Source organism: Pseudomonas sp. PDM14 (genome assembly GCF_014851905.1).
GTDB lineage: Bacteria > Pseudomonadota > Gammaproteobacteria > Pseudomonadales > Pseudomonadaceae > Aquipseudomonas.
The window spans coordinates 341503-565204 of record NZ_JACVAQ010000001.1 but is presented as its reverse complement, the minus strand read 5'-3'; the positions used below and the strand labels follow the sequence as shown (position 1 = coordinate 565204).

Sequence of the window (223702 nt, the reverse complement as noted above, 5' to 3'; positions counted from 1 at the left end):
CCTTCCTGCACAGCAGCAACTTCACCCGCTACCAACCAGCGACCCGGCGTGACCTGCCCCAGGCCTACGTCGGCGAGGCCGTGGTGCACCGCGAGCTGGCGGGGCAGGGCATCGGTTCGCGGCTGTTGCGTGAGGTGTTGGAGACGTTGCGTGAGCAGGGCGTGTACGACGTCTACATCGAGCGCCACGAGGAGAACCTCGGCTCCGCCGGGATGATGCGCAAGGCCGGCTTCAACGAAGTCGAGACCTTCGCCGACCCCAACCGCCGCGCCACTGGCTCACGCCGCACCACGCTCTGCTATCGGCAGCTGTAGCGTTCGCTCTGTTCGTTTGGGCCTGCTGGGTAAGGGGCCGGATGCGGAGCGGTCGAGCAGAACGGGGCCGATCCAATGTCGGCGGGGTGCCGTACCAGACCAAGAAGTGAGCGATTTCGGCCCGCTTCTATTCGTGCTGCATGAGATGCCTGGGCAAAGTAGACGCTCAGCTTTCCGGCGACGTATCCGGCTCTTGGGCTGTCTCGGCCGCCAACTTCAAGCGGTCGGCTTTGCTGATGTACTTGTTTTTACTCTTCGGCGCCAGTTTGGCACTGGCCTTCTTGGCGTGAGCTTTCAAAAGCTGGTTTATCTTTTTACGACGGTTCATGGTTATTACTTTGCTTGCTCACGTTGTTATGGAGAATGCTTCAGGGCTAATTAGCTCTTTCACTCGAATGCGTCCCACAAAGACTATTTCCTGTGTTGATTCGCTACCGTGATACCTAGCCAGTATTTCCTCGCGCGTTTAATCGTTAACGACATTTCATGATTGACTGCTAATGCTTGACACGAGAGGCGCTGACCGGCTTGCCGGGCAGCGTCCTCTCGATGGAAGGGTTAGACGCCAGATGGTGGCACGCAAGTGACCTTGAGTTCACGCCTTCCGATCCATTGGGTGGTTTGCTCCGTTGCTGAGCGAGACATGCTCAATCTCAAAGGGATTCACGCCTTCCAGGCACCCCACGTTGTAGCCGTACTCGTTTGGATTCGAGCGACGCTGGTGATGCGTGTAGATGCCACAGTTTGAACAGAAGTAGTGGCGAGTTACCTTTGTGTTGAATTGGTATTCCTTCAGCGATGACTCGCCTTGCATCACCTTCAGTCCATTCTTTGGAACTGAGCCAATGATTGCGCCTTTTCTTTTGCACATGGAGCAATTGCATCTAAGCGGATTGACGATTCCGTTCGGAAGGTCGAGCTCCAATACGACAGTGCCGCAATGACAGGATGCCCTGTGCTTCTCTTGGATCTTCGTATCGCCAACACTCTTGATCATTGGGGTTCCTCGGGGAGCGAGACTTCTGGCGTCTAACCCTTGGCTAAGGGGCGGGCTGTAGCCCGTTCCAGCGAACGGAGTGAGCGCATTGTGATGCACTACGCCACACCGATGTTTAAGGCTGCGAGAAGAATGGCTGATGCTGAGCACCAAGTGCAAACTCGAGCAGACCAGAAGTAAAAAACTGAGATGCCTTGAGTGGCTATTGATTTTGGAAAGCCAACCCACGGAAGCAGATAACGTGCGTTGAGGGTTGATACCGTACTGCTAATGCCGAGAGCCGGATTGCCTTTGCTCATAAGCGCGCGAGACGCGGTCTCATTCTCTCGGACGGACCTGCGGAGCAATGCGGCAAAGCAAATTGCGAACAGCACAAATGCGATGCTTGCTGATACGTACACTTCAATAGCTGCTGCGTTCATATGCATAACGATTAAGCTAGCGGTAGTGAGAGCATTGTTATGTGCATTTCCGCGCAATGAAAGTTAGAGGATCGCTGATTTCAGAGCTTGGCCAGAAAACCAACCCGAATGGTTCTGCCGCCACCATTACACCTGGTTCGACTAGGCCCCACTCGCTAATTTGCTCTGCGCTCTCGATGAGGGCGTGCACGACACCTGCGGTTTTTCCGTGTTCTAGAGACACAGAGTCTCCGATCTTTACAGGTTCTCCAGTTCGATAATTCATTCTTCAGTGTTCCGTACGCTGAATTATTTAAATGTACATGACATTTGGTTAAGGGGCCGGCTTTAGCCGGTCCCGAACGAGCGAAACGAGTGACTTGAACCAGTTGTCAGAGGTTGCGTTACTCTGGGTCAAATGTATGTTCTTCATGATAGCGAAGGATGGTGTACATTTTTGCCACCCGTTTATTGCTTGAACCTCAACATCGACTACATATGTCAGCTTGTGCCATGGTTTAGAAAGTCGCTCGTCACTCACTAACATGGCTTATTTCAATGCATTATTTTCGAATATTACTTTCAGCGGCTTCTTGGATATATCTTCGATAGTCACTTTGTCGCCAGTGTGTGACTCGCTATCAAATTTGGTTTGATACCAATACATTGCTTTGTTTTTTTTGAATGTGATCATCGGCTCTACAAGGCGCTCAAGCTGGCGTTGAATAGTGTTCTGGGTAGCGTTGGCTTCTTGGGGATCTATGAAGAATTGATTAATTACAGTGCCGCCATCAGATGCGGTGAAGTTCAGCTGAGAGCCATTGTCTTTTGCTACAGGCTCTAGAATTTTGCTCCATTGTTTTAAATCTTGTTTGGAAATTTATTTTGGCGGAGTATCAATTTTTTCCAAGCAGCCAATCTATGACTGCTTGGCTTGGTTAGTCCACTCTTACAGTGAGTCTCCACTCCAGAACAATGGAACTATTGGCATTGCTAGCGCCACAAGCTCGACAATTACTGAGCCTGTACGAACTTCTTTTATTTAGAGTTCTGTGCTCGCGTCATAGTCTTGGTTGGTTTCGGACTCGATAAATCGCTGATACTGCTGATTGATGCCAAGAAGGGACATCGTGAGGTCAGTTAACACAACCGGTTTTTGGTTGTTAATCTTGATTTCAAGCTTCTGGCTGAAACCTATTTCAATGGCGCTACTGATTTCCATGAGTAACCTCTAGCGTATGGAAGGGGCGGGCTTTAGCCCGTACCAGTGAGCGCAGCGAACGATTTCCACCATTTGTTAGATTTGGTTTTTCTCAGTAATCAGACTCTCTTGAATGTGTAGTTGTGTGCTGAGATTTTTTAGTGTTTCTGCTGGAGTGTGTTGGATCTGTGGTGGTGCTTCATAGGCTGCGAATTTAGAAGCTGCTAAGCGTGAGTTAAAATCAACTATTGCCTCGTAAATATCGTTTAGCTTGATAGCTGTTTGTGGGTCTGTGAATATTTGTTCTGGACTGATTCCTGTCTCACTGCAAGCTTTCAGGAATTTAGTTATTTCTTGAGATAACGGGGTTATGCTTGAGAGAGAGATATTTTGCTGTGCCGCTGAATTTAAATAGCTGTTGATTTTATCTTGCAGATCTGAGGCTGCATCACTGGCTGTTTCCTTTTTGTTGATTTTTTTATAGAGGAAATAACCTGCTGCTGCGGTGGCGGCTATTGCTGCACCAGCCATGAGTAAGTTCTTATTTTTACTTTTGCTTTCCTGTAGTAGGCCTTCCTTAAGGTGGTGGACAATTTGTCCGCTTCTATTTCTGATGACCCCGTTAAATATATTTAGTTCGCCTTTGCTAATCCCTGACTCAACCCAAGATGGCACATTGAAAGTAAGATCTATTTTTCCCATTTGGTTACCTAACGTTTGGTTAAGGGGCCGGCTTTAGCCGGTCCCGAGTGAGTGAGGCGAACTGGTTTAACCAGTTGCTAGGCTCGCACTTTAGCCGAGCGCTGTAAACGAACGTAAGAGATAATAAATATATTTTTAATTCACTTGGCAGTTGCGAATTACCTCGTTCGCCCTTTCGAGGTACATTGGTGTTAAGTCATTATGAAAGCTCGTAATCGAACCGGTTGGCGTGTCAGTTATATCAACGACCATGGCTGTAGACACCCCAAATGCTACACCCTGCTCAAGCCAAACTGAATATCCTCCAGAAATTGGGCGGGTATGTAATCTTGCATTTTTCTCTAATGGCTCCCTAAATAATTCTTCTAAATCGAGTGCTACACAACCAGCAATGGATTTGGCTTTACTGTCACTGCTCAGTTCTATTGAAGGCGGTTTTGCTCGCATCATATCTACCGAGGAGCATCCAGAGAATGCTGCCATGCTTGCGAGTAAAACAATACGGGAAATATTAATTTTTAAATCTCCAAATTTTTGAGGGCGGAGGGTTAGCGTGTTTATTTATTGTTATGTGGGGTTGTGAGCTGTTTATCCGGCTTTTGATTTGCCGTCTAACGATTGAGCTAAAGGGCGGGCTTTAGCCCGTCCCAGTGAACGAGCTGAGCGATTTGAGCGTATTGTTATAAGCGTCTCATCTGAATCATGCCTGTTCTCTCTAAAAAGCCAGTTCCTACCAAGACTGGCCGATGGTAACCAGATTTGGCATCTTCCTCTTTACTGGGCTCAACAAGCATTATGCATTCATGCGCAGGATGTTCGCCGCGCTTAAAAAGAAGATCGGCATGTGCCTCGGCAGTACAATCCAAAATTGTTCCATCAGGCAGGGTTAACCACACATGAGCTTTTATAGGCTCGTAAATATTGCTATGGCTGAGTTCTTTTTCTATGGATTCTTTTGTCACTTCACAATATATGTAATCGTCCCAGAACCTGTCGCCTATTGTAATAAGGCTATCAATGCCGAGGTCGTTTTTTAAGTATTGCTTTAGCATCAGGTGAATTGGGGTACATTTTCCCGTTAGATCAGATGATTTGTTGTAGCCGTAACCATATAGGGCGTCACCGCATAGTTGAAAAATCTGCTGCTTAAGGCTCTGCTCTAGCTGACTATCAAATGTGAATTGAATTTCTTCCTTATGAAGACCCAGGCCCTCAGTATATTTAATTGCTTCTATAAGCCTGTCGATATAGTTCAATTTGATACTTCCATTTTTGAGGGTTTTGCTAGGTGCGTTGATGCTTCTAACGTTTGGTTAAGGGGCGGGCTTTAGCCCGTCCCAGTGAGCGAAGCGAACGACTTGAGCCAATTGTTAGATTGCCCAGCCGAACGCCGGAAATGGTGCCAGCACCGAGCATGACCGGCGGTGCGCACGGCGCGCCGGTTTTGGCACGGAAGGTTATTTGTGCTGTGCACATTCTTTGAAAGCAACTCCTTTGCTGGCCACAAATAACGGCCTCTACTGTCAAGCGACCATTCGATTCAGGAACACCGCGCCGATGCGGTGATTGTGTTTCCTGGCGCGGTGCTGAATAACCAATATTGCCCTTGCGCCTAACGTTTGGTTAAGGGGCCGGCTATGCCGGTCCCGAGCGAGCGGCTTGAACCAGTTGTTAGGCAGAGATGCCCAGGCCAACTTGTTGGTGATTGCGGCACGATGACCGAGCCGCTGCGGCCGTGCAAGCCCGCACCGCGTTGCAGGGTGGAAGAACACTGGCGCGGTGCGTGGGCGAGAGCCACGAAGAAGGTGCGGATTGGGTGCCAACCGGCCGCGCAATGCGCCGGAAGTAAGTTTGATGTTGTGGCTGACTGACGCAACTTCCATGTTGGCACCGATATTAAAAGTGACTGACGCCTAACGTTTGGCTAAGGGGCGGCCAATAGCGCAGCTATTGGCCGTCCCGAGTGAGCGGAGCGAACGGCTTGAGCCAATTGTTAGGGCTCATGCCGCACACGACACAAACGCTGCGGCGGCGGTTAACCCGCACACACCGAAGAATAAGACCCCACCGAAATACTGAAGCCAGCCAGCCATTGTGGGCACACCATTGATTATGGTCTGGACTCCGTTTGCCAAAGCATACGATCCCGGGCTTGAGTGCAGGGGCCACGAGAACGCCCCCACCGGGACTGCACCCAGCACAAAACCCGCAAAGAGTACGCTCCACCAGCGGATCAATCTACGCCAGCGAAGCAAGAAGTAAGTAGGTATACCAAGAGCAATGACGTGCGCCGCCGAAATAACGAAGCAAATGACGAAGAACTCGCGAGTGCGAACCCAAATATAGGGGTCGTTCGAGTCGAACATGGCGAACTGGCCGTAGATGTACCAGCCGACGAGCGCGAGCGTAGGCGTCAGAACTGCTGCAACAAACGCGATGATGAGTCTCATGAGCCCTAACGATTAAGCTAAGGGGCCGGCTTCGCCGGTCCCAGCGAAAGAAGTGAGCGAGTTGAGCGCATTGTTATGTGCCTCCACCGATTACTTGCCTAACGGGTTCTTCAGAAACGACGCTGCAACATCGACTGCGCTTTCCGCTGTGCTTTTAGAAAGAACCTTTAAGAACTCTTTGCCTTGTTCTTTCCAGTAGCTTTCTGGAACTATTACGTAATTCATGGATGCCTTTATTATTTCTAGGCGATGGATCCAGTACGGCACTTTGTCTTTTAGGCGAGAGCAGTTGTCTTCGTGTGGGTGTGGCTTCCAATTATTTAAGACAAACTCTGCTCCGGAAAAATGATTGCGTAATAGCACCAGCGTCTTTTCCCTAAGAATTTCATGCTTTCTAATGTTCTCGTAGCCGTCTTTTATTGCCTCGGAACATGTTTTCGGATTGAAGTCAGGGCTGTCTTCAATATTTTGGCAGAAAGCATTCCACTCGACCCATTCCTTAGTTAGCGCATCTATTTGCTCGAAGACCCAAGCTTTATTTGGATTGGTAATCGACAAAGCTGGGAATGATTTCTCTTCTCTCATTGATAGCTCCACTGTACTACTTGAGGTACATAACGTTTGGTTAAGGGGCCGGCTTTAGCCGGTCCCGCAGTGAGCGAAGCGAACGACTTGAACCACTTGTTAGGGGACCACATTACTCAACCACTATTGTGTTGTCCGAAAAGGTGGCGCAAAAAGCTTCAGGCCCCGAATAATCTTGTGGTGAGAGAGATATTGAAATAGTAGAGCCATTTGAAAATCTAAGCTCAAAGCACTGGTTTTCTTGAAATGAGACAGCGCAAACCTCTGAGTTGATGACTTCTGATAGTTGTTTGCTTAGTGATACCGGGTTGAATGCGGCCAGTACACAGTCGCTAAATTGAAAGCCTGCACCATCCGCAGATATTTCAGCATCAAGCAGTTTCATGCCAACAAGCCGCTCAAGTGGGCGCATGTGGATCCCTAACATTTGGTTAAGGGGCCGGATTTAGCCGGTCCCGAGTGAGCGAAGCGAACGGCTTGAACCACTTGTTAGAGGCGTTATTCGGAGATCGAAATTTTTGCCCCTATTGACTCAAGCGTATGTATTAGTGCGTTAGCGCACTCAGCGCTAATTATTTTTATTTCTAAAAGCTCTTTCTTTCTGATGTTCCGTGCTGCGCGCTTTAATTCAGTGCCTTTGAGATTTGTACAAAGTCCAAGCCGATATACGAAAGACTCCAGCGACCAGTGGGATTCCTCAACCCAACCTAGCTCCGCAGACCACGACTCGATGCGCAGTGTCGTCATTCATGCCTCTAACGTTTGGTTAAGGGGCCGGCTTTAGCCGGTCCCGAGTGAGCGAAGCGAGCGACTTGAACCATTTGTTAGGCTGCATTGCTAGTGCTTTTGCCTGTTTGCTTAGTAAGTTTGAAAACAGTAGCGGCCGAAAGTGAGCACACCAGAATCGCCAGAAGATTAATGTGCAAATAAAATTGCTGGGCATTACCAAATCCATAGCCGATCTGTATTGGGCCTATGAAGTTGTAGTTTGATTCAGGGGTGGTGAAGGCGATGATTTGCGGGAGGAAAATCAGGACGATAAGGAAAAAGGCAGCGGGCTTGGACTTTAAGCCAAAGTAGCCAAGCGCCAGTGAAACTATGCCTAGAGTTAAGTAGTAAATGCTCAGGAATTGGCCGCTTTGCATGCCAAAAGCAGCATAGACAGCTGGGGTGGCAATTGCTGAGGCTCCAAAAATTATACAAAACCAAGAGATCAATATTCCAAGAATAGGTTTTTCTTGCTTTGGTGTGGGAGTGTTCATGTTTGACCTAACTATAAGTAGGCGACACATGTGGCGTAATGTTTTCCGCCATTTGTGTCGCATAACGTTCCTTGTCACTGGCTAAGCTCTTGATGTTCTTATCTAACCTGTCGAGAGAAACGACTCAGGTCGGACAAAAAGCGACATTGGACAAGACCAAGGCGTCGAGTAGTCGAAGCACCTTTGCGCAAGCTACGTATGGGCGTTGATCTTGTCTAGTTGGGTGACGGAAATACTGGCTGGTGATTGCCGGTAAGCACCAGGCCAAGCTCCGCCGGTGATATCGGCAGCGAATCCACATCTGCGCACTCAACGTTGCGCATTGAAATGATCGTGACTTGTGCCGAAGGCCTGGGGCGCGCTAAAGCGAATTAGCGGCAGTCGCTTTCCAGTAGTCGAAGCGGCCAGCTCTGACTGCTCTCGACGAGGCTCGCCCGCCAGCCAGAGGTGCCCGAATCTGCCTAGGGTTTCAGCCAGTCCAGCAACACATCGAGCAGGCGGTTGGCATAGGCCCATTCGTTGTCGTACCAGGCCAGTACCTTGACCAGTTCGCCGCCCTGCACGCGGGTGTGGTTGAGGTCGACCACGCAGGACACCGGGTAGGCGTTGAAGTCGCTGGAGACCAGTGGCAGGTCGTTGCACTCCATTACACCGAGCGGCAACTGGCGTGCGGCTTTCTGCAGGATGTCGTTGATTGCGGCGCGGCTGGTCGGGTGTTCGGCGCTGAAGGTCAGGTCGAGCAGCGAGACGTTGGCGGTTGGTACGCGCACGGCCATGCCGTCGAGGCGCCCGGCGAGTTCCGGCAGGACCAGGCCGATGGTCTTGGCCGCGCCAGTGGGCACCGGGATCATCGACATTGCCGCGCCGCGCGCCTTGTACAGGTCGTTGTAGGTGCCGTCGAGCAGGTTCTGGTCGTTGGTGTAGGCGTGCACGGTGGTCATTAGACCCTGGCGGATGCCCACGGCGGTATGCAGCACCATCGCCAGCGGCGCCAGGCAGTAGGTGGTGCACGAGCCGTTGGAGACGATCTGCTGGTTGCCCAGCAGGTGGTGGTTGACCCCGTAGACCACGGTGAGGTCGGCGCTTTCCAGCGGGTGCGAGAGCAGCACACGCGGTGCGCCGGCCATCAGGTGCTGTTCGGCGTGGGCGCGCTTCTTGATCTTGCCGGTGCATTCGATCACCACGTCGACGCCCAGCTGTTTCCACGGCAGCTTGCTGGCGTCACGCTCGCCGAACAGGCGGATGGACTGGCCGCGCACCTGCATGACGTCTTCGTGCAGGTCTACCTGGCCGAGGAAGCGGCCGAAGGTCGAGTCGAACCGAGTGAGGTGAGCGATGGTCTTGAAGTCGCCGACTTCGTTGATCGCTTCCACGTGCAGCTGGTTTTCCAGCCCACGTTCGAACAGGGCGCGGAGCAGGGCGCGACCAACGCGCCCGTAGCCGTTGAGGGCAATACGCAGCATGAGACTCTCCGTTCTGTGGCCTGCTTAACGCCGGCCTACGGTCTCTCGAGTGTCGGCCAGCCTGCGTTAGAAACGACCGCGGAACGCGTATTTAAGTCCATAAACCGCACGCTCCGGCCGCTCGATGCGCTGGCGCTCATCCGTCGAGTGGGCCTTGCGGCGGCTCCTGCCGCTGGCCGTTGCGCCGTGTCTGGCTCTGATTCGGAATCCCGTGACCAGGCTCTTGCAGCATAGCGGCCTGCCGCGAGCGTGCTGCGCTCAGCGGTTGCGCGCGCCGCCGAGGGAGGCGCAGCCACGGTACACCTGACCATTGAGGCGCAGCTCGGCGCTGAGGTGCTGCACGGTGCCGCTCATGCTGTCGGTGCAGCGCTGCGGTGCTACCCAGAGCTCCAGGCGCTCGCCGTTGGCTTCGCTGCTCAGGTTGAGGCGACCTTCCGGCAGTTGCTCTTCTACATAGGGCAGCGCCAGTGCTGGCTGTTCCTGGCGGTAGAGCACCAGGCCCTTGTTGGTGACGTTGATGCTCCAGTCCGGCTCGTGGCCGCCTGCGCGCAGGGTCAGGCGATTGAAACCGGGGTCGTCGCAGCTCGGGCCTTCGCGCTGGATGCGGTAGACCTCGCTGAGCACCAGTTGGCCGTCGGTATCGGCGACCGGGCTGGAGCCCAGCTGACCGAGCAGGTCGACGAACAGTGGGCCGGGGCCATCGGCCAGCAGGGTGGCGGCCTCGCGGGCGATGTCGGTGCTGCCGTCGGTGCTCACGCTGAAGCTGCGCTGTTCCTGGCAGGGGCGAAACAGCAGGGTACCGCCGCGCAGGCTCAGTTCGCCCTGCAGGCGTTGCTCGGGCACCCGGGTGGGCTCGGGGACGAACACCTGGCAGCCGCTGAGCAGGGTCAGCAGGGCGATGGGCAGAAGGGGACGGGCGAGGTGCATGGCGGAGCTCTCCGGGCAAAGTGCGGCAACGTTACCCAGTGCCTGCGCCGATCTCAAGGACGGCATCGAGCCGGCGTGTTGTATAGTCACGCGCCTGCGGCCATTCTGAAGATGGATCGCGTATCCAAGCCGCTGAGTGTGACCATGGATAGAAACACCGGCTCCGGCCTTTCCTTCGCCAAACGCATCTATGCCCCCCGAGCCGTCGGCCTGGGACTGGGCTTCTTCTGCGTGGCCCCGGTGCTCTGGCAGATGAGTGCGCCGCCCTGGTTGTGGGCGCTGCTGCTGTTCAACGGCTACCTGTGGCCGCATGTGGCTTATCAGATCGCGCGCCTGTCGAAACGGCCCTATCAGGCCGAGCGGCGCAACCTGATCATCGACTCCGTGCTCGGTGGCTTCTGGGCCGGCGCCATGCAGTTCAATGCGCTGCCCAGCGTCACCGTGCTGTCGATGATGGCGATGAACAACATCGCCGCCGGCGGCGCGCGGCTGTTCCTGCTCGGTTGCCTGGCACAACTGGCGGGGGCGTTGCTGGCGATGCTGCTGTTCGGCGCCGCGTTCGCCCCGCACACCAGCATGACGCAGCTGTACGCCTGCCTGCCGATGCTGATTCTCTATCCCTTGTCCCTGGGGCTGGTCTGCTACCAGTTGACCAACAAGCTGGCCGAGCACAAGCAGGCGTTGCGCGCAGTCAGCCGCACCGACAGCCTGACCCACCTGTACAACCATGGTTACTGGCAGGACCTGTTACAGGCCGAGTTCAACAAGTGCCGCCAGGGGCAGCGCCGGGCGACCGTGGCGCTGATCGACGTCGACCATTTCAAGGCGATCAACGACAGCCACGGGCATATCGTCGGCGATAGCGTGCTGCGCCTGCTCAGCGAGAAGCTGGCGCAAAGCCTGCGTGCCGAAGACCTTGCCGGTCGTTACGGGGGCGACGAGTTCTGCGTGATCCTGACGGACACGCCGCCCGTGCTGGCGAGCGAAGTGATGGAGCGCCTGCGCCGCGATCTGGGCGGGGTGCGCAGCGACCTGGCGCCGGGGCTGGAGCTGACACTGAGCATCGGTCTGGCGGTGTACAGCCCGCTGCAGTTGAGTGCCACCGACTGGCTGAACGCCGCCGACCAGGCGCTGTACCAGGCCAAGAGCAGCGGTCGCGACCGCGTGGTGATGGCCGCCGAGGCGATGCCGGTTTCCAGCGGCACGGCCTGAGCTTTTCGTTTGCGGCCCGGCACGCATGTGTCAGGCTGCGCCTCTTTCCACTGTTACGGGTGCCGCATGTCCAGTGAACTCCCCAGCGCCGATGCTCACGAACCCCTCAGTGCCGCCGAAGCCCGCGTGCTCGGCTGCCTGATCGAGAAGCAGGCGACGACCCCGGAAACCTACCCGCTGACCGTCAACGCGGTGATCCTCGCCTGCAACCAGAAGACCAGTCGCGAGCCGCTGATGAACCTCAATGAGGGCCAGGTTGGCCAGGCCCTGCGCAGCCTCGAAGGTCGCGGCCTGTCGCGGCTGGTGATGGGCGGGCGCGCCGACCGCTGGGAGCAGCGTGCGGACAAGACCCTGGAACTGGTCAAGCCGCAGGTGGCACTGATCGGCCTGTTGCTGTTGCGCGGCCCGCAGACGCTCAACGAACTGCTCACCCGCAGCAATCGCCTGTATGCCTTCGAGGACACCGCCGAGGTGCAGCATCAGCTGGAGCGCCTCGCAGGGCGCGGCTTTGCCTGTCTGCTACCGCGCCAGAGTGGCCAGCGCGAGGACCGCTACATGCACCTGCTCGGTGAGCAGGGCGACCTCGACGCCTTGCTCGCCGCGCGGCAGCAGGCCGACAGCGCGGCGCCGCGCAGCAGTGCGGCCGACGATGGCCGTGTCGCCGAGCTGGAGGCGCGGGTGGCGGCGCTGGAGGAGCGTCTGGCGCGGCTGGAAGGCGCGCTCGGCCAGTAAACCCCAGCCCGGCCTGCCGAGGGCGGCCGGGCTGACTTATCATTCGACTTTTCCTTGCGCAGTGATTTCGCCATGACCGATACCCCCGACCTGCTCGCCGAGCTGCAGAGCGCCGACATGCTGTTGATCGATGATCTGCACGCCTGGCAGTTCGACCTGGCCGAGCAGGCCGAGGCTGATCAGCCGCTGCTCACCGTGGAATGCATGGACGGCCGCACGCGGCGGGTCTGGGTGTTCTCCGCTGCGGCGGTCTCTGCGGCCGTGTTCGATGCGGTGCAGGGCAGCTGGAGCATTGCCGACAGTGCCGGCATGCATGTCCTGGTCTGCCTGGGCGCGACAGTGGGCAGCAACGATGACGCCGAGGATGGCGACGAAGACTGAGCGGAGCGGTGGATGATCCAGTGTCGGCGCGTCTACGAGCCGATTGCCGCCAGCGACGGTACGCGGGTGCTGGTCGACCGGCTCTGGCCGCGCGGGTGTCGCAAGGATGCCCTGGCACTGGACGCCTGGCTGCGCGAGGTCGCGCCTACTGCGGCGCTGCGCCAGCAGTTCGATCATGACCCGGCGCTGTTCGCCGGCTTTCGCCAGCACTACCGCCAGCAGCTGGCGGGTCATCCCGAGCACTGGCAGGGCCTGCTCGACATCGCCGAGCGCGGCACGCTGACCCTGCTGTACGCCGCCCGCGACGAGCAGCACAACAACGCCCGCGTGCTCGCCGAGTTCCTCGAGGACGAGCTGGAGCGGCGCGGGCCGCCCAGCTCACCGGTGTGCTATCGGGATCAGTAGCTCTGTAGAGTGCGCGCCTCTCGGTATGGACGGCCTTGCGAAGGTGCCGCCCCCATCGGTGCGCACGGCGCGCCTTACGCGTCGTGCATGCATCACCTGAACCGTATCAGCTCAGGGGCGGCGCCTGCTCTGATGTGGCGTCGCGAGCCAGGCAGGCGGCGGCGGTGAACAGCACGTCGGTGGAGGAGTTCAGCGCGGTCTCCGCACTATCCTGCAGGATGCCGATGATGAAGCCGATCGCCACCACCTGCATGGCCACTTCGCTGGGGACGCCGAACAGGCTGCAGGCCAGCGGAATCAGTAGCAGCGAACCACCGGCAACTCCGGAAGCACCGCAGGCGCAGACGGCGGAGACCACGCAGAGCAGAATGGCGGTGGGCAGGTCGACCTGGATATCCAGGGTATGCGCTGCCGCCAATGCCAGCACGCTGATGGTGATGGCGGCGCCGGCCATGTTGATGGTCGCGCCCAGCGGGATGGAGACCGAGTAGGTGTCCTCGTGCAGGCCCAGACGTTCGGCCAGCTGCATGTTGACCGGTACGTTGGCCGCCGAACTGCGGGTGAAGAAGGCGGTGACGCCGCTCTCGCGCAGGCAGGTGAACACCAGTGGATAGGGGTTGCGGCGGATCTGACTGAACACGATCAGCGGGTTGACCACCAGCGCGACGAACGCCATGCAGCCGACCAGCACTATCAGCAAGTGGGCATAGCCGGCCAGAGCCTTGAGACCGGCGTCGGCGAACGTGGTGGCGACCAGACCGAATATGCCCAGCGGCGCGCATCGGATGACCACGCGCACGATCAGGGTGACGCCATGCGCCAGGTCGGTGAATACCGCGCGGGTGGTCTCGCTGCCGTGGCGAATGGCGATGCCGATACCGATGGCCCAGGCCAGGATGCCAATGAAGTTGCCCTTGAGCAGGGCATTGACCGGGTTGTCCACCACGTTCAGAGCCAGGGCCTTGAGCACTTCGGCGATGCCTCCGGGTGGCGTGGTGCCACTGGCGGCATCCGTGAGCACCAGGGTCGAAGGCCACAGGCTGCTGGCGATCACCGCGACGATGGCGGCGGAGAGGGTGCCGATCAGGTACAGCATCAGGATCGGGCGAATGTGCGTGGGCTGGCCCGGCTTGTGGTTGGCGATGGCCGAGGCCACGAGGATGAACACCAGTATCGGCGCCACGGCCTTGAGTGCGGAAATGAACAGGGTGCCGAGAAAGCCGACCTCGTCAGTGGCCTGCGGAGCGAGCAGGGCGAGGAGGATGCCGGCCACCAGGCCGATGGCAATCTGCAGGACCAGGCTGGTGCCGGTGATCAGCTGCAGCAGTGGGCGGAGGGTCATATGTCGTGTTCCTGTGGTTCGGCAGTGCCCCCTGTGGGTGGGCGCTGCGGGCTGGCGGCCGAGGTCTGGTCGGCTTTCGGTTCTGCGAAGCCATCGGATAACGATAGGCGCAGAAAGGAGGCGGCGATTCTATAGAGGTGACAGGTAGCGTGCCTGACGTCCGTCAGGTCGGGCGAGGAAAATGAAAAACGGCCCGCGCGGGGCCGTTTTCATTCGCGCCGCAAACGTCAGCCGCCGAGGTAGGCGTCGCGCACCTTGGGGTCGACCAGCAGCTCGGCACCGCTGCCTTGCATGACGATGCGACCGTTTTCCAGCACGTACGCGCGGTCGGCCAGCTTGAGCGCCTGGTTGGCGTTCTGCTCGACCAGGAACACGGTCACGCCTTCCGTGCGCAGCTGTTCGATGATGTCGAAGATCTGCTGGATGATGATCGGCGCCAGGCCCAGCGACGGCTCGTCGAGCAGCAGCAGCTTGGGCTTGCTCATCAGCGCACGGCCGATGGCAAGCATTTGCTGTTCGCCGCCGGACATGGTGCCGGCGCGCTGCTCGAAGCGTTCCTTGAGGCGCGGGAACAGGTGCAGCACCTTGTCCAGCTGCTCCTGGTTGTCGGCCTTGCTGCCGAAGAACCCGCCCATGGCCAGGTTTTCCTCGACGGTCAGGCGCGCGAACACGCGGCGACCTTCCGGCACGACCGCGATGCTCTTGCGCATGATGACCGAGGAATCAAGGCCGACCAGCTCTTCACCCATGTAGCGGATGCTGCCGCTGGAGGCACGCGGCGAGCCGCACAGGGTCATCAGCAGGGTCGATTTGCCCGCGCCGTTGGCACCGATCAGGGTGACGATCTCGCCCTGCTGCACTTCGATGCTGACGTCGTGCAGCGCCTGGATCTTGCCGTAGAAGGTGGAGACGTTTTCAAAACGCAGCATGATTAGGCTTCCCCCAGATAGGCTTTGATGACGTCCGGGTTGTTGCGTATCTGCTCCGGTGTGCCGTTGGCCAGGGGTGTGCCCTGGTTGACCACGTAGATGTGGTCGGAAATGCTCATGACCAGGTGCATGTCGTGCTCGATCAGCAGGACGGTCACGTCATGCTCATTGCGCAGCAGGCTGATCAGCGCCTTGAGGTCCTCGGTTTCCCGCGGGTTCAGGCCGGCCGCAGGCTCGTCGAGCATGAGGATGCGCGGGCGCGTCATCATGCAGCGGGCGATTTCCAGGCGGCGTTGCTGGCCATAGGCGAGGGTGCCGGCAGGGCGGTTGGCGACGTCGGTCAGGTTGACCTGTTCCAGCCAGTGGGCGGCGTATTCCATGGCCTCGCGCTCGCTCTTGCGAAAGCCCGGGGTCTTCAGCAGGCCGGAGAGGAAATTGGTGTTGATGTGGCGGTGCTGGGCGACCAGCAGGTTCTCCACCGCAGTCATTTCCTTGAACAGGCGAACGTTCTGGAACGTACGCACCACGCCCTTGCGCGCGATCTTGTGGCCCGGCAGGCCCTGGATGGCCTCGCCGTCGAGCAGGATCACGCCGTCGGTGGGCTGGTAGAAACCGGTCAGGCAGTTGAACACGGTGGTCTTGCCCGCACCGTTGGGGCCGATCATCGAAACGACCTGCTTGGGCTGTACGGACAGGGCGACATTGTTGACGGCCAGCAGGCCGCCGAAGCGCATGGTCAGCCCGCTGACTTCAAGAATCGGGCGGCTCATGGTTTCAACTCCAGGTGGGGGCGTTGCATGGGCAGCAGGCCCTGCGGACGCCAGATCATCATCACGATCATGGTCAGGCCGAAGATCAGCATGCGGTACTCGTTGAAGTCGCGCATTTCCTGCAGCAGCACCATGACGATGGCGGCGAAGATGATCCCCAGTTGCGAGCCCATGCCGCCGAGCACGACGATGGCCAGGATCATGGCCGACTCGATGAAGGTGAAGGACTCGGGCGTGACCAGGCCCTGGCGCGCGGCGAAGAAGCTACCGGCAAAGCCGGCGAAGCAGGCGCCGATGGTGAAGGCCGAGAGCTTGACGGTGGTCGGGTTGAGGCCGAGTGCGCGGCAGGCGATTTCGTCTTCGCGCAGCGCTTCCCAGGCGCGACCGATCGGCATGCGCATCAGGCGGTTGATCACGATCAGCGCCAGGGACACCAGCAGCAGGGCGATCAGGTAGAGGAAGATCACCTTGTAGCTGGAGTTGTAGGCAATGCCGAGGAAGTCATGCAGCGTCTGCCCGCCTTCGGCGGCGCGGCGGTCGAACGACAGGCCGAACAGCTCTGGTTTGGGGATCGAGCTGATGCCGTTCGGACCACCGGTGATGTTGGTCAGGTTGCGCAGCAGGATGCGGATGATTTCACCGAAGCCGAGGGTGACGATGGCCAGGTAGTCACCGCGCAGGCGCAGCACCGGGAAACCGAGCAGGAAGCCGAAGGTCGCAGCCGCCAGGCCGGCGATGGGCAGCGCGGTCCAAAAACCGAAACCCGCGTACTCGGCGAGCAGGGCGTAGGTGTAGGCGCCAACGGCATAGAAACCGACATAGCCCAGGTCGAGCAGGCCGGCGAGGCCCACGACGATGTTCAGGCCGATGGCCAGCATCACGTAGATCAGCACCAGCGTGGCGATGTCCACCGCCGCGCGCGAGCCGAAGAACGGCCAGGCCAGGGCGACCACGAACAGGGCGACGAGAATCCAGCGCTGCACGCTGGGCAGGGTCAGGGTGTCCTTGACCTGCTGCGGCATGGCAGGCACCAGGCTGCCGAAGCGGCCCTGGCCCGGCAGTTTGTCGCGCAGCATTTGCCAGGTGAACATCAGCACCGCGGCGATGCCGATGGTCCACAGGGTCTGCTCGCTGGCGCCATGCACCTGCAGGCTGATGCCGATGACGCTGAGCTTGAGGCCCAGGATGGGGTAGGAGATCAGCAGCAGCAGGACGGTACTGAAAATGGCCGTCTTGAGATTCTTGCTCATACCTTCTCTACCTCCGGACGACCGAGAATGCCGGTCGGGCGGAACAACAGCACCAGTACCAGCAGGCTGAAGGCCACGACGTCTTTGTACTGGTCACCGAAGATATCGGCACCGAACGCTTCGGCGACGCCGAGAACCAGGCCACCCAGCACGGCGCCGGGGATGCTGCCGATGCCACCGAGTACCGCAGCGGTGAAGGCCTTGATCCCGGCGAGGAAGCCGAGATTGGGGTTGATCACGCCGTATTGCATGCCCAGCAGTACCGCGGCAACGGCCGCCAGGGCGGCGCCGATGACGAAGGTCAGGGCGATGATGTTGTTGGTGTTGATGCCCAGCAGGTTGGCCATCTTGATGTCTTCGGCGCAGGCGCGGCAGGCACGGCCCAGGCGCGAGCGAGAGATGAACAGGGTCAGGCCGAACATGGCGAGGAAGGTGACGACGAAGATCAGCACCTGCATGTAGGAAATGGTCACGTTGTGCATTGCATCGCCGAGCACGAAGTTGCCGGGCAGCAGGTTGGGAATGGCCTTGTCCTTGGAATCCTGGGACAGCATTACCGCGTTCTGCAGGAAGATCGACATGCCGATCGCGGAGATCAGCGGAATCAGACGGTTGCCACCGCGCAAGGGTCGGTAGGCCACCCGTTCGATGCTGTAACCGAAGGCGCTGGTGACGATGATGCTGGCGGCGAACGCCGCGATCATGATCAGCGGCAGGCTGTCGATGCCCATCATCGCCAGGGCGGTGATGGCAATGAAAGCGATGTAGGAACCGATCATGTAAACCTCGCCGTGGGCGAAGTTGATCATGCCGATGATGCCGTAGACCATGGTGTAGCCGATGGCGATCAGGGCATAGGTACTGCCAACGGTGAGCCCGTTGATCAGCTGTTGCAGGTAGTGATAAAGATCAGGCATTGCCTAACTCCTGGGTCGCTACGCAAGGCAGCGCTTGTGGCGCAGCGTAAGACCGGAATTCTCTTAATAAACAAAGCCCACTGCATAGGCAGTGGGCTTTGGGTTCAGGCGGGGAAGCCCCTTTCTTTTTTAGTGGGCGGCTTCGGTCTTGGTGCCGTCCTGGTGCCACTCGTAAACCACGAAGTTGAAGTCCTTCAGGTCGCCCTTCTCGTCGAAGGCGAGGGAACCGGTCGGGGTGTCGAAGCTGTTGGCGCGCAGTGCTTCGGCAACCTTGGCCGTGTCGTTTTCGCCGGCTTTCTTGATGCCTTCGGCAATGACTTGCACGGCGGCGTAAGCCGGGAATACGAACGGACCGCTCGGGTCTTCTTTCTTCGCTTTGAAGGCGTCAACCAGAGCCTGGTTTTTCGGATCCTGGTCGAACGACTTCGGCAGGGTGACCAGCAGGCCTTCGGAAGCCGGGCCGGCGATGGCCGAGATTTCCTTGTTACCCACGCCTTCCGGACCCATGAACTTGATGGTCAGGCCTTTCTCTTTGGTCTGACGCAGCAGCAGGCCCAGTTCCGGGTGGTAGCCGCCGTAGTAGACGAAGTCGACACCGGCTTGCTTGAGCTTGGCGATCAGGGCGGAGAAATCCTTGTCGCCGGCGTTGATGCCTTCGAACAGGGCGACCTTGGTGCCTTTGCCTTCCAGGGTCTGCTTGACCGCGGTGGCGATGCCTTCACCGTACTGCTGCTTGTCGTGGATCACGGCAACGCTTTTCGGCTTGACGTGGTCGGCGATGAAGTTGCCGGCGGTCGGGCCTTGCAGGCTGTCCAGACCGATGGTGCGGAAGACCAGCTGGTAGCCACGGCTGGTGATTTCCGGGCTGGTGGACGCCGCGGTGATCATCAGGATGCCTTCGTCTTCGTAGATGTCCGAAGCCGGCTGGGTGGAGCTGGAGCACAGGTGGCCGACCACGTATTTGACTTCGTCGTTGACGATCTTGTTGGCGACGGCCACGGCTTGTTTCGGGTCGCAGGCATCGTCATAGACCACGCCTTCGAGCTGGGCGCCATTCACGCCGCCAGCCTTGTTGATCTGCTCGATGGCCATTTTGGCACCGACGAACTGCATTTCGCCGTACTGGGCAACAGCGCCGGTAACCGGGCCGGCCAGGGCGATCTTGATGGTGTCAGCTGCCATCGAATAGCTGGTCATGCCAGCCAGAGCCATGGCGGCGAACAGCTTGGAAACTTGCTTGCTAGCCTTGTTCATAGTGCTCCACTCTTTTTGTGTTTTCGTTGTTGTAATCCATGCGGCCAAAGCTGCAGGACCGATCAGGTTCACCGGCCACACCCCCGGCAACTGTACCGGCACAGTGTAGAACTCCGTTTCGCGGCTTGAAAAGCCAGCAAATCGGGGCATGGTAGGTGGGTGTCGCTTAATTGAAACAAACGTACAGAATAACGGCGCTGCAATCCGTGACTGTGCAGTCTTGCTGAAGCGCTTTCCGTGACGCCGTGTTTCGTTGCTGATTTGCCTGGTGAAGGGGCGACGCTATCATTCGCGTCCGCTTCCAATCGCGTGCTCACGCACAGGGCAAGTCATGACAGAACAACCTAGCACCCTCTATGCCAAGCTGCTTGGCGAAACGGCTCCGATCACCTGGCAGGAACTGCAGCCATTCTTCGCCCGCGGTGCGCTGTTGTGGGTCGACGGCTCGCTCGATCTGGTGGAGGTCGCGCTGGCCGTGGCCGAGGACGATCAGGGCAAAGTAGCTCAGTGGCTACAGGCCGGCCAGGTAGGCAAGGTCGAAACGTCGCAGGCCGAAGACCTGCTCGCGCGCGACCCGCAACTCTGGGCGGTGGTCGTGGCGCCCTGGGTGCTGGCACAGGAGCGCACCAGTAACGTCTCGCTGCACTGAATGGGTGCGCGGGCGTAGCCGGCAGAGCCGTCTAGAATGAGCTTCTGACCCTTCTGGAGCAGCCCTCATGTTTACTCCCGGACACCTGCATCGCAGCAGTTCACCTGGCCAGCCGGACTTCACCATCGACTTCCATTACGACGTACGCCAGGACGCCAAGGAAGGGCCCATGCTGCACTGCCGGCTGCAGGGCAGCATCGAAGGCAAGGCTTTCGAAGAAACCTTCGAGCTGCACCGCGACACCGCCTTCAATTTCGCCAGCGTGGCCACGCGTATCGCCGCCAAGCACGGCCTGCCCACCCAGCATGGACTGATCATGCGTGGGCACGACGCCTACGACCGCATGTTCGAGGACATCCGCGAGAAGCTCGGCGTCCAGTCGGGCGATACGGTGGACCTCGATCACCTGGAGCAGGACGGCCTGTAATGGCTGCCTGTGCAGCCCGGTCATCGGTCGGGCTGCGGTAGACTCTCCCTCCTTATATGTTGTGCAGGATGTTTCGGCAGCCTGCGCAAGCCATTCTTTGCGTCTTCTGGCGGAGTTGTTCCATGTCGTCATCCCTGCCCACGCTCGCCTTTGCCGGCATTGGTCTGATGGGGCTGCCCATGTGCCGTCGCCTGCTGGCGGCCGGTTACCCGCTCATGGTGTGGAATCGTTCGCCGGACAAGTGCACGGCCTTGCTCGAACAGGGCGCCCAGCGCGCCGACAGCCCGGCCGCGCTGGGCGGCGCCGACATCATCCTGCTGTGCCTGGCCGATACCGCGGCGGTGCGTGAGGTGATCTTCGGTGCCGGGGGCATCGCCGAGAACGCCCGGGTGGGGCAGGTGCTGGTCGACCTGTCCAGCACCGACCCGGCGAGCACGCGGGAGATGGCCGCTGAGCTGCTGGACAAGACCGGTGTGCACTGGGTCGATGCGCCGGTGTCCGGTGGCACTCCCGGCGCCGAGGCCGGCACGCTGGCGATCATGGCGGGCGGGCGGCAGGTGGACATCGACCGCGTCGCGCCGGTGCTGGCGCAGCTCGGTCAGCGCCTGACACGCATGGGGGAGGTCGGCGCCGGGCAGGTGACCAAGGTGTGCAACCAGATGATCGTCGCCTGCAACGCCCTGGTGATCGCCGAAGTGGTGGCCCTGGCCGAGCAGGCCGGCGTGGATGCCCGCCTGATTGCCCCGGCACTTGCCGGCGGCTTCGCCGACTCCAAACCGCTGCAGATTCTTGCACCGCAGATGGCCGAGCGCTGTTTCGAGCCGATCAAGTGGCACGTGCGTACGCTGCTCAAGGACCTCGACACAGCGGCGAAGCTGGCGCATGAGCAGGGCAGTGCCGCGCCGATGAGCGGGCTCGCCGCCCAACTGATGCGCCTGCACGGCAGCCAGGGCTACCTGCAGCAAGACCCCGCCACGCTGGTACAGCTTTACCGAAAGGATCAACCATGAAGATCGCCGCCAACCTCTCGCTGCTGTTCAGCGACCTGCCCCTGATCGATCGCATCGTCGCCGCTGCCGCCGCCGGTTTCGAGGGCGTGGAAGTGCAGTTCCCCTACGAAGTGCCGGCGATCCGTTTCAAGGAAGCGCTGGAACGTGCCGGCCTGCCGCTGGTGTTGATCAACCTGCCGGCGGGGGACTTCCTGGCCGGCGGTCCGGGCCTGGCGGCGGTGCCGGCACGGCAGGCCGAGTTCGCTGCAGTGTTGCAGCAGGCGCTGACCTACGCGGCCATGGTGCGCCCGCAGTGCGTCAACGTGCTGCCGGGGCGGCTGGCCGAAGGCGTCAGCCGCGAGGAGGCACTGCAGACCCTGGTCGCCAACCTGCGCCAGGCTGCGCAGGCGTTTCAGCCGTTGGGCATCCGCGTGCTGTGCGAGGCGATCAACCCGCTGGATATCCCCGGCTTCCTGATCAACACCCCGCAGCACCTCGACGAGTTGTTGCGGGCGGTCGACCATCCCAACTGCCTGGCGCAGTTCGACCTCTACCACATGGCTCGCCAGGGCGTGGATATCGAGGCGGGCATCGCGCTGCTGGCGGGGCGTATCGGTCATGTGCAGTTCGCCGATTGCCCGGGACGTGGCGAGCCCGGCAGCGGCACGGTGACGTTCGCGCCGTTGCTGGAAGCCTTGCGCCAGAGCGGTTATGCAGGCTGGCTGGCCGCCGAGTACCGGCCGACCCGGGCCACCGCGCAGACACTGGCCTGGCTGCCCGCCTGGCGTGCCGAGGCGGCGCTTGCCTGAGTGGCCTGTTGACCGGTGCGAGGCTAAAGCCTGTCGCCATGGTCAACTTTGGTCGCATCGAACTTGCCCGTCGTGCGTGCGGCGGGTAGGGTGGCTGGCCCGGCCCTGCGGGCTCTCGTAACTGTTGGACTTCTTGTGAAACCTGTCTCCCGGGCGCTGCTGATGCTGGCCCTGGTGCTGGCGGCAATCAACCTGCGCCCCGGCATCACCTCTCTGGCTCCGCTGATCGAGCGCATCGCCAGCGAACTCTCCCTCAGCCGCGGCCTGATCAGCCTGACCACCGCCTTGCCCGTGCTGTGCATGGGCCTGCTGGCGCCGCTGGCCCCGCGCTTCGCCGTGCGTTTCGGCCTGGAACGCACCATTACCTGCTGCCTGGGACTGATCGCCGTGGCGCTGCTGTTGCGCCTGATCGGCCACTCCAGTGTGCTGCTGATCGGTAGCGCAGTGATCCTCGGGGCCGGCATCGCCGTGGCCGGGCCGCTGCTGTCGGGTTTCATCAAGCGCCATTTCGTCGACCATGTCGGCCGCGTGGTCGGCTGGTACTCGTTCAGCATGGCCATTGGCGGCGCGGCCGGCGCGGTGCTCACCGTGCCGTTCACCCAGGCGCTGGGTGACGACTGGAGCTTCGGCCTGGCCGCCTGGACGGTGCCGGCGATCATCGCGCTGCTGCTCTGGCTGCGCCTGCCCAGCCACGCCGAGCCGGCCACCACCGGCACCGGCTCCGGCCTGCCGTGGGGCGAGCCGCGGGCCTGGCTGGTCACCGGCTTCTTCGCCATCCAGGCGGGGATGTTCTACACCATGGCCACCTGGCTGGTGGCGCGCTACCACGAGGCCGGGTTCAGCCTGCTCTACAGCAACGGCCTGTTCAGTGCCTTCATGCTGGTCGGCCTGCCCAGTGCCTGGCTGCTGCCGTGGCTGGCGCAGCGCTTCGACATGCGCCAGCAACTGCTGGTGTTCTGCGGCGTGGCGCTGACCCTGTGCCTGAGCATGATCACCTTCCAGCCGAGCGTGCTGCCGGAACTCTGGGCCATGCTCATGGGCTTCGCCCTCAGCGGCTCGTTCGCCCTGTCGCTGGTGCTGCCGCTGTACGAGGTGCACACGCCGCTGGCGGTCAGCCGCTGGACCGCGATGATGCTCTGCGCCGGTTACTGCATGGCCTGCCTGGCGCCGATCCTCGCCGGCCTGGGGCGTGACCTGGCCGGTGACTACCAGGCGCCGTTCATGGTGCTATGTGGCCTGGCGGTGCTGATGACGGTGATCGCCTGGTGCCTGCGCACGCCCAAGGTCGCGGCGGATCAGCCGAGTTAGGCACTGGTTCCTTTGCAGCGACCAGGCCCTGTGTTAGAAGGCAGCCTGCACTTTCTGGAGTACCCCGGTGGAGTCCGAATCCATTGTCTATGGCTGCATCCGCGACTGGCCGTCCGGTGACCGCGAGCAACGCCTGCAGCGCCGCGAAAGCAACCGCCGGGTGCTCGACCAGCTGCCCCAGGGCGAAGCCTGGCCGTTTCTCGGACGCGAAATGTTTTCCTTCTGCGCGGCCGAGGGCGAAGGCCTGTACCAGACCCAGGTGATCCACTTCGGTGCCAGCTACCGCGCCGTGGAATACGAGTGGTCGCTGTGGGTGCAGGCGTTCGAGGCGATGCTCAAGCGCCTGTACTGGGCCAGCGTGGTGGTGCACCTGGAAACCGAACTGAACGGCCTGCACACCTTCCGCTGGGAATCGGAGAACGGCAGCCACAGCCCGCAGGAAGACGATCTGCGCGTGCGCTGCGTGTGGGAGCGCGAAGGCAGCGTGCGCGGCTGAATCTTGCACGCCCGGCGTGCCGCCCAACGAGATGTGACGATGCTCAATTACCTATGGTTCTTCCTCGCCGCGCTGTTCGAAATCGCCGGCTGTTACGCCTTCTGGATGTGGTTGCGCATGGGCAAGTCGGCCTGGTGGATCGCCCCCGGCCTGCTCAGCCTGACGCTGTTCGCCCTGCTGCTGACCCGCGTCGAAGCGGCCTATGCCGGGCGTGCCTATGCGGCATATGGCGGGGTGTACATCGTCGCGTCGCTGCTCTGGCTCGGGGTCATCGAGCGTACGCGGCCGCTGGCCAGCGACTGGCTCGGCGCGCTGCTGTGCGTGGCCGGGGCGGGCGTAATCCTGCTGGGGCCGCGTCTGGGCTGGCGCTGAGGCGGGTCAGTCTTCCCAGAGTTCGCGTGGTACTTCGTGCTTGAGCAGGAGCTGGCACTGCTGGCTCTCGGCATCGAAAAGGATCACCGCCTGGCCCTTGTGCAGTGCATGGCGCGCGCGCTCGACGCGAGTCGGCAGCGGCGTCTCGTCGCCGTTGTCGGTGCCTTCGCGGGTGACGAAATCCTCCAGCAGGCGCGTCAGGGTTTCGGCTTCGAGCATCTCGTAGGGAATCAGCATTGGGCATTTCTCCGCGGCGGGCGGCGATCCTACTGCCGGGCTTGCGGGCTGTCGAGGCTTGCTCGCCAGCCCGCGCCGCCGCTCATTGATCCAGCGGCTGGGCCAGCAGGTAACGGTCCAGGGTGGCGTAGAGCAGCTGGCAGTCCAGCGGCTTGCCGAGGAAGTCATCCATTCCCGACTCGCTGCCGTGTTGGCGGTGCTCTTCGAGGATGTGTGCGGTCAAGGCGATGATCGGCACCGTCGGCAACTGGCGATTGCGTTCGATCCGGCGGATCTGCCGCGTGGCCTCGAAGCCGTCCATTTCCGGCATTTCGCAGTCCATCAGGATCAGCTGGATCGAGCCCGGATCGCGGTTGTACTCGGATACGGCGGCCAGGCCATTGGTCACCAGGCGCACGTTGTAGCCGCGCTTCTTCAGGAAGCCCTGGACCACCAACTGGTTCACCGTATTGTCCTCGGCCACCAGGATGCACGGCGTGCTGCTGCCGTTGGCGTGCAGCTCCGGCGGCAGCGCGCGCGGCTCGTTGCGCCGCTCGCTGTACAGCTCGCTGAGGGCATTGCGCAGGCTGGTCACGGCAATCGGCAGGGCCAGGTTGAGCAGGCGCAGGCCCTGGCCGTCCGGCAGGCTCGGGTTGTGTTCCGGCGGGTGCAGCAGAAGCACGCGCTGGCCCTTTTCCAGCATCGGCCCGAGGCTGTCCAACCAGTGGCCGATGCTGCCCGGCCAGGGCGTCATCAGCACCAGCAGCGGCGGTGCGGAGAACGCTTCCAGGCTGTCGCGCAGGCGTTCCGGGTCCTGGCAGCGCTCGGTGCGCATGCCCCAGCGGCCAAGCAGGTGAGACAGCGCGTCAAGGCCCAGCGAGTCGAGCGAGCAGAGCAGTGCAGGGCGGCCATTGAGCAGCTGGATGAGTTCGTCGGGCTCCTCGCTGACGCTCTGCAGTGGCACGTCGAAGGCGAAGCGCGTGCCCTGGTTCGGCGTGCTCTGCACCTCGATGCGCCCGCCCATCATTTCCACCAGCTCCTTGCTGATGGCCAGGCCCAGGCCGCTGCCACCGTAGCGGCGGGTGGTGCTGGAGTCGCCTTGGGAGAAGGACTTGAACAGCTGGGTAAGGGTGTCACCGCGCATGCCGATGCCGCTGTCGATCACGCTGAACACCAGGTGGTACTGACCCTCGCTGTTGGTCCGGCGGCAGACGTGCAGGGCCACGTGGCCCTCCTGGGTGAACTTCAGCGCGTTGCTCAGCAGGTTCATCAGCACCTGCTTGAGCCGCGTCGGGTCGCCGAGCAGACGCCTCGGTACGCCGGCCTCCAGGCTCACGTGCAGGCGCAGGCGTTTTTCCAGGGCCTGGCTGGTGAACAGGCTGAGGGTGTCGGAGACCATCTGTTCCAGGTCGAACTCGATCTGTTCCAGGCTCAGCTTGCCGGACTCGATGCGCGCGTAGTCGAGGATGTCGTTGATCACCGACATCAGCGAGCTTCCAGAGCTGCTGATGGTGTCGACATAGAAGCGCTGGTTGCGCTCCAGCGGTGTCTCGCGCAGCAGCTGCAGCATGCCCAGCACGCCGTTTAGCGGCGTACGGATTTCATGGCTCATCTTGGCCAGGAAGCGGCTCTTGGCCTCGTTCTCGAACGCGGCCTGCTCGGCGGCCTGGCGCGAGCGGAAGCCTTCCTCCTTGAGCAGGTTGATGCGGTCGGCCAGGCCGATGGACAGGGTCAGCAACTCGATGGTTACGCCCACTTCGACGATCGACGAGCCATAGATGCCGAACAGCTCGACGCCCAGCGAACCGCTGGTGACCAGCATGAACGACACCAGCAGCACGCTCCACGCCAGCACGTAGTACGAGCCGTGGCGAATGCCCTGGCGCCACACGTAGATACCGGTGAGCAGCAGCAGCGCCGAGACGCTGAGCACCGCCAGGCTGGCGAGGATGTTCCAGGCTGGCAGGCCGATCAGCGCTACGGATAGCAGGCAGCCGAAGATCGCCAGCATCAGCAGGCACAGGGCGCGGTCCAGGCGCGGGAAGTACTGGGTATGCAGGAAGTGGCGGCTGAACTGGATGGCGCTCAGGCAGTGGATGAACATCAGTATGTAGATGCTCACCGACTGCAGGCCGACCTGGTTGGGCATCAGCTTGAACAGCATGCCGTCGAAGCAGGCGGCGAACAGGCCGACATTGAGGTTGTACACCAGGTACCAGAAGTAGGCCCGCTCGCGCAGCGAGATGAACAGGAACAGGTTGTAGACGAACATGGCGAACAGCACGCCGTAGAAGGCGCCGCTGATGCCCATGAGGTTTTCCTGGGCGGCGGCGCTGGCGCCGTAGGTGCTGAACAGCAGCGGAACGAAGATGGTGCTGGTCGACTCCACCCGCACCAGCAGCGTGTTGCTGCCATGCGGCACGCTGAGCGGGAACCAGAACTGGCGTACCTGCACCGGGCGCTGGGAGAAGGCGAACTGGTCGCCGCTTTCCTGGCTGACGAGGGTGCCGTCGACATCCTGAAAGTACACCTGGATATGGTCGAGCAGGGCGTAATTGACTTCCAGGTAGCCAGCGAGCGGCTGTGGCCGGCTGTTCACCAGGCGCACCTTGAACCACCAGGCCGAGGCGTTCTTGCCGAGGTTGGCGTGGTCGCCGCTGACGTTCTTGAAGGCGCTGTCGGGCAAGCGCCTGACCTGCTCGGCACTCAGCGAGGCGCCACGGTCTTCGTAGTAACCCATGTACGGCGCCAGTGACAGGCGCAGTTCATCCCGGTCCAGCGGGGCTGGCGAAAGGGCCAGCAGAGGCCCGCTGAACAACAGCAACAACAAAACCAGACAAAAGCGAGGCATCCGCCAACCTCTTTATTTTTATGCGTCCGTGCCGGCACTTTGCGCTCAAGTACGCCGCGCTTTCAAGCCTGCTCTGCGCGAGATGTGGCGAGGTGCCATCACCTCGTGGACGATGCCCACGGCTGGCAAGGCTTTGGCGGATTGTCGGGCGGATGGACGGTTGCCGGCAGACGCCGCACGTGAGCGCGCGGCGGCCGGTGCAGGGTCAGGAACGGTTGTTGTTGCCGCTGTTGTTGCTGTTGCCCATCACGCTTTCGACGGTCGGCACCTGGGTGTCGTTGGCCATCTGCGCGTCGTGCTCGATCTGATGACTGAAGCGTTCCAGCGAATGCTCGCGGGCCGGCTGGGCATCGCTGGCAAACACCGGTGGGCTCATCATGTAGGCGCCGAGCAGGCGCGTCATGGCCGCCAGGCTGTCGATGTGGGTGCGCTCGTAGCCGTGGGTGGCGTCGCAGCCGAACGCCAGCAGCGCGGTACGGGTGTCGTGGCCGGCGGTGATCGCCGACTGGGCGTCGCTGTGGTAGTAGCGGAACAGGTCGCGACGCACCGGCACCTCATGCTGCTGGGCGAGTTTCAGCAGGTGCCGCGAGAGGTGGTAGTCGTAGGGGCCGCCGGAGTCCTGCAGGGCGACGCTGACAGCGTGTTCGCTGGACTGCTGGCCGGGCGCGACCGGGGCGATGTCGATGCCGACGAACTCGCTGACGTCCCAGGGCAGGGCACCGGCCGAGCCGGAACCGATTTCCTCGGTGATGGTGAACAGCGGGTGGCAGTCGATCGGCGGCACCAGGCGCGCCTCGGTGATGCTCTTGAGCGCGGTCAGCAGCGCCGCGACACCGGCCTTGTCGTCCAGGTGACGGGCGCTGATGTGGCCGCTCTCGGTGAACTCGGGCAGCGGGTCGAAGGCGACGAAGTCACCGACGCTGACGCCCAGCTTGAGGCATTCCTCGCGGTCGCCGCTGTGCGCGTCGAGGCGCAGCTCGATGTGGTCCCAGCTGATCGGCATGCTGTCCACTTCGGTATTGAACGCATGCCCCGAGGCGAGCAGGGGCAGCACGCTGCCGCGGATCACCCCGGTGTCGGTGAACACGCTGACGCGGCTGCCCTCGGCAAAGCGGCTGGACCAGCAGCCGACAGCGGCCAGGGCCAGGCGGCCGTTGGGTTTGATTTCGCGGACGATCGCACCAATGGTGTCGAGGTGCGCGGACACCGCACGGTCCGGGCTCTTCTGCCGGCCGAGCAGGGTGGCGCGGATGGTGCCGCGGCGGGTCAGCTCGAATGGCAGGCCCATCTCCTCCAGGCGCTCGGCGACGTAGCGCACGATGGTATCGGTGAAGCCGGTCGGGCTCGGGATGGCGAGCATTTCCAGCAGGACTTTCTGCAGGTAGGCGAGGTCGGGTTCGGGCAGTTTCGACATGGAGCTTCCTCCTCGCGCCGCCCGTACGGACGGCGCGTCAGTGGGGATGTTCAGACCGGCGCCCGGCTGTGCGGGAACAGCAGGTCGATGAAGCGCTCGGCGGTGGGCTGTGGCTCGTGGTTGGCCAGACCGCAGCGCTCGTTGGCTTCGATGAACACGTACTCGGGCTGGTCGGCGGCCGGGACCAGCAGGTCCAGGCCGACCACCGGAATATCCAGCGCACGGGCGGCCCGGATCGCGGCTTCGCGCAGGTCGCGGTGGAGGATGTCGGTGACGTCCTCAAGGCTGCCACCGGTGTGCAGGTTGGCGGTCTTGCGTACGGCCAGGCGGGTGCCCGCGGGCAGCACGCTGTCGTAGTCGTAACCGGCCTCGCGCAGGGTGCGGTGGGTTTCCGCGTCCAGCGGGATGCGGCTTTCACCGCCAGTGGCGGCCTGCCGGCGGCGGCTTTGCGCCTCGATCAGCGCGCCGACGCTGTGGCGACCGTCACCGATCACCTCGGCTGGGCGGCGGATGGCGGCGGCGACCACTTCGAATCCGATGACCACGATGCGCAGGTCGAAGCCCGCGTGATAGCTCTCCAGCAGCACGCGGCCGTCGAACTGGCGGGCACGCTCGATAGCGTCCTCGACGGCTGCCGGGGTGCGCAGGTCGACGGCCACGCCCTGGCCCTGTTCACCGTCCACCGGCTTGACCACCAGGCTGCCATGTTCGGCGAGGAACGCGGCGTTTTCCTCGGCACTGGCGGCCAGGCGCTGCTCGGGTTGCTGCAGGCCGGCGCGGGCGAGGGCGCGGTGGGTCAGGCGTTTGTCCTGGCACAGGGTCATGCTCACGGCGCTGGTCAGGTCGCTCAGCGACTCGCGGCAGCGCACGCGGCGGCTGCCCTGGCTAAGGGTGAACATGCCGGCTTCGGCGTCGTCGACCTGCACCTCGATGCCGCGGCGATGCGCCTCGTCAACGATGATCCGCGCGTAGGGGTTCAGCGTGCCGTCCGGGCCGGGGCCGAGGAACAGCGGCTGGTTGAAGCCGTTCTTGCGCTTGAGGGTGAAGGTCTGCAGGTCGCGGAAGCCGAGCTTGGCGTAGAGCTTCTTGGCCTGGCGGTTGTCGTGCAGCACCGACAGGTCGAGGTAGGCCAGGCCGCGGCTCATGAAGTGTTCGACCAGGTGGCGCACCAGCGCCTCGCCGACGCCGGGGCGCGGGCAGTTGGGGTCGACCGCCAGGCACCACAGGCTGCTGCCGTTCTCCGGGTCGCTGAAGGCGCGGGCGTGGTTGACGCCCATGACGCTGCCGATCACCGCGTTGCTCGCCGAGTCCTCGGCCAGCCAGTAGATCGGTCCGCCCTGTTCGCGCGGGGTCAGGCGTGTCGGGTCGAGCGGCAGCATGCCGCGTTGCTGGTGCAGGCGGTTGATCGCCTGCCAGTCGCTGTCGCTTTGCGCGCGGCGGATATTGAAGCCGCGGTAGGTGCGCCGTGCCGGGCGGTAGTCGCTGAACCACAGGCGCAGGGTGTCCGACGGGTCGAGGAACAGCTGCTGCGGTGACTGCGCCAGCACCTGTTGCGGCGCGGCCACGTAGAGGGCGATGTCGCGCTCGCCGGGGCATTCGCTGAGCAGGTCGGTGGCCAGCGCATCGGCGCTGGGGTAGGTGTGGCCGAGCAGCAGCCGGCCCCAGCCGCAGTGCAGTGCCATCGGCTTGCCGGCGGGCTGCATGCCGTCTTCGGCGAGCATGGCCTGCAGGCGCTGGTAAGACGGCGGTTGGCCGCGCAGCAGGCGTTGGTTGTAGGCAGTGGCACGCATGACGTGAATCTCCTTGTTGCTCGGGCCGCGTTCAGCTGGGCCGCGCTGTGCGGGGCCTGGCTGGGTCGGGCTGCAGGTATCCTTGGGTCGCATGGACTGCCCTATAGGCCGTGTTCGCTGAGCCACAGGTTCAGCGCCGCCAGTTGCCACAGTTTCGAGCCGCGCAGCGGGGTGAGCTGGCCGTGTGGGTCGGTCAGCAGGCGGTCGAGCATGCTCGGGTTGAACAGGCCGCGGTCCTGGCTCGGGTCGGTCAGCAATTCGCGCACCCAGCCGAGGGTGTCGCCCTGCAGGTGCTTGAGGCCGGGCACCGGGAAGTAGCCCTTGGGCCGGTCGATGACTTCGGCCGGGATGACCTGGCGTGCGGCTTCCTTGAGCACCTGCTTGCCGCCATCGGGCAGCTTGAAGCGCCCCGGAATGCGCGCCGACAGTTCGACCAGGCGGTAGTCGAGGAACGGCGTGCGTGCCTCCAGGCCCCAGGCCATGGTCATGTTGTCGACGCGTTTGACCGGGTCGTCGACCAGCATCACCGTGCTGTCCAGGCGCAGCGCTTTGTCCACCGCGGCATCGGCGCCAGGCAGGGCGAAGTGCTGGCGAACGAATTCGCCGGCGTGGTCTTCACCCAGCCAGGCGGGCATAACGCTGGCGGCGTATTCGTCGTGGTCGCGGTCGAAGAACGCCTGGCGATAGGCCGTGTAGGCATCTTCGGCGCCGTCCACCAGCGGGTACCAGTGGTAACCGGCGAACAGCTCGTCGGCGCCCTGGCCGCTCTGCACCACCTTGCAGTGCTTGGCCACTTCGCGCGAGAGCAGATAGAAGGCGATGCAGTCATGGCTGACCATCGGCTCGCTCATCGCACGGAAGGCCGATGGCAGCTGCTGGATGATCTCGCTTTCGTCGATGCGCAGCTGGTGATGGCGCGTGGCGAAGCGCTGGGCGATGAGGTCCGAATAGTGGAACTCGTCACCGCGTTCGCCGCCGGCATCCTGGAAGCCGATGGAGAAGGTCGACAGGTTGTCCACGCCAGCTTCGCGCAGCAGCGCCACCAGCATGCTCGAGTCGACCCCGCCGGACAGCAGCACGCCGACATCCACGGCGGCGCGCTGGCGGATCGCCACGGCGTCGCGCAGGCCTTCGAGGACATGATCGCGCCAGTCGACCAGGGTGAAATTCTGCTCGTCGGCACGCGGGCCGTAATCGAGCTGCCACCAGGTTTCCTGGCGGGTGTTGCCGTTGGCGTCGATGCGCATCCAGGTCGCCGGCGGCAGTTTCTTCACCCCGGCGAGGATGGTGCGCGGCGCCGGTACCACGGCGTGGAAGTTGAGGTACTGGTTCAGCGCCACCGGGTCCAGCGTGCCGTCGATGTCGCCACCCTGCAGCAGTGCTGGCAGGGTCGAGGCGAAGCGCAGGCGCTGGTCGGTCTGCGACAGGTACAGCGGCTTCACGCCGAGGCGGTCACGGGCGATGAACAGCTGCTGGCTGTCACGCTCCCAGACGGCGAAGGCGAACATGCCGTTGAGTTTCGGCAGCAGGTTCTGGCCCCAGGCGTGGTAGCCCTTGAGCAGCACCTCGGTGTCGCCATCGGAAAAGAAGCGATAGCCGAGGCCGGCCAGCTCCGCGCGCAATTCCGGGTAGTTGTAGATGGCACCGTTGAACACCATGGACAGGCCCAGATCACTGTCGATCATTGGCTGCCCGGAGGCTTCGGCAAGATCCATGATCTTCAGCCGGCGGTGGCCGAGGGCGACGGGGCCCTGGCTGTGGAAACCGTGCGCGTCGGGGCCGCGCGGGCTCAGATGGTGGGTGATGCGCTCGACGGCGGCCAAGTCGGCCGGGCGTTGATCAAAACGTAACTCTCCTGCTATTCCGCACATAAGTCCTTACCGGTGTTGCCGTTGGGGAAGCTGCCTAGTAGTTGAGGCAGTAAGAATCCGACAGGGGCAATCCGAGAAGGTTTAGATCAATCGGTTATAAGCGTGCGGGCCCAGGCGGCTAGCGGCGTGTGGGTATTTTCAGCTGCCGCCGAGAAGCTTTTGCGTGGCCAGTGACAGGCTGACCAATACCAGCATCAGGGCAAACAGCCGCTGCAGCAGCTTGCCGCCCAGGCGCACGGCCAGGCGGTTGCCGCACAGCACGCCGAGTGCGCCGCCTGCAGCGAGGCCGGCGAGCAGCTCCAGCGAAGGCTGCGCGCCGCTGAGGTAGAGCACGAAGCCGCCGCCGGACACCACGGCGATCACCGCCATCGAGGTGGCCGTGGCGGCGAGCATCGACAGCGAGGTGAAGGCCAGCAGCGCCGGCACGATGAGAAAACCGCCGCCGACTCCCATCAGGCCCGAGAGCACGCCGACGCCCACGCCGATGCCGACCAGCGGGCCGTAACGTGTCGGCGTGGCTGCGCGGGGCGGCAGGCTGGAATTGCGCCACATGCGCCAAGCCGACCACAGCACCAGCAGGCAGAAGGCGATCACCAGCACGGCCTCGGCGACGAACTGCCCGAGCCACTGGCCGATGGCGTTGCCGGGTAGGCCGCAGGCACTCAGCAGCGCCACCGGTTGCCAGGCCACCAGGCCCTGGCGCGCGCGGGGAATGGCGCCGACCAGCGCGGTGAGGGCGACGGCGCCGAGGCTGACGCCGATGGCATCGCGCAGGTTCAGGTGCAGGCTGAGCAGCAGCGGCAGGGCGACCAGCGAGCCGCCGGCACCGGTAAGGCCGAGCAGCAGACCGAGCACGGTGCCGATGCTCAGGGCTTCGAGCAGCAGGCCGTCGATCATCCGCGAATCAGTTTGCGCAGGGCGAAGCGGTTCGGGTGGCAGGCTTCGGCCACGCTGCGCGACACCGGCAGCGGTTCATCGTCGAGCCAGGCGGCCAGCAACTCGCCGCTCAGCGGTGCGGTGATCAGCCCGCGCGAGCCGTGCCCGCTGTTGACGTACAGGCCGTTGAGCCATGGGCAGGGCGTGTCCGGAATCTGCCGTGCGTCTTTGCGTAGCACGGCGTAGGCCTCGGCGAATGCCGCGCTGTCCGCCAGCGGGCCAACGATGGGCAGGTAGTCCGGGCTGGTGCAGCGGAAGGCGGCGCGGCCCTGCAGGGCCGCGGGATCGAGCTGGTCGACGTGCAGGCGGGTGCTGAGATCGCTGGAAATCTCGCGCAGCAGGTCGAGGTTGCTGGCGTGCTCGGCGGTGGTCGTCGCGGTGTCTTCGCTATGGAAGTCGAAGCTCGCGCCCAGCGTGTGCTCGCCATTGCGTACCGGCGCCACATAGCCCTCGGCGCAGACCACACAGGCCAGCGCCGTGCTGCTGTCGGTTTGCGGCACGCGGGTGATTTGCCCGCGGATGCGCTTGAGCGGCAGCTCGGCAGCCGGGGCGAAACGACGCACTTCGGCGGCACCGGCCAGTACCACGACGCTGGCGCTGGCCAGCACCTGGTCGTCGGCCAACGCCTGCCACTGTTCGCCGTCACGCTGCAGTTGCAGCGCCTCGTGGTGCGTCAGCAGGCGGATGTTCGGGTGCTCGATCAGTGCTTGGCACAGCGCCGGCGGATGTGCCCAGCCGGCTTGCGGGAAGAACAGGCCGCCACCCGGCAAGTCGACACCGGCAATGGCCTGCGCCTGTTCGCGGCTCAGGCTGTGCAGCAGGTCGGCGGGGAACGCCGCGGCGAGCTGCGTCTGGCGCTGTTGTTCCTTTTCATCCAGTGCCAGTTGCAGCACGCCACAGGCAGCCCAGTCCTGACCGGCCTGCAGGCGCTGCAGCTGGCGGCGGGTATGGCCGAAGCCGGCGACGATCAGTTGCGACAGCGCGGTGCCGTGGGCGGACAGCTTGAGGTACAGCACGCCCTGCGGGTTGCCGGACGCCTCGCTGGCGATGTGCGCGTGACGCTCCAGCAGCGTCACCTGCCAGCCGCGTGCGGCCAGGCTTGCCGCCGTTGCACAACCGGCCATGCCGGCGCCGATCACCAGCGCCGTGCGTTTGCCTGGCGCCCGGCGTGGGCGGGCGAACCAGGGTTTGCCGGGTGCTTCGGCCTGCATGGGGAAGTCGCCGCGCAGGTTCTCCCACTTCTTGCCGTAGCCCGGTACGCGGCGCATGACGAAGCCGGCCTCGACCAGGCCGCGGCGCACGTAGCCGGTGCTGGCAAAGGTGCTCAGCGTCGCACCGGGTGCCGACAGTCGGGCGAGCTGCTGGTACAGCGGCAGGTTCCACATCTGCGGGTTCTTCGCCGGGGCGAAGCCGTCGAGAAACCAGGCATCGATACGCGCATCGAGCTGCGGCAGCATCTCCAGCGCGTCGCCGATCAACAGGGTCAGCACCACGCGGCCGCCGTCCAGGAGGATGCGCTGGAAGCCGGGGTGCACCGCCACGTACTGCTCCAGCAGTGGCTCGCTCCACGGCGCCAGTTCCGGCCACAGGGCCAGCGCCCGTTGCAGGTCGGCGTGGCTCAGCGGGTACTTTTCCACGCTGACGAAGTGCAGACACGCGTCACCTGGCGCGCTCTGGCTGAACAGCTGCCAGGCACAGAGGAAGTTGGTGCCAGTGCCGAAACCCGTTTCACCGATGACCAGGCGCCCACCGGCCGGCAGCGCGGCGAAGCGCGCGGCCAGGTCGTTGATGGCGAGGAACACGTGGCGGGTTTCGCCAAGGCCGTCCTCGCGGGAAAAGTACACGTCGTCGAACTGCCGCGAATGCGGCTGGCCGTGGTCGTCCCAGTCGAGCTGGGCATAGTTGGAGTCGGGCATGCGGGCACCTGTGAGAGCGGCGCATTGTAGCGGGATGGCTTCGGGGCGGGGCAATCCGCTAGGCTGAACCGATCAGAGCCTGCGGCGATCATCTGACTGTCGGCCAGTCGAGACGAGCCGGAAGATCACCAGCAGGTCCATGGAGCCAAGGAGTCGTTCATGTTCGAGTCAGCGGAATTGGGTCATGCCATCGACAAGGAGACCTTCGACGCGGCGGTGCCTGCGCTGCGCGAGGCGTTGCTGGAGGCGCAGTTCGAGCTGAAGCAGCTGCAGCGCTTCCCGGTCATCGTGCTGATCAATGGCGTGGAAGGGGCGGGCAAGGGCGAGACGGTCAAGCTGCTCAACGAGTGGATGGACCCGCGGCTGATCCAGGTCAGCACCTTCGACCAGCAGACCGACGAGGAACTGGCGCGTCCGCCGGCCTGGCGCTACTGGCGCCAGTTGCCGCCCAAGGGGCAGATCGGCGTGTTCTTCGGCAACTGGTACAGCCAGATGCTGCAGGGGCGCGTGCACGGCTACATCAAGACCGCCCAGCTGGACCAGGCCATCGACGGCGCCCTGAGCCTGGAGCAGATGCTCTGCAACGAGGGTGCGCTGATCTTCAAGTTCTGGTTCCACCTGTCCAAGAAACGCATGAAGGCGCGCCTCAAGGAGCTGCACGAAGACCCGCTGCGCAGCTGGCGCATCAGCCCGCTGGACTGGCAGCAGTCGAAGACCTACGACAAGTTCGTGCGCTATGGCGAGCGCGTGCTGCGCCGAACCAGCCGCGATTTTGCCCCCTGGTACGTGATCGAGGGAGCTGACGAGTACTACCGCAGCCTGACCATGGGCCGCATCCTTCTCGACGGTCTGCAGGCCGCGCTCAAGGCCAAGGCGCCGCCGGTGTCGCCGCCGCACAGCGCGCCGCTGACTGCCAGCTTCGATCAGATCAGCCTGCTCGACAGCCTTGACCTGAGCCAGCAGCTGGACAAGCTCGTCTATCGCGAGCAGCTGGATATCGAGCAGGCGCGCCTGGCCACCTTGCTGCGCGACAAACGCATGCGCCGGCATTCGCTGGTGGCGGTGTTCGAAGGCAACGACGCGGCCGGCAAGGGCGGTGCGATTCGCCGTGTCGCCGCGGCGCTGGACCCGCGCCAGTACCGCATCGTCTCGATTGCCGCGCCGACCGAGGAGGAGCGGGCGCAGCCCTATCTGTGGCGCTTCTGGCGGCATGTGCCGGCGCGCGGCAAGTTCACCCTGTTCGACCGTTCCTGGTACGGCCGGGTATTGGTCGAGCGGGTGGAAGGCTTCTGCCAGCCCGCCGACTGGCTGCGGGCGTATGGCGAGATCAACGATTTCGAGGAGCAGCTCAGCGATGCCGGCGTGGTGCTGGTGAAGTTCTGGCTGGCGATCGATCAGGAGACCCAGTTCGAGCGTTTCAAGGAGCGCGAGAACACGCCGTTCAAACGTTTCAAGATCACCGAAGAAGACTGGCGCAACCGCGACAAGTGGGACGCCTATCGCGAGGCGGTGGGCGACATGGTCGATCGCACCAGTACCACCATCGCGCCCTGGACGCTGGTGGAAGCCAACGACAAGCGCTTTGCCCGCATCAAGGTACTGCGCACCATCAACGACGCCCTGGAGGCGGCGTTCGAGCGACGCTGAGCGGGAGGCTCAGTACACGCGGCTTTCGATGATGTCGTTGGCCTGCTGCATGCGGCGGATGTAGAAGGCGATTTCGCGCTCGGCATCGATGCGGGTGAAGTAGGGGCCTTCCAGCGTGCCTTCGCGTGTGGAAAAGAAGTAATGGCCGTTCACCGCGCTGACGCGCTCGCTGCGGTAGTGGGTTCCCGGTGCGGGATCGAGGGTGCGTTGACCGAACATGGCGATATCTCCCTGAAAGTGACTGGCTATTCCTGAGTCTAATTCGCGATTGCAGGCGGGTAGGCCTGTGCGACCAATGGTCGTTTTCGGCGAAGAATGCCGCTTTTTGTTCGGGAATCTGCCGAAATTGACGCCATATTTGTGACGGAAAGCGTTCCGTCACGCGCCGCGGGATGAGGCCGGCGCCACGGATGAGTCAGGCCCGACCACCGAGCAGCTCCGCGCGGCGCAGCCAGGCCTGGCGCTGGGCTTCGGACGATGGCCGCACGGGGGCGAATTCGGCCAGGCGACGAGTCTTGATGCCGGTGAAACCGAGGATGGTCCGGGTCATCTGCCGGTGGCCCGGCGCGCCGTAGATCCAGCGGAAATACCAGGGTGGCGTGTCCAGGGTCACCAACAGGTCGGCGGTGCGGCCCTTGAGCAGTTTGTCCCAGAGTTGCGAGCGGTTGCGGTACTTGAAGGCGAAACCGGGCAGGAACACGCGGTCGAAGAAACCCTTGAGCAGCGCCGGAATGCCGCCCCACCAGACCGGGTAGACGAACACCAGGTGCTCGGCCCAGTGGATCTGCCGCTGCGCTTCGAGCAGGTCCGGCTCCAGTGCCTGGCTATGGTTGTAGCCGTCACGCAGGATCGGGTCGAACTGCATTTCGCCCAGCTTCAGCTGGCGCACCACATGGCCTTCGCGCCGCGCGCCGATGGCGTAGGCTTCGCCGAGGGCATGGCACAGGCTCTCGGCCTTGGGCGTACCGAGGATCATCAGGATGCGTTTGCCGTCGCCTTCCAGCGGGGTGGCGCCACTCTTCACGTCTTCAGCCATGTTGACCCGACTCCAGCATGTTTTCCGGGCGCACCCAGGCGTCGAATTGTTCATTGCTCAGGTAGCCGAGCTGCAGGGCCGCCTCACGCAGGCTGAGGCCTTCGCCATAGGCCTTCTTGGCAATTTCCGCGGCCTTGTCGTAGCCGATGTGCGGGTTCAGCGCGGTAACCAGCATCAGTCCGCGTTCCAGGTGCGCGGCCATCTGCCTGGCGTCCGGCTCCAGGCCGGCGATGCAGTGTTCGTTGAAGTTACGGCAGCCGTCGGCCAGCAGGCGGATGGATTGCAGCAGGTTGTGGATGATCACCGGCTTGAACACATTCAGCTGCAGATGGCCCTGGCTCGCGGCGAAGGCGATGGTGCTGTCGTTGCCGAGCACCTGGCAGGCCAGCATCGACAGCGCCTCGCACTGGGTCGGGTTGACCTTGCCCGGCATGATCGAGCTGCCTGGCTCGTTGGCTGGCAGGCGTACTTCGGCGAACCCGGCGCGCGGGCCGGAGCCGAGCAGGCGCAGGTCGTTGGCGATCTTCATCAGCGCCACGGCGAGGGTCTTCAGCGCGCCGGAGAGGCTGGTCAGCGGCTCATGGCCGGACAGCGCGGCGAATTTGTTCGGCGCGGTGATGAAGGGCAGGCCGGAGAGGGCGGCCAGCTCGGCGGCCATGGCTTCGCCGAAACCGTGCGGGGCGTTCAGGCCGGTGCCCACGGCGGTGCCGCCCTGGGCCAGTTCGCAGACCGCCGGCAGGGCGCCGCGGATGGCTCTGTCGGCGTAATCGAGTTGGGCGACGAAGGCTGACAACTCCTGGCCGAAGGTGATCGGTGTAGCGTCCATCATGTGCGTGCGCCCGGTCTTCACCAGGTGCTTGTGGCGCGTGGCCTGTTCGGCCAGGCCGCCGGAGAGCTCGGCGAGGGCCGGCAACAACTGCTGCTGCACGGCCTGCACCGCGGCGATGTGCATGGCTGTGGGAAAGCTGTCGTTGGAGCTCTGTGCGCGGTTGACGTGATCGTTGGGATGCACCGGGCTCTTGCCGCCGCGGCCCTGGCCGGCCAGTTCGTTGGCGCGACCGGCGATCACCTCGTTGACGTTCATGTTGCTCTGCGTGCCGCTGCCGGTCTGCCAGACCACCAGCGGGAACTGTTCGTCGTGCTCACCGGCCAGCACTTCATCCGCGGCCTGCTCGATCAGGCGGGCGAGGTCCGGGGGCAGATCGCCGATGCGGTTGTTGACCCGTGCGGCAGCCTTCTTGATCAGGGCCAGGGCATGCAGCACGGCCAGCGGCATGCGCTGTTCACCGATGGCGAAGTTGATCAGCGAACGCTGGGTTTGCGCGCCCCAGTAAGCGTCAGGCGGGACTTCGATGGCACCGATGCTGTCGGTTTCGATACGGCTCATAGGGCTTCTCCGATGGTCTTCCGGCAGTTTAGGCCGCCTGATGGCAGTGCGGTTCCCTGATCCGCCATCACCAGCGGGCTTGGGTGCAGCCGAGCCAGCCCACGGCGCTGGCCACAGGCACCTTCTCTCCGCGCGGCCCGCGCAGCACCCCGTCGAAGCTGCCGAACCACTGGCGTGTATCGGCGAAGAACGGGCCGAACGTCGGCCGTGCCTGGTGGTGCTGGCGCGGGGTGAAAGTCAGTTCGACCTGCTCGTCGGGCATGCTCACACGCCAGGGCGCGAGCGGGCCTTGCGGGTTCTGGATGATGTCCACGGCGGTTTCCAGGTGCCGCAGTTCGCCGCCAAACCACAGGGCGTTTTCCGAGAGGCCGCTGTGGTCGGTCCAGCCGGAGCCAAAGTTGCCGGCAATGCCGCCGGGTGCGGAAAACGCGGCGCGGGTCCAGTGGCTGCGCAGTGGCCAGACGCCGCGGCCGAAGTCCAGCGAGGCGAAGCTCTGTCCCGGCGGGCACTGGTACTGGCGTCCGTCCAGCTGCAACGTGCCGCTGACCGGGAGTCCCAGTTGGCGGGAAGTGGCATGAAAGCTGTTGCCGGCCATCGGGCAGACCAGGTTGACCGAGTCCAGGTGCGCGGGGCGCAGGATGTCCAGGGCCACCTGCAGCGGCGGGTTGCCGATGTCCGGCGCGATGGCGGTGAGGCGAACCGCACTGCCGTTGTCGTGGGCCTTGAGTTGCAGGCGTTCGTGACTGAATTCGTGGCTTTCCAGGGCGCTGTCCGGCAGGTGACAGCCGCGCCCGAAACTCAGCAGCTGGGTGTGCGAGGTGAGCTTGCCGGTGTCCAGGTCGAGAAAGTGCGCCGCGCCGTAGCTGATGTAGTCCAGGTTGGCGAAGGTCAGCGTGAGCATCCAGTGCGGCGTGGTGATGCACCAGTGATTCCAGCGTTTGCGCCGGCCGATGTTGCCGGGCAGGGCGCAGTTCACCTGCGGACGTGGCGACCAGCCGACCGCCTTTGGGTCGAGCCGGCCTCTGCCGGTGCAGAGAGGCTGCGGGGAGGGCGGTGCTGCCGCGTGAGTGAAGCTGTTCATCGGGACACATCCGTGTGTGGAGCGCGCCAGGCGCGCAGGGCGGGGAATACTGCTCCAGAGCCATGAAGCATGCTGCATGCCGCGTGAATGGACAAGTGATGGCAGTCCATCAGGTTATGTACATCTGTGCCAGGCCGGGTGCGGCTTGAGCGCTGCGGGCGCGAGGCGCAGAATGGCCGCCCTCGATTGACTGCCGTAGCCAAGGAATTCCCATGAGCCGTTTGCGCCTCCTCTGTACCGCCCTGCTGTTCGCCGCCAGCGGCCAGGCCTTCGCCGACGCCGCCAGCCACGCCGCCCAGGCCGAGCGCTTTCTCGAGCTGACCCGTGCCGACAAGCTGGCTGCCCCGGTGTATGCCCAGGTGCAGCAGATGTTCGCCCAGCGCTTCGCCGAAGCCCAGGCCCCGGCCGACAAGAAGGCGTTGCTGGAGAGCTACCAGGCCAAGGCCAACACGGCGCTGAACCGTGCCATCGGCTGGGACAAGCTGCAGCCGGACATGGTCAAGCTGTACACCACCACGTTCACCGAGGCTGAGCTGAAGGAACTGATGGCGTTCTACGAGAGCCCGGTCGGGCGCAAGGTCCTGGAAAAGATGCCGATGCTCGCCGGACAGTCGGTACAGATCTCCCAGGCGCGTCTGCAGAGCGCCGTACCGGAAGTGAACAAGCTGCTCGAGCAGATGAGTGTCGAGCTGGGCGGTACGCCCGTTCAGCCGTGAGGAGTGAATGAACATGAGCATGCGTGAACAGATTCAGCAGGCCCTGACCACCCTGGCGCCCGAACACCTCGAGGTGCTCGACGAAAGCCACATGCACAGCCGTGGCCAGGAAACCCACTACAAGGCGGTGATCGTCAGCGAGCAGTTCGCCGGGCTCAACGCAGTCAAGCGTCACCAGAAGGTCTACGCCGGCCTCGGCGAGCTGATGGGCCAGTTCCATGCCCTGGCGCTGCACACCTACACGCCCGAGGAGTGGCAGCAGCAGAACGGTGCGCCGGACTCGCCGACCTGCCGCGGCGGCAGCAAGCACGACATGCTCGGGCAATAGCGACTGCGTGTGCCTTCGTTCGCACCGCGCAAGCCTCGGGCGAGCCTGGGCCATTGATCCGGGGTGGCTGCAGAGCGGTGCCTGCTTGCAGTAGAATCGCCCCCGCGCCGGCCTCAGCCGGCGCTTTCATTTCATCCCCGGTCCGCCCTTTGCGAGGGTGACCACTGGAGACTGTCCATGACTGCAAAGATCGTCGTGGCGGCGCTGTACAAGTTCGTCTCCCTGCCGGACTACGTCGCGCTGCGCGAACCCCTGCTGCAAACCCTGCTCGACAATGGCATCAAAGGCACCCTGCTGCTGGCCGAAGAAGGCATCAACGGCACCGTGTCCGGCACCCGCGAAGGCGTCGACGGGCTGCTCGCCTGGTTCGGCCGCGATGCGCGCCTGGCCGATATCGATCACAAGGAGTCGTACTGCGACGAGCAGCCGTTCTACCGCACCAAGGTCAAGCTGAAGAAGGAAATCGTCACCCTCGGTGTCCCCGGCGTTGACCCCAACAGCAAGGTCGGCACCTACGTCGAGCCGCAGGACTGGAACGCGTTGATCAGCGATCCCGAAGTGCTGCTGATCGACACCCGCAACGATTACGAAGTGGCCATCGGCACCTTCGACGGCGCCATCGATCCGCGCACCAAGTCGTTCCGTGAATTCCCCGATTACATCAAGGCCAACTTCGACCCGAGCCGGCACAAGAAGGTGGCGATGTTCTGCACCGGCGGCATCCGCTGCGAGAAGGCTTCCAGCTACATGCTCGGTGAAGGCTTCGAGGAGGTTTTCCACCTCAAGGGCGGCATTCTCAAATACCTCGAAGAGGTGCCGCAGGCGCAGAGCAAGTGGCAGGGCGACTGCTTCGTCTTCGACAACCGGGTCACCGTGCGCCATGACCTCAGCGAGGGCGAATACGACCAATGCCACGCCTGCCGCACACCGGTTTCGGCTGCCGATCGTGACTCAGCGCATTACGCGCCCGGCATCAGTTGCCCACACTGCTGGGATTCGCTGCCCGAGAAGACCCGTACCAGCGCCCGCGAGCGGCAGAAGCAGATCGAGATCGCCCGCGAACGCAACCTGCCGCACCCGATCGGCTACAACTACAAGGCTCTCGATCAGTAACATCCTGTTCACGGCCCGGCTCACCGGGCCGTGCAGGGGTTCCCAGGCTTATTCGTCAGTAAGGACGTTGCCATGCGCCCAGCTCGCCTGCTCTACGTGATGGACCCGCTGTGTTCCTGGTGCTGGGGCTTTGCCCCGGTGATCGAAGCGCTGGCCGTCCAGGCACAGGCGGCCGGGGTGCCGATGCACCTGGTGGTCGGTGGCCTGCGCCAGGAGCGTGCGGCCATTGATCCCGTCAGCGAGGTGCGCATCCTCGCGCACTGGCAGGCGGTCAACGCACGCACCGGGCAGCTGTTCAATTTCAAGACGGGCATGCCCAAGGGCTTCGTCTACAACACCGAGTCGGCGTGCCGCGCGCTGGTCACCGCACGGCAGGTGGACGAGCAGAGCGTCTGGCCGCTGGCGCGCCTGATCCAGGAGAACTTCTACGCCGAAGGCCGCGACGTTACCCGTGCCCCGCTGCTGGTCGAGCTGGCGGAACAGGCCGGGATCCCGCGCATCGAGTTCGCCGAGGCGTTCGACAGCGAAGCGATGCAGGAAGCGACTGCTGCGGATTTTTCCTGGGTGCAGGACCTGGGCATTGCCGGGTTTCCCACCGTGCTGGCCGAGCGCGATGGACAGATGGCGCTGCTGACCAACGGCTATCAGCCGCTAGAGCAGCTGGCACCGTTGCTGGCGCGCTGGCTGGAGCGCGGCGCGCAGGCGCAGCAGGCGGGCTGATCGATGGCGGTGTGCAGGCGTGGTTCAGCCCTGAGCTGACGCCTGCATCCGGCGAGAAAAAAACCGCCCCGTAGGGCGGTTAAAACCAAGGTGTCGCAGGGCTGCACAGCACGCCCTTCCCGCAATTGCTCAACTCAGAACGACTTGGAGACTGCAACGGTCAGGTTGGAGTCGCAGTAGTCGTCCTTGCCATAGGTGGCCGCGCAGACTTCCGAGTCGATGTCGGTGTCGGTATAGGTCAACGATACGCCCAGGCCGAAGATGGTCTTGCCGACGCCCACGCTCCAGTCGTTGTAGTCCTCGCCACCGGCTTTCTGATCGGTCAGGCCGTAGCTGGCGGACAGGGTGATTTCGTACGGCAGTTCGTAGTCGTAGCCAACCCAGGTGTAGGTCGGGTGAACCCCGGTTTCCACGCCGTACTTGTGGCCCAGAGTGAAGCCGTAAGCGGTGATGCTGGGGATGACTTCATAGCCGTTCCACTGACTGGCCTGCGGGTAGGTGTACTTGGCCAGTTGCAGGTCGACGGAGATGTCGTCGGTGAAGCCGTAGCCGTAACCGATGTAGTAGTCGACTTCGATGTCGGCACCGCTGGTGTTGCCCGGGAACGCCGCGTCATCGACGTTGGAGGCCCAGACGCCGGCATACAGGCCGCTCTCGTGCGCGACGTCCAGGCTGCCCTGGATCGCGGCTTCGCCAGCGGTTTGCGATTGGCCGCGCCAGATGTAGTCGCTGGCCAGGGTGGCGGTCATGCTCACGTCGAAGTTGCCGAGGGGGCTTTCGACCGTCTCGGCTGCGGCGACGCCGCTGAGGGTGCAGAGGGTGGTGGAAAGAGCCAGCGTGGTCAGTTTCTTCAGCATTTCGTGCTCCAGAATGCGCAAAAAAAGTAGTGTTGGTGGTGGTCTGCTTTTTTTGTTTGCTCTAACGGCAAATCTCTTTAAGCCGATTCGCTATTAGCGCTATTCGTGCCAACTCTCTTAACGGTTTATTTATCAGGCGTTTAGATGATTTTTTGCGGGCTGCTGATGGCCTTTCGCCCAATGCGAACGCACCCCGGTGAGAACCGGGGCACGTTTATGGGGCGTGCAGGACGGCGAAGCAGGAGTGTGCGTAGGGAGGGTGAGCGGCTTCTGGAGTTACAACAGATGAGCGATGACGGCGTTCAGGTCTGCGGTTTTCTGAGGCGTGCAGGCGTCAGCGTTTGGCCAGCGCCAGGCCGGCGGCGAAGACCAGCAGTACCGAGCCGGTGGCGCGGTCGAGCCAGTGGATCACCAGGCCGCGACGCAGGAAGGCGGCGAGCGGGCGGGTGGCGAGGATCAGCACGGCGCTCCAGACCAGGCCCAGGAGCACATGGATCAATGCGAGGATGAAGCTGTAGCTGACCACCGCGTAGCCGGTGGGCACAAACTGCGGCAGGAAGGACACGTAGAACACGCCGACCTTGGGGTTCAGCAGGTTGCCCAGCAGGCCTCGCAAAAAGCCGTCGAGCGGGCGGCGGGCTTGTGTCGACGTGGCGGATTCATCGCTGAACTGGCGGCGCGGCTTGAGCAGCATCTGCAGGCCGAGCCAGGCGAGGTAGGCGGCGCCGATCCATTTCAGCAGGTTGAAGGCGAGTTCCGAGGCGGCGAGCAGGGCGCCCAGGCCGAGTGCCACGGCGGCGCCCCAGAGCAGGCAGCCGGCGCCGATGCCGAGTGCCACCTGCACGGCGCGCCGGGTGCCTTGGAGGGCGGCGGTGCGCAGCACCAGGGCGGTGTCGACGCCCGGCGTCATGGTCAGCAGGCTGGCGGCGAGCAGGAAGGTCAGCAGTGATGTTTCGACGGTCATTGCGCGGGTTTCGCCTGGCGAGTGGGGGGAGCGCCACGACTGGTCGGTGCACCGCCTTTGCTGGCGGACCAGGCCTGCAGTTCCTTGACCCGTGTCTGGCTGTCGGCCAGCGGCTTGTCGAGGGATTCGTTGTAGTAGTCCAGCCAGCTGCGCGAGCCGGCGATCATGCCGGCGAGGTCACGCATGCCGATCTTGAGGGCTGCGAGGCTTTCCTGAAAGCCCTGTTCCTGGCCGATCAGCGTGCGTGCCACCTGTTGCACGGCGTCGTTGTTGGCGGCCGGGGCGGGTACGGCGCTGGCCGGCGGCGCGGCCGTGGCGTTGGCCTTGATTCCGGTCATCGCCGAGAGCTGGATGTTTTGCTGGCTGAGTTGCAGCTCGAGGTTGGAAATCTGCGTCTCCAGCCCGGTGACCTGCTTCTGCAGCTCCTCGACCTGCGCGCTGTTGTTGACCACCACGTCGTCATCGGAGAACAGCTCAATGAGGCTGATGGTCAGCCAGCTGATCAGGGTCAGCACCAGGATGCCGGCCATGACGAAGAGGATGACGCGGTCGCGCTTGCCGCTTTTTTCCAGCAGGGCCAGGCGCTGTTCATCGCTGAGGATTTCGTTGCTGACGGCTTCTTCGTCGCTGCTCATGTCCATCTACCCCGGGTTTTATTCTTGTCGTCGTGGTTAGGTATAGGAATAGCATAGTGCCACTATTCTTGACGCCAAAAATACCACGCATCCGTGCCCGCGCTGCGTTGGTCCGATCCACCGCCAGTTACGCGCCGCCGGTCTCAGAAGCTGTGCAAGGTGTCGCGAGCTGGAGCCCGGCAAGACGAAATCGAGCAAGACGGCTCAGCGAGCCCGCTCCATCTTCGGTACGGCCTGGCCGACGCGCAGCAGACTTTGAGCGGGCTCTCAGAATGAGGCCAGGATTCGCCCCAACAGTTCCATCGCCCGCTCGCTCTGCTCATCCCACGGATGCCCGTGGTTGAGCCGCGCGCAGTTGCGAAAGCGCCGGGTGGCGGAAAAGATCGGTCCCGGGGCGAGGCTGATGCCCTGGGCCAGGGCCAGCTGGAACAGTTGCAACGAGTCGACCTGCTCGGGAAATTCGAACCAGAGGAAGTAGCCGCCGCTGGGCCGGGTGACCCGTGTGCCGGCGGGAAAGTGCCGCGCGGCGGAGGCAAGCATCGCCCCCTGCTGGGTTTCCAGGGCATGGCGCAGGCGGCGCAGATGGCGGTCGTAGCCGCCGTGCTGCAGGTAATCGGCGATGGCCGCCTGGGCCGGCACCGAGGGCGAGATGGTGGTCATCAGTTTCAGCCGGCTGATCTGCTCGGCGTAGCGCCCACCCGCCACCCAGCCGACCCGGTAGCCCGGCGCCAGGCTCTTGGAAAACGAGCCACAGTGCATCACCAGACCATCGCGGTCGAAGCTCTTCACCGGCTTGGGCGGTTGCGTGCCGTAGTACAGCTCGGCGTACACGTCGTCTTCGATCAGCGGCACCTGGTGGGTGTGCAGCAGCTCGTATAGCGCCTGCTTCTTGCTGTCGGTCATGCTCGCGCCGAGCGGGTTCTGCAGGCTGCTCATGAACCAGCAGGCCTTGATCGGCAGCGTGGCCAGGCGTTCACCCAGCACGTCGAGGTCGACGCCGTCGCGCGGGTTGACCGGGATTTCCACGGCTTTCAGCTTGAGGCGTTCGAGTACCTGCAGCGTGGCGTAGAACGCCGGTGCCTCGATGGCCACCAGGTCACCGGGATTGGTCACCGTCTGCAGGCACAGGTTGAGCGCTTCGAGAGCGCCGTTGCTGATCACCAGTTCGTCGAGCGGCAGGCGCACGCCGCTGACCATGTAGCGCAGGGCGATCTGCCGACGCAGGTCAGGGTTACCGGCGGTCATGTCGGCGATCACCGCGTGTGCCGGCATGTCGCGCAGGGCATGGGCCATCGAGCGCGCCAGGCGTTGCAGGGGAAACAGCTGCGGGCTGGGGAAGGCCGAGCCGAAGGGCACGGTGTGCGGGTCCTTCAGCGAACCGAGCACCGAGAACACCAGCTCGCTGACATCGACCTCGGTGGTCTGCGCGGCCTGCGCGCTGGTTTCCGGCTCGGCCAGCGGGTGCTGCGCCAGTTCGCGGACGAAGTAGCCGGAGCGCGCCCGGGCGCTGATCAGGCCGCGGTCTTCCAGCAGGTAGTAGGCCTGGAACACCGTGGACGGGCTGACCCCATAGGTGCGGCTGGCGTGGCGCACCGAGGGCACCTTCTCGCCGGGGGCAAGCACGCCGGAGCGGATCAGGTCGGCAATCTGGTCGGCGAATTTTTCGTAGCGTTTCATCGTGTCCGTCGGGGCTGCCAGCAGGTGGCCACACTGTACGGGGAGTTTCGCGCCCATGCGACTGTCCTTCCTCACGCTCGACCAGGCATGGCGTCAGCGCCCGCTCGGGGCGAGGAAGGTGCTCGCGGTCTGGGTGCGTTCGCTGTCGTCGGCCAGGTTGTAGACCTCGAAGTGCACTGGCGTGGCGGTGCCGCTGGCGTGCTCGGCGAGCAGGACCACGGTGACCGGTACATCGAGGATCTCGCCCGGAGCCAGCAGCAGTTGCGCCGGCGCATCCAGGCGCAGGCCGGGGCTGTCGACCAGGCCCAGGGCATAACGCTGCGGCTGCTGGGTCTTGTTGATCACCTTGAGGCGGTAGGTGTTCTCGATCTGCCCCAGCTGGTTCTCGCGGAACATGCTGCGGTCCTTGGCGGAGTCGATGGAGAGCATCGAGCGCGCCTCCAGTGCCCAGACGAAGGTACCGATCATCAGCGCCAGGGCGACGCCGTAGCCGACCAGGCGCGGGCGCAGCAGGTGGGTCTTGCCGCCTTGCAGTTCACGTTCGGAGTGGTAGCCAACCAGGCCCTTGGCGTAGCCCATCTTGTCCATGATCGAGTCGCAGGCGTCGATGCAGGCGGCGCAGCCGATGCAGTCGATCTGCAGGCCGTCGCGGATATCGATGCCGGTCGGGCAGACCTGCACGCACATCAGGCAGTCGATGCAGTCACCCAGGCCCTCGGCCTTGTGATCCGTGCCTTTCTTGCGCGGGCCGCGGCCTTCGCCCCGTTTGGCGTCGTAGGCGACCAGCAGGGTGTCCTGGTCGAACATCGCGCTCTGGAAGCGCGAGTAGGGGCACATGTGCACGCAGACCTTCTCGCGCAGCCAGCCGGCGTTGAGGTAGGTGGCAGCCATGAAGAACAGCACCCAGAACAGCGTGGCGCCGTCGAGCTGCAGGCTGAACAGCTCCTGGGTCAGCTCGCGGATCGGCGTGAAGTAGCCGATGAAGGTCACTGCGGTGAGCAGGCTCACGCCCAGCCAGATGCTGTGCTTGGCCGTGCGCCGCAGCAGCTTGCCGAGCGACCAGGGCGCAGCGTCGAGCTTGATGCGCTGGTTGCGCTCGCCCTCGGTGACCTTTTCCGCCCACATGAACACCCAGGTCCACACGCTTTGCGGGCAGGTGTAGCCGCACCAGACGCGCCCGGCCACCACGGTGATGGCGAACAGGCCGAAGGCAGCGATGATCAGCAGCGCCGAGAGCAGGATGAAGTCCTGCGGCCAGAAGGTCGCGCCGAAGATGTAGTAGCGGTGCTCGGCGAGGTTCCACAGCACGGCCTGGCGCCCGTCCCAGTCGAGCCAGGCAGTGCCGAAGAAGATCAGGAACAGCAGGCCGGCGCCGTACAGGCGCAGATTACGGAAACGGCCGCTGAAACTGCGGGTGTGGATCGGTCCGCCGGCCTGGGAAGGCGTCAGGCGGATGGGTTGGCGCGGATCGATCGTGTCGATGATCTGTGCGGGAATGCGCTCGCTCATTGTTGGCCTCGTTGGGCTTTATCAGGCGGAGCGAACTATGCGAGCGCGGCTGATCCGGTAACAGACTCAGGTTTGACGATAAAAACCGTATCAGATGCGAAAACAGGGCTTGTCGAGGTGTTTCCTCGGGCTAATTGCAGCGGCATTGATCTGAATCAATCGCGTTAACAGCCCGCTGGGCCGCTGTTGGGGGCCGTTGGCGTGGTATCTGATCCGTATTTTTCAGCGGGATCTGCGGCTGTTTTGCCGCGGCGGGCTTGCGCATAGTGCGCTGCATTACCACGCGCGAGGCCGCCGATGTACCAGTACGACCACTATGACCATGCCCTGGTGCGCGAGCGCGTCGCCCAGTTCCGCGACCAGGTGCAGCGTCGTCTCAGCGACGAGCTGAGCGAAGAGGAATTCCTGCCGCTGCGCCTGCAGAACGGCCTGTACCTGCAGAAGCATGCCTACATGCTGCGCGTGGCGATTCCCTACGGCACCCTGTCGGCCCAGCAGCTGCGCACCCTGGCGCGCATCGCCCGCGCGCACGATCGTGGCTACGGCCACCTCACCACGCGGCAGAACATCCAGTTCAACTGGATCGAGCTTGCGCAGGTGCCGGACATTCTCGAGCAACTGGCGGCGGTGGAAATGCACGCCATCCAGACCTCCGGCAACTGTGTGCGCAACGTCACCACCGAGGCCTTCGCCGGGGTCGCCGCCGACGAGCTGCTCGACCCGCGCCCGCTGGCGGAAATCCTCCGCCAGTGGTCGACGGTCAACCCGGAATTCCTGTTCCTGCCGCGCAAGTTCAAGATCGCCCTGTGCGCCGCTGGCGAGGACCGCGCGGCGGTGCAGGTGCACGATATCGGCCTGCAGGTGTACCGCGATGCCGACGGCGAACTGCTGCTGCGCGTGCTGGTCGGCGGCGGGCTGGGGCGCACGCCGATCATTGGTGTGCAGATCCGCGACGGCCTGCCGTGGCGCCACCTGCTCAGTTATGTCGAGGCCATCCTGCGCGTGTACAACCGCCACGGCCGGCGCGACAACAAGTACAAGGCGCGGATCAAGATCCTGGTCAAGGCGCTGGGCATCGAGGCCTTCTCTCGCGAAGTGGAAGCCGAGTGGCTGCAGATCAAGGACGGCCCGGCCGAGCTGACCGTCGACGAATACCAGCGCGTGGCCACGCACTTCCAGCCGCCGGCGTATGCGCTGCTCGACGACGGCATCGTCTACCCCGATACGGTGTTGCATGACCCAGCGTTCGAGCGCTGGCTGTCGCGCAATGTGCACCCGCACAAGGTGCCGGGTTACGCCAGCGTGGTGCTGTCGACCAAACCGGGCGCGGCCTTGCCACCGGGTGACATCACCGCCGTGCAGATGGAGGTCGCCGCCGACTGGGCCGAGGCCTTCGGCTTCGGCGAAATCCGCGTCGCCCACGAACAGAACCTGGTCCTGCCGGACGTGCGCCAGGCCGACCTATACCGCCTCTGGCAACTGGCCAGCGAGGCCGGCCTGGCGACGCCGAACATCGGCCTGCTCAGCGACATCATCGCCTGCCCGGGCGGCGACTACTGTTCGCTGGCCAACGCCAAGTCGATTCCCATCGCCCAGGGCATCCAGCAGCGTTTCGAGGACCTCGACTACCTGCACGACATCGGCGAGCTGAGCCTGAACATCTCCGGCTGCATGAACGCCTGCGGCCACCACCACATCGGCAATATCGGCATCCTTGGCGTGGATAAGAACGGCAGCGAGTGGTACCAGATCACCCTCGGCGGCGCGCAGGGCCACGGCGCCGCGCTGGGCAAGGTGATCGGCCCGTCGTTCGGTGCCGACGAGGTGCCGGCGGTGATCGAGCGGATCATCGAGACCTACCTGCAGCAGCGTGGCGAGGGCGAACCCTTCGCCGACACCTGCGCGCGCATCGGCCTGGAGCCGTTCAAGCAGCGCGTGTACCGCGCCCAGGAGCAATCGGCATGAACAACCTGATCCGCTTGCACGACGGCCAGGCGCAGCTCGTTGAGAACGATCCCTGGCAGCTGCTGCGTGACGATGAACCGGCGCCAGCGGGCGCGGCGCTGATCGTGCCGCTGGCGCAGTGGCTGCTGCAGCGCGATCCGGCGCAGGGCCTGTGGCTGGCGCCGGACGACGATGCGGAAAGCCTCGCCGAGCTGCTGCCGCACCTGCCACTGATCGCCGTGGACTTCCCCAGCTTTCGCGACGGCCGCGGCTACAGCCAGGCCTATGTGCTGCGCACGCGCCTGGGCTGGAGCGGCGAGCTGCGTGCGGTGGGCGACGTGCTGCGCGACCAGCTCAGCCACATGCGCCAGTGCGGCTTCGATGCCTTTGCCGTGCGTGCCGACAAGTCGGTGGAGGATGCACTCAAGGGGCTGGCCGGGATGAGCGTGCTCTACAGCCGCTCGGTGATCGAACCGCGGCCACTGTTTCGCCGGCGCTGAAGGCTGCTTCATGCAGATAAGTCTCTGCCGGCATGGGGGTGCCGGCAGGGCGTTTGCAGGCCGTGTTGCTCGTGCAGGCTCCGCCTCCGGCCGGCGTGCGCTGCGGCATCCGGGCGAAACCTGACGATTTAATCCGCTTTCCCTTTCTTCCGTGGCAAAGCCATCTATACCTGATTGGTACGCTGGTGCCTCTTGCGCAAGAGGCTGTGGGCGCCTGGCTGTTCTCAACCTGTGCTTTGCGACGCGTGCTGCCTGACGACCTTGTGCTATCGGTGGCGGGCGGGGCTGCGTCGATGTCAGGAGAAAGGGATTGACGAGTTCGGAGACGAGCGCCAGGCGGGCGCGCACCATGTCCCAGTTGCTGCGGCTGGTCTGGCCGTTCGCGCTGGTGATCGTACTGCAGGCGCTCTTGGCCGGCGGCAGCCTGTACCTGCTGTCGGCGGTGCGCGCCTATGTCGGCGGCGAGAGCCTGTGGTCGAAAGGGCAGAAGGATGCCATCCACTACCTGCGCCTGTACGCACGCAGCCAGAACCCCGAGCATTTCAAACGCTACCAGGACGCCATCGCCGTGCCCATGGGTGACCACGCCTTTCGCGTGGCCATGGACCAGCGCCCGCCAAACCTGGAGGCCGCCCGCGCCGGCATCCTGCAGGGGCGCAATCACCCGGATGATGTCGAGGCGATGATCTGGCTGTACGCCAACTTCAGCCAGCTCAGCTACCTGCAGCGCGCCATCGAACGCTGGACCATCGGCGACCAGTACATCTTCGCCCTCACCGACCTGGCGCAGGAGCTGCAGACCAGCATCGCCACCCAGCCGTTGACCCCCGAGCAACTGGCCGACTGGCAGGCACGCATCGAGCAGATCAACCTCGGCGTGTCGCCGGCTGCCGAGGCGTTCTCGCGGATTCTCGGCGAGGCCTCGCGCGAGGTGCTGCGCCTGCTGATGCTGCTCAACCTGCTCACTGCCGCGTTGCTGATCGGCCTTGCGGTGCTGCGCACGCGCAAGCTGCTGATCCAGCGCGAGCAGGCCGATCACGCCCTGGAAACCGAGAAACTGCGCGCCCAGGTGACGCTGGCGGCGATCGGCGATGCGGTGATCAGCCTCGATCAGGACGGCCGCGTCGCCTACATGAACCCGACCGCCGAGCAGCTCACCGGCTGCAGCGTCGAGCAGGCGCGCGGGCAGGAATTCGAGGCGCTGTTCTCGATCATCGACGAGCAGCCGGGCGAGACCCACGAACCGCTGTTGCAGGCGATCCTCGCCGGGCACAGCCGTAGCCTGTGCGACCACACCAAGCTGATCGTACGCCCGGACGGCAGCTCGGTGGCGGTCAACCTGGTCGGCACGCCGATCCTCAGCGACGGCCAGGTCAGCGGCGCGGTGATGGTGCTGCACGACATGACCCGCGAGCGGCAATTCGTCGCCAGCCTGTCCTGGCAGGCCAGCCACGACGCGCTGACCGGGCTGCTCAACCGCCGCGAGTTCGAGTACCGCGTCTCGCAACTGCTCGAGCGCCTGCAGCACGAGCACCGGCGCCATGCGCTGATGTTCCTCGACCTCGACCAGTTCAAGGTGGTCAACGACACCAGCGGCCACGCCGCTGGCGACGAGCTGCTGCGCCAGGTCTGCGCTGAATTGCAGGCGCACCTGCGCGAGGGCGATACCCTGGCGCGGCTCGGTGGCGACGAGTTCGGCGTGATTCTGGAAAACTGCCCGGCCGATGCCGCCGAGCGTATTGCCGAGGCCTTGCGGCGCTCGGTCGAAGCGCTGCGCTTCGTCTGGAACGGGCGCCCGTTCGCCATCAGCGTCAGCGTCGGCCTGGTGCAGGTCAGCGAGGGCCACAGCACCCTGGAGGCGCTGCTGCGCACTGCTGACATGGCCTGCTACTCGGCCAAGGAGAAAGGCCGCAACCGCGTGCATGCCTACCAGCCGGACGACAGCGAGCTGTCCCAGCGCGTCGGTGAAATGACCTGGGTGCAGCGCATCCATACCGCGCTGCAGGAAAACCATTTCTGCCTCTACGCCCAGCGCATCCTCGCCCTGGGTGCGGACCAGGACGACCTGCACCTGGAGATTCTCCTGCGCCTGCGCGACGAGGGCGGCGAGCTGATCGGCCCCGGCAGTTTCATCCCGGCCGCCGAGCGCTACGGGCTGATGCACATGATCGACCGCTGGGTGCTGCGCAACACTTTGCAGGCTCTGGCCAGGCAACGTGACACTGGCGACCTGCCAACGCGGCTGACCTGCGCCATCAACCTCTCTGGGGCAAGTATCGGCGATGCCAATTTCCTCGACTTCATCCGCGAGCAACTGACCAGCCAGGGCATCCCCGCGCAGATGATCTGCTTCGAGATCACCGAGACCACGGCGATCACCAACCTGGCCGACGCCACGCGTTTCATCAACGAGCTGAAGAGCCTCGGCTGCCGCTTCTCGCTGGACGATTTCTGCGCCGGCATGTCCTCGTTCATGTACCTCAAGCACCTGCCGGTGGACTACCTGAAGATCGACGGCAGCTTCGTCCGCGACATGCTGCACAACCCCATCGACCGGGCCATGGTCGAGGCGATCAACCACATCGGCCACGTCATGGGCAAAGCCACCATCGCCGAGTTCGTCGAGACCGAGGCGGTGCTGCAGGCCCTGCGCGAAATCGGCATCGATTACGCCCAGGGCTACGTGATCGCCCGCCCGCAGCCGTTCGACCTGGCGGTCTACCGAGAGCTGGCAGAACTGACGCCGCAGGCGCGTTAGTCGGCCTGCGGGAGGAAGATGATCTTCTCGCAGCTGCCGGCATTGACCGCTTCGTAGGCCTTCACCCCCTGGCACAGGGGTATCTCGAGCAACCCTTCGGGCAGCGGCAGGCGGCCTTCGTCGAAGAAGGCGCCGAAGTGTTCGAGCATGCGCGCGCACTGCAGGGTGTCGTAGAGCAGTGAGTTGACCCCGACCAGCGAACCGCCGCGGCGATACAGGGCCAGTGCTGGCAGTTGCACCTGGCCGTCGACCGGCGCGGCGATGATGGCGATGCGGCCGAAGTCGGCCAGCGCGGCAACGGCTGGCGGCAGCCAGAAACCGGTGGTGTCGAAGATCACCTCGGCGCCCTCGGGAAACACCTCGCGCACTTGTGCGCCGAGTCGCTCCGGTTGCTCCAGCAGCAGGCACGGCGTGCCGCTGGCGAGCAGTTTGCGGTGCAGCTCGGGGCGCCGCACGGCGGCCAGTACCTCGGCGCCGAGCGCCCTGCCCAGGGCGATGGCGGCGTGGCCGACGGCGCCGTTGCCACCGATCACCAGCAGGCGCGTGCCGTTGCCGACCTGGCTGCGCTGCAGGGCGTCCCAGGCGGTGGTGTAGGGCACGCCGAGCGCGGCGGCCTGGCTGAAGCCGAGCGCCGCCGGTTTGCGCGCGACGCCGGCGGCGGGCAGGGTCAGGTAGGCGGCGTGGCTGCCGTCGCGGCTGAAGCCTAGGCCGCGACCGGTGCCCCACACCGCCTGGCCAAGCAGGTGCTGCGGCCCTTCGACGACCACGCCGGCGAAGTCGCGGCCCGGCACGCGCGGCAGGGTGGTGTAGGGAAAGCGCCCGAGCACGTTCTTCACGTCGCTGGGGTTGAGCCCGGCGGCGTGCACTTCGACCAGCACGTCATCGGCGCCGGGTACTGGGCGTGGCAGCTCGACGTGGCGGAGGGCGGCGAGGTCGCCGGTGTGGGAAAACTGCAGGGCCTGCATGGCGTTGTCCTTGTGCGGAAAAGGGGAGGCTCGGTCAGCCCAGCCAGTGGCCGAGCACCTGGCGGCCGGCGGGCAGCAACTGCTCGCCCAGCTGCATGCCGAGCAGGCCGACCAGGGCGATGGCGGGCGGTGCCGGTGAGCGCACGTCGAGCAGCGCATAGAGCGCGCCGACGGCCAGGCCGATGAGCAGGGAAACGAGGTAGTGCATGGGCGTGTCCGGGTGGTAACCGATGGCGCGCAGTCTATGGCGGGCACGCCGGGGCTATCGGCCAAGCACTTCTGTCTATCGGTCAGCTGCCGGCGCGGTAGGCCGAGGGCGTCATGCCCAGTTCACGGCGAAACATGTCACTGAAGCTGGCCGGCTGATAGCCCAGTTCGCGGGCGATACGACTGACCGGCACACCCTGGATCAACGCGGCCGCCGCCGTGGCCAGCTGCACCTGGCGGCGCCACTCGGCGAAGCCCATGCCCAGCTCGCGCAGCAGCAGGCGCGACAGGGTGCGCACGCTGGCGCCGGCATCGGCGGCGTGTTGCTCGAAGGAGATCGCCAGCGACGGAGCGGCCATCACCGCCTGGCACAGGTGCAGCAGGCGGCGGTCGGCGCCGTCGGGCAGCGACACGCGCAACTGCGAGCGGCGTGCGCGGTGCAGCTCCTGCACGGTCAGTTCGGCCAGGGCGGTGTAGTAGGCGGGGTCGCTCTGGCGTTCCTGTTCGACCAGCGCCAGCACCAGTTCGCGCAGCAACGGACGCACCTCGAACACCTGCACCTCGCTGGCCAGCGACTGCGCCAGTTGTGGGCGCAGATAGATGTTGCGCATCTCCAGCTCGGAGACCACGCGAATGCCGTGGACCACGCCGGGTGGCAGCCACACGCCACGCTGCGGCGGTACCAGCAGGGCCTCGCCCGGAGTTTCCACCCACATGATCCCGGACATGGCGTAGAGCAGCTGGCCCCATTCGTGCTCGTGCGGCTCGATGTACAGGCCACGCGGGTAGCTGCGGGCGAGGGCTCGCAGGGGCACCTCGGTGTTGCTCAGGTCGGGGGGAACGGCGCGGGCCATGGTCGTCGGTTTGTCGGCAGAAGCGGGTAAAGAGGCGATGGTAGCCGCCGCGCGGCGTGGCGGCGATACCTTGCCTGGCAGGCTGCTGCACCACCTCGTAAAGAATGCGTTACGCATGGCCGGCGTTCATGGGTGGTGGCGTGGCGCTGTAAGGGAAATTTGCCGGTCGCGACCTGCCTGCCAGGTGCCGAGCGGTGGCGGGCGGCTTGTTGCCGACGGCCGTGCAGGGGAGATTGAAGCCAGCGAATCTGCGGCCTCGGGCCTGCAGCAGGCACCCCACGCTAGCCATCCCTACAACAACAACGAGGAGGCGCAATGAACGCCGTGGCCAAGATCGAACAACACAATCCCATCGGCACCGACGGCTTCGAGTTCGTCGAATTCACTGCCCCCAGCGCCGAGGGCATCCAGCAGCTGCGCGCGCTGTTCAGCGCCATGGGCTTCACCGAAACCGCCAAGCACCGCTCCAAGGAGGTCTGGCTGTTCCAGCAGCACGGCATCAACATCGTGCTCAACGGCAGCCCCACCGGCCACGTGCGCGCCTTCGGCGAGAAGCACGGGCCGAGCGCCTGCGCCATGGCCTTCCGGGTGAAGAACGCCGCCCAGGCCGCCGCCTACGTCGAGTCCCAGGGCGCGACCCTGGTCGGCAGCCACGCCAACTTCGGCGAATTGAACATTCCCTGCGTCGAGGGTATCGGCGGCTCCTTGCTGTACCTGGTCGACCGGTATCCGGACGAGAGCGGTGGCAAGAGCATCTACGACGTCGACTTCGAGTACATCGAAGGCCGCGGGCCGAACGACAACGCGGTCGGCCTGCAGCTGATCGACCACCTCACGCACAACGTCAAGCGCGGGCAGATGGATGTCTGGTCCGGCTTCTACGAGCGCATCGCCGGCTTTCGCGAGATCCGCTACTTCGACATCGAAGGCAAGCTCACCGGCCTGTTCTCCCGCGCCATGACCGCGCCGTGCGGCAAGATCCGCATCCCGATCAACGAGTCGGCCGACGACAAGTCGCAGATCGAGGAATTCATCCGCGAGTACCACGGCGAGGGCATCCAGCACATCGCCCTGTCCACCGACGACATCTACGCAACGGTGCGCAAGCTGCGCGCCAACGGCGTGGACTTCATGACCACGCCGGACACCTATTATGAAAAGGTCGACAGCCGCGTGGCCGGCCACGGCGAGCCCCTGGCGCAACTGCGCGAACTGAACCTGCTGATCGATGGTGCGCCGGGCGTCGGCACGCCGGGCGTCGATACGTCGGAGGACGACGGCATCCTGCTGCAGATCTTCACCAACACGGTGATCGGCCCGATCTTCTTCGAGATCATCCAGCGCAAGGGCAACCAGGGCTTCGGCGAAGGCAACTTCAAGGCGCTGTTCGAATCCATCGAGGAGGATCAGGTACGGCGTGGCGTGATCGCCGAGGACTGAGCCGTAGGGTGGGTGACGTGTGGTTCATCCGCCGCTGTCGGGGGAAAACCCTTCGCGGTTTTCCACGGGGTGGCCGTCCACGGGGTGGCCATCCGCCCTACGCATCCTGAGCGCCATGACGAGGAGATACACATGAGCCGGAAATGGATCAGCTTTCCCCTACGCGAGGGCGACTGTTCGCGTCAGGCGCATTGCGATTTTCCGCAGGACACCTACGAGCGCGAGATGGGCCGCGAGGGCTTCTTCGGCCCGGTGACCCACCTACACCACAAGCACCCGCCCACCGGCTGGGTCGACTGGCAGGGGCCGCTGCGCCCGCACGCGTTCAACTTCAACGCCATCGCCAGCGAACGCGACTGCCCGTTGCAGGCGCCGCTGACGCTGCACAACGCCGACGTGCAGCTGCGTATCTGGAAGACTAACGGCGCCATGCGCCACCTGGTGCGCAACAGCGACGGTGACGAGCTGCTGTTCGTCCACGAGGGCGCCGGGCATTTCTACTGCGACTTCGGCCACCTCGAGTACCGCGACGGCGACTACCTGATGATCCCGCGCGGCACCGCTTGGCGCATCGAGGCCACGCAGCCGACCTTCATGCTGCTGATCGAGAACAGCGACGGCGCCTACATGCTGCCGGACAAGGGCCTGCTCGGTCCGCAGGCGATCTTCGACCCGGCGGTACTCGACCATCCGCGCCTCGACGAGGCGTTCAAGGCGCAGCAGGACGAGAACCCCTGGCAGGTGCGGATCAAGCGGCGCAACCAGATCAGCACCGTGACCTTTCCCTACAACCCGCTGGACGTGGTCGGCTGGCACGGCGACAACACCGTGGTACGCCTCAACTGGCGCGACATCCGCCCGCTGATGAGCCACCGCTACCACCTGCCGCCATCGGCGCACACCACCTTCGTCGCCAATGGCTTCGTCGTCTGCACCTTCACCCCGCGCCCGGTCGAGTCTGATCCCGGTGCGCTCAAGGTGCCGTTCTTCCACAACAACGACGACTACGACGAGGTGTTGTTCTACCACCGGGGCAACTTCTTCAGCCGCGACAACATCGAACAGGGGATGGTGACGTTTCATCCCTGTGGTTTCCCCCATGGCCCGCATCCGAAGGCGCTGAAGAAGGCCCAGGTTGACCCGGCGACCTTCATCGACGAGGTGGCGGTGATGATCGACACCCGCCGCGCGCTGGAGGTTGGCGAAGCCGCGGCCGGGGTGGAGGTGGCCGAGTATGTGAACTCGTGGCGGGCGCCAGGCAAACAAGGCTGAACCTGCATGTGTAGGAGCCAGCTTACTGGCGATCGCATGCCACGTTGATCGCCAGCAAGCTGGCTCCTACAGACGTCTCTGAACTGACGGAATCCAATTATGAAACTCGCATCACTGAATCAAGGCCGCGACGGCGTGCTGCTGGTGGTTTCCCGCGACCTGAGCCGGGCGGTCAAGGTGCCGCAGATCGCCGCGACCCTGCAGGCCGCGCTGGATGACTGGTCGATCAAGGGCCCGCATCTGGAGGCCATGTACCAGCGCCTCAACGACGGCCTCTGCGAGGACGCCTTCGTCTTCGACCAACGCGACTGCCACAGCCCGTTGCCGCGGGCCTATCACTGGGCCGATGGCAGTGCCTACGTCAACCACGTCGAGCTGGTGCGCAAGGCGCGTGGCGCGGAAATGCCGGAGAGCTTCTGGCACGACCCGCTGATGTACCAGGGCGGCGCGGACAGTTTCATCCCGCCGCACAGCCCGATCCAGCTTGGTGACGAAGCCTGGGGTATCGACCTGGAGGCCGAGCTGGCGGTGATCACCGACGACGTGCCGATGGGCGCCAGCGCTGCCGAGGCGGCCGGGCACATTCGCCTGCTGATGCTGGTCAACGACGTGTCGCTGCGCAACCTGATCCCCGGTGAGCTGGCCAAGGGCTTCGGCTTTTACCAGAGCAAGCCATCGTCGAGCTTCTCGCCGGTGGCGGTGACCCCGGACGAGCTGGGCGAGGCCTGGAAGGATGGCAAGGTGCACCGGCCGCTGGTGTCGCATATCAACGCGCAGCTGTTCGGCCAGCCGGACGCCGGCACCGACATGACCTTCAATTTCCCGACCCTGGTCGCCCATGCGGCCAAGACCCGGCCACTGGGCAGCGGCACCATCATCGGCTCGGGCACCGTGTCCAACTATGACCGCAGCGCCGGCTCCTCCTGCCTGGCGGAGAAACGCATGCTGGAGATCGTCGAGCAGGGCGAGGCGCGCACGCCGTTTCTGAAGTTCGGCGACCGGGTGCGCATCGAGATGTTCGATGCCGCCGACGAGAGCATCTTCGGCGCCATCGACCAGGTTGTGCAGAAGTACCAGCGGTAGCATGAGGCAGCTTAGCGATACCTATCGGTGGTGGTGTACGCGGCGATTGATCGTTCCCACGCTCCGCGTGGGAGTGCAGACCTGGGCGCTCCGGCGCCTGCTCGTGCTTTGCGCGGAGCGTCACAGGATGGGCCCCCACGCAGAGCGTGGGAACCATCAGTTCAGGCGCGCCTCAATGCTGGTTTCCCCGGGGTGGCCATCCACCCTACGCGTTCCCTGAAGGAGCCACGTCCATGTTGACCCTATACGGCTACTGGCGCTCCAGCGCCGCCTACCGTGTACGCATCGCCCTCAACCTCAAGGGCCTGGGCTACCGCCAGGTACCGGTGCACCTGGTCAAGGATGGCGGGCAGCAGCACGCCCCGGAGTACCTCGCGCTCAATCCCCAGGGCCTGCTGCCGCTGCTGGTCGACGAGGTCAATGACGGCGTGCGCATCGCCCAGTCGCTGGCGATTCTCGAATACCTGGACGAGGTCTTCCCGGTGCCGGCACTGCTGCCGTCCGACCCGGCGCAGCGGGCCCAGGTGCGCGCGCTGGCGCTGCACATCGCCTGCGATATCCACCCGCTGAACAACCTGCGCGTGCTGCAGTACCTGTCCGCCGAGCTCGGTGTGGCCGACGCGGCCAAGGGTGACTGGTACCGGCACTGGGTGGCCACTGGCCTGGCGGCAGTCGAGCAGGGCCTGGCGGCGCTGCCCGGTCGCCTGTCGCTGGGTGAGCGTCCGGGTTATCTGGAAGCCTGTCTGATTCCACAGGTGTACAATGCGCGGCGTTTTAACTGTGACCTCCATGCGTATCCGCGCATTCTCGATATTGCCGCCCGCTGTGAACCCCTCGCTGCCTTCGCCCAGGCGGCTCCGGAGGTGCAGGCAGACGCGCAGTAACGTAACGGCTTATCAGCCTTGCATTCCGCAGCGCCACAAGCGCGGCGGGTCCGATCCCGTCACAGATAAAAACAAATAGGTGACGTTCAATGACGCGTGAAACGCTGCACACCGGCCCGCTCACCCGCGGCCTGAAAAATCGCCATATCCAGCTGATCGCCCTCGGTGGCGCCATCGGCACCGGTCTGTTCCTCGGCTCGGCCGGGGTCATGCAATCGGCCGGTCCATCGATGATCCTCGGTTACGCCATCGGTGGCTTCATCGCCTTCCTGATCATGCGCCAGCTCGGCGAGATGATCGTCGAGGAGCCCGTCGCCGGCTCCTTCAGCCACTTCGCCCACGCCTACTGGGGCCCGTTCGCCGGCTTCCTCTCCGGCTGGAACTACTGGGTGCTCTACGTGCTGGTCGGCATGGCTGAACTCACCGCGGTGGGCAAGTACGTGCAGTACTGGTGGCCGGAAATCCCCACCTGGGCCACCGCCGCGGTGTTCTTCATCCTGATCAACGCGATCAACCTGACCAACGTCAAAGCCTTCGGCGAGGCCGAGTTCTGGTTCGCCATCATCAAGGTGGTGGCGATCATCGGCATGATCCTGATCGGCGGCTACCTGCTGATCAGCGGCGCCGGCGGCGAGCAGGCCTCGATCAGCAACCTGTGGAGCCACGGCGGGTTCTTCCCCAACGGCATCACCGGGCTGGTGATGATGATGGCGATCATCATGTTCTCCTTCGGTGGCCTGGAGCTGGTCGGCATCACTGCCGCCGAGGCCGCCGAGCCGAAGAAGGTGATTCCCAAGGCCATCAACCAGGTGGTCTACCGCATCCTGATCTTCTACATCGGTGCGCTGACCATCCTGCTCTCGCTGTACCCGTGGGACAGCCTGGTTGCCACGCTGAACGCCGGCGGCGACTCCTACGGCAGCAGCCCGTTCGTGCAGATCTTCTCGTTGATCGGCAGCGACACCGCGGCGCACATCCTCAACTTCGTCGTGCTCACCGCCGCGCTGTCGGTCTACAACAGCTGCGTGTACTGCAACAGCCGCATGCTCTACGGCCTGGCCGACCAGGGCAACGCGCCGAAGTCGCTGCTCAAGGTCGACAAGCGCGGCGTGCCGGTGCTGGCGATCTTCTCCTCGGCGGTGGTCACGCTGCTCTGCGTGGCGGTCAACTACCTGCTGCCGAAAAGCGCCCTGGAGCTGCTGATGTCGCTGGTGGTCGCGGCGCTGGTGATCAACTGGGCGATGATCAGCCTGGCCCACCTGAAATTCCGCAAGGCCATGGCCGCCAAGGGTGTGGACACCAGCTTCAAGGCCTTCTGGTTCCCGTTCGCCAACTACCTGTGCCTGGCGTTCGTGGTGTTCATCCTCGGCGTGATGCTGTTCATCGACGGCATCCGCATGTCGGTCTACGCGATTCCGCTGTGGCTGCTGTTCATCTGGGCCTGCTACCGGATCAAACAGTCGAGCGCGGCGGTGCCAGTGGGAACCTCGGCCAGCTGATGGTTGCGCGCTGAATGAAAAAGCCCGGCTGATGCCGGGCTTTTTCTTGGGAAACTGGTGCGCGCGGCGCACCCTGCCAAAACAGGCTGCGTCTCAGGTCTGAAACTGCAGCACCGAACTCTGCATGCTGCGCGCCACGCGGTCCAGGTGGCGGGCGGCGTCGGCCAGCTCGTTCACCGTGCGGGTGTTCTGCTGCGCCATCTGGGCGATCTGCTCGACGCGCTGGGCCACTTCGTTGCTGGCCTTGCTCTGCTCGCCGATGGTGTGGGAAATCTCCTCGACCACTTCGGCGGCGCGGTGCGCGCCACCGCGGATCTCGTTGATCGACTCGCCCGCCTGGCGCGCCAGGCCGACACCGTCGTTCACCCGCGTCACCCCGGTCTGCATGCTCTGCACGGCCTGCTCGGTGCTGGAGCGGATGCGCTCGATCATGCCGGTGATTTCCTGGGTCGACTGCGCGGTGCGCAAAGCCAGGTTGCGCACCTCGTCGGCAACCACGGCAAAGCCGCGCCCGGCCTCGCCGGCACGCGCGGCTTCGATGGCGGCGTTGAGGGCGAGCAGGTTGGTCTGCTCTGCGATGCTCTTGATTACCTGGATGATCGAATGGATTTCCTCGGACGACTGACCCAGCGCGGTGATGGTCGCCGAGGACTGGTTGACCGCGTCGGCGATGCGGCTCATGCCTTCGACCACGCCGAGAATCACCTGACCACCGCTGCCGGCCAGCTGTTCGGATTGCGCGGAGATGTCCTTGGCGTTGCTCGCGTGGTCGGCGATCTGGGCGATGTTCTGGATCATCTGCTCCATCGCCGCGGCCATGCTGGTGGCACTGTCGGACTGGTCGCTGGAGCCCTGCACGATGGTTTGCGAGGCGCTGTTGAGGTGCTGCGCGGTGCGCTGCAACTGCTCGCTCTCGCTGCGGATGCCGTCGATCATCTGGCGCAGGTTGCCCTGCATGTCGGCCAGGGCCTTCTGCAGCTGGCCGGCCTCGTCGTTGCTGTCGACACTGATGCTGTTGCGCAGGTTGCCCTGGGCGATGGCCCGCGCTGCCGCCACGGTTTTCTCCAGCGGCCGCAGTACGGCGTGCATCAGCTGGGTGGTGAGCAGGCAGAGCAGGATGCAGACGAAGACGATGCCGCCGATCAGCAGCCAGGCGGCCTGGCGTACCGCCGTTTCACCGGCGCTGCGGGTACTTGCTGCGTGCGCCTCGATCAGTTCGCTGAGGGCCTCGTTGCGTTCTTCCAGTTCGCCGAAGCTCTGGTCGAAGGCGGGGATTTCGCTGCGCGCGGCCTGTGGGTCGGCCAGGGCCAGGTCGACCAGGCGTTCGGCCTGGCCGATGTAGGCGGTGAGCGCCGGCTGCGAGTCGGCGATGGCCTTGCGGATGCCGGCGCTGAGCGGCAGCTTGGCGTTGTCGCCGAGGGTGCGCTGGAACCACTCGCTGTGCTCCTTGAGGTCGCTGCGCACCTGGCTGGCGGCGGTGCTGTCACCGGGCTCGACAACGAACGCGGCGAGCACGTCGGCGCGCAGGGCGTCGTGCATCATGTCGCCTTCGAGGTGGTTGCGCAGGGCGCTGACGCTCAGCTCGTTCTCGGCCAGGGCACTGGCCAGACGGGTCTGGCCCCAGAAGCCGATGCCGCCGAGCAGGGTCGCCGCGAGCACGCTGATGGCGCCGCTGGCGATCATTTTTTGCCGAATGTTCATGCCGAACTCTCACTGCCGCGTAGGGTACGGCTTAGCCTAGTTCAGCGATGGCAATGGCACGAATGCCGCGCCACCGGGTGGTGGCGCGCAGGCGTCGGCTCAGGGAATCGTGCGCAGGGCGGTGGCCCATTGCTGCAGGGAGATGGTCTGGCGTTCGTCCCAGATGCGCAGCCACAGCGCATGCAGGTGCTGCAGGTCGCCGCGCGAGAACGGCAGGCGCTGCACCGGGTTGAACACCTGCCAGCGGCCTTCGCGCTGTTCGGCGAAGACGAAGCGGAACGGGTGGAAGCCGGTCATGCCCAGGCGCAGGTCGGTGACCAGCAGCTGCGCGCCGACCTGGTCGTAGCGCAGCACGCCCTGGGTGAACCAGAACAGCCGCTGGTACTGCGGCGATGCCTGCAGTGTCTCGGCCAGGGCGGTGCCGCGTGGCAGGCGTTCCAGGTGCGGCGGCTCACGGTCGAACCAGCCGGTGAGCGCTTCGTGATAATCCTCGCCATCGATCACCACCACCCGCCAGAGCAGGCTGTTGAACGGCGTGGGGGCGCTGAACACCTGCTCGGCCTTGATTCCTTCGCGCGCGGCCAGGGCTTCCACGCGCTCCTCGGCCATCCACTTGCCGGCGACGGTGAAGGCCAGGTACAGGCTCGACAGGCCCAGGGCGATGGCTGGCAAGCGCGCACGTTTGCCGTACAGGCCGCTGAACAGCGCGATACCGACCGCCAGCAACAGGGGCACGGTGTAGAGCGGGTCGATGATGAACACCGTCGACCAAGCGATCGGCGCCGTCGCCAGCGGCCAGAACAACTGCGTACCGTAGCTGGTGAAGGCATCCAGCAGCGGGTGGGTGATCAGTACCAGCCAGAGGGTGAGGAACAGGCGTTGCGTCGAGTAGCCAGGGTGCGGGCGGAAACGCCGCGCCAGCCAGGTCAGCAGAAAGGCCAGGCTGGTGAGGACGAACAGCGAGTGGCTGAAACCGCGGTGGAAGGTCATGTCCCAGACGGCGTCGCCGTAGTCCATCAGCACGTCCATGTCCGGCACGGTGGCCAGCAGGGCGCCGTAGAGCAGGGCGCGGCGGCCCTGCCAGCGGCCGAGGAGGGAGCCCTGAATGGTGGCGCCAAGTACTGCCTGGGTGATCGAGTCCATCTGCGCGCTCGTCTGTTTGCGAAGGCGCCTACGTTACCGCCGTGGCGCGGACGCGGGCAGTGCACAAATTCCGACTAAAAATTTCAGCGGCCTGTCGATTCTGCCTACGCTGCTTCGACTATTCAGTGAAAGGCCGCCATGCGCCGTGGCGGCCGCCCGTGAGGTAAGGAGAGCACGATGCGTTTCATGGTGTTAGTCAAAGCCACCGCCGAGTCCGAAGCCGGCGAGATGCCCAGCGAAGAGCTGTTGACCGCAATGGGTCGCTACAACGAGGAATTGATCGCCGCCGGCGTGATGCAGGCCGGCGAGGGCCTGCACCCGAGCGCGAAGGGCGTGCGCGTGCGTTTCGCTGGCGAGCAGCGCAGTGTCATCGACGGGCCGTTCGCCGAAACCAAGGAGCTGGTCGCCGGCTACTGGATCTTCGAGGTCGCCTCGCTGGCCGAGTGCGTCGAGTGGGTCAAGCGCTGCCCCAACCCGATGCCGAGCGAGTCGGAAATCGAGATCCGGCAGATCTACAGTGCCGAGGATTTCGGTGAGGAGTTCACCCCGCAGTTGCGCGCCCAGGAAGAGCGCCTGCGCGAGAAGCTGAGCGAAAAATGAGGAGCGCCACACGATGAAGATCCACGCCTACCTGATATTCGACGGCAATTGCGCCGAGGCTTTTACCTTCTACGCGCAGTGCCTGGGCGGCGCCGCGAGCATCATGCCGGTCAGCGAAAACGCCGAATGTGCCGGTATGTTTCCTGCCGACCAGCACCACCGCACGTTGCACGCCTGCCTGACGCTGGGCGACCAGTTGCTGATGGGTTCCGACACGTTGGGTGATCAGCCGTATGACGGCATCAAGGGCTGCCATGTGTCGATCCAGGTCGGCAGCATCGCCGAGGCGGAGCGGGTGTTCGCTGCGCTGTCAGCAGGTGGCGAGGTGCAGATGGCGCTGGAGAAGACCTTCTGGGCCGTGCGCTTCGGCATGCTCAAGGACCGCTTCGGCGTGCCGTGGATGATCAACTGCGAAGCCGACAACGCCTCGGCCTGATCAGGCGGACAGGTCCTCGCGGTAGGCGCAGCTGCCATCGCAGGTGCCCGGGCAGCTGCAGCCGGTGCGGCTGCGGGCCGTGGCGCGCTCCATGCGCCGCGCCACGTCGGGGTCGTCGGCGAACGGTTGCATCGTCGCCTCGTCCAGGTGCCGCCGGCTCTTGCCGGCCAGGCACAGCTGCACGGCGCAGAAGAACAGTGCGGCGCAGAGGAAGAACCAGAGATCACCCGGCATGTGCCGCTCCTCGCCGCTAGCCGATCTGGCCGAGCAGGCGGTACTCGGCCGGGCGCGCGGCCCGCACGGTACGCCAGGTGTTCCAGGCCATCAGCAGCATGCCGACGAGGAAGAACAGACCACCCGCCAGGCGTACCACGTAACCGATGTGGCTGGCCTGCAGCGACTCGACGAACGAGTAGGTGAGCGTGCCGTCCTCGTTCACCGCGCGCCACATCAGGCCCTGGGTGATGCCGTTGACCCACATCGAGGCGATGTACAGCACGGTGCCGATGGTCGCGAGCCAGAAGTGCGCGTTGATCAGGGCAATGCTGTGCATCTGCTCGCGGCCGTAGACCTTGGGAATCATGTGGTACAGCGAGCCGAAGGTGATCATCGCCACCCAGCCCAGTGCCCCGGCATGCACGTGGCCGATGGTCCAGTCGGTGTAGTGGGAGAGGGCGTTGACGGTCTTGATCGCCATCATCGGCCCCTCGAAGGTCGACATGCCGTAGAACGCCAGGGACACCACGAGAAAGCGCAGGATCGGGTCGCTGCGCAGCTTATGCCAGGCACCGGAGAGGGTCATCATGCCGTTGACCATGCCGCCCCAGCTCGGCGCCAGAAGTATGATCGACATGGCCATGCCGAGGGACTGCGCCCAGTCCGGCAGCGCGGTGTAGTGCAGGTGGTGCGGGCCGGCCCAGATGTACAGGGTGATCAGCGCCCAGAAGTGCACGATCGACAGGCGATAGGAGTAGACCGGGCGATCGACCTGCTTGGGCACGAAGTAATACATCATCCCGAGGAAACCGGTGGTGAGGAAGAAGCCCACCGCGTTGTGCCCGTACCACCACTGCACCATGGCGTCGGTGGCGCCGGAGTAGATCGGGTAGGACTTGAACCAGCTCACCGGGATCGCCAGGTGGTTGACCACATGGAGCATGGCGATGACCAGGATGAAGGCGCCGAAGAACCAGTTGCCGACATAGATGTGCCGGGTTTTGCGCCGCGTCAGCGTGGCGAAGAAGACGATGGCGTAGGCGACCCAGACGATGGCCATGCCGATGGCGCCGGTGAATTCGATCTCGGCGTATTCCTTGGTCGTGGTGTAGCCCAGCGGCAGGGTGATCAGCAGTGTGACGATCACCGCCTGCCAGCCCCAGAAGGTGAACGCGGCCAGGTTGTCGTAGGCCAGGCGCGTCTGGCAGGTGCGCTGCACCGCGTAGTAGCTGGCGGCGAACTGCGCGCTGCCGGCGAAGCCGAAGATCACCAGGCCGGTGTGCAGCGGGCGCAGGCGGCCGAAGCTGGTCCACGGCAGGTTGAGGTTGAGTGCCGGCCACACCAGCTGCGAGGCGATGAACACGCCCATGGCCATGCCGACCACGCCCCAGACCACGGTCATGATGGCGAACTGGCGGACCACCTTGTAGTTGTAGGCGGGTGCTGAAACGGCTGAGTGCATGGGAACCCCGGCAGACGAATGCGATGCGAAACCCGGCTGGGTATCGGCGATGGCGCACTGTAGAAATCAGCGGGGAAACAAAACAGATTCAGACGTGAGTGTTTTATGCGGATCAGATGTGGCGGGGGATGCGCCGCGCTCGCCCTGTGCTGTCGCCTCGGCATGATATGCAGGCACTCTGCGGCCCTATCTGATCCCTGTTTGCCGGCGCCGGTACTGCTGAGCCGGTATGGCGAAAGGTGCAATCGGCGCAGGCCGTTTGCGCTGGTGCGCGGTATCCTGTGGCCCCGTTCTAGCCCGGTTGCCGCCATGCTGGTCATCTCCAACAGCATTCATCTGCCTGACGACGAAGTCGAACTCACCGCCATCCGCGCCCAGGGCGCCGGCGGGCAGAACGTCAACAAGGTGTCGAGCGCCGTGCACCTGCGCTTCGACAGCCAGGCCTCGTCGCTACCGCCGTTCTACAAGGAACGCCTGCTGGCGCTGCGTGACAGCCGCATCACCGCCGATGGCGTGGTGATCATCAAGGCCCAGCAATACCGCACCCAGGAGCAGAACCGCGCCGACGCCCTGGAGCGCCTCGGCGAGCTGATCCGCGCCGCCGGCAAGACCGAGAAGGCGCGCCGCCCGACCAAGCCGACGCTGGGTTCGAAGACGCGGCGCCTGGAAGGCAAGAGCAAGCGCGGGGCGATCAAGGCCGGGCGCGGCAAGGTGGATTTCTAGAGGGTTTTCGCCCCGGCCGGACAGTTCGTCGGCAGGCTGGGTAGCCAATTGCCACTGCGCGAGCGGCCTGTGTATAAACCTTGCATCGATATTTCTTCGCAACCAGCCACGCACGCTGTTTCTCGGCGGCATGCGGACCCCGTTGCAGGGCCGGTGATGGTGATGAATCAGGAGAGCCGCGGTGAGTGACACGAACAAGGCGGTAACGGACAGCGCGGTGTACAAGACCCTGCTGGAGTCGACCAAGGCGATCCCGTGGAAGATCGACTGGAAGACCATGACCTTCGCCTATATCGGCCCGCAGATCGAGACGCTGCTGGGCTGGACCCAGGACAGCTGGATCAGCGCCAACGACTGGGCCGAGCGCATGCACGCGGAAGACCGTGACAGGGTGGTCAATTTCTGCGTGTCGCAGTCGCAGTCCGGCATCGACCACGAGGCCGATTACCGCGCCCTGACCAAGGACGGCCGCTACGTGTGGATTCGCGACGTGGTGCATGTGATGCGCGACGCCAATGGCGAGGTCGATTCGCTGATCGGCTTCATGTTCGACATCAGTGAGCGCAAGCAGACCGAGGAGCAGCTGATCCGTCTGCAGAAGGAGCTGGAGGAGTATTCCTACAAGGACGGCCTCACCGGCATCAACAACCGGCGCATGTTCGACTCGATCATGGACATCGAATGGGCCAACGCCCAGCGCACCCAGCGGCCGCTGTCGCTGATCCTCCTCGATATCGATTTCTTCAAGCAGTACAACGATCACTACGGGCACATTCGTGGCGACGATTGCCTCAAGCGCGTTGGCCAGGCGCTGACCCAGGCGGCGACGCGGCCACGGGATTTTCTCGCGCGCTTCGGCGGCGAGGAGTTCGTGCTGGTGCTGCCGGAAACCGACGAGAAGTCGGCGAAGAAGATTGCCGAGCGCTGCCGCCGGGCGATCCGCAAGCAGCAGATCGTCCATGAGCACTCCACCGTGGCGCAGATCCTTACCATCAGCCTGGGCGTCGGCACGCTGATCCCGGCGCCGCACAGCGCGCCGCTGGCCTTCATCGATGCGGTGGATCGCCTGCTGTACAAGGCCAAGCAGGGCGGGCGGGATCGCCTGGAATACGCGCGTTGCCTGCCCGATCAGCTGATCTTGCGTGGCGACCAGGCCTTTCTGTAAGCCTCAGGCGCTGACAGCGGCAATCGCCGCCGCCAGTTGTGCCAGGCGGCGTTCGTCGATGCCGGCGACATTGGCCCGCCCCGTGCCGACCATGTACACACTGAACTCGTCGCGCAGGCGCTGCACCTGCTGCGGGCTCAGGCCGGTGTAGGAGAACATGCCGCGCTGGGCGCCAATGTGGGCGAAGCGCTCGGCCAGGCCGAACGGTTGCAGCGCCTGCACCAGGCCCTGGCGCAGGTCGGCGATGCGCTGGCGCATCATGTCCAGTTCTTCGACCCACACCCCACGCAGCTCGGCGTCAGCGAGAATCGTCGCGACCACCTCGGCGCCATGGGCGGGCGGCGTCGACCACAGGTTGCGGGCGAGGGCGGCGAGTTGGCTGCGCACGTCGAGCAGTTTCTCGCTGTCGCCGGCCTGCACGATCAGCGCGCCGGTGCGTTCGCGGTAGAGGCCGAAGTTCTTCGAGCAGGAGCTGGTGATCAGCAGTTCCGGCAGGGCCTCGGCGAACAGGCGCACGGCCCAGGCGTCCTGCTCCAGGCCGTCGCCGAAACCCTGGTAGGCGAAGTCGATCAGCGGCAGCAGCTCGCGTGCCTGCACCACCTGCAGCACCTGGCGCCAGTCGTCCTGGCTGAGGTCGAAGCCGGTCGGGTTGTGGCAGCAGGCGTGCAGCAGCACCACGTCACCCGCGGGCACCTGCTGCAGCGCACTGAGCATGGCCTCGACGTCGAGGCGGTTATCCGGGCCGACGTAGGGGTAGTGGCCGACGCGCAGGCCGCAGGTGGCGAAGATGCTCTGGTGGATCGGCCAGGTCGGATTGCTCAGCCAGATGCCGCGCCCGCGCAGATTGTGCGCGATGAACTCGCCGGCCAGGCGCAGTGCGCCGGTGCCGCCGGGCGTCTGCGTGGCGCCGGCACGTTCGGCGGCGAGCAGCGGCGAGGCGGCGCCGAGCACCAGATGCAGCAACCCGGTGCCGAACGCCGGGTCACCGTGGCCGCTGGTGTAGCTCTTGCTGGTTTGCCGATCCACCAGGCGCTGCTCGGCGAGCTTTACCGCATGGGGAATCGGGGTCAGGCCTTGCGTGTCTTTGTACACGCCCACGCCAAGGTCGAACTTGGCCGGGTTGGGGTCGAGGCGGTAAGCGTCCATCAGCCCGAGGATCGGGTCGCCCGGCACCCGCTCGATGGCGGCGAAGTGGCTCACTTGCGGCCCTCCGCAGCCTGCGCGGCGACATCGGTGCGCGCGGCCATGATGAAGTCGTTGCGGTGCAGGCCCTTCATCTCGTGGCTCCACCAGGTCACGGTGACCTTGCCCCACTCGGTGAGCAGCGCCGGGTGATGGCCGACCTCTTCGGCCAGCGCGCCGACGGCATTGGTGAAGGCCAGGGCATGGCGGAAGGTCCTGAACAGAAAGACCCGCTCCAGCTCCATGTGGCCGTCGCGCACCTCGATGTTCCAGTCGGGAATCTGCTTGATCAGCGTTGCCAGTTCTTCTTCGGAAACGTGGGGCGCATCGGCGCGGCAGGCTTCGCATTGGGCTTGGGCAAGGGACATCAGGGTTCTCCAGGGATCAAGGGTCAGGCCGCGCGGGGCGGGAATTTCGGTGCGTGCAGGCCCATCTGCATGGCCTGGCGGACCATGCCCATGATGTCTTCCTGGGCCAGGTCGAACAGCCGCTTGAGCTGCGGCAGCACGAAATACAGTGGTTGCAGGATATCGATGCGATACGGGGTACGCATGGCTTCGAGTGGATCGAAGCGCTGGTGTTCCGGTTCGTCCGACAGGCTGTAGAGCGTTTCCTTCGGCGAGGAGAGGATGCCGCCGCCATAGATGCGCCGGCCCTGGCTGGTGTCGACCAGGCCGAATTCGATGGTCATCCAGTACAGCCGCGCCAGGTACACGCGTTCTTCCTTGCTCGCCTGCAGGCCGAGTTTGCCGTAGGTGTGGGTAAAGGCGGCGAACCAGGGGTTGGTCAGCAGTGGGCAGTGGCCGAAAATCTCGTGGAAGATGTCCGGCTCCTGCAGGTAGTCCAGTTCCTGGCGCGTACGGATGAACGTGGCCACCGGAAACTGCTGGCTGGCGAGCAGCTCGAAGAAAGTCTGGAAGGGGATCAGTGCCGGTACCCGCGCCACCCGCCAGCCGGTGCTGGCCTGCAATACGCGGTTGATCTCGCCCAGCTGCGGGATTCGATCATGCGGCAAGCCGAGCTGGTCGATGCCGTCCAGGTACTCCTGACAGGCGCGGCCTTCGATCACCTTGAGCTGGCGGGTGATCAAGGTGTTCCACACTTCGTGCTCGGCCTCGGGGTAGTCGATAAAGCCTTCGGCATCGGGCTCGCGGGCCAGGTAGTGCGTGGTTTTCATTCGGCCTCCTGGGCGGGGCTTTTGTTGTTGTCGTGTGCCTATCGATACCGCGGATGCCGGCATGGTTGCAGGGGCGACAGGGCAAAGCGGGGACGATGCAAAGGGGGATTCTGTAAAGCAGGGCTTACGCCGCTTGGAAGGTGGCGATGAATCGCCTTGCTGGTGCGCAATTTCGTCACATATTCTTGACGGAAATAACGGCCGCCTTGCGAAAAAACGGCCGTCGACCCTCTCCAACTACAACATCGGGTCTCCCATGCGCATCAAGATTCATTGCCAGAACCGTGTCGGCATCCTGCGCGACATCCTCCAGTTGCTGGTCGACTACGGCATCAACGTGGCCCGCGGCGAAGTGGGCGGCGAGCAGGGCAACGCCATCTACCTGCACTGCCCGAACCTGATCAACCTGCAGTTCCAGGCCCTGCGTCCGAAGCTGGAAAGCGTGCCGGGCGTGTTCGGCGTCAAGCGCGTCGGCCTGATGCCCAGCGAGCGGCGTCACCTGGAACTCAACGCGCTGCTCGGCGCGCTGGAGTTCCCCGTACTGTCCATCGACATGGCCGGCAGCATCGTCGCCGCCAACCGTGCCGCCGCCCAACTGCTCGGCGTGCGTGTGGACGAGGTGCCGGGGATTGCGCTGTCGCGCTATGCCGAGGACTTCGACCTGCCGGAGCTGGTGCGCGCCAACAAGTCGCGGATCAACGGCCTGCGGGTGAAGATCAAGGGCGACGTGTTCCTTGCCGACATCGCCCCGCTGCAGACCGAACACGAAGAGAGCGACGCCATGGCCGGCGCGGTGCTGACCCTGCACCGCGCCGACCGCATCGGCGAGCGCATCTACCACGTGCGCAAGCAGGAGCTGCGCGGCTTCGACAGCATCTTCCAGAGCTCGAAAGTGATGGCGGCGGTGGTGCGCGAGGCGCGGCGCATGGCGCCACTGGACGCGCCGCTGCTGATCGAGGGCGAAACCGGCACCGGCAAGGAGCTGCTCGCCCGCGCCTGCCACCTGGCCAGCCCGCGCGGGCAGTCGCCGTTCATGGCGCTGAATTGCGCCGGCCTGCCGGAGTCCATGGCCGAGACCGAGTTGTTCGGCTACGGCCCCGGCGCCTTTGAAGGCGCGCGGCCGGAGGGCAAGCTCGGCCTGTTGGAGCTGACCGCCGGCGGCACGCTGTTCCTCGATGGCGTCGGTGAGATGAGCCCGCGCCTGCAGGCCAAGTTGCTGCGCTTCCTGCAGGACGGCTGCTTCCGCCGCGTCGGCAGCGACGAGGAGGTGTACCTGGACGTGCGGGTGATCTGCGCGACCCAGGTCGACCTCTCCGAACTGTGCGCCAAGGGCGAGTTTCGCCAGGACCTCTATCACCGCCTCAACGTGCTGAGCCTGCACATCCCGCCGCTGCGCGAATGCCTGGATGGCCTGGCGCCGCTGGTCGAGCACTTCCTCGACCAGGCCAGCCGGCAGATCGGTTGCCCGCTGCCGAAGCTGGCGCCGCAGGCACTGGAGCGTCTCGGCCATTACCATTGGCCGGGCAACGTGCGCCAGCTGGAAAACGTGCTGTTCCAGGCCGTCTCGCTGTGCGAGGGCGGCACGGTGAAGCCCGCGCACATTCGCCTGCCGGACTACGGCGCGCCGCAGCCGCTCGGCGAGTTCTCGGTGGAGGGCGGCCTGGACGAGATCCTCGGTCGCTTCGAGAAAGCCGTGCTGGAGCGCCTCTATCACGACCACCCGAGCAGCCGCCTGCTGGGCAAGCGTCTGGGCGTGTCGCACACCACCATCGCCAACAAGTTGCGCCAGCACGGCCTGAGTAAAGAGTGACCGACGGTCTACGACCTTGGTGCAATGGTGGAGGGTGGGGCGAGAGGGGAGAATTCGTGGCGTCCGGCTCCTGCGAATCCCGGACTGGTTTCAACATTCCTCCCCCGGAATGAATTGGTAGGCGACCTCAATGGGTCGCCTTTTTTTTGCCCGCAGAAAACCCAGGTGCGGGTGCCCTGCCGGGGGCGAGATGCTTGCCCCTGGCATGACGAACAGACGCGCCGAGCGGCCCCGCGCAACGCCCGCGTGAAGCCGCGCAAGGCTTGAAAACCGGGCCTCCGACCATGGTCGTAGAGCGGTAAGACCATGGTCGAATGGCCCTATGGGGTGTCGGGGGATACAAAAGGCACCATACAAAAACAACTGTTCGTCGAGGTAATAACCATGAGCGCTGCTCCCCTCTATCCGGTCCGTCCCGAGGTGGTCGCCCAAACGCTGACCGACGAGGCCACCTACAAGGCCATGTACCAGCAGTCGGTGATCAACCCCGACGGTTTCTGGCGCGAGCAGGCTCAGCGCATCGACTGGATCAAGCCGTTCAGCAAGGTCAAGCAGACCTCCTTCGACGACCACCATGTCGACATCAAATGGTTCGCCGACGGCACCCTCAACGTCTCGGCCAACTGCCTGGACCGTCACCTGGAAACCCGTGGCGACCAGCTTGCCATCATCTGGGAAGGCGACGACCCGTCCGAGCACAAGGAAATCACCTACCGCGAACTGCACGAGCAGGTGTGCAAGTTCGCCAACGCCCTGCGTGGCCAGGACGTGCACCGCGGCGACGTGGTGACCATCTACATGCCGATGATCCCCGAAGCCGTGGTGGCCATGCTGGCCTGTGCGCGTATTGGTGCCATCCATTCCGTGGTGTTCGGCGGCTTCTCGCCGGAAGCCCTGGCCGGGCGCATCATCGACTGCAAGTCGAAAGTGGTGATTACCGCGGACGAAGGCCTGCGCGGCGGCAAGAAGACCCCGCTGAAAGCCAACGTCGATGACGCGCTGACCAACCCGGAAACCAGCAGCATCCAGAAGGTCATCGTGTGCAAGCGCACCGGTTCGCCGATCAAGTGGAACCAGCACCGCGACATCTGGTTCGAGGACCTGATGAAGGTGGCCGGCAGCGTCTGCGCGCCGAAGGAAATGGGCGCCGAGGAAGCGCTGTTCATCCTCTACACCTCCGGTTCCACCGGCAAGCCCAAGGGCGTGCTGCACACCACCGGCGGTTACCTGGTGTACGCCGCGCTGACCCACGAGCGCGTGTTCGACTACAAGCCGGGCGAGGTCTACTGGTGCACCGCCGACGTCGGCTGGGTCACCGGCCACAGCTACATCGTCTACGGCCCGCTGGCCAATGGCGCGACCACGCTGCTGTTCGAAGGCATCCCGAACTACCCGGACGTGACCCGTGTCGCCAAGATCATCGACAAGCACAAGGTCAACATCCTCTACACGGCGCCAACCGCGATTCGCGCCATGATGGCCCAGGGCAAGGCGGCGGTGGAGGGGGCCGATGGCTCCAGTCTGCGTCTGCTCGGTTCGGTGGGTGAGCCGATCAACCCGGAAGCCTGGCACTGGTACCACGAGAACGTCGGCCAGAGCCGCTGCCCGATCGTCGACACCTGGTGGCAGACCGAGACCGGTGGTGTGCTGATCAGCCCGCTGCCGGGCGCCACCGCCCTCAAGCCGGGCTCGGCGACCCGTCCGTTCTTCGGCGTGCAGCCGGCGCTGGTGGACAACCTGGGCAACCTGATCGAGGGTGCCGCCGAAGGCAACCTGGTGATCATCGACTCCTGGCCGGGCCAGGCGCGCAGCCTGTATGGCGACCATGACCGCTTCGTCGACACCTATTTCAAGACCTTCAAGGGCATGTACTTCACCGGTGACGGCGCCCGTCGCGATGAGGACGGCTACTGGTGGATCACCGGTCGCGTGGACGACGTGCTCAACGTCTCCGGCCACCGCATGGGTACCGCCGAGATCGAAAGCGCCATGGTCGCTCACCCACGTGTCGCCGAGGCTGCCGTGGTCGGCGTGCCGCACGACATCAAGGGCCAGGGCATCTATGTCTACGTGACCCTGAACAGCGGCGACGAACCGTCCGAGCAGCTGCGTCAGGAACTGAAGAACTGGGTCCGCAAGGAAATCGGCCCGATCGCCTCGCCGGATGTCATCCAGTGGGCGCCGGGGCTGCCTAAGACCCGCTCGGGCAAGATCATGCGCCGCATTCTGCGCAAGATCGCCACCGGCGAGTACGACTCGCTCGGTGATATCTCCACGCTGGCCGATCCTGGCGTGGTGCAACATCTCGTAGAGACACACCGCACCATGCAGGTCGCCTAACCGGCCCTGTGCTCCACCCCACGAACCCCGGCCATGAGCCGGGGTTTGTTTTTTGCGTAACAGATCGCGGTAACGCCGCTGCCCGACGCCGGGGCGTGAGGAAACGAAATGCCACCTAGCGGTGCGCAATGAGGGGTTTCTGAAAACAAGTTTTGGTGCTGAATGGCCGAGATAGAGCGGTTTGAATTTTTGTGGCGTGGTTATTGCTTTTGTACTGGGTTGACGATTTTATCCCTCTGGTCATGTTTGTCGTGGCCTGTCAAGATCCCCCTCGCCTGTCTCCTGCGCTTCTGTAACTTGTTGTCGCTTTGAAGAAATATCGCGCCACCCTCGCTCGCTAGAATGCCGCCCACCTGGCCGACCCTCTTGCGATGCCCCTTTGGGCGGCAAAGATGGTGACACTTTCTACAATTCACTCACGGCCCTGGCGAACACTCTGCCACCTGCTGTCCCATTCGAAGGAGTCACAAGATGAAGAAGATCGTGCTTCTCGGCGCCCTGGCGCTGTCCGCATTCAGCGCCCTGACCATGGCTGCCGACAAACCCCTGCGTATCGGCATCGAAGCGGCCTACCCGCCGTTCGCCTTCAAGACCCCGGAAGGCAACATCGCCGGCTTCGACTACGACATCGGCCTGGCCCTGTGCGAAGAGATGAAAGTCGAGTGCAAATGGATCGAGCAGGAGTTCGACGGCCTGATCCCGGCACTCAAGGTGCGCAAGTTCGACGCCGTGCTGTCGTCCATGTCCATCACCGAAGACCGCAAGAAGTCCGTCGACTTCACCGGCAAGTACTACTCCACCCCGGCCAAGCTGGCGATGAAGGCCGGTACCGAGCTGAAAGACCCGCTGGTCGACCTCAAGGGCAAGAAGATCGGCGTGCAGCGCTCCTCGGTCTATGACCGCTACGCCACCGACATCTTCGCCCCGGCCGGTGCCGAGATCGTCCGTTACAGCTCGCAGAACGAAGTCTTCCTCGACCTCGCCTCGGGCCGCCTGGACGCCACCCTGGCCGACTCGGTGAACATCGACGACGGCTTCCTCAAGACCGATTCGGGCAAGGGCTTCGCCTTCGCCGGTCCGGACTTCACCGAAGAGAAGTACTTCGGCGAAGGTCAGGGCATCGCGGTGCGCAAGGGCGACAAGGCCCTGGCTGACAAGATCAGCGCCGCCATCCTGGCCATCCGTGCCAACGGCAAGTACAAGGCCGTGCAGGACAAGTACTTCCAGTTCGACGTCTACGGCAAGTAATGCCGGTTAACCTTCTCCTCGCTGCAGGAGAAGGTGGCCCGTAGATCGGGAGAGTGGCACTCGACGCACCTCTCCCGATCCACTCCCTGAAGGGGAAGGGGCGCTCCCGCTGTTTTTCCCTGAGGTGAATCCATGCTAGACGGCTACGGCTCGACCATTCTCGATGGCACCTGGCTCACGTTGCAGTTGGCGCTGCTGTCGATGACAGTCGCGGTCCTGCTCGGCCTGATCGGCGCGGCCTGCCGCCTGTCTCCCCTGAAGTGGCTGTCGCTGCTTGGCGAAACCTACGCCACGGTAATCCGCGGCATTCCCGACTATGTGCTGATCCTGCTGATCTTCTACGGTGGCCAGGACATGGTGAACCGCATCGTGCCGCTGTTCGGCTACGACGAATACATCGACATCAACCCCTTCGTGGCGGGTGTCGGTACTCTCGGCTTCATTTATGGCGCCTACCTGTCGGAAACCTTCCGCGGGGCGTTCATGGCCATTCCCAAGGGGCAGGCCGAAGCCGGCCTGGCCTATGGCATGGGTGGCATGCGTGTGTTCTTGCGCATCCTCGTGCCGCAGATGATCCGCCTGGCGATTCCAGGCTTCACCAATAACTGGCTGGTGCTGATCAAGGCCACTGCGCTGATCTCCCTGGTCGGCCTGCAGGACGTGATGTTCCGCGCCAAGGGCGCCGGCGATGCGACCCGCGAACCCTTCACCTACATCCTGATGGCAGCCGGTATCTACCTGGCGATCACCAGTGTTTCCTTGCTGGTCCTGCGTTATCTCGAACGACGCTACTCGGCTGGCGTCAAGGCAATGGAAATCTAAGGGGCTGCCATGATCTTCGATTACAACGTGGTCTGGGACAGCCTTCCGCTCTACTTCGGCGGTGTGCTGGTCACCCTCAAACTGCTGGCCATCGCCCTGGCGATCGGCCTGCTCGCCGCCGTGCCGCTGGCGCTGATGCGCGTCTCGCGCCAGCCGCTGATCAACGCGCCGGCCTGGCTCTACACCTACGTCATCCGCGGCACGCCGATGCTGGTGCAGCTGTACCTGCTGTACTACGGCCTGGCGCAGTTCGAGGCGGTGCGCGACAGCGTGCTGTGGCCGTACCTGTCCAACGCGACCTTCTGCGCCTGTCTGGCCTTCGCCATCAACACCAGCGGCTACAGCGCGGAAATCCTCGCCGGCAGCATCAAGGCCACGCCGCCGGGTGAGATCGAGGCGGCCAAGGCCATGGGCATGTCGCGCTTCAAGCTCTATCGCCGCATCCTCCTGCCGTCGGCGCTGCGCCGCGCGCTGCCGCAGTACAGCAACGAAGTGATCATGATGCTGCACACCACCAGCCTGGCGTCGGTGGTGACGCTGATGGACATCACCGGTGCGGCGAAGACGGTCAACTCGCAGTTCTACCTGCCATTCGAGGCCTACATCACCGCCGGCCTGTTCTACCTGGTGCTCACCTTCATCCTGGTGCGCCTGTTCAAGCTGGCCGAGCGTCGCTGGCTGGTTTACCTGGCCCCGCGCAAGGCTTGAGCCGCGCGTTCCCCGTATTCGATAGCGAGAGCCGAGACCATGTACAAACTCGAAATCCAGGATCTGCACAAGCGCTACGGCGACCACGAAGTGCTCAAGGGCGTTTCCCTGGCGGCCAAGGCCGGTGACGTGATCAGCATCATCGGCTCCAGCGGCTCGGGCAAGAGCACCTTCCTGCGCTGCATCAACATGCTCGAGCAGCCCTACGGCGGCAAGATCCTGCTCAACGGCGAAGAGCTGAAGCTGGTGAAGAACAAGGAGGGCGCGCTCAAGGCCGCCGATCCCAAGCAGCTGCAGCGCATGCGCTCGCGCCTGGCGATGGTGTTCCAGCACTTCAACCTGTGGTCGCACATGAGCGCCCTGGAAAACGTCATCGAGGCGCCCGTGCACGTGCTCGGCGTACCGAAGAAGGAAGCCCTGGAGAAGGCCGAGCATTACCTGGCCAAGGTCGGTGTGGCGCACCGCAAGGACGCCTACCCGGCGCACATGTCCGGTGGTGAGCAGCAGCGCGTGGCGATTGCTCGTGCCCTGGCCATGGAGCCCGAGGTGATGCTCTTCGACGAGCCGACCTCGGCGCTCGACCCGGAGCTGGTCGGTGAAGTACTGAAGGTGATGAAGGACCTGGCACTGGAAGGCCGCACCATGGTCGTGGTGACCCACGAGATGGGCTTCGCCCGCGAGGTGTCGAACCAGCTGATCTTCCTGCACAAGGGCCTGGTAGAAGAAACCGGCTGCCCGAAAGAGGTGCTGGCCAATCCGCAATCCGAACGCCTCAAGCAGTTCCTCTCCGGCAGCCTGAAGTGAGTGTGGCGAATTCGCCATTTACCCTGAGTAGACCCTAGACTGCCACCATGACTGCCCCTGCCCACTGCATCGGTTTCCTCATCTGGCCGGACACCCGGCCCATGACCCTGGCCCTGGCCGAGGAAGCCCTGCGCGTGGCGCAACGGGTGCACCCGGACGTTGCCTACGAGGTGCGCTTCCTGCACGCCGAACCGCAGGCCGAGGGCGCCTGGCGCCTGCCGGGCGAGCCGTGGGCCGGACGCCTGGAGGGCTGCCAGCGGCTGTTCCTGCTCGCCGACGAGGCGCCGGCGCAAGTCGCGCCGGCTCTGACCAGTGCGCTGAAACAGTTGGTGCGCAGCGGCAGTCTGATTGGCGGCCTGTCCGCCGGGGTCTATCCGCTGGCCCAGCTCGGCCTGCTCGACGGCTACCGCGCCGCCGTGCACTGGCGCTGGCAGGACGATTTCACTGAGCGGTTTCCCAAGGTCATCGCCACCAGCCACCTGTTCGACTGGGACCGTGATCGCCTGACCGCCTGTGGCGGCCTGGCCGTGCTCGACGTGCTGCTGGCCTTGCTGGCCCGTGACCACGGCGCCGAACTGGCCGGCGCGGTGAGCGAGGAGCTGGTGGTCGAGCGCATCCGTGAAGGCGGCGAGCGCCAGCGCATTCCGCTGCAGAACCGCATCGGTTCCAGCCACCCCAAGCTGACCCAGGCCGTGTTGTTGATGGAAGCCAACATCGAAGAGCCGCTGACCACCGACGAGATCGCCCAGCACGTCTGCGTGTCGCGCCGTCAGCTGGAGCGCATCTTCAAGCAGTACCTCAATCGCGTGCCCAGCCAGTACTACCTGGAGCTGCGCCTGAACAAGGCACGCCAGCTGCTGATGCAGACCAGCAAGTCGATCATCCAGATCGGCTTGTCCTGCGGCTTCTCCTCCGGTCCGCACTTCTCCAGCGCCTACCGCAACTTCTTCGGCGCTACCCCGCGCGAAGATCGCAACCAGCGCCGCAGCACCAGCCCCTTCGAAATCGCCCCGAGCGTGGTCGAGCGCGGCTGATAGCCGACTTTTCGGCCACAGATGCTTCCCACGCTCCGCGTGGTAGCTCTCCCGCGACGCTCCGCGTCACAGACTCGTCGCCCCTCGCAGGGTCCGAATTGACGCTGGAGCGTCAACAGCTGCATTCCCACGCGGAGCGTGGGAACGATCAATCAGGCCGCATTTTGCGGTGTTTCTTGTGGGCGCCAGCTCGCTGCGCGGACCGTCGAGAGGCCTGTAGGCAATGCGCAGGTTAATTTCCCGTCGAGCGTCCCCGATTGGCTGGCGCTGCGTTTAAACTGCGCAATTCCGGTGCTTTCTGTCGCTTTGCCGAAAGCCCAGGAAAATCGCGGGTTGCCGCTGTAAGAAGTTGTCGCATGCCGGCAATGCGGGCCTGCAATCAGTCCCTACAATCTTTTCATCACCAGCCAGCCAGTGCCGGTGTTCCTTATTCAGGAGAGCTCCGATGTCCGTTCAGCACGATCCGGTGCAACGCGCCGATTTCGACCAGGTCATGGTCCCCAATTACTCCCCAGCCGCCTTCGTGCCGGTGCGTGGCCTGGGTTCGCGAGTATGGGATCAGAGCGGTCGCGAGCTGGTCGACTTCGCCGGTGGCATCGCCGTCAACGTGCTTGGCCACTGCCATCCGGCGCTGGTCAAGGCGCTGACCGAGCAGGCCAACACCCTGTGGCACGTGTCCAACGTGTTCACCAACGAGCCGACCCTGCGCCTGGCCAAGAAACTGGTCGACGCCACGTTCGCCGATCGCGTGTTCTTCTGTAACTCCGGCGCCGAAGCCAACGAGGCCGCCTTCAAGCTGGCCCGTCGCGTTGCCCATGACCGGTTCGGCCCGGAAAAGTACGAGATCATCTCGGCCATCAACAGCTTCCACGGCCGCACCCTGTTCACCGTCAGTGTCGGTGGTCAGCCGAAGTACTCCGATGGTTTCGGCCCGAAGATCCAGGGCATCACCCATGTGCCGTACAACGATCTCGACGCACTGAAGGCGGCGATCTCCGACAAGACCTGCGCCGTGGTGCTCGAGCCGATCCAGGGCGAGAGTGGCGTGCTGCCGGCGCAGCAGGCTTACCTGGAAGGCGCGCGCAAGTTGTGCGACGAGCACAACGCGCTGCTGATTTTCGACGAAGTGCAGAGCGGTATGGGCCGTACCGGTGACCTGTTCGCCTACATGCACCACAACGTCGTGCCGGACATCCTTTCCAGCGCCAAGAGCCTGGGCGGCGGCTTCCCGATTGCAGCCATGCTGACCACCGACGACCTGGCCAAGCACCTGGCCGTCGGCACCCACGGCACCACCTACGGCGGTAACCCGCTGGCGTGCGCGGTAGGCGAGGCGGTGATGGACGTGATCAATACCCCGGCCGTGCTCGATGGCGTCAAGGCCAAGCACGAGCAGTTCAAGACCCGCCTGCAGGCGATTGGCGAGAAGTACGGCATCTTCGGCGAGATTCGCGGCCGCGGCCTGCTGATCGGCTGCCAGCTGGTCGGTGCCTGGGTCGGCAAGGCCAAGACCGTGCTCGACGCTGCCGCTGCCGAAGGCGTGATGGTCCTGCAGGCCAGCCCGGACGTGGTGCGTTTTGCCCCGAGCCTGGTGGTCGAGGATGTCGACATCAACGAAGGCCTGGATCGCTTCGAGCGCGCCGTGGCCAAGCTGGTCCAGGGCTGAGCCCCTGCCGCGCCTGCGGGCGCGGCAACCGCGGCACAGGACGTGCCGCGTGATTCTCAGGACGAGCCATTCATGCGTGATCGGACCCTGTCCGGTCGTTTTCCAGAAGGTTCTGCGGAGCCGCCTGGAGCTTTTATTCAGAAGGCGCCTTCGTGCAAAGGAGTAAGGCCATGCTGGTGATGCGCCCCGCGCAACTGTCGGACCTTGCCGATGTGCAACGTCTGGCTGCGGACAGCCCGGTAGGTGTCACCTCCCTGCCGGATGACGCCGGCCGTCTGCGCGACAAGATCGTCGCCTCGGAGGCCTCGTTCGCCGCCGAGGTCAGCTTCAACGGCGAGGAGAGCTACTTCTTCGTCCTCGAAGACAGCGCCACCGGCCGCCTGGTCGGCTGCTCCGGTATCGTCGCCTCGGCCGGTTACTCCGAGCCGTTCTACAGCTTCCGCAACGAGACCTTCGTGCACGCTTCGCGCGAGCTGAAGATCCACAACAAGATCCACGTCCTCTCGCTGTGCCACGACCTCACCGGCAACAGCCTGCTGACCAGCTTCTACGTGCAGCCGGAGCTGGTCGACAGCCCGTTCGCCGAACTCAATTCGCGTGCCCGCCTGCTGTTCGTCGCCGCCCACCCCGAGCGTTTCGCCGATGCGGTGGTGGTGGAGATCGTCGGCGACAGCGACGAGCAGGGCGACTCGCCGTTCTGGGATGCCGTGGGCCGCAACTTCTTCGACATGAACTACGCCGAGGCCGAGCGCCTGTGCGGGCTGAAGAGCCGCACCTTCCTCGCCGAGCTGATGCCGCATTACCCGATCTACGTACCGCTGCTGCCGGACGCCGCCCAGGAAGCCATGGGCCTGGTGCACCCGCGTGCCCAGGTGACCTTCGACATCCTCATGCGCGAAGGCTTCGAGACCGACCACTACATCGACATTTTCGACGGTGGCCCGACCCTGCACGCGCGCACGTCCGGCATCCGTTCGATCGCCCAGAGCCGCGTGGTGCCGGTACGTATCGGCGAGCCGGGCAAGGGTGGGCGCGAGTATCTGGTCAGCAACGGCCAGTTGCAGGACTTCCGCGCCATCGTCGCCGAACTCGACTGGGTGCCCGGCAAGCCAGTGACCCTGTCCGCCGATGTCGCCGACGTGCTCGGTGTCGGTGAAGGCACCAGCGTCAGGCTGGTGGCGGTTTAACTGTTCATGGCGCGCGGGTGACCAGCGTGCCTTTCAAGCGCGCAGCGTGCTGCTTGACGCGTTTAGCTGATCCGGAGGATCTATGATCGTTCGTCCCGTGCGCAGTGCCGATTTGCCGGCCCTGTTCGACCTGGCCCGCAGTACCGGAGCCGGTCTGACCACCCTGCCGGCCAATGAAGAGCGCCTGGCGCACCGGGTCGGTTGGGCGGAGAAGACCTTCCGTGGCGAAGCCGCGCGCGCCGACGCCGATTACCTGTTCGTGCTCGAGGATGACGACGGCAAGGTCGTCGGCATCTCCGCTGTGGCCGGTGCCGTGGGCCTGCGCGAGCCCTGGTACAACTACCGCCTGGGCCTGACCGTCAGCGCCTCGCAGGAGCTGGACATCCACCGCGAGATTCCCACGCTGTTCCTCGCCAACGACCTGACCGGCAACTCCGAGCTGTGCTCGTTGTTCCTGCATGCCGATCACCGCAGCGGCCTCAACGGACGCCTGCTGTCGAAGGCGCGCTTCCTGTTCATCGCCGAGTTCCGCCAGCTGTTCGGCGACAAGGTGATCGCCGAGATGCGCGGCATGTCCGATGCCGAAGGCCGCTCGCCGTTCTGGGAAAGCCTTGGTCGGCATTTCTTCAAGATGGAATTCAGCCAGGCCGACTACCTCACCGGCGTCGGCAACAAGGCCTTCATCGCCGAGCTGATGCCCAAGTTCCCGCTCTACACCTGCTTCCTCTCCGAAGAGGCGCGCAGCGTGGTCGGCCGCGTGCACCCGGACACCGAGCCGGCGCTGGCGATGCTCAAGGGTGAGGGCTTCGGCTACCAGGGCTACGTCGATATCTTCGACGCCGGCCCAGCCATCGAGGTGGAGACCGACAAGATCCGTGCGGTGCGCGACAGCCAGACCCTGGTGCTCGCCGTCGGTACGCCGGGCGACGACGCCACGCCGTACCTGATGCACAACCGCAAGCGCGAAGACTGCCGCATCACCGCCGCACCGGCGCGCGTCGCCGCCGGCACGTTGGTGGTCGATGCGCAAACCGCCAAACGCCTGCAGCTGGCCGTCGGGGCCCAGGTGCGAGCCGTGCCGCTGTCGGCCAAGGAGAGCAAGCAATGACCACCCATTACATCGCCGGCGTCTGGCTGGTTGGCCAGGGCGCACGCCTGGAATCGCTGAATCCGGTGACCCAGGAAGTGCTGTGGCGTGGCGACGAAGCCTCCGCACAACAGGTGCAGGCTGCGGTGCAGGCCGCGCGCGATGCTTTCCCGGCCTGGGCGCGACGCACCCTGGACAAACGCATCGCCGTGCTCGAACAATTCGCCGTGACCCTCAAGGCGCATGCCGACGAGCTGGCCCGCTGCATCGGCGAGGAAACCGGCAAGCCGCTGTGGGAGTCCGCCACCGAGGTGACCAGCATGGTCAACAAGGTCGCCATCTCCGTGCAGAGTTACCGTGAGCGCACCGGCACCAAGAGCGGTCCGCTGGCCGACGCGACCGCCGTGCTGCGGCACAAGCCGCATGGCGTGGTGGCGGTGTTCGGCCCGTACAACTTTCCCGGCCACTTGCCCAACGGCCACATCGTACCGGCGCTGCTGGCCGGTAACGCGGTGGTGTTCAAGCCCAGCGAGCTGACGCCCAAGGTCGCCGAGCTGACGGTCAAATGCTGGATCGAAGCCGGCCTGCCAGCCGGCGTGCTCAACCTGGTGCAGGGCGCGCGCGATACCGGCGTGGCGCTGGGCAGCAACGACGGCATCGACGGCCTGTTCTTCACCGGCTCCAGCCGCACCGGCAACCTGCTGCATAGCCAGTTCGCCGGTCGCCCGGGCAAGATCCTCGCGCTGGAGATGGGTGGCAACAACCCGCTGGTGGTCGAGCAGGTCCGGGATCTCGATGCCGCCGTCTACACCATCATCCAGTCCGCGTTCATTTCCGCTGGTCAGCGCTGCACCTGTGCACGCCGCCTGCTGGTGCCGCAGGGCGAGTGGGGCGACAGCCTGCTGGCGCGCCTGGTGGCGGTCAGCTCGACGATCAAGGTTGGCGCTTTCGACGAGCAGCCGGCGCCGTTCATGGGCTCGGTGATTTCCCTGAGCGCCGCCCAGCACCTGCTCAAGGCCCAGCGCCAGCTGATCGAGCGCGGCGCGGTGTCGCTGCTCGACATGTCGCAGCCGCTGGAAAACGCCGCGCTGCTGACGCCAGGCATTCTCGACGTGAGCGCCGTCGCTGAGCGCGTCGACGAGGAGTTCTTCGGTCCGCTGCTGCAGGTGATCCGCTACGACGGTTTCGACGCGGCCATCGCCGAGGCCAACAACACCCAGTACGGCCTGGCCGCCGGCCTGCTGTCGGATTCCGCCGAGCGCTACCAGCAGTTCCTCATCGAGAGCCGCGCCGGTATCGTCAACTGGAACAAGCAGCTGACCGGTGCCGCCAGCAGCGCGCCGTTCGGTGGGATTGGTGCCTCCGGCAACCACCGCGCCAGTGCCTACTACGCCGCCGACTATTGCGCCTATCCGGTGGCCTCGCTGGAAAGTGAAACCCTGAGCCTGCCGGCCAGCCTGACCCCGGGAGTGAGTCTGTGATGTCCGCCTATGAGATGAACTTTGACGGCCTGGTCGGGCCGACGCACAACTACGGCGGCCTGTCCTACGGCAACGTGGCATCGCAAAGCAACAGCCAGGCGGCGTCCAATCCGAAGGAAGCGGCGCTGCAGGGCCTGGGCAAGATGAAGGCGCTGATGGACATGGGCTTCAAGCAGGGCGTATTCGCCCCGCAGGAGCGCCAGAACGTCGCCGCGCTGCGCAGCCTGGGTTTCACCGGCAGCGATGCCGAGGTGATCCAGCGCGCCGCCAAGGAGGCCATGCCGCTGCTGGCTGCCGTGAGTTCTGCCTCGAGCATGTGGACGGCCAACGCCTGCACCGTCAGCCCGAGCGCCGACACCGCCGACGGGCGTGTGCATTTCACCGCCGCCAACCTCAACTGCAAATTCCACCGCAGCATCGAGCACCCGACTACCAGTCGCGTGCTTGGCGCCATGTTCGCCAACCAGCAGCACTTCGCCCACCACGCCGCCTTGCCGGCGGTAGGCCAGTTCGGCGACGAAGGTGCGGCCAACCACACGCGCTTCTGCAAGGGCTATGGCGATGCCGGCGTGGAGTTCTTCGTCTACGGCCGCAGCGCCTTCGACAGCCGCTACCCGGCGCCACAGCGCTACCCGGCGCGGCAGACCCTCGAAGCCTCGCAGGCCATCGCGCGCCTACACGGGCTGAGCGAGGAGGGCGTGGTCTATGCTCAGCAGAACCCGGCGGTCATCGACCAGGGCGTGTTCCACAACGACGTGATCGCGGTGGGTAACGGCGAGGTGCTGTTCTATCACCAGGACGCCTTCCTCGATACCGAGCGCGTTCTCGACGAGCTGAGCGCCAAGCTCGCCCGCCGTGGCGGCAGCTTCCAGGCGGTCTGCGTACCGCGCGAGGCGGTGGCGGTGGAGGACGCGGTGCGCTCCTACCTGTTCAACAGCCAGCTGCTCAGCCGCGCCGATTGCAGCATGCTGCTGATCGTGCCGGAGGAGTGTCGCAACAACGCCAAGGTCTGGAGCTACCTTCAGCACCTGACCAGCGGCGACGGCCCGATCCGCGAGGTCAAGGTGTTCGACCTCAAGCAGAGCATGCAGAACGGCGGTGGTCCGGCGTGCCTGCGTCTGCGCGTGGCGCTCAAGGAAGACGAACTGGCAGCGGTCAATCCGGGCGTGATCATGACCCCGGCGCTGCACGAAGACCTGACCGCCTGGGTCGGCAAGCACTACCGCGATCGCCTCAGCGAAGCCGATCTGGCCGACCCACAGCTGCTGACAGAATGCCGCACGGCATTGGATGAACTGACGCAGATCCTTAAACTGGGCGCGGTTTACCCCTTCCAACTTGTTTAACCGAGTACTTATTTCATGTCCGATGCCCTGCAACTGATTCTCGAAGACACCGACGGCACCCAGCTGGAAACCTCCTGCACGCGTTTTGCCGTGATGTGGCAGGGCAAGGAAGTGTGGATCCAGCAGGCTGGCAACGGCCAGTTGCTGATCGGTGTGGATGTCGACGAAGGCGATGCCGAATACGCCAACCTGCTGCTGCGCCCGCTGGCCACCAACCTGGTCAGCCTGCAGCTGGAAATGGAAGCGGCCGACGTTGCCGACGACGAAGACGATGGCCATGTCCACGGCCCCGACTGCAACCACTGAGGATTGCCCCTGCCATGCTCGCCCTCGGCAAACTGCTTGAACTGACCCTGGCTGGCCGCGAGCCGACCGAGAAAATTCAGCTGACCCGCGAGGGCGCACGCTTGCACTGGCTGGGCGAGGGCGCGCTGGAGATCACGCCGACGGCCCAGGCCGACAATGGCATGGACCTGTTGCTCTCCGCCGGCATCCACGGCAACGAGACGGCACCGATCGAGCTGCTCGACCGCCTGCTGCAGGCCGTGGCTTCCGGCCAGCTGTTGCCGAGCGCACGGATTCTCTTCCTGTTCGGCAATCCCGAGGCCATGCGCCGCGGCGAGCGCTACATCGAACAGGACATCAATCGCCTGTTCAGTGGTCGCCATGAACAGAGCAGCGGCAATGAGGCCCTGCGCGCCAACGAGCTGGAGCGCCTGGCCGCGGCCTTCTTCAGCAAGCCGGGGCGGAAGCGCCTGCACTACGACCTGCACACGGCAATCCGCGCCTCGAAGATCGAACAGTTTGCCCTCTACCCCTATGCCGAAGGCCGCGAGCACTCGCCCGTCGAGCTGGCTCGCCTGCGCGCGGCGGGTATCGACGCGGTGCTGCTGCAGCAGAAAACCGGCATCACCTTCAGTTCCTACACCTACGCCCATCTCGAGGCGGAGGCCTTCACCCTGGAGCTGGGCAAGGCGCGGCCGTTCGGGCAGAACCAGATGGTCAATCTCGATCTGCTGGAAACCCGCCTGCAACAGTTGATCGAGGGCAACGAGCCTGCCGGCGGCGACACGCTCGACGGGTTGCAGCTGTTCACCGTCTCGCGTGAAGTGATCAAGCACAGCGATGCCTTCAAGCTGCACCTGCCGGACGACATCGAGAACTTCAGTGAGCTGGCGCAAGGCTTCCTGCTGGCCGAAGACATCGCCAATACCCGTTGGGTGATCGAGGAGGAGGGCGCGCGCATCATCTTCCCCAATCCCAAGGTGAAGAACGGCTTGCGCGCGGCGATCCTCATCGTGCCCGCGGCGATCTGACGCGACCAAGCGGCATTTCACCGGTATTCCCCTTGCCCTGAGCTCCCGATAGGCGTTTTCTATCCGTTTTCCCGGTTAAACAGGCTGTCCATGCCGTGCAAGGCCGATATAATGCGGCCCTTTGCCGGCTTTGCCGTGGCCGCCGTTTGCCTGGAATGAATAAATGAAAAGCGCAGAAATCCGTGAAGCCTTCCTCCGCTTCTTCGAAGAGAAGGGGCACACCCGTGTGGCATCCAGCTCGCTGATTCCGGCGAACGACCCGACCCTGCTATTTACCAACGCCGGGATGAACCAGTTCAAGGACTGCTTCCTGGGTCTGGAAAAGCGCGCCTACACCCGTGCCACCACCAGTCAGAAATGCGTGCGTGCCGGCGGCAAGCATAACGACCTGGAAAACGTCGGCTACACCGCGCGCCACCACACCTTCTTCGAAATGCTGGGCAACTTCAGCTTCGGCGACTACTTCAAGCGCGACGCGATCTCCTATGCCTGGGAGTTCCTCACCAGCGACAAATGGCTGAACCTGCCGAAAGAGAAGCTCTGGGTCACCGTCTACGCCACTGACGACGAGGCCTACGACATCTGGCACAAGGAAGTTGGCATCCCGGCCGAGCGCATGATCCGCATCGGCGACAACAAGGGCGCGCCGTACGCGTCCGACAACTTCTGGGCGATGGGCGATACCGGCCCGTGCGGCCCGTGCACCGAGATCTTCTTCGACCACGGCGAGCACATCTGGGGCGGCCCGCCCGGTTCGCCTGAGGAAGACGGCGACCGCTACATCGAGATCTGGAACAACGTGTTCATGCAGTTCAACCGTACCGCCGACGGTGTGCTGCACCCGCTGCCGGCCCCGAGCGTGGACACCGGCATGGGCCTGGAACGCATCAGCGCCGTGTTGCAGCACGTCAACTCGAACTACGAGATCGACCTGTTCCAGAGCCTGCTCGACGCTGCGGCCAAGGCCATCGGCTGCGCCAACGAGGCCCAGGCTTCGCTGAAAGTGGTGGCCGACCACATCCGCTCCTGCGGCTTCCTGATTGCCGACGGCGTAACCCCGTCCAACGAAGGTCGCGGCTACGTGCTGCGCCGCATCGTGCGTCGCGCCTGCCGTCACGGCAACAAGCTGGGCGCCAAGGGCAGCTTCTTCTACCAGATCGTCGCCGCACTGGTGGCCGAGATGGGCGAGGCCTTCCCCGAATTGAAACAGCAGCAGGCGCATATCGAGCGTGTGCTGAAAACCGAAGAAGAGCAGTTCGCCAAGACCCTGGAGCAGGGCCTGAAGATCCTCGAGCAGGACCTGGCCGACCTCAAGGGCAGCGTCATTCCCGGCGACGTGGTGTTCAAGTTGTATGACACCTACGGCTTCCCGGTGGACCTGACCGGCGACATCGCCCGCGAGCGCGAGCTGACCCTCGACGAGGAAGGCTTCGAGCGCGAGATGGAAGCCCAGCGCGTGCGCGCCCGTTCCGCCAGTTCCTTCGGCCTGGACTACAACAGCCTGGTCAAGGTCGATGTCGACACCGTGTTCACCGGCTATCAGGCCACTCAGGGCGAAGGCCGTGTCGTCGCCCTGTTCAAGGCCGGTGCGGCGGTTGACAGCCTGAGCGAAGGCGAAGAGGGCGTCGTGGTGCTCGATACCACGCCGTTCTACGCCGAGTCCGGCGGCCAGATCGGCGACAGCGGTCTGCTGACCGCTGCTGGTGTGCGCTTCGATGTGCGCGATACCACCAAGGCCGGCGGCGCGTTCCTGCACCACGGCATCCTGGCCCAGGGCAGCCTGAAGGTTGGCGCCGCCGTGCAGGCGGGTGTCGATGCCGGTGTGCGTCAGGCCACTGCGCTGAACCACTCCGCCACTCACCTGCTGCACGCCGCCCTGCGCCAGGTGCTCGGTGAGCACGTGCAGCAAAAGGGCTCGCTGGTCGATAGCCAGCGCCTGCGCTTCGACTTCAGCCATTTCGAGGCGATCAAGCCGGAGCAGCTGAAACAGCTGGAAGAGCTGGTCAACGCCGAGATCCGCAAGAACTCCGAGGTCGAGACCGAAGAGACCGATATCGAGACCGCCAAAGCCAAGGGTGCCATGGCGCTGTTCGGCGAGAAGTACGGCGATGACGTGCGTGTGCTGACCATGGGCGGCGGCTTCTCCGTCGAGCTGTGCGGCGGTATCCATGCCTCGCGCACGGGCGACATCGGCCTGTTCAAGATCACCAGCGAAGGCGGTGTGGCTGCCGGCGTGCGCCGGATTGAAGGCGTCACCGGTGCCGCGGCGCTGGCCTGGCTGAATGCGGCGGAAGAGCAGTTGAAAGAGGCAGCGAACCTGGTCAAGGGCAGTCGCGACAACGTGCTGGACAAGCTTGCCGGCCTGCTCGAGCGCAATCGCCAGCTGGAAAAGGAGCTGGAGCAGCTCAAGGCCAAGGCCGCGAGCGCGGCGGGCAACGACCTGGCGGGTTCGGCGATCGACGTCAAAGGCATCAAGGTGCTGACGGCACGTCTCGATGGCCTGGACGGCAAGGCCCTGCTGGCAATGGTCGACCAGTTGAAGAACAAGCTCGGCAGCGCGGTGATCCTGCTCGGCGGCGTGCAGGACGACAAAGTCGTGCTGGTGGCCGGCGTGACGCAGGACCTGACCGCCAAGCTCAAGGCCGGTGATCTGATGCGTCAGGCCGCGGCAACCGTGGGCGGCAAGGGCGGTGGTCGCCCAGACATGGCCCAGGGTGGTGGTGTGGATGCCGGCAAGTTGGACGAAGCGCTGGCCCTGGCCGCTATCTTCGCCGACCAAGGCCTGTAAGACAGCGAAAACCAAGGCCCACAGCGCGCCCGACGGGCCTTGGCAGTGTGACCCGATGCGGGTCTAATGGGCGCCCTTGAGGAATCAGGCGGCTTTTTGACATGGCTTTGATCGTACAGAAATTTGGGGGCACCTCCGTCGGCACCGTCGAGCGTATTCAGCAGGTGGCCGAGAAGGTGAAGAAGTTCCGCCAGGGCGGCGACGATATCGTCGTCGTGGTGTCCGCCATGAGCGGCGAAACCAACCGCCTGATCGAACTGGCCAAACAGGTCAGCGACGGTCATCCGGTTCCGCGTGAGCTGGACGTGATGGTTTCTACTGGCGAGCAGGTGACGATTGCCCTGCTGGCCATGGCGTTGATCAAGCTGGACGTGCCGGCCGTGTCGTACACCGGCAACCAGGTGCGCATCCTCACTGACAGCGCGCACACCAAGGCGCGCATCCTGCAGATCGACGATCAGCGTATCCGTGCCGATCTGAAGGCCGGTCGCGTGGTGGTCGTCGCCGGTTTCCAGGGCGTCGACGAGCAAGGCAATATCACCACGCTGGGGCGTGGCGGTTCCGATACCACCGGCGTGGCCCTGGCGGCGGCGCTGAAGGCGGACGAGTGCCAGATCTACACCGATGTCGATGGTGTCTACACCACCGACCCGCGCGTAGTACCCAAGGCTCAGCGCCTGGACAAGATCACCTTCGAAGAGATGCTGGAAATGGCCAGCCTCGGCTCCAAGGTGCTGCAGATTCGTTCGGTGGAATTCGCCGGCAAGTACAACGTCCCGCTGCGCGTGCTGCACAGCTTTCAGGAGGGTCCGGGCACCCTCATTACCCTTGATGAAGAGGAATCCATGGAACAGCCGATCATCTCCGGCATCGCTTTCAACCGCGACGAAGCCAAGCTGACCATCCGTGGCGTGCCGGATATCCCGGGCGTGGCTTTCAAGATCCTCGGCCCGATCAGTGCCGCGAACATCGAAGTCGACATGATCGTGCAGAACGTCGCGCACGATAACACCACCGATTTCACCTTCACCGTGCACCGCAACGATTACCAGAGCGCTCAGGCGGTTCTGGAAAACACAGCGCGCGAGCTGGGTGCCCGTGAAGTGATCGGCGACACCAACATCGCCAAGGTCTCGATCGTCGGTGTCGGCATGCGCTCCCACGCGGGTGTTGCCAGCCGCATGTTCGAAGCGCTGGCCAAGGAGACCATCAATATCCAGATGATCTCCACCTCGGAAATCAAGGTGTCCGTGGTCATCGAAGAGAAGTACCTGGAGCTGGCCGTGCGCGCATTGCACACTGCTTTCGACCTGGACGCCCCGAGACAGGGCGAGTAGGAGTTCTCTCGAAAGGCGCGCCTAGTTCGCGCCTTTCGTCTTTTTTTGACTGGCGTAGCAGGAACTTTCCTTTTGCTCGCACTGGTCAATACTTGGGTGAAGGTTCCGAGTTGATATTGGCGGGGCTGCCACCATTATATTTCTGCAGACTGTTGTCCTGTGCTAAATCCGTAAGGAGAAAGGAATGCTGATTCTGACTCGCCGGGTCGGAGAGACCCTGATGGTCGGTGATGAAGTTACTGTCACCGTGTTGGGCGTGAAAGGTAACCAGGTTCGTATTGGTGTTAACGCTCCCAAGGAAGTAGCGGTACACCGAGAAGAGATTTACCAGCGTATTCAGAAAGAGAAGGGCGACGAACCAAGCCACTAATTTTTCTCGAAATTTTGGCTTTGCAAACGGGGAAAACATGGTTATCATGCGCCCCGTGTTGCGGAGAGGTGGCCGAGTGGCCGAAGGCGCTCCCCTGCTAAGGGAGTACACCTCAAAAGGGTGTCGGGGGTTCGAATCCCCCCTTCTCCGCCATTTTCACAACCTTGGTTGTGTTTGTGCAAAGGCTGGTAAGTGATTGAGCTTATTCAGAAAAGTGCTTGACCATATGGTTAGGCTCCCTATAATGCGCAATCCATGCACTCATAGCTCAGCTGGATAGAGTACTCGGCTACGAACCGAGCGGTCGGAGGTTCGAATCCTCCTGAGTGCACCATATAAAAATGGCATTGCAGCAATGCAGGCCATTTTGTTTCAACCAGAGGCGATCTGGTCTAAAAACGCCAAATGCACTCATAGCTCAGCTGGATAGAGTACTCGGCTACGAACCGAGCGGTCGGAGGTTCGAATCCTCCTGAGTGCACCATATAAAAAGGCCCGCAGTAATGCGGGCCTTTTTTCTTTTCAGCGTTTGCCTTTCACGCATCCGCCCTCATCGAACGTTACCTGCCGGCGATTCCCTTCGTTGTCCACGTAGTGGTAACGAGTTTCCCCGCTCTGCCGGGTGATCTTGTCAGGGGTGCCCAGGCTGCTTTCCACGTCTGCCTGTGTCATTCCGGATTTTTCCTGCTGTTGCACGATGGCTTTTCGTCGCTCTCGCCCGGTGACTCGATTCCCGCAGCCGTCATCTTTCTGTCCGACCACCAGGGGCTGGCTTTTCTTGTCCGTCTTCGATTTGCTGCGTTTTTCTTTCTTGGCTTTGGCTAGAGGAACGGGCTTGCCTTTGCCGGGTGTTGGGTTGAACGCCTCCTGCAGCTGTTGGTCTGCTGTTACCGGGCAGCCGTGTCGTGTGTAGGTGATCTGGCCTCCCGCGTCTTCGCAGCGAAAGACGGTAGAGGCAAAGATGAGATGGGTTGGGTAAAGCAGGGTTGCGCAAATTCCTGCGCAGAGTAATCGCAGCATTTCGAGTGTCCTCCATGACGGCTCGCAGGCAAGCGTAGTCGCTGTTCGTGGCGTCGCCACCTGGTGTCTTCTCGACGCTGGCTGGCGTCCCACTCGAGTGCTCTCAAATTTGCTTAACTGTGCAGCGCAAGAGCCTGTTCTGGCCGAGATTTTGTCCGTACACGAATTCTCGCGGTGGTATGATTGCGCTGTCAGCCCCGCCGGGGCTTGTGGAATACCACCATGGACTTACCCAGTAGTTGCTCAAATCCTCGAATACCCAATCGTGTACTGATTGACTGACCCTCGTGGCGTGCTCTGCTGCTGGGGTGGAGCGCGCCATATGACTGAAGTAGAAGCCAAAAAGCCGCAAGAGAGCATGCAGGATCGCCTGGCGCAGGTGGTCGAGTTGCTGCATCGCCACAAGCTGCTCGAAAATCTGGCGCATCGCCAGGAAGGGCAGCACCAAGACCTGGTGGAAGGTCTGGTCCATCGGCAGAACCTCGCCGAGCTGCAGCGCAAGCTTGACGACCTGCACTCCGCTGACATTGCCCACATTCTCGAAGCCTTGCCGCTCGATGATCGACTGACCGTCTGGCAGTTGGTCAAGGCCGAGCGCGATGGCGACATTCTCCTCGAGGTATCCGACGCGGTCCGCGAATCACTGATCGCGGACATGGACGATCACGAGATTCTCGCCGCGGCGCGGGACATGGATGCGGACGAGCTGGCCGACCTCGCTCCCGAGCTGCCGCGTGACGTCGTTCTCGAACTGATGGAATCGCTGGACGCCCAGCAGCGTGAGCGTGTGCGCTCGGCGCTTTCCTATGAGGAGGATCAGGTCGGTGCGCTGATGGACTTCGAGATGGTGACCATTCGCGAGGATGTCAGTCTCGAGGTGGTATTACGCTATCTGCGTCGCTTGAAGGAACTGCCTGGGCACACGGACAAGTTGTTCGTGGTCGATTACGACGGCCTGCTGAAGGGTGTTTTGCCGATCAAGCGGCTACTGGTGAATGACCCTGACCTGCAGGTGCGTGGTGTCATGGCCAGCGATCCGGTGAGCTTTCATCCGGATGAGGATGCCTACGATGCTGCCCAGGCGTTCGAGCGCTATGACCTGGTATCCGCTCCTGTTGTGGACAAGACCGGCAAGTTGATAGGCCGTCTGACCATCGACGAAATGGTCGACCTGATTCGCGAGGAGAGTGAGGCCGAAGTGCTCAACATGGCCGGTCTGCGCGAAGAAGAAGATATATTTGCCTCGGTCTGGAAATCGCTGGGCAACCGCTGGTCCTGGCTGGCGCTGAACCTGATCACGGCTTTTGTGGCATCGCGGGTGATCGGTTTGTTCGAGGGTTCGATCGAGAAGCTCGTGGCATTGGCTGCGCTGATGCCGATCGTGGCGGGTATTGGTGGTAACTCCGGTAACCAGACCATCACCATGATCGTGCGTGCCATGGCTTTGGATCAGGTAAGTACAGGTAATACCGCACGGTTGTTGCGTAAGGAATTGAGCGTTGCTCTGGTGAACGGTGTGGTTTGGGGTGGGGTGATCGGCGTGGTCGCGTTCCTGCTCTATGACAGCTGGTCACTGGGCGTGGTGATGACGGGTGCGATGACTCTGAACCTGCTGCTCGCAGCCCTGATGGGGGTATTGATCCCGATGACGCTGGTGCGCATGGGGCGAGATCCGGCGATGGGTGCCAGTGTGATGATCACCGCCGTCACGGATAGCGGTGGCTTCTTCATCTTCTTGGGTTTGGCGACGATCTTCCTGTTGTGAGGGGCGCCAGATAGCGCGCACAAAAAAAGCCGGCATCAGCCGGCTTTTTTGTATTCGTTGGACTCAGGAATCTTCGTTTGCCAGTTCGGCATCGTGGGCGATCAACGATACCAAGGCGTTCTGCTGGCGATGGGAAAGCTGGCGAAAGCGCTGCAGCAGCTCTCGCTCGTGCAGCGACAGCTCCGGGCTGTCGAGGCGCAGGCCTTCGTCGTCTCCCAGAACACCTTCCTGGACCAGGCTCTGCTCCAGGCGGGCGATGATTTCCGAGTTCATGCTGCGGTGATGGTTGCGTGCCACGTCGGCAATGCGCTCGCGCATACCGTCCGGGAGACGAACCACAAACTTGTCAGCCGTACGGCTGGAATAGATAGCTTGCTTCATAGGGCGCATACATTAAACCGGTTAGTTCAGGAAAGCGATGCTGGCATCAGGCTATGAATAGTAGCGCTTTGACCGACTTTAGAGCGGGTGGTTCAGCCTGTCAGCATCGACGTTCAGTTTGGTCGATTATTTGACGCCAATTACACGACGTATTTTGATGCTTGTGCAGGCTTATTGCCAGCACCAATTATCAGAAATGCGCGGCAATGTGCAAAACGATCGTGCCAAATCATCACAAAAACGTCTGGAAGTCCCAGTGGAATGGGCTTTCCAGGGCGATATGGCGCAGGCCCTCGGTGCATGACAAATTCAGGCACTGCCGTTAACATGCCGCCCGTCGCCCATTACGTCCCAGTAGCTCAATTGGATAGAGCATCCCCCTCCTAAGGGGAAGGTTGGTGGTTCGAACCCACTCTGGGACGCCATTTATCGAGCACAGCCCTGTTGCTCGCTCCTGCCGCTGCAAGGTGAAATGATTTCCCGCCTTCCTGCGTGCCGTGCTGACAGGCAAGGACAACTTGTGCCCAGCGTGGCAGAAGAACGCCTCACCCCTGGCTTTTTACTGTTTTCGGCTGATATTTTTCCTGCTGTTGCTGTCACACCCTTGCTCCCGGTTTTATCGCCGGAGATGCAGCCTGCTGGCGATTTGCGGGCACCGGTTAGCATGAAGGAGAGTGCTTTGACCCCGAGCAATACCGACGCAGTGCTGACCGATGCCGGAGCCAACTGCGCCAAGGAAGCCATTCATATTCCCGGCAGTATCCAGCCTCACGGCTTCATGCTGGTCTTCGACGAGTCGTCCAGTCGGGTGGTCCAGGCCAGCGAAAACGTCCATGACTGGCTCGGCCTGCCTGCGGCCGAGCTGCTCGGTCTGACGCTGGAGCAAGTGCTGGACAATGCGCCGCTGGTGCAGGCGCGCCTGGCGCAGCTGGCGGTCGATGTACACAACCCGTTCCATATCGGTGACGTGCGCTTCCTGCTGGGCACTCGCCGCGAGCGACCGATCGCGATGATGGCGCATCGCTACGATCAGGTGCTGATCGCCGAGTTCGAGCCGGCCAGCGATGTCATCGCCGCCTATGGCAACTTCTATCCGCTGGTACGCAGCTTCATCGGGCGCTTGCAGGAGGCCGAGAGTGTCGAGGCGCTCTGTTGGCGAGCGGTCGAGGAGGTCAAGCGGATCACCGGGTTCGGGCGGGTCATGGCGTACCGTTTCGATGCCGAAGGCAATGGCCTGGTTCTGGCCGAGCAGGCCGACGCCGGCTATCCGCGCTACCTCGGACTGTGCTTTCCGGCCACCGACATTCCGCAGCAGGCGAGGGCGCTGTACTGTGCGAACCGCATCCGCGTCATCGAGGATGCCAACTACCAGCCTTCGCCGCTGACACCGGCGCACAATCCGCTGACCGACCGGCCGCTCGACCTCAGCTTTGCCGCGCTGCGCAGCGTTTCTCCCGTGCACCTGCAGTACATGCGCAACATGCAGACCCTGGCATCGATGTCGATTTCCATCGTGGTCAATGGCCAGCTGTGGGGGCTGATTTCCTGTCACCACGCCGAGCCGCAGCCCGTCGGTTTTCAGACGCGCACCGCCTGCGAATTGCTCGGTAGCGTACTGTCGTTGCAGGTCGAGACCAAGGAAACCCACAACCGCTCGCAACGCCTGCTCGGCTTGCGTCGCCACATCGTCCAGTTGCTGTCGGCCATGGCTGATCGTGACAGTGTCAGCGGCGGCCTCCTGGCGTTGCCCGATGTCTTCACGGATTTTGCCCACGCGCATGGCGCCGCCATCATTTCCGCGACCAGTTGCGACCTGCTCGGGCAGACCCCACCGCAGGCGCTGGTCAACGCCCTGGTGCACTGGCTGGCGCAGCGTGGCGGTGGTGAGGTGTTCCAGACCGACAACGTCAGCCGCGATATCGGTGAGCTGCCCGAACTGGGCAAGCATGTTGCCGGGGTGCTGGCGGTGGCCATTTCCGAGCTGCACTCGCACTACCTGGTGTGGTTCAAGTCCGAACAGGCGCGCACGGTGGAGTGGGCCGGCAAGCCGGAAAAGACTGTCGGCCCAGGTGGTGCACTCAACCCGCGCAACAGCTTCGAGAGCTGGCAGGAAACCGTCAGGGGTCATTCCAGCCCCTGGGACCCGATGGAGGTCGAGGGTGTCGCCGAGCTGCGCACCGCAGTCCTCGGCATCGTCTTGCGCAAAGCCGAGGAGCTGGCCCAGCTGGCCGGGGAGCTGAAGAAGTCGAACAAGGAACTGGAGGCTTTTTCCTACAGCGTTTCACACGACCTGCGGGCGCCGCTGCGCCACATCGCCGGCTATGCCGAACTGCTCGGCGAGTTCGAGGGCGGCAAGTTGTCCGAGCGCGGCGTGCGCTTCCTCGAGCACATCAGCGAGTCGGCGCGTTTCGCCGGCACGCTGGTAGACAACCTGTTGAGCTTCTCGCAAATGGGCCGCGCCGCGCTGCACCTGTCGGATGTCGACCTCAATGCGCTGGTCGAGGCGATACGCACCGAGATGCTCCCGGACTACGAAGGCCGCCCGCTGGAGTGGGTGCTGCAACCGCTACCGAAGGTGGTCGCCGATGCGGCCTTCCTGCACCTGGCGATGCGCAACTTGTTGTCCAACGCGATCAAGTACACCCGCGGTCGCGAGCCGGCGATCATTGAAGTCGGCGCTCAGGATCTGGGCGATGAAATAGCCGTGTACATCCGCGACAACGGGGTCGGCTTCGACATGAGCTACGTCGATAAACTGTTCGGCGTGTTCCAGCGCCTGCACCGCATGGAAGAATTCGAAGGCACGGGCATCGGCCTGGCCAGTGTGCGCCGGATCATCGAGCGCCATGACGGGCGAGTCTGGGCGGAGGGCGAGCTGGAGCGCGGCGCGACCTTCTATTTCGCCCTGCCCAAACGTGACCGTAACGCAACTGCTTGAGCGCAGAGAGAGCCCCTATGCTGAAACCGATTCTTCTCATCGAGGACAATCCCCACGACCTCGAGCTGACCCTGGTGGCGCTGGAGCGCAGCCAACTGGCCAACGAGGTGATCGTCCTGCGTGACGGCGCCGAGGCGCTGGATTACCTGTTCCGCCGCAAGCAGCACGCCGATCGCCCCGAGGGCAATCCGGCGGTCATGCTGCTCGATCTCAAGCTGCCCAAGGTTGACGGTCTGCAGGTGCTCAAGTCGGTGCGCGAGACGCCCGAGCTGCGCAGCATCCCGATTGTCATGCTGACCTCCTCGCGCGAGGAGCCGGACCTGCTGCGTGCCTACGAACTGGGGGTGAACGCCTACGTGGTCAAGCCGGTCGAATTCAAGGAGTTCGTCTCGGCGATCTCCGATCTGGGCGTATTCTGGGCCGTGCTCAACGAGCCACCGCCCGGCTCGCTGCGTCTGCAGCGCCGCCCGCAATCGTGATGCCCGCACGAGCGCATGCTCGGCGGCTTCACTGCTGACCGTACAGGGACCGACCACGAGTCTTTATGCCCCTCAAACCGTTGAAACTGCTGTTCGTCGAAGACAGTCCGCGCGATGCCGAGTTGGCCTTGCTCACGCTCGAGCGCAACGGCCTGCAGGTCGAGCCCACGCTGGTCTACAACCATCAGGGCGTGGAAGAAGCGCTGCAGCATCAGCAGTTCGATCTGATCCTTTGTGATTTCATTCTCCCCGGGTCTTCCGGCTCGCAGGCCTTGCAGGTCGCCCAGCGGATTGCCCCGAAAACCCCGCTGATCTTCCTCTCCGGCGTGTTCGGCGAAGAGCATGCCGTGGACATGATGCGCCTCGGCGCCATCGACTACGTGCTCAAGCAGAACCTGCAGTTGCTGCCCAAGGCGGTGAACCGGGCGCTGGCCGAAGTGCACGAACGCCGGCGCCGGCTTCAGGCCGAAGAGGCGCTGCTGGACGTGGAAGTGCGTGCGCGTCTGGCGCTCGATGCCGCACGCATGGGCATGTGGGACTATCAGCTGGACAGCGGCACGCTGATCTGGGATGAGCGCTGCAAGGCGCTGTACGAACTGCCCGCCGACAGCGCCATCGACGTCGGCACCTTTCTCGAGCGCTGCCATCCGGACGACCGGCCCCACGTCGAGCACAAGATGACCGAGGCGCTGGCGCACGACAGCGGCAATGAATACCAGGCCGAGTACCGCGTGGTGCTGCCCGATGGCCGCGAGCGCTGGGTACAGGCCAGTGGCCGGGCGTTCTTCGAGGATGATCGCTGTGTGCGGTTCATCGGCGTGATGCAGGACGTCAGCGAACAGAAGCACACCACCGCGGCGCTGCAGCGGCTCAACGAGCTGCTCGGCGAGCGGGTGGAAAAGCGCACCCGTGAGCGCGACCGCACCTGGGAACTGTCCCGAGAGCTGCTGGCGGTCATGCGTTTCGACATGACCCCGATCGCCCTCAACCCGGCCTGGGAAGACACCCTAGGCCGCCCGCGACAGCTGCTCAGCCAGGATCAGCTCTGGCATCTGGTGCATCCCGAGGACATCGAGGCCACGCGCCGCGAGACCGCTAGTGTCGCCGATGGCAACGTCTCCACACGCTTCGTCAATCGCATGCTGCACGCCAATGGCGAGTACCGCTGGCTGTCGTGGACCATCGTTCCCGATGAGGGCCTGATGTACGCCGCGGTGCGCGACATCACCAGCGAGCGAGCGGTGGTCGACGAGTTGGCGGCCACCAACCAGCGTCTGCGCGAGCAGGTCACCGAGCGCAAGCGCGTCGAGGCGACCCTGGAGCAGATGCAGCGTCTGGAGGCGGTCGGTCAGCTGACCGCAGGCGTGGCGCACGACTTCAACAACCTACTGACGGTGATCCTGACCAGTGCCACCTTCCTCGAGCGTGATTTTCAGCGCGGCAGCTTCGAGCGCAGCCTCGGTCGCCTGCAGAACATTCGCGAGGCGGGCGAGCGTGGCGCCAAGCTGACCGGGCAGCTCCTTTCGTTCTCGCGTCGTCAGCGCCTGGAACCGGTGCCGGTCAACCTCAATGACACTCTCTACGGCATGATCGAGATGCTCCAGCGCACCCTCGGCGGTGCGATCTGGATCGAGACCTGCACCGCGCCGGACCTGTGGCGCGCGCTGGTCGACCCGACGCAGACGGAAATGATCATCCTCAACCTGGCGATCAACGCTCGCGACGCCATGAGCAACGGCGGCGCGCTGCGCCTGTCGACCAGCAACGAGGTGGTCGAGCGCAAGCCGCAGCGCCCGGAAGACCCCGAGCCCGGTCCCTATGTGGTGCTGTCGATCCAGGATACGGGCAGCGGCATGAGCGACGAAGTGCTGGCCAAGGCCTTCGAGCCGTTCTTCACCACCAAGGAAGTCGGCAAGGGCTCGGGCCTGGGGCTGGCCCAGGTGTTCGGTTTCGCCAAGCAGTCTGGTGGCGGCGTGAGCATCGTCACCGAGCGTGATCGCGGCACCGTGGTCAGGGTCTACCTGCCGTGCATCCGTGACGCGGTGCCGGATGCGTCCGAGCCGCTGTACCTGTCGACCCGGCCGGCGCCCAGCGGGCCGCAGAAAACCATCCTGCTGGTCGACGACGACGCCAATGTGCGCGACGTGACCGCCGGCCTGCTCGACCTGCTCGGCTACCGGGTGATCGAGGCAGACAGCGGGCAGGAAGCGCTGGAGCGCATCGACGAGCAGGTCGACCTGCTGCTGACCGATTTCGCCATGCCCGGCATGAATGGCGCGCAGCTGGCCGGCGCAGTCGCCGAGCGTTTCCCCGAACTGCCGGTGATCTTCGTCACCGGTTACGCCGAACTGGGTGGCCTGGACGCCGAAGACCGGGTGATCGTGCAGAAGCCGTTTCGCGACGACGAACTGGCGAACAAGCTGCACGCCGCGCTCGAAGGCGCCAGGCAGCGCGACGCATGAGTGTGCGCACACTGCTGCGTGAAGCCGGCGCACCCTGGCATGCGCGTGTCGATGAGGCCTATTCGGCCTACCCGCTGGATCATCGCGACGGTTACCGCGACTTCCTCCTCGCCCATGCCCAGGCGCTGTGGTTACTGGAGCCCGCGCTGGAAGCAGCGGCTATCGATGTGTTGTTGCCCGACTGGGCCATGCGTCGCCGGCGGCATGCACTGGATCAGGACCTGATCGCGCTGGATGCCCGGCGTCCGGCGACCGGCGCCACGCTGCAACTGCCGACGCATTCCTCGCTGCTCTGGGGCCTGGCCTATGTACTCGAAGGTTCGCGTCTCGGCTCGCGGGTGCTGGCTGCTCGCGTCGAACAGGCCGACTGGCCCGGTCACCAGAACGCGCTGAATTACCTGCGCCATGGCCAGGAGGCCGCCTTGTGGCCGCGCTTTCTCGCGCGCCTGGAAGAGCAGGCCGCCATGCTGGATCGCCAGGCTTTGATCGAGGGGGCGGAGCAGGGGTTTGCCATCTTCCACGCCGCGGCGCAGGCGGAGTCCACGAGCGTCGCAGACATTCCTGCCTGACGGTTTTTCGCGCCATCCCGGTACCTGTACAGCGAAACGGCAGGCCCGCTCATTCGCTGGGCAAACGCAGGCGCTCGGGTTTCCACCAGGTGGGTAGCAGGCGGCGGGTGGCGGGCTGGTTGAAGCGGTCGTCGAGCAGGTAGATCACGCCCTGGTCCTGCGGGGTGCGGATCACCCGGCCGGCGGCCTGCACGACCTTCTGCAGGCCGGGGTAGAGGTAGGTGTAGTCGTAGCCGTTGCCGCCCTGGCTGCCGAACATGGCCTGCATGCGCGTCTTCACTTCTTCGTTGATCGGGCTGACCTGCGGCAGGCCGAGGGTGGCGATGAAGGCGCCGATCAGGCGGTTGCCGGGCAGGTCGATGCCTTCGCCGAAGGCGCCGCCGAGCACGGCGAAGCCGATGCCGCGCGAGTCGCTGCGGAAGTTGGCGAGAAAGCCCTCGCGATCGCTTTCACTCATGCTCCGCGACTGCACCCACAACGGGATCTGTGGATGCTCGAGGCGAAAGCGCTCCAGCACCTGCTGCAGGTAGGCATAGCTGCTGAAGAACGCCAGGTAGTTGCCGGGCTGGGCATGAAACTGGCGAGCCATCACCTGGCTGATCGGGCGCAGGCTGGCGTCGCGGTGCTGGTAGCGGGTCGACAGGTTGCTCACCGCGTGAACCTGCAGTTGCGTGGCCTGGAAGGGCGATTCAACATCCTCCCAGCGGGTATTCTCCGGCAGGCCGAGCAGGTCGGCGTAGTAATGCGCCGGGCTCAGTGTGGCGGAAAACAGCGTGCAGCTGTGCGCGGCGGCGAAGCGCGGGGCGAGGAACGGCGCCGGCACGATGTTGCGCAGGCACAGAGTCGACAGCGCGCGCTTGCCGGCGTCGGCGTGGCGGGTGATGTCGAACAGCGAATGCGGCCCGTAGGCTTCGGCCAGGCGGCAGAAGAGCATGGCGTCGAGGTAGAAGCGCAGCAGGTTGGCGTCGTTGCCGCTGGGCTGGTCGGTCAGGTGGTCGGTGATCGCGGTGACGGCCTTCTGCACGGTGGCGATGAACAGGTCGGGCACGCTCGGGTAGATCTGGTAGGGCACCTCCTGATCCCGGTGCAGCTGGTTCCAGTGCCGGGCGATGCGCTCCAGCGGGCTCTTCAAGGCCGCCGGGGCGACCTTGCGCACGGCATTGAACGTGGCCTGGTCGAGTTCGGCGGTGTACATGCCGCGGCCGCGCTCGATGAGGTTGTGCGCCTCGTCGACCAGCAGCGTCACGCGCCAGTCGTTGAGCTGGGTCAGGCCATGCAGCAGGGCGGCCATGTCGAAGTAGTAGTTGTAGTCGCAGACCACCACATCGGCCCAGCGGCACAGCTCCTGACTGAGGTAGTACGGGCAGATCTGGTGGGCGAGGGCGACGTCGCGCACCTGTTCCTGATTCAACCAGGCGCGCGCCAGGGCCGCCTCGCGGGCTGCGGGCAGGCGGTCGTAGAAGCCCTTGGCCAGCGGGCAGGCGTCACCGTGGCAGGCCTTGTCCGGGTGCTCGCAGGCCTTGTCGCGGGCGACGTGTTCGAGCACACGCAGGGGCATGGCGCTTTCCTGGCTGCGCAGGCTGGCCAGGGCATCGAGCGCCAGGCGCCGGCCCGGGGTCTTGGCGGTGAGGAAGAACAGGCGGTCGATCTGCTGGCCGGGAAACGCCTTGAGCTGCGGGAACAGAGTGCCGAGGGTCTTGCCGATGCCGGTGGTGGCCTGGGCCATCAACGAGTGGCCGTCACGTGCGGCGCGGTACACCGCTTCGGCCAGCGGACGCTGACCCTGGCGAAAGGTCGGGTAGGGAAAGCGCAGGTGTTCCAGGCTCTGGTCGCGCGCCACGCGGTGGGCGCTTTCCTGTTCGGCCCAGGCAATGAAGCGGCTGCATTGCAGGGTGAAGAAGGCCTCCAGATCCGCCGCGGCGAAGCGCTCGCGAAACACCGTTTCCTTCTGTGAGATGACGTTGAAGTAGACGATTGCCAGGTCGATCTGCGGCAGCTGCAGTTCGGCGCAGAGCAGCCAGCCATACACCTTGGCCTGGGCCCAGTGCAGCAGCCGGTGGTTCTGCGGAATGCGTGCGACATCGCCGCGGTGGGTCTTGATCTCTTCCAGCAGGTTCAGTGCCGGGTCGTAGCCATCGGCGCGGCCGCTGATCAGCAGGCCGGGGTAGGTGCCGCGCAGCGGCAGTTCGGCGACATAGCCGGCGCCACGGCGGCCGACCACCGTGGCGTGCCCGGCCATGCCTTCGGCCGCGGTGGGCGCGGGGGTGAAGCGCAGGTCGAGGTCACCCTCCTTGGCGGTGAATTCGCAGAGAGCGCGTACGGCAACGCTGTAGCTCATGCCTCGGCCCACTGCACGTAGCAGACGTCCACCGGCATGCCGTGCTCGGCGCAGAAGGCCAGCCAGCGACGCTGGTTGTCCTGCAGGCGGTCGCCGGGGCCCTTGACCTCGATCATCCGGTAGCGGCGCTGTTGCGGCCAGAACTGGATCAGGTCCGGCATGCCCGCGCGGTTGGCCTTGAGGTCACCGAGCAGGCGCTGGAACCAGGCCTTGAGATGAGCTGCGGGCAGGCACTGCAGGGCCTGTTCGAGCAGTTCTTCGCTGAGCAGATCCCAGTAGACGAAGGGCGACAGGGTGGCGAATTTGTCGCGGTAGGTGCTGCGGATCGTGTCTTGGTAGGCGGAGGAGTCGAGACGTTGCAGGCACGCGGAAAACAGTGGCTCGCGGCGGCTGGCGAAGTCCGGGCTGAGCAGGTCGACCGGCCCGGCGTGGAACGGGTGGAAGAAAGCCCCTGGCAGCGGGGCGAAGATCGCCTCCCAGCAGAGCAGGCCGAACAGGCTGCAGACCAGGCCGTTCTCCACGTAGTGCACCGGCCCCTGTTCTTCGTGCAGGTGAGCGAGTACGGCGTACTCGACGCTGCCTTGCTGCGGGCGCGGCAGGCACAGGTCGATGCGTGGCGGGCTGCCGGTTGCACTGCGCTTGCGCGGTGCGCCACCCAGCTGACGTGCCAGGCGCTGCGCGGCGCGTTCGACCAGCTGCGCTTCGGCGGCGCTTTCCGGCGCAGCGAGGGCCGTTGCGGCCAGCTCCCAGGCCTGCTGCCAATGGCCGCTGCGCTCGAGCAGGCGCACCTGGCGTTGGCGCGAACCGGCGTAGGGCGTACGCCGGTACAGCGCCAGGGCATCGTCCAGCGCGCCGTCGCGCTCCAGTTGCTGAGCCAGGCGGAACAGCAGCTTGTCGTGGCGGGCTTGCACGTAGGGATTGGCGCTGGCGAAGTCGCCGATCAGTTCGACCACCTCGGCGACCGCCAGGCCCGCGGCGAATTGCTCGCGACAGCGCCACAGGTGCAGGTAGCCGTCGAGGTCTTCGCGGCAGCGAAAGCCGCGCGAGTCACTGCCCAGCGGCACCTGCTCGTAGCGGAAGATACCCAGCTCGGCGAGGACGAACTCCGACCAGTCCTGTTGCAGATTGCCGAAGAACAGCAGGCGCAGGCGGTCGCACAGCTCACCCAGGGTCAGGCTGTACAGGCGCTCATCGACCAATGCCGGGCACCAGGCGGAGAAGGGTTGCTGGATGCCGTGGTGATCGGCGAGATGCTCGAACAGCTCGCTCTTCTTCCGCGACACAACCGCCAACTGATCGCGAAACTGCAGCACCACTTCGTCCTTGCGCAGCAGGGCGAACAGTTCGCTGAAGGGCAGCGGCTGGTCATTGCTGAGCCAGCCCAGGGCCAGCAGCGGCGCGGCAGCCTGTTGCACGCAGCCGATCTCCGCATAGTGCAGCTTGCTCGCGCGAAAATGCGGGCCCTTGCGCATGATCAAGCGCACCAGCAGGGCCTGCGCGGCGGTATCGAGTTGGCGGAAGCAGGTGATGAAGTGGCGCTCGTCGGCATCGAGCAGGTCGTCGTAGCGTTCGTCGATCCAGGCGAGCGCGGTGAGGAAGTTGCTCAGGTAGTAGAAGCTGGGATCGAGCGCAGGCGGCATGGGAGTCCGGCAACTGTTTTTATATACAGTTAAAGGATGCGCGGAGCGGCTGGCGACTGCAAGCCCGAGGCGATGAGCCGTCGTGCTGGGGAAGCGCTGCGCCAGTGGCTAGGGCGTGAGGCGTTTCTCCTCGGCCAGCAGCGCCGGTGCCTGCCAGGTGCCGTCGATGACCGGGTCCTGCGGCAGATACAGCCGCAGCAGACCGTAGAAGGCACCATTGGGTGTCGGCAGCCAGTTGCTTTCCTTGGCGACGCCGGGTGACTGGTTCTGCAGGTACAGGGTCAGGCCGCCATCGGCGTCCATCTGCAGGCGATCGAGCTGGCGAGAGCTGATCTGGTAACGGCCCAGCGGATTTTCCACCAGGCCGCGCGTGCGTGCGTCGTACAGCGTCAGGGACCAGAACGCGTGCGTCGGTGGCAGCTGGCCGGGGGCGAAGCGCAAGGTGTAGGTGCGGGGGCCGGCGTTCAGCGGCTGGCCCTGGCTGTCGCGCAGGTAGCCGCGGTAGCTGAGCTCCTGCGGGGAGTCGCTGAAAAGCCCGAGCCTGGCACCGGCATAGCGGCGCAGATAGTCGTTCTGCAGTTGCTCGCGGTTGCCGTAGTAGCTGCCGCTGGGGAGGCCGGCATTGTCGTCGGCCATCTGCAAGGCGGCGAACTCCGCCTTGGCATTGGCGATGCCGGTTTGCAGCGACTTCAGCTGGCTGGCGCTGAGGCGGCTTTCATTGAAGGTCAGCCCGCGCCCGACACCGATCCGCGAGAAATCGCTCATCAACTGGGCTTCGCTGGGATGCTGCGCGGCGAAGCCCAGCATGAAGTTGAGAAAGCGAAACAGTGAGGGGCTGTCGCTGGTGTCGACGGAAGGCTCCGGCCAGTCGACGGCGGGCACGTTGGGAATCACCGAATTTCCGAGGTAGTTGCTCAAAGGGCGCAGGGTGTAGCCCTGCTGGATCTGTCGAACCCGCAGCAGGTCGGTTTCGCCGAGCAGCTGCGTGCGATAGAGCGCATAGACGAGGTTGCTCTCGCTGCGGATGACCTGGTCGACGCTGCTCGGTACCTCGCCTTGCCAGTATGGCCCGGCAATCAGGAAGACCCCGCCCTGGTTGCCCGTGGTGCGGGTGCCGAGGTAGGCGAAGTTGTGCGTATAGAGGTCGATCAGTTGCACTGAGTAATAGCGGCTGTCTTCGATCGGCGGCAGCGTCAGCACCAGGGGTTCGGCGCGCAGGTCCATCCAGGCGAAGGAGGGCGCGGTGTCCAGGTTCGGCGTCGACAGGCTGTTGTCGCGCGGCGTGTGGAGCCTGGCGGTATTGCCGATCTGGTTGAGCGGCGCCTTGAAGTTGGGGTTCTGTTCGTCGAGGGCTTCGCTGTAGAGCGTCTTGTAGAACTCGACGACGGGAAAGCCATACAGGTAGGCCTGCTTGGCGAGCATCCGCGCATCGGCGCCTTGCGCGGTGAAGTCGGCATGCGCCGCGCCTGCCGGCAGAAGCAGGGTGATGCACAGGGCGATCAGGCGTTGGCGGAGCGGTACGTGCATGCGCAGATCCTTGGTTTGACGTGCGGCACCCGAAGCGTGCTGGCGCATGCTGTCCTGCGCGCGTACTGGTTGGATCATCGGCGACTCCTGCTTGGTTCACCTTTCGTTGCGCTAGGCGAAAATCGGCCACGGGGCGGCACAGCCCGAGCGCTTGCCGGACTGAATGAACGGTAGCAGCGATCGAGGGTACGGTCAGATGAATGGCGCGGCTTCGGGATGGCCAAAAAGGGACGGGTAGAAACGAAAAAACCGGCCTGTGGGCCGGTTTTTTCTGAGCTATCCAGCCGTCGAAACAGGGCTGGATATCGGGATATGGTCGGAGCGACTGGATTCGAACCAGCGACCTTCTCGTCCCGAACGAGACGCGCTACCAAGCTGCGCTACGCTCCGAGGAATGGCGCGCATTGTACCGAAAAAGTTTTGCCGCACAAGGGGTTAGCGGGAACATTTTGCCCGGCGGCGGCCACCTCCGTGTGGCGCCAGGGCCCGTCGCTACAGGCCCTGGTTCGCGATCAGAGTTCCTTGACGGTACGCACCTGATCCTTGTTGACCTTGGTTGCCTTGCCGTCGAGTTGTTCGAACTCGTAGAAGCCCGAATCGGCGTCGTATTCGGGGTTGTCCACGGTCTGGATTTCGCGGCCGTCGGTCAGGGTGATCACGCTGGGCGTGGCGCAACCGGCGAGCAGTCCAAGGGCGACGACGAACATGAGAGGGGACAGGATCCGTGGCGGCATCGGGTGACTCCTTGCAGTAGAAAGTACCCGCCTCTGACGGGCATGACGAAGGCAAGTTCCCCGCGGGCCGGTCAGCGTTCGCTCGCGGCGAGCAGATCCGGTGTGTTCAGGTTGGCCAGGCGCGGATCATCCTCCGCGCAGTCCAGCGCCAGCGTACCGAAGGCCAGCAGTGCGCGCCGCGGGCTACGCTCGCCGGCCTTCCAGGCCTGCTCCAGGGCCGCGAGGAGGTGCGTCGGCAGCAGGCAGAAGAGCGGCTCCCACTGCGCGCCCCGGCGCACCATCACGGGCCTGTCCGGATTCGCAGCGGCGCGCTCGTGCAGTGCCTCGAGCAGCGACAGGTCCAGTAGCGGCGCATCGCAGGGCAGCACCAGCAAGGCAGGGTGCCGCGCCACGGCGAGGCCGGCGAGAATGCCAGCGAAGGGGCCGGGGAAACCCTCTTCACGGTCGCCGACCAGCTGATCGGCGTAGTCCTGATAGCGTGCCTGGTTGCGGTTGCAGGAAATGATCAGGTCGTCGCTCAGCGGTCGACAGAGTGCATGCAACTGCGCGATCAGTGGCTGCCCGCGCCAGGTCAGCAGGCCCTTGTCCTGGCCGCCCACACGTAGCCCGCGACCACCGGCGAGAAGCAGGATGGAACTGGCGAAAAGCGGCTGGTTTGGCGGGCTGGCGAGGGGCATGGCGGCGCTCTGTCTGGGGCCTGTGATATAACACCGGCCTGTTTTCGCCACAACCGGATAACGCCATGAGCCACAAGGCCGAGGCGGCTTTCGTGCCGCTGAATATCGCCGTTCTGACCGTCAGTGACACCCGCACGCTGGAGACCGACACCTCCGGCCAGCTGTTCGTCGATCGCCTCAGCGCTGCGGGTCATCAACTGGCCGCGCGGGTGCTGCTGAAGGACGACCTGTACAAGATTCGCGCACAGGTCGCGACCTGGATCGCCGAGGAGCAGGTGCAGGTGGTGCTGATCACCGGTGGCACCGGCTTCACCGCGCGTGACAGCACCCCGGAAGCGGTGCGTTGTTTGCTCGATAAACAGGTGGATGGCTTCGGCGAGCTGTTCCGGCAGATATCCGTGGCCGATATCGGGACTTCCACCGTGCAGTCGCGTGCCCTGGCCGGGCTCGCCAACGGCACCCTGGTGTGCTGCCTGCCGGGCTCCACCAATGCCTGCCGTACCGCCTGGGACGGCATTCTCGGCGAGCAGCTGGATAGCCGCCATCGCCCCTGCAACTTCGTCCCGCATCTCAAAGCCGCGTCGGCGTGCGAGAGCCGCGGATGAGCGAGTCGGCATTGCTGCCGGTCGAGGCAGCGCTGCAGCGACTGCTGGCACTGGCCGACGCCTCGCCGATCACGCAGATACAACGCGTGCCGCTGGCCGAGGCCGATGGCCGCGTGCTTGCTACGGCGCTGATTTCCAGCCTGGACCTGCCCCCCTGGCCGAATAGCGCGATGGATGGCTATGCCCTGTGCCATGCCGACTGGCACGGTGAGCCCTTGCCGGTCAGTCAGTACATTCTTGCCGGCCAGGCGCCGGACGCCCTGCAGCCGGATACCTGCGCACGCATCTTCACCGGTGCGCCGCTGCCGGCGGGGGCGGACACCGTGGAGATGCAGGAAAACGCGCAAGAGCTCGACGATGGCCGCGTGGGTTTCAGCGAGCTACTGCTTGTCGGGCAGAACGTGCGACCGCAAGGCCAGGAAACCCGTGGTGGTGATCGCGTGCTGGAGGCCGGCACGCGCCTGGGGCCAGTCGAGCTGGGGCTGGCGGCGTCGCTCGGCGTGGCCAGCCTGGATGTACGGCGCAAGCCGCGGGTCGCGGTGCTGTCCACGGGCGACGAACTGGTCGAGCCCGGCCAGGCTCTAGGCCCCGGGCAGATCTACAACAGCAACCGCATGCTGCTCTGTGCCTGGCTTCGGCGCCTGGGCTGCGAGGTGGTGGATGCCGGCATCCTCGCCGATGACCTGGCGAAGACCCGCGCGGCACTGGCCGACCTGGCGGATGTCGACCTGATCCTCTCGACCGGCGGGGTTTCGGTGGGCGAGGCGGACTTCCTTGGCGAGGCACTGCGCGAACAGGGTGATATTGCCCTGTGGAAGCTGGCGATCAAGCCCGGAAAACCGCTGACCTGTGGCCACTACAATGGTGTGCCGGTGCTCGGCCTGCCAGGCAACCCGGCCTCGACCCTGGTCACGTTCGGCCTGCTGGCGCGGCCCTATCTGCTGCGTCGCCTGGGTGTCGCCGAGGTTGAGCCGCTGACGCTGCAGGCCCCGGCAGGATTCACCTGGAACAAACCCGGCAAACGCCGCGAATACTTGCGTGCCCGACTTGAACGGGGCCGCGTCGTGCTCTATCCCAATCAGAGCTCTGGCGTGCTGCGCAGCGCCGCCTGGGCTGACGGCCTGGCCGTGGTGATGGAGAACGGCACTCTCGCTGAGGGCGACAGTCTGAGCTTTATTCCAATGAGCGAACTGCTGGGTTGATCCGCAGGAGAAGGGCATGGCTGAGCGCAAGGCACTACTGATTCTGCATGGCAAGCAGGCCCTCAACGACGAGGTGCGTATCGCGGTGATGGCCCAGCGCGATGCGGGCTGGGAATTGGCTGTACGACTGACCTGGGAGGCGGGGGATGCCGCGCGCCTGGTCGACGAGGCGCTGGCGGCCGGCTACCCGACGATCATCGCCGGTGGCGGCGATGGCACCCTGCGTGATGTCGCCGAGGCCATGGCGCTGGCTAAGGGCGATGCCAGCCTGGTGCTGCTGCCACTGGGGACGGCCAACGATTTTGCCCGTGCTGCTGGTGTGCCACTGCCGCCGTCGGAGGCCCTGGCGTTGCTCGATCAGGAGCCGCAGCCGGTGGATGTCGGCGAGGTCGATGGCCAGCTGTTCCTCAATATGGCCACCGGTGGCTTCGGCTCGAAGATCACCGCCAACACGTCGGAAGACCTGAAAAAACTGCTGGGTGGTGCGGCGTACCTCCTCACCGGGTTGACCCGCTTCCCCGAGGTGCACTCGGCGTTCGGACGCTTCAGCGGGCCGGATTTCTCCTGGGAAGGCGATTTCCTCGCGCTGGGTATCGGCAATGGTCGCCAGGCCGGCGGTGGGCATGTGCTGTGTCCGCAGGCGTTGGCCAACGACGGTTTGCTGGATATCTGCATCGTGCCGGCGCCGCAGGACATGGTCGGCACCCTGGGTACCTTGCTGTCGGGCGGCATCCTCGGCCTGGAATCTGTCTCCGTGCACGCGCGCCTGCCGTGGGTCGAGGTCGAGGCGGCCGAAGGGCTGGACATCAACCTGGATGGCGAACCGCTGGAGGGCACCAAGCTGCGCTTCGCCGCGCGGCCGGGGGCCCTGCGTGTGCACCTGCCGGCGGATTCGCCGCTGCTGCATGCGAGCGCCGGCGAGGTCGCGGACCAGACTGGTGCCCCCGAACGCACTGGGGCATGATGGCGCCTGGCCATTCAGCATTCATTTAGCCCGCAACTGGCCGATACACTGGCTAGACTCGTTACAGATAACTGGAGGGCGTAATGGCCGGCATTCTTGACTCGGTGGATCAACGAACCCAGCTGGTGGGTGAGAACCGCCTGGAAATCCTCATGTTCCGTCTGGCAGGCAGACAGCTGTTCGCCATCAACGTGTTCAAGGTCCAGGAAGTGTTGCAGCTGCCCAAGCTGACCCTCATGCCGCACCGCCATCCGCATGTCTGCGGGGTGGTCAATCTGCGTGGCCAGACCCTGCCGGTGATCGACCTGTCCCAGGCCATCGGCATGCGTCCGCTGACGCCAGGCGAGAACAGCACCATCATCGTCACCGAATACAACCGGTCGGTGCAGGCGTTCCTGGTCGGAGGGGTGGATCGCATCCTCAACCTGAACTGGGAATCCATCCTGCCGCCACCCGGTGGTGCAGGACGGCAGCACTACCTGACGGCGATCACCAAGGTCGAGGACCAGATCGTCGAGATCATCGACGTGGAGAAGGTGCTGTCCGAGATCGCGCCGATGAGCACCAAGGTGTCCGACGAGAAACTCTCCGACCCGTTGCTGGCCAAGGCGGTAGGGCGCGAGGTGCTGCTGGTCGACGACTCCAATGTGGCGCTCACGCAACTGCGCGACACCCTGTCCCAGCTCGGCATCAAGATGCACATGGCCAGCGATGGCCTGAAAGCGTTGAACATGCTGAAGAAGTGGGCCGACAGTGGCGAGGTGATGACCGACAAGCTGCTGATGATCTTCACCGACGCGGAAATGCCGGAGATGGACGGCTACCGCCTGACCACCGAGATTCGCGAAGACCCGCGTCTGCGCGAGCTGTACGTGGTGCTGCACACCTCGCTGTCCGGCAGCTTCAACGAAGCGATGGTGAAGAAGGTCGGCTGCGACAACTTCCTTTCCAAGTTCCAGCCGGACAAGCTGGTAGACGTCATCCGCGAGCGCCTGAGCCTCGACACTTAAGCCTGTCAGGGCGCCGGGCTCCGTAATCGGGTGGAGGCGCGTTTGCCCGCGGCAGGTGGGTCTTGTAAGTGGGCTGGAGATCCAGCCCGACTCTCATGCTGCATGGCCATGCGAAGCAGGCGTAAAGCACACTCCAGGCGTCTAAGCCTTCCTAGATACCCAGCGCGGCTGGCGCGATGCCGGCGCTGATGGTGCCCCAGCGTCGTCCACCGATGCGCACCGGGGTATAGATGACGAACACGATGGTGCTGGTGCCTGGGATCACAAAGGTGCCCATGCTTAGGTGCTGGCACTGACGTACGCTTTCCATCTCGCTTGCACTCACGGGAATGAAACGCTGGTGCATGCTCTTGGCCGCGTCCACCTGCGGGTTGCCGGTAGGGGGCTGCGAGGCGGCGCTGCGGGCCGCAGGCAGGTAGCCGCGCTCGGTCATCGGCACCAGATAGAGCACGCCATCCTTGCCACCCTGATCCCATTCGTCGAGCAAGGGTTGGATGCGCTTGCGATAGGGTTCGACCCAGCTGACATCGTGTTTCTGTGGGTTGGTGTTGGCGATGGGGCGGTAGTTCTGGTCGAACAGGTCCACACCTGAAGCCTGCAACTCTTCCAGGCGGGCCTCGATCTGATCGCGACGCTGGAACAGCATGTCGGTAATGGCCTCCAGGCGACCACTGCCCAGGCGGAAATTGCACAGCTGTTGCACCAGCAGGTTGGTGGTGTCGCGCATGGTGTCGGCCTGAGCGAAGTTCTGTTTCATGCGCTCGCCGATAGCCAGGCTGAGGTCGCGGATGCGACTGCTGTGCTGGTGGGTTTCATGATTGGTGGCGTTGAGCTCTTCCAGGGCGCTGCTGACCATCAGCAGATCATCGTTGGCTTTCTGGAAGTCATTCACCATGATTTCGAACTGTTCGGTGGCGGTGTTGACCACCGCTCCGGTCGAAGCGCTCTGCTCGATCATGCGCAGGGTCTGTGCGTCCGCGCCGGCCATGGCGCCGGTCATCTCCTCCATCAGCACGCCAATCTGCTGGGCGGCGGTGCCGACTTTCTGCGACAGGTTGCGCACTTCGTCGGCCACTACCGCGAAGCCACGCCCGGCTTCGCCAGCGCGAGCCGCCTCGATGGCCGCATTGAGTGCCAGCATGTTGGTCTGGGTCGCGAAGTCCTGCACGGTGACCAGAATTTCGCGCACCTTGCCGGTGCTGGAGCTGAGTGCCTCGATATTGTTGCGGAAGCCATCCATGGTCTGGTTGACGTCCCGCATCTGGCGGCGAGCATCGCCCAGCTGCTGTTGCGACTGATGCGCCATATCGAGGTTGCGGCTGTTCATGTCGGTGATGCCACCGGTACGCGAGGAAATATCCTGCAGCGCTGTCGTGGTTTGCTCGCTGGCGTGAAAAATCAGGTCGGACAAGCTTTGTTGTTCACCCGCTTCTTGCGCTGCCTGCTCGGATTGCAAGCGGCTGGCGGCGGAGGTTAGGGCGATCTGCAGGCTGTTGTGCTGCAGGCTGGTGATGCTTTGGCGCAACCGGGAGGCCAGGCCCTGCAGACTGGCGCTGCCATCCTGCTCGCTGCCACCTTCGCTGATCGTGCTGAGGTCGATCAACTTGCCATTGATGGTTTCGATTTGCGTGGCCAGCGGGTTGCGTTGAGGCCCCTTGCCCAGGTGCCACGTCAGCAGCAGTAAAGGCAGGGCGAGCAGGCCGGCGACCAGGCGCAGGCTGTTGTCGGCCTGGATCAGAACCGCCGCGAGCAGGATCACCTGGCAGGACAACAATAGAAGAAGAGGTGTGGAAAATGGCAGGCGGGGTGTCTGTGCGGGAGCAGTGGTGAACTGAGAGTCATGCATGGGGTACACCGGAAGTGTTTTTATTGATCTTTTATGTCGCTCAATCTAGCAATTTCGCGATGCTCTAACGTCGATCTTTGGTGCTAATGATCGACTCATACTTTCTATCTACAAGAGGCCATCATGCAACTGTCTGCGCTATACCGCTATCCACTCAAGTCCGCTCGTTATGAAAGCCTCCAACGTGCAGGGGTTGATGCTCTGGGCTTGGTGGGCGATCGACGCTGGATGCTGGTGGACGCGGGAAGCGGGCGCTTTCTGACCCAGCGCCTGCTGCCGCAGATGGGCCGCATCGCCGTGCAGGTGCACGCCGATGACAGCCTGACCCTGACTGCACCAGGGCAGGCGGCGCTGCATGTGCCGCTGCCGGGTGAGGATCAGGACCTGCGCGGGATCACCGTCTGGAGCGACAGCTTCCGCGTGCCGGATGCCGGCGATGCTGCCGCGGCCTGGACCAGTGCGTTGCTCGGTCGGGCCTGCCGCCTGGTGCATGTGCCGGAAAGTCGGGCGCGCCAGGTCGATACGGGGTATGCGCAGCCCGGCGACAAGGTGGCATTCGCCGATGGTTTCCCACTGCTGCTGATCAGCCAGGGCTCGCTGGATGACCTGAGTGCGCGGGTCGGACGGCCGCTGGAAATGCTGCGTTTTCGTCCCAATCTGGTGGTGCAGGGCAGTGCGGCCTATGCCGAAGATGGTTGGAAGCGCATTCGCATCGGTGGCATCGAATTCGATGTGGCCAAGGGCTGCAGTCGCTGTGTGCTGACCACCATCGACCCGTTCACCGGAGAACGGACGGCCGACCGCGAGCCGCTGACGACCCTGAAGACCTACCGCGAGCGCGAGGGTGATGTGTACTTCGGGCAGAACCTGCTGCCGCGCGGCAGCGGCGAGCTGCGCGTCGGCATGCCGGTGGAAGTGCTGGAGTAGGGCATGCGTCAAACAAATAGGGCGCCTCTGGCGCCCTTTTTATGTGCGGTAGAAACGGCTCATGAGTCGGCGGTGCTGCAGCGCGACAGGTGCCGCACGCAGCCGCTCATGAACACCGCCTCACTGGTCGTCGAAGAACCGTTCGTGCCAGTCCACCAGCGGCTGCGGGGCATTGAGCTTTTGCCCGTAGATCACCGAGTAGGACAGCACGTTCTGCACGTACTGGCGGGTTTCGTCGAACGGGATGTTCTCCACCCACACGTCGAAGGCCAGGTGGTCGGCGCCTTTCAGCCACTGACGCACGCGCCCCGGGCCGGCGTTGTAAGCCGCCGAGGCGAGCACGCGGTTACCGTTGAACTGGCCGTGGACCTGGCTCAGGTAAGCGGCGCCGAGCTGGATGTTAGTGTCCGGGTTGAGCACCTGCTGCGGCGAACTGAGTGGAATGCCGAACTTGCGCGCGGTCTCCTTGGCAGTGGCCGGCATCAGTTGCATCAACCCGCTGGCGCCGACGCCGGAGCGCGCGTCGCTCATGAAGGCGCTTTCCTGGCGGGTGATGGCGAACACCCAGCTCGAGTGCAGGCCGCGCAGCTTGGCTTGTTGGGTCAGCGTGCTGCGGTGGGCCATGGGGAAGCGGATGTCGAGGTCGTCCCAGTACTGCGCCTGGCTGATGGTGCGAATCGCCGGGAAGTACCACTGCATGTCATAGGCGAGCTTGGCCTGGGCGACCATTTCGTCGCGGCTGAACAGGCGGCTGACGTGATACCACTCGCGGCGCCCGTCGACGATCTGGCCACGGTCGTGGAACTCCATGGCGCGGCGAATGCCCGCGGTGTTGCGCACCTTCTGGATCAGCTGCGGGTTCATTGCCAGCGGCTTGTGGTTGAGGCTGTAGGGCGCCTCGATGCGGTCGGCGGCGAGGAAGCCGTAGAAGTCACGCTCCTTGGCCAGCGGTTGATAGAGCGCCTGCACCTGCGGGTTCTGCGGTTGCGCCAGCTGCAGGCTGCGCGCCTGCCAGTAGCGCCAGCGGTTGGTGCCGGCCAGTTCGGCGGGCATGCGGCTGGTCAGCTTGTACGCTTCGTCCCAGCGGCCATGACGCAGGAGCAGGCGGGTGCGCCACTCGGACACGGTGTTGTCGCGCAGTTGCGGGTCGTACTGGGCCATGATCTGCAGGGCGCGAATGTCAAAGCGCTTGGCCAAGGTCAGGCCAATTTCGCGGGCGATGGCGACTTTCTCGTCGGCAGAGAACTCCATGCGCTTGGCGTAGCCGTCGAGCAGGCTCAGGGCCTTTTCCGGGTTCTGGCGAGCCAGGCGGCGCAGGCCGAGGCCGACCACATCGGCCATGGCCTGGTCGGCCGGGGTAAAGCGCGCGGTCTGGCTCAGCAGCTCGGGCTTCTGCGCGACTTCCAGCAGTAGTTTGCCCTGTGCATCGAGGCTCGGCAGGCCCTTCACCAGGTAGCTGGCCAGGCCGTAGTTGCGCGCCTCGGCGGCCAGCTTGGCACGTTTCCAGCGGCGCTCCTCGGTCAACTGCCCCTCGGCGCGCCACAGGCTGAACAGGGTGTCGCAGGCCTCGGGCTGGGATTTGCCGACCAGCCAGAGCTTCTCCGTCAGCGCATAGCCTTCGGCCTTCATGCCGTGCTTGAGCTGGTACTGGCCGTACAGGCAGTCCAGTTCGGTGAAGTTGAGCTTGGGGTCGTAATGGTTGAGGAAGGGCTGCCAGTCACCGCGCTCGGCCAGCCAGCGTAGCCAGCGCAGTTTCATCCAGCTGGCCTGCGGCAGGTCGCCATGCTCGGCGAGGAATTTCTCGATCTCGTCGTTGCTCGCCCACTTCAGGCGCGCGGTCAGTTCGTCGTAGGCCAGGTACGGTTCCAGCGGATAGTCACGCAGGGCGCTGGCGTAGCGCTGGTACGGCCCTTTGTCACCCTTGGCCAGGGCACGCTTGGCTTCGTCGTACATCTGGCGCTGCTGGGCCAGGCTGGCGGCCTGGGCGCTGGGGAGGACGGCAGTACAGAGGAACAGGCAGGAAAACAGGCTGAGCAGAGAACGGCGCATGACACTTCCGGGCAGAAAACGTGACAGGTGCGGGCGGGCCGACACCGAGTGCGCCTAGCTTAGCCTTTTGCCGGGCGCAGGCGAAAGCGCGCTGCCGGGCGTGAAACATGATGCATAAATGCCAGCATGATCGGCCGGCAAGTCGGTTAGAATGCCTCCCCGATTTTTTGTAAGTAGCCGTTTACTATGACTCTGCTCAAGTTCACCGATGTCTCCCTGGCGTACGGCGCCATGCCGCTGCTGGATAAGGTGTCCTGGCAGATTGCCCGCGGTGAGCGGGTCTGCATCATCGGCCGCAACGGCACGGGCAAGTCGAGCATGCTCAAGCTGGTCAAGGATGATCAGAAGCCCGATGACGGCAGCATCTGGCGCGCGCCAGGGCTGAAGATTGGCGAGCTGCCCCAGGAATTACCGGTTGCCGACGGGCGGACCGTATTCGATGTGGTTGCCCAGGGCCTCGATGGCGTCGGTGAACTGCTCGCGCAATACCACCACCTGGCGCAGAACTGCGTCACCGAAGATGACCTCGACAAGCTCATGCATGTCCAGCAGGCCCTCGAAGCCCGTGATGGCTGGCGCTTGCAGCAACTGGTCGAAAGCACCCTGAGCCGCCTGCAGTTGCCTGCAGACAAGACCCTGGCCGAATTGTCCGGCGGCTGGCGCCGTCGCGTGCTGCTGGCTCAGGCGCTGGTCAGCGAGCCGGATCTGCTGCTGCTCGACGAGCCGACCAACCACCTAGATATCGGTGCCATTTCCTGGCTGGAAGAGGCGATCAAGGATTTCCAGGGCGCGGTGCTGTTCATCACCCACGACCGCTCATTCCTGCAAAGCCTGGCCACGCGGATTCTTGAGCTGGATCGTGGCGGCCTGATCGACTGGAATGGCGACTACGCCAGCTTCCTGGTGCACAAGGAAGCCGCGTTGGCCGCAGAAGAAACCGCCAATGCGCTGTTCGACAAGAAGCTGGCCCAGGAAGAAGTGTGGATTCGCCAGGGCATCAAGGCGCGCCGCACCCGCAACGAAGGTCGCGTACGTGCCCTCAAGGCCCTGCGTGTCGAGCGCAGTGAGCGCCGCGAGCGTACCGGCAAGGCGTCGATTCAGCTGGACGTGGCGGACAAGTCCGGCAAGCAGGTCATGGTGCTCGAGAACGTCAGCTTCGCGCATCCGGGCGGGCCGCTGCTGATCAAGGATTTCTCCATGGTCTTGCAGCGCGGTGATCGTATCGGCCTGCTCGGCGCCAACGGTACGGGCAAGACCACCCTGCTCAAACTGATGCTCGATGGTCTGCAGCCAACGGCTGGCAAGGTGGAATCGGGCACCAAGATCGAGGTGGCCTATTTCGATCAGCTGCGTCACCAGCTCGAGCTGGAAAAGACCGTGATCGACAACATTTCCGAAGGTCGCGACTTCATCGAGATCGATGGCCAGAACCGCCACGTGCTGAGCTACCTGGGCGACTTCCTGTTCAGCCCGCAGCGTGCTCGCACGCCGGTCAAGGCGCTGTCCGGTGGCGAGCGTGCGCGTCTCCTGCTGGCCAAGCTGTTCAGCAAGCCGGCCAACCTTCTGGTGCTCGACGAACCGACCAACGACCTCGATGTGGAAACCCTGGAGTTGCTCGAAGAGGTGCTGGCGAATTTCTCCGGCACCGTGCTGATGGTCAGTCACGACCGGGCCTTCCTCGATAACGTGGTCACCAGCACCCTGGTGTTCGAGGGTGAGGGGCGCGTGCGCGAGTACGTCGGTGGCTATCAGGACTGGCTGCGCCAGGGTGGCTCGCCGCGCCTGCTCGGCGTTGGCGAAAGCAAATCCGGCAAGGCCGAGCTGGCGACGGCAGTGGTCCCCGCAGCAGCGCCTGTTGAACCCGTGACAGAGGCGGCCCCGGCCGCGAAGAAGAAACTCAGCTACAAGCTGCAGCGCGAGCTGGAAGCCATTCCGGGGCAGATCGACGCCCTCGAGGCCCAGCTGGCAACCGTGCAGGAGCAGATCGCCGATCCGGCGTTTTACCAGCAATCGGCGGACATCACCGCTGCTGCGCTGGCTCGACTGCAAAGCCTGCAAGAAGAACTGGACCAACTGGTGGAGCGTTGGGCCGAACTGGAAGCCTGAGGAAAAAAGCCTGTCGGAGATACGCATGGCGATTGAGTACCGCATCACTCTGGATGACAACCATCAGTTCAGCTACCGGATCGAGCTGGATCGTCAATACGATGCCCAGAGTGCTCAGGAGGCGCCCAAATGGGCGCGCCTGGATAACAATAAATGCAGCAACTGCCCGTTGAGCAAGGACGACTACAGCCACTGCCCGGCGGCGGTGGACCTGCACCGGGTGATCGAGGATTTCCACGGTCTGCCAGCCGTGAAGAAAGCCCAGGTCTGGGTGCGCACACCCGAGCGCGAGTACAACAAGCTGGTCGGGCTGGAGGAGGGGCTGCGCTCGCTACTGGGCGTGATCATGGCCACCAGCAGTTGCCCGGTGCTCGGTCGTCTGCGGCCGATGGCGCAGAACCACCTGCCGTTCGCCAGTAGCCAGGAGTTCATCCTGCGCACCATTTCCCTGTACCTGATGCGCCAGTACTTCAACAACCGGGAGGGGCGCCGTCCGGATTGGGAGCTGAAAGGGCTGGTCAAGCAGTTCCAGCAACTGCAGCTGGTCAATCAGGCGTTCTGGCAGCGCATCCACGACACCTGCGAGGGCGACTCGAACCTGAAGGCCTTTCTGACCTTCTTCTCCATGTCGTCGAGCCTTACCGTATCGCTGGAAACCCAGCTACAGAAGGTCCGTCCGCTGGTGATGAGCGCTGGCGAAGCGATCGAGTGAGCGGCTGTATATAAAGAGTGGGGCGGCTATCCGCCCCATTTTTCACGCGTGTTTCTTCAGGCGGACGGCGAGCACGTCGCAGGGCGCGCCATGCAACACGTCGTTGGCGGTCGAGCCCAGGAGCAGGGCTAGGCCGTGGCGACCGTGGCTGCCGACCACGATCAGGTCGCAACCCTGTTCGCTCACCAGGCGGTGGATTTCCTGGCGCGGCTGGCCGTAGACCAGGTGACGCTGATCGCTGCTCAGTTGTGGGTACTGCGCGGTGAAGCTTTCCAGGCGCTCACGGGCCTGGTCGAATTGCTGTTGTTGCAGCAGTGAAAGGTCCATCGGCACATCACCGCCAAAGGCCATGGCCATCGGCTCGATGATGTGCACCAGGGACGCTCGGGCACCGCTGCTCGCAGCTACTGCCAGGGCCCGCTGCACGACCGGGTGGCATTCATCGGTCAGGTCGACCGCAATCAGAATGTGCTGGTAGGGCATGGGGTGTTCCTCCTTGTGATTGCTCTTCTCGCCAGTATGGCTTTCCCTGCTTCATAACACAGGCTTTTGCCGCAGAGTGACAGATATGACCTGGTGGATCGTGATATTGCTCATCGGCGTGGCGCTGAGCCCGCTGGCCTGGCTGCGCTCTTCGCCGCGCCAGCGCAGGCAGATCGAACTGCGCCTCGCCGCACGGCGCATGGGCCTGGCGATGCAGCTGGCGCAGCAGGAGTGGCCGCACTGGCTGCCGTTCAATCCGCCGGCTCATTGTGCCCAGTATCACCGCGCGCGTCGTGCCGGGCGCAGTGAGATATGGGCCTATTGGCAGGTCTCTCCGGGAGAGTGGCTCAACCAGTGGCGCGAGCCCTGCGCCGATGCGGACGTACTGCCTCATCTGAGCGAGCTGCCCGGCGATGTCTATAAGGTCGAGGCCGGGCGGCAGATGATTGCCCTGTACTGGGGTGAAGGTGGCGACCAGGACGATCTGCAGAAAATTGCCAATGTGCTCACAGAACTGGCGTGACCAACCAGTCTGAAATTGTCCATTCATTAAATGAATAATTCGCGTAAATCCCCTTTTCTTTGCTGGAGGTCACGCGCCGCGCAGCCTGCGGCGACGTGCTGAACAGCTTGCCAGCCGTGGGCTGGCGTTCTGATAGCGCATGCGCCGGGCAGGCAATTGACAACGGCGATCTTTTCGCAGAATGTGTGCGCACCCAAATCAAACGGGCGTATGAATTGAGTGTTTGCCTGAGAAGGCTGCTCCAATACAGTCCGAATATCGCGTCGGCGGGTGTGCCAGGCCGATTGAAGCTATGCTCGACGGCCTGCGCCGTGGGCGAGCCTTCTGGTTGGCTCCGATGTGTACTGTTCAGCTTCCATACCGTGGAGATCAGTTGATGATTTACGAAGGTAAAGCCATCACGGTTAAGGCTCTTGAGGGCGGCATCGTCGAATTGAATTTCGACCTCAAGGGTGAGTCCGTCAACAAATTCAACCGTCTGACACTGAGCGAACTGCGTCAGTCCGTGGACGCCATCAAGGCCGACGGTTCGATCAAGGGCGTAATCGTCAGCAGCGGCAAAGACGTATTCATCGTCGGCGCCGACATCACCGAATTCGTCGACAACTTCAAGTTGCCCGATGAAGAGCTGGTAGCCGGCAACCTCGAAGCCAACAAGATCTTCAGCGACTTCGAAGACCTCAGCGTTCCGACCGTCGTGGCCATCAACGGCATCGCCCTGGGTGGCGGTTTCGAAATGTGCCTGGCTGGCGATTATCGCGTCATGAGCGAAACCGCCAAAGTCGGCCTGCCTGAAGTCAAACTGGGCATCTACCCGGGTTTCGGCGGTACCGTGCGCCTGCCGCGCGTGATCGGTACCGACAACGCCATCGAGTGGATTGCCTCGAGCAAGGAAGCCAAGGCTTCCGACGCCCTGAAAGTAGGCGCGGTCGACGCTGTCGTCGCTCCGGCCAAACTGCAGGAAGCTGCCCTGGACCTGATCAAGCGCGCCATCTCCGGCGAGCTGGACTTCAAGGCCAAGCGTCAGCCCAAGCTGGAAAAGATCAAACTCAACGCCATCGAGCAGATGATGGCCTTCGAAACCGCCAAAGGTTTCGTTGCTGGCCAGGCCGGCCCGAACTACCCGGCTCCGGTCGAAGCGATCAAGAGCATCCAGAAAGCCGCCAACTTCGGCCGTGAGAAAGCGCTGGAAGTCGAGGCCGCCGGCTTCGTCAAACTGGCCAAGACCTCGGTTGCCGAAAGCCTGATCGGCCTGTTCCTGAATGACCAGGAGCTGAAAAAGAAAGCCAAGCAGTACGACGAAATCGCGCGCGACGTGAAACTGGCCGCCGTACTCGGCGCTGGCATCATGGGCGGCGGTATCGCCTACCAGTCGGCTTCCAAGGGCACACCGATCCTGATGAAGGATATCCGTGAAGACGGTATCCAGATGGGCCTGAACGAAGCAGCCAAGCTGCTCGGCAAGCGCGTCGAGAAAGGTCGCATGACCCCGGCGAAGATGGCTGAAGCCCTCAACGCAATTCGCCCGACCATGTCCTACGGTGATTTCGGCAACGTCGACATCGTCGTCGAAGCCGTCGTCGAGAACCCGAAGGTCAAGCAGATCGTTCTGGCCGAAGTCGAAGGCGTGGTGCGTGAAGATGCCATCCTGGCCTCCAACACCTCGACCATCTCCATCAACTTGCTGGCCAAGGCCCTCAAGCGTCCGGAAAACTTCGTCGGCATGCACTTCTTCAACCCGGTACACATGATGCCGCTGGTTGAGGTCATCCGTGGCGAGAAGTCCAGCGAAGTGGCCGTGGCCACCACCGTTGCCTACGCCAAGAAGATGGGCAAGAGCCCGATTGTGGTCAACGACTGCCCGGGCTTCCTGGTCAACCGCGTGCTGTTCCCGTATTTCGGTGGCTTCTCCAAGCTGCTGGGCTTCGGTGTCGACTTCGTGCGTATCGACAAGGTAATGGAGAAGTTCGGCTGGCCGATGGGCCCGGCGTACCTGTCCGACGTGGTCGGTATCGACACTGGTCACCACGGTCGCGACGTCATGGCCGAAGGCTTCCCGGATCGTATGGCCGTTGAAGGCAAGACTGCCGTCGACGTGATGTACGACGCCAATCGCCTCGGTCAGAAGAACGGCAAGGGCTTCTACTCGTACGAAGTAGACAAGCGCGGCAAGCCGAAGAAAGTCTCCGATCCGGTTGCTTACGACCTGCTGAAGTCGATCGTTACCGAGCAGCGGGAAGTGACGGACGAGGACATCATCAACTTCATGATGATCCCGCTGTGCCTGGAAACCGTTCGTTGCCTGGAAGACGGCATCGTCGAGACTGCAGCTGAGGCCGACATGGGCCTGATCTACGGCATCGGCTTCCCGCCCTTCCGCGGTGGTGCGCTGCGTTACATCGACTCCATCGGTGTGGCCGAATTCGTTGCCCTGGCGGACAAGTACGCCGAACTGGGCGCGCTGTACCACCCGACCGCCAAACTTCGCGAAATGGCCAAAAACGGCCAGAAGTTTTTCGGTTAATCGCGCAACGATCAGAGCGAGAGTAGAGATATGAGCCTGAATCCGAGAGACGCAGTCATTGTCGACTTCGGCCGTACCCCGATGGGTCGTTCCAAAGGTGGCATGCACCGCAACACCCGTGCCGAGACCATGTCGGCACACCTGATCAGTGGTGTCCTGGCGCGCAACAGCAAGCTGGACCCGGCTGAAGTAGAAGACGTGATCTGGGGCTGCGTAAACCAGACCCTGGAGCAAGGCTGGAACATCGCGCGCATGGCGTCGCTGATGACCCAGATCCCGCACACCAGCGCTGCGCAAACCGTCAGCCGCCTGTGTGGTTCTTCCATGAGTGCCCTGCACACTGCCGTACAGGCGATCCAGACCGGCAACGGCGACGTGTTCGTGGTTGGCGGCGTGGAGCACATGGGCCACGTCAGCATGATGCACGGCGTGGATCCGAACCCGCACCTGTCCCTGTACGCCGCCAAGGCGTCGGGCATGATGGGGCTGACCGCTGAAATGCTCGGCAAGATGCATGGCATCAGCCGCGAGCAGCAGGATGCCTTCGGTGAGCGCTCTCACCGTCTGGCGCACAAGGCCACCGTCGAAGGCAAGTTCAAGGATGAAATCATCCCGATGCAAGGCTACGACGAGAACGGCTTCCTGAAGGTGTTCGACTACGACGAAACCATTCGTCCGGAAACCACCCTGGAAAGCCTGGCTGCCCTGAAGCCGGCATTCAACCCGAAAGGCGGCACCGTGACTGCAGGTACTTCCTCGCAGATCACCGACGGCGCTTCCTGCATGATCGTCATGTCCGCCCAGCGCGCCCAAGACCTCGGCATCCAGCCGCTGGCCGTGGTTCGTGCCATGGCTGTGCACGGTGTCGATCCGGCGATCATGGGCTACGGCCCGGTGCCATCCACTCAGAAAGCACTGAAACGTGCCGGTCTGACCATGGACGACATCGACTTCGTCGAGCTCAACGAAGCCTTCGCCGCACAAGCTCTGCCAGTGCTGAAAGACCTGAAACTCCTCGACAAAATGGAGCAGAAGGTTAACCTGCACGGCGGCGCCATTGCCCTGGGCCACCCGTTCGGCTGCTCCGGTGCGCGTATCTCCGGCACCCTGTTGAACGTGATGAAGCAGAATGGCGGCACCCTCGGTGTGTCCACCATGTGCATCGGCCTCGGCCAAGGCATCACCACCGTCTTCGAACGCATCTAAGCGATCCGAGATGGAAGAACCGGGGCCTCGTGCCCCGGTTTTTGTTTTTATGCAGCAGATTTATCGGGAGTCGAACCATGCAGGTACAGCCTGGTCTCTATCGTCACTACAAGGGTCCGCATTACCGTGTCTTCGCGGTCGCCCGGCATTCCGAAACGGAAGAGCAGGTGGTGGTCTATCAGGCCCTGTACGGCGAGTTCGGCATGTGGGTGCGACCGCTGGAGATGTTCTGCGGTACGGTCGAAGTGGACGGCGAAAGCTTGCCGCGCTTTGCTTTGATCGAGGCCGAGCCGGCCCGGTTCGGCAAGGATTGAGCACGCCCCGCGCTTGACCTCACCTTGAAGGCCACTATATATAGCGGTGCCTTTATCGGCTCCTCCCGCTTTTACTCTCTCGAATTCAGGAATTTTCCAATCCATGGGCAAATCGCTGGTCATCGTGGAATCCCCGGCCAAGGCCAAGACCATCAACAAGTACCTGGGCAACCAGTACGTGGTGAAGTCGAGCATCGGCCATATCCGTGACCTGCCTACCAGCGGTTCCGCCAGTGCGAACAAGGAACCGGTCAAGCGCGGCAAGGCCGCGGCGGCCGAAGCACCTGCACTGTCGCCCAAGGAAAAGGCCAAACGCCAGCTGGTCGCCCGCATGGGGGTCGACCCTGAGCACGGCTGGAAGGCCAAGTACGAGATCCTTCCCGGGAAGGAGAAGGTGATCGAGGAGCTGCGCCGCCTGGCCAAGGATGCCGACACCATCTATCTCGCAACCGACTTGGATCGCGAGGGGGAGGCCATTGCCTGGCACCTGCGCGAGGCCATTGGTGGTGATGACAGCCGCTACAAGCGCGTGGTGTTCAACGAAATTACCAAGAAGGCGATTCAGGAAGCCTTCTCCAAGCCTGGCGACCTCGATATCAATCGGGTCAACGCGCAGCAGGCGCGGCGTTTCCTTGATCGCGTGGTTGGCTACATGGTCTCGCCACTGCTGTGGCAGAAGATCGCCCGTGGCCTTTCCGCCGGACGCGTGCAGTCAGTCGCGGTGAAGCTGGTGGTCGAGCGCGAGAAGGAAATCCGTGCGTTCGTGCCCGAAGAGTACTGGGAGCTGCACGCGGATCTCGGCACGGCGAAGAACGCCAACGTGCGTTTCGAAGTGGTTCGCGAGAACGGCGAGGCCTTCAAGCCGGTCAACGAAGCCCAGACCATGGCCGCGCTGGAGAAGCTGAAGGCGTCTGCCTACAGCATCGCTAAGCGTGAAGACCGCCCGACCAGCAGCAAGCCGTCGGCGCCGTACATCACCTCGACCCTGCAGCAGGCCGCGAGCAACCGCCTCGGCTTTGGCGTGAAGAAGACCATGATGATGGCCCAGCGTCTCTACGAGGCCGGCTACATCACCTATATGCGTACCGACTCGACCAACCTCTCGGCCGATGCCGTGGAAATGGTGCGTGGCTTCATCGAGAGCGAATACGGCAAGAAGTACCTGCCGGCCAAGGCCAACGTTTACTCGAGCAAGGAGGGCGCCCAAGAGGCGCACGAGGCGATTCGTCCGTCCGACGTCAACCTGCGTCCGACCCAGATCTCCGGCATGGAGCGTGATGCCGAGCGTCTGTACGAGTTGATCTGGCGCCAGTTCGTCGCCTGCCAGATGCCGCCAGCCGAGTACCTGTCGACCAGCGTCACCGTCGCTGCCGGCTCGTTCGAGCTGCGTGCCAAGGGCCGTATCCTCAAGTTCGACGGCTACACCCGTGCGCAGCCGCAGCAGAGCAAACCGGGTGAGGACGATGTCCTCCCGGATATGAGCGAAGGCGAGGCGCTGAAGCTGATCAAGCTCGATCCGAGCCAGCATTTCACCAAGCCGCCTGCGCGCTTTTCCGAAGCCAGCCTGGTCAAGGAGCTGGAGAAACGCGGTATCGGCCGTCCGTCCACCTATGCGGCGATCATCTCGACCATTCAAGAACGTGGTTACGTAACGGTGCAGAACCGCCGCTTCTACGCCGAAAAGATGGGTGACATTGTCACCGAGCGCCTCAACGAAAGCTTTTCCAACCTGATGGACTACGGCTTTACCGCCGGCATGGAAGAGCATCTAGATGACGTGGCGCAGGGCGAGCGTGACTGGAAGCACCTGCTCGACGAGTTCTATGGCGACTTCAAGAAGAAGCTCGAGGTGGCCGAGGTCGCCGACAGCGGCATGCGCGCCAACCAGCCGACGCTGACCGACATCGCCTGCCGTGAGTGTGGCCGGCCGATGATGATCCGTACCGCGTCCACTGGCGTGTTCCTCGGCTGCTCGGGCTATGCGCTGCCACCGAAGGAGCGCTGCAAGGCGACCATCAACCTGATTCCCGGTGACGAGATCGCGGCGGATGACGAAGGTGAATCCGAGTCGCGCGTACTGCTCAACAAGCACCGTTGCCCGATCTGTGCCACGGCGATGGATGCCTATCTGCTGGATGAGACCCGCAAGTTGCACATCTGTGGCAACAACCCGGACTGCTCGGGCTACGAGATCGAGCAGGGCCAGTACCGCATCAAGGGCTACGAAGGCCCGAGCCTTGAGTGCGACAAGTGCGGCAGCGAGATGCAGCTCAAGACCGGCCGCTTCGGCAAGTTCTTCGGCTGCACCAACCCGACCTGCAAGAACACCCGCAAGTTGCTGCGCAGCGGCGAAGCTGCACCGCCGAAGATGGATGCGGTGAAGATGCCCGAGCTCAAGTGCGAGAAGGTCGACGATACCTACGTCCTGCGTGACGGCGCCTCTGGCCTGTTCCTCGCGGCCAGCCAGTTCCCGAAGAACCGCGAAACCCGTGCGCCGCTGGTGCTCGAGCTGATTCCGCACAAGGATGAGATCGATCCCAAGTACCACTTCCTGCTGGATGCGCCGAAGAAAGACCCGGAAGGCCGTCCGGCGGTTATCCGCTACAGCCGCAAGACCAAGGAGCAGTATGTGCAGAGTGAGGTGGACGGTAAGCCCACCGGCTGGCGTGCATTCTTCTCCGGTGGCAAGTGGAAGGTAGAAACCAAGGGCTGACCGAGTCGGCATGCATGGTCGCAGAGACCGTGCATGCCAGGACTGCCCAGAGTCGTAGCGAGGGTGTTGCCATGGCGCACGAGCTGTATACCCGTACCAATCAAAAGATCTACTTCGCCGGTCTGGCGCTGGACAACCTGCGCAAGGTTGAAGAGGGCCAGGCGATGAGCTCGCCCGGTCAGGCACAGGCTGAGCGTGAAACCGCGCTCTTTCACCTGTATGGCGCGCTGCTCGGCATCTGCCACGAGGTTGCCGGCTATTACCGCACCGCCGAGGCTAGTGCGCCGCGGGTCGAGCTGTTACTCAATCAGGTGGCGTTACAGGCTTCGCCAAGCCCGGAGATTGCTGAGCTGGTGGAGATGGCGCAGCAGTCGGAAACCTGGCTGGCTCAACTGCTTGCGGCATACGCCGCCCTGTTTGTACCGCCCGCTGCACCGAAGACGGCGAAGGTCGATCCGACGCTGCCGCTGATTCAGGCCGTTAGCCTGGCTGATGAAGAGCCCGCGTTGTCGCGGGAAACGATGGAAGCGTGGCGCCAGCAACTCAAGCAGTTGGCCCTGCGTTTCCGTGAGTCGCTCAGCGAGTGCTGAGCCTGGAAGGATGGATGGGCAGCGGCTGCCCTGATCTGACTGTTACACTAGCCGCCTGATTGGAGACCCCGCATGCCTACATCCTTCCTGGAAATTGTCGAGCTTCCCGATGGGCGCATTGCGCTGCGTCGTGCGGAGGATGAGGAAACCCTGGTGACCCTGGATTTCTCGGCAGACGCCAAGGCGTTCCTGCAGGGCCATCATGTCGAAGTGGCCAAGGCCATGCTCAATGTTGGTGTGCAGATGGCGGGGCGCCTGGCCGAAGGCGAAACGGATCAGGATGATCAGCCGCGCGTACTGCACTGATCGTCGTACGCATTCTCAGGCTGATTCATTGGCTGCCTAGCAACTTTCAGTCAGTCTCTCTCCGCAGTCGGCCTTCTTTCAATCCAGACGGATATTCAGACTTTGTGCACTGCCCAGGCGGGCAGCGCTGCTCAGGCTTTTGCGCTGTCCGGGTTGCAGGTCGAGCCAGCTGACCACGGTGTGGCTGCGGCCCAGACGCAATGCCTCACCAGCCAGCTCCATGGCGCTTTGCTCAGTGCGTGGTTGCAGAACCAGCAGGCGGTCGAGGTTGAGGCCGACGCTACGCAACCAGGCTGTGGTCAGGCTGGCGGGCGGCGCGATCAGCGTTAGCCAGCGCGCATCCTGATTCTGGCTGAGTTCGCGCAGCACCGGGCCCAGTAGCAGGCGGCAGTGCCCGGCGGAGCCGCTGAGGCTCATTTCGCTGAAGCACTCGGGCTCCTCTATCCAGGCCGGCAACTCAAGCGTGTCGACCAGCAGCGGCACCATGTTCTGCCCCAGGAAAGCTTCAAACAGCGGAAGTTGCGAACGGTTCAGCGACTGCGGGAACTGCATGAAACTCTCCTTACTACTTGATGGCGGGTCACGTTAGCGGCGAATGACGCCGACGCTCAGGCCTTCGATGATCAAATCCTGTTCTTCAAGATCGATTTCGATTGGGGCGAAGTCCGGGTTCTCGGCGATCAGCTGGACCTTGTTACCGGTGCGCTGGAAGCGTTTGACCGTGACCTCATCGTCGATGCGCGCCACCACGATCTGGCCGTTACGGGCCTCGCGCGTGGTGTGGACTGCCAGCAGATCGCCGTCGAAGATGCCGATGTCCTTCATGCTCATGCCGCGCACGCGCAACAAGTAGTCGGCGCGGGGTTGGAAAAAGCCCGGGTTGATCTGGCAGGATTCCTCGACATGCTGCTGAGCGAGGATCGGTGCGCCAGCTGCAACGCGGCCGATGATCGGCAGGCCTTCCTCTTCGCTCGCTTCCGGTTCATAGCCGGGAATGCGAATGCCGCGGGAGGCTCCTGGGGTCATCTCGATTGCGCCTTTACGGGCCAGTGCCTTGAGATGTTCTTCAGCTGCGTTGGGGGATTTGAATCCCAGCTTCTGGGCGATTTCTGCTCGGGTCGGCGGATAACCGTTGTCTTCCAGGCAGGACTTGATGAAGGCGAGGATCTCAGCTTGGCGGGGCGTTAGTTTGAGCATGGTCGTCATCTGTCTTTTTATACAGTTGCTGTGATTATATACAGTGAATGTCCACTGGCAACCATTCTTTTCTGTGGCCTTAAGCGGCAAAGAAAGCGGTACCGCGGCTTTGGTGGTTAAATGTGACCAGTCAGCCATGAACGGGCCTGCCAGACTTGACAGGGCAGCAGGCTGAAACGTATGTTTCAAACAAGTGTTTGTCTGGTGGAAATCTCATGGCGCAGTCAGAAACTGTTGAGCGCATTCTTGATGCTGCAGAGCAGTTGTTCGCGGAAAAAGGCTTTGCCGAAACGTCGTTACGCCTGATTACCAGCAAGGCCGGGGTCAACCTGGCGGCGGTCAATTATCACTTCGGGTCGAAGAAGGCCCTGATCCAGGCGGTGTTCTCACGCTTCCTCGGTCCATTCTGCGTCAGTCTCGAGCGTGAGCTGGATCGTCGCCAGGCCAAGCCCGAGAGCAAGGCGAGCCTGGAAGAGCTTCTGGAAATGCTGGTCGAGCAGGCGCTGGCGGTTAAGCCGCGCAGCGGCAACGACCTGTCCATCTTCATGCGTTTGCTGGGCCTGGCTTTCAGTCAGAGCCAGGGCCACCTGCGGCGCTATCTGGAAGACATGTACGGCAAGGTATTTCGCCGCTATCTGGTATTGCTGCACGAGGCCGCCCCGCGCATTCCGCCGCTGGAGTTGTTCTGGCGTGTGCACTTCATGCTCGGCGCTGCATCTTTCAGCATGTCCGGGATCAAGGCCTTGCGTGCCATCGCGGAAACCGATTTCGGCGTGGATACCTCAATCGAGCAGGTTATGCGCTTGATGGTGCCGTTTCTGGCCGCAGGCATGCGCTCGGAAACCGGTGTCAGCGACGAAGCGCTGGCCTCCGCGCAACTGCGTCCCCGCACCAAGGCTGCTGCAAAAGCCTGAGCCGCCCTGTGCCCGAGCGGGCTGATCGGCTAAGCTAGCCGCCCATGCGCCCGCTCGATTTCCTGCATATCTCCATCGCTGACCAGTGCCTGTACGGCTTCGCCGGCGGGCAGCTGTCATTGCGTCTGCCGGTTTCCACGGCGCTGAATGGCCCAGGTGAGCAGAGTGGTTCGAACTGCACACCGCGCGGCCGGCACCAGGTCCGGGTGAAGATCGGCGAGGGTCTGCCGCTCGGTGCGGTGCTGCGCGGGCGGCGCTGGACCGGCGAAGTCTGGTCTACCGCGCTCGCCGAGCAATTCCCCGGGCGTGACTGGATCCTCAGCCGCATTCTCTGGCTCAGTGGCTGCGAACCCGGGCGCAACCGCCTGGGCCAGGTCGATACCTTTCGCCGCTACATCTACCTGCACGGCACGCCCGAGAGCGAGCCGATGGGCGTGCCGCTTTCCCATGGCTGCGTGCGCCTGCGCAACGCCGACCTGCTGCACCTGTTTCCCCGCGTACCGCTGCACTGCGCAGTGCTCATCGATGAAGCGCCTTGCCCCGAGTGGGCGGTGGCCGACCTCGCTTAAGGAACTCCTGTGACGACTCCCTTGTTTGGCTCGCTGATGCTGGATGTGCAGGGCACCTGGCTGACAGCCGAAGACCGCCAAATCCTGCGCCAGCCGGAAGTGGGCGGGTTGATCCTGTTTGCTCGCAATATCGAAGACCCCCGCCAGGTGCGCGATCTTTCTGCTGCGATTCGTGCCGTGCGCCCCGATCTGCTACTGGCTGTGGACCAGGAAGGCGGGCGCGTGCAGCGCTTGCGCCAGGGCTTCGTGCGCCTGCCGGCGATGCGCGCCCTGGCCGACAATGACAACGCCGAGTACCTGGCCGAGCAGTGTGGCTGGCTGATGGCCACCGAGGTGCTGGCGGTCGGTCTGGACCTGAGTTTCGCCCCGGTGCTGGACCTCGACTATCAGCGCAGCGCGGTGGTCGGTAGCCGCAGTTTTACCGGTGACGGCGAACTGGCCTGTACACTGGCTGGCGCTTTCATCCGTGGCATGGCTGCGGCCGGTATGGCCGCGACCGGCAAGCACTTCCCCGGGCATGGCTGGGCCGAGGCGGATTCGCACGTGGCGATCCCGGTCGACGAGCGCAGCCTGGACGACATCCGCGCCAACGACCTGCTGCCATTCCAGCGCCTGGGGGCGCGGCTGGCGGCCATCATGCCGGCGCATGTGATCTATCCGCAGGTGGACGAGCGTCCAGCCGGTTTTTCGCGTCGCTGGCTGCAGGACATCCTGCGCGGCGAACTGGGCTTCCAGGGTGTGATCTTCAGCGACGACCTGTCCATGGCCGGCGCCCACGTGGTGGGTGACGCTGCCAGCCGCATAGAGGCAGCGCTGACGGCGGGCTGCGACATGGGCCTGGTGTGCAACGATCGCGCCTCGGCCGAGCTGGCGCTGAGCGCCCTGCAACGCCTCAAGGTGCAGCCGCCCAAGGGGCTGGCGCGTATGCGTGGCCAGGGCTTCGCCACCACCGAGTACCGCCAGCAACCCCGCTGGCTGGCCGCGATCAGCGCCTTGCGCGCTGCGCAGCTGATCGACTGAATCGCTCAAGGAATCACGCATGACTGTTCACGCCATCATCGGCGGTACTGGCCTCACCCAGCTGGAAGGGCTGACCCTGCACGAAGCGCTGCAGCTGGATACGCCGTATGGCCCGACTTCGGCACCAATCCTGCGCGGCAGCTATGCCGGCCGCGATGTGCTGTTCCTCGCCCGCCACGGCCACCCGCATCGCATCGCGCCGCACCAGGTCAACTACCGCGCCAATCTCTGGGCGCTCAAACAGGCTGGGGCGGAGGCAATCATCGCGGTCAACGCGGTCGGTGGTATCCATGCGGCGATGGGCAGCGGCCATCTTTGTGTAGCGCACCAGATCATCGACTACACCTGGGGCCGCGAGCATACCTATTTCGCTGGTGACGACCTCGAGCAGGTGACGCACATCGACTTCAGCTACCCCTACGACGAAGCGCTGCGCGGCAAGCTGAACGCCGTCCTGCAGGCGCTCGATTATGCGCACAGCAGCCACGGCGTGTACGGCGCGACCCAGGGCCCGCGTCTGGAAACGGTGGCCGAGATTGCGCGGATGGAGCGCGATGGCTGCGACATCGTCGGCATGACCGGCATGCCCGAGGCGGCCCTGGCGCGCGAGCTGGAGCTGCCCTATGTCTGCCTGGCGCTGGTGGTCAATCCGGCGGCGGGCAAGTCCAGCGGCATCATCACCATGGCCGAGATCGAGCAGGCGCTGCTCGACGGCATCGGCCGGGTGAAGGCGGTTCTGGCCGGCGTGCTCAGCGCCTGAGAACCTTTCACGATCTCCTGGCTTTCGGTCATACCGCGTTAAAAACGGCCTCGAATGCGAGCCCAGTCGGAATGCTCATTTACAACCCGTAAACTCCGCTTCCTCGCCGTTTTTGCGGGGGAGCCTAGCCCTTGTCTGACTCTAATCCAGAAGATCGTGAACAGGTTCTGAGATCGAAAAGCCCAGAAAAAAGCCCCGCAGTGCGGGGCTTTTTCATTTCACCAGCGATTACAGCGGGTTGACCTTGATCAGCATGCCCAGGCTGCCGTGGTCCAGGTAGGTCAGCTCGCCGTTCTTCAGGCGACTGCGCTGCTTGATGCGCTCGCTGCCAGTGAGCAGGGCGTCGCCGTCGAACTGGTTGACCCAGATGTCGGCGTCGATATCGACCAGGCGCTCCTGCTGGCTGAAGGCGATCACGCCTTCCACCGGGTAGTGGCCGAACTGCTCGTTGCCGACGTTGATCGCGGCCTTGTTCGGCACCGGGGTCAGGGTTTGCGACCAGGCCTTGTGCAGCAGCACCTGGTAGCCGGCGCCCGGGTTGAGCTTGGCGGCGGCATCGTCCAGCGCGGTGCCGCGCTCGCTGCCCGTGATCGGTTGCGAGCCCACGGCCCAGTCGTCCGGGGCCGGCTGGCTGGCGACGATGGGCTCGCCGGCCTGGCGGAACACGATCACTTCGATCTGGTACAGCGCATCGGCGAAGGCGGACGGGGCCAGCAGGCAGAGCAGCAGGGGAAGGTGGCGAAGCACACGCATTGGGTCAGTCCTTTAAGCGGATTGCGTTAGTAGACGCTCGAACAGGGCTTCGAGTGTATTGAATCGTTCTTCCGGGCGCTCCATCGGCACCTGGAATTTGAATTGGGTGGCGCCTTCGAACTTGTAGCGCTTGGGCTGGGCCTGGATCAGCTTGATCAGCGTCAGCGGGTCGACGCAGGTGTCCTGGGCGAATTCCAGGCGGCCGCCTTGCGGGCCGGCGTCGACCTTCTTGATACCTAGCTTCTCGGCCTGCAGTTTGAGCAGGGTGATACGCACCAGGTTCTTGGTCGGCTCGGGGAGCAGGCCAAAGCGGTCGATCATCTCCACCTGCAGTTCCTTCAGGCCATCTTCGTCGGCGGCGTTAGCGATGCGCTTGTAGAGAATCAGGCGCGCATGCACGTCGGGCAGGTAGTCGTCGGGGATCAGCGCCGGCACGCGCAGGTTGATCTCCGGGCCACCGCCGAGCGGCTGGTCGAGGTTGGGCTGCTCGCCCTTGCGGATGGCCTTCACTGCGCGTTCGAGCATTTCCATGTAGAGGGTGAAGCCGACTGCCTGGATCTGCCCGCTCTGACCGTCGCCGAGCAGTTCGCCAGCGCCGCGGATTTCCAGGTCGTGAGTGGCCAGGACGAAGCCGGCACCGAGGTCCTGGGCGTTGGAAATGGCCTCGAGGCGCTTCTGCGCGTCATCGGTCAGTTGCTTGCGTGGCGGCGTCAGCAGGTAGGCGTAGGCCTGGTGGTGGCTACGGCCGACGCGGCCTCGCAACTGGTGCAACTGGGCCAGGCCGAACTTGTCGGCGCGCTCGATGATGATGGTGTTGGCGCTCGGCACGTCGATACCGGTCTCGATGATGGTCGAGGCGATCAGCACGTTGAAGCGCTTGTGGTAGAAGTCGCTCATCACCTGTTCGAGGTCGCGTTCGCGCATCTGCCCGTGGCCGATGCCGATGCGCGCCTCGGGCACCAGTTCGGCGAGGTCGGCGGCGCACTTCTCGATAGTCTTCACGTCGTTGTGCAGGTAGTACACCTGGCCGCCGCGCAGCAATTCGCGCAGCAGCGCTTCCTTGATCGTCGGGTTGTTCTGCTCCATGACGAAGGTGCGCACCGACAGGCGCCGCGCCGGTGGCGTGGCGATGATCGACAGGTCGCGCATGCCGGCCACGGCCATGTTCAACGTGCGCGGGATCGGCGTGGCGGTCAGGGTAAGGATGTCCACCTCGCTGCGCAGGGCCTTGAGCTGCTCCTTCTGGCGTACGCCAAAGCGGTGCTCCTCATCGATGATGCACAGGCCCAGGTCCTTGAAGCGCACGTCGTCCTGCAGCAGTTTGTGGGTGCCGATGACGATGTCGATCTTGCCCTCGGCCAGCTTGGCCACGGCATCGTTGACTTCCTTGGCCGATTTGAAACGGCTCATTACCTCGACCGTCACCGGCCAGTCGGCGAAGCGGTCGCGGAAGCTGTTGTAGTGCTGCTGGGCGAGCAGGGTGGTCGGCACCAGCACGGCGACCTGGCGGCCACTGTGCACGGCGATGAAGGCGGCGCGCATGGCCACCTCGGTCTTGCCGAAGCCGACATCGCCGCAGATCAGGCGGTCCATCGGTTTGGGCGCGAGCATGTCGGCCTGCACGGCTTCGATGGCGGTCTGCTGATCCGGGGTTTCCTCGAACGGGAAACCGGCGCTGAAGGTGGCGTAGTCGGCCAGCGGGTCCTTGAAGGCATAGCCTTCGCGGGCGGCGCGGCGGGCGTAGATATCGAGCAGCTCGGCGGCCACGTCGCGCACCTGTTCGGCGGCCTTGCGCTTGGCCTTTTGCCAGGTCTCCGAGCCCAGACGGTGCAATGGGGCGAGGGCGTCGTCGCTGCCGGTGTAGCGGGCGATCAGGTGCAGGCTGGCGACCGGCACGTAGAGCTTGGCCTCCTCGGCGTACTGCAGGGCGAGGAACTCGGCGGTCTGGCCTTCGATCTCCAGGGTGATCAGGCCGAGGTAGCGGCCGACACCGTGGTCGATGTGCACCACCGGCGCGCCCTCGCGCAGCTCGGTGAGGTTCTTGATCACGTTGTCGCCGCCATCGCGCGATTTCTCGCGGCGGCGGCGCTGCATCACGCGCTGGCCGAACAGCGGGCTTTCGGCGATCAGGGCGATGTCGTCGAGCAGCAGCCCTTCGTCGAGCGGGGCGATGGTGATCGCCAGGCGCGCCTTGCTCGCGGTGAATTCCGGCCAGCCGCTAACTTCCTGCGGCTTGAGCTTGAGGCGGGCGAGCAGCTCCAGCAGCACCTCGCGGCGCCCGGCCGACTCGGCGCAGAACAGCACCCGGCCTGAATATTCCTCGATGAAACGGCGCAGTGTGGCGAGCGGTTCGCTGGCCTTGGCCTGGATCGCCAGGTCGGGCAGGGCGCTGGCGTTGAAACGCTCGCTGCCGACGCCGACCTCGATGTCCTGCTGGCTGACCACCACGCGCGGCCAGTTCTTCAGGCGGCCGAAGCAGTCGTCGACCGGCAGGAAGATGTCGGCCGGCGGCAGCAATGGCCGCTCGGGGTCGACGCGGCGGTCTTCGTAGCGATTGCGCGCATCGCTCCAGAATTGCTCGGCGGCCTTCTCGATGCCGGGCAGGGAGAATACCTGGGTGTCCTGCGGCAGGTAGTCGAAGAGGGTGGCGGTCTGCTCGAAGAACAGCGGCAGGTAGTACTCGATGCCGGCCGGGGTGATGCCGGTGGAGAGGTCCTGGTAGATCGGGCAGCGCCGGAAATCGACGTCGAAACGCTCGCGGAAGCGGCCGCGGAAGTCGGTGACGGATTTCTTGTCCAGCGGAAACTCGCGGGCCGGCAGCAGGCGGATCGACTCGACCTTGTCCACCGAGCGCTGGGTTTCCGGGTCGAAGGTGCGCAGCGTCTCGATCTCGTCGTCGAACAGGTCGATGCGAAACGGCGTGTCGCTGCCCATCGGGAACAGGTCGATCAGCGCGCCGCGCACGGCGAATTCGCCATGCTCATAAACGGTGTCGACGCAGCGGTAGCCGGCGGCCTCCAGGCGGGCGCGCATTTCCTCGACGTCGAGGGTCTGGCCGACATCGAGCACCAGGCCCGAACCGAGCAGAAAGCGCGTTGGCGCGATGCGATGCAGGGCGGTGCTGATCGGTACCACCAACACGCCGTGCTTGAGCTGCGGCAGGCGGTAAAGGGCGGCGATACGCTGGGAAATGATGTCCTGGTGCGGCGAAAACAGGTCGTACGGCAGGGTTTCCCAATCGGGGAAGTGCAGCACCGGCAGGTCCGGGGCGAAGAACGCCAGCTCTTCCTGCAGGCGCTCGGCGCTCTGGCTGTCGGCCGTCAGCAGCAGGGTGAAGCGTTTGGCGGCGCTGGCCGCTTCGGCGATCGCCAGGCTAAGCGCGGCACCGGGCAGATTGCCCCAGTGTTGCTTGCCTGCGGAGGCGGGTAATGTGGGAAGGCGCAATACGGACGCGGGCAAAGGTGGCTCCGGTCGGGGAAGTGGACCGGGGGGATTGTAACTATCCCGACTGACGGATGTCAGTCTTACCGCTGCTGTAGATTGCCGCCGCTTGCGCGCGCCGTCATAATGTAGCCCCTTTTTTCAGCCCCTACATGTGGAAGGTATTGCCCGTGACCCAGAAGCCCGACCAGTGTCTCGGTGAGTGGATCGATCGTGAAGCCCTCGCGGAAGCGATGATCCCGATGATCGGCCAGCTCTACCGCAACAACAGCGTGGTGACCTCGATCTACGGCCGTGGTCTGATCAACCGTTCGGTGATCGACATTCTCAAAGCCCACCGTTTCGCCCGTCACCGCCTGGCGGACGACAGCGAGCTGTCGGTGCACGATACCTTCCCGATCCTCAAGGCCATGAGCGAGCTCAAACTCGGCGCGGCTTCCGTGGACCTGGGCAAGATGGCCAGCAAGTTCAAGGCTGAAGGCAATGGCCGTGCCGTCGAGCAGTTCGTCAAGGACGAGCTGGCTGACGTGGTTGGCAAGCAGAACGGCGCTGCCCGCGAAGGCACCGACGTCGTCCTGTACGGCTTCGGTCGCATTGGCCGCCTGCTGGCGCGCATCCTGATCGAGAAAACCGGTGGTGGCGACGGCCTGCGTCTGCGCGCCATCGTCGTGCGCAAGGGCGCCAGCAACGACCTGGTCAAGCGTGCCAGCCTGCTGCGCCGCGACTCGGTACATGGCAAGTTCGATGGCACCATCACCATCGACGAAGAGAACAACACCCTGACCGCCAACGGCAACCTGATCCAGGTGATCTACGCCAAGTCGCCGACCGAAGTCGACTATACCCAGTACGGCATCAAGAATGCCCTGCTGGTCGACAACACCGGCGTATGGCGCGATGCCGAGGGCCTGGGCCAGCACCTGGCCTGCCCGGGTGTTGACCGCGTGGTGCTGACCGCACCGGGCAAGGGCGCGCTGAAGAACATCGTGCACGGCATCAACCACAGCGAAATCACCGCTGATGACAAGATCATCTCCGCGGCTTCGTGCACCACCAACGCCATCGTGCCGGTGCTGAAAGCGGTGAATGACCAGTACGGCATCGTCAACGGCCACGTTGAAACCGTTCACTCGTACACCAACGACCAGAACCTGATCGACAACTTCCACAAGGGCAGTCGTCGTGGTCGCAGTGCCGCGCTGAACATGGTCATCACCGAGACCGGCGCCGCTACCGCCGCTGCCAAGGCTCTGCCGATCCTGAAAGGCAAGCTGACCGGCAACGCCATTCGCGTCCCGACGCCGAACGTGTCGATGGCCATTCTCAACCTGAACCTTGAGAAGGCCACCACCCGCGAAGAGATCAACGAGTACCTGCGCCAGATGGCCATGCACTCGGACCTGCAGAAACAGATCGACTTCGTTCAGTCGCAGGAAGTGGTGTCCACCGACTTCGTCGGCTCGCGCCACGCCGGCGTGGTCGACGCCGAAGCCACCATCGCCAACGACAACCGTGTCGTCCTCTATGTCTGGTACGACAACGAGTTCGGCTACAGCTGCCAGGTGGTGCGCGTGATGGAAGACATGGCCGGGGTCAACCCGCCAGCTTTCCCGCGTTAATTCGCGAGCGTGTACAACAGAACGGGAGCCTAGGCTCCCGTTCTGCATTTCAGCCTTCGCTCAGCAACGTGTCGCGTAGCGTGTCCGACAGGCCGTCGGGGGCGAGCCAGATGCCCAGGTAGGCGCGTGCCAGTTCGGCATTGGCGCTCCGGTAGACCGTCTCGCCATTGCGCTCCAGGCTCAGGCCGTTTGCGGGCGAGTGGTTCAGGGCATAGCGGTCGCCCGGTTTGATGTCGCGGAAGGTGGCGTGCAGCGCGTCGAGTTCGGTGCGCAGACGCTGCAACGTGGTTGGCGGGTGCTGGCGCTCCAGGGTGGCCCAGGCCGCCTTGATCACGTCGTCGCGGTCGATGTTACGCACATAGTAGAGTTCCAGGCGCTGGGCGCTCTGGCGCTCGACCGCCTGGGCTGGCTCGAGCGCGGCAGGGGTGTAGAAGGCCGCGGCGTAGACGTCGACCCACAGGTAGACCAGTACGGCCTGGCGTTTGCGCTGCAGCGTCTCATCATCCAGCGGATAGGTGTCGGGGAAGGCGGCTTGTTCAAGATGCTTGGCGTCGTCGGCCAGCAGCGGACTGCTGGTGTACAGGAGAAACAGCAGGATCAGCAGGCGGGGCATGTTCGGCACTCTGGGCTCGAGGCTATGGTTTGGCCCGATCGGTACGGTTCGTCAAGCTGCAGACGGTTGCCGGAGGTTGCGCATGCGTTGCGTGGCAGTATTGGAAAGCGAGGAGGGCGTGTGCGGCGACATCTGATCAGCATCTTGCTGGCGCTCCTGGTGACAGGCTGCGGCGAGCCTGTCGAAAGCCTGAGTGGCCCGACCATGGGCAGCCATTATTCGCTGAAGTACGTGGCCGCCGCCGGCGGGGTCGAGCCCGTACAGGTCCAGGCCGAGGTGCAGCGACTGCTGGACGAGGTCGATGAACAGATGTCGACCTGGCGTGCAGACTCCGCGGTCTCTGCCTTCAATCAGCTACCGGCCGGTAGCTGTCTGGATATGCCCGATCCCGTGCTGGCGCTGGTGCGCTACGGTGAAACGCTGTCGAGCGCCAGTGCTGGCGCATTCGACCTGACCCTGGCGCCGCTGCTTGACCTCTGGGGGTTCGGCGCACAGTCGCGTGACCGGCAGGTGCCCAGTGCCGAGCAGCTGGCTGGCGCGCGCGGGCGGGTCGGCTACCGTTATCTGCGCATCGTCGAGCGGCAGTTGTGCAAGGACGCTGCCGTGCAGCTCGATCTGGCCAGCATCGTCGCCGGCTACACGGTGGATCGGATCGCCACACGCCTCGGTGAATTGGGTGTGCGCAGCTACCTGCTCGATGTCACAGGCGAGGTGAAGGCCGCCGGGCGAAAGCCCGATGGCTCGGCCTGGCGCGTGGCCATCGAGGCGCCGCGGGACGGTCAGCAGGTGGTGCAGCAGATCATTGCTCTCGACGGCCTGGGCATGTCCACCTCCGGCGACTACCGCAACTACTTCGAGCGTGACGGTCGGCGCTACTCCCATACCCTCGATCCGCAGCGCGGCGCACCCGTCGCGCATGACCTGGCCTCGGTCACGGTGATCGATCCTTCCGCCCTGCATGCCGATGGCTTGTCTACGCTGCTCATGGTGCTGGGGCCGGAGCGCGGCTTTGCCTATGCCGAACAGGCTGGTGTTGCTGCGTTGTTCATTCGCCGCGCCGAGCAGGGTTTTGTCAGTCGTGAGACCAGCGCCTTCACGCGTCTGGCGAGCGCTGCCGCCGACTGACGCGCGACCCGGCACAAATGCGCCGATTGCGAAGATGTAGTGCACGCAACGCTCGCCTACGACGCGACCAAGCGCTAATGTGCTGCGCAAAATGGTCCGGCTAAGCTGGGTACCAGGGTTCGACGGTGGCGCGTGCGCCATCGTCCCGTCGGGAACGCCGCACTGGCGTTCCGACAGGTTCTAAGGAGTAAGCATGGCGGTCTACAACTACGATGTGGTGGTGTTGGGTTCCGGCCCGGCGGGCGAAGGTGCGGCGATGAACGCGGCCAAGGCCGGGCGCAAGGTGGCGGTGGTCGACAACCGGCCCCTGGTCGGCGGCAACTGCACCCACCTCGGCACCATCCCTTCCAAGGCCCTGCGCCACTCGGTGCGGCAGATCATGCAGTACAACACCAACCCGCTGTTCCGCCAGATCGGTGAGCCGCGTTGGTTCTCCTTTCCCGACGTGCTGAAAAGCGCCGGCCGGGTGATCGACAAGCAGGTTGCCTCGCGCACCAGCTACTACGCCCGCAACCGCATCGACGTGTTCTTCGGCACTGCCAGTTTTGCCGACGAGCAGACCGTGGAGGTGGTGTGCAGCAGCGGCGTGGTGGAGAAATTGGTCGCCAAGCAGATCGTCATTGCCACCGGCTCGCGGCCCTATCGCCCGGCCGATGTCGATTTCAGCCACCCGCGCGTCTACGACAGTGACACCATCCTCAGCCTGACCCACACGCCGCGCCGCCTGATCATCTACGGCGCCGGGGTGATCGGCTCCGAGTACGCCTCGATTTTCAGCGGCCTCGGGGTGCTGGTCGACCTGATCGACAACCGCGACCAGTTGCTCAGCTTCCTCGATACCGAAATTTCCGACGCCCTCGGCTATCACTTGCGTAACAACAACGTGCTGATTCGTCACAACGAGGAGTACGAGCGCATCGAGGGGCTGGACAATGGCGTGATCCTGCACCTCAAGTCCGGCAAGAAGATCAAGGCCGACGCCTTGCTCTGGTGCAACGGTCGTACCGGCAACACCGACAAGCTGGGCCTGGAAAACATCGGCATCAAGGTCAATAGTCGTGGGCAGATCGATGTCGATCAGCACTACCGCACCAGCCAGTCGAACATCTACGCTGCCGGAGACGTGATCGGCTGGCCGAGCCTGGCCAGCGCCGCCTACGACCAGGGCCGCTCGGCTGCCGGCAGCGCGGTGGAGAACAACAGCTGGCGCTTCGTCGATGATGTGCCGACCGGCATCTACACCATTCCGGAGATCAGTTCGATCGGCAAGAACGAGCGCGAGCTGACCCAGGCCAAGATTCCCTACGAAGTGGGCAAGGCCTTCTTCAAGAGCATGGCGCGGGCGCAGATTTCCTTCGAGCCGGTGGGCATGCTGAAGATCCTCTTCCACCGCGAGACCCTGGAAATCCTCGGCGTGCACTGCTTCGGCTACCAGGCCTCGGAGATCGTCCACATTGGCCAGGCAATCATGAACCAGACCGGCGAGGCGAACAGCATCAAGTACTTCGTCAACACCACGTTCAACTACCCGACCATGGCCGAAGCCTACCGAGTGGCGGCGTTCGACGGCCTCAACCGGCTTTTTTGACCGGCTCCGACCGGTGGCCTGAGCCGGTCGGGGTAGATCCTTTCAGCGACTCCCGCGACTGGCGCTGGCCGAATCGGGAAAGCTTCTGAGCAGGCAGCCAACGAAAAACCGGCCCATGGGCCGGTTTTTTTATCCCCTCTCCCCGGGCGGGACTTACCGTTTGAGCGTGGTGACAGCCAGGCCAGGAAAGTCGGTGATGATGCTGTCCACGCCGAAATCGGCGAGGCGGCGCATCAGCGCGGCTTCGTTGACCGTCCATACCGAGACATGCAGGCCGGCCTTCTGCGCCTTGAGCAGGCGCTCGGGGGTGCACAGCGTCCAGTTCAGGGCCAGCATCGTGCAGCCGTAGTGCGCGGCGACCTTCAGTGGATCGAGCCAGGCGTATTCGGCGACCAGGCCCCGGGCCAGTTCCGGTGCATGCAGGCGCAGGGCGTTGAGTACTTCCCGCGAGCTGCTGGTGACGGTGATGCGATCCTTGATCGCGAAGCGCTCGGCGAGCGCCTGAATGGCCTGCACGGTGCGTGCGGCGCGCACCCGAGAGGCGCTTTTCACTTCCAGTTGCCAGTGCTCGAAATCGCACTGCTCGAAGAGTTCGGCAAGGGTCGGAATCGGTGTCGCCACCTTCCAGCCGGGACCACCTTGACGGGCGTCATAGCCGGTGAGGTCGGCGGCCGGGTGTTCGACCACCTTGCCGCGGCGGCCGGTGGTGCGCTTGAGGGTCGGGTCGTGGATGACCATCAGCTCGCCATCGCTTGACAGGTGCAGGTCCAGTTCGCAGCGGCGCACGCCATGCTCGAGGCAGCGCTGGAAGCTGGCTAGGGTGTTTTCCGGGGCTTCGCCCTTGGCTCCGCGGTGGCCGTAGATAAGGGTCACTGTTGCTCCTTGAGGTAGCGGGGCTGGTGGTGAATCACGCTGTTGACCACATGGTCGTACTCGAAATACACGCTGAATTCGCGATAGTCCCAGCGCGTGATCGGCGGGCTGCCCACTGCCGGGTGTTCTTCGTCGGCCAGGCCGTAGCGTTGCAGCACCGCGCTTTTCGATTCGCCGCGGTGCGGCAGGCTGATGCTCGGCTGGCCTTGCTGGCCGACAGGAATCTCGATGGTTTCGGCGAGCAACGGCGCGGGCAGGCAGATCAGCAGCAGGGTTATCAGGCGGTTCATGGGCGACCTCATCGTTGCTGTTCGCGGGCCATGCGCCGCTGCTGCGCCTGCTTCTGCAGGATGTGCCGGGCGAGCAGTTGGCGCTGGGCATCGGTCATGGCTTCGAACTCGGTGCCGATTTCAAACTGGCCATCGGCCTGCGCCTGGCAATGCACGACCTTGGCCCGCAGCAGCAGGCCGAGGGCCTGGGGCATCAGCACCATTTTCAACGCCAGATGACTGTCCTGCGCGACGGGCTGCGGGTGATTGAAACTGATGCCGCCTTCGGACAGCGAGACCTGGCGCGGTGCGCCGATGTCGCGCACGAGGTTCTGCGCCAGGGCCTGGCCAAGCAGGTCGATGCGCTTGTTCATCACCTTTAGGTAATTGGCCAGGGTGCGGTCGCGCTCGCTGATGTGACGCAGCAGGTGCTGCGACTCGAAGTCCATCAGATGCAGGTCGCTGAGCAGATTGAACAGCGGTGAGCTGTCGTGCAGTGCATCACTGGCCAGCGCTTCGGGCCCGGACAGCAGGCTGAAATCCAGTGCGATCAAATCCTCGATACGGTAGTATTCGCGGCGATCATCAGCGTCTTGATACGACATGGCGAACCCATGGCAGCAGTGGTGGTCTGAGTGTAAAGCTGCTCGCCTAGCCCCGCCACAAGGACGTTCCCCCTTTCGCCAGCGAACCTCTCTCACATGTTCAGACCCTTGCCGTTTTTCATCGGCGTGCGCTACACGCGCGCCAAGCGTCGCAATCACTTCATCTCCTTCATCTCCCTGACTTCCATGATCGGCCTCGCCCTCGGCGTGCTGGTGATGATCCTCGTGCTGTCGGTCATGAACGGTTTCGACCGCGAACTGCGCACACGCATTCTCGGCATGGTGCCGCATGCCACCATCAGCTCCTACGAGCCGATCGACGACTGGAAAAAGGTCGCCGCCGAGGTCATGACCCATAAGGAGGTGGTGGCCGTCGCGCCGTTCACCCAGTTGCAGGGCATGCTCACCCACCGCGGCACGGTGCAGCCGGTGCTGGTCAACGCGGTGCTGCCGGAGGCGGAAAAAGACGTCTCGATCATCACCCAGCACATGGTCCAGGGCAGCCTCGACGACCTGAAAAGCGGTGACTTTGGCATCGTCATCGGCGAAATCACCTCGCGTCGTTTCGGCATCAAGATCGGCGACAAGCTGACCCTGGTACTGCCCGAAGCCGCCGTGACCCCTGCCGGTGTATTTCCGCGGCTGAAGCGTTTCACCGTGGTCGGCATCTTCAAGGTCGGTGCCGAGCTGGATGGCTCGCTGGCGCTGATCAACATCGAAGACGGCGCGCGCCTGTCGCGTTGGGAACTGAACCAGGTCGAAGGCGTGCGCCTGAAGCTCAAGGATCTGTTCGATGCCCCACGCATTGCCTGGGAAATCGCCCGCAGCCTTCGGGAGAAAGACCTGCAACCGCGCGACTGGACACGCACCCACGGCAACCTGTTCCAGGCGATCCAGATGGAGAAAACCATGATCGGCCTGTTGCTGCTGCTGATCGTTGCGGTAGCCGCGTTCAACATCATTTCCACGCTGGTGATGGTGGTGACCGACAAGCAGGGCGATATCGCCATCCTGCGTACCCTCGGCGCCACGCCGCGACAGATCATGGCGGTGTTCATGGTCCAGGGTACGGTGATCGGTGTGATCGGCACGCTGATCGGTGGCGTGCTCGGTGTCATCGCCGCACTCAATGTGACCACCTGGGTGGCCTGGCTGGAGAAGCTGGTCGGCCATCAGTTCCTCAGCTCCGACGTCTACTTCATCAATTACCTGCCGTCCGAACTGCGTGTCGAAGACGTCGTGCTGATCTGCAGCGCGGCGCTGATCATGAGCTTCTTCGCCACCCTGTATCCGGCCTGGCGCGCCTCGCGTACCCAGCCTGCAGAGGCGCTTCGTTATGAGTGATGCCATGCCCGAAAATGCCGTTCTGCTATGCCGCAATCTGGGCAAGAGCTACGAAGAGGGGCCGCAATCGGTACAGGTGCTGAGCGGTGTCGAACTGAATCTGCAGCCCGGCGAGCGCGTTGCCATCGTCGGCAGCTCGGGTTCGGGCAAGACCACATTGCTGAACATGCTCGGCGGCCTGGATACGCCGAGCGAGGGCAGTGTCTGGCTGGCCGGTGAAGAATTGTCGGCGTTGAACGAGAAGGCTCGCGGCCTCCTGCGCAACCGCGCGCTGGGCTTCGTCTACCAGTTCCACCACCTGCTGCCGGAGTTCAGTGCGCTGGAAAACGTCTGCATGCCGCTGCTGATCGGCAAGACGCCGATTCCAGAGGCGCGTGAGCGTGCGTCCAAACTGCTGGAGCGCGTGGGTCTGGGGCATCGCTTGGGACATAAGCCCGCCGAGCTGTCCGGTGGCGAGCGCCAGCGTGTGGCGATTGCCCGGGCGCTGGTCAACGAGCCGAAGCTGGTGCTGCTCGACGAGCCGACCGGCAACCTCGATACGCATACGGCGCGCAGCATTCAGGAGCTGATGCTGGAGCTCTCGGTATCGCTGCGCACTGCCTTCCTCGTGGTCACCCATGACCTCAATCTGGCGCAGCAGATGGATCGTGCGCTGAAGCTCGAAGACGGGCAACTGATCCCGGTCTGACCGGTATGCGCGAGAAGAAAAACGCCGCTGATCAGCGGCGTTTTTCATTTCTGCGTGCGTGCGGCGCGCAGTTCGCGGCGCTTGCGCCAGTTGTGGCGCACCCACCAGCGCCAATAGAGCATGGTGATGGCGTAGGCCAGTGCGCCGCTGACGATGCCGGCGATGACCGAGCCGAGCAGGAAGGGCTGCCAGACCAGGCTCAGCTCCTGGGTGATCCAGTCGAAGGTGAGGTTGTCCGGTAGCTGGATCGGCGGCAGCTGCATGACCCAGGCGCCGAGCTTGTAGGTGCAGTAGAACACTGGCGGCATGGTGATCGGGTTGGTCAGCCAGACCAGCCCCACCGAGATCGGGATATTGGCGCGGGCCATCACGGCCAGACTCGCGGCGATCAGCATCTGCATCGGCAGCGGAATGAACGCGGCGAACAGACCCATGGCCATGGCGCGGGCGACCGAGTGTCGATTGAGGTGCCAGAGGTTGGGGTCGTGCAGCAGTGCGCCGAGGAAACGCAGCGATTTGTTGGATCGGATGCTGTCCGGATCGGGCATATAGCGCTTGAATAAACGACGCGGCATGAAGGCTCTCGAAAGCTGAGGCCCGGCTATTATGCACCGATTGCCGTAGCGCTGCCCGGCCGGCACGGGCAACGCGAATGCGGTTCATCGCCCAGGATGGGCGAATTCCAGGGAGTGGAAGATGCGCACAGGGATGCTTGCGCTGGCCATCGGCTTGGCCTGCCTGACCGTTCTGCCGGCCTTGCCGTCGCAGCCGGTGATAGTCCTTTTGCTGAGCATGGGGCTGCTGCTCCTGCGTTCGCGCGCCTACCCGCTGGGGCTTTTCATTCTGGGCTTTTGCTGGGCCTGCAGCTCGGCGCAGTGGGCACTGGATCAGCGCTTGCCTGCCGCGCTGGATGGCCAGACGCTGTGGCTGGAAGGGCGCGTGGTCGGGTTGCCGGAACGGCGTGAGGGTGTGGTGCGCTTTCAGCTGGAGGAGGCGAGCGCGCGGCGCCATGCCTTGCCACCGCGTATGCGCCTGGCCTGGTACGACGGCCCCGTGCTGCATGCCGGCGAGCGCTGGCGCCTGGCGGTGCGCCTGAAGCGGGCGCAGGGTCTGGTCAATCCTCAAGGCTTCGATTACGAAGCCTGGCTGCTGGCTCAGCGCATCGGTGCCACCGGCACGGTGAAACAGGGTGAGCGGCTGACTGCGGCGGGTGGTTTTGTCGCCTGGCGTGACAGCCTGCGCCAGCGCGTGCTGGCGGTGGATGCCCACGGCCGCTCCGGCGCCTTGGCGGCGCTGGTGCTGGGGGATGACTCCGGCCTCAGCGTCGCCGATTGGCGTGTGCTGCAGGACACCGGCACGGTGCACCTGCTGGTGATTTCCGGGCAGCACGTGGCGTTGTTCGCTGCACTGCTCTATGGGCTGGTCGTGGGCCTGGTGCGCCTGGGCTGCTGGCCGCGCGGACTGCCCTGGCTGCCATGTGCCTGTGCCCTGGCTTGCCTGGGCGCGTTTGGCTATGGCCTGCTCGCGGGGCTCGAGGTGCCGGTGCGGCGAGCCTGCGTGATGATCGCTGTGGTGCTGCTGTGGCGCCTGCGCTTTCGTCATCTGGGGGTGTGGACGCCATTGCTGATGGCCTGGGTCGCGGTGTTGCTGGTCGAGCCGCTGGCGGTGCTGCAGGCAGGTTTCTGGTTGTCCTTCGGCGCGGTGGCGGTGCTCGCGCTGGTGTTCAGCGGCCGCCTGGGTGCCTGGTCGTGGTGGGCGGTGTGGTGGCGTGCGCAGTGGACGCTGGCTATCGGCCTGCTGCCGTTGTTCCTGGCGCTGGGCTTGCCGATCAGCGCCAGTGGTCCGCTGGCCAATCTGTTTGCCGTGCCCTGGGTGAGTTTTCTGGTGGTGCCGCTGGCGCTGCTCGGCACGTTGCTGTTGCCCGTGCCCTGGCTGGGTGAGGCCTTGCTGCAATTGGCCGGCTTGCTGGTGGGTTGGCTGTTCGATGGTCTGGCCATGCTGGCGAGTGCCTGGCCGGCCTGGTTGCCCATGGCGCTGCCGGGCTGGGCGTGGCTGCTGGTGAGCGCCGGTGCATTGCTGGTGCTGATGCCGTCTGCCGTACCGGTGCGGGCCCTGGGTCTGCTGCTGTTTCTGCCGCTGTTGTTCCCGCCATCGACGGCGCCGCCAGCGGGGCAGGCCGAGGTCTGGCAATTGGATGTCGGCCAGGGCCTGGCGGTGCTGGTGCGCACTCGCGAGCACGCGTTGCTGTATGACGCCGGGCCGCGCTACGGCGACTTCGATCTGGGCGAGCGGGTAGTGCTGCCGTCGCTGCGCTCGCTGGGCGTGTCGCGGCTAGACCTGATGTTGCTCAGCCACGCCGACAACGATCACGCGGGCGGCGCCGTGGCGGTGAGTCAGCGCCTGCCGGTGCTGCGCGTGTTGAGTGGCGAATCAGCCGAGTTGCCAGCCGAATTGCAGGCGCAGTCCTGTGTCGATGGCGCTAGCTGGACCTGGGATAAGGTGCACTTCACCACGCTGCGCTGGGCGCAGGCCGGGGAGGGTAATCCGGCGTCCTGCGTGCTGCGCGTGGAGGCGCAGGGTGAAAGCCTGCTGCTCACCGGTGACATCGACGCCGCGACCGAGCGTGCCCTGCTTGCCAGTGGTCACAAGCTGCGCGCTGACTGGCTGCAAGTGCCTCACCACGGCAGCAAAAGCTCGTCGTCGGGCGCCTTCATCGATGCAGTGGCGCCGCGTGCGGCTCTGCTTTCGCGTGGGCAGAACAACCCCTTCGGTCATCCGCATCCTCTGGTCATGGCGCGGTATCGGGCGCGCGATATCACGGTGTACGACAGCGCGCCCAGCGGTGCGCTGCGTATCCGCCTGGGCACCCAGGAGGCGGCCACGGGCTGGCGCCAGCAGGCACGTTTCTGGCGGGAAAAATAAGAACCGGAGAGGTCTGCTGCGGCTCGGCCCTATGCTAGAGTGGCGCCACTTTTCCGAGGGGGATACCCAACCGTGTGGGAACTGGTCAAAGCTGGCGGCTGGATGATGCTGCCGATCATTCTGAGTTCTATCGTCGCGGCAGGCATCATCGCCGAGCGCCTCTGGACCCTGCGTGCCAGGCAAATCACACCTCCTCATCTGCTGGGCCAGGTGTGGTTGTGGATCAAGGAAAAGAAACTGACCAACGAGAAGCTCCGCGAGCTACGCGCCAACTCGCCGCTGGGGCAGATTCTCGCTGCCGGTCTGGCTAACTCCAAGCATGGTCGAGAGATCATGAAGGAGTGCATTGAGGAATCGGCAGCCCGCGTCATCCATGACTTGGAGCGTTACCTGAACACCCTCGGCACCATCGCCGGCATCGCGCCGCTGCTTGGCTTGCTGGGCACGGTGATCGCCATGATCGACATCTTCAGCGCCTTCGTCGGCGGCAGCATGGCCAATCCCGCCATGCTCGCTGGCGGCATCGCCAAGGCCCTGATCACCACGGCCTCTGGCTTGATGGTGGCGATTCCTGCGCTGTTCTTCCATCGCTTCCTGCTGCGCCGCATCGATGAGCTGGTGGTGGGCATGGAGCAGGAGGCGATCAAGCTTGTGGAGATGGTGCAGGGCGACCGTGACGTCGACCTCAGCGGCGTCGCGCCGGTAGCAGCACCGGAAGCTAAGGCGGCAACCCGTAAAGAGGGCCGGAAGGCGTGAAGTTCCGGCGCAAACCGCGGGAGAACGTCGACATCAACCTGGCATCGTTGATCGATGTGATCTTCATCCTGTTGCTGTTCTTCGTGGTATCGACCACGTTCACCCGCGAGACCCAGCTCAAGGTTGACCTGCCGGAGGCCGCCAGTGGCGCGCCTCGGGAGGATACCGCACTGAAGCAGATGGAAGTGGTGATCGCTGCGGACGGCAATTATTCGCTCAACGGTCAGGTGCTGGTGAAAAGCGACCTGGAAGGATTGATGGCGGCGCTGGGCCAGGCGTCGGAGGGCGACAACAGCCTGCCGCTGACGATCAGCGCTGATGCCAAGACCCCGCACCAGGCGGTCATCACCGCCATGGATGCCGCCGGCAAGCTGGGCTTCGCCCACCTGCGCATCGCCACGGTCGAGGCCGAAGCGGCGCAGCCCTGATGGCGCTTTCCGACCGCCTGTTACAGGCTTGGTACCGAGGCCATCCAGCGTTGCAGCTGCTGCGTCCGCTGGAGTGGCTGTACCGGCGCGTGGTCGACGGCAAACGTCGGGCGTTCCTGGCCGGGCAGGGCGAGATCTACCGCGCGCCGGTGCCGGTGTTGGTGGTTGGCAACATCACCGTCGGCGGTACCGGTAAAACGCCGCTGATTCTCTGGCTGATCGAGCACTGCCGGGCGCGCGGCCTGCGTGTAGGCGTGGTCAGCCGCGGCTACGGTGCGCAGCCGGCGCAATCGCCCTGGCGCGTTCGCGCCGAGGACAGCGCTGCGGTGGCGGGTGACGAACCCTTGTTGATCGTGCAGCGCACTGGCGTGCCGCTGGTGATCGACCCGCAGCGCGCGCGCGCCGTACAGGCGTTGCTGGCCCAGGAATCGCTGGATCTGATCCTGTGTGACGACGGCTTGCAGCATTACCGCCTGGCGCGCGACCTGGAGCTGGTGCTGATCGACGCGGCTCGTGGCCTGGGCAATCGCCGCTGCCTGCCTGCCGGACCGCTGCGTGAGCCGGTGGAACGTCTGGCCGAGGTCGATGCCGTGCTGTTCAACGGTGCAGCGGGCGACACCGCCGATGGTTACGCCTTCAGCCTGCAGCCGACTGCGCTGGTCAACCTCACCAGTGGCGAGCGTGTGGCGCTCACGCACTTTTCCGAAGGCCAGGCGCTGCACGCGGTGGCTGGCATCGGTAACCCGCAGCGTTTCTTCAATACCCTCGAAGCGCTAAACTGGCGCCCCATTGCCCATCCCTTCGCCGACCACGCCACCTTCAGCCGCGCCGTGCTGACGTTCAGCCCCACGCTGCCGCTGGTGATGACCGAGAAGGACGCGGTTAAGTGCCGGGCGTTCGCCGCCGATGACTGGTGGTACCTGGCGGTCGATGCCGTGCCTTCGCCGGCGTTCGTCGCCTGGCTGGACGAGCGGCTTGCGGGCCTGCTGGGCTAATTCGTTTCTCCCTTCATTGTCGCCAAGGACATACCCATGGACTCCAAATTGCTCGATATTCTGGCGTGCCCGGTCTGCAAGGGCCCGCTCCAGCTCAGCGAAGACAAGACCGAGCTGATCAGCAAGGGCGCCGGCCTAGCCTATCCGATTCGCGACGGCATTCCGGTCATGCTGGAAAGCGAGGCGCGTACCCTCAACGTCGACGAGCGCCTGGACAAGTAAATGACCGTTGCCTTCACCGTTGTGATCCCGGCCCGTTTTGCCTCCAGCCGCCTGCCCGGTAAGCCGTTGCAGGATATCGCCGGTAAACCCATGGTCCAGCATGTCTGGGAACAGGCGCGCAAGAGCAGTGCCGAGCGTGTGGTGGTTGCCACCGATGACGCGCGCATCGTCGAGGCCTGCAAGGCGTTCGGCGCCGAGGTGCTGCTGACTCGCCCCGAACACAACTCCGGCACCGACCGTCTGGCCGAAGTCGCCACGCAGCTGGGTCTGGCTGCCGACGCCATCGTGGTCAACGTGCAGGGTGACGAACCGCTGGTGCCGCCGAGCATTATCGATCAGGTGGCTGCCAACCTGGCCACCAACCCGCAAGCGGGTATTGCCACCCTGGCCGAGCCGATCGAGGACGCGCAGGCGCTGTTCAATCCCAACGTGGTCAAGGTGGTCGCCGACAAGACCGGCCTGGCCCTGACCTTCAGCCGTGCGCCGCTGGCCTGGGCCCGTGATGCCTTCGCCAAGAGCCGCGATGCACTGCCTGCTGGCGTGCCGTATCGCCGCCACATCGGTATCTATGCTTACCGTGCCGGCTTCCTGCATGACTTCGTGGCCTGGGGGCCGTGCTGGCTGGAGGACACCGAGTGCCTCGAGCAATTGCGCGCACTCTGGCATGGCGTGCGTATCCATGTCGCCGATGCGCTCGAAGCGCCGGCGGCCGGTGTCGATACCCCGGAAGACCTGGAGCGCGTGCGGCGCCTGCTGGGTGCCTGATGCGCGTTTTGTTCGTCTGCCTGGGCAATATCTGCCGTTCCCCGACCGCCGAGGGCGTGTTTCGGCAGCGCCTGAGCGCAGCCGGGCTGGAGACGCAGGTGACGGTGGATTCCGCCGGCACCGGTGATTGGCATGTCGGCAAGGCACCCGACCGGCGCACGACGCTGGCGGCGCAGCGGCGCAGTTATGACCTGTCGACGCTGCGTGCGCGGCAGTTCGTGGCCGAGGACTTCCAGCGTTTCGACCTGATCCTGGCCATGGATACCAGCAATCTGCGCGATGTGCAGGCCTTGCGTCCGGCCAATGCCACGGCGGAGACCGATCTGTTCCTGCGCCGCTATCAGCTGGCGCTGGATGAGGTGCCGGACCCGTACTACGGCGGTGAGGATGGCTTCGAACAAGTGCTCGATCTGGTCGAACAGGCCAGTGACGCGCTGCTCGACGAGATCCGGAGGCGTCTGTGAGTCTGCAGCTGCACGAGCGGTATTCGCTCAAGCCGTTCAATACCTTCGGCATCGACGCCCAGGCGCGCCTGTTCACCGAGGTCAGCAGCGACGATCAGGTCCGTGAGGCCCTGGCCCTGGCAGCGCAACGCGGTCTGCCGGTGCTGGTTCTGGGCGGTGGCAGCAACCTGTTGCTGACCCGTGATGTCGAGGCACTGGTGCTGCGCATGGGCAGTCGCGGCTTGCGCATCCTTGGCGAGGAGGGCGATCAGGTTCTAGTCGAGGCCGAGGCGGGCGAGCCCTGGCATCCCTTCGTCCAGTGGACGCTGGCCCAGGGCCTGGCCGGTCTGGAAAACCTCAGCCTGATTCCCGGCACGGTGGGGGCAGCGCCGATGCAGAACATCGGCGCCTACGGTGTCGAGATCAAGGACGTGTTCGCCGGCCTCACCGCGCTCGATCGGCAGACGGGTGCGCTGCGCGAATTCAATCTGGCGGATTGTGCCTTTGCCTACCGCGACAGCCTGTTCAAACAGCAGGCCGGGCGCTGGTTGATCCTGCGTGTGCGCTTTGCTCTGCGGCGCACTGCGCAGTTGCATCTGGAATACGGCCCGGTGCGTCAGCGCTTGCAGGCTCAGGGCATCGACTCACCGACACCGAGCGATGTCAGTCGTGCCATCTGTGCCATTCGCAGCGAAAAACTGCCGGACCCAGCCGAGCTGGGCAATGCCGGTAGCTTCTTCAAGAATCCGCTGGTGCCTGTGGCGCTGGCCGAACGCCTGCGCGCTGAGCACGCCGATCTGGTGAGCTATGCGGCGGGCGAGGGGCAGGTGAAGTTGGCCGCAGGCTGGCTGATCGAGCGGGCGGGCTGGAAGGGTTTTCGCGATGGCGATGCGGGCGTGCACCGTTTGCAGGCGCTGGTGCTGGTCAACTACGGCGATGCCAGCGGTGCGCAGCTACTGCAGCTGGCGCAGCGTATTCAGGCCGATGTCGCCGCGCGCTTCTCGGTGCACCTGGAAATCGAACCCAACGTCATCTGATGCCTTCGCGGGGCAAGCGGACGGCGCTGCAGCGCCAGCTCAGCCGGCGCATTTATCGCAGACAATAAAAAGGGGATGCTGAAGCATCCCCTTTTTGTTTCCACTCAACCTCAGGCTTGCGGCTTGACCTCTTCCGCATCCTGCTGCTGATCGGCGTTGGCAGAGGAGATGGCCTCTTCTGTCGGTGCGGCGGCTTCATCGTTCACGGCATCGCTGCTCGGAGCCGATTCAGCTTCCTGGACGGGCTCGATGGCGACTGGTGCTTCGGCCGGTGCAGCGACTTCGACAACGGCAGGCGTCGCAACGGCGGCGTTCTGCGCTTCAGCAGTCAGGCGAGCTTCTTCACGCTGACGACGACGCACTTCACGCGGATCGTTCGGTGCGCGACCACTGGCAGTGACTACCGGTACTGCAGCCGGTGCTGGCTCGACAACAGCCGGCTCCTCGGCAACCACAACAGCCTCCACGACCGCCGGTTCGGCAATCACTGGCACGGGCTCTTCGGCCACGACAGCGGCTTCCGGCTCGCTGGTGACTACCGGTGCAACCACTTCGGCTTCGGCCACGGGTGCCTCCACGGCAGGTGCTTCAACCGGAGCTTCCACGACGTGGGTGCTGATCGCTTCAACGGCTTCGCTGACAACTGGTGCTTCGGTGGCTTCGGCGACCGGGGCGCTGTCGACGACAGGTGCTACGGCCACTTCGCGTTCGGCTTCCACTTCACGAGGCTGCTCGGCTGCTGCCGGGCTGTCTTCGCTGGCCAGGGTAGCGGCGACGGTTGCGGCAACGGCGATGGCGGTGTCGCTGGCGGCGCCTTCTTCGCTGCCTTCTTCACTGCCTTCGATCAGGTTGCCGTCGGCATCACGCTGACGTTCGCGGCGGTTGCTGCGACGACGCTGACCACGGGAGCGGCGACGCGGGCGATCGCCGCCTTCACCGGCTTCCTGGCCGTCTTCCAGCTGCTCGGCGCTATCCAGTACTTCCTCTTCGGCTGCATCAGCGGCCTGCTCGGCGCGTGGTTGACGCTCCTCGCGTGGCGGACGCGGCTGGCGCTCTTCACGCGGTTTGCGTTCGGCGCGCTCTTCACGAGGCTGCTCGCTACGGGCTTCACCGGCTACGGCGTCGATGGGCTCGCGCAGTTCGCGGGTGCGGCGTTCTTCACGCGGTTCGCGGGCTTCGCGTGGCTGACGCTCGCGGCGCGGCTCCTGGCCTTCACGGGCTTCGCGTGGTTGACGCTCCTCGCGTGGCTCGCGCACTTCACGTGGCTGGCGTTCTTCGCGCGGTTCACGCGGCTCGCGGGCTTCGCGTGGTTGACGCTCTTCACGCGGCTTGCGCTCTTCGTCACGGCTGCCGCGGCTGCCGCGGTTACCGTCACGACGGTTCTGCGGACGACCACCGCGACGCTCTTCGCTACGTGGCTTGCGCTCGGCAGGCTTCTCGATGACCACCGGTGCCGCTTCTTCCTTGCTGGCGAAGATGCTGACCAGCGACTTGACCAGGCCCTTGAAAAGGCTTGGCTCGGCGGTCGGCACGCTCGGGGTGAGCGGGGCGGCTGGCATCGGCGCGGCAGCGCGTTGTGGGGTGGTCTTCAGCGCGGCTTCCTGGCGAACCAGGGTGCGGGTGGCGCTAACCGGCTGGGCGTCTTCGACTTCGGCCGGGGTCATTTCGTAGCTGGATTGCCCGGTCATCACTTCCGGGCTGTCATCGCGCAGACGCTGCACTTCGAAGTGCGGGGTCTCCAGATGGTCGTTCGGCAGGATGATGATGCGTGCACGGGTGCGCAGCTCGATCTTGGTGATGCTGTTGCGCTTCTCGTTGAGCAGGAAGGCGGCAACCGGGATCGGCACCTGAGCGCGGACTTCGGCGGTGCGGTCCTTCAGGGCCTCTTCTTCGATCAGGCGCAGGATCGCCAGCGACAGGGATTCGACGTCGCGGATGATGCCTTGACCGTTGCAGCGCGGGCAGACGATGCCGCTGGTCTCGCCCAGGGACGGGCGCAGGCGCTGGCGGGACATCTCCAGCAGGCCGAAGCGCGAGATGCGACCGACCTGCACGCGAGCGCGGTCGGCTTCCAGGGCTTCGCGGACTTTCTCTTCCACGGCGCGCTGGTTCTTGGCCGGGGTCATGTCGATGAAGTCGATGACGATCAGGCCGCCGATATCACGCAGACGCAGTTGGCGGGCGATTTCTTCGGCCGCTTCCAGGTTGGTCTGCAGGGCGGTTTCTTCGATGTCGCCGCCTTTGGTCGCACGTGCCGAGTTGATGTCGATGGACACCAGGGCTTCGGTCGGGTCGATGACGATGGAGCCGCCGGACGGCAGTTTCACTTCGCGCTGGAAGGCGGTTTCGATCTGGCTTTCGATCTGGAAGCGGTTGAACAGCGGCACGCTGTCTTCGTACAGCTTGATCTTGCTGGCGTACTGCGGCATGACCTGCTGGATGAAGGACAGGGCTTCTTCCTGGGCTTCGACGCTGTCGACCAGTACTTCGCCGATGTCCTGGCGCAGGTAGTCGCGGATGGCGCGAATGATGACGTTGGATTCCTGGTAGATCAGGAACGGCGCGGCGCGATCCTTGGAGGCATCCTTGATCGCGGTCCACAGCTGGATCAGGTAGTCGAGGTCGAGTTGCAGTTCGTCGCTGGAGCGGCCGAGGCCGGCGGTGCGTACGATCAGGCCCATGTCGCCTGGGGCGTTGAGACCGTTCAGCGCCTCACGCAGTTCGTTGCGTTCTTCGCCTTCGATGCGGCGGGAAATACCACCGGCACGCGGGTTGTTCGGCATCAGTACCAGGTAGCGGCCGGCGAGGCTGATGAAGGTGGTCAGGGCGGCGCCCTTGTTGCCACGCTCTTCCTTCTCGACCTGGACGATGACTTCCTGGCCTTCCTTGAGCACTTCCTTGATGTTCACGCGGCCGCCTTCTGGCGACTTGCTGAAGTATTCGCGGGAAATTTCTTTCAGCGGCAGGAAGCCGTGACGCTCGGCGCCGAAGTCGACGAAAGCCGCTTCGAGGCTGGGTTCTACGCGGGTGATGCGGCCTTTGTAGATGTTGGCCTTCTTCTGCTCGCGGGCGCCGGATTCGATATCCAGGTCATAGAGCTTCTGGCCATCTACCAGAGCGACACGCAACTCTTCGGGCTGAGTTGCGTTGATCAGCATTCTTTTCATGTTGTACCAGTGGTTTCCGGGCTGCCGGAAACGGCGTTTGGCACACACGACTCTCACGGTCGGTGTCAGGGTGCGTCAGGAATGGTCGTAAATCATTCCAGTGTCTAGCAGCCTTCGGCCAATGGGGCCGGGGCCGCGACGACGCTCCTGCTTGCTGTGGTGACAGAAGCACTCAGTCAGGGGAGGAATCAACCGGTCGCTGCGGACGATAGTGAAACGTCTGAGAAAGCTTTGTTGCTACGCAGTCCGACGGTTGTGCATCTCCACCCTACACGTATCGCTGAAATCGGGTGCCGCTCGCAGAATCCGCAGCGGGTTAGCATTTATCGCGAGCATCCTGGGAAGCCCGCGCGTCTATGGCTCAAGGCGTTGTTTCCGGAAAATTCGCGCTCGTATGCGGCGATTTCTCCGTCGGACGGCCTCACGTCCTGAAAGGGTTGCGCTCGCCAGGGGATGGTTGTTTTGTCGATCATCCGCTGGTCGGGCCGCTTTTGGCGGCGTTCGCGACTATATCAGCAATGATTAAGTGCTTCAATTCCATAAAAAATTGTTATGATCGCCGCCATGACTACTCCTGCCTCTCCAACCTCCGGCGTCCAGCTGCTTGAGGTTGCGCCGGAACTCGCCGGCCAGCGCATCGACAATTTCCTGCGTACCCAGCTCAAAGGTGTGCCCAAGACCCTCATCTATCGCATCTTGCGCAAGGGCGAAGTGCGGGTGAACAAGGGGCGGATCAAGCCCGAATACAAGCTGCAGGCCGGCGATATCGTGCGCGTGCCGCCGCTGCGCCTGGCTGAACGTGACGAGCCGGTGCCGCTGGCGCAGAGTCTGCTGCAGCGGCTCGAGGCGGCCATCGTTTTCGAAGACAAGGCACTGATCGTGCTGAACAAGCCGGCCGGCATTGCCGTGCATGGTGGCAGCGGCCTCAATTACGGCGTGATCGAAGCCTTTCGTCAGTTGCGTCCCGATGCCAAGGATATCGAGCTGGTCCATCGTCTCGACCGCGACACCTCCGGCCTGCTGATGATCGCCAAGAAGCGCAGCATGCTGCGCCACCTGCACGAAGCCTTGCGCGGCGATGGTGTGGACAAGCGCTACATGGCGCTGGTGCGCGGCAACTGGCCAACGGCGAAGAAGAAGGTCAGTGCGCCGCTGCAGAAGAACAACCTGCGCTCCGGTGAGCGCATGGTCGAGGTCGATCCCGAGGGCAAGGAGGCACTGACGGTGTTCCGTGTGCTGCGCCGTTTCGGTGACTTCGCCACACTGGTCGAGGCCAGTCCGATCACCGGGCGTACCCACCAGATTCGTGTGCATGCCAAGCATGCCGGTCATTCGATCGCGGGTGACTCCAAGTACGGCGATGACGAGTTCAGCGATGAAATTCGCGAGTTGGGTGGAAAGCGTCTGTTCTTGCACGCCTATGCATTGAAGATCTCGCTGCCGGAGGGTGGCGTGCTGGAGCTGGAGGCGCCGGTCGATGAGATGTGGACGCGTACGCTGGAGCGGCTGAGTGTCTGATTACCAACTGCTGATCTTCGACTGGGACGGCACGCTGGTCGACTCCATCGGGCGTATCGTCGATTCCATGCGTCTGGCTGCGCAGTTCTGTGGGTTGCCCTGGCGCGACGATGCCGCCATCAAGGGCATCATCGGCCTGGGGCTTCCCGAAGCGATTCGTACGTTGTATCCCGATATCGATGAGCTGCAGCTGATCCAGCGTTTTCGTGGCAGCTACAGCGATCATTACCTGCAATTCGAATCCGAGCCTTCGCGGCTCTTCGAGGGTGTCGAGGAGTCGTTGCAGGCGTTCCGTGCGGCCGGTTATCACCTGGCTGTCGCGACCGGCAAGAGTCGCCATGGTCTGGATCGGGTGCTGGCAGGGCGTGGCTGGCAGGATTACTTCGATATCACGCGCTGTGCCGATGAAACCGCGAGTAAACCGCACCCTCTGATGCTGCAGGAAATTCTGACACATTTTCGGCTTGCGCCGCGTCAGGCGCTGATGGTCGGGGACTCGATCTTCGACTTGCAGATGGCGCGCAATGCGGGGATGGATTCGGTGGCAGTGGGCTTTGGTGCACAAACGCTGGACAGCTTGCGTGTCCATGAGCCGCGACTGGCTATCAGTGAGTTTTCAGAATTGCGCACCTGGTTGGGTGTGCGTGTTCATGCAGAAACGGAAGTGGGGTGAGTATGTCGGATGAATGGAAAGCATCGGCCGCTGACGGTGGTGACGGTAAAAGCTGGAAGCTGCTGGAGAAAACCCTGTTGGCCAGCGTGCAGGAGCAGCGGCGCTCGCGGCGCTGGGGGATTTTCTTCAAGCTGCTGACGTTCGTATACCTGTTCGGAGCGTTGGCGCTGTTTGCTCCGGGCCTGGATCTGCGCAAGGCCGCGTCGCGCAGTGAGAGTCACACGGCGCTGATCGATGTGCGTGGCATGATCATGGCGGACGAGTCCGCCAGCGCCGACAACATTGTCAGCAGCCTGCGCGCCGCTTTCGAGGATGCGCAGACCAAGGGAATCGTGCTGCGTATCAACAGTCCGGGCGGCAGTCCGGTGCAGTCCGGCTACATCTATGACGAAATCAAGCGCCTGCGTGGCGAGCACCCGGATATCAAGGTGTACGCGGTGATTACCGATCTTGGTGCGTCTGGTGCCTATTACATTGCCAGTGCGGCTGATCAGATCTACGCCGACAAGGCCAGTCTGGTCGGCTCGATCGGTGTAACGGCTACTACCTTCGGTTTCGTTGATGTGATGGAGAAAGTCGGTGTAGATCGCCGGGTCTACACGTCGGGCGAGCACAAGGCATTTCTCGATCCGTTCCAGCCGCAGAAGCCGGAAGAAACCCGCTTCTGGCAGGGTGTTCTGGAAACCACGCACAAGCAGTTCATCGACAGCGTGAAAAAGGGTCGTGGCGATCGCTTGAAAGTGGGTGAGCATCCGGAGCTGTTTTCCGGTCTCATCTGGTCGGGTGAGCAAGCGCTGGCGCTGGGCTTGGTCGATGCGTTGGGCAGCAGCAGCTACGTGGCGCGCGAGGTCGTCGGCGCCAAGGATCTGGTGGATTACACCCGTCAGCAGACGCCGTTTGATCGCTTCGCCAAGAAGCTGGGTGCCAGCGTTGCCGAGAATCTGGCGCTGTGGATGGGCTTTCAGGGGCCGGCATTGCGCTGAGTGCCTGTATATAAATGAAGAGGCCCGGGAAACCGGGCTTCTTCATTTATGGCCTCAGGGAATGGCCAGGCCTTCCTCGCTGAGCATGCTGACCAGTCGAATCAGTGGCAGGCCGATCAGGCTGGTCGCGTCCTCGCCTTCGGTTGCGCGGAACAGGCTTACACCGAGACCTTCCGCCTTGAAGCTGCCGGCGCAGTCGTAGGGTTGTTCGGCTTCCAGGTAGCGGGTGATCTGTTCGTCGTTCAGGTCGCGAAAGTGCACGGTAAACGGCACTGCGTCGATCTGGCAGTTGCCGCTGGCGCTGTTCAGTACGGCGAGGCCGGTAAGGAAGGTCACACTGGCGCCGCTGGCGGCTAGCAGCTGGCCCCTGGCGCGGGCGAAGCCATGCGGTTTGCCGAGGATCTGTTCGCCGAGCACGGCGACCTGGTCGGAGCCGATGATCAGGTGGTTTGGGTGTAGCTCTGCCAGTGCACGTGCTTTCGCTTCGGCAAGGCGTCGCACCAGTGTCTCGGCGCTCTCGCGGGGGTGTGGGGTTTCGTCGACGGCCGGCGCGCTCCAAGTGAAGGGGTGGCGCAGGCGTGCGAGCAGTTCGCGGCGGTAGGGGGAGCTTGAGGCGAGCACGAGCGGAAGCATGGTGTTTCCTTGCGGTGGATGCGCAATTCTAGCCTCCGCACCATATGGCGCCCAGGGCGGAATTTCCTTTGACAGAGGTCGGGGGCGTCCATAGAATACCGCGCCTATGTCAAATGGACCGATTCCACCTCACGTTGATCCGCGCAAACTCGCCGATCGTGGCGTAACTCTCGAAGGAGAGATGCCGCTGGCAAGTTTCGAGCGACTGTGCGACCCGCTGGTTGATAAAGCCGGTACGGTGCACGCGAAGCTGGACTTCGAACGTGGCGAGCGCAAGGCTGTGTCGATTCACAGTCTGCTCGAGGTTGAGGTCAAGATGGTTTGCCAGCGTTGTCTGGAACTGGTCGTGCTGCCGATCCAAAGCGAGTGTCATTACGCGGTGGTGAAGGAAGGCGCGGATACCCAGTCGCTGCCCAAGGGCTATGACGTGCTGGAAGTGGGCGAAGATCCTCTGGATCTGTTGGCGCTGGTCGAGGAAGAGCTGTTGCTCGCTTTGCCCATTGTTCCGATGCATGCCCCTGAAGATTGCCAGCAGCCGGCCGGTCTCGATGAGCCCGAGTCGAGCGAGGACGAGGTACCGCGGTCCAACCCGTTCAGTGTATTGGCGCAGTTAAAGCGTGACCCAAACGTTTAGGAGTTAATGAGTTATGGCTGTTCAGCAGAACAAAAAATCCCGCTCTGCCCGCGACATGCGTCGTTCCCACGATGCGCTCGAGGCCAGCACCCTGTCCGTCGAGAAGACCACCGGTGAAGTTCACCTGCGTCACCACGTATCTCCGGAAGGCGTATACCGTGGTCGCAAAGTGATCGACAAGGGCGCTGACGAGTAATCCTTGTCCGCTCCGCTGATCGCGATTGATGCAATGGGTGGGGACTTCGGTCCCCACTGCATTGTTCCAGCCAGCGTCGCCTGTCTGGTTGAGTTCCCCTCGCTTCATCTGGTCCTTGTCGGCCAAGCCCCTCTCCTTGAAGACCTGATCGCCCGGCATCCTGCTGTGGATCGTTCGCGCCTGCTCGTCGAGCACGCCAGCGAAGTGATCGGCATGGATGAGCGTCCGTCCCAGGCTCTGCGTGGCAAGCCAGACGCTTCAATGCGTGTGGCGCTGGAGCTGGTGCGCAGCGGCCGTGCCAAGGCCTGTGTCAGTGCCGGCAATACCGGTGCATTGATGGCGCTCTCGCGTTATGTACTGAAAACCCTGCCGGGTATTGATCGCCCGGCCATGGTCAGTGCCGTACCAACGGCCAAGGGCAGTTGCCATCTGCTGGACCTGGGCGCCAACGTCGATTGCAGTGCCGAGCACCTCTATCAGTTTGCGGTGATGGGCGCGGTCGCCGCCGAGGCTCTGGGTGTCGTGCGTCCGCGCGTGGCGCTGCTGAATGTTGGCATGGAAGAGATCAAGGGCAATCAGCAGGTCAAGTTGGCTGCCAGTCTGTTGCAGCAGGTGCGGGGGCTGAACTACACCGGTTTCATCGAGGGTGACGGCCTGTACCGGGGAGAGGCCGATGTCGTGGTGTGCGACGGGTTTGTCGGCAATATCCTGCTCAAGTCCAGCGAGGGGTTGGCCTCGATGATCCTCGCGCGTATCGAAGCGCTGTTCAGCGAGGGCCTGGCGTCTCGCCTGATCGGAGCAATGGCGCTTCCGCTGTTGAAACGCCTGCGTGGCGACCTGACGCCCGCTCGTCACAACGGTGCGAGCTTCCTAGGGTTGCAGGGCATCGTGGTGAAAAGCCATGGCGCTGCTGGTGTCGAAGGCTTTCAGAGCGCAATTCGTCGGGCGTTGATCGAGGTGCGTGAGAACCTGCCGCAGCGCTTGCACGGGCGTCTTGAAGATTTGCTGTAGCGCTGTGCGCGGCTAATAGAGTGCGCAGTGCTGTCGTGTTTCCTTCATCGCCGCCGGCCATGCTGGTGTCGATATGCGCGACTGCTGTGACCGGGTCTTGCTCGGTGTCATCCAATTGCATGTCTTGCCCGCCACGCTCGGGCGCAAACCTTCATCGACTCACGAATAAGGGAATGTTTGATGTCTAGCTCCCTCGCATTTGTCTTTCCCGGCCAGGGCTCGCAGTCGCTCGGCATGCTTGCCGAACTCGGGGCTCAGCAGTCGCTGGTGCGCGACACGTTCAGCGAAGCTTCCGACGCGCTGGGCTACGATCTCTGGGCGTTGACCCAGCAGGGGCCGGAAGAGCAGCTGAATCAGACCGACAAGACCCAGCCGGCCATTCTTACCGCTTCGATCGCTCTGTGGCGTCTGTGGTTGGCCAATGCGCCAGCGCGTCCGGCTTTCGTTGCGGGGCACAGCCTGGGTGAATACTCCGCGCTGGTGGCTGCTGGCAGTCTGGGCTTCTCTGATGCAGTCAAGCTGGTCGAGCTGCGCGGGCAACTGATGCAACAGGCCGTGCCGGCCGGGCAGGGCGGCATGGCCGCGATTCTCGGGTTGGAAGATGCCGACGTGCTGGCAGCCTGCTCTGAAGCAGCCAATGGCGAGGTGGTCAGCGCCGTCAACTTCAACGCGCCGGGCCAGGTAGTCATCGCCGGTAGCGCGGCAGCTGTCGAGCGCGCCATCGAGGCGTGCAAGGCGCGTGGCGCCAAGCGTGCCATGGCCTTGCCGGTCAGTGTGCCTTCGCATTGCGCGTTGATGCGCCCGGCGGCGGAGAAACTGGCCGAGACTGTCGAGGCGCTGGCCTGGCAGATGCCGCAGATCGCACTGGTGCAGAACGTCAGCGCTGCGGTACCTGCCGATATCGCCAGCCTCAAGCGTGATCTGCTGGCGCAGCTCTACAGTCCGGTGCGTTGGGTCGAGACCGTGGTCTACCTGGCTGAGCAGGGTGTTCTTGACCTGGTCGAGTGCGGGCCGGGCAAGGTTCTGGCCGGTTTGAACAAGCGCTGCGTCAAAGGCATCACCACCCACAGCCTGGAAACCCCTGACGCCTTCGCGGCTGTTCGGGCAGCGCTGGTTTGATCAAGCAAGGAGAGATTTCCATGAGTCTGCAAGGCAAGGTTGCATTGGTAACGGGCGCCAGCCGTGGCATTGGCCAGGCGATCGCTTTCGAGTTGGGCCGTCAGGGCGCAATCGTGATCGGTACGGCGACATCTGCAAGCGGCGCCGAGCGTATCGCTGAAACGCTCAAGGCCAATTCGATTCAGGGCGCCGGATTGCTGCTCGATGTGTGCAGTGACGAGTCGGTGACTGCGGTTCTCGAGCAGATCCAGAAGGACTATGGCAGCGTGGCGATTCTGGTCAACAACGCCGGTATCACCCGCGACAACCTGATGCTGCGGATGAAGGAAGAGGAGTGGTTCGATGTCATCAATACCAACCTCAATAGCCTCTACCGTCTGTCCAAGGCCGTGCTGCGCGGCATGACCAAAGCCCGCTGGGGGCGCATCATCAGTATCGGCTCGGTCGTCGGTGCCATGGGCAACGCCGGGCAGGTCAACTATGCGGCAGCCAAGGCCGGCTTGGAAGGTTTCGGTCGTGCACTGGCCCGTGAAGTCGGCTCCCGCGCGATTACCGTGAACTCGGTGGCGCCCGGATTCATCGATACCGACATGACCCGCGAGCTACCCGAAGCGCAGCGTGAGGCGCTGTTGACCCAGATTCCTCTGGGCCGTCTGGGCCAGGCGGAAGAGATTGCCAAGGTGGTGGGCTTCCTCGCATCCGATGCGGCGGCCTACGTCACAGGCGCCACGGTGCCGGTGAATGGCGGCATGTACATGAGCTGAATGTGACTCGGTTCTTCAGGAAACTGTCATAAAAGCTGTCTAAAGTTCGTTACAAAAGTGCAACCGACCGTAGGTCGAGGCTGTGAACTGTTCCGGCAGGGTATGGCGTTTGGCTTGAAAGTTAGAAAACCCTTTCTATACACTGCGGCTCAGCTGCACGGATTTTTCCATAGGAGAGAAAACAAGACATGAGCACCATCGAAGAACGCGTCAAGAAAATCGTCGCCGAGCAACTGGGCGTTAAGGAAGACGAAGTCACCAACAGCGCTTCCTTCGTTGAAGATCTGGGCGCCGACTCCCTTGATACCGTTGAGCTGGTGATGGCTCTGGAAGAGGAATTCGAGACCGAGATCCCGGACGAGCAAGCTGAGAAGATCACCACCGTTCAGGAAGCCATCGACTACATCAACGCCCACGGCTGATTTATCGTAATCGACGGTTCTCGGACCTGGAAAAGCCGCACTGCCCCTCACGAGGCGTGCGGTTTTTCTTTAATGGGCCGTAGCGTTTCAAACAGAACAAGAGGATTTCGCAGTGTCGCGTAGACGCGTCGTGGTTACCGGTGTGGGCATGCTGTCGCCGTTGGGTGTGGATGTCGCGAGCAGCTGGCAGGGCATCCTTGCCGGGCGCAGTGGCATCAACCTGATTGAGCATATGGACCTTTCCGCCTACTCCACCCGTTTTGGCGGCTCGGTGAAAGGTTTCAACGTCGAGGACTACCTCAGCGCCAAAGAGGCGCGCAAGCTCGACCTGTTCATCCAATACGGTCTCGCCGCCAGTTTCCAGGCCGTGCGTGATTCCGGGCTGGAAATCACCGACGCCAACCGTGAGCGTGTCGGTGTCAGCATGGGCTCCGGCATCGGCGGCCTGACCAACATCGAGAACAACTGCAAATCGCTGTTCGACCAGGGGCCGCGACGTATTTCGCCCTTCTTTGTGCCCGGGTCGATCATCAACATGATCTCCGGCTTCCTGTCGATCCACCTGGGGCTGCAGGGGCCGAACTACGCCATCGCCACGGCGTGCACCACCGGCACTCACTGCATCGGCATGGCCGCGCGCAACATCGCCTACAACGAGGCTGACGTGATGGTCGCTGGCGGTGCCGAGATGGCCACCTGTGGCCTGGGTATGGGCGGTTTCGGTGCGGCGCGGGCGTTGTCCACGCGCAACGACGACCCTCAGGCCGCCAGCCGTCCGTGGGACAAGGGCCGTGACGGCTTCGTGCTGTCCGATGGCGCCGGTGCGCTGGTGCTCGAAGAGCTGGAGCATGCCAAGGCCCGTGGTGCGACCATCTATGCCGAGCTGGTGGGCTTCGGCATGAGTGGCGATGCCTACCACATGACCTCGCCGCCGGAAGATGGCGCGGGTGCGGCGCGCTGCATGACCAATGCGGTTTGCGACTCCGGGCTGAACCTGGACCAGATCCAGTACATCAATGCCCACGGCACCTCGACGTCGGCGGGCGACAAGGCTGAAGCCGCTGCCGTGAAGTCGGTGTTCGGCGAGCATGCGCATAAGCTGTCAGTCAGCTCGACCAAGTCGATGACCGGGCACCTGCTCGGTGCTGCCGGCGCGGTGGAGGCGATTTTCAGTGTGCTGGCGATCCGCGATCAGGTGGCGCCGCCGACGATCAACCTGGATGAGCCGGACGAAGGTTGCGACCTCGATTTCGTCGCCCATCAGGCCAAGCCGATGGCAATCGATGCGGTGCTGTCCAACTCCTTCGGCTTTGGCGGGACCAACGGTTCGCTGGTGTTCCGCCGGTTCGCCGGCTGATGCTGAGCTGGGTCGATGGCCAGCCCGCCACGCAGCTGTCGCTGCTGGATCGTGGCCTGGCCTACGGCGATGGCCTGTTCGAGACCCTGAGCGTCACGCGCGGCACACCGCGCCTGTTGGCGCGCCATCTGGCGCGGCTGCAGGAGGGCGCGCAGCGTCTCAGTATCCCTCTCGATATCCCTGTGCTGACGGCCGAGCTTGCAGCTTTCTGCGGCGAGCTCGGCAGCGGTGTCGCCAAGCTGATCGTGACCCGCGGCGAAGGTCTGCGCGGCTACGCGCCGCCGGCCGAAAGCCAGCCACGACGTATTCTCCTGGGCAGCCCGGCGCCTGCCTATCCGCCAGGCAACGCGCAGGAAGGCGTGCGCCTGTATCCCTGCCGTACACGTCTGGCCGAGCAGCCGGCCCTGGCGGGGCTCAAACACCTGAATCGCCTGGAGCAGGTTCTGGCCCGTGCCGAATGGCAGGACTCGGCTTATGCCGAGGGCCTGATGTGCGACAGCGGCGGACGGGTGATCGAAGGGGTGTACAGCAACCTGTTCCTGGTTCGTGCCGGGCAGTTGCTCACGGCTGACCTGTCGCGGTGCGGTGTGGCTGGCGTGATGCGTGCCGAATTGCTAGCACAGGCTGCGGCACTGGGCATCGCGGTGCAGGTGCGCGACATTGGCTTCGAGGAACTACTGGCTGCCGATGAAGTGTTTCTCTGCAACAGCCTGTACGGCATCTGGCCGGTGCGCCAGTTGCAAGGTCACGACTGGCCGGTCGGGCCGCTCACCCGTAAACTGCAGGCCTCAATTCGCAGTCTTCTGGATTCCTGATTCGTGATACGCAAGTTAGTGTCGCTGCTCATGGCGGGCCTGCTGGTGATCGCCCTGTCGCTGGCCTTCGCCGCATGGCGGCTGCATGTAGCGCTGGAGCAACCGCTGCAGTTGAGCGAGGAGCGCCTGCTGAACGTCGAACCGGGCTCCACGCCGGGTGGTCTGCTCAATCGTCTGGAAAGCGAAGGGGTGATCTCCGGTGCGTTCTGGATTCGCCTCTACTGGCGTTTCAACCTGGCCGCGCAGCCGCTGCACAGCGGCGAGTACCGGCTGACACCGCAACAGAGCATGCGCGATCTGCTGGGTGTCTGGCGCCGAGGTGAGGTGGTGCAATACAGCCTGACCCTGGTCGAGGGCTGGAGCTTTCGCCAGGTGCGGGCCGCACTGGTCAGGCAGGAAGCCTTGCAGCAGAAGCTGGCGGGTCTGGATGACGCAGCGCTGATGGCGCAGGTGGGCGACCCTGGCGTCAGCCCCGAGGGACGCTTCTTTCCCGACACCTACCGTTACGTGCGTGGCATGAGTGACCTGGACCTGCTCAAGCAGGCCCATGCCCGATTGGATCAGGTGCTCGCCGAAGAGTGGGCGCAGCGTGCGCAGAACCTGCCGTACGAGACGCCTTACGACGCCTTGATCATGTCCTCGATGATCGAGAAGGAAACCGGTGTGCCGACCGAGCGCGGTGAGATAGCGGGCGTGTTCGTGCGTCGGCTGCAGGTCGGCATGCGCCTGCAGACCGATCCCACGGTGATCTTCGGCCTGGGCGAACGCTACCGCGGCAACCTTACCCGCGCCCATCTGCGCGAGGTCACGGCCTACAACACCTACCAGATCGATGGCATGCCGCCGACCCCGATTGCGCTGGTCGGGCGCGAGGCGATTCACGCGGCGCTGCATCCGGTGGATGGCAAGAGCCTGTATTTCGTCGCCCGTGGTGACGGTAGCCATGTATTCTCCGACACCCTGGAACAGCACAACCGCGCCGTAGGCGAGTATCAGCGCAAGCGCCGCGCCGATTACCGTTCCAGCCCGGCGCCCAAACCAAAGGACAACCCGTGAGCGGTTTGTTTATCACCCTCGAAGGCCCGGAAGGGGCTGGCAAGAGCACCAACCGCGAATACCTCGCCGAGCGCCTGCGCGAGCAGGGCATCGATGTGCTGCTGACCCGCGAGCCAGGTGGCACGCCGTTGGCCGAACGGATCCGCGAGCTGCTGCTGACCCCGAGCGATGAGCCGATGGCCGCTGATACCGAGCTGCTGCTGGTGTTCGCCGCACGCGCGCAGCACCTGGCGCAGGTAATCCACCCGGCACTGGCGCGCGGTAGCGTGGTGCTGTGCGATCGCTTCACCGATGCCACCTATGCCTACCAGGGCGGTGGCCGTGGCCTCTCGGAAGCGCGGATCGCCGTGCTCGAAGAGTTCGTCCAAGCGCAATTGCGCCCTGACCTGACCCTGGTTTTCGACCTGCCGGTCGAGGTCGGTCTGGCACGTGCCATCGCTCGCGGTCGCCTGGATCGCTTCGAGCAGGAAGCGCAGACCTTCTTCGAGTCCGTGCGGCAGACCTACTTGCGACGCGCCAGCAATGAGCCGGCGCGCTACCGCATTCTCGACGCCGCGCAGACCCTGACCGGCGTGCAGGCATCCATCGACCAACTGCTGCCAGACATCCTGGAACGCTGCCGTGGCTGAAGCCTACCCCTGGCAACAGAGTCTCTGGCAGCAGCTTGCGGGGCGCCAACAGCATGCGCATGCCTATCTGCTGCACGGCCCTGCCGGCATCGGCAAGCGTGCCCTGGCCGAGCGCCTGATGGCGTTGTTGCTGTGCCACAGTCCGTCCGGATTGGAGGCCTGCGGCCAGTGCAAGGGTTGCCACCTGCTGGCCGCCGGCACGCACCCGGACAACTACATCCTCGAGCCGGAGGAGGCGGACAAGGCGATCAAGGTCGACCAGGTTCGCGATCTGGTCAGTTTCGTGGTGCAGACCGCGCAGCTGGGTGGGCGCAAGGTGATCCTCATCGAACCGGTCGAGGCGATGAACATCAACGCCTCCAACGCATTGCTCAAGAGCCTCGAAGAGCCCTCCGGCAATACCGTGCTGCTGCTGGTGACGCACCAGCCGAGCCGCCTGTTGCCGACCGTCAAGAGCCGCTGCGTGCAGCAGGCCTGTCCGCTGCCGGATGAGGCGAGCAGCCTGGCCTGGCTGGCGCAGGCGCTGCCGGAGTGCAGCGAGGAAGAGCGCCGCGAGCTGCTGGTGCTGGCTGCCGGTTCGCCGCTGGCCGCGCGGCGTCTGCAGCAGCAGGGCGTGCGCGAGCAGCGGGCCTTGGTGGTCGAGGGCGTGAAGAAGCTGCTCAAGCAGCAGGTCGGCGTCAGTCAGCTGGCAGAAAGCTGGAAGACCCTGCCGATGATCATGCTGTTCGACTGGTTCTGCGACTGGACGCAAGGAATGCTGCGCTACCAGCTGACCAAGGATGCACAGGGGCTGGGTCAGGCAGATATGCACAAGGTGGTGCAGTACCTCGCCGAGAAGACGCCTCAGCACAAGGTGCTGGCGATGCAGGATTGGCTGCTGGCGCAGCGGCAGAAAGTGCTGGGCAAGGCCAACCTCAATGGTGTCTTGCTTCTCGAAGCGCTGCTGGTGCAGTGGGCAAGCCTGCCTGGCTCGGGCTAGAATCGAAAATTGGATAGTTTGCTAGGAATGCCGAATGAGCTTGCCACCCAATCTTGGCCCGCGTAACGGGATCCTGTCCCTGACCATCAAGGACAAGTCCGTGCTGTATGCCGCCTACATGCCTTTCATCAAGAACGGCGGCTTGTTCATTCCGACGAGCAAGAGCTACAAGCTGGGTGACGAAGTATTCATGCTGCTCAACCTGATGGACGAGCCGGAGAAGATCCCGGTCGCCGGCAAGGTGGTCTGGATCACCCCCAAGGGGGCTCAGGGCAACCGCGCTGCCGGTGTCGGTGTGCAGTTCAACGACGGCGACAACACCGCCCGCAACAAGATCGAGACCTACCTCGCTGGCGCGCTGAAATCGGACCGTCCGACCCACACCATGTAATCGTTTCCTGTAACGCTGCGCCACCGACGTCGGTGGCGTTTTCGTTTGAGTGATAGGCCCATGCTGATCGACTCCCATTGCCACCTCGACCGCCTCGACCTGACTGCCCATGACGGCTCGCTGGACGCCGCTCTGGATGCCGCGCGCGACCGCGGCGTCGGCCATTTTCTGTGCATCGGCGTGAGTGCCGAGAACGCCGGCGCGGTGAAGGCGCTGACCGAGCGCTATGCCGATGTCGACTGCTCGGTGGGTGTGCACCCGCTGGACCTGCAGGCGGGGGAGGCGCCGGCCCTGGACTGGCTGCTCGGCGAGCTCGCGCATCCGCACGTGGTGGCGATTGGCGAAACCGGCCTCGACTACCACTACGAGCCGGAAGCGGCGCAGCTGCAGCAGCAATCCTTCCGTCTGCACCTGGAGGCTTCGCGTATCACCGGCAAACCGGTGATCGTGCACACCCGCGAGGCGCGCGCCGACACCCTGGCGCTGCTGCGTGAGGTCGCCTTGCCCCAGGCCGGCGTGCTGCACTGTTTCACCGAAGACTGGGAGATGGCCAAGGCCGCGCTGGACCTCGGCTACTACATCTCGCTGTCGGGTATCGTCACCTTCCGCAATGCCGAGGCCCTGCGCGAAGTGGCTCGCCAGGTGCCGGCGGACCGTCTGCTGGTGGAAACCGATTCTCCCTACCTCGCGCCGATCCCCTATCGCGGCAAACCCAACCTGCCGCAGTACGTGCGTGAAGTGGCGGACTATCTGGCCGTGTTGCGCGGAGTCAGCGCCGAAACCCTGGCCGAGCAGACCACTGCCAACTTCAAGCGTCTGTTCCCGCTGGCTCGGGTGGTCAGCGCCGCGACTCACTAAACGCGGGGCAAAAAAAACCCGGGTTCTGGGGGATGAATCCGGGTCAAGACCATTAGGAGTAAAACAAGGTGCACGATCCACGGCACCGAGACTGGCGGGGCACTTGGGGGGAGATGCCGCACACCAGTGAGTTCAAGTATTGGTCAGGATCCTGCTGCGTCCAGGCAGGTTGCGGCGGTTTCTTAAACAGATTTGGAATACCGGCACGGCTGCTGAGCACTCAGCCTTGTGTCATCTGGCCCAGCAACGCCAGCGTTTGGTCGATCACGTCGGCATCCGTATAGAAATGCGGGGAAAAACGCACACCACGGCCGCGTTGCGCGCACACCACATGCTCTTCCTTCAATTTGGCGAACAGTGCCTGGTTGCTCAGTGCGTCCAGGCTGAAGGTGAAGATCCCAGCGCGTCGGCTCGGTTCGGTCGGGCTGTGCAGGCGGATCCCCGGTAGCCGCTGCAGGCCCTGCTGCAGGTGCAGGACCCGCTCCTCGATCAGGCTGGCGACCTGAACCATGCCGACCTCCTCGAGCAGCGACAGGCTGGCCTCCATCGCCATGGCGCCGAGCATGTTCGGGCTGCCGCACTCGAAGCGTCGCGCGCTGCGTGCCGGCTGCCAGTCCTCGCGGTCGTAATCGCCGGCGTGTTCCAGCATGTGCCAGCCGTATTCGTGCAGTTTCAGCTGTTCACGCAGGTCGGCGCGGCAATAGAACACGCCGAGGCCTTCCGGGCTGAGCAGCCACTTGTGCCCGTCAGCCATGGCGAACGCGCAGCGACTGGCTTGCACGTCGAACGGCTGCGCGCCGAGTTGCTGGATGGCGTCGATGCACAGCAGTACGCCGCGGGCTTCGCAGCCGGCGCCCAGGCGCTCCAGCTCCAGGCGCAGGCCACTGGCGAACTGCACCGCGCTGATTGCCATCAGGCGAGTGCGCGGGCCGCAAGCAGCGAGCAGAGCGGCTTCCGGGTCGGCGCCCTGCAGGTTGACCTGGATGACCTCGACGCCGAGCGGCTTGAGGGCTTCCCAGACCACGCGGTTGGAGGGGAATTCTTCGTCGCTGATGATGATCTGGTCGCCCGTCTGCCAGTCCAGGCCGAAGGCGACGAACGACAGGGCTTCGGAGGTGTTCTTCACCAGCGCGATGTCATCGCTGCTCGGCGCGTTGAGCAGGCGTTGCAGGCGCAGGCGCAGGCGCTGTTCGACCAGCAGCCAGTCGGGGTAGTCGCGGGCGCCCAGCTGGCTGTTTTCGACGGCAAAGGCACGTATGGCCTCGCTGGCACGCCTGGGCCAGGGCGCGACGGCCGCGTGGTTGAGGTAACGCAGGCCAGAAATCAGGGGAAACTCGCTACGAAAAGCAGGCATTGGCGATGATCCGTGCAATTTGGCGCTGAATAGGCATAATGACGCGCCTCGATTTTTTCATCCTGTAGTCACTTTATGAACAAAGAACCTCGCAAAGTCCGTGAATTCCGTCGTCGTGAACAGGAAATTCTCGATACCGCGCTCAAGCTGTTCCTCGAACAGGGTGAAGACAGCGTCACTGTCGAGATGATCGCCGACGCGGTCGGTATTGGCAAAGGCACCATCTACAAGCATTTCAAGTCCAAGGCCGAGGTTTATCTGCGGCTGATGCTCGACTACGAGCGTGATCTCAACGAATTACTCCACTCCGAAGACGTCGACCGCGACAAGGAAGCGCTGTCGCGCGCCTATTTCGAGTTCCGCATGCGCGACCCGCAGCGCTACCGCCTGTTCGACCGCTTGGAAGAGAAGGTGGTGAAGGGCGCGCAGGTGCCGGAAATGGTCGAGCAGCTGCACAAGATCCGCGCCTCCAACTTCGAGCGCCTGACCCAGCTGATCAAGGGCCGTATCGCCGAAGGCAAGCTGGAAGACGTGCCGCCGTACTTCCATTACTGCGCGGCCTGGGCGCTGGTACACGGCGCCGTGGCGCTGTACCACTCGCCGTTCTGGAGCAACGTGCTGGAGGATCAGGACGGCTTCTTCCAGTTTCTCATGGACATCGGCGTGCGCATGGGCAACAAGCGCAAGCGTGACGGCGACACACCGGTCGCCTGATGGGATATTCAGCCCACCCATGATGCATTTTGTGCAGGCGGTGGTGGGCATATACTCCGGGGCATGTCCCGCCGGAGTTGCCCATGATCGTTGACCGCCAGGGCAGGCGCTTTCGCAACCTGCGCATCAGCCTGACTTCCGCCTGCAACTATGCCTGCACCTACTGCGTGCCGGACGGCAAGCGCCTGGTCGCCGCGCAGAACGAGCTGTCTGCCGATGCCATGGTGCGCGGCGTGGCCTACCTGATTGAGGCGGCCGGCATCGAGCGGCTGCGCATCACCGGTGGCGAACCGCTGATCAGCCCCAAGCTCGACCTGTTCCTGCGCGGCGTCAGCCAGCTCGGCCTCGATGACATCAGCCTGACCAGCAACGGCCAGCTGCTTGCACGCAAGTTGCCGCAGCTGCTGGATGCTGGCATCCGCCGCCTGAACATCTCCCTGGATACCCTCGACCCCGATGCGTTCCGCCATATCGCCCGTGGCGGCGACCTGGCCGGCGTGCTGCACGGCCTCGACGAGGCGCGGGCGGCAGGGCTGAAGATCAAGCTGAACATGGTGCCGTTGCACGGACAGAACCATGACCAAGTGCTGCCGTTGCTCGACTACTGCCTGGAACGTGGCTTCGAGCTGCGCTTCATCGAGCTGATGCGCATGGGCCACCTGGCCCGCGACGGCAACGCGTTCCAGCAGCAGTTCTATGGCATGGACGATCTGCTGGCGACCATCGCCGAGCGATACACCTTCGTTCAGGCCGACGCGCCGCTGGATGCCACGGCGCTGCGCTACGAGATTCCGGGGCAGGGTTTCTTCGGCGTGATCGCCAATGAAAGCGTGCCGTTCTGCCGTACCTGTTCGCGCCTGCGCCTGTCATCGACCGGTTGGCTGCACGGCTGCCTGTCGTCGAGCAATCGCCACTATGTCGGTGACCTGCTCGACAAGCCACGCCACCAGTCCCTGCCGGCGTTGCAGCGCCTGCTGGTGCAGGCCCTGGCTGATAAACAGGATGTCGCCTTTTCCGGCGGTGTCACCGTGATGAAGATCATCGGCGGCTGATGTGCTGCGGCGCACCGGCGAGCCACCATAAGAATTGCCTGTCTGCTCCATTCACCGGTGCCTCGACAGGCTCGCCAACTCCGGATAACCGTGAAGAACATGCCTGCTGAATTCCCCATTGCCTACATAGAGCCGGTGTTCCGGCCGCCCAGCGAAGCCCATTCGCTGATCCTGCCGGTGACTAATGGCTGCTCCTGGAACAACTGCACCTTCTGCGAGATGTACACCCAGCCGCAGAAGAAATTCCGCGCCCGCGACGAGGCCCAGGTGCTCGAGGAGATCCGTCGCGCTGGCGAGCGGCTGATCGTGCAGCGGGTGTTCCTTGCCGACGGCGATGCCCTGGTGCTGCCGACGCGGCGTCTGCTGGTGATCCTTGAGGCCATCCGCGAGCACCTGCCGGACGTGCAGCGGGTCTCCAGCTACTGCCTGCCGCGCAACCTGCGCAAGAAGTCCGTGGCCGAACTCAAGGAGCTGGCCGATGCCGGCCTGAAGATGGCCTATGTCGGTTGCGAGTCGGGAGACGACGAAGTGCTGGCGCGGGTCAACAAGGGCGAGACCTACGAATCCAGTCTCAGCGCCCTGGAAAAGCTCGGCGCAGCTGGCATCAGCCGTTCGGTGATGATCCTCAACGGCCTCGGCGGCACTGCGCTCAGCGAGCAGCACGCGGACAATTCGGCGCGCCTGATGAACGCCGCGCAGCCGGAGTTCCTCTCCACCCTGGTGGTCAGCTTCCCGACGGGCGAGCAGCGTTTTCGCGAGGGTTTCGAAGGCTTCCAGTCGCTCGACCAGCACGCGCTGTTCATCGAAGTAGAGCGCTTGCTGCAAGGGCTGGAACTGCGCGACACGGTGTTTCGCAGCGACCACGCCTCCAACTACCTGGTGCTCAAGGGCACCCTCGGGGCGGACAAGTCGCGCCTGTTGGCGCAAGTCCGCCAGGCCATCGAGCAGCCGCAGCGCGCCCATCTGCGCCAGGAGTGGCAGCGCGGGCTGTGACGTTTCGAGGGTTGGCGCGGATGCTGCAGTAGTCGTCTATCCGCCGGTTTTCCGACACCGGCTCGGGAGGATTCGCAATGCGTAGCTTGATTCTGCTGCTGGCCCTGTTCAGCCTCACCGGCTGCATGAAGGTCAGCGACATGGCTGCTGGCACCCAATACCACCTGCGTGACGCCGGCGTGCTCGATCACGCCGACACGCGCCGCGCCAGCCCGTGGCGCCTGCAGGCTGACTCGTTCATCTTCATCGCGCAGAGCCATTTCATTCCGCCGGGCAAGGCGCACCCGCGGCCCAACGTGGTGGCTGACGAGGCCTTCAGCGCCTTCGTCGAGTACTTCCCGCTGGTCCGTCGTGCGCCCAAGCCGCAGGGGCTGGAGCAGGCGATGGACGATGCCCGTACGGCTGGCGCGCATTACCTGCTGTACACCCGCTTCGCTGCTGCCGATGACCGCATCGGCACGGAAGAGGAGTGGGATGACGAAGAGGCGGTCGATCGCCTGGGCGTCGACACCGGGGTGATCCAGCTGATGCTGATCGAGACCAACACCCGCTACCTGGTGGACACCGCGCGCATCCGCAACCGTGGCGGTTTTCTGACGTTGTATGACACCAAGCCCCAGGACCTGCTGCGCGAACCCTTCGAAGCCTATGCGCGCAGCCTGCTCGGGGTGAGCGATCGTTGAACCCCGACCTACGGCATACTGTCACCCTGTTAGGGGAAACCAGAACCGTAAGCGGAGAAATGTGATGAGTGATCCGGGTAAAGCCAACGACCTGCTGGCGCAGATTCCCAAGGGTGAGAAGAAGGGACTGCCACCGGTGCACCTGTGGAACCCGGATTTCTGTGGCGACATCGACATGCGCATCGCCCGCGATGGCACCTGGTACTACCTGGGCACGCCGATCGGGCGCAAGCCGATGGTCAAGTTGTTCTCCACGATCATCCGCCGCGACGGCGACGACTACTTCCTGGTGACGCCGGTGGAGAAGGTCGGCATCACCGTCGACGACGCCCCATTCGTGGCGGTCAGCCTGCAGGTCGAGGGCGAAGGCGAGCAGCAGGTGCTGCGTTTCACCAGCAACGTGGACGACGAGATCGAGGCCGGTGCCGAGCACCCGCTGCGGGTCGAGCTGGACGCCGAGACCGAAGAGCCCGCGCCGTACCTGCATGTGCGCAGCAACCTGGAAGCGCTGATCCACCGCAACGTGTTCTATCAGTTGGTCGACATCGCCGTGCCGCGCGAGATCGATGGCGTGACCTGGCTGGGCGTGTGGAGCGGCGGCGTGTTCTTCCCCATCGGCCCGCAGCCGCAATAGCGCGGCGCGTAAACCTGATTTTGGGGCTTTTGAGCTAGAGCCAGGCAAGGCGAAATTGGGCGAGGGCGCGACGTTTACGAGCTGTAAATGAGCAGTCGGAGCCCAATCAACGCAGCATGGCCGACGATCAAAAGCTCCAAAACAGGTTTCAGATGTTCTGCGCAATGCGCCAGAGCACGCCGGATGGATCGAACAGCACGAAGTCGCGCATGCCCCAGGGCTGATCCTGCGGCGGCACCAGGCGCACGCCGAAGTCTTCCGCGACACCCGAGGCCAGCACCTGTTGCCACCATGCCTCAACGTCTTCCACCAGCAGGTGCATCATCAGGTTCTCGGCCAGTTCGGCGACGTAGTAATCCTGCAGCAGGAAGCTGGTGTTGCCGTGATGGAAATAGGCCACGCCATCGCTGTCCGAGGCCATGCGCAGGCCCAGTGCCTGATAGAACGCCTTGGAACGGGCAAAATCCTTGGCCGGCACGAACGCCTTGATTTCCACGGTATTCAAATTGGCCATGTGGTTCTCCCTGGCTCAGTAAAGATCGGTGCGCTTGGCCGGCTTGATCGCCTGGATAAAGCTGTAGCCCAGGCCGATGTCGGTGACCACCCGCGTGCACATGGCAGGAATCGCGATCAGTGCGTGGATCAGCATGGCGATGCCCGAGTAGGCGGCGAACTCCAGGGCGCGTAGCGGCAGGGGCAGGGCGTCCGGGCGGCTGTCGAGCAGAGTTTCGCGCAGGCTGGCGAGGTCCGGCCAGCGCTCGGCGTCGATGTCGTGGCGCATCTGCAGCGGATACAGGTTGCGACTGCGGCAGCCGCGGCGGAAGGCGCGCCACATGCGCTTGGGCTCCAGCACCAGGCCGGTCGACAGGGCGATCAGGTTCATCGTGCCCAGCAGCGGCGAATGCCACATCGACCCGGTACCCAGCTCCCAGGCGCTGACCTCGCCTTCGCCGATGCGCCCGGTGCTGTAGCCGGTCGCCACGTGGTGTAGGTCGTGGTACTTGAGGTAGACATGGCGCGTCTCGATATTCGGCAGCGGCACCAGCAGGCAGCCGGTGTACACCGGCACGGTGCAGGCCTGGCGGTCGGCGGTGTCGCTGAAGCCGCAGCGCCGGTAGAAGGCGGCCAGTTCTTCCTTGAGGGTCATGAGCGTCCTGTCTCGAATGGGTCAGCGCATCAGCGCGGGTAGAGCGGTGGCAGCGGGCTGGGTTCCTGCTGGCTGCTCGGGGTTTCCAGCGGCGGCAGGCTGCGGATCGCGCGCCACAGGTCTTCGCCCTGCCAGCGCTGGCCGGTTTCGCTGTACAGCGCGCCGTTGAGGCCGTCGAGGGTTTCCGACAGGGGCGCGAAGCGCGCAGCCATGTCCGCCAGGGTTTCCGGCTGCTGGCGCGCCCAGGCATCGAGGGCCTGACGGGTGGCCTGGCTGTCGTTGGCCTGGCAGGCGCGTTTGAGGTCGTCGAGCAGGGTGCGCGGGCTGGGGCCGGTCTGCGCGGTCGGTAGAATCGCCGGCTGGCGGCGGGCGCGCCACCACAGGCCGAAGCCGAGCAGGGTGCTGCCGCTCAGCAGGGCGCAGGCCAGCTGCCAGGGCCACAGCAGCGGCATCTCGGCGTTGTTGCCCTGGGCCGCAGCGGGCGCCGGTGCTTCCACTTCCAGATCAGGGTTGCTCGCCACCTGCAGGGTGCGTGCTGGCAGGCTGCTGCGCTCCAGGCGATCGTCCACGGTGTTCCACCACACCACCTGCAGTTCCGGCAGGTTGATCTGTCCGCTCTGGCTCGGCACCAGCGCTTCACGTTCTTCGCGGCTGCCGATGACGCCACGCTCGTCGGTCTGGTTGCTCAGTTGCGGTTGGTCGGGGTAACGGCGCAGGCCATCGGCCTGGCTCGCCGGCAGCGGCGGCAGCTGCGCGCTGGACAGGCCTTCGGCGCGCAGCATGATGCTGCGGGTCAGCGAGTCGCCGACGCTGGCCTTGTTCGGCTCGGGGTTCCAGGCCTCGCTGAGGGTAATGGCGCGCGCGGGCAGCCAGGGGGCGTCAGCCGGGTAATCGGCCGGCTTGGGTTTCACCGTCAGCGGGATCTGCGGCGACTCGACGCGGCTCAACCGCCCCGGACGCGGACCGAACGGGTTGTAGTCATCCGCCGAGGAACGCTGCACCGGCGTGGCGCTGAAGGTCTGCGCGGGGATGGTCAACTCGCCGCTCTTCTGCGGGAAGATGGCGTAGCGCACTTCGATCACGCCGTGGCGCACGCCGTTGATGGTCTTCTCGTAGGTGCGCGGCTCGCCGAGCTGCTCGATACGCGCATCGGGCATCTGCAGCTGGGTCAGGCTGCTGTCGTCGAACAGTGACACCGAATGGTAGATGCGCAGGGTCAGCACGGTCTGCGCCTGCACGTAGACGCTTTCCTGATCAAGGCTGGCGTCGATGAAGATCGGCGCCAGCTTGCCGCTGGCATCGCTGTTGCTGGCCGGTAGCACCTGCAGGGTGATCGCCTCGCTGCGTGCATTGCCGAAGCTCAGCGGTGGCACCACGACAAAACCGGTGGTGAGCGGTTGCAGGGTGATGATCCAGCGGGTGGTGCGGCTGTTCTTGCCGTTGAAGGTCGAGACGTGGCTTTCCTGACGCGTGCTGAGCACGTCGAACAGCGGCTTGAGCGGCTCCAGATCGGGTTTGCCGAACACCGTGATCTCGTCGGTTTCGAGGATCAGGTCGACACTTTCACCTTCGCTCAGGCGCGCGCGGTCCACCGTCGCGGTCAGGCTGGTCGCGCCGGCATGCAGGGCGAAGAGGCAGAGGAAGAGGGCACAAAGCAGGCGGCTCATCGAGACTGTTCCTGACGCTGTTGCTGTTCATAGAGAAATTTGCGCCGCAGCAGCTCGCCGGGTTCGTCGGGAATCTGCCGCAGCCATTGTTCCAGCTCGTCGCGTCGCTCGCCACCGAGTGGCTCCTGCTGGGCGGTGCCGGCCTTGTCGCCTTTCTCGCCCTGGGCACCATTGACTTGGTCTTGGGTCTTGTCGTCACCCGGCTCGTCGCCCGGGGTCTGCTTCTGTTGCGCGTTGTCGCTGCCGGACTGCTGCGTGGCGTCCTCGGGGTTACCCGCTTGGCCGTTCTCGCCCTTGGCGTCCTGCTGCCCGGGTTGCGCCGGTTGGCCGCTGCCGGATTGCGGGTTTGCTGCATCGGACGGCTGCGGTTGCTCACCGTCACTCTGCTGCTGCGAGTCCTGGTCGCCGGATTGTTGCTGCTGTTGCTGCTTCTGCTGTTGCAGAGCCTGCTGCACCAGGGCGCGGTTGTGCTGGGCGGCCTGCAGGTCGGGCTGTTGCTCCAGGGCCTGGTCATAAGCGTCCAGCGCGGCTTCCAGCTCGTGGCTCTTGGCCAGGGCATTGCCGCGGTTGTAGTGGGCGCTGGCGCTATCACTCTGGGCGAAGCGCTCGGCCGCCGCCGGGTAGTCGCCGGCGCGGTACAGCGCTTCACCCTGCCACTGCGGGTCGAGGAAGCGCTGCGCGGCGTCCTTGGGCCGCTCGGCATCGAGCAGGCGCTGGCCCTGCTGGTCGGGGCGCAGCCACAGGTCGGCGAAGTCGAAGGCGTAGCTCGGCTGCGGCGTGGCCAGCAGCACCAGCGGCAGGCAGAACAGCCAGCCACGACGCCCGGCGCAGGCGGCGAGCAGCAACAGGGGCAGGAGGAACCAGTGGCCCTGGTCGGCCCAGGTGGTCAGCTGGGTCGGTTCACCGTCTTCGCGCAGGCTCTTGGGACCGTCGAGCAGGCCGAGATCGCGCAGGTCGCGGTCATCCAGGCGCACTTTGCCGTACTGCCCACCGAGTTCACCGGCGAAGCGACGCAAGCCGCTGCTATCCAGACGCGGCAGGAGGATCGCGCCCTGGTTGTCCTTGAGGAAGCTGCCGTCTTCGCGCTGGATCGGCGCGCCCTGGGCCGTGCCGATGCCGAGGATGCTCAGGCGCTGGCTGCGCTCACCGAGGGCCTGGCGGATGCCGGCGCGTTCCTCGCTGCTCAGTTCGCTGCCGATCAGCAGCAGGCGGCCATTGCCCTGCGCGCCCTGGTCGAGCAGGGCGAGGGCGCGCTGCACCGCGAGGTCGGCGCGTCGGCCCGGCTCGGGCATGATCGACGGCTTGATCACGTCCAGCAGGTTGCGCGCCGCAGAGAGGTCGTCGGACAGCGGCAGCAGGGTGTGGGCGCTGCCGGCATAGACGACGATGGCCGTCTGCGCATCGCTGCGCGCGCGCAGCAGGTCGATGATCTTGCGCTTGGCCTGTTCCAGGCGATTGGGCGCGGCGTCGCCGGCGAGCATCGCCGGGGTCAGTTCGAGCACCACCACCAGCGGGTCGGCGCGCTTCTGGCTGGCCAGCTCGACGCGCTGCCAGCTTGGCCCGAGCAGCGCCAGCAGGGCCAGTATCCAGGCCAGGCCAAGGGCCAGCCAGGGCAGGCGGTTGTCACGTTCGCGCCCGCCGCCGAGCAGCGCGGCGTGGAAGGCCGGCGGCAGCAGCAACTGCCAGCGCCCGCTGCGCCGTTCGCGGTGCCAGAGCAGCCAGAACAGCCACGCCAGCAGCGGCAGAACCAGCAGCCAGAAGGGGCGCAGCCAGTGTGGCCAGAACGAGCCGACGTCCATCAGGCGCGTCCTCCGAATTTGCTGCGCAGCGTCTGCAGGTGCTGCGGCCAGAGAATGTTGCCGACCAGGCCCAGGCTCAGCAGCAGGGCCAGGCCCAGCGGCCAGCAGTACAGGGCCAGCGCGGGGCGCGCGCGCGTCGGCAGTTGCGCGGCCGGCTCCAGGCGGTCGAGGGCTTCCTCGATGTCGCTCAGCTCTTCGGCATTGCGCGCACGGAAGTAGGTGCCGCCCGTCTGCTCGGCTATGTCGATCAGTGTCGCTTCGTCAAGGTCGACGCCGGGGTTGAGGCCGAGCATGCCCATGATCCCGCTCTGCCGCGGATCGGAGCCGATGCCGATGGTGTAGATCTTGACCTTCTCGTCGGCGGCCAGGCGTGCGGCCGTGCGCGGGTCGATCTGACCGCCGTTGTTGGCACCGTCGGTGATCAGCACCAGCACGCGCGCATCGGCTGGGCGCTGGCGCAGGCGCTTGACCGCCAGGCCGATGGCATCGCCGATGGCGGTCTGCGGGCCGGCGATATTGATCAGTGCCTCGTCGAGCCAGACGCGCACGGTGTGGCGGTCGAAGGTCAGCGGCGATTGCAGGTAGGCGCGACTGCCGAAGAGGATCAGGCCGATGCGATCACCGCGGCGGTCCTCGACGAAGTCGCCGAAAAGCTTCTTCACCAGTTCCAGGCGGGAGATTTCCTCGTCCTGCCATTGCATGTCGCTGTAGGCCATCGAGCCGGATACGTCCACGGCCAGCAGCAGGTCGCGGCCACTGGCCGGCAACGGCAACGGATCGCCGACCCATTCCGGGCGGGCGGCCGCAACCAGCAGCAGCAGCCAGAGCAGCACGAACGGCGCCTGCTGGCGCCAGGCCGGCAGGTTGGCGCGGGCGCGGCGACCGCTGAGGCCTTCGAGCTCGCTGAGGAAGCTGACTTTGAGCGCCGCCTCGCCACTGTCCGCCGGCGGCAACAGCACGCGCAGCAGCCAGGGCAGCGGGGCGAGGAGCAGCAACCAGGGCCAGGCGAACTCAAACATGCTTGCGAATCCAGGTGGCCACGGCTTGCTGCAAGCCGTCGATGGCCTTGTCGTCGAGGGTGCAGCCGGCGCGGTAACCGCCTTCGACAAGGATCATCCAGCGCGTCAGGCCGGCGGCCGGGCAGCGGCTGTCGAGAAACGCCAGCCAGCTACGGCCGCTAAGAATGTGGCTGTTGTCTTGTGGGTAGTGGGCGCGGGCCAGGCGCTTGAGCAGGGCGTTGAGCTGTTGCAGCCAGGGGCCGGCCGGCTGGCCGTCGTAGGGCCGGGGCAGGGCGGCGAGTTCGTCCAGCGCGGCCTGGCGCAGCGGGTCGAGCACCTGTTCGGCCTGTTCCGCCCGCTGTTTGCGTGGCAGGTAGCGGCGCAGGTACCACAGGCCCCAGAGCAGCAGCGGCGTCAGCACGATGAGCAGCCACCAGCCGGGTGCCGGTGGCCACCAGCTGATGGGCAGCGGGGCGATGGTCGGCTGCAGTTCGTCGAGCGGGTTCACAGGCGCTTACCTGCGCGTTGCTGGCTGCTGAGGTGGTCGCGCAGCTGAGTGACCAGCTCGCCCGCCGTGGACAGCGACAGCAGCGGCACGCCGAGCTTCTGCGTCAGGCGCTGCCAGCGGGCCTGGCGCTGTTCGCCGAGCTGGCGGTAGGCCTCGCGCAGGTCGGGGTTGTGGGTGTCGAGTTCCAGCTGCGCGCCGCGTTCGGCGAAGCGCAGCAGGCCGGCGGTCGGCAGGGCGTGGTCGAGCGGGTCGGAGACCGGCAGCAGGACCAGATCGGTGTGCCGGGCGAGCAGGGTCAGTTGCTGTTCGGCGGCGTCGCCGAGGGCGCGTTCGTCGCAGAGGATGATCACCAGGCTGCCGGGGCGCAGCACTTCGCGCGCGCGGCGCAGGGCCAGGCCGAAGGCGTCGCGTTCGGCGCTGGCATCGCCGTGCAGCGCCTGGTTGGCGCGGCTCAGACGGTTGAGCAGTTGCAGCAGGCTCTGCTTGCTGCGTCGCGGTTTGATCTCGTGGTGTTCGTGGTCGCCGAAGACCAGGCCGCCGATGCGGTCGTTGTGGCCCAGCGCGGCCCAGCCGAACAGCGCGGCGGCCTGGGCGGCGAGCACCGACTTGAATTGCAGCCCGGAGCCGAAGAACAGCCGCCGGCTCTGCTCGACCATGATGAACACCGGGCGCTCGCGTTCTTCATGGAACAGCTTGGTGTGCGGCTCTTGGGTGCGCGCGGTGACGCGCCAGTCGATGGTGCGCACGTCGTCGCCGGGCTGGTAGACGCGCACCTGGTCGAAGTCCACGCCGCGCCCGCGCAGCTTGGAGTGGTGCAGGCCGATCAGCGGGCTGCGCTTGGCTGGCGTGGAGAACAGCTGCACTTCGCGCACGCGATGGCGCATCTCGATCAGCTCGGCAAGGCTGACGCGAATACCGGGTTGCGTGGGCTGGGCGTGCATCGGTCAGCGCGCTCGGGGGGGGACGTGCATCAGGCCACCGCGACCACGTCGAGGATGCGCTGCAGCACGCGGTCCTGGTCGATGCCGGCGGCCTCGGCCTCGAACGACAGGATGATGCGGTGGCGCAGTACGTCGAACAGCACGGCCTGGATGTCTTCCGGGCTGACGAAGTCGCGTCCGGCCAGCCAGGCGTGGGCACGAGCGCAGCGGTCGAGGGAAATGGAGCCGCGCGGGCTGGCGCCGTAGGCGATCCACTCGGCCATCTCCGGGTCGAACTTGGCCGGGTTGCGCGTGGCCATCACCAGCTGCACCAGGTATTCCTCCACGGCGTCGGCCATGTACAGGCCGAGGATTTCCTTGCGTGCGGCGAAGATCGCCTGCTGGGTCACGCGGCGCTCGGGTTTGTCCTCACCGTTGAGGGCATCGCCACGCGCCTGGGCGAGGATCTTGCGTTCGACGCTGGCGTCGGGGAAGCCGATCTTCACGTGCATCAGGAAGCGGTCGAGCTGCGCTTCGGGCAGCGGGTAGGTGCCTTCCTGTTCGATCGGGTTCTGCGTGGCCATGACCAGGAACAGCGGCGACAGGTTGTAGGTGCTGCGGCCAATCGACACCTGGCGCTCGGCCATGGCTTCGAGCAGCGCCGACTGGACCTTGGCCGGGGCGCGGTTGATCTCGTCGGCCAGCACCAGGTTGTGAAAGATCGGCCCCTGTTGGAACACGAAGCTGCCGGTTTCCGGGCGGTAGATCTCGGTGCCGGTGATGTCCGCCGGAAGCAGGTCGGGGGTGAACTGGATGCGGTGGAATTCGCCTTCGATGCCTTCGGCCAGTTCCTTGATCGCCTTGGTCTTGGCCAGGCCGGGTGCGCCTTCGACGAGCAGGTGACCGTCCGCCAGCAGGGCGATCAGCAGGCGCTCGATGAGCTTCTCCTGACCGAGAATCTGGGTTGCGAGAAAGTTGCGCAGCGCGAGTAACGCCTCACGATGTTCCATCGAGGTTCTTCCTGGAAAGGGACTGACGGGCCGCCGAACACACCCGATCGGGGCGGCTACTGTAATGCATTGCCGCGACCTCGTGGGATAGCCCGGTGGCGCAATGGGTGGCAGTTCACCGTGTCAGGGGCTGCTGCACGCCTCGCCACGCACAGCAGGATCTGCGCCAGCCGGCGCGCTGTGCCCGGGCATCGGGCTGAGGCAGCGCAAGGCGCTGTTGCTGTTGTGCACGCCGCGCATGCGCCGCGCGCCGCCGAGGCGTACCGCCAGGTAGTAGACGAAGGCGACCGGGGCGGCCATGCCGGCCTCGCGCAGCATGCGCTGGAACAGGCGATCGGCCTCGGCTTTGCGCACCGGCGCGACATTCAGGTACTGGTACAGGGCGTCGTGCACCAGGCTGGCATGGTGGGCCAGTGGCCACAGCACCGGCTTGTGCTGCAGCCGGCCCTGCTCGACGACGTGCAGGGTGGTGCGGGTGTCCCACCAGTCCGGCGTGCCGAACAGGGCCAGCCAGAAGAACGAGATCTTCGGCGTGCAGCCATCCCAGGCGTAGGTGCGCGGCTGATCAAAGGCGTAGCGCACTTCGCCGCGGGCCAGGTCGACAGCGGACTGGCCGGGGTTGATCAACAGCAGGCCGTCGTGGATCACCAGCCATTCCCCATAGAAGTAGCGCCCGGCGAACAGCGGGTCGTGCTGCACCAGTGGGTAGTCGATGTAGTTGAGCCAGGGGCCGGCGCGATCACGGCTGGCGAAGCCCCACTTGGCGATGCTCGCCTGCTGCGCCAGGCGCGCGTTGTGCACACGCGCACGGCGACCGATCAGCAGCGGCAGCATCACGCCCAGGTAGACCAGCAGACCGATACCCAGCAAGGGCGCTAGCCACTGCGGGCGCAGCAGCCAGGCCAGGCCGAGCAGGGCGCTGCCCACGAGCGTGACGAACAGGGTGCTGTAGTTGAAGACCACGGAACGTTTGATGGGAAGCGCGCGCATGCGTCACCGGTCCGACTGCTGGATGGCGCACGGTAGCAGGTGCGCTGCCGTGGCGGCAGGCCTGCATGGCGATGAACGAATATGTCGCAGGGCTGCAAGCGTGGTGTCACGCGCTGTCGCTAAGCTGGGCGTGACCAATTGGTCGTCGCGTGCACTGCCTGGTTTCGGGGATGTCCTAGACTGTCCTGACTCAGGGCCGCGGTGCAGGGTTCCACGTGCGGAACCGCGCGGCGTCTCCACGAATAACAAGTCCAGCGGAGCATCACCATGGCGTTTTTCACGGCGGCCAGCAAAGCCGACTTTCAGCATCAACTGCAAGCGGTTCTGGCGCAGCACGTCGGTGAACAGGCGTTGCCACAAGTGGCCCTGTTCGCCGAGCAATTCTTCGGCATCGTTTCCCTCGACGAGCTGACCCAGCGTCGGCTTTCCGACCTCGCCGGCTGCACGCTGTCGTCCTGGCGGCTGCTCGAGCGTTTCGACCATGGCGCACCGGTGGTGCGGGTCTACAACCCCGACTACGAGAAGCACGGCTGGCAGTCCACCCACACCGTGGTGGAAGTGCTGCACCACGACATCCCGTTCCTGGTCGACTCCGTGCGCATGGAGCTGAACCGCCGCGGCCACAGCATCCACACCCTGCAAAACAGCGTGATCAGCGTGCGTCGCAACAAGCAGGGTGCGTTGCAGGAAGTGCTGCCCAAGGGCAGCAGCGGCAAGGACGTGCTGCAGGAATCGCTGATGTTCCTGGAGATCGACCGCTGCGCCAGCAGCACCGACATGAAGAGCCTGGAGAAGGCCTTGCAGGAGGTGCTGCAGGAGGTACGCCTGACCGTCGCCGACTTCCAGCCGATGCGCGCCAAGGCGCAGGAACTGCTGACCTGGCTGGGCAAGGCCAAGCTCAAGGTCGATGACGCCGAACTGGCGGAGATCAAGGTGTTCCTCGAGTGGCTGCTGGACAGCCACTTCACCTTCCTCGGCTATGAAGAATTCACCGTCCATGAAGAAGCCGACGGCGGCTACATCACGTACGACGAGCAGTCGCTGCTGGGCCTGTCCAAGCACCTGCGCAGCGGCCTGAGCAAGGACGAGCTGCACATCGAGTCCTACGCGGTGAACTACCTGCGCGAGCCGATGCTGCTGTCGTTCGCCAAAGCCGCGTTGCCAAGCCGCGTGCACCGCCCGGCCTACCCGGACTTCGTCTCCATCCGCGAGCTGGACGCCAAGGGCAAGGTGGTCAAGGAATGCCGCTTCCTCGGCATCTACACCTCCACGGTGTACAGCCAGAGCGTGCGCGAGATTCCCTTCATCCGGCGCAAGATCGCCGAGGTGGAGAAACGTTCCGGCTTCGCTGCCCAGGGCCACCTGGGCAAGGAGCTGGTCAAGGTGCTCGAGGTGCTGCCGCGCGACGACCTGTTCCAGACCCCGGTCGACGAGCTGTTCAACACCGCGCTGGCCATCGTGCAGATCCAGGAGCGCAACAAGGTTCGCCTGTTCCTGCGCTTCGACCCCTACGGACGCTTCGTCTACGCCCTGGCCTACGTGCCGCGCGACGTGTACTCCACCGAAAGCCGCCTGCGCATCCAGCAGGTGCTGGTCGACCGCCTGCAGGCCAGCGACTGCGAGTTCTGGACCTACTTCTCCGAGTCGGTGCTGGCGCGGGTGCAGTTCATCCTCAAGATCGACCCGAAGACCAAGCTCAACATCGACCCGCAGCAGCTCGAACGCGAAGTCATCCAGGCCTGCCGTTCGTGGAAGGACGACTACGCCGGGCTGGTGGTCGAGAGCTTCGGCGAAGCCAAGGGCACGCGCGTGCTCAGCGACTTCCCCAACAGCTTCCCGGCCGGTTACCGCGAGCGCTTCGCCCCGCACTCGGCGGTGATCGACATGCAGCACCTGCGCAGCCTCTCCGAGGAGCGGCCGCTGGTGATGAGCTTCTACCAGCCGCTGGTGCAGGGTGATCAGGAGCTGCACTGCAAGCTGTACCACGCCGACACGCCGCTGCCGCTGTCCGACGTGTTGCCGATTCTGGAGAACCTCGGCCTGCGCGTGCTTGGTGAGTTTCCCTACCGCATGCGCCGCGCCGATGGCCGCGAGTTCTGGATTCACGACTTCGCCTTCACCAGCGCCATGGGCGCCGATGCTGACATCCAGCAGCTCAATGAAACGCTGCAGGACGCCTTCGTGCAGATCGTCGAGGGCGCGGCCGAGAACGACGCTTTCAACCGCCTGGTGCTGACCGCCTCGATGCCGTGGCGCGACGTGGCCCTGCTGCGGGCCTACGCGCGTTACCTCAAGCAGATCCGCCTGGGCTTCGACCTGTCCTACATTGCCAGCACGCTGCTCAACCACGCGGACATCGCCAAGGAGTTGGTGCGCCTGTTCAAGACGCGCTTCTACCTGGCGCGCAAGCTCACCGCCGAAGACCTGGAAGACAAGCAGCAGAAGCTCGAACAGGCGATTCTCAGCGCCCTGGACAACGTCGCGGTGCTCAACGAGGACCGCATCCTGCGGCGCTACCTGGACCTGATCAAGGCCACCCTGCGCACCAACTTCTACCAGCCCGGCGCCGATGGCCAGGCCAAGTCGTACTTCAGCTTCAAGCTCAACCCGCGGGCGATCCCGGAGATCCCGCGGCCGGTGCCGAAGTTCGAGATTTTCGTCTACTGCCCGCGCGTCGAGGGCGTGCACCTGCGTTTCGGCGACGTGGCCCGTGGCGGCCTGCGCTGGTCCGACCGCGAGGAGGACTTCCGCACCGAGGTGCTCGGCCTGGTCAAGGCGCAGCAGGTGAAGAACGCGGTGATCGTGCCGATGGGCGCCAAGGGCGGCTTCATTCCGCGGCGCCTGCCGGTCGGCGGTTCGCGTGACGATATCCAGGCCGAGGCCATCGCCTGCTACCGCATCTTCATCAGCGGCCTGCTCGATGTCACCGACAACCTCAAGGAAGGCCAGGTCGTGCCACCGGCCAACGTGGTACGCCACGATGCCGACGATCCCTATCTGGTGGTGGCGGCGGACAAGGGCACCGCGACCTTCTCCGACATCGCCAACGGCATTGCCAATGAATACGGCTTCTGGCTCGGCGACGCGTTCGCCTCCGGTGGCTCGGCCGGTTACGACCACAAGGGCATGGGTATCACCGCCAAGGGCGGTTGGGTCTCGGTGCAGCGCCATTTCCGCGAGCGCGGCATCGACGTGCAGAAGGACAACGTCACCGTGCTCGGTATCGGCGACATGGCCGGCGACGTGTTCGGCAACGGCCTGCTGCTGTCGGACAAGCTGCAGCTGGTTGCGGCCTTCAACCACCTGCACATCTTCATCGACCCCAACCCGGATGCGGCGAAGAGCTTCGTCGAGCGCCAGCGTCTGTTCGACCTGCCGCGTTCCAGCTGGGCCGACTACGACGCCTCGCTGATTTCCGCGGGCGGCGGCATCTTCCTGCGCAGCGCCAAGAGCATCGCCATCAGCGCGGAAATGAAGGCGCGCTTCGACATCAGCGCCGACAAGCTGGCGCCCACCGAGCTGCTCAATGCGCTGCTCAAGGCGCCGGTCGACCTGATCTGGAACGGCGGCATCGGCACTTACGTCAAATCGAGCCGCGAGAGCCATGCCGACGTCGGCGACAAGGCCAACGACGCGCTGCGCGTGGACGGCCGTGAGCTGCGCGCCAAGGTGCTGGGCGAGGGCGGCAACCTGGGCATGACCCAGCTCGGCCGCGTCGAGTTCGGCCTCAACGGCGGGGCGAGCAACACCGACTTCATCGACAACGCCGGTGGCGTGGACTGCTCGGACCATGAGGTCAACATCAAGATCCTGCTCAATGAGATCGTCGCCGCCGGCGACATGACCGGCAAGCAGCGCAACAAGCTGCTGGCCGAGATGACCGATGCGGTGGGCAGCCTGGTGCTGGGCAACAACTACAAGCAGACCCAGGCGCTGTCGCTGGCCGAGCGCCGCGCCCGTGAACGCATTGCCGAGTACAAGCGCCTGATGGCGGCACTCGAGGCGGCCGGCAAGCTCGACCGCGCGCTGGAGTTCCTGCCCACCGATGACGAACTCAACGAGCGCGCCGCCAACGGCCGCGGCCTGACCCGCCCGGAACTCTCGGTGCTGATCTCCTACAGCAAGATCGACCTCAAGGAAGCCCTGCTCAAATCGCTGGTGCCGGACGACGAGTACCTCGCCCGCGAGATGGACACGGCGTTCCCCGCGCAGCTGAGCAAGAAGTTCGGCGAGGCCATGCGTCGTCATCGCCTGAAGCGCGAGATCGTCAGCACGCAGATCGCCAACGACCTGGTCAACCACATGGGCATCACCTTCGTGCAGCGCCTGAAGGAGTCCACCGGCATGAGTGCGGCGAACGTTGCCGGCGCCTACGTCATCGTGCGCGATGTGTTCCGTTTGCCGCACTGGTGGAAGCAGATCGAGGCGCTGGACTACACAGTGCCGGCCGACCTGCAGCTGCAGCTGATGGACGAGCTGATGCGCCTTGGTCGGCGTGCCACGCGCTGGTTCCTGCGCAGCCGTCGCAGCGAGCTGGACGCGGCCCGCGATGTCGGCCACTTCGGCCCGCGCGTGGCCGAACTGGCCGGGCGCCTGGACGAACTGCTCGAAGGTCCGGCGCGCGAGCAGTGGCTGGCGCGCTACCAGAGCTTCGTCGAAGCCGGCGCACCGGAAGAACTGGCCCGCGTGGTCGCCGGCACCAGCCACCTGTACACGCTGCTGCCGATCATCGAAGCCGCCGACGTCACCGGCAAGGCCGCCTCGGAAGTGGCCACCGCCTACTTCGCCGTAGGCGGCGCGCTGGAGCTGACCTGGTACCTACAGCAGATCACCAGCCTGCCGGTGGAGAACAACTGGCAGGCGCTGGCCCGCGAAGCCTTCCGTGACGACCTCGACGGGCAGCAGCGCGCCATCACCGTGTCGGTGCTGCAGATGGTCGATGGCCCGGCGGATATCGAGGAGCGGGTGGCCTTCTGGCTGGAGCAGCACCGCACCCTGGTGCAGCGCTGGCTGGCCATGCTCGCCGAATTGCGTGCCGCTACCGGCACTGATTATGCGATGTACGCGGTGGCCAACCGTGAACTGATGGACCTGGCGCAGAGCAACCCGCAGGGCGTTCCCGAGCTCTGATCAGGTCGCGAGCCCGCCGCCGGCCACGGTCGATGACGGGCACTGCGCTGTGATCGTTCGCCGTTTCCAGGCGAGCCCGTGTTCCGGCACGGGCTTTGCCTTGGCAAGCGAACAGCGGAGAGCAGGCATGACCGATATTCTGATTCTGACGCACATCGACTACTGTCCCCCCGGCCACCTGGGCCGGGTGCTGGATGCCCAAAACCTGCCATTCACCGTATTGCGCAGCGACCTCGGCGAACTGGAGGGTTACGACCTCGACCGGCCGCTGGCCGTGGCGGTCATGGGCGGGCCGATGAGCGTCAACGACGACCTGCCCTGGATCGGCGCGGAGATCGCCGCGTTGCAGCACTTCATCCGCCGCGACATCCCCCTCATCGGCCATTGCCTGGGCGGGCAGATGATCGCCCGCGCCCTGGGCGCTGCCGTGCACCGCATGCCCTATACCGAGACCGGCTGGCAGCCCTTGATCCGCCGCGACCGTGGCAACCCGAGCCCGTGGTTGAGCCATGTGCCGAACGAGTTCCCGGTGTTCCAGTGGCACAGCGACACCTTCGACCTGCCACGCGATGCCGAGTGGCTGCTGTCCAGCCCTTGGTGCCCGAACCAGGGGTTCGCCTGGGGTGACAAGGTCCTCGCCCTGCAGGGCCACCCGGAAATGAGCGAGGAACTGGTGCAGGGCTGGTTGCGCGACTGGTCGCACCTGCTCGACGAGACCCAGGCCAGCCAGCAGAGCCCGCGCGCCATGCTCACCGACCTGTCGAGCCGCGTCGCCGCGCTCAACCGGGTGGCGGAGGGGTTCTACGAGCGTTGGCTGCAACTGGCCTTCGGCGAGCCCGAGCACCGCGAGCCGGTGGCACACGTCGGCTAAGCCCCGGGCGGCAGCAGATATTCCTCGAACCCTTGCCGGGTTCCTCTAGTCTGAACAGGTTACAGGCGGCGCCACCCATTGGGGCGTGACCTGTTTTGGGGCTGCGTTCTGCGCCCCGATCTGGTGCGTATGTTAAGGATTGAATAACCAAGCCATTGAAATGCATGAAGTAATTTCTATGGCACGGGCCTTGCGATAGCTCTGCTGTCCGGGGTGACAAGGAGTACGGCATGGCCCGCACCTTTTTTGACGAGATGTACGACGCGAGCGGCATAGTCCGCCCGCACTACCGGGAATTCGCCCGTTGGTTGGCCGATACGCCGGAGGAGCTGCTCGCTCAACGCCGCCGTGAAGCCGACCTGTTGTTCCACCGCGCCGGGATCACCTTCACCCTCTACGGGGATGAGCAGGGCACCGAGCGGCTGATTCCCTTCGATACCATTCCGCGGAGCATTCCTGCCAGCGAATGGCGCATCGTCGAGGCCGGCTGCATCCAGCGGGTCAAGGCGCTGAACATGTTTCTCGCCGACCTCTATCACGATCAGCGCATCATCCGCGCCGGGATCATTCCGGCCGAGCAGGTGCTGGCCAACGAGGGCTATCAGCTGGCGATGCAGGGCCTGGACCTGCACCGCGACATCTACGCGCACATCGCCGGGGTCGACCTGGTACGCGATGGCGACGGCACCTACTACGTGCTCGAAGACAACCTGCGCACGCCCAGCGGCGTGAGCTACATGCTCGAAGACCGCAAGATGATGATGCGGTTGTTCCCCGAGCTGTTCGCCCTGCAGCGCATCGCGCCCATCGACCACTACCCGAACCTGCTGCTCGACACACTGAAAAGCTCCAGCCCGCTGGACAACCCCAGCGTCGTGGTGCTGACGCCGGGCCGCTTCAACAGTGCCTACTTCGAGCACGCCTTCCTCGCCCGCGAGATGGGCGTGGAGCTGGTGGAGGGCGCGGACCTGTTCGTGCGCGACGACCGCGTGTACATGCGCACCACTGCCGGCCCGCAGCCGGTGGACGTGATCTACCGCCGCCTGGACGACGCCTTCCTCGACCCGCTAGCGTTCAACCCGGACTCCATGCTCGGCGTGCCCGGCCTGCTGGCCGCGTACCGCTCCGGCAACGTGGTGCTGGCCAACGCGGTGGGCACCGGGGTGGCGGACGACAAGTCGATCTACCCCTATGTCACCGACATGATCCGTTTTTATCTCGACGAAGAGCCGATCCTGAAGAACGTGCCGACCTGGCAGTGCCGCAAGCCCGAGGACCTGTCCCACGTGCTGGCCAACCTGCCCGAGCTGGTGGTCAAGGAAACCCAGGGCTCCGGCGGCTACGGCATGCTGGTCGGCCCGGCAGCGACCAAGGCCGAGATCGAGGCCTTCCGCGCGCGCCTCAAGGCCAAGCCCGAGGCGTACATCGCCCAGCCGACGCTGTGCCTGTCGACCTGCCCGACCTTCGTCGAAAGCGGCATCGCGCCACGCCACATCGACCTGCGCCCGTTCGTCCTGTCCGGTCGAGAAACCCGCCTGGTGCCGGGCGGCCTGACGCGCGTGGCACTGCGCGAAGGCTCGCTGGTGGTCAACTCGTCGCAAGGCGGCGGGACCAAGGACACCTGGATCGTCGAGGATTAAGGAACGCGCATCATGTTGAGTAGAACTGCCTCCGACCTGTACTGGATGTCGCGCTATCTGGAACGTGCCGAAAACCTCGCACGGATGCTCGACGTCAGCTATTCGCTGTCGCTGATGCCGCAGGACGGCCGCGGCGATGGCATCGACGAACTGGCCATGCCGCTGCTGATCACCGGCACCATGGAAGAGTACCTGGAGCGCCACGGGCAGATGCATGCCGAGCGCATGCTGCACTTCTTCGCCCTCGATGCGGACAACCCGGCCAGCATCTACTGCTGCCTGCAGGCCGCGCGCACCAACGCCCATGCGGTGCGTGGGCGCATTACCGCGGACATGTGGGAGAACATCAACGCCACCTGGCTGGAGATGCGCGGCATCGCCGCCCAAGGGCTGGGGCGCTACGGCATCAGCCGCTTCTGCGAGTGGGTCAAGGAGCGTTCGCACCTGTTCCGCGGGGCCACCTTCGGCACCATCATGCGCGGCGAAGCCTATCGCTTCATCCGCCTGGGCACCTTCATCGAGCGTGCCGACAACACCCTGCGCCTGCTCGATGCGCGCTACGAGATGCTCGGCGAGGAAGCCGAGGCGGTCAGCGACACCTCCGCCCGCGGCTACTACCAGTGGAGCGCGCTGCTGCGTGCGTTGTCCTCGTTCGAGGCCTTCACCGAGATCTACCGCGGCTCGCCGCGCACCCGCAAGATTTCCGAAATGCTCCTGCTGCGTGCCGATGTGCCGCGTTCGCTGCGCGCCTGCATGGAGGAGCTCAACCTGATGCTCTCCGGCCTGCCCGGGGAGAACGGGCGCCCTGCGCAGCGCATGGCCGCCGAGCTGGATGCGCGCCTGCGCTATACCAGCATCGACGAAGTGCTCGACGAGGGCCTGCACGTCTGGCTCACCGATTTCATCCTGCTCGTTCGCCAGTTGGGCAGTTCCATCCACACGTCCTACCTGGAGGTCGTATGAGACTTTCGATTCGTCACGACACCACCTACAACTACGACGATCAGGTGCGCGCGAGCATCCAGTACCTGCGCCTCACGCCGCAGGAAAGCGTGCGTCAGCACGTGCTCAACTGGCAGCTCGACCTGCCGCGCCCGGTGCGCGCGCAGCGCGACCCATTCGGCAATATCCTGCATGTGCTGACCCTGGATGAGCCCCACGAGGCGCTGGTGATCGGCGCGCGCGGGCTGGTCGAGATCGACGAGATCAGCGAGTTCGAGCCGGACAAGCGCTCGGCCTATCCCTACCTGCGCTTCACCCGGCTGACCCAGGCCGACGACGCGCTGCAGGCGTTCGCCCGCGAGCATTGCGGCAATCGCCGTGACCGCAGCTGCCTGATCGAATTGATGCACGCGCTGCACGGCCACATCGTCTACGCGCCCGGGGCGACCAAGGTCGACAGCACGGCGGCAGAGGCCTTCACCGGTCGCGCCGGCGTCTGCCAGGACCACACCCATGCCTTCCTCGCCTGTGCGCGCAGCCTCGGTGTGCCGGCGCGCTACGTGTCGGGCTACCTGTACAGCGAAGATGACCGGCACCTGGCCAGCCATGCCTGGGCCGAAGCCTGGCTGGACGATGGCTGGTACAGCTTCGACGTGACCAACGAGCTGGCACGCCCCGAGCGTCACCTGAAGCTGGCGGTCGGTCTCGACTACCTCGATGCCTGCCCGGTGCGTGGCATGCGCCGTGGCGGTGGTGGCGAGCAGATGCATGCGCGGGTCAAGGTGTCGCCCCTGCTGCAGGTGCAACAGCAGTAAGGCTGCGGGGCTGTGTTGCCGGCATGAACGAATCGGCAACACAGCCTATCCAAAGCACCGGCGGGTCTGATTTCGGGCTACAGGCTGCACTCGCCGCACATCCATGACCGACAGGTGAAGCATGACCTACTGCGTAGCCCTCAACCTGGCCGAGGGCCTGGTGTTCGTTTCCGATACCCGCACCAACGCCGGCATCGACCACATCGCCATCTTCAGCAAACTGCACGTATTCGGTATTCCCGGCGAGCGCCTGATCGTGCTGCAGACCGCCGGCAACCTGGCCACCTCGCAATCGGTGATCGGCCTACTGCGGCATCGCTTTGGTGGCAACGGTGTCAACCTGCACAACGTCTCGACCCTGTTCGACGCTGCCGCGCTGGTCGGTGCGACCTTGCGCGAAGTGCTCGACCGCGACAGCACCCCGCACACCCAGGACATCGACCTCAGTTGCTCGTTCCTGATCGGCGGGCAGATCCGTGGCGAGCCGCCGCAGCTGTACAACCTTTATCCGCAGGGCAACTTCATCGTCTCCACCGACGACACGCCGTTCTTCCAGATCGGCGAGAGCAAGTACGGCAAGCCGATCCTCGATCGCGCCCTGAGCCGTGAGACGCCACTGTCACAGGCGCTGCGCTGTGCGCTGATCTCCTTCGACTCGACCATCCGCAGCAACGTCTCGGTGGGCATGCCGCTGGACCTGATGGTGTACAAGGCCGACAGCCTGGAGATTCCCCAGGGCTTCCGCGTGCAGGAAGGCGACCCGTACTTCGAAGAAATCCGCCAGCAGTGGGGCGGTGGCCTGCGCCAGCTGCTCGGCGAATTGCCGGCGCCGCCTGAGGATTACTGGGACTAGCTTTCGTTGCCCTAGTGTCGGTAGACGCTGAGGGTGTGGTAACCCTCCCGTGACGCTCCGCGTCACAGACCTGCCGGCCCGCGCAGACCAGCGGGTGGACGCAGGAGCGTCAACGGCTGCGTTTCCGCGCGGAGCGTGGGAACGATCAAACGATCAGTCATCGATGGTCCCCGCGCTCCGCGTGGGGACCCTTCCTGCGATGCTCCGCGTCGCAGATCCGCCAGCCCGTACAAGTCAGCGAACGAACACGGGAGCGTCAACCGCTGTATCCCCTCGCGGAGCGGGGGAACGATCAGTCATGGTCTTGCTGCGTTGGCGTTCTCACGCGCCTTGCGCGTCGCCATATGGCGCAGGTAGGCGAGCAGCTGCTCCAGCGCCTGGTCACTCAGCACTTCACGCGAGAAGGCGGGCATGCGCCCCTGTGGCCAGTGCCGCAGGCTCTGCGGGTCGCGGATGTACTGGCGCAGAAAATCGCCGGCTAGGTATTCGGTGGGATTGTGCGGCAGGTTGAGGTCCGGGCCGAACTGCGAGTCGCCGGCGCCATTCAGGCGGTGGCAGGCCAGGCAGTTTTTCTGGAACTGGGCGAAACCGGCCTGTACCTCCGCACTTGCCGCTGCGGCCGGCAACAGCGCCGGAAAGCGCTTGGCCAGCGGCGCCAGGCGCCTGATCCGCTCGATCTGAAATGGCCACTGCTCGGGGCCGATCTGCGCCGCCTGCGGATTTTCCCACACGAGGTAGAACGGCCCGGCACCGGGCTTGCTGCCCAGTTTCGGCCAGGGCCGCGCCGGATCTTCCACCGCCAGCCAGGCGCGTGCGCCGTGGCGTGACAGCAGGGGCGCCGCCGGCAGTTCGGCAGCGAAACCATCCAGCGCCACCGCCTGCAGGTGATCGCCCGCTTCGATGCCTTGCAGCAGCGCCGCCAGCGGTACGGCGCGGTAGTCCATGCCGCGCTTGTAGGCGACGTCGGCGTCGATGTGGATGTCCTGCGCCTGTGGGTGGGCGAGCAACTCGGCGCTGCTCCAGGTGCGCGTACCACCTGGCAGCTCGAGCACCAGGTCGGCGGCGCACAGCGACGCAATGGGGCACAGGACGAAGGCGAGGGCGGTGAGCAGGCGGCGCATGGTCAGCGGCTTCCAGGGAAGGGCGAGCGGCAACCTAGCACAAAAGAAGCGGCGTTCGGAGCGTGGGGTTGGCACTGCGCCAACCGCCCGAAGGCGGCACGCAGCGGCGAGTGGCGGGGCTCAACGAAACAGCGGAAAGACGTTGGGCAGGATCAGGATGACGGTGGTGGCCAGCACGATCAGGCTGGCCTGGCGGTATTTCGTTTGTTTGAACATGACGGCGTTGCCTTTTGTTCTTGTTGGCGGCTGGCCGTGCGTGCGCTGACTGCCTGGCACGAAGCGGTCGCGCACCTGCGCGGACAAAAAAGCCGCCCCGGCAAAACCCGGCGGCGGCACCTTGCATGTATCACTCTAGGGGCCGCGTGGCGCCTGGCTTAGACGACTTGGTTTCTAGCACGCCAGAGACCCGTGCCTGTGGTTATTGCGGTTATCATCGAATGCGCGCCCAGCCCCTGAGCCAGACAGCTCGCGGCCTCGGGCGCAGGGTGGAGGCGGTGGATGACCGCCTGTCTGAGCCGAACGGTCAATGGCCCTGAGCGCATCGGTCATTGAGTCCACCACCCGGACGACTATGGTTATGCCACCCGGCCTCCAGTGCCGCTGCCAGTTACCGAGGACGTCATGACCGAAGCATTCATTTTCGACGCTGTGCGCACCCCGCGCGGCAAGGGCAAGAAGGACGGCGCGCTGCACAGCGTCAAGCCCGTCAGCCTGTTGGCCGGCCTGCTGCGCGCACTGCAACAGCGCAATGGCCTGGATACCCGTCAGGTCGACGACGTCGTGCTCGGCTGCGTGACGCCGGTAGGCGACCAGGGCGCGGACATCGCCAAGACCGCGGTGATGGCTGCCGACTGGGACGTCAGCGTATCGGGCGTACAGGTCAACCGCTTCTGTGCCTCGGGCCTGGAGGCGGTCAACCTGGGCGCGATGAAGGTGCGCTCCGGCTACGAGGACCTGGTGGTGGTCGGCGGCGTGGAGTCCATGTCACGCGTACCGATGGGCTCCGACGGCGGTGCCTGGGTGATGGACCCGGAAACCAACATGCACACCCACTTCACCCCGCAGGGCATCGGCGCCGACCTGATCGCCACCCTCGAAGGCTTCAGCCGCAGCGACGTCGACAGCTACGCCCTGCGTTCACAGCAGAAGGCCGCCCGCGCCAGCGCCGACGGTTCGTTCGCCAAATCGCTGATCCCGGTCACCGATCAGAACGGCATCGTCATCCTCGACCACGACGAGTTCGTCCGTGGCGACTCGACCCTCGACGGCCTGGGCAAGCTCAAGCCGAGCTTCGAGATGATGGGCCAGATGGGCTTCGACTCCACCGCTCTGCGCGTCTATAGCCATGTCGAGCGCATCGAGCACGTGCACACGCCGGGCAACAGCTCAGGGATAGTCGATGGCGCCGCGCTGATGCTGATCGGCAGCGAAGCCAAGGGCAAGGAACTGGGCTTGAAGCCGCGTGCGCGCATCATCGCCACGGCCGTAACCAGTACCGACCCGACCATCATGCTCACCGGCCCGGCGCCGGCCACGCGCAAGGCCCTGGCCAAGGCCGGCCTGAGCGTGGAAGACATCGACCTGTTCGAGGTCAACGAGGCGTTTGCCTCGGTGGTGATGAAGTTCATGGCGGACATGGGCGTGAGCGAGGACAAGGTCAACGTCAACGGCGGTTCCATCGCCATGGGCCATCCGCTGGGCGCTACCGGTTGCGCGATCCTCGGCACCCTGCTCGACGAGCTGGAGAAGCGCGATCTGCGCTACGGCCTGGCCACCCTCTGTGTCGGCGGCGGCATGGGCATCGCGACCATCATCGAACGAATCTGATGAGCGTCCAGCCGCTGCTGCGCTCGGCCTGGCGTTGTTGGAATCCGGCTCAGAATGCTCATTTGCTCCAGCAAACTGCGCTTCTTCGCCAAATTCCGCCTAGCCAGACCTTCGCTCGCGACGCGGCTGAATCGCTCCTCGAAGCTGAGGAATGAAAAATGACTGACGCCATCCGTTACGAAAAGGGCCAGGACAATATCGTCGTTCTGACCATCGACATGCCCGGCCAGAGCGCCAATACCATGAACGGGGTCTACCGCGAGGCCATGGGCCAGATCGTCGCGCGCCTGGAGGCCGAGAAGGACTCCATCGCCGGTGTGATCGTCACTTCGGCGAAGAAGACCTTCTTCGCTGGCGGCGATCTCAACGAGCTGGTCAAGGTCAGCAAGGCCGACGCCAAACCGTTCTACGACATGATCCTCAACATCAAGGGCCAGCTGCGCCGCCTGGAGACCCTGGGCAAGCCGGTGGTGGCTGCGATCAACGGCGCCGCGCTGGGCGGCGGCTGGGAAATCTGCCTGGCCTGCCACCACCGCATCGCCCTGGACAGCTCCAGCGTGCAGCTGGGCCTTCCGGAAGTGACCCTCGGCCTGCTGCCGGGCGGTGGTGGGGTAGTGCGCATGGTGCGCATCCTCGGTCTGGAGAAAGCGCTGCCGTACCTGGCCGAAGGCAAGAAGGTGCGCCCGGACGCCGCGCTCAAGGCCGGCCTGATCCACGATATCGCCGCCACTCCGGAGGAGATGCTGAGCAAGGCCCGCGCCTGGATCGTTGCCAACCCGGCTGCCGTGCAGCCCTGGGATGTGAAGGGTTACAAGATTCCCGATGGCACCCCGAGCACCCCGGCCGTGGCGCAGATGCTGGCCATCGCCCCGAGCGTGCTGCGTGACAAGACCAAGGGCTGCTTCCCGGCGCCGGAGAAGATCATGTGCGCCGCCGTCGAGGGCGCTCAGGTCGACTTCGACACCGCGCAGATCATCGAGGCACGCTACTTCACCGAGCTGGTCACCGGCCAGGTGGCGAAGAACATGATCGGCACCTTCTGGTTCCAGCTCAACGAGATCAACGCCGGCAGCTCGCGGCCCAAGGGCTTCGCGCCGTACGTGACGAAGAAGGTCGGTGTGCTCGGCGCCGGCATGATGGGCGCGGGCATCGCCTATGTGTCGGCGGCGGCCGGCATCGAAGTGGTGCTGAAAGATGTGTCCATCGAGGCGGCGGAGAAGGGCAAGGCCTACTCCGCTGCGCTGCTCGACAAGAAGGTCAGCCGTGGGCAGATGAGCGCCGAGAAGCGCGAGGCCTTTCTTGCCCTGATCAAGCCGACTGTCAGCGATGCCGACTTCGCCGGTTGCGACCTGATCATCGAGGCGGTGTTCGAGGACCGTGGCCTCAAGGCCAAGGTTACCGCAGCAGCCGAAAGCGCCGCGCTGAGTGACGCGGTGATCGCCTCCAACACCTCGACCCTGCCGATCACCGGCCTGGCCACTGCGGTGCAGAAGCAGGACAAATTCATCGGCCTGCACTTCTTCAGCCCGGTCGACAAGATGCCGCTGGTGGAAATCATCCGTGGCGCCAAGACCAGCGACGAGACCCTGGCCCGTGGCTTCGACTATGTGCTGCAGATCAAGAAAACGCCGATCGTGGTCGAGGACAGCCGCGGCTTCTTCACCTCGCGGGTGTTCGGCACTTTCACCAACGAAGGCATCGCCATGCTCGGCGAGGGCGTGAGCGCGGCGATGATCGAGACCGAGGCGCGCAAGGCCGGCATGCCGGTCGGCCCGCTGGCGATCAGCGACGAGGTGTCGATGAGCCTGATGGAGCACATCCGCCAGCAGACCGTTGCCGACCTGGCCGCCGAGGGTAAGTCGATTGCACAGCACCCGGCATTCGCGGTGATCGACCTGATGCTCAAGGAGTACAAGCGTCCGGGCAAGGCCGCCGGTGGCGGCTTCTACGATTACCCCGCAGGCGGCAAGAAACACCTGTGGCCGCAGCTCAAGGCGCGCTTCGAGAAGGCCGATGCGCAGATCGCCCAGGTCGACGTGCGTGATCGCATCCTGTTCATCCAGGCCATCGAGACCGTGCGCTGCGTGGAGGAGGGCGTGCTCAAGTCGGTGGCCGACGCCAACGTCGGCTCGATCTTCGGCATCGGTTTCGCCGCCTGGACCGGCGGGGCGCTGCAGTTCATCAACCAGTACGGCGTGCAGGATTTCGTTGCCCGCGCGCGCTACCTCGCCGAGCAGTATGGCGAGCGCTTCGAGCCGCCAGCGCTGCTGCTGGAGAAGGCCGCGAAGGGCGAGCAGTTCTGAGTGACAACGCGGTGAGTGAATGAAGAACCGGCCCCAGGGCCGGTTTTTTTATGCGCGCAATCGTCAGCACGTCACGCGGCTTGGCGCCGGGCCATTGGCCGTGGCAGGCTTGTGCTGCCATGCTGTGATGCACTGGGAATAGGGAGTGAGTGTGCGCAGACCCGAGAGTTGGCTCTGGTTGCAGGCGGCTGGTATGGCGACCTGGTTGCTGTGCGCAGGCGCAGTGGGCGCGGCTGAGCCCCTGAACATCTATGTCGGTCAGGGGCAGATGCCGCATGCCGACGACAAGGTCGGCAACCACGGCCTGTTCGGCGAACTGATGCAGGCGATCTGCGTGCGCCTGCAGCGCGAATGCCGTTACCAGAGCGTGCCGTGGAAACGCGTGCAGGTGACGGTGGCAACCGACCCGCAGGGCATCGTGCTGAACATCGGGCGCATTCCCGAGCGCGAAGAGGCGCTGGTCTGGCTGCTCGACGTGCTGCCGACCGCCTACGTACTGGTGAGCCGTGACAAGACCTACGACACCTTGGCCGATGCCTTGCGCGATGGTCCGGTGGTGGTGATGGGCGGCACGCCGCGGGCGCAGGAACTGCTGGCGCTGAAGCAGCCGGGGCAGGTGGTGGTGGAGGTGACCGACCCGGAACAGGCCGCGCGCATGCTGCACAGCGGTCGGGTGCAGGCTTGGTACGAGATCGATTTGCGCGTGGGCTACCTGTGGCATCGCCTGCAGTACCCGGCGGATTCCATGCGGCAGGGCAAGCCGATCAGCGTGTCGCGCAGTTACATCGCCGGTAGCTCGCTGCTCAAGGATGCACCCGCCATTCAGGCGGAAATGCAGCGCACCTTCGCGCAAATGAAGGCCGATGGCAGTTGGCAACGCATTCTCAGCCGCTACCTGGGGGACGCCCTGGCGGCGCAGGTGCTGGTGCGCTGACGCCTGCTCGGCTCAAGCCGCCAGGCACCAGCCGTTCTGCACGCAGACCACATCATGAATCTGCATCTTTTCGGCCTGGCGAGTGGGCATGCGCAGGGTCAGCAGGGTGCCGTCTTCCAGGTGCACGGTGGCTTCGGACTCGAAGTGCAGGCCCGATTCATCGAGGCTGGCATAGGTCACGCCGTAGGTGCTGGTGTTGGCGAAGATGTCGGTGATGGTCATGGCGGGCTCCTCGATTACGCGGGGCAGGTTATTTCTGGTTGGCGCTGCGGGCAGCCTTGGCGGCGGCCGAGTGCGGTTCGGCGTTGCGGCGCGGTTCGCGGGCATACGGGCTGGCGAAGGCGGAAACGGCGATCAGGCTGGCGATGGCGGAGAACTTGTTCATGGCGCATTCCTTTCGATCAGTGAGTGGGGACGGCTGCATGATTGACGAGTCGGCGCATCAACAGAAGTGAATGGCACTCATGGTGAGTATCGATGGCGCTGATGGGCCGCGTGCCAGGCGTTCTGCCTGTCGAGCTGCGGTTGCGCTGACGGGGTGATTCGGGGCAGGCTTGGCAGCAGTACCACCCACACCCGCTTCAGGTAGTCCGCCCCATGTCCTTGCGTATCTGCATTCTGGAAACCGATGTCCTGCGCCCCGAACTGATCGAGCAGTATCAGGGCTACGGTCGCATGTTCGAGCGCCTGTTCGAGCGTCAGCCGATTCCTGCCGTGTTCACCGTGTACAACGTGATGCAGGGTGATTACCCGGCGGATGACGAGCGCTACGACGCCTATCTGGTGACCGGCAGCAAGGCCGACTCCTTTGGCCCGGATGCCTGGATCCAGACGCTCAAGACCTACCTGTTGGCGCGCTACGAGAACGGCGACAAGTTGCTCGGCGTGTGTTTCGGTCACCAGCTGCTGGCGCTGCTGTTCGGCGGTCGTACCGAGCGTGCCAGCCAGGGCTGGGGGGTGGGTATCCACCGCTACGAGGTCAAGCACCAGCCGCAGTGGATGAGCCCGTCGCTGCAGGAACTGACCCTGCTGATCAGCCACCAGGATCAGGTCACCGCGCTGCCGGAGAAGGCCACGCTGCTGGCGTCCAGCCCGTTCTGCCCGATCGCTGCCTACTGCATCGACGACCAGGTGCTGTGCTTCCAGGGCCACCCCGAGTTCATCCACGACTACTCGCGCGCGCTGCTCGACATCCGTCAGGCCTGCATCGGCGAGCCGAGCTACCTCAAGGCTGTTGCCAGCCTGGAGAGCGATCACCAGGGCACCACGGTGGCCGAGTGGATGATGCGTTTCGTCGCCCACGGCAAGCAGGGCCTGCCAGCGGCCTGACGTGTGGGGTGGGAGAGGGGCGCTCTTTATTGTCGATGGTTCCCACGCTCTGCGTGGGAACCCCTGCGGTGACGCTTCGCGTCACAGACCTGCCTGCCCGCACAAGCCCACGCATGGACGCTGGAGCGTCGAGGGCTGCATTCCCACGCGGAGCGTGGGAACGATCAGAGCCTGCCCCAACCACGTAGGGTGCGCCGCACACCGCAAATCGCCCGCCTATGTAGGCGCTTTTGCCCCTACAGCCAGCCCATACGCTTGAAGTTGCCGTACAGGCCGACGCAGCCGACGCCGATGATCCCCAGCACGCCAAAATAGCCGTAGTGCCAGGTCAGCTCGGGCATGTTCTGGAAATTCATCCCGTAGATGCCCGCCACCGCGGTGGGGAAGGCCAGGATCGCGGCCCAGGCGGCGAACTTGCGCTGGGTCAGGCTCTGTCGCGATGACTCCAGCAGCAAGCCGATCTCGATGGCGTGGTCGGCCATTTCGCGCAGGCCGGTGAGGTCTTCCAGCAGGCGGTTGACGTGGATCGCGATGTCGCGAAAGTACGGGCGCATGTGTTTGTCGATGAAGGGGAAGTCGAGCTGCTGCAGTTCCTGGCAGATTTCCGCCATCGGCGCGATGTTCCGACGCAGGCGCAGCAGGTCGCGGCGCAGGCAGTGGATGCGCTCGACGTCTTCCTGGGTCAACGGGCGGTTGAGCACGGTCTGTTCCAGGTCCTCCAGCTCGGCGTGGATGCTGTCCATCAGCGGCCGGTAGTTCTCCGTGACGAAGTTGAGCAGGGCGTAGAGCACGAAGTCCTCGCCGTGCTCCAGCAGCAACGGTCGCGCCTCGCAGCGCTTGCGTACGATGGAGTAGGAGGCGGAGTTGCCGTAGCGGGCGCTGATCACGTAGCCCTTGCCGGCGAACAGCTGAGTCTCGACGAACTCCAGCCGTCCGCTTTCCCGGGTCGGCGAGTAGAGCACCATGAACAGCGCGTCGCCGAAGGTTTCCAGCTTGGGGCGGGTGTGCTGGGCGATGGCGTCTTCCATCGCCAGCTCGTGCAGGTTGAACTGCTGCTGCAGGCAGGTCAGTTCGGCGCTGCCGGGGTCGTGCAGGCCGATCCAGACGAAGTGCTCGGGCCTGGCCGCCCACTCCTTGCCGTCTTCCGGGCGGATATCGGCGACTTTCAGGCCCTTGTGGTAGGCCGCGGCGGCAACGACGTTATCCATTGGCATTCCTCTGCATGGCGATGGCGCAGCTTAACCCAGGCCACTCGCCGCTGCAGTGAAGCCCGCCCCGTCAGGCCTTGGCGAGTTGCTCGTCGAGTTGGCCGATGGTCTGTTGCATCAGCGTCTGGCAGCGCGCCATCAGCTCTGGCAGGTCGTCGAGGGTCAAGCCCAGGGTGGGGATCGCCGGCAGCGAGCGGATCATGATGCGTCCGCTGGTCCAGCTGTTGATGCGCAGGCGCTTGGCGTAGGTGCTGACGCACACCGGGACGATCGGCACACCGGCGGCGATGGCCATCTGGAAAGCGCCTTTCTTGAACGGCAGCAGGCCCTCACCGAGGTTGCGCGTGCCTTCCGGGAAGACCCAGATCGAGGTGTTCTTGTGGCGCAGCGTGTCAGTGGTGGTAAGCATCGCCTGCTTGGCCTTGAAGGCGTTGCCGCGGTCGATCAGCACGTTGCCGGCGAGCCAGTACAGCTGGCCGAAGAACGGCACCCACTTGAGGCTCTTCTTGCCGATGCTCACGGTGCGCGGCGGCACCACGCGGCCGAGCACGTAGAGGTCGTAGTTGGATTGGTGGTTGGCAATGACCACGCAGGACTGCTGTTGGCCGAACAGGCTCTGCACTTCGGTCTTCACCCGCAGGCGCAGCATGCACAGCGCCGGCAGCGAATACAGGCGCGCACACAGGCGGCTGTTGTCGGGGTTGAAGGGGCGGAACAGGCCGAGCAACAGGCCCAGGGTTCCGGCGATGATGAAGTGCACACCCATCAACAACATGCGCGCGAGGAAGAGCATCGGTAGGGCCTGCTGGCAGACAAAAAGGCGCGCAGTGTACGGGCGTACACTGCTTTCGGCAATTGACCTCGATCAGAGGTTATTACCGCGCATTTCCAGCGCGTTGGCCGGCGTTAGACGCGGAAGCGCCCGAGCAGGCGATCCTGTTCGCCGACCTGCTCGACCATCACCGCGCACTGGCGCACCTGCTGCTCGGCGCCGCCGGCCACTTCATGGCTGATATCGCGGATGTTGGTGGTGTTGCGGTTGATCTCCTCGGTGGTCGCGCTCTGCTCCTCGGCAGCGGTAGCGATCTGCAGGTTCATGTCGTTGATGCGGGTGATCGCCTCGCGGATGCGCCCGAGCATGTCGTTGGCCGCGCTGGCCTCGTCGGCGGTCTTGCTCGCGGTGTCGCGGCTCTGCTGCATGCGCGCTTCGGCCTGGCGCACGCCGGTTTGCAGCTGGTCGATCATCTGGCGGATTTCCTGGGTCGACTGCTGGGTGCGCGAGGCCAGCGAGCGCACCTCGTCGGCGACCACGGCAAAACCCCGGCCGGACTCCCCGGCACGCGCCGCCTCGATGGCCGCGTTGAGGGCGAGCAGGTTGGTCTGGTCGGCGATGCTGGTGATCACCGACAGGATCGACTCGATGCTGTGGCTGAGCTTGGCCAGTTCGTTGATCGCGTGGCTGGTGTCGTCCATTTCGTCGGCCAGGCGCTTGATCGCCGTGGTCGACTGCGACACCACGCGCACGCCACTCTCGGTTTCCTCGTTGGCGGCGATGGCAGCCTGGGCCGCGGCCTGGGCGTTGCGCGCCACTTCCTCGGCGGTGGAGGCCATTTCCTGCATGGCGGTGGCAAGCTGGTCGAGTTCCTGCAGCTGCTCCTGCAGGCGATTGGCCGCCTGGTTGGCTTCGCCGGAGGTGGCGGTGGTGCTTTCGCGTACCTGGCGCGAACTGCCCATCACGTCGCTGATCAGCGTCTGCAGGCTCTGCAGGAAACTGTTGAATTCGCGCGACACCTCGGCGATTTCGTCGTTGCCGGTGGCCGGCAGGCGGCGCGTCAGGTCGCCCTGGCCGCTGTTGATCTCGCGCAGCGAGGCGTGCAGGTGGTCAAGCGGCTTGAGCAGCTTGCCCATCAGCATGCCCAGGGCGATCAGGCTGATCACCACGCCAAGCACGGTGCCGATCACCGCGCGCCAGCTCAGGGCATTGGCCTCGGCCATGACGATGCTCTTGTCCAGCACCACGCCGATGTACCAGTCCATGCCCTGCAGGTTGGGCAGCGGGGTGAAGGACACGAGCAGGTCCTTACCGTCGCCGCTGAGCTCCTGCAGGTCCTTGTTCAGTGCCGGGTTCTTGCCATCGAACAGGCTGCTGTAGGGCTTGCCGTTGAGCGCGGTGTCGGGGTGGGAAATGATGTTGCCGCTGCGGCTGAGAAGGAAGGCATAGCCGGCGCCGTTGAAGTCCAGGGTATTGACCGCATCGGCGACAGTCTTCAGGCGGATGTCGCCGCCGAACACGCCAAGGAACTCCCCGGCGTTGCTGAGCTTGGCCACGGCGGAAATGAGGATTTCACCGGTAGTGGAATCGACATAGGGCTCGGTGAGCAGTGCCTGGTTGCTGCCTTTGCCGGTGTCGTACCAGGGGCGCTGGCGGCCGTCCCAGTCGGCCTTGGGTTGCCAGCTGGGGTCGTTCTTGATCGGCTTGCCGTCGGCCTGCAGCGCGCCGAACACCAAGATGAATTCGTTCTTCAGCATCGGCGAGTCGATGACGCGCTGAGTGGCTTCGGGGCTGTAGTCGCTGTCGATGCTCTGCGCCATCAGGTCCATCAGGCGCAGCTTGGCGTTCAGCCAGTTCTCGATCTGGCGGGCGAGGGCGTTGCTGGATTCGGAGATGCTCGATTCGACCTGGCTGCGCAAGGTGCTGCGCACCTGGCTGACCTGGGCGAGGGATAGCAGGCTGGTGGTCAGGAACAGAACGGCAGCCGCCGCGATACCGACCTTGTGGGCAATTTTCATGGGATGGCTCCTGACGCGACCACGTTAAAACCACGGGAGCGCCATACGTCCATGCCCTGGCGATAGCTGTAAAAGTAATACAGGCCACGGCAATTGCCCATGGGCTTGGCCATCATTTCGCCATAAAACACGAAACCCGGCACAGGGCCGGGTTTCAGGGGCTTTGCAGGTGGCTTAGCCGAGGTGTTGCTGATCCAGCTCGATGGCGTTGGCCAGGGTGTCCAGCAGGCCCTTGCGCACCTTCAGCTTGGTGTTCTTGTGCGCAGTCATGTTGATCTTCTTCATCTGCTGGGCAACGGCCAGGGCGGTCGGCAGCAGTTGCTCGGCCGGTACCACCTTGTCGAGGAAGCCGGCATCGACCGCGCCTTGCGGGTCGAACAGCTCGCCATTGATCACCGAGCGGTGGAACGCTGCCTTGCGCAGGCGATCACGGGCCAGCTCGATGCCGGCGTGGTGCATGGTCATGCCGATCAGCACTTCGTTAAGGCCAATGTTGAACGGGCCTTCGACGCCGATGCGGTAGTCGGCCGACAGCAGGATGAACGCGCCCTTGGCAATCGCATGGCCCGGACAGGCGACGATGATCGGGTAGGGATGCGAGAGCATGCGGTGCGCCAGGGTGGAACCCGCGGTGACCAGGGCCACGGCGTTTTGCGGGCTGGAGGTCATCACCTTGAGGTCGTAGCCACCGGAGAGAATGCCCGGCTGGCCGGTGATGATGACGATGGCGCGGTCCTGCACGGCCTGATCCAGCGCGGCGTTGAACGCGGCGATCATGTCCGGGGAGATGGCGTTCACCTTGCCGTTGTTGAGGGTCAGGGTGGCGATGCCGTCTTCGAGTTGATAGCTGATCAGGTCGCTCATGGCGTTTTCCTAGTCCTGCAGTGGGCTGAAGTGGCGCTGACGTTACCCAGCCAGGGCGCGCGGGTAAAGCGCTTTGGCTGACCGAATGGTCATCCGTGCGGGCCTATCGGTGCCATCGGCTTTGCCAATTGGCCGGACGGACGTTGCCCGGATAGGTTAGCCGCCCCTGTCACGAGTGCCTGCCATGCGTCGATTCGCCCGTCCTTTGGCGCCCGCCCTGGCACTGCTTCTGCTGCTCGGGTTGATACTGCTGGCCACAAACGCGGTCAGCCACAGCCACGCAGGTGTGGTGCGCCTGTTCGCCGTCAGCCTGTTCGTCTCGCTGGGTTTCCTGCTATTCGGCCCGCAACGCTTCGAGCCACCGGCACAGGCCGCTGCCGCACAAACCGGTCATTCGGCATAAGCGCATGAATCGACTGAAAAAACCTTTTGCCTTCGATAACCTCTTCGGCTACATTAGCGCGCCTCGACGGACCACGGTTCGACGAGACCCGGTGAAGTGTCCGAGCGGTTGAAGGAGCACGCCTGGAAAGTGTGTATACGGGAAACCGTATCGTGGGTTCGAATCCCACCTTCACCGCCAGATAGCTACACATAGAGCCCTGAGAACTAACAAGTTTTCGGGGCTTTTTGCTTTCTGGCGTTAGCGTGTGTCGATGAAGTGTCGAAAACCGCATTCAGTCGTAGTGCGACCAGAGCCGCAGCACCTTCACCACCTGCTCATCCTGTAGCACCTGATACACCAGCCGATGCTGGATGTTGATGCGTCGGGAGTAAGCACCGGCCAGATCCCCGACCAGCTTTTCGTACGGGGGCGGGTTCTGAAACGGGTTCTCGCGTACCACCTTAAGCAGCGCCTTGGCCTTGTCCTTCAAACCTGCTGCAGCGAGTTTTGGGGCGTCCTTCTGAGCGTGTTTCGTGTAGACGAGCTGCCAAGTCACCAGTCCAGATCCTTCGCGCATTCATCGACGGGTTCGGCCATGCCTTCCTTTATGGACTCGCGCAGGCCTGGCACGGACAGCAGATACAGCGTTTCCTGGATGGCTTCCCAATCATCGGCCGACACCAAAACGGAGTTGGTGCGCTTGCCCGAAATCAGAATGGGCTGATGCGACTCGGCTGACTGATCCATGAGCCGATAGAGGTTGGTGCGTGCTTCGCTGGCGGTAAGTGTTTTCATGAGAGCCGGCCTTCTTTTGATTGACTAAGCGTACGCTAATTCGTACGTCATGTTAACTCTCTTCATCGGTTAACGGGTTGAGCCGCAAGGCGTCCTGCAGGTGATCCGGCGCTAAGTGGGCATAGCGTATGGTCATCGTCAGGCTCGAGTGCCCGAGGATTTTTTGCAGGGTGAGGATGTTGCCGCGGCTCTGCTCGCAATACAGAGATGTGAGGCTTCTTGGGGTTGTACCTGACATTAACGTTGGGATTTCGTTGATTCAGTTTCTTATGGGTTCCAGACGCATGCCAAGGAATATTCGAATTGTGCATTCCAAACGCCGTGCGAACATATTTATATTTGACACCCATTACTGAGTATTCGTATTTGGTTTGTAATGAGTGACTTACGTTATGTTCGCGATCATGTTGTTTTTTTGATTTCTGATCTTACTATAGTGCCTTGAGCAATTGGCCATGTGCCTGCTGAAACGGATTTGGCTGTCATAGTTACTGCGTAGACAAGTCCAATAACCCCCATGGCTCCAAAGATAAATTGAATCGTTTCTAAAGTCGGGTGCGTGCTGAATTTAAATGGAGGGTTGGTTTTTTTGAGAGCTGTTCATTCGAAATCTATATTGAATTTATCTGAGACGTATTTTTTAGAGAAAAATAGAGATTGAATAAATGTTTTCTTGTTATCTACGCATAGCTCAAGCTCAGCCTCAACAATCTTTGCTTCTTCTTTGGTCTTTATATTTTTAAATTTTTCGTGGAGCCCGCTGGATGTTAGACAGCTAGTACCGTGATCAAGCATGTTTTTAGAAGATACAAGGTAGGTCGCGTAAATTATCACGCTGGCCAGCAAAGTAATTTTTATGATTTTCTTCATCGTTATCCATTTGATTAGGCTGGGCCGATCTGGCCAGCAAAGAAGCTCAGGTTGTCTATGGGGGATTAACCTGCTTGGTATAGAAGGGCGGCACAGATAAACGATCCGGCGATGGAAGTGGCCATAGCCGCCACGGCTATCGTGCAGAGTTTTTTTACTCTGTTTTTTGAAGCTTCTGATCGGGCGAAATACGCAGCTACTGCTCCCAAGAGAAGCAGGCAGAGTGAGAGCGCGAAAGATAGCGCTACACCTACTATCGCTCCAATTGTGAAAGCGGGCGTTCCAGTCGGGCGAGGGCCGGGTCTTGGAGTGTATAGCAGTATGCCGTCAGGGTTTTCTAAGTAGAGAAGAAGGCCTAGCAGAAGCGGAATTGATGCGGTAATTAGCACTGTGCTAATTACTGTTTTTGCTTGGCTAAGATCCATCTTGGCCTCTTGTGATGTTAAGTAAAGTGGCGCCTATGACAGGCTACACTGGCGAGAAGCTACCCAGATGAACCCATGCTGTCTAGCTTGAGTGTCGAGAAAGTGTCGAAATACAGGTCCAGACTCCTACGAAATGAGCTAGCTAGGGTCGAGAAACTCCAGCATTGAGCAGGTTTGCGACGCAATGAAACGCCCGGAGCAGGGTTTGAATTCCACCTTCACCGCCAGATAGCTACACATAGAGCCCTGAGAACTAACAAGTTTTCGGGGCTTTTTGCTTTTGGGCTAGTCCGCGGCCTGGGGTGCCTTGAAGGCTTTGCTGTAGTAACCGGAGGGATCGAAGCAGCAAACCCGCTTCTTCCCGGATGCCAGCATGTCGCACGCGTTGCTGATGCGTTGCGCCCGTGTCTTGGCTTGCTTGGCAGAGGTAATCCAGTGGATCCAGTCAAGCCGCGCGATGGTGGTTGTGTCGCGCCATACCGAATGGGCTTCTGGGGCCGATGCCAAGGCCTCTCGTAAATCGGCAGGAAGCTCGGGCTCAGGTTCCTGTTCCACCGATACAACCTCAAAGGTCGCGACATCGCCGATGTTCGCGCCTGCGGCGTTGAGCAGTGCCTCATTTATCTTCAACCAGTGGCTCAACTGTCCGTCCGGCTCAAGGGTGATCTGGAAGGCGTGGCCGTTGAGGGTGCCTTTTACCGTCGTTCTACCGCGTCTTGGGAGTTTTTCACTCGCGCTTTTGGGCAGTACGACAAAGGCCCATGGGCATTCGTCGCCTGCCTGTGCCGGGCGAAGTAGTTTCGTTTGGAAGCGTGCGCCGGCTTCGTTGTTCGTCACGGCAGGTGGGCCTGAGGTCGGATGGGGGCTTGCAGTGCAGTTCCTGTGTTGCCTCGTTTGTGCCGCGGCTCCTGGCGATCACGCCTCGCGCTGCTCCTCGCTGTCCTGGCGTGCTTCCTGCTGCTCTTCATCCTGCTGTTTCTGTTGCTCGGGGGTGAGCCAGTCTTCGGTGGATTTCTGTGCCTGGTCGATCTGCTGGTTGAGATCCTTGGCGGTTTCGCTGAGGACGTCGCGGGCGGCCTGGGCGATTTCCTGCTTGGCTTCCTCGGCGAGTTTCTCGGCAGTGTTTTCCGCGATGTCGCAGCCGGCGAGCAGCACGAAGGCGCCAACGGTCAGGGCGCGCAGGGCGTTACGGGAACGTGGGGAATGGGTCATCGGGGACTCCTGTGGCGGTCTGGCGTGCGCTGAGGGGGCACGCTGGAATGACGAGCGCCCATGGGCGGTAAGTCCGCTCATGGGCGCCGGGTCAGTGGATCAACGGGGCGCGGATCAGCCTTCTTGTCTGGCTTTGCGCTTGGCGCGGCGCGAGAGCATGTTCAACCCTTCGATCACCGCGGAGAAGGCCATGGCCGCGTAGATGTAACCCTTCGGTACGTGGGCGCCGAAGCCTTCGGCAATCAGCGTCATGCCGATCATGATCAGGAAGCCCAGAGCCAGCATGACCACGGTTGGGTTGTTGTTGATGAAGCGCGCCAGCGGTTCGGCGGCGAGCAGCATCACGGTGACGGCGGCAACCACGGCGATGATCATGATCGGCACGTGTTCAGTCATGCCCACGGCGGTGATGATGCTGTCGACCGAGAACACCAGGTCGAGCAGCAGGATCTGCACGATGGCGGCGCTGAAGCCGATGCTCGCGGTGCGGCCGACGAACATGTCGCCCTCGGGCTCGGGGTCCATGGAGTGGTGGATTTCCTTGGTCGCTTTCCACAGCAGGAACAGGCCGCCGGCGATCAGGATGATGTCCTTCCAGGAGAAGGCCTGGCCGAACACCTCGACGATCGGCTCGGTCAGCTGGACGATCCAGGCCACGGTGCCGAGCAGGCCCAGACGCAGGATCAGCGCCATGCTGATGCCCAGGCGGCGCGCCTTGGCGCGTTGGTGTTCGGGGAGTTTGTTGGTGAGGATGGAGATGAAGATCAGGTTGTCGATGCCGAGCACGACCTCCATGACCACCAGTGTTGCCAGCGCCACCCAGGCGGTCGGGTCGCTAATCAGTTGCTGCAGGTATTCCACGGGTGTCATCTCGTCAATTTGAAGGAGCCGCATTCTCAGCGTTTGCGCCCGCGGTATCGACTACAGATTGGCAACAAGTCTTTTCCGCGCCCCGTTGCCCGCACAGGCCCGGCTCTCGGGCGCTTCAGCCATTCGTCAGGAGCGCGAGGCAGGCCACGGCGAGCAGCAGTGAGGTCGCTTTCCAGAATAGCAGCGGGTTGCGTTCCAGCAGTGGCGCGCGGGTGCGGGTGAGAAACGCCGGGTTCGGCTGGCGCAACTCGTGGACGAACTCGGAAATGTCCTCGTAGCGCTTGTACGGATTGGGGTGCGTGGCCTTGCGCAGCACGTCGTCGATCCACGCCGGCACGTCCCGCTCGCTGTGGCGGGCGCTGCGGTAGACCAGGCGGTTCTGCGCCGACTGGCTACGCGATTTCGCCACCTGGGCGCCGTAAGGCAGCTCGCCGGTGAGCATCTGGTAGGCGATCACGGCCAGGGAGAACTGGTCCGAGCGCGGCGTGGCGCTTTCACCGAGGAAGTATTCCGGCGCGGTGTACTGCGCGGTGCCGAGCAGCGGGTCGCGGGGCAGGGGCGAGGTGATTTCCATCAGCCCGGCGACGCGGGTGGCGCCGAAGTCGATGATCTTCAGCGTGCCGGTGGTGTCGATCATCACGTTGTCCGGGCGCAGGTCCTGATGCAGCATTTCCAGGCGGTGAAAGGCGCGCAGGCCCTTGGCGATCTGTTCGACGATGCCGCGCACGGTTTCCAGATCGGGCCTGGGGTGGTCGATCATCCATTGGCGCAGGGTCTGGCCTTCGATGAATTCGCTGACGCTGTACAGGTAGTGGCGCGGACGCGTCTGCACGCAGGGCTTGAGCACGTGGGCGCTGTCGATGCGCCGGGCGATCCATTCCTCGGTGCGGAAGCGCTCCAGGTAGGCGGCGTCGTGCTGCAGATCGATGGACGGGGTTTTCAGCGCCACCGGCGTTTCGCCATCCAGGGCCAGGTAGACGTGGCTGCGGCTGCTGGCGTGCAGCTCGCGGACGATGGTGTAGCCGTCGAACAGCATGCGCGCACCCAGCAGCGGCGGGCAGGGCCGTTCGCTGAGGCTCTGCTGCAGCTCGTCGGCCTCCTGCGCCGGCAGGGCGTCGATGCGTACCAGCTGCAGGGTGAGGTTGTCGGTACTGCCCTGGGCATGGGCCAGGGCAACGATGGCGCGGGCGGCGGCATCGAGGTCGGTGGCGTGGGTGCGGATCAGCTCGACCATCTGCCGTGAGTCGAGGTGTTCGTGCACGCCATCGGTGGCGAGCAGGAACAGGTCGCCGACCTCGACCGGCAGCGCGCGGTAGTCGAGTTCCAGTTGCGGGTTGATGCCGAGGGCGCGGCTCAGGTAGCTGGTGTCCTGGCCGACCCACAGGCGGTGGTCGTTGGTCAGCTGTTCCAGGGCGTCGCCATGCAGGCGATAGATGCGTGCATCGCCGCAGTGGAACAGGTGCGCGGTGGTGGACTTCAACACCAGCGCGCTGAAGGTGCAGACGTAGCCGCGGTCCTGTTCATAGCGGTACTGGCCCTGGCGCGTCTGCGCGTGCAGCCAGGAGTTGGTGGCACGCAGTACACGTTCGGCGGAGGTTTTTACCGACCAGGCGTCGGAGGTGCAGAAGTAGTCGGCGAGAAAACCGCTGACCGCGGTTTCGCTGGCGATGTGGCTGACTGCGCTGCTGCTGATGCCGTCGGCCAGGGCAATGGCGATCCCCTTGGTGCCGAGCTGCGGCTCGGGCGGGATGCAGGCGCCGTGGAAGTCCTGGTTGACCGGCTTGCGGCCCTTGTCCGAGCACTGGCCAAGGCTGACGACGAGCTGCTGGGGCATGCGGCGAGGCCTGCGAAGGAGTTGTGCGTAGGGTGCGCCGCGCGCACCGGTTGGCAGCGCAGCGGTTGCCTGGTACGCATGGCGCACCCTACGGGTGGGATCAGTTGTAGGCGCGCTTGGGCGCGGTCCTGACGTGGGTGGTGTAGAGGGTCAGGCCGGTGAAGGCCAGGCCGCCGACCAGGTTGCCGAGGGCGGTGGGGATTTCGTTCCAGATCATGTAGTCCATCACCGAGAAATCGCCGCCCATGATCATGCCGAAGGGGAACAGGAACATGTTCACCACCGAATGCTCGAAGCCCATGTAGAAGAACAGCATGATCGGCATCCACATGGCGATGGTCTTGCCGCTGACGGTGGTGGAGATCATCGCGCCGACCACGCCCATGGAGACCATCCAGTTGCACAGCATGCCGCGCAGGAAAATGGTCAGCCAGCCGGCGGTGCCGTATTCGGCGTAGCCCAGGGTGCGCGCTTCACCGATGTGCGAGATCTTCTCGCCGATGGCGCCGGGGCTGGTGGAAAAGCCGTAGGTGAAGACGAAGGCCATCATCAGCGCGACGGTCAGTGCGCCAGCGAAGTTGCCGGTGAACACCAGCCCCCAGTTGCGCAGCACGCCGCCGACGGTGACGCCCGGTCGCTTGTCGAGCAGCGCCAGCGGGGTGAGGACGAACACCCCGGTGAGCAGGTCGAAGCCCATCAGGTAGAGCATGATGAAACCGACCGGGAAGAATGCTGCGCCCAGCAGCGGCGAACCGGTCTGCACCGTAATGGAAATGGCGAACACCGCGGCCAGAGCGAGGATGGCGCCAGCCATGAAGGCGCGGATCAGGGTATCGCGGGTCGACATGAAGATCTTCGACTCGCCGGCATCGACCATCTTGGTGACGAATTCGGCTGGGATCAGGTAGGACATCGTGATGTGCTCTCTTGGGTGTACGAGGGCGCTGGACGCTGGCGCCCAGTGCGGTCTGTAAGGTTTTGCCTGGGTGGATGCGCCGGCTCGGCTACTCGACGATGCCGATTTCCACCGCATCGCCGTTGAGGCGCACCGGCCATACGCGCAGGCGCTGCTCGGGGTATTCCAGGCAACTGCCGTCGGTCAGGCGAAAGTGCTGCTTGTACAGCGGCGAGGCGATCACCAGGTCGCCCTTGAGCTGGCCGACGATGCCGCGGCCGATGACGTTGGCGCCGGATTTCGGGTCGCGGTTGTCGACGGCGAACAGCTTCTCGCCGTCGACCGTCTGCGGCAGGTGGAAGAGGGCGATCTGCTCGCCATCCAGCCAGGCGACCACGCCTGAGTTGGCGACCAGATCACGGGTGCTGCACAGCGGTTGCCAGGTAGTGGCTGGCAGGGATTGCGCGCGAACGGCGTTGGACGTGCTCATCAGAGTGCCTCCTCGAAGACGGGAATCAGGTGGAGTTCGCTGGCGGAAATCGGCCGGCGCTGGCCGCGCTCCTTGACGAAGTGGATGTCCGGGTCGGCGCGCTTGTCGTTGACGAAGGTGCGGAAGCGCTTGAGTTTCTCCGGGTCTTTGAGGGCATTGGCCCACTCGCATTCGTAGCGGTCGACGACGATCTGCATCTGCGCTTCGAGTTCTGCGGCCAGGCCCAGGCTGTCGTCGAGGATCACCGCCTTGAGGTAGTCCAGGCCGCCTTCCAGTGACTCGCGCCAGACCGAGGTGCGCTGCAGCTTGTCGGCGGTGCGCACGTAGAACATCAGCACGCGGTCGATCAGGCGGATCAGCGTCTCGTCATCCAGGTCGGTAGCGAACAGCTCGGCGTGGCGCGGGCGCATGCCGCCGTTGCCGCAGACGTAGAGGTTCCAGCCCTTGTCGGTGGCGATCACGCCGATGTCCTTGCTCTGCGCCTCGGCGCATTCGCGGGTGCAGCCGCTGACCGCGAACTTGATCTTGTGCGGCGAGCGCAGGCCCTTGTAGCGGTCCTCCAGGCGTAGCGCCATGCCGACGCTGTCCTGCACGCCATAACGGCACCAGGTGCTGCCGACGCAGGATTTCACCGTGCGCAGCGACTTGCCGTAGGCGTGGCCGGTCTCGAAGCCGGCGGCGATCAGCTCGGCCCAGATGTCCGGCAATTCGTGCAGTTGGGCGCCGAACAGGTCGATGCGCTGGCCACCGGTGATCTTGGTGTAGAGGTCGTATTTCTTCGCCACCGCGCCGATGGCGATCAAGCCGTCCGGGGTCACTTCGCCGCCGGGAATGCGCGGCACCACCGAGTAGGTGCCGTTCTTCTGCATGTTGGCCATGAAGGTGTCGTTGGTGTCCTGCAACGGCACCAGCAGCGGATCGGTGATCGAGCGGTTCCAGCACGAGGCGAGGATCGAGCCCACCGCCGGCTTGCAGATGTCGCAACCGGTGTGGCCGCGGCCGTGGTGGGTGAGCAGCTCCTCGAAACTCTCGATGCCTTCTACGCGCACGATGCCGTACAGCTCCTGGCGGGTGTAGGCGAAGTGCTCGCACAGGCTCTTGTCGACGGCCACGCCGCGGGCGCTCAGTTCGTGCTCGAACACCTGCTTGAGCAACGCGCTGCAGCCGCCGCAACCGGTGCCGGCCTTGGTCACGGCCTTGAGTTCGCCGAGGTCGGTGATGCCGGCGTCGACCTGGCAGCACACCGCGCCCTTGCTGACGTTGTGGCAGGAGCAGATGGTCGCGGTGTCCGGCAGTGCGTCGGCGCCCAGGGTCGGTGCGCCATCGGACAGTGGCAGGATCAGGCTCGATGGATCGGCCGGCAGCTTGATGCCGTTCTGCGCGTACTGCAGCAGGGTGTCGTAGTAGCTGTTGTCGCCGACCAGCACCGCGCCGAGCACGTGCTGGCCGTCGGCGGAAACGACCAGGCGGCGGTAGCTGGCGTTGGCCTCGTCGATGAAGCGGTAGCTCTTGGCGCCCGGCGTGGCGGCGTGGGCGTCGCCGATGGAGCCGACATCGACACCGAGCAGCTTGAGCTTGGTCGACATGTCGGCGCCGGTGAACGGCTCGTGCACCTGGCCGACCAGTTGCGCGGCGAGGTTGCGCGCCATGCTGTAGCCGGGGGCGACCAGGCCGAACACGCTGCCGTTCCAGGAGGCGCATTCACCGATGGCGAAGATAGCCGGGTCGCTCGTGCGGCAGTCGTTGTCGATCACCACGCCGCCGCGCGGCGCGACCTCCAGGCCGGCGCTGCGGCCCAGGGCGTCCTGCGGGCGGATGCCGGCGGAGAACACGATCAGGTCGGTCTCAAGGAATTCGCCATCGTTGAATACCATGCGGTAGGCGTAGTCCTCGCCGATGACGATTTCCTGGGTGGCGCGCGACAGGTGCACGCCGACGCCCAGGGCTTCGATGCGCGCGCGCAGGGCGTCGCCGCCATCGCTGTCGAGCTGCACCGGCATCAGCCGTGGGGCGAATTCGACCACATGGGCTTCCAGGCCGAGGGACTTCAGCGCGTTGGCCGCTTCCAGGCCGAGCAGCCCACCGCCGACCACCACGCCGCGGCGAGCGCTGCGGGCGGCGGCGCGGATGCCGTCGAGGTCATCGAGGGTGCGATAGACCAGGCGCGAATTGCCCTCGGCGCCCGGAATCGGCGGCACGAAGGGGTAGGAGCCGGTGGCCAGGATCAGGCGGTCGTAGGCGCGTCGGCCGTGGTGGGTGACCACTTCCTTGCGCGCGCGGTCGATCTCCAGCACCTGCTCGCCGAGGTGCAGGTGCACGCCGTTGCGGGCGTACAGGTCGGCGTCGCCCAGGGCCAGGGCTTCGGCATCCTTGCCGCCGAAGTACTCGGACAGGTGCACGCGGTCGTAGGCGCGCTGGCGCTCTTCGCCGTACACGTGCACCTGATACTGGGCCAGCGCGCCGCGCTCGATCAGTTGCTCGACACAGTGGTGGCCGACCATGCCGTTGCCGATGACGATCAGTGTTTCGCTCTTGATCGGGGTGACGATGGAGTTCATAGCCTGTCCTCGGTGAAGCCGCTGCCGGGGCAACGCGGTTTTATAAGCACAAAAAAAAGCGCCTGGAGCTGGTGGGCAGCTCCAGGCGCCTTTGCCTGGTATTCAAGAGTGGGTGGAGTGAGAGCCAGGCAGCGTTGCCGGGATCACTCGTCTCGTGCCGGTAGCGGCGACTGGTCGGCGGTGACCAGGCGAGACGCACGCCGTAAGGTTCGGCGCGCTTTGTCAGGGTGGTAGCAGATAGCGTGCCAGAGTCGTAACGGGGCATTTTGCGGTGCTCGCGGCGGCGTGCTGCCGGGCATGCAAGGGCCGGACGGCGGGGCTTGTGGCGGATTGTTCGAGCGCTTGATGGCGCTACTGCTACAGGCGTTCGCCAGCGGTCCGCGCGTGCGCCGCGTTGAACCAGAAGGGTGCGGCGGCGGGTGAGTGTCCCTTTTTTGGGGCGATTGGTGGGCGTTCGACGCGGGCCGTGCTGATCAGGCTACGGTCCGCTCGCGACGAGCGATGCCGCGCGGTTTCACACCCTGTCGCGGCAGCCAAGTAATACCTTTCGAGGCGTCTAGGGCGAGGCTTCTAACGATTAACAACGCTTAACTCGCCGGCCCTGCCAGGGCCACGCAAGATCGAATCTCGTCCGCAGAGATATCGACCATGGCCATGTCCTACGCAGCCCCTCGCGCCATCCTCGAACCCGTCAGCCGCGGCGCAACACGCGCCCCCGCCACTGGCCGCCTGCCAGGCTGGCGGGTACGCCTGGCCAAGCAGCTGATTCGCACGCACCTCAGCCAGGGCATCAGCGTCGACGCGCTGGCCAGTGCCTGCGGCCTCTCGCGCAGCCACTTCGCCCGCGCCTTCAAGGCCAGCACCGGGTACAGCCCGCAGGACTGGTTGCGCCGCGAGCGCGTGGCGCTGGCCAAGACACTGATCTGCACCACCGAGCTGACGCTGACGCAGATCGCCGTGGAGTGCGGCTTCTTCGACCAGGCGCATTTCTCGCGATTCTTCAGCCGCATCGTCGGCACCAATCCGCTCGCCTGGCGGCGCAGCGTGTCGCGCCTGGCACCGATGATGGTGGCGACGGACGAGTGGGTGCAGGTGGTCAGTGGTGCTGCCGTGCGCCTGGGGGTGCTGCCGCCGTTGCCGGGGCTCTGGCGCGGCAGCCGGCTCTAGCCGCAGCGTTCACACCGCGAAGCGTGGCGCGCCGCGCGGCGCTTGACGTGGAAACGCCAGGGTGTCGATCAGGCGTGGCACCAGGGCCGCCACCGGGCTGCGTGGCGGCGCCGGTTCCCAGTGGCGTGCACGGCGCTGTTGCAGGGCAGTCAGCTCGCCACTGGTGCGGAGTTTTTCCAGGGCGTAATCGCGAGTGGTCGTCAGCAGGCGGTAGCGCATCTGCCCCTCGCCGGGTTCGACCATCAATAGCGATTTCGCCGCCAGCTGCGCGATGACGGCGAGCAGGCCGTGTTCGTCGATGCGCTCGCAGCCGATCACGGTGAGCGCGGTGCGCAGGGTGAAGCTGGTCTTGAAGATCGCCATGCGTTGCAACGCCACCTGCTCCAGCGGGCTGAGCAGCGCGTAGCTCCAGTCCAGGCTGGCGCGCAGGCTCTGCTGGCGTGGAGCGGCGGTGCGCCGGCCGCGGTTCAGTGCAGCCGCGCCGCTCTGCAACTGGCTGAGCAGGCCGGCCAGGCCCAGGGCATCGACCTGCGCGGTCGCCAGTTCGATGGCCAGGGGCAGGCCGTCGAGGCAGCGACAGATATCGCTGACCAGCGCCACGTCGCGCCGACGCAAACGAAAACCTGCCTGGTGCGCCGCGGCGCAGCTGACAAACAGGTTTACCGCGCAGTGAGCCAGGGCCGTTTCCAGGTCGGGGCGTGGTGCCGGCGCCGGTACGCGCAGCGGCATCAGACGGTGCACGCATTCGCCCTCGGCCAGCAGCGGTTCGCGGCTGGTGGCGAGCACGCCCAGCTGCGGCGCGGCACGCAGCAGTTGTTCGGCAAGCAGGGCGCAGGTGTCGATCAGGTGCTCGCAGGTGTCCAGCACCAGCAGCAACTGGCGGTCGCGCAGGTGCTCGGCGATGGCCTCCAGCGCGTCGCCATGCGGGCCCAGGCCGAGCGCCTGGGCCAGGGTGGGCGCAAGGCAGGTCGGGCCGCTCAGGCTGCTCAGGTCGATGAAGCAGACACCGTCGGCATAGCGTGGCAGGAGGGCTTCGGCGACCTTCACCGCGACGCGGGTCTTGCCCACGCCACCGGGGCCGACCAGGGTGAGGAAGCGCCGGGCCGGCAACTGGCTGCCCAGCTCGGCGATCAGCGCGGCGCGGCCGAGCAGCGGTTGCAGCGGCACCGGCAGGTTGTGGATGGGGCCGGGTTTGCGCGGTATCGGCCAGGTCGCCTGTGGCGCCAGCGGGCGCACGTCGGCGACGAAGCAGTAGCCGCGCAGGGGCACGTTGCTGATGTAGCGCTGGCCCGCGAGACCGTCGCCGAGGACGCGACGCAGGGCGGCGATGTGCACGCGCAGGTTGCTTTCCTCGACCACCGTGGTCGGCCACACGTGCTCGATGAGGGCCTGCTTGCTGACCACCTGGCCGGCGTGCTCGACCAGCAGCTGGAGGATGTCCAGCGCGCGGCTACCCAGTTGCAGCGGACGCTCGTCGGCACAGACCACGCGCCGTTGCACGTAGTAGCGGTAGGGGCCGAATTGCAGCACCGTTTCGCTGGATGTTTCGCTGAGGCCGTTCACGCGTTTGGCGCTGGATGGCCGAGTCAGGTGCCTGACCGCCTGGGCGGACACACCTGGCCGGGCTCACGCGCTCCCCCGTCCTGAGAGTAAGGCCTCCATCATCGCAGCCAGGGAAAAACCGGCAACGACGCAGAGGGGAGGAGAACGGACATCGCGGTGCGCGTCACGGCCACGCTAGCCGAACTGGCGACGGTACTGCGCAGGTGTAAGGCCGAGCTTGTCGCTGAACAGCGAGCGCATGTGCCGGGCGCTGCCGAAGCCGCTGCGGTAGGCCACGGTCTTCAGCGGCAGGGCGTTGCTTTCCAGCAAGTAGCGCGCCCGGTCGATGCGCGCGCACTGCACGAACTCCATGGGCGTCATGCCGACTTCGCGCACGAACACGCGGGCGAAATGGCGCGGGCTCATCGCCGCCAGCGAGGCCATGCGCTCGACGCTGAACTCTTCTTCCAGGTGGTCCAGCACGTAATGCTGCACGCGGGTGACAGGGGTTTCGTCCTTGGCCACGCCGCCGAGCAGCGGGCTGAACTGCGCCTGGTCGCCCTGGCGCTGCATCACCACCAGCAGCACCTTGGCCACATCGAGGGCGAGCTGCTTGCCGTGGTCGTCGGCGACCATCGACAGGGCCAGGTCGATACCCGCGGTGACGCCGCCGGAAGTGACCAGCTTGCCGTCGCGGATGAAGATCTGGTCGGTCTCCACCTCGGCCAGCGGGAAGGCTTTTTCCAGGCGTTCGGTGTAGTGCCAGTGCGTGGTCACGCGTTGGCCGTCGAGCAGCCCGGCATGGCCGAGGATGAACGCGCCGGTGCAGATCGAACCGAAGCGCCGCGAGCGTTGGGCCGCGGCCTGCAGCCAGGCCACCAGCCGTGGGTGCTGGTCGTTGTAGGCGCCGGGGCCGCCGGGGACGAGCAAGACGTCGTAGGGGCCGCTGGCGCCTTCGAGGGTGGTTTCGGCGTGCAGGGTGATGCCGTTGGAGGCGCGAATGGGCTCGGCCTGGGTGCCGATGGTGGTGAGCTGGTAA

211 protein-coding genes, 6 tRNA genes and 3 pseudogenes (2 of these 220 running past the window's edge) are annotated in these 223702 nt (G+C 64.2%); 123 read left to right on the top strand and 97 right to left on the bottom strand.

Annotated features, from left to right (window positions below; all coding sequences use genetic code 11):
- Positions 1 to 314, top strand: the 3' portion of a protein-coding gene (locus IB229_RS02550) for a GNAT family N-acetyltransferase (RefSeq protein ID WP_192324639.1). 190 nt of this gene lie to the left of the window's left edge; only the last 314 of its 504 coding nucleotides appear in the window; its start codon lies beyond the left edge, outside the window; it ends in the stop codon at positions 312 to 314.
- A 166-nt stretch (positions 315 to 480) separates the two neighbouring features.
- Here the strand turns inward: IB229_RS02550 and IB229_RS02545 are convergent, their stop codons facing one another.
- The 4 genes from IB229_RS02545 to IB229_RS02530 form a co-directional block, all read right to left on the bottom strand.
- A complete protein-coding gene (locus IB229_RS02545) occupies positions 481 to 642 on the bottom strand; it encodes a DUF2986 domain-containing protein (protein WP_192324637.1) in 162 nt (53 codons plus the stop codon).
- A 267-nt stretch (positions 643 to 909) separates the two neighbouring features.
- On the bottom strand, positions 910 to 1311 hold the full coding sequence (locus tag IB229_RS02540; protein WP_192324635.1) for a GFA family protein: 402 nt from the start codon (positions 1309 to 1311) through the stop codon (positions 910 to 912).
- A gap of 1443 nt (positions 1312 to 2754) precedes the next feature.
- Positions 2755 to 2934 (bottom strand): hypothetical protein, encoded by a 180-nt coding sequence (locus IB229_RS21810; protein ID WP_225578898.1) that lies wholly within the window; start codon positions 2932 to 2934, stop codon positions 2755 to 2757.
- Between the two features lie 75 nt (positions 2935 to 3009).
- On the bottom strand, positions 3010 to 3615 hold the full coding sequence (locus IB229_RS02530; RefSeq protein ID WP_192324633.1) for a hypothetical protein: 606 nt from the start codon (positions 3613 to 3615) through the stop codon (positions 3010 to 3012).
- 250 nt (positions 3616 to 3865) lie between these two features.
- Here IB229_RS02530 and IB229_RS02525 point away from each other — a divergent pair, with 250 nt between their 5' ends.
- Positions 3866 to 4153 carry a hypothetical protein gene (locus IB229_RS02525; RefSeq protein WP_192324631.1) on the top strand — a complete coding sequence of 96 codons (288 nt, stop codon included), beginning with the start codon at positions 3866 to 3868 and terminating at the stop codon, positions 4151 to 4153.
- Positions 4154 to 4295: 142 nt separating this feature from the next.
- Here IB229_RS02525 and IB229_RS02520 read toward each other — a convergent pair whose 3' ends face one another.
- From IB229_RS02520 to IB229_RS02490, 7 genes are all read right to left on the bottom strand, one after another.
- The gene (locus IB229_RS02520; RefSeq protein WP_192324629.1) at positions 4296 to 4871 is read right to left on the bottom strand and encodes a hypothetical protein; all 576 of its coding nucleotides are present in this window, start codon (positions 4869 to 4871) and stop codon (positions 4296 to 4298) included.
- A 744-nt stretch (positions 4872 to 5615) separates the two neighbouring features.
- Positions 5616 to 6065 (bottom strand): hypothetical protein, encoded by a 450-nt coding sequence (locus tag IB229_RS02515; protein ID WP_192324627.1) that lies wholly within the window; start codon positions 6063 to 6065, stop codon positions 5616 to 5618.
- Positions 6066 to 6155: 90 nt separating this feature from the next.
- Entirely contained in the window at positions 6156 to 6650 is a 495-nt protein-coding gene (locus IB229_RS02510; protein WP_192324626.1) for a hypothetical protein, read from the bottom strand.
- A gap of 112 nt (positions 6651 to 6762) precedes the next feature.
- Complete coding sequence (locus tag IB229_RS02505; protein WP_192324624.1) at positions 6763 to 7035, bottom strand: hypothetical protein; 273 nt, start codon at positions 7033 to 7035, stop codon at positions 6763 to 6765.
- A gap of 439 nt (positions 7036 to 7474) precedes the next feature.
- The gene (locus IB229_RS02500; RefSeq protein WP_192324622.1) at positions 7475 to 7912 is read right to left on the bottom strand and encodes a hypothetical protein; all 438 of its coding nucleotides are present in this window, start codon (positions 7910 to 7912) and stop codon (positions 7475 to 7477) included.
- A gap of 461 nt (positions 7913 to 8373) precedes the next feature.
- Positions 8374 to 9375, bottom strand: coding sequence for a type I glyceraldehyde-3-phosphate dehydrogenase (locus IB229_RS02495; protein WP_192324620.1), 1002 nt, complete (start codon positions 9373 to 9375; stop codon positions 8374 to 8376).
- Between the two features lie 258 nt (positions 9376 to 9633).
- A complete protein-coding gene (locus IB229_RS02490; protein WP_192324618.1) occupies positions 9634 to 10302 on the bottom strand; it encodes a COG3650 family protein in 669 nt (222 codons plus the stop codon).
- Positions 10303 to 10446: 144 nt separating this feature from the next.
- Here IB229_RS02490 and IB229_RS02485 point away from each other — a divergent pair, with 144 nt between their 5' ends.
- The 4 genes from IB229_RS02485 (at position 10447) to IB229_RS02470 (ending at position 13032) form a co-directional block, all read left to right on the top strand.
- Complete coding sequence (locus tag IB229_RS02485) at positions 10447 to 11514, top strand: diguanylate cyclase (protein WP_192324616.1); 1068 nt, start codon at positions 10447 to 10449, stop codon at positions 11512 to 11514.
- A 66-nt stretch (positions 11515 to 11580) separates the two neighbouring features.
- Positions 11581 to 12246, top strand: a complete 666-nt coding sequence (locus tag IB229_RS02480; protein ID WP_192324614.1) for a YceH family protein — start codon at positions 11581 to 11583, stop codon at positions 12244 to 12246.
- A 72-nt stretch (positions 12247 to 12318) separates the two neighbouring features.
- Positions 12319 to 12627 carry a DUF5629 family protein gene (locus tag IB229_RS02475; RefSeq protein ID WP_192324612.1) on the top strand — a complete coding sequence of 103 codons (309 nt, stop codon included), beginning with the start codon at positions 12319 to 12321 and terminating at the stop codon, positions 12625 to 12627.
- A gap of 12 nt (positions 12628 to 12639) precedes the next feature.
- Positions 12640 to 13032, top strand: coding sequence for a DUF488 domain-containing protein (locus IB229_RS02470; RefSeq protein WP_192324610.1), 393 nt, complete (start codon positions 12640 to 12642; stop codon positions 13030 to 13032).
- A 106-nt stretch (positions 13033 to 13138) separates the two neighbouring features.
- Here IB229_RS02470 and sstT read toward each other — a convergent pair whose 3' ends face one another.
- From sstT to IB229_RS02440, 6 genes are all read right to left on the bottom strand, one after another.
- Positions 13139 to 14374: a serine/threonine transporter SstT gene (gene sstT / locus IB229_RS02465; protein ID WP_192324608.1), complete on the bottom strand. Its 1236-nt coding sequence runs from the start codon at positions 14372 to 14374 to the stop codon at positions 13139 to 13141.
- 227 nt (positions 14375 to 14601) lie between these two features.
- On the bottom strand, positions 14602 to 15303 hold the full coding sequence (locus tag IB229_RS02460) for an ABC transporter ATP-binding protein (protein ID WP_192324606.1): 702 nt from the start codon (positions 15301 to 15303) through the stop codon (positions 14602 to 14604).
- 2 nt (positions 15304 to 15305) lie between these two features.
- A complete protein-coding gene (gene livG / locus IB229_RS02455; RefSeq protein WP_192324604.1) occupies positions 15306 to 16073 on the bottom strand; it encodes a high-affinity branched-chain amino acid ABC transporter ATP-binding protein LivG in 768 nt (255 codons plus the stop codon).
- Positions 16070 to 17323, bottom strand: coding sequence for a high-affinity branched-chain amino acid ABC transporter permease LivM (locus IB229_RS02450; protein ID WP_192324602.1), 1254 nt, complete (start codon positions 17321 to 17323; stop codon positions 16070 to 16072). The genes livG and IB229_RS02450 overlap by 4 nt, the downstream gene beginning before the upstream one ends.
- Positions 17320 to 18240 (bottom strand): high-affinity branched-chain amino acid ABC transporter permease LivH, encoded by a 921-nt coding sequence (livH, locus tag IB229_RS02445; protein WP_192324600.1) that lies wholly within the window; start codon positions 18238 to 18240, stop codon positions 17320 to 17322. The genes IB229_RS02450 and livH overlap by 4 nt, the downstream gene beginning before the upstream one ends.
- Before the next feature lie 129 nt (positions 18241 to 18369).
- A complete protein-coding gene (locus tag IB229_RS02440) occupies positions 18370 to 19494 on the bottom strand; it encodes a branched-chain amino acid ABC transporter substrate-binding protein (RefSeq protein ID WP_192324598.1) in 1125 nt (374 codons plus the stop codon).
- Between the two features lie 331 nt (positions 19495 to 19825).
- Between IB229_RS02440 and IB229_RS02435 the strand changes: the two genes are divergently transcribed.
- The 7 genes from IB229_RS02435 to IB229_RS02405 all read left to right on the top strand — a co-directional run bounded on the left by IB229_RS02435 (position 19826) and on the right by IB229_RS02405 (position 24544).
- Positions 19826 to 20143, top strand: coding sequence for a DUF2288 domain-containing protein (locus tag IB229_RS02435; protein ID WP_192324596.1), 318 nt, complete (start codon positions 19826 to 19828; stop codon positions 20141 to 20143).
- Positions 20144 to 20210: 67 nt separating this feature from the next.
- On the top strand, positions 20211 to 20570 hold the full coding sequence (locus IB229_RS02430; RefSeq protein WP_192324594.1) for a DUF5064 family protein: 360 nt from the start codon (positions 20211 to 20213) through the stop codon (positions 20568 to 20570).
- A gap of 122 nt (positions 20571 to 20692) precedes the next feature.
- A complete protein-coding gene (locus IB229_RS02425) occupies positions 20693 to 21580 on the top strand; it encodes an NAD(P)-dependent oxidoreductase (RefSeq protein WP_192324592.1) in 888 nt (295 codons plus the stop codon).
- Positions 21577 to 22368 carry a hydroxypyruvate isomerase family protein gene (locus IB229_RS02420; protein WP_192324590.1) on the top strand — a complete coding sequence of 264 codons (792 nt, stop codon included), beginning with the start codon at positions 21577 to 21579 and terminating at the stop codon, positions 22366 to 22368. The genes IB229_RS02425 and IB229_RS02420 overlap by 4 nt, the downstream gene beginning before the upstream one ends.
- A 135-nt stretch (positions 22369 to 22503) precedes the next feature.
- Positions 22504 to 23676, top strand: coding sequence for a CynX/NimT family MFS transporter (locus IB229_RS02415; RefSeq protein ID WP_192324588.1), 1173 nt, complete (start codon positions 22504 to 22506; stop codon positions 23674 to 23676).
- A 67-nt stretch (positions 23677 to 23743) separates the two neighbouring features.
- Positions 23744 to 24172 carry a hypothetical protein gene (locus IB229_RS02410; RefSeq protein WP_192324586.1) on the top strand — a complete coding sequence of 143 codons (429 nt, stop codon included), beginning with the start codon at positions 23744 to 23746 and terminating at the stop codon, positions 24170 to 24172.
- Between the two features lie 39 nt (positions 24173 to 24211).
- Positions 24212 to 24544, top strand: coding sequence for a YnfA family protein (locus IB229_RS02405; RefSeq protein ID WP_192324584.1), 333 nt, complete (start codon positions 24212 to 24214; stop codon positions 24542 to 24544).
- A gap of 6 nt (positions 24545 to 24550) precedes the next feature.
- On the opposite strand, the gene IB229_RS02400 is transcribed toward IB229_RS02405, so the two are convergent.
- The 7 genes from IB229_RS02400 to mnmC form a co-directional block, all read right to left on the bottom strand.
- The gene (locus tag IB229_RS02400) at positions 24551 to 24781 is read right to left on the bottom strand and encodes a YheU family protein (protein ID WP_192324582.1); all 231 of its coding nucleotides are present in this window, start codon (positions 24779 to 24781) and stop codon (positions 24551 to 24553) included.
- An 82-nt stretch (positions 24782 to 24863) separates the two neighbouring features.
- Entirely contained in the window at positions 24864 to 27611 is a 2748-nt protein-coding gene (locus IB229_RS02395; protein ID WP_192324580.1) for a hybrid sensor histidine kinase/response regulator, read from the bottom strand.
- Between the two features lie 205 nt (positions 27612 to 27816).
- Entirely contained in the window at positions 27817 to 29025 is a 1209-nt protein-coding gene (locus tag IB229_RS02390) for an osmoprotectant NAGGN system M42 family peptidase (RefSeq protein ID WP_192324578.1), read from the bottom strand.
- Between the two features lie 50 nt (positions 29026 to 29075).
- Entirely contained in the window at positions 29076 to 30815 is a 1740-nt protein-coding gene (ngg, locus tag IB229_RS02385; RefSeq protein ID WP_192324576.1) for an N-acetylglutaminylglutamine synthetase, read from the bottom strand.
- 101 nt (positions 30816 to 30916) lie between these two features.
- Positions 30917 to 32686, bottom strand: a complete 1770-nt coding sequence (locus IB229_RS02380; RefSeq protein ID WP_192324574.1) for an N-acetylglutaminylglutamine amidotransferase — start codon at positions 32684 to 32686, stop codon at positions 30917 to 30919.
- Between the two features lie 138 nt (positions 32687 to 32824).
- Positions 32825 to 33580 (bottom strand): sulfite exporter TauE/SafE family protein, encoded by a 756-nt coding sequence (locus tag IB229_RS02375; RefSeq protein ID WP_192329201.1) that lies wholly within the window; start codon positions 33578 to 33580, stop codon positions 32825 to 32827.
- Positions 33580 to 35538 carry a bifunctional tRNA (5-methylaminomethyl-2-thiouridine)(34)-methyltransferase MnmD/FAD-dependent 5-carboxymethylaminomethyl-2-thiouridine(34) oxidoreductase MnmC gene (gene mnmC / locus IB229_RS02370; protein ID WP_192324572.1) on the bottom strand — a complete coding sequence of 653 codons (1959 nt, stop codon included), beginning with the start codon at positions 35536 to 35538 and terminating at the stop codon, positions 33580 to 33582. Before mnmC ends, IB229_RS02375 begins: the two co-directional genes overlap by 1 nt.
- A 159-nt stretch (positions 35539 to 35697) precedes the next feature.
- Between mnmC and pap the strand changes: the two genes are divergently transcribed.
- On the top strand, positions 35698 to 37185 hold the full coding sequence (gene pap / locus IB229_RS02365; RefSeq protein ID WP_192324570.1) for a polyphosphate:AMP phosphotransferase: 1488 nt from the start codon (positions 35698 to 35700) through the stop codon (positions 37183 to 37185).
- A 9-nt stretch (positions 37186 to 37194) separates the two neighbouring features.
- Here the strand turns inward: pap and IB229_RS02360 are convergent, their stop codons facing one another.
- The 4 genes from IB229_RS02360 to IB229_RS02345 form a co-directional block, all read right to left on the bottom strand.
- A complete protein-coding gene (locus tag IB229_RS02360) occupies positions 37195 to 37404 on the bottom strand; it encodes a DUF6316 family protein (protein WP_192324567.1) in 210 nt (69 codons plus the stop codon).
- A gap of 196 nt (positions 37405 to 37600) precedes the next feature.
- On the bottom strand, positions 37601 to 38221 hold the full coding sequence (locus IB229_RS02355; protein ID WP_192324565.1) for an NAD(P)H-dependent oxidoreductase: 621 nt from the start codon (positions 38219 to 38221) through the stop codon (positions 37601 to 37603).
- Entirely contained in the window at positions 38214 to 39608 is a 1395-nt protein-coding gene (locus tag IB229_RS02350) for a class II fumarate hydratase (protein ID WP_192324563.1), read from the bottom strand. Before IB229_RS02350 ends, IB229_RS02355 begins: the two co-directional genes overlap by 8 nt.
- 67 nt (positions 39609 to 39675) lie before the next feature.
- Positions 39676 to 40689 carry a DUF2804 domain-containing protein gene (locus IB229_RS02345; protein ID WP_192324561.1) on the bottom strand — a complete coding sequence of 338 codons (1014 nt, stop codon included), beginning with the start codon at positions 40687 to 40689 and terminating at the stop codon, positions 39676 to 39678.
- A gap of 212 nt (positions 40690 to 40901) precedes the next feature.
- Here IB229_RS02345 and IB229_RS02340 point away from each other — a divergent pair, with 212 nt between their 5' ends.
- From IB229_RS02340 to IB229_RS02325, 4 genes are all read left to right on the top strand, one after another.
- A complete protein-coding gene (locus IB229_RS02340) occupies positions 40902 to 41405 on the top strand; it encodes a DUF2059 domain-containing protein (RefSeq protein ID WP_192324559.1) in 504 nt (167 codons plus the stop codon).
- A gap of 13 nt (positions 41406 to 41418) precedes the next feature.
- Positions 41419 to 41733: a BolA family protein gene (locus IB229_RS02335; RefSeq protein ID WP_192324557.1), complete on the top strand. Its 315-nt coding sequence runs from the start codon at positions 41419 to 41421 to the stop codon at positions 41731 to 41733.
- Positions 41734 to 41910: 177 nt separating this feature from the next.
- Entirely contained in the window at positions 41911 to 42846 is a 936-nt protein-coding gene (locus tag IB229_RS02330) for a rhodanese-related sulfurtransferase (protein ID WP_192324555.1), read from the top strand.
- A gap of 72 nt (positions 42847 to 42918) precedes the next feature.
- Entirely contained in the window at positions 42919 to 43566 is a 648-nt protein-coding gene (locus IB229_RS02325; protein ID WP_192324552.1) for a DsbA family protein, read from the top strand.
- Between the two features lie 134 nt (positions 43567 to 43700).
- Here the strand turns inward: IB229_RS02325 and IB229_RS02320 are convergent, their stop codons facing one another.
- The 5 genes from IB229_RS02320 to ccoG form a co-directional block, all read right to left on the bottom strand.
- Positions 43701 to 44423 carry a TorF family putative porin gene (locus IB229_RS02320; protein WP_192324550.1) on the bottom strand — a complete coding sequence of 241 codons (723 nt, stop codon included), beginning with the start codon at positions 44421 to 44423 and terminating at the stop codon, positions 43701 to 43703.
- Between the two features lie 334 nt (positions 44424 to 44757).
- Positions 44758 to 45387, bottom strand: coding sequence for a LysE family translocator (locus tag IB229_RS02315; RefSeq protein WP_192324548.1), 630 nt, complete (start codon positions 45385 to 45387; stop codon positions 44758 to 44760).
- Complete coding sequence (locus tag IB229_RS02310; RefSeq protein ID WP_192324546.1) at positions 45384 to 46022, bottom strand: hypothetical protein; 639 nt, start codon at positions 46020 to 46022, stop codon at positions 45384 to 45386. Before IB229_RS02310 ends, IB229_RS02315 begins: the two co-directional genes overlap by 4 nt.
- A 267-nt stretch (positions 46023 to 46289) precedes the next feature.
- The gene (gene mapR / locus IB229_RS02305) at positions 46290 to 47699 is read right to left on the bottom strand and encodes a GntR family transcriptional regulator MpaR (protein ID WP_192324544.1); all 1410 of its coding nucleotides are present in this window, start codon (positions 47697 to 47699) and stop codon (positions 46290 to 46292) included.
- A 93-nt stretch (positions 47700 to 47792) separates the two neighbouring features.
- The gene (ccoG, locus tag IB229_RS02300) at positions 47793 to 49208 is read right to left on the bottom strand and encodes a cytochrome c oxidase accessory protein CcoG (RefSeq protein WP_192324542.1); all 1416 of its coding nucleotides are present in this window, start codon (positions 49206 to 49208) and stop codon (positions 47793 to 47795) included.
- A gap of 297 nt (positions 49209 to 49505) precedes the next feature.
- Here ccoG and IB229_RS02295 point away from each other — a divergent pair, with 297 nt between their 5' ends.
- From IB229_RS02295 to IB229_RS02285, 3 genes are all read left to right on the top strand, one after another.
- Positions 49506 to 51173: a nitrite/sulfite reductase gene (locus IB229_RS02295; protein WP_192324540.1), complete on the top strand. Its 1668-nt coding sequence runs from the start codon at positions 49506 to 49508 to the stop codon at positions 51171 to 51173.
- Positions 51170 to 51652: a DUF934 domain-containing protein gene (locus tag IB229_RS02290; protein WP_192324538.1), complete on the top strand. Its 483-nt coding sequence runs from the start codon at positions 51170 to 51172 to the stop codon at positions 51650 to 51652. The genes IB229_RS02295 and IB229_RS02290 overlap by 4 nt, the downstream gene beginning before the upstream one ends.
- A gap of 349 nt (positions 51653 to 52001) precedes the next feature.
- The gene (locus tag IB229_RS02285; RefSeq protein ID WP_192324536.1) at positions 52002 to 54410 is read left to right on the top strand and encodes an EAL domain-containing protein; all 2409 of its coding nucleotides are present in this window, start codon (positions 52002 to 52004) and stop codon (positions 54408 to 54410) included.
- Here IB229_RS02285 and IB229_RS02280 read toward each other — a convergent pair.
- The 3 genes from IB229_RS02280 to IB229_RS02270 all read right to left on the bottom strand — a co-directional run bounded on the left by IB229_RS02280 (position 54407) and on the right by IB229_RS02270 (position 56436).
- Positions 54407 to 55375 (bottom strand): quinone oxidoreductase family protein, encoded by a 969-nt coding sequence (locus IB229_RS02280; RefSeq protein WP_192324534.1) that lies wholly within the window; start codon positions 55373 to 55375, stop codon positions 54407 to 54409. The genes IB229_RS02285 and IB229_RS02280 overlap by 4 nt on opposite strands.
- A gap of 34 nt (positions 55376 to 55409) precedes the next feature.
- Positions 55410 to 55583: a DUF1427 family protein gene (locus IB229_RS02275; protein ID WP_192324532.1), complete on the bottom strand. Its 174-nt coding sequence runs from the start codon at positions 55581 to 55583 to the stop codon at positions 55410 to 55412.
- An 82-nt stretch (positions 55584 to 55665) separates the two neighbouring features.
- On the bottom strand, positions 55666 to 56436 hold the full coding sequence (locus IB229_RS02270; protein WP_192324530.1) for an AraC family transcriptional regulator: 771 nt from the start codon (positions 56434 to 56436) through the stop codon (positions 55666 to 55668).
- Here IB229_RS02270 and IB229_RS02265 point away from each other — a divergent pair.
- From IB229_RS02265 to IB229_RS02240, 6 genes are all read left to right on the top strand, one after another.
- Positions 56435 to 56755 (top strand): hypothetical protein, encoded by a 321-nt coding sequence (locus tag IB229_RS02265; protein ID WP_192324528.1) that lies wholly within the window; start codon positions 56435 to 56437, stop codon positions 56753 to 56755. The genes IB229_RS02270 and IB229_RS02265 overlap by 2 nt on opposite strands.
- Entirely contained in the window at positions 56752 to 57876 is a 1125-nt protein-coding gene (hppD, locus tag IB229_RS02260) for a 4-hydroxyphenylpyruvate dioxygenase (RefSeq protein ID WP_192324526.1), read from the top strand. The genes IB229_RS02265 and hppD overlap by 4 nt, the downstream gene beginning before the upstream one ends.
- A 132-nt stretch (positions 57877 to 58008) precedes the next feature.
- Positions 58009 to 59148 (top strand): homogentisate 1,2-dioxygenase, encoded by a 1140-nt coding sequence (locus IB229_RS02255; RefSeq protein ID WP_192324524.1) that lies wholly within the window; start codon positions 58009 to 58011, stop codon positions 59146 to 59148.
- Positions 59149 to 59247: 99 nt separating this feature from the next.
- A complete protein-coding gene (locus tag IB229_RS02250; protein WP_192324522.1) occupies positions 59248 to 60231 on the top strand; it encodes a fumarylacetoacetate hydrolase family protein in 984 nt (327 codons plus the stop codon).
- Positions 60232 to 60464: 233 nt separating this feature from the next.
- Positions 60465 to 61115: a maleylacetoacetate isomerase gene (maiA, locus tag IB229_RS02245; RefSeq protein WP_192324520.1), complete on the top strand. Its 651-nt coding sequence runs from the start codon at positions 60465 to 60467 to the stop codon at positions 61113 to 61115.
- 89 nt (positions 61116 to 61204) lie between these two features.
- A complete protein-coding gene (locus IB229_RS02240) occupies positions 61205 to 62614 on the top strand; it encodes an amino acid permease (RefSeq protein WP_192324518.1) in 1410 nt (469 codons plus the stop codon).
- Between the two features lie 93 nt (positions 62615 to 62707).
- On the opposite strand, the gene IB229_RS22170 is transcribed toward IB229_RS02240, so the two are convergent.
- The 3 genes and pseudogenes from IB229_RS22170 to IB229_RS02230 form a co-directional block, all read right to left on the bottom strand.
- On the bottom strand, positions 62708 to 63421 hold the full coding sequence (locus IB229_RS22170; RefSeq protein WP_412547782.1) for a methyl-accepting chemotaxis protein: 714 nt from the start codon (positions 63419 to 63421) through the stop codon (positions 62708 to 62710).
- A 141-nt stretch (positions 63422 to 63562) separates the two neighbouring features.
- A pseudogene (locus IB229_RS22165) lies at positions 63563 to 63703 on the bottom strand (HAMP domain-containing protein); the annotation flags it as partial.
- Between the two features lie 711 nt (positions 63704 to 64414).
- A complete protein-coding gene (locus IB229_RS02230; RefSeq protein ID WP_192324514.1) occupies positions 64415 to 65458 on the bottom strand; it encodes a metal-dependent hydrolase in 1044 nt (347 codons plus the stop codon).
- A gap of 177 nt (positions 65459 to 65635) precedes the next feature.
- Here IB229_RS02230 and IB229_RS02225 point away from each other — a divergent pair, with 177 nt between their 5' ends.
- A complete protein-coding gene (locus IB229_RS02225) occupies positions 65636 to 66058 on the top strand; it encodes a YciI family protein (protein WP_192324513.1) in 423 nt (140 codons plus the stop codon).
- Between the two features lie 13 nt (positions 66059 to 66071).
- On the top strand, positions 66072 to 66494 hold the full coding sequence (locus IB229_RS02220) for a VOC family protein (protein ID WP_192324512.1): 423 nt from the start codon (positions 66072 to 66074) through the stop codon (positions 66492 to 66494).
- On the opposite strand, the gene IB229_RS02215 is transcribed toward IB229_RS02220, so the two are convergent.
- Complete coding sequence (locus tag IB229_RS02215) at positions 66495 to 66728, bottom strand: cbb3-type cytochrome c oxidase subunit 3 (RefSeq protein ID WP_192324511.1); 234 nt, start codon at positions 66726 to 66728, stop codon at positions 66495 to 66497.
- A gap of 16 nt (positions 66729 to 66744) precedes the next feature.
- On the bottom strand, positions 66745 to 68172 hold the full coding sequence (ccoN, locus tag IB229_RS02210) for a cytochrome-c oxidase, cbb3-type subunit I (RefSeq protein ID WP_192324510.1): 1428 nt from the start codon (positions 68170 to 68172) through the stop codon (positions 66745 to 66747).
- A gap of 309 nt (positions 68173 to 68481) precedes the next feature.
- Here ccoN and arfB point away from each other — a divergent pair, with 309 nt between their 5' ends.
- Both arfB and IB229_RS02200 read left to right on the top strand, forming a co-directional pair.
- The gene (arfB, locus tag IB229_RS02205) at positions 68482 to 68895 is read left to right on the top strand and encodes an alternative ribosome rescue aminoacyl-tRNA hydrolase ArfB (RefSeq protein WP_192324509.1); all 414 of its coding nucleotides are present in this window, start codon (positions 68482 to 68484) and stop codon (positions 68893 to 68895) included.
- A 181-nt stretch (positions 68896 to 69076) separates the two neighbouring features.
- A complete protein-coding gene (locus tag IB229_RS02200) occupies positions 69077 to 70060 on the top strand; it encodes a sensor domain-containing diguanylate cyclase (RefSeq protein ID WP_192324508.1) in 984 nt (327 codons plus the stop codon).
- 3 nt (positions 70061 to 70063) lie between these two features.
- On the opposite strand, the gene IB229_RS02195 is transcribed toward IB229_RS02200, so the two are convergent.
- From IB229_RS02195 to phhA, 3 genes are read right to left on the bottom strand one after another with little or no spacing between them, the layout of a single operon-like run.
- A complete protein-coding gene (locus IB229_RS02195; protein ID WP_192324507.1) occupies positions 70064 to 71260 on the bottom strand; it encodes an amino acid aminotransferase in 1197 nt (398 codons plus the stop codon).
- Positions 71257 to 71613 carry a 4a-hydroxytetrahydrobiopterin dehydratase gene (locus IB229_RS02190; RefSeq protein WP_192329199.1) on the bottom strand — a complete coding sequence of 119 codons (357 nt, stop codon included), beginning with the start codon at positions 71611 to 71613 and terminating at the stop codon, positions 71257 to 71259. The genes IB229_RS02195 and IB229_RS02190 overlap by 4 nt, the downstream gene beginning before the upstream one ends.
- Before the next feature lie 20 nt (positions 71614 to 71633).
- Complete coding sequence (gene phhA, locus IB229_RS02185; protein ID WP_192324506.1) at positions 71634 to 72419, bottom strand: phenylalanine 4-monooxygenase; 786 nt, start codon at positions 72417 to 72419, stop codon at positions 71634 to 71636.
- Between the two features lie 256 nt (positions 72420 to 72675).
- Here phhA and IB229_RS02180 point away from each other — a divergent pair, with 256 nt between their 5' ends.
- The 20 genes from IB229_RS02180 (at position 72676) to IB229_RS02085 (ending at position 94247) form a co-directional block, all read left to right on the top strand.
- A complete protein-coding gene (locus tag IB229_RS02180; RefSeq protein ID WP_192324505.1) occupies positions 72676 to 74229 on the top strand; it encodes a sigma-54-dependent transcriptional regulator in 1554 nt (517 codons plus the stop codon).
- 384 nt (positions 74230 to 74613) lie between these two features.
- Complete coding sequence (acs, locus tag IB229_RS02175) at positions 74614 to 76569, top strand: acetate--CoA ligase (protein WP_192324504.1); 1956 nt, start codon at positions 74614 to 74616, stop codon at positions 76567 to 76569.
- Between the two features lie 471 nt (positions 76570 to 77040).
- Positions 77041 to 77817, top strand: coding sequence for an ABC transporter substrate-binding protein (locus tag IB229_RS02170; protein ID WP_192324502.1), 777 nt, complete (start codon positions 77041 to 77043; stop codon positions 77815 to 77817).
- A 132-nt stretch (positions 77818 to 77949) separates the two neighbouring features.
- The gene (locus IB229_RS02165) at positions 77950 to 78639 is read left to right on the top strand and encodes an ABC transporter permease (RefSeq protein ID WP_192324500.1); all 690 of its coding nucleotides are present in this window, start codon (positions 77950 to 77952) and stop codon (positions 78637 to 78639) included.
- A 9-nt stretch (positions 78640 to 78648) separates the two neighbouring features.
- On the top strand, positions 78649 to 79347 hold the full coding sequence (locus IB229_RS02160; protein ID WP_192324497.1) for an ABC transporter permease: 699 nt from the start codon (positions 78649 to 78651) through the stop codon (positions 79345 to 79347).
- A gap of 39 nt (positions 79348 to 79386) precedes the next feature.
- On the top strand, positions 79387 to 80151 hold the full coding sequence (locus tag IB229_RS02155; protein WP_192324495.1) for an ABC transporter ATP-binding protein: 765 nt from the start codon (positions 79387 to 79389) through the stop codon (positions 80149 to 80151).
- Positions 80152 to 80198: 47 nt separating this feature from the next.
- Positions 80199 to 81185, top strand: coding sequence for a transcriptional regulator ArgR (gene argR / locus IB229_RS02150; RefSeq protein ID WP_192324493.1), 987 nt, complete (start codon positions 80199 to 80201; stop codon positions 81183 to 81185).
- Positions 81186 to 81630: 445 nt separating this feature from the next.
- Positions 81631 to 82851 carry an aspartate aminotransferase family protein gene (locus tag IB229_RS02145; protein ID WP_192324491.1) on the top strand — a complete coding sequence of 407 codons (1221 nt, stop codon included), beginning with the start codon at positions 81631 to 81633 and terminating at the stop codon, positions 82849 to 82851.
- Between the two features lie 170 nt (positions 82852 to 83021).
- Positions 83022 to 84038 (top strand): arginine/ornithine succinyltransferase subunit alpha, encoded by a 1017-nt coding sequence (gene aruF, locus IB229_RS02140; RefSeq protein ID WP_192324489.1) that lies wholly within the window; start codon positions 83022 to 83024, stop codon positions 84036 to 84038.
- 82 nt (positions 84039 to 84120) lie between these two features.
- Entirely contained in the window at positions 84121 to 85146 is a 1026-nt protein-coding gene (gene astA / locus IB229_RS02135; RefSeq protein WP_192324487.1) for an arginine N-succinyltransferase, read from the top strand.
- Positions 85143 to 86606 carry a succinylglutamate-semialdehyde dehydrogenase gene (gene astD / locus IB229_RS02130; protein ID WP_192324485.1) on the top strand — a complete coding sequence of 488 codons (1464 nt, stop codon included), beginning with the start codon at positions 85143 to 85145 and terminating at the stop codon, positions 86604 to 86606. Before astA ends, astD begins: the two co-directional genes overlap by 4 nt.
- Positions 86606 to 87952 (top strand): N-succinylarginine dihydrolase, encoded by a 1347-nt coding sequence (astB, locus tag IB229_RS02125; protein WP_192324483.1) that lies wholly within the window; start codon positions 86606 to 86608, stop codon positions 87950 to 87952. Before astD ends, astB begins: the two co-directional genes overlap by 1 nt.
- Positions 87953 to 87967: 15 nt before the next feature.
- On the top strand, positions 87968 to 88258 hold the full coding sequence (locus IB229_RS02120) for a topoisomerase II (protein WP_192324481.1): 291 nt from the start codon (positions 87968 to 87970) through the stop codon (positions 88256 to 88258).
- Between the two features lie 14 nt (positions 88259 to 88272).
- Positions 88273 to 89268, top strand: coding sequence for a succinylglutamate desuccinylase (gene astE, locus IB229_RS02115; protein ID WP_192324479.1), 996 nt, complete (start codon positions 88273 to 88275; stop codon positions 89266 to 89268).
- A 163-nt stretch (positions 89269 to 89431) separates the two neighbouring features.
- Entirely contained in the window at positions 89432 to 92056 is a 2625-nt protein-coding gene (alaS, locus tag IB229_RS02110; protein ID WP_192324477.1) for an alanine--tRNA ligase, read from the top strand.
- 101 nt (positions 92057 to 92157) lie between these two features.
- Positions 92158 to 93393: an aspartate kinase gene (locus tag IB229_RS02105; RefSeq protein ID WP_192324475.1), complete on the top strand. Its 1236-nt coding sequence runs from the start codon at positions 92158 to 92160 to the stop codon at positions 93391 to 93393.
- Positions 93394 to 93577: 184 nt separating this feature from the next.
- The gene (gene csrA, locus IB229_RS02100) at positions 93578 to 93763 is read left to right on the top strand and encodes a carbon storage regulator CsrA (protein ID WP_069517029.1); all 186 of its coding nucleotides are present in this window, start codon (positions 93578 to 93580) and stop codon (positions 93761 to 93763) included.
- A gap of 62 nt (positions 93764 to 93825) precedes the next feature.
- Positions 93826 to 93916: transfer RNA gene (locus IB229_RS02095), tRNA-Ser, on the top strand.
- A 104-nt stretch (positions 93917 to 94020) separates the two neighbouring features.
- Positions 94021 to 94097: transfer RNA gene (locus IB229_RS02090), tRNA-Arg, on the top strand.
- Between the two features lie 73 nt (positions 94098 to 94170).
- Positions 94171 to 94247, top strand: a tRNA-Arg gene (locus tag IB229_RS02085).
- Between the two features lie 38 nt (positions 94248 to 94285).
- Here the strand turns inward: IB229_RS02085 and IB229_RS02080 are convergent.
- On the bottom strand, positions 94286 to 94783 hold the full coding sequence (locus tag IB229_RS02080) for a hypothetical protein (protein ID WP_225578896.1): 498 nt from the start codon (positions 94781 to 94783) through the stop codon (positions 94286 to 94288).
- A 322-nt stretch (positions 94784 to 95105) separates the two neighbouring features.
- Between IB229_RS02080 and mgtE the strand changes: the two genes are divergently transcribed.
- On the top strand, positions 95106 to 96548 hold the full coding sequence (gene mgtE, locus IB229_RS02075) for a magnesium transporter (protein ID WP_192324473.1): 1443 nt from the start codon (positions 95106 to 95108) through the stop codon (positions 96546 to 96548).
- A gap of 63 nt (positions 96549 to 96611) precedes the next feature.
- Here mgtE and IB229_RS02070 read toward each other — a convergent pair whose 3' ends face one another.
- Complete coding sequence (locus tag IB229_RS02070; protein ID WP_192324471.1) at positions 96612 to 96938, bottom strand: Arc family DNA-binding protein; 327 nt, start codon at positions 96936 to 96938, stop codon at positions 96612 to 96614.
- A gap of 109 nt (positions 96939 to 97047) precedes the next feature.
- Between IB229_RS02070 and IB229_RS02065 the strand changes: the two genes are divergently transcribed.
- The 6 genes from IB229_RS02065 to IB229_RS02040 all read left to right on the top strand — a co-directional run bounded on the left by IB229_RS02065 (position 97048) and on the right by IB229_RS02040 (position 103377).
- Entirely contained in the window at positions 97048 to 97233 is a 186-nt protein-coding gene (locus tag IB229_RS02065) for a hypothetical protein (RefSeq protein WP_192324469.1), read from the top strand.
- A 44-nt stretch (positions 97234 to 97277) separates the two neighbouring features.
- A tRNA-Arg gene (locus tag IB229_RS02060) sits at positions 97278 to 97354 on the top strand.
- Positions 97355 to 97593: 239 nt separating this feature from the next.
- Positions 97594 to 99867 carry an ATP-binding protein gene (locus IB229_RS02055; RefSeq protein WP_192324467.1) on the top strand — a complete coding sequence of 758 codons (2274 nt, stop codon included), beginning with the start codon at positions 97594 to 97596 and terminating at the stop codon, positions 99865 to 99867.
- A gap of 17 nt (positions 99868 to 99884) precedes the next feature.
- Entirely contained in the window at positions 99885 to 100346 is a 462-nt protein-coding gene (locus tag IB229_RS02050) for a response regulator (protein WP_192324465.1), read from the top strand.
- A 65-nt stretch (positions 100347 to 100411) separates the two neighbouring features.
- Positions 100412 to 102808, top strand: coding sequence for a hybrid sensor histidine kinase/response regulator (locus tag IB229_RS02045; RefSeq protein WP_192324463.1), 2397 nt, complete (start codon positions 100412 to 100414; stop codon positions 102806 to 102808).
- On the top strand, positions 102805 to 103377 hold the full coding sequence (locus tag IB229_RS02040) for a biliverdin-producing heme oxygenase (protein WP_192324461.1): 573 nt from the start codon (positions 102805 to 102807) through the stop codon (positions 103375 to 103377). The genes IB229_RS02045 and IB229_RS02040 overlap by 4 nt, the downstream gene beginning before the upstream one ends.
- A 49-nt stretch (positions 103378 to 103426) precedes the next feature.
- On the opposite strand, the gene IB229_RS02035 is transcribed toward IB229_RS02040, so the two are convergent.
- From IB229_RS02035 to mobA, 6 genes are all read right to left on the bottom strand, one after another.
- Positions 103427 to 105715 carry an ATP-dependent DNA helicase gene (locus IB229_RS02035; RefSeq protein WP_192324459.1) on the bottom strand — a complete coding sequence of 763 codons (2289 nt, stop codon included), beginning with the start codon at positions 105713 to 105715 and terminating at the stop codon, positions 103427 to 103429.
- Positions 105712 to 107355, bottom strand: a complete 1644-nt coding sequence (locus IB229_RS02030; protein WP_192324457.1) for a VRR-NUC domain-containing protein — start codon at positions 107353 to 107355, stop codon at positions 105712 to 105714. The genes IB229_RS02035 and IB229_RS02030 overlap by 4 nt, the downstream gene beginning before the upstream one ends.
- A 108-nt stretch (positions 107356 to 107463) precedes the next feature.
- Entirely contained in the window at positions 107464 to 108882 is a 1419-nt protein-coding gene (locus IB229_RS02025) for a DUF1254 domain-containing protein (protein ID WP_192329195.1), read from the bottom strand.
- A gap of 313 nt (positions 108883 to 109195) precedes the next feature.
- Positions 109196 to 109272: transfer RNA gene (locus IB229_RS02020), tRNA-Pro, on the bottom strand.
- Between the two features lie 122 nt (positions 109273 to 109394).
- On the bottom strand, positions 109395 to 109616 hold the full coding sequence (locus tag IB229_RS02015; RefSeq protein WP_192324455.1) for a YgdI/YgdR family lipoprotein: 222 nt from the start codon (positions 109614 to 109616) through the stop codon (positions 109395 to 109397).
- A gap of 71 nt (positions 109617 to 109687) precedes the next feature.
- Positions 109688 to 110293 (bottom strand): molybdenum cofactor guanylyltransferase MobA, encoded by a 606-nt coding sequence (mobA, locus tag IB229_RS02010; protein WP_192324453.1) that lies wholly within the window; start codon positions 110291 to 110293, stop codon positions 109688 to 109690.
- A gap of 65 nt (positions 110294 to 110358) precedes the next feature.
- On the opposite strand from mobA, the gene moaB reads away from it, so the two are divergent.
- From moaB to IB229_RS01990, 4 genes are all read left to right on the top strand, one after another.
- Positions 110359 to 110898, top strand: a complete 540-nt coding sequence (gene moaB, locus IB229_RS02005) for a molybdenum cofactor biosynthesis protein B (protein WP_192324451.1) — start codon at positions 110359 to 110361, stop codon at positions 110896 to 110898.
- Complete coding sequence (gene glp / locus IB229_RS02000) at positions 110895 to 112100, top strand: gephyrin-like molybdotransferase Glp (RefSeq protein WP_192324449.1); 1206 nt, start codon at positions 110895 to 110897, stop codon at positions 112098 to 112100. Before moaB ends, glp begins: the two co-directional genes overlap by 4 nt.
- Before the next feature lie 16 nt (positions 112101 to 112116).
- Positions 112117 to 113064 (top strand): lipid kinase YegS, encoded by a 948-nt coding sequence (yegS, locus tag IB229_RS01995; protein WP_192324447.1) that lies wholly within the window; start codon positions 112117 to 112119, stop codon positions 113062 to 113064.
- Positions 113065 to 113147: 83 nt separating this feature from the next.
- Positions 113148 to 114074: a chemotaxis protein CheV gene (locus tag IB229_RS01990; RefSeq protein WP_192324445.1), complete on the top strand. Its 927-nt coding sequence runs from the start codon at positions 113148 to 113150 to the stop codon at positions 114072 to 114074.
- Positions 114075 to 114225: 151 nt separating this feature from the next.
- Here the strand turns inward: IB229_RS01990 and IB229_RS22160 are convergent, their stop codons facing one another.
- Positions 114226 to 115314, bottom strand: a complete 1089-nt coding sequence (locus IB229_RS22160; RefSeq protein ID WP_412547781.1) for a methyl-accepting chemotaxis protein — start codon at positions 115312 to 115314, stop codon at positions 114226 to 114228.
- Positions 115315 to 116040: 726 nt separating this feature from the next.
- Here IB229_RS22160 and IB229_RS01980 point away from each other — a divergent pair.
- Positions 116041 to 116847 carry an MOSC domain-containing protein gene (locus IB229_RS01980; RefSeq protein WP_192329193.1) on the top strand — a complete coding sequence of 269 codons (807 nt, stop codon included), beginning with the start codon at positions 116041 to 116043 and terminating at the stop codon, positions 116845 to 116847.
- 120 nt (positions 116848 to 116967) lie between these two features.
- Here the strand turns inward: IB229_RS01980 and IB229_RS01975 are convergent, their stop codons facing one another.
- The gene (locus tag IB229_RS01975; RefSeq protein WP_192324441.1) at positions 116968 to 118896 is read right to left on the bottom strand and encodes a transglycosylase SLT domain-containing protein; all 1929 of its coding nucleotides are present in this window, start codon (positions 118894 to 118896) and stop codon (positions 116968 to 116970) included.
- A 186-nt stretch (positions 118897 to 119082) separates the two neighbouring features.
- Here IB229_RS01975 and IB229_RS01970 point away from each other — a divergent pair, with 186 nt between their 5' ends.
- Both IB229_RS01970 and IB229_RS01965 read left to right on the top strand, forming a co-directional pair.
- Complete coding sequence (locus IB229_RS01970; RefSeq protein ID WP_192324439.1) at positions 119083 to 121002, top strand: ATP-binding cassette domain-containing protein; 1920 nt, start codon at positions 119083 to 119085, stop codon at positions 121000 to 121002.
- A gap of 25 nt (positions 121003 to 121027) precedes the next feature.
- Positions 121028 to 121714 carry a DUF6901 family protein gene (locus IB229_RS01965; RefSeq protein WP_192324437.1) on the top strand — a complete coding sequence of 229 codons (687 nt, stop codon included), beginning with the start codon at positions 121028 to 121030 and terminating at the stop codon, positions 121712 to 121714.
- 42 nt (positions 121715 to 121756) lie between these two features.
- On the opposite strand, the gene IB229_RS01960 is transcribed toward IB229_RS01965, so the two are convergent.
- Positions 121757 to 122197, bottom strand: a complete 441-nt coding sequence (locus tag IB229_RS01960) for a universal stress protein (protein WP_192324436.1) — start codon at positions 122195 to 122197, stop codon at positions 121757 to 121759.
- A gap of 85 nt (positions 122198 to 122282) precedes the next feature.
- Here IB229_RS01960 and IB229_RS01955 point away from each other — a divergent pair, with 85 nt between their 5' ends.
- From IB229_RS01955 to IB229_RS01925, 7 genes are all read left to right on the top strand, one after another.
- Complete coding sequence (locus IB229_RS01955) at positions 122283 to 122720, top strand: hypothetical protein (protein ID WP_192324434.1); 438 nt, start codon at positions 122283 to 122285, stop codon at positions 122718 to 122720.
- A 376-nt stretch (positions 122721 to 123096) separates the two neighbouring features.
- Complete coding sequence (gene fadB, locus IB229_RS01950) at positions 123097 to 125244, top strand: fatty acid oxidation complex subunit alpha FadB (RefSeq protein ID WP_192324432.1); 2148 nt, start codon at positions 123097 to 123099, stop codon at positions 125242 to 125244.
- Between the two features lie 30 nt (positions 125245 to 125274).
- Entirely contained in the window at positions 125275 to 126450 is a 1176-nt protein-coding gene (gene fadA / locus IB229_RS01945) for an acetyl-CoA C-acyltransferase FadA (protein WP_192324430.1), read from the top strand.
- A gap of 77 nt (positions 126451 to 126527) precedes the next feature.
- Positions 126528 to 126764 carry a DUF1653 domain-containing protein gene (locus tag IB229_RS01940; RefSeq protein WP_192324428.1) on the top strand — a complete coding sequence of 79 codons (237 nt, stop codon included), beginning with the start codon at positions 126528 to 126530 and terminating at the stop codon, positions 126762 to 126764.
- Between the two features lie 103 nt (positions 126765 to 126867).
- The gene (topA, locus tag IB229_RS01935; protein ID WP_192324426.1) at positions 126868 to 129477 is read left to right on the top strand and encodes a type I DNA topoisomerase; all 2610 of its coding nucleotides are present in this window, start codon (positions 126868 to 126870) and stop codon (positions 129475 to 129477) included.
- Between the two features lie 71 nt (positions 129478 to 129548).
- Complete coding sequence (locus tag IB229_RS01930; protein WP_192324424.1) at positions 129549 to 130067, top strand: DUF6586 family protein; 519 nt, start codon at positions 129549 to 129551, stop codon at positions 130065 to 130067.
- 72 nt (positions 130068 to 130139) lie between these two features.
- Complete coding sequence (locus IB229_RS01925) at positions 130140 to 130373, top strand: hypothetical protein (protein ID WP_192324422.1); 234 nt, start codon at positions 130140 to 130142, stop codon at positions 130371 to 130373.
- Positions 130374 to 130451: 78 nt separating this feature from the next.
- Here IB229_RS01925 and sulA read toward each other — a convergent pair whose 3' ends face one another.
- On the bottom strand, positions 130452 to 130925 hold the full coding sequence (sulA, locus tag IB229_RS01920) for an SOS-induced cell division inhibitor SulA (RefSeq protein ID WP_192324420.1): 474 nt from the start codon (positions 130923 to 130925) through the stop codon (positions 130452 to 130454).
- Between the two features lie 33 nt (positions 130926 to 130958).
- Positions 130959 to 131570, bottom strand: a complete 612-nt coding sequence (gene lexA, locus IB229_RS01915) for a transcriptional repressor LexA (RefSeq protein ID WP_192329191.1) — start codon at positions 131568 to 131570, stop codon at positions 130959 to 130961.
- Between the two features lie 215 nt (positions 131571 to 131785).
- Here lexA and IB229_RS01910 point away from each other — a divergent pair, with 215 nt between their 5' ends.
- The 4 genes from IB229_RS01910 to IB229_RS01895 are packed head-to-tail and all read left to right on the top strand — an operon-like array spanning position 131786 to position 134833.
- Positions 131786 to 132484, top strand: a complete 699-nt coding sequence (locus tag IB229_RS01910; RefSeq protein WP_192329189.1) for a TetR/AcrR family transcriptional regulator — start codon at positions 131786 to 131788, stop codon at positions 132482 to 132484.
- Between the two features lie 44 nt (positions 132485 to 132528).
- Positions 132529 to 133053 carry a L,D-transpeptidase gene (locus tag IB229_RS01905; RefSeq protein ID WP_192324418.1) on the top strand — a complete coding sequence of 175 codons (525 nt, stop codon included), beginning with the start codon at positions 132529 to 132531 and terminating at the stop codon, positions 133051 to 133053.
- Between the two features lie 21 nt (positions 133054 to 133074).
- Positions 133075 to 134073 (top strand): beta-N-acetylhexosaminidase, encoded by a 999-nt coding sequence (gene nagZ, locus IB229_RS01900; protein WP_192329187.1) that lies wholly within the window; start codon positions 133075 to 133077, stop codon positions 134071 to 134073.
- Positions 134074 to 134092: 19 nt separating this feature from the next.
- Positions 134093 to 134833 (top strand): S-methyl-5'-thioinosine phosphorylase, encoded by a 741-nt coding sequence (locus tag IB229_RS01895; RefSeq protein WP_192324416.1) that lies wholly within the window; start codon positions 134093 to 134095, stop codon positions 134831 to 134833.
- 228 nt (positions 134834 to 135061) lie between these two features.
- On the opposite strand, the gene IB229_RS01890 is transcribed toward IB229_RS01895, so the two are convergent.
- Both IB229_RS01890 and mfd read right to left on the bottom strand, forming a co-directional pair.
- Complete coding sequence (locus IB229_RS01890; RefSeq protein WP_192324414.1) at positions 135062 to 135586, bottom strand: CsiV family protein; 525 nt, start codon at positions 135584 to 135586, stop codon at positions 135062 to 135064.
- 12 nt (positions 135587 to 135598) lie between these two features.
- Positions 135599 to 139045: a transcription-repair coupling factor gene (mfd, locus tag IB229_RS01885; protein ID WP_192324412.1), complete on the bottom strand. Its 3447-nt coding sequence runs from the start codon at positions 139043 to 139045 to the stop codon at positions 135599 to 135601.
- A 134-nt stretch (positions 139046 to 139179) separates the two neighbouring features.
- Here mfd and IB229_RS01880 point away from each other — a divergent pair, with 134 nt between their 5' ends.
- Positions 139180 to 140646 (top strand): glyceraldehyde-3-phosphate dehydrogenase, encoded by a 1467-nt coding sequence (locus IB229_RS01880; RefSeq protein ID WP_192324410.1) that lies wholly within the window; start codon positions 139180 to 139182, stop codon positions 140644 to 140646.
- Positions 140647 to 140695: 49 nt separating this feature from the next.
- Here the strand turns inward: IB229_RS01880 and IB229_RS01875 are convergent, their stop codons facing one another.
- Positions 140696 to 141259 carry a chalcone isomerase family protein gene (locus tag IB229_RS01875; RefSeq protein ID WP_192324408.1) on the bottom strand — a complete coding sequence of 188 codons (564 nt, stop codon included), beginning with the start codon at positions 141257 to 141259 and terminating at the stop codon, positions 140696 to 140698.
- Positions 141260 to 141463: 204 nt separating this feature from the next.
- Between IB229_RS01875 and IB229_RS01870 the strand changes: the two genes are divergently transcribed.
- Together IB229_RS01870 and sthA are read left to right on the top strand one after the other, a co-directional pair.
- The gene (locus tag IB229_RS01870; protein WP_225578993.1) at positions 141464 to 142384 is read left to right on the top strand and encodes an FAD:protein FMN transferase; all 921 of its coding nucleotides are present in this window, start codon (positions 141464 to 141466) and stop codon (positions 142382 to 142384) included.
- A gap of 193 nt (positions 142385 to 142577) precedes the next feature.
- Positions 142578 to 143972 carry a Si-specific NAD(P)(+) transhydrogenase gene (sthA, locus tag IB229_RS01865; protein ID WP_192324404.1) on the top strand — a complete coding sequence of 465 codons (1395 nt, stop codon included), beginning with the start codon at positions 142578 to 142580 and terminating at the stop codon, positions 143970 to 143972.
- 153 nt (positions 143973 to 144125) lie between these two features.
- Here sthA and IB229_RS01860 read toward each other — a convergent pair whose 3' ends face one another.
- From IB229_RS01860 to IB229_RS01850, 3 genes are read right to left on the bottom strand one after another with little or no spacing between them, the layout of a single operon-like run.
- A complete protein-coding gene (locus IB229_RS01860) occupies positions 144126 to 144845 on the bottom strand; it encodes a glycerophosphodiester phosphodiesterase (protein WP_192324402.1) in 720 nt (239 codons plus the stop codon).
- Positions 144842 to 145135, bottom strand: coding sequence for a phosphodiesterase (locus IB229_RS01855; protein ID WP_192324400.1), 294 nt, complete (start codon positions 145133 to 145135; stop codon positions 144842 to 144844). Before IB229_RS01855 ends, IB229_RS01860 begins: the two co-directional genes overlap by 4 nt.
- 8 nt (positions 145136 to 145143) lie before the next feature.
- Positions 145144 to 145719 carry a PilZ domain-containing protein gene (locus IB229_RS01850; RefSeq protein WP_192324398.1) on the bottom strand — a complete coding sequence of 192 codons (576 nt, stop codon included), beginning with the start codon at positions 145717 to 145719 and terminating at the stop codon, positions 145144 to 145146.
- A gap of 96 nt (positions 145720 to 145815) precedes the next feature.
- Between IB229_RS01850 and IB229_RS01845 the strand changes: the two genes are divergently transcribed.
- Together IB229_RS01845 and lolD are read left to right on the top strand one after the other, a co-directional pair.
- Positions 145816 to 147063 carry a lipoprotein-releasing ABC transporter permease subunit gene (locus tag IB229_RS01845; RefSeq protein ID WP_192324396.1) on the top strand — a complete coding sequence of 416 codons (1248 nt, stop codon included), beginning with the start codon at positions 145816 to 145818 and terminating at the stop codon, positions 147061 to 147063.
- Between the two features lie 4 nt (positions 147064 to 147067).
- Entirely contained in the window at positions 147068 to 147751 is a 684-nt protein-coding gene (gene lolD, locus IB229_RS01840) for a lipoprotein-releasing ABC transporter ATP-binding protein LolD (RefSeq protein ID WP_192324394.1), read from the top strand.
- A gap of 44 nt (positions 147752 to 147795) precedes the next feature.
- On the opposite strand, the gene IB229_RS01835 is transcribed toward lolD, so the two are convergent.
- On the bottom strand, positions 147796 to 148326 hold the full coding sequence (locus IB229_RS01835) for a DUF2062 domain-containing protein (RefSeq protein ID WP_192324392.1): 531 nt from the start codon (positions 148324 to 148326) through the stop codon (positions 147796 to 147798).
- Positions 148327 to 148447: 121 nt separating this feature from the next.
- On the opposite strand from IB229_RS01835, the gene IB229_RS01830 reads away from it, so the two are divergent.
- The 8 genes from IB229_RS01830 (at position 148448) to murB (ending at position 155319) form a co-directional block, all read left to right on the top strand.
- On the top strand, positions 148448 to 150673 hold the full coding sequence (locus IB229_RS01830) for a DNA internalization-related competence protein ComEC/Rec2 (protein ID WP_192324390.1): 2226 nt from the start codon (positions 148448 to 148450) through the stop codon (positions 150671 to 150673).
- Between the two features lie 72 nt (positions 150674 to 150745).
- Complete coding sequence (locus tag IB229_RS01825; RefSeq protein WP_192324388.1) at positions 150746 to 151429, top strand: MotA/TolQ/ExbB proton channel family protein; 684 nt, start codon at positions 150746 to 150748, stop codon at positions 151427 to 151429.
- A complete protein-coding gene (locus IB229_RS01820) occupies positions 151426 to 151857 on the top strand; it encodes an ExbD/TolR family protein (protein ID WP_192324386.1) in 432 nt (143 codons plus the stop codon). The genes IB229_RS01825 and IB229_RS01820 overlap by 4 nt, the downstream gene beginning before the upstream one ends.
- Positions 151857 to 152852, top strand: coding sequence for a tetraacyldisaccharide 4'-kinase (lpxK, locus tag IB229_RS01815; protein WP_192324384.1), 996 nt, complete (start codon positions 151857 to 151859; stop codon positions 152850 to 152852). Before IB229_RS01820 ends, lpxK begins: the two co-directional genes overlap by 1 nt.
- Before the next feature lie 36 nt (positions 152853 to 152888).
- A complete protein-coding gene (locus IB229_RS01810; RefSeq protein WP_192324382.1) occupies positions 152889 to 153074 on the top strand; it encodes a Trm112 family protein in 186 nt (61 codons plus the stop codon).
- A complete protein-coding gene (gene kdsB, locus IB229_RS01805) occupies positions 153075 to 153839 on the top strand; it encodes a 3-deoxy-manno-octulosonate cytidylyltransferase (protein WP_192324380.1) in 765 nt (254 codons plus the stop codon).
- Positions 153839 to 154303: a low molecular weight protein-tyrosine-phosphatase gene (locus IB229_RS01800; protein ID WP_192324378.1), complete on the top strand. Its 465-nt coding sequence runs from the start codon at positions 153839 to 153841 to the stop codon at positions 154301 to 154303. The genes kdsB and IB229_RS01800 overlap by 1 nt, the downstream gene beginning before the upstream one ends.
- Positions 154300 to 155319, top strand: coding sequence for a UDP-N-acetylmuramate dehydrogenase (gene murB / locus IB229_RS01795; RefSeq protein WP_192324375.1), 1020 nt, complete (start codon positions 154300 to 154302; stop codon positions 155317 to 155319). Before IB229_RS01800 ends, murB begins: the two co-directional genes overlap by 4 nt.
- A 110-nt stretch (positions 155320 to 155429) precedes the next feature.
- Here the strand turns inward: murB and rne are convergent, their stop codons facing one another.
- Positions 155430 to 158486 carry a ribonuclease E gene (gene rne, locus IB229_RS01790; protein WP_192324373.1) on the bottom strand — a complete coding sequence of 1019 codons (3057 nt, stop codon included), beginning with the start codon at positions 158484 to 158486 and terminating at the stop codon, positions 155430 to 155432.
- 564 nt (positions 158487 to 159050) lie between these two features.
- Here rne and rluC point away from each other — a divergent pair.
- The 3 genes from rluC to sppA are packed head-to-tail and all read left to right on the top strand — an operon-like array spanning position 159051 to position 161660.
- Positions 159051 to 160004: a 23S rRNA pseudouridine(955/2504/2580) synthase RluC gene (rluC, locus tag IB229_RS01785; RefSeq protein WP_192324371.1), complete on the top strand. Its 954-nt coding sequence runs from the start codon at positions 159051 to 159053 to the stop codon at positions 160002 to 160004.
- Positions 159997 to 160677: an HAD-IA family hydrolase gene (locus tag IB229_RS01780; RefSeq protein ID WP_192324369.1), complete on the top strand. Its 681-nt coding sequence runs from the start codon at positions 159997 to 159999 to the stop codon at positions 160675 to 160677. Before rluC ends, IB229_RS01780 begins: the two co-directional genes overlap by 8 nt.
- A gap of 2 nt (positions 160678 to 160679) precedes the next feature.
- Positions 160680 to 161660, top strand: a complete 981-nt coding sequence (sppA, locus tag IB229_RS01775) for a signal peptide peptidase SppA (RefSeq protein WP_192329184.1) — start codon at positions 160680 to 160682, stop codon at positions 161658 to 161660.
- A gap of 54 nt (positions 161661 to 161714) precedes the next feature.
- On the opposite strand, the gene IB229_RS01770 is transcribed toward sppA, so the two are convergent.
- Complete coding sequence (locus IB229_RS01770) at positions 161715 to 162293, bottom strand: Maf family protein (RefSeq protein WP_192324367.1); 579 nt, start codon at positions 162291 to 162293, stop codon at positions 161715 to 161717.
- A gap of 106 nt (positions 162294 to 162399) precedes the next feature.
- On the opposite strand from IB229_RS01770, the gene IB229_RS01765 reads away from it, so the two are divergent.
- The 13 genes from IB229_RS01765 to IB229_RS01705 all read left to right on the top strand — a co-directional run bounded on the left by IB229_RS01765 (position 162400) and on the right by IB229_RS01705 (position 172524).
- The gene (locus IB229_RS01765; RefSeq protein WP_192324365.1) at positions 162400 to 162927 is read left to right on the top strand and encodes a YceD family protein; all 528 of its coding nucleotides are present in this window, start codon (positions 162400 to 162402) and stop codon (positions 162925 to 162927) included.
- Between the two features lie 13 nt (positions 162928 to 162940).
- Entirely contained in the window at positions 162941 to 163123 is a 183-nt protein-coding gene (rpmF, locus tag IB229_RS01760) for a 50S ribosomal protein L32 (RefSeq protein ID WP_003179396.1), read from the top strand.
- 3 nt (positions 163124 to 163126) lie between these two features.
- On the top strand, positions 163127 to 164134 hold the full coding sequence (gene plsX, locus IB229_RS01755) for a phosphate acyltransferase PlsX (protein WP_192324363.1): 1008 nt from the start codon (positions 163127 to 163129) through the stop codon (positions 164132 to 164134).
- A 180-nt stretch (positions 164135 to 164314) separates the two neighbouring features.
- Positions 164315 to 165253 carry an ACP S-malonyltransferase gene (gene fabD / locus IB229_RS01750; RefSeq protein WP_192324361.1) on the top strand — a complete coding sequence of 313 codons (939 nt, stop codon included), beginning with the start codon at positions 164315 to 164317 and terminating at the stop codon, positions 165251 to 165253.
- Between the two features lie 20 nt (positions 165254 to 165273).
- Positions 165274 to 166017, top strand: coding sequence for a 3-oxoacyl-ACP reductase FabG (fabG, locus tag IB229_RS01745; RefSeq protein WP_192324359.1), 744 nt, complete (start codon positions 165274 to 165276; stop codon positions 166015 to 166017).
- Between the two features lie 188 nt (positions 166018 to 166205).
- Positions 166206 to 166439: an acyl carrier protein gene (gene acpP / locus IB229_RS01740; RefSeq protein WP_160081363.1), complete on the top strand. Its 234-nt coding sequence runs from the start codon at positions 166206 to 166208 to the stop codon at positions 166437 to 166439.
- 112 nt (positions 166440 to 166551) lie between these two features.
- Positions 166552 to 167796 (top strand): beta-ketoacyl-ACP synthase II, encoded by a 1245-nt coding sequence (fabF, locus tag IB229_RS01735; RefSeq protein WP_192324357.1) that lies wholly within the window; start codon positions 166552 to 166554, stop codon positions 167794 to 167796.
- A complete protein-coding gene (pabC, locus tag IB229_RS01730) occupies positions 167796 to 168611 on the top strand; it encodes an aminodeoxychorismate lyase (protein WP_192324355.1) in 816 nt (271 codons plus the stop codon). Before fabF ends, pabC begins: the two co-directional genes overlap by 1 nt.
- Positions 168612 to 168614: 3 nt before the next feature.
- Positions 168615 to 169667, top strand: a complete 1053-nt coding sequence (gene mltG / locus IB229_RS01725; protein WP_192324353.1) for an endolytic transglycosylase MltG — start codon at positions 168615 to 168617, stop codon at positions 169665 to 169667.
- Entirely contained in the window at positions 169664 to 170296 is a 633-nt protein-coding gene (gene tmk, locus IB229_RS01720) for a dTMP kinase (RefSeq protein WP_192324351.1), read from the top strand. Before mltG ends, tmk begins: the two co-directional genes overlap by 4 nt.
- Complete coding sequence (locus IB229_RS01715; RefSeq protein ID WP_192324349.1) at positions 170289 to 171275, top strand: DNA polymerase III subunit delta'; 987 nt, start codon at positions 170289 to 170291, stop codon at positions 171273 to 171275. Before tmk ends, IB229_RS01715 begins: the two co-directional genes overlap by 8 nt.
- A gap of 34 nt (positions 171276 to 171309) precedes the next feature.
- On the top strand, positions 171310 to 171666 hold the full coding sequence (locus tag IB229_RS01710) for a PilZ domain-containing protein (RefSeq protein WP_192324347.1): 357 nt from the start codon (positions 171310 to 171312) through the stop codon (positions 171664 to 171666).
- Between the two features lie 60 nt (positions 171667 to 171726).
- The gene (locus tag IB229_RS01705; protein ID WP_192324345.1) at positions 171727 to 172524 is read left to right on the top strand and encodes a TatD family hydrolase; all 798 of its coding nucleotides are present in this window, start codon (positions 171727 to 171729) and stop codon (positions 172522 to 172524) included.
- Between the two features lie 220 nt (positions 172525 to 172744).
- Here the strand turns inward: IB229_RS01705 and IB229_RS01700 are convergent, their stop codons facing one another.
- Entirely contained in the window at positions 172745 to 173878 is a 1134-nt protein-coding gene (locus tag IB229_RS01700; RefSeq protein ID WP_192324343.1) for an aminotransferase class V-fold PLP-dependent enzyme, read from the bottom strand.
- A gap of 75 nt (positions 173879 to 173953) precedes the next feature.
- On the opposite strand from IB229_RS01700, the gene IB229_RS01695 reads away from it, so the two are divergent.
- The 5 genes from IB229_RS01695 (at position 173954) to IB229_RS01675 (ending at position 177954) form a co-directional block, all read left to right on the top strand.
- Positions 173954 to 174592: a TetR/AcrR family transcriptional regulator gene (locus IB229_RS01695; RefSeq protein WP_192324341.1), complete on the top strand. Its 639-nt coding sequence runs from the start codon at positions 173954 to 173956 to the stop codon at positions 174590 to 174592.
- Positions 174593 to 174675: 83 nt separating this feature from the next.
- Positions 174676 to 175644 carry a GTP 3',8-cyclase MoaA gene (locus IB229_RS01690; RefSeq protein ID WP_192324339.1) on the top strand — a complete coding sequence of 323 codons (969 nt, stop codon included), beginning with the start codon at positions 174676 to 174678 and terminating at the stop codon, positions 175642 to 175644.
- 99 nt (positions 175645 to 175743) lie between these two features.
- Positions 175744 to 176637, top strand: coding sequence for a radical SAM protein (locus IB229_RS01685; protein ID WP_192324337.1), 894 nt, complete (start codon positions 175744 to 175746; stop codon positions 176635 to 176637).
- Positions 176638 to 176714: 77 nt separating this feature from the next.
- Positions 176715 to 177320, top strand: a complete 606-nt coding sequence (locus tag IB229_RS01680) for a DUF4823 domain-containing protein (RefSeq protein ID WP_192324335.1) — start codon at positions 176715 to 176717, stop codon at positions 177318 to 177320.
- 64 nt (positions 177321 to 177384) lie between these two features.
- Positions 177385 to 177954, top strand: a complete 570-nt coding sequence (locus IB229_RS01675) for a DUF1285 domain-containing protein (RefSeq protein ID WP_192324333.1) — start codon at positions 177385 to 177387, stop codon at positions 177952 to 177954.
- 148 nt (positions 177955 to 178102) lie between these two features.
- Here IB229_RS01675 and IB229_RS01670 read toward each other — a convergent pair whose 3' ends face one another.
- From IB229_RS01670 to IB229_RS01630, 9 genes are all read right to left on the bottom strand, one after another.
- Positions 178103 to 178468: a VOC family protein gene (locus IB229_RS01670; RefSeq protein WP_192324331.1), complete on the bottom strand. Its 366-nt coding sequence runs from the start codon at positions 178466 to 178468 to the stop codon at positions 178103 to 178105.
- A gap of 15 nt (positions 178469 to 178483) precedes the next feature.
- Positions 178484 to 179101: a hypothetical protein gene (locus tag IB229_RS01665; protein ID WP_192324329.1), complete on the bottom strand. Its 618-nt coding sequence runs from the start codon at positions 179099 to 179101 to the stop codon at positions 178484 to 178486.
- A 29-nt stretch (positions 179102 to 179130) separates the two neighbouring features.
- Positions 179131 to 180768 carry a BatD family protein gene (locus tag IB229_RS01660; RefSeq protein ID WP_192324327.1) on the bottom strand — a complete coding sequence of 546 codons (1638 nt, stop codon included), beginning with the start codon at positions 180766 to 180768 and terminating at the stop codon, positions 179131 to 179133.
- Positions 180765 to 182567: a VWA domain-containing protein gene (locus IB229_RS01655; protein WP_192324325.1), complete on the bottom strand. Its 1803-nt coding sequence runs from the start codon at positions 182565 to 182567 to the stop codon at positions 180765 to 180767. Before IB229_RS01655 ends, IB229_RS01660 begins: the two co-directional genes overlap by 4 nt.
- Positions 182567 to 183586: a vWA domain-containing protein gene (locus IB229_RS01650; RefSeq protein WP_192324323.1), complete on the bottom strand. Its 1020-nt coding sequence runs from the start codon at positions 183584 to 183586 to the stop codon at positions 182567 to 182569. The genes IB229_RS01655 and IB229_RS01650 overlap by 1 nt, the downstream gene beginning before the upstream one ends.
- Entirely contained in the window at positions 183579 to 184073 is a 495-nt protein-coding gene (locus IB229_RS01645; protein ID WP_192324321.1) for a DUF4381 domain-containing protein, read from the bottom strand. Before IB229_RS01645 ends, IB229_RS01650 begins: the two co-directional genes overlap by 8 nt.
- Positions 184070 to 185014 carry a DUF58 domain-containing protein gene (locus IB229_RS01640; RefSeq protein ID WP_192324319.1) on the bottom strand — a complete coding sequence of 315 codons (945 nt, stop codon included), beginning with the start codon at positions 185012 to 185014 and terminating at the stop codon, positions 184070 to 184072. The genes IB229_RS01645 and IB229_RS01640 overlap by 4 nt, the downstream gene beginning before the upstream one ends.
- A gap of 29 nt (positions 185015 to 185043) precedes the next feature.
- A complete protein-coding gene (locus IB229_RS01635; protein ID WP_192324317.1) occupies positions 185044 to 186003 on the bottom strand; it encodes an AAA family ATPase in 960 nt (319 codons plus the stop codon).
- Positions 186004 to 186126: 123 nt separating this feature from the next.
- A complete protein-coding gene (locus tag IB229_RS01630) occupies positions 186127 to 186993 on the bottom strand; it encodes a DUF1353 domain-containing protein (RefSeq protein WP_192324315.1) in 867 nt (288 codons plus the stop codon).
- A gap of 267 nt (positions 186994 to 187260) precedes the next feature.
- Between IB229_RS01630 and IB229_RS01625 the strand changes: the two genes are divergently transcribed.
- From IB229_RS01625 to IB229_RS01600, 6 genes are all read left to right on the top strand, one after another.
- Positions 187261 to 192123: an NAD-glutamate dehydrogenase gene (locus IB229_RS01625; RefSeq protein ID WP_192324313.1), complete on the top strand. Its 4863-nt coding sequence runs from the start codon at positions 187261 to 187263 to the stop codon at positions 192121 to 192123.
- 127 nt (positions 192124 to 192250) lie between these two features.
- Complete coding sequence (locus IB229_RS01620) at positions 192251 to 192994, top strand: type 1 glutamine amidotransferase (RefSeq protein ID WP_192324311.1); 744 nt, start codon at positions 192251 to 192253, stop codon at positions 192992 to 192994.
- Between the two features lie 230 nt (positions 192995 to 193224).
- Entirely contained in the window at positions 193225 to 194634 is a 1410-nt protein-coding gene (locus tag IB229_RS01615; protein ID WP_192324309.1) for a circularly permuted type 2 ATP-grasp protein, read from the top strand.
- A gap of 12 nt (positions 194635 to 194646) precedes the next feature.
- Positions 194647 to 195597, top strand: a complete 951-nt coding sequence (locus IB229_RS01610) for an alpha-E domain-containing protein (protein WP_192324307.1) — start codon at positions 194647 to 194649, stop codon at positions 195595 to 195597.
- The gene (locus IB229_RS01605) at positions 195594 to 196391 is read left to right on the top strand and encodes a transglutaminase family protein (RefSeq protein ID WP_192324305.1); all 798 of its coding nucleotides are present in this window, start codon (positions 195594 to 195596) and stop codon (positions 196389 to 196391) included. Before IB229_RS01610 ends, IB229_RS01605 begins: the two co-directional genes overlap by 4 nt.
- 121 nt (positions 196392 to 196512) lie before the next feature.
- Positions 196513 to 197244 carry a proteasome-type protease gene (locus IB229_RS01600; RefSeq protein WP_192324303.1) on the top strand — a complete coding sequence of 244 codons (732 nt, stop codon included), beginning with the start codon at positions 196513 to 196515 and terminating at the stop codon, positions 197242 to 197244.
- Between the two features lie 296 nt (positions 197245 to 197540).
- On the opposite strand, the gene IB229_RS01595 is transcribed toward IB229_RS01600, so the two are convergent.
- Positions 197541 to 198365, bottom strand: coding sequence for a c-type cytochrome (locus IB229_RS01595; protein WP_192324301.1), 825 nt, complete (start codon positions 198363 to 198365; stop codon positions 197541 to 197543).
- A gap of 621 nt (positions 198366 to 198986) precedes the next feature.
- On the opposite strand from IB229_RS01595, the gene IB229_RS01590 reads away from it, so the two are divergent.
- The 3 genes from IB229_RS01590 (at position 198987) to IB229_RS01580 (ending at position 203429) form a co-directional block, all read left to right on the top strand.
- The gene (locus IB229_RS01590; RefSeq protein ID WP_192324298.1) at positions 198987 to 200192 is read left to right on the top strand and encodes an acetyl-CoA C-acetyltransferase; all 1206 of its coding nucleotides are present in this window, start codon (positions 198987 to 198989) and stop codon (positions 200190 to 200192) included.
- 158 nt (positions 200193 to 200350) lie between these two features.
- Positions 200351 to 202495 carry a 3-hydroxyacyl-CoA dehydrogenase NAD-binding domain-containing protein gene (locus tag IB229_RS01585; RefSeq protein WP_192324296.1) on the top strand — a complete coding sequence of 715 codons (2145 nt, stop codon included), beginning with the start codon at positions 200351 to 200353 and terminating at the stop codon, positions 202493 to 202495.
- Positions 202496 to 202688: 193 nt separating this feature from the next.
- Complete coding sequence (locus IB229_RS01580; protein WP_192324294.1) at positions 202689 to 203429, top strand: substrate-binding periplasmic protein; 741 nt, start codon at positions 202689 to 202691, stop codon at positions 203427 to 203429.
- Between the two features lie 12 nt (positions 203430 to 203441).
- On the opposite strand, the gene ptrC is transcribed toward IB229_RS01580, so the two are convergent.
- Both ptrC and IB229_RS22005 read right to left on the bottom strand, forming a co-directional pair.
- A complete protein-coding gene (ptrC, locus tag IB229_RS01575) occupies positions 203442 to 203651 on the bottom strand; it encodes a type III secretion system co-regulatory protein PtrC (RefSeq protein ID WP_192324292.1) in 210 nt (69 codons plus the stop codon).
- Positions 203652 to 203679: 28 nt separating this feature from the next.
- The gene (locus IB229_RS22005) at positions 203680 to 203814 is read right to left on the bottom strand and encodes a hypothetical protein (protein ID WP_263864149.1); all 135 of its coding nucleotides are present in this window, start codon (positions 203812 to 203814) and stop codon (positions 203680 to 203682) included.
- Positions 203815 to 204026: 212 nt separating this feature from the next.
- On the opposite strand from IB229_RS22005, the gene IB229_RS01570 reads away from it, so the two are divergent.
- Positions 204027 to 204758: an amidotransferase gene (locus IB229_RS01570; RefSeq protein ID WP_192324290.1), complete on the top strand. Its 732-nt coding sequence runs from the start codon at positions 204027 to 204029 to the stop codon at positions 204756 to 204758.
- A 236-nt stretch (positions 204759 to 204994) separates the two neighbouring features.
- On the opposite strand, the gene IB229_RS01565 is transcribed toward IB229_RS01570, so the two are convergent.
- The 5 genes and pseudogenes from IB229_RS01565 to IB229_RS01550 all read right to left on the bottom strand — a co-directional run bounded on the left by IB229_RS01565 (position 204995) and on the right by IB229_RS01550 (position 209620).
- Positions 204995 to 205966 carry a magnesium and cobalt transport protein CorA gene (locus IB229_RS01565; protein WP_192324288.1) on the bottom strand — a complete coding sequence of 324 codons (972 nt, stop codon included), beginning with the start codon at positions 205964 to 205966 and terminating at the stop codon, positions 204995 to 204997.
- A 70-nt stretch (positions 205967 to 206036) separates the two neighbouring features.
- Positions 206037 to 206759, bottom strand: a complete 723-nt coding sequence (locus IB229_RS01560) for a 1-acylglycerol-3-phosphate O-acyltransferase (RefSeq protein ID WP_192324286.1) — start codon at positions 206757 to 206759, stop codon at positions 206037 to 206039.
- Between the two features lie 113 nt (positions 206760 to 206872).
- The gene (locus IB229_RS22155; RefSeq protein WP_412547780.1) at positions 206873 to 207700 is read right to left on the bottom strand and encodes a methyl-accepting chemotaxis protein; all 828 of its coding nucleotides are present in this window, start codon (positions 207698 to 207700) and stop codon (positions 206873 to 206875) included.
- 30 nt (positions 207701 to 207730) lie between these two features.
- Positions 207731 to 208756: pseudogene (locus IB229_RS22150) on the bottom strand (cache domain-containing protein); the annotation flags it as partial.
- A 174-nt stretch (positions 208757 to 208930) separates the two neighbouring features.
- Entirely contained in the window at positions 208931 to 209620 is a 690-nt protein-coding gene (locus IB229_RS01550) for a crotonase/enoyl-CoA hydratase family protein (protein WP_192324282.1), read from the bottom strand.
- 184 nt (positions 209621 to 209804) lie between these two features.
- Here IB229_RS01550 and IB229_RS01545 point away from each other — a divergent pair, with 184 nt between their 5' ends.
- A complete protein-coding gene (locus IB229_RS01545; protein WP_192324280.1) occupies positions 209805 to 210023 on the top strand; it encodes a hypothetical protein in 219 nt (72 codons plus the stop codon).
- A gap of 90 nt (positions 210024 to 210113) precedes the next feature.
- Positions 210114 to 210203, top strand: a tRNA-Ser gene (locus IB229_RS01540).
- A 94-nt stretch (positions 210204 to 210297) separates the two neighbouring features.
- On the opposite strand, the gene IB229_RS01535 is transcribed toward IB229_RS01540, so the two are convergent.
- The 11 genes and pseudogenes from IB229_RS01535 to nirB form a co-directional block, all read right to left on the bottom strand.
- Positions 210298 to 210561 (bottom strand): Txe/YoeB family addiction module toxin, encoded by a 264-nt coding sequence (locus IB229_RS01535; RefSeq protein ID WP_192324278.1) that lies wholly within the window; start codon positions 210559 to 210561, stop codon positions 210298 to 210300.
- Positions 210558 to 210800: a type II toxin-antitoxin system Phd/YefM family antitoxin gene (locus IB229_RS01530; RefSeq protein ID WP_192324276.1), complete on the bottom strand. Its 243-nt coding sequence runs from the start codon at positions 210798 to 210800 to the stop codon at positions 210558 to 210560. Before IB229_RS01530 ends, IB229_RS01535 begins: the two co-directional genes overlap by 4 nt.
- Positions 210801 to 210852: 52 nt before the next feature.
- Positions 210853 to 210984: pseudogene (locus IB229_RS21805) on the bottom strand (integrase); the annotation flags it as partial.
- Between the two features lie 416 nt (positions 210985 to 211400).
- The gene (locus tag IB229_RS01525; RefSeq protein WP_192324273.1) at positions 211401 to 211670 is read right to left on the bottom strand and encodes a hypothetical protein; all 270 of its coding nucleotides are present in this window, start codon (positions 211668 to 211670) and stop codon (positions 211401 to 211403) included.
- 710 nt (positions 211671 to 212380) lie between these two features.
- Positions 212381 to 212932 carry a YdeI/OmpD-associated family protein gene (locus IB229_RS01520; RefSeq protein WP_192324271.1) on the bottom strand — a complete coding sequence of 184 codons (552 nt, stop codon included), beginning with the start codon at positions 212930 to 212932 and terminating at the stop codon, positions 212381 to 212383.
- A gap of 78 nt (positions 212933 to 213010) precedes the next feature.
- Positions 213011 to 213307: a hypothetical protein gene (locus tag IB229_RS01515; protein WP_192324269.1), complete on the bottom strand. Its 297-nt coding sequence runs from the start codon at positions 213305 to 213307 to the stop codon at positions 213011 to 213013.
- A 114-nt stretch (positions 213308 to 213421) separates the two neighbouring features.
- Positions 213422 to 214168 (bottom strand): TerC family protein, encoded by a 747-nt coding sequence (locus IB229_RS01510; RefSeq protein ID WP_192324267.1) that lies wholly within the window; start codon positions 214166 to 214168, stop codon positions 213422 to 213424.
- 124 nt (positions 214169 to 214292) lie between these two features.
- Positions 214293 to 216011 carry a bifunctional protein-serine/threonine kinase/phosphatase gene (locus tag IB229_RS01505; protein ID WP_192324265.1) on the bottom strand — a complete coding sequence of 573 codons (1719 nt, stop codon included), beginning with the start codon at positions 216009 to 216011 and terminating at the stop codon, positions 214293 to 214295.
- Positions 216012 to 216111: 100 nt separating this feature from the next.
- Positions 216112 to 216924 (bottom strand): formate/nitrite transporter family protein, encoded by an 813-nt coding sequence (locus IB229_RS01500; protein ID WP_192324263.1) that lies wholly within the window; start codon positions 216922 to 216924, stop codon positions 216112 to 216114.
- Positions 216925 to 217015: 91 nt separating this feature from the next.
- Complete coding sequence (gene nirD, locus IB229_RS01495; protein ID WP_192324261.1) at positions 217016 to 217396, bottom strand: nitrite reductase small subunit NirD; 381 nt, start codon at positions 217394 to 217396, stop codon at positions 217016 to 217018.
- Positions 217396 to 219954 (bottom strand): nitrite reductase large subunit NirB, encoded by a 2559-nt coding sequence (gene nirB / locus IB229_RS01490; protein WP_192324259.1) that lies wholly within the window; start codon positions 219952 to 219954, stop codon positions 217396 to 217398. The genes nirD and nirB overlap by 1 nt, the downstream gene beginning before the upstream one ends.
- A gap of 654 nt (positions 219955 to 220608) precedes the next feature.
- On the opposite strand from nirB, the gene IB229_RS01485 reads away from it, so the two are divergent.
- Positions 220609 to 221121, top strand: coding sequence for a helix-turn-helix domain-containing protein (locus tag IB229_RS01485; protein WP_192324257.1), 513 nt, complete (start codon positions 220609 to 220611; stop codon positions 221119 to 221121).
- 9 nt (positions 221122 to 221130) lie between these two features.
- Here IB229_RS01485 and IB229_RS01480 read toward each other — a convergent pair whose 3' ends face one another.
- Complete coding sequence (locus IB229_RS01480; RefSeq protein WP_192324255.1) at positions 221131 to 222684, bottom strand: ATP-binding protein; 1554 nt, start codon at positions 222682 to 222684, stop codon at positions 221131 to 221133.
- 174 nt (positions 222685 to 222858) lie between these two features.
- On the bottom strand, positions 222859 to 223702 hold the 3' portion of the coding sequence (locus IB229_RS01475) for a GlxA family transcriptional regulator (RefSeq protein WP_192324253.1). 107 nt of this gene lie beyond the right edge of the window; only the last 844 of its 951 coding nucleotides appear in the window; its start codon lies beyond the right edge, outside the window — the gene reads right to left on this strand; it ends in the stop codon at positions 222859 to 222861.

Excerpts from the sequence above, each read along its gene's own strand:
- IB229_RS02480 (WP_192324614.1), top strand. The coding sequence starts at position 11,581 with ATGTCCAGTGAACTCCCCAGCGCCGATGCTCACGAACCCCTCAGTGCC.
- sthA (WP_192324404.1), top strand. The coding sequence starts at position 142,578 with ATGGCGGTCTACAACTACGATGTGGTGGTGTTGGGTTCCGGCCCGGCG.
- IB229_RS01675 (WP_192324333.1), top strand. The coding sequence starts at position 177,385 with ATGAGTGATCCGGGTAAAGCCAACGACCTGCTGGCGCAGATTCCCAAG.
- IB229_RS01585 (WP_192324296.1), top strand. The coding sequence starts at position 200,351 with ATGACTGACGCCATCCGTTACGAAAAGGGCCAGGACAATATCGTCGTT.
- IB229_RS02275 (WP_192324532.1), bottom strand. The coding sequence starts at position 55,583 with ATGCACTACCTCGTTTCCCTGCTCATCGGCCTGGCCGTCGGCGCGCTC.
- IB229_RS02540 (WP_192324635.1), bottom strand. The coding sequence starts at position 1,311 with ATGATCAAGAGTGTTGGCGATACGAAGATCCAAGAGAAGCACAGGGCA.
- IB229_RS02055 (WP_192324467.1), top strand. The coding sequence starts at position 97,594 with ATGAAGGAGAGTGCTTTGACCCCGAGCAATACCGACGCAGTGCTGACC.
- IB229_RS01690 (WP_192324339.1), top strand. The coding sequence starts at position 174,676 with ATGATCGTTGACCGCCAGGGCAGGCGCTTTCGCAACCTGCGCATCAGC.
- aruF (WP_192324489.1), top strand. The coding sequence starts at position 83,022 with ATGCTGGTGATGCGCCCCGCGCAACTGTCGGACCTTGCCGATGTGCAA.
- arfB (WP_192324509.1), top strand. The coding sequence starts at position 68,482 with ATGCTGGTCATCTCCAACAGCATTCATCTGCCTGACGACGAAGTCGAA.
- IB229_RS01970 (WP_192324439.1), top strand. The coding sequence starts at position 119,083 with ATGACTCTGCTCAAGTTCACCGATGTCTCCCTGGCGTACGGCGCCATG.
- IB229_RS01655 (WP_192324325.1), bottom strand. The coding sequence starts at position 182,567 with ATGGACGTCGGCTCGTTCTGGCCACACTGGCTGCGCCCCTTCTGGCTG.
- IB229_RS02355 (WP_192324565.1), bottom strand. The coding sequence starts at position 38,221 with ATGGCTGAAGACGTGAAGAGTGGCGCCACCCCGCTGGAAGGCGACGGC.
- IB229_RS02280 (WP_192324534.1), bottom strand. The coding sequence starts at position 55,375 with ATGCAGGCCCTGCAGTTTTCCCACACCGGCGACCTCGCCGCCCTCCGC.
- IB229_RS02515 (WP_192324627.1), bottom strand. The coding sequence starts at position 6,065 with ATGAGACTCATCATCGCGTTTGTTGCAGCAGTTCTGACGCCTACGCTC.
- IB229_RS02285 (WP_192324536.1), top strand. The coding sequence starts at position 52,002 with ATGTCCCAGTTGCTGCGGCTGGTCTGGCCGTTCGCGCTGGTGATCGTA.
- IB229_RS22155 (WP_412547780.1), bottom strand. The coding sequence starts at position 207,700 with ATGGGCAGTTCGCGCCAGGTACGCGAAAGCACCACCGCCACCTCCGGC.
- IB229_RS01500 (WP_192324263.1), bottom strand. The coding sequence starts at position 216,924 with ATGTCCTACCTGATCCCAGCCGAATTCGTCACCAAGATGGTCGATGCC.
- IB229_RS02250 (WP_192324522.1), top strand. The coding sequence starts at position 59,248 with ATGAAACTCGCATCACTGAATCAAGGCCGCGACGGCGTGCTGCTGGTG.
- IB229_RS01965 (WP_192324437.1), top strand. The coding sequence starts at position 121,028 with ATGGCGATTGAGTACCGCATCACTCTGGATGACAACCATCAGTTCAGC.
- IB229_RS22005 (WP_263864149.1), bottom strand. The coding sequence starts at position 203,814 with ATGAACAAGTTCTCCGCCATCGCCAGCCTGATCGCCGTTTCCGCCTTC.
- IB229_RS02270 (WP_192324530.1), bottom strand. The coding sequence starts at position 56,436 with ATGGCCCGCGCCGTTCCCCCCGACCTGAGCAACACCGAGGTGCCCCTG.
- IB229_RS01770 (WP_192324367.1), bottom strand. The coding sequence starts at position 162,293 with ATGCTTCCGCTCGTGCTCGCCTCAAGCTCCCCCTACCGCCGCGAACTG.
- IB229_RS02505 (WP_192324624.1), bottom strand. The coding sequence starts at position 7,035 with ATGAAACTGCTTGATGCTGAAATATCTGCGGATGGTGCAGGCTTTCAA.
- lolD (WP_192324394.1), top strand. The coding sequence starts at position 147,068 with ATGCCCGAAAATGCCGTTCTGCTATGCCGCAATCTGGGCAAGAGCTAC.
- IB229_RS02320 (WP_192324550.1), bottom strand. The coding sequence starts at position 44,423 with ATGCTGAAGAAACTGACCACGCTGGCTCTTTCCACCACCCTCTGCACC.
- IB229_RS01845 (WP_192324396.1), top strand. The coding sequence starts at position 145,816 with ATGTTCAGACCCTTGCCGTTTTTCATCGGCGTGCGCTACACGCGCGCC.
- IB229_RS02015 (WP_192324455.1), bottom strand. The coding sequence starts at position 109,616 with ATGCCGCCACGGATCCTGTCCCCTCTCATGTTCGTCGTCGCCCTTGGA.
- IB229_RS01640 (WP_192324319.1), bottom strand. The coding sequence starts at position 185,014 with ATGCACGCCCAGCCCACGCAACCCGGTATTCGCGTCAGCCTTGCCGAG.
- IB229_RS02290 (WP_192324538.1), top strand. The coding sequence starts at position 51,170 with ATGAACAACCTGATCCGCTTGCACGACGGCCAGGCGCAGCTCGTTGAG.
- IB229_RS02390 (WP_192324578.1), bottom strand. The coding sequence starts at position 29,025 with ATGTCGAAACTGCCCGAACCCGACCTCGCCTACCTGCAGAAAGTCCTG.
- moaB (WP_192324451.1), top strand. The coding sequence starts at position 110,359 with ATGAGCCACAAGGCCGAGGCGGCTTTCGTGCCGCTGAATATCGCCGTT.
- IB229_RS01695 (WP_192324341.1), top strand. The coding sequence starts at position 173,954 with ATGAACAAAGAACCTCGCAAAGTCCGTGAATTCCGTCGTCGTGAACAG.
- IB229_RS01930 (WP_192324424.1), top strand. The coding sequence starts at position 129,549 with ATGGCGCACGAGCTGTATACCCGTACCAATCAAAAGATCTACTTCGCC.
- IB229_RS01660 (WP_192324327.1), bottom strand. The coding sequence starts at position 180,768 with ATGAGCCGCCTGCTTTGTGCCCTCTTCCTCTGCCTCTTCGCCCTGCAT.
- IB229_RS02265 (WP_192324528.1), top strand. The coding sequence starts at position 56,435 with ATGGTCGTCGGTTTGTCGGCAGAAGCGGGTAAAGAGGCGATGGTAGCC.
- IB229_RS02440 (WP_192324598.1), bottom strand. The coding sequence starts at position 19,494 with ATGAACAAGGCTAGCAAGCAAGTTTCCAAGCTGTTCGCCGCCATGGCT.
- IB229_RS01515 (WP_192324269.1), bottom strand. The coding sequence starts at position 213,307 with ATGACCCATTCCCCACGTTCCCGTAACGCCCTGCGCGCCCTGACCGTT.
- pap (WP_192324570.1), top strand. The coding sequence starts at position 35,698 with ATGTTCGAGTCAGCGGAATTGGGTCATGCCATCGACAAGGAGACCTTC.
- livH (WP_192324600.1), bottom strand. The coding sequence starts at position 18,240 with ATGCCTGATCTTTATCACTACCTGCAACAGCTGATCAACGGGCTCACC.
- astA (WP_192324487.1), top strand. The coding sequence starts at position 84,121 with ATGATCGTTCGTCCCGTGCGCAGTGCCGATTTGCCGGCCCTGTTCGAC.
- astB (WP_192324483.1), top strand. The coding sequence starts at position 86,606 with ATGTCCGCCTATGAGATGAACTTTGACGGCCTGGTCGGGCCGACGCAC.
- topA (WP_192324426.1), top strand. The coding sequence starts at position 126,868 with ATGGGCAAATCGCTGGTCATCGTGGAATCCCCGGCCAAGGCCAAGACC.
- ptrC (WP_192324292.1), bottom strand. The coding sequence starts at position 203,651 with ATGACCATCACCGACATCTTCGCCAACACCAGCACCTACGGCGTGACC.
- hppD (WP_192324526.1), top strand. The coding sequence starts at position 56,752 with ATGAACGCCGTGGCCAAGATCGAACAACACAATCCCATCGGCACCGAC.
- IB229_RS02500 (WP_192324622.1), bottom strand. The coding sequence starts at position 7,912 with ATGAACACTCCCACACCAAAGCAAGAAAAACCTATTCTTGGAATATTG.
- IB229_RS01875 (WP_192324408.1), bottom strand. The coding sequence starts at position 141,259 with ATGCCCCGCCTGCTGATCCTGCTGTTTCTCCTGTACACCAGCAGTCCG.
- IB229_RS02070 (WP_192324471.1), bottom strand. The coding sequence starts at position 96,938 with ATGCGCCCTATGAAGCAAGCTATCTATTCCAGCCGTACGGCTGACAAG.
- ngg (WP_192324576.1), bottom strand. The coding sequence starts at position 30,815 with ATGCGTGCCACTGCCTACAACCAACGCCTGCTGCGCGGCCAACCGCCG.
- nirD (WP_192324261.1), bottom strand. The coding sequence starts at position 217,396 with ATGAGCACGTCCAACGCCGTTCGCGCGCAATCCCTGCCAGCCACTACC.
- IB229_RS02145 (WP_192324491.1), top strand. The coding sequence starts at position 81,631 with ATGTCCGTTCAGCACGATCCGGTGCAACGCGCCGATTTCGACCAGGTC.
- fabG (WP_192324359.1), top strand. The coding sequence starts at position 165,274 with ATGAGTCTGCAAGGCAAGGTTGCATTGGTAACGGGCGCCAGCCGTGGC.
- alaS (WP_192324477.1), top strand. The coding sequence starts at position 89,432 with ATGAAAAGCGCAGAAATCCGTGAAGCCTTCCTCCGCTTCTTCGAAGAG.
- IB229_RS01990 (WP_192324445.1), top strand. The coding sequence starts at position 113,148 with ATGGCCGGCATTCTTGACTCGGTGGATCAACGAACCCAGCTGGTGGGT.
- IB229_RS02040 (WP_192324461.1), top strand. The coding sequence starts at position 102,805 with ATGAGTGTGCGCACACTGCTGCGTGAAGCCGGCGCACCCTGGCATGCG.
- yegS (WP_192324447.1), top strand. The coding sequence starts at position 112,117 with ATGGCTGAGCGCAAGGCACTACTGATTCTGCATGGCAAGCAGGCCCTC.
- IB229_RS01610 (WP_192324307.1), top strand. The coding sequence starts at position 194,647 with ATGTTGAGTAGAACTGCCTCCGACCTGTACTGGATGTCGCGCTATCTG.
- IB229_RS02105 (WP_192324475.1), top strand. The coding sequence starts at position 92,158 with ATGGCTTTGATCGTACAGAAATTTGGGGGCACCTCCGTCGGCACCGTC.
- IB229_RS02345 (WP_192324561.1), bottom strand. The coding sequence starts at position 40,689 with ATGAACAGCTTCACTCACGCGGCAGCACCGCCCTCCCCGCAGCCTCTC.
- IB229_RS02315 (WP_192324548.1), bottom strand. The coding sequence starts at position 45,387 with ATGACCGTCGAAACATCACTGCTGACCTTCCTGCTCGCCGCCAGCCTG.
- mobA (WP_192324453.1), bottom strand. The coding sequence starts at position 110,293 with ATGCCCCTCGCCAGCCCGCCAAACCAGCCGCTTTTCGCCAGTTCCATC.
- IB229_RS01485 (WP_192324257.1), top strand. The coding sequence starts at position 220,609 with ATGTCCTACGCAGCCCCTCGCGCCATCCTCGAACCCGTCAGCCGCGGC.
- IB229_RS02435 (WP_192324596.1), top strand. The coding sequence starts at position 19,826 with ATGACAGAACAACCTAGCACCCTCTATGCCAAGCTGCTTGGCGAAACG.
- IB229_RS02350 (WP_192324563.1), bottom strand. The coding sequence starts at position 39,608 with ATGAGCCGTATCGAAACCGACAGCATCGGTGCCATCGAAGTCCCGCCT.
- fabD (WP_192324361.1), top strand. The coding sequence starts at position 164,315 with ATGTCTAGCTCCCTCGCATTTGTCTTTCCCGGCCAGGGCTCGCAGTCG.
- IB229_RS02080 (WP_225578896.1), bottom strand. The coding sequence starts at position 94,783 with ATGCTGCGATTACTCTGCGCAGGAATTTGCGCAACCCTGCTTTACCCA.
- phhA (WP_192324506.1), bottom strand. The coding sequence starts at position 72,419 with ATGAAAACCACGCACTACCTGGCCCGCGAGCCCGATGCCGAAGGCTTT.
- IB229_RS01960 (WP_192324436.1), bottom strand. The coding sequence starts at position 122,197 with ATGCCCTACCAGCACATTCTGATTGCGGTCGACCTGACCGATGAATGC.
- IB229_RS01925 (WP_192324422.1), top strand. The coding sequence starts at position 130,140 with ATGCCTACATCCTTCCTGGAAATTGTCGAGCTTCCCGATGGGCGCATT.
- IB229_RS01590 (WP_192324298.1), top strand. The coding sequence starts at position 198,987 with ATGACCGAAGCATTCATTTTCGACGCTGTGCGCACCCCGCGCGGCAAG.
- rne (WP_192324373.1), bottom strand. The coding sequence starts at position 158,486 with ATGAAAAGAATGCTGATCAACGCAACTCAGCCCGAAGAGTTGCGTGTC.
- IB229_RS02035 (WP_192324459.1), bottom strand. The coding sequence starts at position 105,715 with ATGAGCTACAGCGTTGCCGTACGCGCTCTCTGCGAATTCACCGCCAAG.
- IB229_RS02215 (WP_192324511.1), bottom strand. The coding sequence starts at position 66,728 with ATGCCGGGTGATCTCTGGTTCTTCCTCTGCGCCGCACTGTTCTTCTGC.
- IB229_RS02240 (WP_192324518.1), top strand. The coding sequence starts at position 61,205 with ATGACGCGTGAAACGCTGCACACCGGCCCGCTCACCCGCGGCCTGAAA.
- rpmF (WP_003179396.1), top strand. The coding sequence starts at position 162,941 with ATGGCTGTTCAGCAGAACAAAAAATCCCGCTCTGCCCGCGACATGCGT.
- IB229_RS02050 (WP_192324465.1), top strand. The coding sequence starts at position 99,885 with ATGCTGAAACCGATTCTTCTCATCGAGGACAATCCCCACGACCTCGAG.
- IB229_RS01650 (WP_192324323.1), bottom strand. The coding sequence starts at position 183,586 with ATGTTTGAGTTCGCCTGGCCCTGGTTGCTGCTCCTCGCCCCGCTGCCC.
- IB229_RS02180 (WP_192324505.1), top strand. The coding sequence starts at position 72,676 with ATGCGCATCAAGATTCATTGCCAGAACCGTGTCGGCATCCTGCGCGAC.
- IB229_RS01870 (WP_225578993.1), top strand. The coding sequence starts at position 141,464 with ATGGGCAGCCATTATTCGCTGAAGTACGTGGCCGCCGCCGGCGGGGTC.
- IB229_RS02525 (WP_192324631.1), top strand. The coding sequence starts at position 3,866 with ATGGCTGTAGACACCCCAAATGCTACACCCTGCTCAAGCCAAACTGAA.
- IB229_RS02490 (WP_192324618.1), bottom strand. The coding sequence starts at position 10,302 with ATGCACCTCGCCCGTCCCCTTCTGCCCATCGCCCTGCTGACCCTGCTC.
- IB229_RS01765 (WP_192324365.1), top strand. The coding sequence starts at position 162,400 with ATGTCAAATGGACCGATTCCACCTCACGTTGATCCGCGCAAACTCGCC.
- IB229_RS02255 (WP_192324524.1), top strand. The coding sequence starts at position 58,009 with ATGAGCCGGAAATGGATCAGCTTTCCCCTACGCGAGGGCGACTGTTCG.
- IB229_RS01905 (WP_192324418.1), top strand. The coding sequence starts at position 132,529 with ATGCGCCCGCTCGATTTCCTGCATATCTCCATCGCTGACCAGTGCCTG.
- IB229_RS02310 (WP_192324546.1), bottom strand. The coding sequence starts at position 46,022 with ATGAGCAGCGACGAAGAAGCCGTCAGCAACGAAATCCTCAGCGATGAA.
- mapR (WP_192324544.1), bottom strand. The coding sequence starts at position 47,699 with ATGAAACGCTACGAAAAATTCGCCGACCAGATTGCCGACCTGATCCGC.
- acpP (WP_160081363.1), top strand. The coding sequence starts at position 166,206 with ATGAGCACCATCGAAGAACGCGTCAAGAAAATCGTCGCCGAGCAACTG.
- IB229_RS22160 (WP_412547781.1), bottom strand. The coding sequence starts at position 115,314 with ATGGATGGCTTCCGCAACAATATCGAGGCACTCAGCTCCAGCACCGGC.
- sstT (WP_192324608.1), bottom strand. The coding sequence starts at position 14,374 with ATGACCCTCCGCCCACTGCTGCAGCTGATCACCGGCACCAGCCTGGTC.
- IB229_RS02470 (WP_192324610.1), top strand. The coding sequence starts at position 12,640 with ATGATCCAGTGTCGGCGCGTCTACGAGCCGATTGCCGCCAGCGACGGT.
- IB229_RS01850 (WP_192324398.1), bottom strand. The coding sequence starts at position 145,719 with ATGTCGTATCAAGACGCTGATGATCGCCGCGAATACTACCGTATCGAG.
- IB229_RS02495 (WP_192324620.1), bottom strand. The coding sequence starts at position 9,375 with ATGCTGCGTATTGCCCTCAACGGCTACGGGCGCGTTGGTCGCGCCCTG.
- IB229_RS01700 (WP_192324343.1), bottom strand. The coding sequence starts at position 173,878 with ATGCCTGCTTTTCGTAGCGAGTTTCCCCTGATTTCTGGCCTGCGTTAC.
- IB229_RS02425 (WP_192324592.1), top strand. The coding sequence starts at position 20,693 with ATGTCGTCATCCCTGCCCACGCTCGCCTTTGCCGGCATTGGTCTGATG.
- IB229_RS02530 (WP_192324633.1), bottom strand. The coding sequence starts at position 3,615 with ATGGGAAAAATAGATCTTACTTTCAATGTGCCATCTTGGGTTGAGTCA.
- IB229_RS01635 (WP_192324317.1), bottom strand. The coding sequence starts at position 186,003 with ATGGAACATCGTGAGGCGTTACTCGCGCTGCGCAACTTTCTCGCAACC.
- IB229_RS01705 (WP_192324345.1), top strand. The coding sequence starts at position 171,727 with ATGCTGATCGACTCCCATTGCCACCTCGACCGCCTCGACCTGACTGCC.
- kdsB (WP_192324380.1), top strand. The coding sequence starts at position 153,075 with ATGACCGTTGCCTTCACCGTTGTGATCCCGGCCCGTTTTGCCTCCAGC.
- IB229_RS01910 (WP_192329189.1), top strand. The coding sequence starts at position 131,786 with ATGGCGCAGTCAGAAACTGTTGAGCGCATTCTTGATGCTGCAGAGCAG.
- IB229_RS01680 (WP_192324335.1), top strand. The coding sequence starts at position 176,715 with ATGCGTAGCTTGATTCTGCTGCTGGCCCTGTTCAGCCTCACCGGCTGC.
- IB229_RS01830 (WP_192324390.1), top strand. The coding sequence starts at position 148,448 with ATGCGCACAGGGATGCTTGCGCTGGCCATCGGCTTGGCCTGCCTGACC.
- IB229_RS01880 (WP_192324410.1), top strand. The coding sequence starts at position 139,180 with ATGTGGAAGGTATTGCCCGTGACCCAGAAGCCCGACCAGTGTCTCGGT.
- IB229_RS02165 (WP_192324500.1), top strand. The coding sequence starts at position 77,950 with ATGCTAGACGGCTACGGCTCGACCATTCTCGATGGCACCTGGCTCACG.
- IB229_RS01580 (WP_192324294.1), top strand. The coding sequence starts at position 202,689 with ATGGCGACCTGGTTGCTGTGCGCAGGCGCAGTGGGCGCGGCTGAGCCC.
- IB229_RS02325 (WP_192324552.1), top strand. The coding sequence starts at position 42,919 with ATGCGCCCAGCTCGCCTGCTCTACGTGATGGACCCGCTGTGTTCCTGG.
- IB229_RS02155 (WP_192324495.1), top strand. The coding sequence starts at position 79,387 with ATGTACAAACTCGAAATCCAGGATCTGCACAAGCGCTACGGCGACCAC.
- IB229_RS02400 (WP_192324582.1), bottom strand. The coding sequence starts at position 24,781 with ATGCTGATTCCCTACGAGATGCTCGAAGCCGAAACCCTGACGCGCCTG.
- astE (WP_192324479.1), top strand. The coding sequence starts at position 88,273 with ATGCTCGCCCTCGGCAAACTGCTTGAACTGACCCTGGCTGGCCGCGAG.
- IB229_RS02170 (WP_192324502.1), top strand. The coding sequence starts at position 77,041 with ATGAAGAAGATCGTGCTTCTCGGCGCCCTGGCGCTGTCCGCATTCAGC.
- IB229_RS02025 (WP_192329195.1), bottom strand. The coding sequence starts at position 108,882 with ATGCACGTACCGCTCCGCCAACGCCTGATCGCCCTGTGCATCACCCTG.
- IB229_RS01685 (WP_192324337.1), top strand. The coding sequence starts at position 175,744 with ATGCCTGCTGAATTCCCCATTGCCTACATAGAGCCGGTGTTCCGGCCG.
- IB229_RS01665 (WP_192324329.1), bottom strand. The coding sequence starts at position 179,101 with ATGACCCTCAAGGAAGAACTGGCCGCCTTCTACCGGCGCTGCGGCTTC.
- IB229_RS01835 (WP_192324392.1), bottom strand. The coding sequence starts at position 148,326 with ATGCCGCGTCGTTTATTCAAGCGCTATATGCCCGATCCGGACAGCATC.
- IB229_RS01625 (WP_192324313.1), top strand. The coding sequence starts at position 187,261 with ATGGCGTTTTTCACGGCGGCCAGCAAAGCCGACTTTCAGCATCAACTG.
- IB229_RS01615 (WP_192324309.1), top strand. The coding sequence starts at position 193,225 with ATGGCCCGCACCTTTTTTGACGAGATGTACGACGCGAGCGGCATAGTC.
- IB229_RS01670 (WP_192324331.1), bottom strand. The coding sequence starts at position 178,468 with ATGGCCAATTTGAATACCGTGGAAATCAAGGCGTTCGTGCCGGCCAAG.
- IB229_RS02405 (WP_192324584.1), top strand. The coding sequence starts at position 24,212 with ATGCTCAATTACCTATGGTTCTTCCTCGCCGCGCTGTTCGAAATCGCC.
- livG (WP_192324604.1), bottom strand. The coding sequence starts at position 16,073 with ATGAGCCGCCCGATTCTTGAAGTCAGCGGGCTGACCATGCGCTTCGGC.
- maiA (WP_192324520.1), top strand. The coding sequence starts at position 60,465 with ATGTTGACCCTATACGGCTACTGGCGCTCCAGCGCCGCCTACCGTGTA.
- IB229_RS02450 (WP_192324602.1), bottom strand. The coding sequence starts at position 17,323 with ATGAGCAAGAATCTCAAGACGGCCATTTTCAGTACCGTCCTGCTGCTG.
- IB229_RS02230 (WP_192324514.1), bottom strand. The coding sequence starts at position 65,458 with ATGGACTCGATCACCCAGGCAGTACTTGGCGCCACCATTCAGGGCTCC.
- argR (WP_192324493.1), top strand. The coding sequence starts at position 80,199 with ATGACTGCCCCTGCCCACTGCATCGGTTTCCTCATCTGGCCGGACACC.
- IB229_RS02220 (WP_192324512.1), top strand. The coding sequence starts at position 66,072 with ATGAAGATCCACGCCTACCTGATATTCGACGGCAATTGCGCCGAGGCT.
- fadB (WP_192324432.1), top strand. The coding sequence starts at position 123,097 with ATGATTTACGAAGGTAAAGCCATCACGGTTAAGGCTCTTGAGGGCGGC.
- IB229_RS01605 (WP_192324305.1), top strand. The coding sequence starts at position 195,594 with ATGAGACTTTCGATTCGTCACGACACCACCTACAACTACGACGATCAG.
- IB229_RS02420 (WP_192324590.1), top strand. The coding sequence starts at position 21,577 with ATGAAGATCGCCGCCAACCTCTCGCTGCTGTTCAGCGACCTGCCCCTG.
- IB229_RS01550 (WP_192324282.1), bottom strand. The coding sequence starts at position 209,620 with ATGAGCGACCTGATCAGCTATCAACTCGAAGACGGCATCGCCACCCTG.
- csrA (WP_069517029.1), top strand. The coding sequence starts at position 93,578 with ATGCTGATTCTGACTCGCCGGGTCGGAGAGACCCTGATGGTCGGTGAT.
- IB229_RS01855 (WP_192324400.1), bottom strand. The coding sequence starts at position 145,135 with ATGAACCGCCTGATAACCCTGCTGCTGATCTGCCTGCCCGCGCCGTTG.
- IB229_RS02225 (WP_192324513.1), top strand. The coding sequence starts at position 65,636 with ATGCGTTTCATGGTGTTAGTCAAAGCCACCGCCGAGTCCGAAGCCGGC.
- mgtE (WP_192324473.1), top strand. The coding sequence starts at position 95,106 with ATGACTGAAGTAGAAGCCAAAAAGCCGCAAGAGAGCATGCAGGATCGC.
- IB229_RS02335 (WP_192324557.1), top strand. The coding sequence starts at position 41,419 with ATGAGCATGCGTGAACAGATTCAGCAGGCCCTGACCACCCTGGCGCCC.
- IB229_RS02360 (WP_192324567.1), bottom strand. The coding sequence starts at position 37,404 with ATGTTCGGTCAACGCACCCTCGATCCCGCACCGGGAACCCACTACCGC.
- IB229_RS01545 (WP_192324280.1), top strand. The coding sequence starts at position 209,805 with ATGCGTCGATTCGCCCGTCCTTTGGCGCCCGCCCTGGCACTGCTTCTG.
- IB229_RS01895 (WP_192324416.1), top strand. The coding sequence starts at position 134,093 with ATGACTGTTCACGCCATCATCGGCGGTACTGGCCTCACCCAGCTGGAA.
- IB229_RS02030 (WP_192324457.1), bottom strand. The coding sequence starts at position 107,355 with ATGCCGCCTGCGCTCGATCCCAGCTTCTACTACCTGAGCAACTTCCTC.
- ccoG (WP_192324542.1), bottom strand. The coding sequence starts at position 49,208 with ATGAGCGAGCGCATTCCCGCACAGATCATCGACACGATCGATCCGCGC.
- IB229_RS01565 (WP_192324288.1), bottom strand. The coding sequence starts at position 205,966 with ATGGATAACGTCGTTGCCGCCGCGGCCTACCACAAGGGCCTGAAAGTC.
- IB229_RS02120 (WP_192324481.1), top strand. The coding sequence starts at position 87,968 with ATGTCCGATGCCCTGCAACTGATTCTCGAAGACACCGACGGCACCCAG.
- IB229_RS01530 (WP_192324276.1), bottom strand. The coding sequence starts at position 210,800 with ATGAAAACACTTACCGCCAGCGAAGCACGCACCAACCTCTATCGGCTC.
- sulA (WP_192324420.1), bottom strand. The coding sequence starts at position 130,925 with ATGCAGTTCCCGCAGTCGCTGAACCGTTCGCAACTTCCGCTGTTTGAA.
- IB229_RS02295 (WP_192324540.1), top strand. The coding sequence starts at position 49,506 with ATGTACCAGTACGACCACTATGACCATGCCCTGGTGCGCGAGCGCGTC.
- acs (WP_192324504.1), top strand. The coding sequence starts at position 74,614 with ATGAGCGCTGCTCCCCTCTATCCGGTCCGTCCCGAGGTGGTCGCCCAA.
- IB229_RS01810 (WP_192324382.1), top strand. The coding sequence starts at position 152,889 with ATGGACTCCAAATTGCTCGATATTCTGGCGTGCCCGGTCTGCAAGGGC.
- IB229_RS01595 (WP_192324301.1), bottom strand. The coding sequence starts at position 198,365 with ATGCGCCGCCTGCTCACCGCCCTCGCCTTCGTCCTGTGCCCCATTGCG.
- IB229_RS01525 (WP_192324273.1), bottom strand. The coding sequence starts at position 211,670 with ATGAAGAAAATCATAAAAATTACTTTGCTGGCCAGCGTGATAATTTAC.
- IB229_RS01620 (WP_192324311.1), top strand. The coding sequence starts at position 192,251 with ATGACCGATATTCTGATTCTGACGCACATCGACTACTGTCCCCCCGGC.
- astD (WP_192324485.1), top strand. The coding sequence starts at position 85,143 with ATGACCACCCATTACATCGCCGGCGTCTGGCTGGTTGGCCAGGGCGCA.
- sppA (WP_192329184.1), top strand. The coding sequence starts at position 160,680 with ATGTCGGATGAATGGAAAGCATCGGCCGCTGACGGTGGTGACGGTAAA.
- mnmC (WP_192324572.1), bottom strand. The coding sequence starts at position 35,538 with ATGCCCGACTCCAACTATGCCCAGCTCGACTGGGACGACCACGGCCAG.
- IB229_RS01710 (WP_192324347.1), top strand. The coding sequence starts at position 171,310 with ATGAGCTTGCCACCCAATCTTGGCCCGCGTAACGGGATCCTGTCCCTG.
- IB229_RS02430 (WP_192324594.1), top strand. The coding sequence starts at position 20,211 with ATGTTTACTCCCGGACACCTGCATCGCAGCAGTTCACCTGGCCAGCCG.
- IB229_RS02510 (WP_192324626.1), bottom strand. The coding sequence starts at position 6,650 with ATGAGAGAAGAGAAATCATTCCCAGCTTTGTCGATTACCAATCCAAAT.
- IB229_RS02380 (WP_192324574.1), bottom strand. The coding sequence starts at position 32,686 with ATGTGCGGAATAGCAGGAGAGTTACGTTTTGATCAACGCCCGGCCGAC.
- IB229_RS02045 (WP_192324463.1), top strand. The coding sequence starts at position 100,412 with ATGCCCCTCAAACCGTTGAAACTGCTGTTCGTCGAAGACAGTCCGCGC.
- IB229_RS01505 (WP_192324265.1), bottom strand. The coding sequence starts at position 216,011 with ATGCCCCAGCAGCTCGTCGTCAGCCTTGGCCAGTGCTCGGACAAGGGC.
- IB229_RS02475 (WP_192324612.1), top strand. The coding sequence starts at position 12,319 with ATGACCGATACCCCCGACCTGCTCGCCGAGCTGCAGAGCGCCGACATG.
- IB229_RS02545 (WP_192324637.1), bottom strand. The coding sequence starts at position 642 with ATGAACCGTCGTAAAAAGATAAACCAGCTTTTGAAAGCTCACGCCAAG.
- IB229_RS02160 (WP_192324497.1), top strand. The coding sequence starts at position 78,649 with ATGATCTTCGATTACAACGTGGTCTGGGACAGCCTTCCGCTCTACTTC.
- glp (WP_192324449.1), top strand. The coding sequence starts at position 110,895 with ATGAGCGAGTCGGCATTGCTGCCGGTCGAGGCAGCGCTGCAGCGACTG.
- IB229_RS02340 (WP_192324559.1), top strand. The coding sequence starts at position 40,902 with ATGAGCCGTTTGCGCCTCCTCTGTACCGCCCTGCTGTTCGCCGCCAGC.
- IB229_RS01630 (WP_192324315.1), bottom strand. The coding sequence starts at position 186,993 with ATGCGCGCGCTTCCCATCAAACGTTCCGTGGTCTTCAACTACAGCACC.
- IB229_RS01560 (WP_192324286.1), bottom strand. The coding sequence starts at position 206,759 with ATGCTCTTCCTCGCGCGCATGTTGTTGATGGGTGTGCACTTCATCATC.
- IB229_RS01940 (WP_192324428.1), top strand. The coding sequence starts at position 126,528 with ATGCAGGTACAGCCTGGTCTCTATCGTCACTACAAGGGTCCGCATTAC.
- IB229_RS01975 (WP_192324441.1), bottom strand. The coding sequence starts at position 118,896 with ATGCGCCGTTCTCTGCTCAGCCTGTTTTCCTGCCTGTTCCTCTGTACT.
- lexA (WP_192329191.1), bottom strand. The coding sequence starts at position 131,570 with ATGCTCAAACTAACGCCCCGCCAAGCTGAGATCCTCGCCTTCATCAAG.
- IB229_RS01890 (WP_192324414.1), bottom strand. The coding sequence starts at position 135,586 with ATGCGTGTGCTTCGCCACCTTCCCCTGCTGCTCTGCCTGCTGGCCCCG.
- IB229_RS01955 (WP_192324434.1), top strand. The coding sequence starts at position 122,283 with ATGACCTGGTGGATCGTGATATTGCTCATCGGCGTGGCGCTGAGCCCG.
- nirB (WP_192324259.1), bottom strand. The coding sequence starts at position 219,954 with ATGAACTCCATCGTCACCCCGATCAAGAGCGAAACACTGATCGTCATC.
- IB229_RS01800 (WP_192324378.1), top strand. The coding sequence starts at position 153,839 with ATGCGCGTTTTGTTCGTCTGCCTGGGCAATATCTGCCGTTCCCCGACC.
- rluC (WP_192324371.1), top strand. The coding sequence starts at position 159,051 with ATGACTACTCCTGCCTCTCCAACCTCCGGCGTCCAGCTGCTTGAGGTT.
- fadA (WP_192324430.1), top strand. The coding sequence starts at position 125,275 with ATGAGCCTGAATCCGAGAGACGCAGTCATTGTCGACTTCGGCCGTACC.
- IB229_RS02485 (WP_192324616.1), top strand. The coding sequence starts at position 10,447 with ATGGATAGAAACACCGGCTCCGGCCTTTCCTTCGCCAAACGCATCTAT.
- IB229_RS21810 (WP_225578898.1), bottom strand. The coding sequence starts at position 2,934 with ATGGAAATCAGTAGCGCCATTGAAATAGGTTTCAGCCAGAAGCTTGAA.
- IB229_RS01570 (WP_192324290.1), top strand. The coding sequence starts at position 204,027 with ATGTCCTTGCGTATCTGCATTCTGGAAACCGATGTCCTGCGCCCCGAA.
- lpxK (WP_192324384.1), top strand. The coding sequence starts at position 151,857 with ATGGCGCTTTCCGACCGCCTGTTACAGGCTTGGTACCGAGGCCATCCA.
- pabC (WP_192324355.1), top strand. The coding sequence starts at position 167,796 with ATGCTGAGCTGGGTCGATGGCCAGCCCGCCACGCAGCTGTCGCTGCTG.
- IB229_RS02395 (WP_192324580.1), bottom strand. The coding sequence starts at position 27,611 with ATGCCTCGCTTTTGTCTGGTTTTGTTGTTGCTGTTGTTCAGCGGGCCT.
- ccoN (WP_192324510.1), bottom strand. The coding sequence starts at position 68,172 with ATGCACTCAGCCGTTTCAGCACCCGCCTACAACTACAAGGTGGTCCGC.
- IB229_RS02460 (WP_192324606.1), bottom strand. The coding sequence starts at position 15,303 with ATGCTGCGTTTTGAAAACGTCTCCACCTTCTACGGCAAGATCCAGGCG.
- IB229_RS22170 (WP_412547782.1), bottom strand. The coding sequence starts at position 63,421 with ATGGAGCAGATGATCCAGAACATCGCCCAGATCGCCGACCACGCGAGC.
- IB229_RS01600 (WP_192324303.1), top strand. The coding sequence starts at position 196,513 with ATGACCTACTGCGTAGCCCTCAACCTGGCCGAGGGCCTGGTGTTCGTT.
- IB229_RS02330 (WP_192324555.1), top strand. The coding sequence starts at position 41,911 with ATGACTGCAAAGATCGTCGTGGCGGCGCTGTACAAGTTCGTCTCCCTG.